This window comes from Embleya sp. AB8 (genome assembly GCF_049739465.1).
GTDB lineage: Bacteria > Actinomycetota > Actinomycetes > Streptomycetales > Streptomycetaceae > Embleya.
In genome coordinates this window covers 1-230,686 of sequence record NZ_JBMHHY010000015.1, presented here as the reverse complement: position 1 = coordinate 230,686, position 230,686 = coordinate 1, and the positions used below count along the sequence as shown (strand labels likewise).

203 protein-coding genes and 4 pseudogenes (1 of these 207 cut by a window edge) are annotated in these 230,686 nt (G+C 70.7%); 131 read left to right on the top strand and 76 right to left on the bottom strand.

Translation table 11 applies throughout. The features are described 5' to 3' along the window. From ABIA38_RS23640 to ABIA38_RS23625, 4 genes are all read left to right on the top strand, one after another. Positions 1–351: the 3' portion of a MarR family winged helix-turn-helix transcriptional regulator gene (locus ABIA38_RS23640; RefSeq protein WP_424640773.1), read on the top strand. It extends 147 nt beyond the left edge of the window; the window shows 351 of its 498 coding nt (coding positions 148–498); its start codon lies off the left edge, out of view; it ends in the stop codon at positions 349–351. A 67-nt stretch (positions 352–418) separates the two neighbouring features. Beyond that, positions 419–1,642, top strand: coding sequence for a threonine ammonia-lyase (gene ilvA / locus ABIA38_RS23635; protein WP_424640772.1), 1,224 nt, complete (start codon positions 419–421; stop codon positions 1,640–1,642). A 187-nt stretch (positions 1,643–1,829) separates the two neighbouring features. Beyond that, positions 1,830–2,882, top strand: coding sequence for an ATP-binding cassette domain-containing protein (locus tag ABIA38_RS23630; RefSeq protein WP_424640771.1), 1,053 nt, complete (start codon positions 1,830–1,832; stop codon positions 2,880–2,882). Continuing rightward, positions 2,879–3,733: an ABC transporter permease gene (locus ABIA38_RS23625; protein ID WP_424640770.1), complete on the top strand. Its 855-nt coding sequence runs from the start codon at positions 2,879–2,881 to the stop codon at positions 3,731–3,733. Before ABIA38_RS23630 ends, ABIA38_RS23625 begins: the two co-directional genes overlap by 4 nt. 84 nt (positions 3,734–3,817) lie before the next feature. Here ABIA38_RS23625 and greA read toward each other — a convergent pair whose 3' ends face one another. Then, entirely contained in the window at positions 3,818–4,315 is a 498-nt protein-coding gene (gene greA / locus ABIA38_RS23620) for a transcription elongation factor GreA (protein WP_424640769.1), read from the bottom strand. 269 nt (positions 4,316–4,584) lie between these two features. Beyond that, positions 4,585–4,974, bottom strand: coding sequence for a DUF4307 domain-containing protein (locus tag ABIA38_RS23615; RefSeq protein WP_424640768.1), 390 nt, complete (start codon positions 4,972–4,974; stop codon positions 4,585–4,587). Between the two features lie 179 nt (positions 4,975–5,153). Between ABIA38_RS23615 and mca the strand changes: the two genes are divergently transcribed. The 5 genes and pseudogenes from mca (at position 5,154) to ABIA38_RS23590 (ending at position 9,587) form a co-directional block, all read left to right on the top strand. Next, on the top strand, positions 5,154–6,008 hold the full coding sequence (gene mca, locus ABIA38_RS23610; RefSeq protein WP_424640834.1) for a mycothiol conjugate amidase Mca: 855 nt from the start codon (positions 5,154–5,156) through the stop codon (positions 6,006–6,008). Positions 6,009–6,410: 402 nt separating this feature from the next. Further along, positions 6,411–6,626 (top strand): hypothetical protein, encoded by a 216-nt coding sequence (locus ABIA38_RS23605; RefSeq protein WP_424640767.1) that lies wholly within the window; start codon positions 6,411–6,413, stop codon positions 6,624–6,626. A 136-nt stretch (positions 6,627–6,762) separates the two neighbouring features. Next, positions 6,763–7,124 (top strand): annotated as a pseudogene (locus ABIA38_RS23600) (type II toxin-antitoxin system RelE/ParE family toxin). Continuing rightward, positions 7,121–7,438 (top strand): helix-turn-helix domain-containing protein, encoded by a 318-nt coding sequence (locus ABIA38_RS23595; protein WP_046507367.1) that lies wholly within the window; start codon positions 7,121–7,123, stop codon positions 7,436–7,438. The pseudogene ABIA38_RS23600 and the gene ABIA38_RS23595 overlap by 4 nt, the downstream one beginning before the upstream one ends. 85 nt (positions 7,439–7,523) lie before the next feature. Further along, complete coding sequence (locus tag ABIA38_RS23590) at positions 7,524–9,587, top strand: thioredoxin domain-containing protein (RefSeq protein ID WP_424640766.1); 2,064 nt, start codon at positions 7,524–7,526, stop codon at positions 9,585–9,587. Positions 9,588–10,009: 422 nt separating this feature from the next. Here ABIA38_RS23590 and ABIA38_RS23585 read toward each other — a convergent pair whose 3' ends face one another. The 3 genes from ABIA38_RS23585 to trhA all read right to left on the bottom strand — a co-directional run bounded on the left by ABIA38_RS23585 (position 10,010) and on the right by trhA (position 13,047). Further along, complete coding sequence (locus ABIA38_RS23585; protein ID WP_424640765.1) at positions 10,010–10,639, bottom strand: TetR family transcriptional regulator; 630 nt, start codon at positions 10,637–10,639, stop codon at positions 10,010–10,012. After that, positions 10,611–12,209, bottom strand: coding sequence for an MFS transporter (locus tag ABIA38_RS23580; protein WP_424640764.1), 1,599 nt, complete (start codon positions 12,207–12,209; stop codon positions 10,611–10,613). The genes ABIA38_RS23585 and ABIA38_RS23580 overlap by 29 nt, the downstream gene beginning before the upstream one ends. 172 nt (positions 12,210–12,381) lie before the next feature. Further along, positions 12,382–13,047 carry a PAQR family membrane homeostasis protein TrhA gene (trhA, locus tag ABIA38_RS23575; protein WP_424640763.1) on the bottom strand — a complete coding sequence of 222 codons (666 nt, stop codon included), beginning with the start codon at positions 13,045–13,047 and terminating at the stop codon, positions 12,382–12,384. 244 nt (positions 13,048–13,291) lie between these two features. On the opposite strand from trhA, the gene ABIA38_RS23570 reads away from it, so the two are divergent. The 4 genes from ABIA38_RS23570 (at position 13,292) to ABIA38_RS23555 (ending at position 18,927) form a co-directional block, all read left to right on the top strand. Next, a complete protein-coding gene (locus ABIA38_RS23570) occupies positions 13,292–15,094 on the top strand; it encodes a phosphoenolpyruvate carboxykinase (GTP) (RefSeq protein ID WP_424640762.1) in 1,803 nt (600 codons plus the stop codon). Positions 15,095–15,373: 279 nt separating this feature from the next. Beyond that, entirely contained in the window at positions 15,374–16,135 is a 762-nt protein-coding gene (locus ABIA38_RS23565) for an isoprenyl transferase (RefSeq protein ID WP_424640761.1), read from the top strand. 291 nt (positions 16,136–16,426) lie between these two features. Then, on the top strand, positions 16,427–17,743 hold the full coding sequence (locus ABIA38_RS23560; RefSeq protein ID WP_424640760.1) for a PhoH family protein: 1,317 nt from the start codon (positions 16,427–16,429) through the stop codon (positions 17,741–17,743). Between the two features lie 482 nt (positions 17,744–18,225). Further along, a complete protein-coding gene (locus ABIA38_RS23555) occupies positions 18,226–18,927 on the top strand; it encodes a transglycosylase SLT domain-containing protein (RefSeq protein WP_424640759.1) in 702 nt (233 codons plus the stop codon). Positions 18,928–19,110: 183 nt separating this feature from the next. Here the strand turns inward: ABIA38_RS23555 and ABIA38_RS23550 are convergent, their stop codons facing one another. After that, a complete protein-coding gene (locus tag ABIA38_RS23550) occupies positions 19,111–20,271 on the bottom strand; it encodes a steroid 3-ketoacyl-CoA thiolase (RefSeq protein WP_424640758.1) in 1,161 nt (386 codons plus the stop codon). A 271-nt stretch (positions 20,272–20,542) separates the two neighbouring features. On the opposite strand from ABIA38_RS23550, the gene ABIA38_RS23545 reads away from it, so the two are divergent. Then, positions 20,543–21,850, top strand: coding sequence for a TetR/AcrR family transcriptional regulator (locus ABIA38_RS23545; protein WP_424640757.1), 1,308 nt, complete (start codon positions 20,543–20,545; stop codon positions 21,848–21,850). A 402-nt stretch (positions 21,851–22,252) separates the two neighbouring features. Here ABIA38_RS23545 and ABIA38_RS23540 read toward each other — a convergent pair whose 3' ends face one another. The 3 genes from ABIA38_RS23540 to ABIA38_RS23530 form a co-directional block, all read right to left on the bottom strand. Then, positions 22,253–22,777: an alkyl hydroperoxide reductase gene (locus ABIA38_RS23540; protein ID WP_424640756.1), complete on the bottom strand. Its 525-nt coding sequence runs from the start codon at positions 22,775–22,777 to the stop codon at positions 22,253–22,255. Between the two features lie 3 nt (positions 22,778–22,780). After that, entirely contained in the window at positions 22,781–23,332 is a 552-nt protein-coding gene (locus tag ABIA38_RS23535) for a peroxiredoxin (protein ID WP_424640755.1), read from the bottom strand. Positions 23,333–23,505: 173 nt separating this feature from the next. Then, positions 23,506–24,123: a hypothetical protein gene (locus tag ABIA38_RS23530; RefSeq protein WP_424640754.1), complete on the bottom strand. Its 618-nt coding sequence runs from the start codon at positions 24,121–24,123 to the stop codon at positions 23,506–23,508. A 101-nt stretch (positions 24,124–24,224) separates the two neighbouring features. Between ABIA38_RS23530 and ABIA38_RS23525 the strand changes: the two genes are divergently transcribed. Both ABIA38_RS23525 and ABIA38_RS23520 read left to right on the top strand, forming a co-directional pair. After that, on the top strand, positions 24,225–24,692 hold the full coding sequence (locus ABIA38_RS23525; RefSeq protein ID WP_424640753.1) for a hypothetical protein: 468 nt from the start codon (positions 24,225–24,227) through the stop codon (positions 24,690–24,692). Between the two features lie 153 nt (positions 24,693–24,845). After that, the gene (locus ABIA38_RS23520) at positions 24,846–25,079 is read left to right on the top strand and encodes a hypothetical protein (protein ID WP_424640752.1); all 234 of its coding nucleotides are present in this window, start codon (positions 24,846–24,848) and stop codon (positions 25,077–25,079) included. 190 nt (positions 25,080–25,269) lie between these two features. On the opposite strand, the gene ABIA38_RS23515 is transcribed toward ABIA38_RS23520, so the two are convergent. Then, on the bottom strand, positions 25,270–25,464 hold the full coding sequence (locus ABIA38_RS23515; protein WP_424640751.1) for a DUF397 domain-containing protein: 195 nt from the start codon (positions 25,462–25,464) through the stop codon (positions 25,270–25,272). After that, positions 25,461–26,246: a helix-turn-helix domain-containing protein gene (locus tag ABIA38_RS23510; RefSeq protein ID WP_424640833.1), complete on the bottom strand. Its 786-nt coding sequence runs from the start codon at positions 26,244–26,246 to the stop codon at positions 25,461–25,463. Before ABIA38_RS23510 ends, ABIA38_RS23515 begins: the two co-directional genes overlap by 4 nt. A 126-nt stretch (positions 26,247–26,372) precedes the next feature. On the opposite strand from ABIA38_RS23510, the gene ABIA38_RS23505 reads away from it, so the two are divergent. From ABIA38_RS23505 to ABIA38_RS23485, 5 genes are all read left to right on the top strand, one after another. Then, entirely contained in the window at positions 26,373–26,609 is a 237-nt protein-coding gene (locus ABIA38_RS23505; protein WP_424640750.1) for a hypothetical protein, read from the top strand. Positions 26,610–26,633: 24 nt separating this feature from the next. Next, complete coding sequence (locus ABIA38_RS23500) at positions 26,634–26,906, top strand: hypothetical protein (RefSeq protein WP_424640749.1); 273 nt, start codon at positions 26,634–26,636, stop codon at positions 26,904–26,906. Positions 26,907–27,126: 220 nt separating this feature from the next. Then, positions 27,127–27,306, top strand: coding sequence for a hypothetical protein (locus tag ABIA38_RS23495; protein WP_424640748.1), 180 nt, complete (start codon positions 27,127–27,129; stop codon positions 27,304–27,306). A gap of 391 nt (positions 27,307–27,697) precedes the next feature. Beyond that, positions 27,698–27,823, top strand: a complete 126-nt coding sequence (locus ABIA38_RS23490) for a hypothetical protein (RefSeq protein ID WP_424640747.1) — start codon at positions 27,698–27,700, stop codon at positions 27,821–27,823. Then, entirely contained in the window at positions 27,820–28,926 is a 1,107-nt protein-coding gene (locus tag ABIA38_RS23485) for a methyltransferase (protein ID WP_424640746.1), read from the top strand. Before ABIA38_RS23490 ends, ABIA38_RS23485 begins: the two co-directional genes overlap by 4 nt. 144 nt (positions 28,927–29,070) lie before the next feature. Here the strand turns inward: ABIA38_RS23485 and ABIA38_RS23480 are convergent, their stop codons facing one another. Next, positions 29,071–29,919, bottom strand: a complete 849-nt coding sequence (locus ABIA38_RS23480; RefSeq protein ID WP_424640745.1) for a hypothetical protein — start codon at positions 29,917–29,919, stop codon at positions 29,071–29,073. Positions 29,920–30,253: 334 nt separating this feature from the next. Between ABIA38_RS23480 and ABIA38_RS23475 the strand changes: the two genes are divergently transcribed. From ABIA38_RS23475 to ABIA38_RS23455, 5 genes are all read left to right on the top strand, one after another. Continuing rightward, entirely contained in the window at positions 30,254–30,454 is a 201-nt protein-coding gene (locus tag ABIA38_RS23475; RefSeq protein WP_424640744.1) for a hypothetical protein, read from the top strand. Then, a complete protein-coding gene (locus tag ABIA38_RS23470; RefSeq protein WP_424640743.1) occupies positions 30,438–30,956 on the top strand; it encodes a DUF6879 family protein in 519 nt (172 codons plus the stop codon). Before ABIA38_RS23475 ends, ABIA38_RS23470 begins: the two co-directional genes overlap by 17 nt. After that, positions 30,957–31,784 (top strand): helix-turn-helix domain-containing protein, encoded by an 828-nt coding sequence (locus ABIA38_RS23465; RefSeq protein WP_424640742.1) that lies wholly within the window; start codon positions 30,957–30,959, stop codon positions 31,782–31,784. 201 nt (positions 31,785–31,985) lie between these two features. Further along, positions 31,986–32,126 carry a hypothetical protein gene (locus ABIA38_RS23460; protein ID WP_424640741.1) on the top strand — a complete coding sequence of 47 codons (141 nt, stop codon included), beginning with the start codon at positions 31,986–31,988 and terminating at the stop codon, positions 32,124–32,126. Further along, positions 32,123–33,220: a hypothetical protein gene (locus ABIA38_RS23455; protein ID WP_424640740.1), complete on the top strand. Its 1,098-nt coding sequence runs from the start codon at positions 32,123–32,125 to the stop codon at positions 33,218–33,220. The genes ABIA38_RS23460 and ABIA38_RS23455 overlap by 4 nt, the downstream gene beginning before the upstream one ends. Before the next feature lie 178 nt (positions 33,221–33,398). Here the strand turns inward: ABIA38_RS23455 and ABIA38_RS23450 are convergent, their stop codons facing one another. Both ABIA38_RS23450 and ABIA38_RS23445 read right to left on the bottom strand, forming a co-directional pair. Continuing rightward, positions 33,399–34,295, bottom strand: coding sequence for an ABC transporter permease (locus tag ABIA38_RS23450; protein WP_424640739.1), 897 nt, complete (start codon positions 34,293–34,295; stop codon positions 33,399–33,401). Next, positions 34,295–37,072 (bottom strand): alpha/beta fold hydrolase, encoded by a 2,778-nt coding sequence (locus tag ABIA38_RS23445; RefSeq protein ID WP_424640738.1) that lies wholly within the window; start codon positions 37,070–37,072, stop codon positions 34,295–34,297. Before ABIA38_RS23445 ends, ABIA38_RS23450 begins: the two co-directional genes overlap by 1 nt. A 162-nt stretch (positions 37,073–37,234) precedes the next feature. Here ABIA38_RS23445 and ABIA38_RS23440 point away from each other — a divergent pair, with 162 nt between their 5' ends. The 7 genes from ABIA38_RS23440 to ABIA38_RS23410 all read left to right on the top strand — a co-directional run bounded on the left by ABIA38_RS23440 (position 37,235) and on the right by ABIA38_RS23410 (position 44,122). Then, positions 37,235–38,095 carry a (Fe-S)-binding protein gene (locus ABIA38_RS23440; RefSeq protein ID WP_424640737.1) on the top strand — a complete coding sequence of 287 codons (861 nt, stop codon included), beginning with the start codon at positions 37,235–37,237 and terminating at the stop codon, positions 38,093–38,095. After that, complete coding sequence (locus ABIA38_RS23435) at positions 38,092–39,591, top strand: lactate utilization protein B (protein WP_424640736.1); 1,500 nt, start codon at positions 38,092–38,094, stop codon at positions 39,589–39,591. The genes ABIA38_RS23440 and ABIA38_RS23435 overlap by 4 nt, the downstream gene beginning before the upstream one ends. Next, positions 39,588–40,235: a LutC/YkgG family protein gene (locus ABIA38_RS23430; RefSeq protein ID WP_424640735.1), complete on the top strand. Its 648-nt coding sequence runs from the start codon at positions 39,588–39,590 to the stop codon at positions 40,233–40,235. Before ABIA38_RS23435 ends, ABIA38_RS23430 begins: the two co-directional genes overlap by 4 nt. Before the next feature lie 85 nt (positions 40,236–40,320). Then, the gene (locus ABIA38_RS23425) at positions 40,321–41,751 is read left to right on the top strand and encodes a class II fumarate hydratase (protein ID WP_424640734.1); all 1,431 of its coding nucleotides are present in this window, start codon (positions 40,321–40,323) and stop codon (positions 41,749–41,751) included. A gap of 87 nt (positions 41,752–41,838) precedes the next feature. After that, positions 41,839–42,525: a DUF402 domain-containing protein gene (locus tag ABIA38_RS23420; RefSeq protein WP_424640733.1), complete on the top strand. Its 687-nt coding sequence runs from the start codon at positions 41,839–41,841 to the stop codon at positions 42,523–42,525. A 139-nt stretch (positions 42,526–42,664) separates the two neighbouring features. After that, positions 42,665–43,168 carry a SigE family RNA polymerase sigma factor gene (locus ABIA38_RS23415; protein ID WP_424640732.1) on the top strand — a complete coding sequence of 168 codons (504 nt, stop codon included), beginning with the start codon at positions 42,665–42,667 and terminating at the stop codon, positions 43,166–43,168. 9 nt (positions 43,169–43,177) lie between these two features. After that, positions 43,178–44,122 carry a hypothetical protein gene (locus tag ABIA38_RS23410; RefSeq protein WP_424640731.1) on the top strand — a complete coding sequence of 315 codons (945 nt, stop codon included), beginning with the start codon at positions 43,178–43,180 and terminating at the stop codon, positions 44,120–44,122. A 145-nt stretch (positions 44,123–44,267) separates the two neighbouring features. Here the strand turns inward: ABIA38_RS23410 and ABIA38_RS23405 are convergent, their stop codons facing one another. Continuing rightward, positions 44,268–45,200, bottom strand: a complete 933-nt coding sequence (locus ABIA38_RS23405; RefSeq protein WP_424640832.1) for a LysR substrate-binding domain-containing protein — start codon at positions 45,198–45,200, stop codon at positions 44,268–44,270. A gap of 226 nt (positions 45,201–45,426) precedes the next feature. On the opposite strand from ABIA38_RS23405, the gene ABIA38_RS23400 reads away from it, so the two are divergent. Further along, positions 45,427–47,418, top strand: a complete 1,992-nt coding sequence (locus ABIA38_RS23400) for a ricin-type beta-trefoil lectin domain protein (protein ID WP_424640730.1) — start codon at positions 45,427–45,429, stop codon at positions 47,416–47,418. A 90-nt stretch (positions 47,419–47,508) separates the two neighbouring features. On the opposite strand, the gene ABIA38_RS23395 is transcribed toward ABIA38_RS23400, so the two are convergent. Together ABIA38_RS23395 and ABIA38_RS23390 are read right to left on the bottom strand one after the other, a co-directional pair. Further along, positions 47,509–48,210, bottom strand: a complete 702-nt coding sequence (locus ABIA38_RS23395) for a DUF1707 SHOCT-like domain-containing protein (protein ID WP_424640729.1) — start codon at positions 48,208–48,210, stop codon at positions 47,509–47,511. A 9-nt stretch (positions 48,211–48,219) separates the two neighbouring features. Then, the gene (locus ABIA38_RS23390; RefSeq protein ID WP_424640728.1) at positions 48,220–49,611 is read right to left on the bottom strand and encodes a PLP-dependent aminotransferase family protein; all 1,392 of its coding nucleotides are present in this window, start codon (positions 49,609–49,611) and stop codon (positions 48,220–48,222) included. A gap of 255 nt (positions 49,612–49,866) precedes the next feature. On the opposite strand from ABIA38_RS23390, the gene ABIA38_RS23385 reads away from it, so the two are divergent. The 3 genes from ABIA38_RS23385 to ABIA38_RS23375 all read left to right on the top strand — a co-directional run bounded on the left by ABIA38_RS23385 (position 49,867) and on the right by ABIA38_RS23375 (position 53,037). Next, positions 49,867–50,817: a DMT family transporter gene (locus ABIA38_RS23385; protein WP_424640727.1), complete on the top strand. Its 951-nt coding sequence runs from the start codon at positions 49,867–49,869 to the stop codon at positions 50,815–50,817. 72 nt (positions 50,818–50,889) lie between these two features. After that, on the top strand, positions 50,890–52,560 hold the full coding sequence (locus ABIA38_RS23380) for a fumarate hydratase (protein ID WP_424640726.1): 1,671 nt from the start codon (positions 50,890–50,892) through the stop codon (positions 52,558–52,560). 111 nt (positions 52,561–52,671) lie between these two features. After that, positions 52,672–53,037, top strand: coding sequence for a WhiB family transcriptional regulator (locus ABIA38_RS23375; RefSeq protein ID WP_424640725.1), 366 nt, complete (start codon positions 52,672–52,674; stop codon positions 53,035–53,037). Here the strand turns inward: ABIA38_RS23375 and ABIA38_RS23370 are convergent. Further along, positions 53,031–55,133: an MFS transporter gene (locus ABIA38_RS23370; RefSeq protein WP_424640724.1), complete on the bottom strand. Its 2,103-nt coding sequence runs from the start codon at positions 55,131–55,133 to the stop codon at positions 53,031–53,033. The two genes, ABIA38_RS23375 and ABIA38_RS23370, sit on opposite strands and share 7 nt — an antisense overlap. Before the next feature lie 201 nt (positions 55,134–55,334). Continuing rightward, positions 55,335–56,366, bottom strand: coding sequence for a class II fructose-bisphosphatase (glpX, locus tag ABIA38_RS23365; RefSeq protein ID WP_424640723.1), 1,032 nt, complete (start codon positions 56,364–56,366; stop codon positions 55,335–55,337). Between the two features lie 214 nt (positions 56,367–56,580). Here glpX and ABIA38_RS23360 point away from each other — a divergent pair, with 214 nt between their 5' ends. Continuing rightward, positions 56,581–57,105 carry a DUF4245 domain-containing protein gene (locus ABIA38_RS23360; protein WP_424640722.1) on the top strand — a complete coding sequence of 175 codons (525 nt, stop codon included), beginning with the start codon at positions 56,581–56,583 and terminating at the stop codon, positions 57,103–57,105. A gap of 444 nt (positions 57,106–57,549) precedes the next feature. After that, positions 57,550–60,219 carry an immune inhibitor A domain-containing protein gene (locus ABIA38_RS23355; RefSeq protein ID WP_424640721.1) on the top strand — a complete coding sequence of 890 codons (2,670 nt, stop codon included), beginning with the start codon at positions 57,550–57,552 and terminating at the stop codon, positions 60,217–60,219. A gap of 142 nt (positions 60,220–60,361) precedes the next feature. Here ABIA38_RS23355 and ABIA38_RS23350 read toward each other — a convergent pair whose 3' ends face one another. The 5 genes from ABIA38_RS23350 to ABIA38_RS23330 form a co-directional block, all read right to left on the bottom strand. Then, on the bottom strand, positions 60,362–60,640 hold the full coding sequence (locus ABIA38_RS23350; RefSeq protein ID WP_424640720.1) for an exodeoxyribonuclease VII small subunit: 279 nt from the start codon (positions 60,638–60,640) through the stop codon (positions 60,362–60,364). 123 nt (positions 60,641–60,763) lie between these two features. Then, on the bottom strand, positions 60,764–61,975 hold the full coding sequence (xseA, locus tag ABIA38_RS23345; RefSeq protein WP_424640719.1) for an exodeoxyribonuclease VII large subunit: 1,212 nt from the start codon (positions 61,973–61,975) through the stop codon (positions 60,764–60,766). Between the two features lie 162 nt (positions 61,976–62,137). Further along, complete coding sequence (locus ABIA38_RS23340; RefSeq protein WP_424640718.1) at positions 62,138–62,905, bottom strand: vWA domain-containing protein; 768 nt, start codon at positions 62,903–62,905, stop codon at positions 62,138–62,140. A 676-nt stretch (positions 62,906–63,581) separates the two neighbouring features. After that, entirely contained in the window at positions 63,582–64,700 is a 1,119-nt protein-coding gene (locus ABIA38_RS23335; RefSeq protein WP_424640717.1) for a hypothetical protein, read from the bottom strand. Continuing rightward, positions 64,697–64,828 carry a hypothetical protein gene (locus ABIA38_RS23330; RefSeq protein ID WP_424640716.1) on the bottom strand — a complete coding sequence of 44 codons (132 nt, stop codon included), beginning with the start codon at positions 64,826–64,828 and terminating at the stop codon, positions 64,697–64,699. Before ABIA38_RS23330 ends, ABIA38_RS23335 begins: the two co-directional genes overlap by 4 nt. A gap of 737 nt (positions 64,829–65,565) precedes the next feature. Here ABIA38_RS23330 and ABIA38_RS23325 point away from each other — a divergent pair. From ABIA38_RS23325 to ABIA38_RS23300, 6 genes are all read left to right on the top strand, one after another. Then, positions 65,566–66,408, top strand: coding sequence for a helix-turn-helix domain-containing protein (locus tag ABIA38_RS23325; protein ID WP_424640715.1), 843 nt, complete (start codon positions 65,566–65,568; stop codon positions 66,406–66,408). Beyond that, positions 66,405–66,596 (top strand): DUF397 domain-containing protein, encoded by a 192-nt coding sequence (locus tag ABIA38_RS23320; RefSeq protein WP_424640714.1) that lies wholly within the window; start codon positions 66,405–66,407, stop codon positions 66,594–66,596. The genes ABIA38_RS23325 and ABIA38_RS23320 overlap by 4 nt, the downstream gene beginning before the upstream one ends. Before the next feature lie 511 nt (positions 66,597–67,107). After that, entirely contained in the window at positions 67,108–67,272 is a 165-nt protein-coding gene (locus ABIA38_RS23315) for a hypothetical protein (RefSeq protein ID WP_424640713.1), read from the top strand. A gap of 134 nt (positions 67,273–67,406) precedes the next feature. After that, entirely contained in the window at positions 67,407–69,392 is a 1,986-nt protein-coding gene (locus ABIA38_RS23310) for an N-6 DNA methylase (RefSeq protein ID WP_424640712.1), read from the top strand. Between the two features lie 164 nt (positions 69,393–69,556). Continuing rightward, positions 69,557–69,826: a type II toxin-antitoxin system Phd/YefM family antitoxin gene (locus ABIA38_RS23305; protein WP_424640711.1), complete on the top strand. Its 270-nt coding sequence runs from the start codon at positions 69,557–69,559 to the stop codon at positions 69,824–69,826. Continuing rightward, on the top strand, positions 69,819–70,082 hold the full coding sequence (locus ABIA38_RS23300) for a type II toxin-antitoxin system RelE family toxin (RefSeq protein ID WP_424640710.1): 264 nt from the start codon (positions 69,819–69,821) through the stop codon (positions 70,080–70,082). The genes ABIA38_RS23305 and ABIA38_RS23300 overlap by 8 nt, the downstream gene beginning before the upstream one ends. A gap of 168 nt (positions 70,083–70,250) precedes the next feature. On the opposite strand, the pseudogene ABIA38_RS23295 reads toward ABIA38_RS23300, so the two are convergent. Continuing rightward, positions 70,251–70,427: pseudogene (locus ABIA38_RS23295) on the bottom strand (Txe/YoeB family addiction module toxin); the annotation flags it as partial. A gap of 48 nt (positions 70,428–70,475) precedes the next feature. Beyond that, complete coding sequence (ychF, locus tag ABIA38_RS23290; protein ID WP_424640709.1) at positions 70,476–71,549, bottom strand: redox-regulated ATPase YchF; 1,074 nt, start codon at positions 71,547–71,549, stop codon at positions 70,476–70,478. Positions 71,550–71,732: 183 nt separating this feature from the next. Here ychF and ABIA38_RS23285 point away from each other — a divergent pair, with 183 nt between their 5' ends. Both ABIA38_RS23285 and ABIA38_RS23280 read left to right on the top strand, forming a co-directional pair. Next, positions 71,733–72,293, top strand: a complete 561-nt coding sequence (locus tag ABIA38_RS23285; RefSeq protein WP_424640708.1) for a hypothetical protein — start codon at positions 71,733–71,735, stop codon at positions 72,291–72,293. Between the two features lie 283 nt (positions 72,294–72,576). Next, positions 72,577–73,155, top strand: coding sequence for a DUF6542 domain-containing protein (locus tag ABIA38_RS23280; protein ID WP_424640707.1), 579 nt, complete (start codon positions 72,577–72,579; stop codon positions 73,153–73,155). A 124-nt stretch (positions 73,156–73,279) separates the two neighbouring features. Here ABIA38_RS23280 and ABIA38_RS23275 read toward each other — a convergent pair whose 3' ends face one another. Next, positions 73,280–74,233 carry a 4-hydroxy-3-methylbut-2-enyl diphosphate reductase gene (locus ABIA38_RS23275; protein ID WP_424640706.1) on the bottom strand — a complete coding sequence of 318 codons (954 nt, stop codon included), beginning with the start codon at positions 74,231–74,233 and terminating at the stop codon, positions 73,280–73,282. A 137-nt stretch (positions 74,234–74,370) separates the two neighbouring features. On the opposite strand from ABIA38_RS23275, the gene ABIA38_RS23270 reads away from it, so the two are divergent. After that, positions 74,371–75,462 (top strand): acyltransferase family protein, encoded by a 1,092-nt coding sequence (locus ABIA38_RS23270; protein ID WP_424640705.1) that lies wholly within the window; start codon positions 74,371–74,373, stop codon positions 75,460–75,462. A 41-nt stretch (positions 75,463–75,503) separates the two neighbouring features. On the opposite strand, the gene ABIA38_RS23265 is transcribed toward ABIA38_RS23270, so the two are convergent. Further along, the gene (locus ABIA38_RS23265) at positions 75,504–76,499 is read right to left on the bottom strand and encodes an alpha/beta hydrolase family esterase (protein WP_424640704.1); all 996 of its coding nucleotides are present in this window, start codon (positions 76,497–76,499) and stop codon (positions 75,504–75,506) included. 171 nt (positions 76,500–76,670) lie between these two features. Between ABIA38_RS23265 and ABIA38_RS23260 the strand changes: the two genes are divergently transcribed. Together ABIA38_RS23260 and ABIA38_RS23255 are read left to right on the top strand one after the other, a co-directional pair. Beyond that, positions 76,671–77,096, top strand: a complete 426-nt coding sequence (locus ABIA38_RS23260) for a (deoxy)nucleoside triphosphate pyrophosphohydrolase (RefSeq protein WP_424640703.1) — start codon at positions 76,671–76,673, stop codon at positions 77,094–77,096. A 128-nt stretch (positions 77,097–77,224) separates the two neighbouring features. Next, entirely contained in the window at positions 77,225–79,678 is a 2,454-nt protein-coding gene (locus ABIA38_RS23255) for a SpoIIE family protein phosphatase (protein WP_424640702.1), read from the top strand. A 38-nt stretch (positions 79,679–79,716) separates the two neighbouring features. Here the strand turns inward: ABIA38_RS23255 and ABIA38_RS23250 are convergent, their stop codons facing one another. Next, a complete protein-coding gene (locus tag ABIA38_RS23250) occupies positions 79,717–79,977 on the bottom strand; it encodes a Txe/YoeB family addiction module toxin (RefSeq protein ID WP_424640701.1) in 261 nt (86 codons plus the stop codon). Further along, positions 79,974–80,231, bottom strand: a complete 258-nt coding sequence (locus ABIA38_RS23245) for a type II toxin-antitoxin system Phd/YefM family antitoxin (protein ID WP_424640700.1) — start codon at positions 80,229–80,231, stop codon at positions 79,974–79,976. The genes ABIA38_RS23250 and ABIA38_RS23245 overlap by 4 nt, the downstream gene beginning before the upstream one ends. Before the next feature lie 43 nt (positions 80,232–80,274). Here ABIA38_RS23245 and ABIA38_RS23240 point away from each other — a divergent pair, with 43 nt between their 5' ends. Both ABIA38_RS23240 and ABIA38_RS23235 read left to right on the top strand, forming a co-directional pair. Next, on the top strand, positions 80,275–81,993 hold the full coding sequence (locus ABIA38_RS23240) for a hypothetical protein (RefSeq protein WP_424640699.1): 1,719 nt from the start codon (positions 80,275–80,277) through the stop codon (positions 81,991–81,993). Beyond that, a complete protein-coding gene (locus ABIA38_RS23235; RefSeq protein WP_424640698.1) occupies positions 81,959–82,438 on the top strand; it encodes an HIT family protein in 480 nt (159 codons plus the stop codon). The genes ABIA38_RS23240 and ABIA38_RS23235 overlap by 35 nt, the downstream gene beginning before the upstream one ends. A gap of 52 nt (positions 82,439–82,490) precedes the next feature. Here the strand turns inward: ABIA38_RS23235 and ABIA38_RS23230 are convergent, their stop codons facing one another. The 5 genes from ABIA38_RS23230 to ABIA38_RS23210 form a co-directional block, all read right to left on the bottom strand. Next, complete coding sequence (locus tag ABIA38_RS23230) at positions 82,491–83,249, bottom strand: succinate dehydrogenase/fumarate reductase iron-sulfur subunit (RefSeq protein ID WP_424640697.1); 759 nt, start codon at positions 83,247–83,249, stop codon at positions 82,491–82,493. A 7-nt stretch (positions 83,250–83,256) separates the two neighbouring features. After that, on the bottom strand, positions 83,257–85,185 hold the full coding sequence (locus tag ABIA38_RS23225) for a fumarate reductase/succinate dehydrogenase flavoprotein subunit (RefSeq protein WP_424640696.1): 1,929 nt from the start codon (positions 85,183–85,185) through the stop codon (positions 83,257–83,259). A 60-nt stretch (positions 85,186–85,245) separates the two neighbouring features. Further along, a complete protein-coding gene (locus tag ABIA38_RS23220) occupies positions 85,246–86,067 on the bottom strand; it encodes a hypothetical protein (RefSeq protein ID WP_424640695.1) in 822 nt (273 codons plus the stop codon). A 4-nt stretch (positions 86,068–86,071) separates the two neighbouring features. Continuing rightward, positions 86,072–86,383, bottom strand: a complete 312-nt coding sequence (locus ABIA38_RS23215) for a hypothetical protein (RefSeq protein WP_424640694.1) — start codon at positions 86,381–86,383, stop codon at positions 86,072–86,074. Between the two features lie 285 nt (positions 86,384–86,668). After that, complete coding sequence (locus tag ABIA38_RS23210) at positions 86,669–87,478, bottom strand: hypothetical protein (protein ID WP_424640693.1); 810 nt, start codon at positions 87,476–87,478, stop codon at positions 86,669–86,671. Positions 87,479–87,679: 201 nt separating this feature from the next. Here ABIA38_RS23210 and typA point away from each other — a divergent pair, with 201 nt between their 5' ends. The 11 genes from typA (at position 87,680) to ABIA38_RS23155 (ending at position 102,604) form a co-directional block, all read left to right on the top strand. Continuing rightward, a complete protein-coding gene (typA, locus tag ABIA38_RS23205; protein WP_424640692.1) occupies positions 87,680–89,545 on the top strand; it encodes a translational GTPase TypA in 1,866 nt (621 codons plus the stop codon). 332 nt (positions 89,546–89,877) lie between these two features. Beyond that, positions 89,878–90,915 carry an ABC transporter permease gene (locus tag ABIA38_RS23200; protein ID WP_424640831.1) on the top strand — a complete coding sequence of 346 codons (1,038 nt, stop codon included), beginning with the start codon at positions 89,878–89,880 and terminating at the stop codon, positions 90,913–90,915. 127 nt (positions 90,916–91,042) lie between these two features. After that, a complete protein-coding gene (locus tag ABIA38_RS23195) occupies positions 91,043–92,806 on the top strand; it encodes an ABC transporter substrate-binding protein (RefSeq protein WP_424640691.1) in 1,764 nt (587 codons plus the stop codon). Positions 92,807–92,888: 82 nt separating this feature from the next. Next, positions 92,889–93,872: an ABC transporter permease gene (locus ABIA38_RS23190; protein WP_424640690.1), complete on the top strand. Its 984-nt coding sequence runs from the start codon at positions 92,889–92,891 to the stop codon at positions 93,870–93,872. Between the two features lie 62 nt (positions 93,873–93,934). Further along, the gene (locus ABIA38_RS23185; RefSeq protein WP_424640689.1) at positions 93,935–95,035 is read left to right on the top strand and encodes an ABC transporter ATP-binding protein; all 1,101 of its coding nucleotides are present in this window, start codon (positions 93,935–93,937) and stop codon (positions 95,033–95,035) included. A gap of 41 nt (positions 95,036–95,076) precedes the next feature. Then, complete coding sequence (locus ABIA38_RS23180) at positions 95,077–96,210, top strand: ABC transporter ATP-binding protein (protein WP_424640688.1); 1,134 nt, start codon at positions 95,077–95,079, stop codon at positions 96,208–96,210. Between the two features lie 511 nt (positions 96,211–96,721). Continuing rightward, on the top strand, positions 96,722–98,374 hold the full coding sequence (locus ABIA38_RS23175; protein ID WP_424640687.1) for a peptide ABC transporter substrate-binding protein: 1,653 nt from the start codon (positions 96,722–96,724) through the stop codon (positions 98,372–98,374). A 159-nt stretch (positions 98,375–98,533) separates the two neighbouring features. Next, entirely contained in the window at positions 98,534–99,463 is a 930-nt protein-coding gene (locus ABIA38_RS23170) for an ABC transporter permease (RefSeq protein WP_424640686.1), read from the top strand. Beyond that, positions 99,456–100,469: an ABC transporter permease gene (locus ABIA38_RS23165; RefSeq protein ID WP_424640685.1), complete on the top strand. Its 1,014-nt coding sequence runs from the start codon at positions 99,456–99,458 to the stop codon at positions 100,467–100,469. The genes ABIA38_RS23170 and ABIA38_RS23165 overlap by 8 nt, the downstream gene beginning before the upstream one ends. Before the next feature lie 16 nt (positions 100,470–100,485). Continuing rightward, a complete protein-coding gene (locus ABIA38_RS23160) occupies positions 100,486–101,529 on the top strand; it encodes an ABC transporter ATP-binding protein (RefSeq protein ID WP_424640684.1) in 1,044 nt (347 codons plus the stop codon). Further along, entirely contained in the window at positions 101,522–102,604 is a 1,083-nt protein-coding gene (locus tag ABIA38_RS23155) for an ABC transporter ATP-binding protein (RefSeq protein ID WP_424640683.1), read from the top strand. The genes ABIA38_RS23160 and ABIA38_RS23155 overlap by 8 nt, the downstream gene beginning before the upstream one ends. A gap of 84 nt (positions 102,605–102,688) precedes the next feature. Here ABIA38_RS23155 and ABIA38_RS23150 read toward each other — a convergent pair whose 3' ends face one another. Further along, on the bottom strand, positions 102,689–103,891 hold the full coding sequence (locus tag ABIA38_RS23150) for an MFS transporter (protein ID WP_424640682.1): 1,203 nt from the start codon (positions 103,889–103,891) through the stop codon (positions 102,689–102,691). Between the two features lie 160 nt (positions 103,892–104,051). On the opposite strand from ABIA38_RS23150, the gene ABIA38_RS23145 reads away from it, so the two are divergent. Next, complete coding sequence (locus tag ABIA38_RS23145; protein WP_424640681.1) at positions 104,052–104,387, top strand: ArsR/SmtB family transcription factor; 336 nt, start codon at positions 104,052–104,054, stop codon at positions 104,385–104,387. 50 nt (positions 104,388–104,437) lie between these two features. On the opposite strand, the gene ABIA38_RS23140 is transcribed toward ABIA38_RS23145, so the two are convergent. After that, positions 104,438–106,570, bottom strand: coding sequence for a prolyl oligopeptidase family serine peptidase (locus ABIA38_RS23140; protein WP_424640680.1), 2,133 nt, complete (start codon positions 106,568–106,570; stop codon positions 104,438–104,440). 212 nt (positions 106,571–106,782) lie between these two features. Between ABIA38_RS23140 and ABIA38_RS23135 the strand changes: the two genes are divergently transcribed. From ABIA38_RS23135 to ABIA38_RS23115, 5 genes are all read left to right on the top strand, one after another. Beyond that, entirely contained in the window at positions 106,783–106,977 is a 195-nt protein-coding gene (locus tag ABIA38_RS23135; RefSeq protein ID WP_424640830.1) for a DUF2304 domain-containing protein, read from the top strand. Positions 106,978–107,118: 141 nt separating this feature from the next. Continuing rightward, positions 107,119–107,739, top strand: coding sequence for a class I SAM-dependent methyltransferase (locus tag ABIA38_RS23130; RefSeq protein ID WP_424640679.1), 621 nt, complete (start codon positions 107,119–107,121; stop codon positions 107,737–107,739). Positions 107,740–107,785: 46 nt separating this feature from the next. Further along, on the top strand, positions 107,786–108,688 hold the full coding sequence (gene mshB, locus ABIA38_RS23125) for an N-acetyl-1-D-myo-inositol-2-amino-2-deoxy-alpha-D-glucopyranoside deacetylase (RefSeq protein WP_424640678.1): 903 nt from the start codon (positions 107,786–107,788) through the stop codon (positions 108,686–108,688). 10 nt (positions 108,689–108,698) lie between these two features. Further along, positions 108,699–109,091 carry a DUF6113 family protein gene (locus ABIA38_RS23120; RefSeq protein ID WP_424640677.1) on the top strand — a complete coding sequence of 131 codons (393 nt, stop codon included), beginning with the start codon at positions 108,699–108,701 and terminating at the stop codon, positions 109,089–109,091. 354 nt (positions 109,092–109,445) lie between these two features. Beyond that, positions 109,446–112,313 (top strand): VanW family protein, encoded by a 2,868-nt coding sequence (locus ABIA38_RS23115; protein ID WP_424640676.1) that lies wholly within the window; start codon positions 109,446–109,448, stop codon positions 112,311–112,313. Between the two features lie 43 nt (positions 112,314–112,356). Here the strand turns inward: ABIA38_RS23115 and ABIA38_RS23110 are convergent, their stop codons facing one another. Beyond that, entirely contained in the window at positions 112,357–113,076 is a 720-nt protein-coding gene (locus ABIA38_RS23110; protein ID WP_424640675.1) for a hypothetical protein, read from the bottom strand. Between the two features lie 92 nt (positions 113,077–113,168). Here ABIA38_RS23110 and ABIA38_RS23105 point away from each other — a divergent pair, with 92 nt between their 5' ends. From ABIA38_RS23105 to ABIA38_RS23085, 5 genes are all read left to right on the top strand, one after another. Then, complete coding sequence (locus ABIA38_RS23105; RefSeq protein ID WP_424640674.1) at positions 113,169–114,119, top strand: ABC transporter ATP-binding protein; 951 nt, start codon at positions 113,169–113,171, stop codon at positions 114,117–114,119. Beyond that, positions 114,116–114,844: an ABC transporter permease gene (locus ABIA38_RS23100; protein WP_424640673.1), complete on the top strand. Its 729-nt coding sequence runs from the start codon at positions 114,116–114,118 to the stop codon at positions 114,842–114,844. Before ABIA38_RS23105 ends, ABIA38_RS23100 begins: the two co-directional genes overlap by 4 nt. A 44-nt stretch (positions 114,845–114,888) precedes the next feature. Then, positions 114,889–116,097: a sensor histidine kinase gene (locus ABIA38_RS23095; RefSeq protein ID WP_424640672.1), complete on the top strand. Its 1,209-nt coding sequence runs from the start codon at positions 114,889–114,891 to the stop codon at positions 116,095–116,097. A 10-nt stretch (positions 116,098–116,107) separates the two neighbouring features. Then, complete coding sequence (locus tag ABIA38_RS23090) at positions 116,108–116,713, top strand: response regulator (RefSeq protein ID WP_424640671.1); 606 nt, start codon at positions 116,108–116,110, stop codon at positions 116,711–116,713. Between the two features lie 133 nt (positions 116,714–116,846). Further along, entirely contained in the window at positions 116,847–118,439 is a 1,593-nt protein-coding gene (locus tag ABIA38_RS23085) for a cellulose binding domain-containing protein (RefSeq protein ID WP_424640670.1), read from the top strand. A 322-nt stretch (positions 118,440–118,761) separates the two neighbouring features. Here ABIA38_RS23085 and ABIA38_RS23080 read toward each other — a convergent pair whose 3' ends face one another. Beyond that, the gene (locus ABIA38_RS23080) at positions 118,762–119,601 is read right to left on the bottom strand and encodes a SirB1 family protein (protein WP_424640669.1); all 840 of its coding nucleotides are present in this window, start codon (positions 119,599–119,601) and stop codon (positions 118,762–118,764) included. After that, positions 119,598–120,539: a GNAT family N-acetyltransferase gene (locus ABIA38_RS23075; RefSeq protein WP_424640668.1), complete on the bottom strand. Its 942-nt coding sequence runs from the start codon at positions 120,537–120,539 to the stop codon at positions 119,598–119,600. Before ABIA38_RS23075 ends, ABIA38_RS23080 begins: the two co-directional genes overlap by 4 nt. 204 nt (positions 120,540–120,743) lie before the next feature. Between ABIA38_RS23075 and fdxA the strand changes: the two genes are divergently transcribed. The 4 genes from fdxA (at position 120,744) to ABIA38_RS23055 (ending at position 126,215) form a co-directional block, all read left to right on the top strand. Next, positions 120,744–121,070 (top strand): ferredoxin, encoded by a 327-nt coding sequence (fdxA, locus tag ABIA38_RS23070; RefSeq protein WP_424640829.1) that lies wholly within the window; start codon positions 120,744–120,746, stop codon positions 121,068–121,070. 87 nt (positions 121,071–121,157) lie between these two features. Further along, positions 121,158–122,240, top strand: a complete 1,083-nt coding sequence (gene dapC / locus ABIA38_RS23065) for a succinyldiaminopimelate transaminase (protein WP_424640828.1) — start codon at positions 121,158–121,160, stop codon at positions 122,238–122,240. 51 nt (positions 122,241–122,291) lie between these two features. Continuing rightward, entirely contained in the window at positions 122,292–123,353 is a 1,062-nt protein-coding gene (dapE, locus tag ABIA38_RS23060) for a succinyl-diaminopimelate desuccinylase (protein ID WP_424640667.1), read from the top strand. A 2,076-nt stretch (positions 123,354–125,429) separates the two neighbouring features. Beyond that, positions 125,430–126,215: a TIGR00730 family Rossman fold protein gene (locus tag ABIA38_RS23055; protein WP_424640666.1), complete on the top strand. Its 786-nt coding sequence runs from the start codon at positions 125,430–125,432 to the stop codon at positions 126,213–126,215. Between the two features lie 92 nt (positions 126,216–126,307). On the opposite strand, the gene folP is transcribed toward ABIA38_RS23055, so the two are convergent. Beyond that, positions 126,308–127,120: a dihydropteroate synthase gene (gene folP / locus ABIA38_RS23050; protein ID WP_424640827.1), complete on the bottom strand. Its 813-nt coding sequence runs from the start codon at positions 127,118–127,120 to the stop codon at positions 126,308–126,310. A 205-nt stretch (positions 127,121–127,325) separates the two neighbouring features. Here folP and ABIA38_RS23045 point away from each other — a divergent pair, with 205 nt between their 5' ends. Continuing rightward, positions 127,326–127,901 (top strand): DivIVA domain-containing protein, encoded by a 576-nt coding sequence (locus ABIA38_RS23045; RefSeq protein WP_424640665.1) that lies wholly within the window; start codon positions 127,326–127,328, stop codon positions 127,899–127,901. Further along, positions 127,898–128,476 carry a DNA-3-methyladenine glycosylase I gene (locus ABIA38_RS23040; protein WP_424640664.1) on the top strand — a complete coding sequence of 193 codons (579 nt, stop codon included), beginning with the start codon at positions 127,898–127,900 and terminating at the stop codon, positions 128,474–128,476. Before ABIA38_RS23045 ends, ABIA38_RS23040 begins: the two co-directional genes overlap by 4 nt. Before the next feature lie 473 nt (positions 128,477–128,949). Here the strand turns inward: ABIA38_RS23040 and ABIA38_RS23035 are convergent, their stop codons facing one another. Next, positions 128,950–129,747: an enoyl-CoA hydratase/isomerase family protein gene (locus ABIA38_RS23035; protein ID WP_424640663.1), complete on the bottom strand. Its 798-nt coding sequence runs from the start codon at positions 129,745–129,747 to the stop codon at positions 128,950–128,952. A gap of 281 nt (positions 129,748–130,028) precedes the next feature. Here ABIA38_RS23035 and ABIA38_RS23030 point away from each other — a divergent pair, with 281 nt between their 5' ends. Further along, the gene (locus ABIA38_RS23030) at positions 130,029–130,196 is read left to right on the top strand and encodes a DUF3117 domain-containing protein (RefSeq protein ID WP_078976897.1); all 168 of its coding nucleotides are present in this window, start codon (positions 130,029–130,031) and stop codon (positions 130,194–130,196) included. Positions 130,197–130,327: 131 nt separating this feature from the next. On the opposite strand, the gene ABIA38_RS23025 is transcribed toward ABIA38_RS23030, so the two are convergent. Beyond that, a complete protein-coding gene (locus tag ABIA38_RS23025) occupies positions 130,328–131,014 on the bottom strand; it encodes an O-methyltransferase (RefSeq protein WP_424640662.1) in 687 nt (228 codons plus the stop codon). Positions 131,015–131,327: 313 nt separating this feature from the next. Between ABIA38_RS23025 and sigE the strand changes: the two genes are divergently transcribed. From sigE to ABIA38_RS23000, 5 genes are all read left to right on the top strand, one after another. Beyond that, complete coding sequence (gene sigE / locus ABIA38_RS23020; protein WP_052174094.1) at positions 131,328–131,945, top strand: RNA polymerase sigma factor SigE; 618 nt, start codon at positions 131,328–131,330, stop codon at positions 131,943–131,945. Positions 131,946–132,049: 104 nt separating this feature from the next. Then, positions 132,050–132,664, top strand: coding sequence for an anti-sigma factor family protein (locus ABIA38_RS23015; protein WP_424640661.1), 615 nt, complete (start codon positions 132,050–132,052; stop codon positions 132,662–132,664). A 197-nt stretch (positions 132,665–132,861) separates the two neighbouring features. Then, entirely contained in the window at positions 132,862–134,778 is a 1,917-nt protein-coding gene (locus tag ABIA38_RS23010) for a S1C family serine protease (RefSeq protein ID WP_424640660.1), read from the top strand. A 184-nt stretch (positions 134,779–134,962) separates the two neighbouring features. Continuing rightward, positions 134,963–135,442, top strand: a complete 480-nt coding sequence (locus ABIA38_RS23005; RefSeq protein WP_424640659.1) for a sec-independent translocase — start codon at positions 134,963–134,965, stop codon at positions 135,440–135,442. 239 nt (positions 135,443–135,681) lie between these two features. Then, positions 135,682–136,326: a hypothetical protein gene (locus ABIA38_RS23000; RefSeq protein ID WP_424640658.1), complete on the top strand. Its 645-nt coding sequence runs from the start codon at positions 135,682–135,684 to the stop codon at positions 136,324–136,326. 64 nt (positions 136,327–136,390) lie between these two features. On the opposite strand, the gene ABIA38_RS22995 is transcribed toward ABIA38_RS23000, so the two are convergent. After that, complete coding sequence (locus ABIA38_RS22995; protein ID WP_424640657.1) at positions 136,391–137,539, bottom strand: Mrp/NBP35 family ATP-binding protein; 1,149 nt, start codon at positions 137,537–137,539, stop codon at positions 136,391–136,393. Positions 137,540–137,621: 82 nt separating this feature from the next. Here ABIA38_RS22995 and ABIA38_RS22990 point away from each other — a divergent pair, with 82 nt between their 5' ends. From ABIA38_RS22990 to ABIA38_RS22980, 3 genes and pseudogenes are all read left to right on the top strand, one after another. Beyond that, positions 137,622–138,503, top strand: a complete 882-nt coding sequence (locus ABIA38_RS22990; RefSeq protein WP_424640656.1) for an amidohydrolase family protein — start codon at positions 137,622–137,624, stop codon at positions 138,501–138,503. 72 nt (positions 138,504–138,575) lie between these two features. Then, positions 138,576–139,052 carry a macro domain-containing protein gene (locus ABIA38_RS22985; protein ID WP_424640655.1) on the top strand — a complete coding sequence of 159 codons (477 nt, stop codon included), beginning with the start codon at positions 138,576–138,578 and terminating at the stop codon, positions 139,050–139,052. Positions 139,053–139,088: 36 nt separating this feature from the next. Continuing rightward, a pseudogene (locus ABIA38_RS22980) lies at positions 139,089–139,996 on the top strand (benzoate/H(+) symporter BenE family transporter). On the opposite strand, the gene ABIA38_RS22975 reads toward ABIA38_RS22980, so the two are convergent. The 3 genes from ABIA38_RS22975 to ABIA38_RS22965 form a co-directional block, all read right to left on the bottom strand. Next, a complete protein-coding gene (locus ABIA38_RS22975; RefSeq protein ID WP_424640654.1) occupies positions 139,971–140,552 on the bottom strand; it encodes a TetR/AcrR family transcriptional regulator in 582 nt (193 codons plus the stop codon). The pseudogene ABIA38_RS22980 and the gene ABIA38_RS22975 sit on opposite strands and share 26 nt — an antisense overlap. 68 nt (positions 140,553–140,620) lie before the next feature. Further along, the gene (locus ABIA38_RS22970; RefSeq protein ID WP_424640653.1) at positions 140,621–141,205 is read right to left on the bottom strand and encodes a DUF1003 domain-containing protein; all 585 of its coding nucleotides are present in this window, start codon (positions 141,203–141,205) and stop codon (positions 140,621–140,623) included. Continuing rightward, positions 141,192–142,469, bottom strand: coding sequence for a magnesium transporter MgtE N-terminal domain-containing protein (locus ABIA38_RS22965; RefSeq protein ID WP_424640652.1), 1,278 nt, complete (start codon positions 142,467–142,469; stop codon positions 141,192–141,194). Before ABIA38_RS22965 ends, ABIA38_RS22970 begins: the two co-directional genes overlap by 14 nt. Before the next feature lie 156 nt (positions 142,470–142,625). Here ABIA38_RS22965 and ABIA38_RS22960 point away from each other — a divergent pair, with 156 nt between their 5' ends. Continuing rightward, positions 142,626–143,423: a hypothetical protein gene (locus tag ABIA38_RS22960; protein WP_424640651.1), complete on the top strand. Its 798-nt coding sequence runs from the start codon at positions 142,626–142,628 to the stop codon at positions 143,421–143,423. A 109-nt stretch (positions 143,424–143,532) separates the two neighbouring features. Beyond that, positions 143,533–144,456, top strand: a complete 924-nt coding sequence (locus tag ABIA38_RS22955; RefSeq protein ID WP_424640650.1) for a hypothetical protein — start codon at positions 143,533–143,535, stop codon at positions 144,454–144,456. A gap of 79 nt (positions 144,457–144,535) precedes the next feature. Here ABIA38_RS22955 and ABIA38_RS22950 read toward each other — a convergent pair whose 3' ends face one another. After that, complete coding sequence (locus tag ABIA38_RS22950) at positions 144,536–145,084, bottom strand: hypothetical protein (RefSeq protein WP_424640649.1); 549 nt, start codon at positions 145,082–145,084, stop codon at positions 144,536–144,538. Between the two features lie 115 nt (positions 145,085–145,199). Between ABIA38_RS22950 and ABIA38_RS22945 the strand changes: the two genes are divergently transcribed. After that, the gene (locus tag ABIA38_RS22945) at positions 145,200–146,168 is read left to right on the top strand and encodes an HpcH/HpaI aldolase/citrate lyase family protein (RefSeq protein WP_424640648.1); all 969 of its coding nucleotides are present in this window, start codon (positions 145,200–145,202) and stop codon (positions 146,166–146,168) included. Between the two features lie 120 nt (positions 146,169–146,288). On the opposite strand, the gene ABIA38_RS22940 is transcribed toward ABIA38_RS22945, so the two are convergent. Further along, positions 146,289–147,191, bottom strand: coding sequence for an RNA polymerase sigma factor SigF (locus ABIA38_RS22940; protein WP_424640647.1), 903 nt, complete (start codon positions 147,189–147,191; stop codon positions 146,289–146,291). Positions 147,192–147,373: 182 nt separating this feature from the next. Here ABIA38_RS22940 and ABIA38_RS22935 point away from each other — a divergent pair, with 182 nt between their 5' ends. The 3 genes from ABIA38_RS22935 (at position 147,374) to gltX (ending at position 149,791) form a co-directional block, all read left to right on the top strand. Further along, on the top strand, positions 147,374–147,715 hold the full coding sequence (locus ABIA38_RS22935; RefSeq protein ID WP_424640646.1) for an STAS domain-containing protein: 342 nt from the start codon (positions 147,374–147,376) through the stop codon (positions 147,713–147,715). Positions 147,716–147,861: 146 nt separating this feature from the next. Continuing rightward, positions 147,862–148,269: an ATP-binding protein gene (locus ABIA38_RS22930; protein WP_424640645.1), complete on the top strand. Its 408-nt coding sequence runs from the start codon at positions 147,862–147,864 to the stop codon at positions 148,267–148,269. A gap of 151 nt (positions 148,270–148,420) precedes the next feature. Beyond that, entirely contained in the window at positions 148,421–149,791 is a 1,371-nt protein-coding gene (gene gltX / locus ABIA38_RS22925) for a glutamate--tRNA ligase (protein WP_424640644.1), read from the top strand. An 83-nt stretch (positions 149,792–149,874) separates the two neighbouring features. Here the strand turns inward: gltX and ABIA38_RS22920 are convergent, their stop codons facing one another. The 3 genes from ABIA38_RS22920 to ABIA38_RS22910 all read right to left on the bottom strand — a co-directional run bounded on the left by ABIA38_RS22920 (position 149,875) and on the right by ABIA38_RS22910 (position 155,252). Continuing rightward, positions 149,875–151,191 carry a hypothetical protein gene (locus tag ABIA38_RS22920; protein WP_424640643.1) on the bottom strand — a complete coding sequence of 439 codons (1,317 nt, stop codon included), beginning with the start codon at positions 151,189–151,191 and terminating at the stop codon, positions 149,875–149,877. A gap of 440 nt (positions 151,192–151,631) precedes the next feature. Further along, positions 151,632–153,341 carry a hypothetical protein gene (locus tag ABIA38_RS22915; RefSeq protein ID WP_424640642.1) on the bottom strand — a complete coding sequence of 570 codons (1,710 nt, stop codon included), beginning with the start codon at positions 153,339–153,341 and terminating at the stop codon, positions 151,632–151,634. A 306-nt stretch (positions 153,342–153,647) separates the two neighbouring features. Beyond that, complete coding sequence (locus ABIA38_RS22910) at positions 153,648–155,252, bottom strand: hypothetical protein (RefSeq protein WP_424640641.1); 1,605 nt, start codon at positions 155,250–155,252, stop codon at positions 153,648–153,650. 495 nt (positions 155,253–155,747) lie between these two features. Between ABIA38_RS22910 and ABIA38_RS22905 the strand changes: the two genes are divergently transcribed. After that, entirely contained in the window at positions 155,748–156,281 is a 534-nt protein-coding gene (locus tag ABIA38_RS22905) for a hypothetical protein (RefSeq protein WP_424640640.1), read from the top strand. 520 nt (positions 156,282–156,801) lie between these two features. Here the strand turns inward: ABIA38_RS22905 and ABIA38_RS22900 are convergent. Both ABIA38_RS22900 and ABIA38_RS22895 read right to left on the bottom strand, forming a co-directional pair. Next, positions 156,802–159,174: a hypothetical protein gene (locus ABIA38_RS22900; protein ID WP_424640639.1), complete on the bottom strand. Its 2,373-nt coding sequence runs from the start codon at positions 159,172–159,174 to the stop codon at positions 156,802–156,804. Positions 159,175–159,637: 463 nt separating this feature from the next. Next, a complete protein-coding gene (locus ABIA38_RS22895) occupies positions 159,638–160,960 on the bottom strand; it encodes a WxL domain-containing protein (RefSeq protein ID WP_424640638.1) in 1,323 nt (440 codons plus the stop codon). Positions 160,961–161,938: 978 nt separating this feature from the next. Here ABIA38_RS22895 and ABIA38_RS22890 point away from each other — a divergent pair. From ABIA38_RS22890 to ABIA38_RS22850, 9 genes are all read left to right on the top strand, one after another. Further along, on the top strand, positions 161,939–162,793 hold the full coding sequence (locus ABIA38_RS22890; RefSeq protein ID WP_424640637.1) for a hypothetical protein: 855 nt from the start codon (positions 161,939–161,941) through the stop codon (positions 162,791–162,793). 308 nt (positions 162,794–163,101) lie between these two features. Next, the gene (locus ABIA38_RS22885) at positions 163,102–164,703 is read left to right on the top strand and encodes a hypothetical protein (RefSeq protein ID WP_424640636.1); all 1,602 of its coding nucleotides are present in this window, start codon (positions 163,102–163,104) and stop codon (positions 164,701–164,703) included. A gap of 284 nt (positions 164,704–164,987) precedes the next feature. Then, the gene (locus ABIA38_RS22880; protein ID WP_424640635.1) at positions 164,988–166,790 is read left to right on the top strand and encodes a WxL protein peptidoglycan domain-containing protein; all 1,803 of its coding nucleotides are present in this window, start codon (positions 164,988–164,990) and stop codon (positions 166,788–166,790) included. Between the two features lie 71 nt (positions 166,791–166,861). Beyond that, positions 166,862–167,941, top strand: coding sequence for a hypothetical protein (locus ABIA38_RS22875; RefSeq protein ID WP_424640634.1), 1,080 nt, complete (start codon positions 166,862–166,864; stop codon positions 167,939–167,941). Further along, a complete protein-coding gene (locus ABIA38_RS22870; RefSeq protein WP_424640633.1) occupies positions 167,938–168,723 on the top strand; it encodes a hypothetical protein in 786 nt (261 codons plus the stop codon). Before ABIA38_RS22875 ends, ABIA38_RS22870 begins: the two co-directional genes overlap by 4 nt. A gap of 48 nt (positions 168,724–168,771) precedes the next feature. Next, entirely contained in the window at positions 168,772–170,106 is a 1,335-nt protein-coding gene (locus ABIA38_RS22865; protein WP_424640632.1) for a hypothetical protein, read from the top strand. A 216-nt stretch (positions 170,107–170,322) separates the two neighbouring features. Then, positions 170,323–171,192: a hypothetical protein gene (locus ABIA38_RS22860; RefSeq protein ID WP_424640631.1), complete on the top strand. Its 870-nt coding sequence runs from the start codon at positions 170,323–170,325 to the stop codon at positions 171,190–171,192. 129 nt (positions 171,193–171,321) lie between these two features. After that, the gene (locus tag ABIA38_RS22855) at positions 171,322–171,993 is read left to right on the top strand and encodes a response regulator transcription factor (RefSeq protein ID WP_020556678.1); all 672 of its coding nucleotides are present in this window, start codon (positions 171,322–171,324) and stop codon (positions 171,991–171,993) included. A gap of 56 nt (positions 171,994–172,049) precedes the next feature. Further along, positions 172,050–173,312 carry an ATP-binding protein gene (locus ABIA38_RS22850; protein ID WP_424640630.1) on the top strand — a complete coding sequence of 421 codons (1,263 nt, stop codon included), beginning with the start codon at positions 172,050–172,052 and terminating at the stop codon, positions 173,310–173,312. Between the two features lie 27 nt (positions 173,313–173,339). On the opposite strand, the gene ABIA38_RS22845 is transcribed toward ABIA38_RS22850, so the two are convergent. After that, positions 173,340–173,918, bottom strand: a complete 579-nt coding sequence (locus ABIA38_RS22845) for a GtrA family protein (protein ID WP_424640629.1) — start codon at positions 173,916–173,918, stop codon at positions 173,340–173,342. Further along, positions 173,915–174,412 carry a GtrA family protein gene (locus tag ABIA38_RS22840; protein ID WP_424640628.1) on the bottom strand — a complete coding sequence of 166 codons (498 nt, stop codon included), beginning with the start codon at positions 174,410–174,412 and terminating at the stop codon, positions 173,915–173,917. The genes ABIA38_RS22845 and ABIA38_RS22840 overlap by 4 nt, the downstream gene beginning before the upstream one ends. A 230-nt stretch (positions 174,413–174,642) precedes the next feature. On the opposite strand from ABIA38_RS22840, the gene ABIA38_RS22835 reads away from it, so the two are divergent. Together ABIA38_RS22835 and purE are read left to right on the top strand one after the other, a co-directional pair. Then, positions 174,643–175,782, top strand: coding sequence for a 5-(carboxyamino)imidazole ribonucleotide synthase (locus tag ABIA38_RS22835; protein ID WP_424640627.1), 1,140 nt, complete (start codon positions 174,643–174,645; stop codon positions 175,780–175,782). Continuing rightward, entirely contained in the window at positions 175,779–176,282 is a 504-nt protein-coding gene (gene purE, locus ABIA38_RS22830; RefSeq protein ID WP_424640626.1) for a 5-(carboxyamino)imidazole ribonucleotide mutase, read from the top strand. The genes ABIA38_RS22835 and purE overlap by 4 nt, the downstream gene beginning before the upstream one ends. Positions 176,283–176,334: 52 nt before the next feature. Here purE and ABIA38_RS22825 read toward each other — a convergent pair whose 3' ends face one another. Together ABIA38_RS22825 and ABIA38_RS22820 are read right to left on the bottom strand one after the other, a co-directional pair. Next, positions 176,335–176,760, bottom strand: a complete 426-nt coding sequence (locus ABIA38_RS22825; RefSeq protein ID WP_424640625.1) for a CoA-binding protein — start codon at positions 176,758–176,760, stop codon at positions 176,335–176,337. A gap of 106 nt (positions 176,761–176,866) precedes the next feature. Next, positions 176,867–178,186, bottom strand: a complete 1,320-nt coding sequence (locus ABIA38_RS22820; protein WP_424640624.1) for a UDP-glucose dehydrogenase family protein — start codon at positions 178,184–178,186, stop codon at positions 176,867–176,869. A 215-nt stretch (positions 178,187–178,401) separates the two neighbouring features. Here ABIA38_RS22820 and ABIA38_RS22815 point away from each other — a divergent pair, with 215 nt between their 5' ends. Continuing rightward, positions 178,402–179,562: an acyl-CoA dehydrogenase gene (locus ABIA38_RS22815; RefSeq protein ID WP_424640623.1), complete on the top strand. Its 1,161-nt coding sequence runs from the start codon at positions 178,402–178,404 to the stop codon at positions 179,560–179,562. 177 nt (positions 179,563–179,739) lie between these two features. On the opposite strand, the gene ABIA38_RS22810 is transcribed toward ABIA38_RS22815, so the two are convergent. The 3 genes from ABIA38_RS22810 to ABIA38_RS22800 all read right to left on the bottom strand — a co-directional run bounded on the left by ABIA38_RS22810 (position 179,740) and on the right by ABIA38_RS22800 (position 183,190). Beyond that, complete coding sequence (locus ABIA38_RS22810; protein WP_424640622.1) at positions 179,740–180,342, bottom strand: acyltransferase; 603 nt, start codon at positions 180,340–180,342, stop codon at positions 179,740–179,742. Positions 180,343–180,358: 16 nt separating this feature from the next. Beyond that, entirely contained in the window at positions 180,359–181,906 is a 1,548-nt protein-coding gene (locus ABIA38_RS22805) for a glycosyltransferase (protein WP_424640621.1), read from the bottom strand. Between the two features lie 210 nt (positions 181,907–182,116). Beyond that, on the bottom strand, positions 182,117–183,190 hold the full coding sequence (locus tag ABIA38_RS22800; protein ID WP_424640620.1) for a glycosyltransferase family 2 protein: 1,074 nt from the start codon (positions 183,188–183,190) through the stop codon (positions 182,117–182,119). A 258-nt stretch (positions 183,191–183,448) separates the two neighbouring features. Between ABIA38_RS22800 and ABIA38_RS22795 the strand changes: the two genes are divergently transcribed. The 4 genes from ABIA38_RS22795 (at position 183,449) to ABIA38_RS22780 (ending at position 191,216) form a co-directional block, all read left to right on the top strand. Next, positions 183,449–184,975 carry an LCP family protein gene (locus ABIA38_RS22795; RefSeq protein ID WP_424640619.1) on the top strand — a complete coding sequence of 509 codons (1,527 nt, stop codon included), beginning with the start codon at positions 183,449–183,451 and terminating at the stop codon, positions 184,973–184,975. Between the two features lie 501 nt (positions 184,976–185,476). Then, positions 185,477–186,418, top strand: a complete 942-nt coding sequence (locus tag ABIA38_RS22790; protein WP_424640618.1) for an LCP family protein — start codon at positions 185,477–185,479, stop codon at positions 186,416–186,418. Positions 186,419–186,550: 132 nt separating this feature from the next. Beyond that, a complete protein-coding gene (locus ABIA38_RS22785; RefSeq protein WP_424640617.1) occupies positions 186,551–188,383 on the top strand; it encodes an HSP90 family protein in 1,833 nt (610 codons plus the stop codon). 10 nt (positions 188,384–188,393) lie between these two features. Next, the gene (locus ABIA38_RS22780; RefSeq protein WP_424640616.1) at positions 188,394–191,216 is read left to right on the top strand and encodes a hypothetical protein; all 2,823 of its coding nucleotides are present in this window, start codon (positions 188,394–188,396) and stop codon (positions 191,214–191,216) included. A 78-nt stretch (positions 191,217–191,294) separates the two neighbouring features. Here the strand turns inward: ABIA38_RS22780 and ABIA38_RS22775 are convergent, their stop codons facing one another. The 5 genes from ABIA38_RS22775 to ABIA38_RS22755 form a co-directional block, all read right to left on the bottom strand. Then, positions 191,295–191,753: a DUF6299 family protein gene (locus ABIA38_RS22775; protein ID WP_424640826.1), complete on the bottom strand. Its 459-nt coding sequence runs from the start codon at positions 191,751–191,753 to the stop codon at positions 191,295–191,297. 139 nt (positions 191,754–191,892) lie between these two features. Then, positions 191,893–193,680 carry an LCP family protein gene (locus ABIA38_RS22770; protein ID WP_424640615.1) on the bottom strand — a complete coding sequence of 596 codons (1,788 nt, stop codon included), beginning with the start codon at positions 193,678–193,680 and terminating at the stop codon, positions 191,893–191,895. A 381-nt stretch (positions 193,681–194,061) separates the two neighbouring features. Further along, entirely contained in the window at positions 194,062–195,648 is a 1,587-nt protein-coding gene (locus tag ABIA38_RS22765; protein WP_424640614.1) for an LCP family protein, read from the bottom strand. A gap of 81 nt (positions 195,649–195,729) precedes the next feature. Continuing rightward, on the bottom strand, positions 195,730–197,724 hold the full coding sequence (locus tag ABIA38_RS22760; RefSeq protein ID WP_424640613.1) for an LCP family protein: 1,995 nt from the start codon (positions 197,722–197,724) through the stop codon (positions 195,730–195,732). A 471-nt stretch (positions 197,725–198,195) separates the two neighbouring features. After that, the gene (locus ABIA38_RS22755) at positions 198,196–198,948 is read right to left on the bottom strand and encodes a TIGR03089 family protein (protein WP_424640612.1); all 753 of its coding nucleotides are present in this window, start codon (positions 198,946–198,948) and stop codon (positions 198,196–198,198) included. A gap of 124 nt (positions 198,949–199,072) precedes the next feature. On the opposite strand from ABIA38_RS22755, the gene ABIA38_RS22750 reads away from it, so the two are divergent. Next, on the top strand, positions 199,073–200,212 hold the full coding sequence (locus ABIA38_RS22750; RefSeq protein ID WP_424640611.1) for a peptidoglycan recognition protein family protein: 1,140 nt from the start codon (positions 199,073–199,075) through the stop codon (positions 200,210–200,212). Positions 200,213–200,236: 24 nt separating this feature from the next. Here the strand turns inward: ABIA38_RS22750 and ABIA38_RS22745 are convergent, their stop codons facing one another. Next, positions 200,237–201,379, bottom strand: a complete 1,143-nt coding sequence (locus tag ABIA38_RS22745) for a glycosyltransferase family 4 protein (protein ID WP_424640610.1) — start codon at positions 201,377–201,379, stop codon at positions 200,237–200,239. 82 nt (positions 201,380–201,461) lie between these two features. Between ABIA38_RS22745 and ABIA38_RS22740 the strand changes: the two genes are divergently transcribed. After that, positions 201,462–202,391: a DNA-3-methyladenine glycosylase family protein gene (locus ABIA38_RS22740; protein ID WP_424640609.1), complete on the top strand. Its 930-nt coding sequence runs from the start codon at positions 201,462–201,464 to the stop codon at positions 202,389–202,391. Positions 202,392–202,508: 117 nt separating this feature from the next. Here the strand turns inward: ABIA38_RS22740 and ABIA38_RS22735 are convergent, their stop codons facing one another. Both ABIA38_RS22735 and cofD read right to left on the bottom strand, forming a co-directional pair. Beyond that, entirely contained in the window at positions 202,509–203,843 is a 1,335-nt protein-coding gene (locus ABIA38_RS22735) for a coenzyme F420-0:L-glutamate ligase (RefSeq protein ID WP_424640608.1), read from the bottom strand. Beyond that, positions 203,843–204,805, bottom strand: a complete 963-nt coding sequence (gene cofD / locus ABIA38_RS22730; protein ID WP_424640607.1) for a 2-phospho-L-lactate transferase — start codon at positions 204,803–204,805, stop codon at positions 203,843–203,845. The genes ABIA38_RS22735 and cofD overlap by 1 nt, the downstream gene beginning before the upstream one ends. A gap of 719 nt (positions 204,806–205,524) precedes the next feature. On the opposite strand from cofD, the gene ABIA38_RS22725 reads away from it, so the two are divergent. After that, complete coding sequence (locus tag ABIA38_RS22725; RefSeq protein WP_424640606.1) at positions 205,525–206,520, top strand: NAD-dependent epimerase/dehydratase family protein; 996 nt, start codon at positions 205,525–205,527, stop codon at positions 206,518–206,520. A 21-nt stretch (positions 206,521–206,541) separates the two neighbouring features. Here ABIA38_RS22725 and ABIA38_RS22720 read toward each other — a convergent pair whose 3' ends face one another. Further along, complete coding sequence (locus ABIA38_RS22720; protein ID WP_424640605.1) at positions 206,542–207,654, bottom strand: sensor histidine kinase; 1,113 nt, start codon at positions 207,652–207,654, stop codon at positions 206,542–206,544. After that, positions 207,651–208,349 (bottom strand): response regulator transcription factor, encoded by a 699-nt coding sequence (locus ABIA38_RS22715; RefSeq protein ID WP_424640604.1) that lies wholly within the window; start codon positions 208,347–208,349, stop codon positions 207,651–207,653. The genes ABIA38_RS22720 and ABIA38_RS22715 overlap by 4 nt, the downstream gene beginning before the upstream one ends. 373 nt (positions 208,350–208,722) lie before the next feature. Here ABIA38_RS22715 and ABIA38_RS22710 point away from each other — a divergent pair, with 373 nt between their 5' ends. The 4 genes and pseudogenes from ABIA38_RS22710 to ABIA38_RS22695 form a co-directional block, all read left to right on the top strand. Continuing rightward, positions 208,723–209,322 carry a glycosyltransferase family 2 protein gene (locus tag ABIA38_RS22710; protein ID WP_424640825.1) on the top strand — a complete coding sequence of 200 codons (600 nt, stop codon included), beginning with the start codon at positions 208,723–208,725 and terminating at the stop codon, positions 209,320–209,322. Beyond that, entirely contained in the window at positions 209,319–209,951 is a 633-nt protein-coding gene (locus ABIA38_RS22705; protein WP_424640603.1) for a TIGR04282 family arsenosugar biosynthesis glycosyltransferase, read from the top strand. Before ABIA38_RS22710 ends, ABIA38_RS22705 begins: the two co-directional genes overlap by 4 nt. Next, positions 209,948–210,601, top strand: a complete 654-nt coding sequence (locus ABIA38_RS22700) for a methyltransferase domain-containing protein (RefSeq protein WP_424640602.1) — start codon at positions 209,948–209,950, stop codon at positions 210,599–210,601. Before ABIA38_RS22705 ends, ABIA38_RS22700 begins: the two co-directional genes overlap by 4 nt. A 65-nt stretch (positions 210,602–210,666) precedes the next feature. Next, positions 210,667–211,728 (top strand): annotated as a pseudogene (locus ABIA38_RS22695) (glycosyltransferase 87 family protein); the annotation flags it as partial. A gap of 260 nt (positions 211,729–211,988) precedes the next feature. Here ABIA38_RS22695 and ABIA38_RS22690 read toward each other — a convergent pair. Together ABIA38_RS22690 and ABIA38_RS22685 are read right to left on the bottom strand one after the other, a co-directional pair. Then, positions 211,989–212,390, bottom strand: coding sequence for a rhodanese-like domain-containing protein (locus ABIA38_RS22690; protein WP_424640601.1), 402 nt, complete (start codon positions 212,388–212,390; stop codon positions 211,989–211,991). Then, a complete protein-coding gene (locus tag ABIA38_RS22685; RefSeq protein ID WP_424640600.1) occupies positions 212,384–212,947 on the bottom strand; it encodes a cysteine dioxygenase in 564 nt (187 codons plus the stop codon). Before ABIA38_RS22685 ends, ABIA38_RS22690 begins: the two co-directional genes overlap by 7 nt. Before the next feature lie 841 nt (positions 212,948–213,788). On the opposite strand from ABIA38_RS22685, the gene ABIA38_RS22680 reads away from it, so the two are divergent. The 3 genes from ABIA38_RS22680 to ABIA38_RS22670 all read left to right on the top strand — a co-directional run bounded on the left by ABIA38_RS22680 (position 213,789) and on the right by ABIA38_RS22670 (position 219,424). Then, positions 213,789–214,058: a WhiB family transcriptional regulator gene (locus ABIA38_RS22680; protein WP_360323362.1), complete on the top strand. Its 270-nt coding sequence runs from the start codon at positions 213,789–213,791 to the stop codon at positions 214,056–214,058. A gap of 144 nt (positions 214,059–214,202) precedes the next feature. Further along, positions 214,203–217,958: a glycosyltransferase gene (locus ABIA38_RS22675; RefSeq protein ID WP_424640599.1), complete on the top strand. Its 3,756-nt coding sequence runs from the start codon at positions 214,203–214,205 to the stop codon at positions 217,956–217,958. Further along, complete coding sequence (locus ABIA38_RS22670) at positions 217,955–219,424, top strand: DUF5719 family protein (RefSeq protein WP_424640598.1); 1,470 nt, start codon at positions 217,955–217,957, stop codon at positions 219,422–219,424. The genes ABIA38_RS22675 and ABIA38_RS22670 overlap by 4 nt, the downstream gene beginning before the upstream one ends. 73 nt (positions 219,425–219,497) lie before the next feature. Here ABIA38_RS22670 and ABIA38_RS22665 read toward each other — a convergent pair whose 3' ends face one another. Beyond that, positions 219,498–219,863 carry a metallopeptidase family protein gene (locus ABIA38_RS22665; protein WP_078976974.1) on the bottom strand — a complete coding sequence of 122 codons (366 nt, stop codon included), beginning with the start codon at positions 219,861–219,863 and terminating at the stop codon, positions 219,498–219,500. 276 nt (positions 219,864–220,139) lie between these two features. Here ABIA38_RS22665 and ABIA38_RS22660 point away from each other — a divergent pair, with 276 nt between their 5' ends. The 8 genes from ABIA38_RS22660 to ABIA38_RS22625 all read left to right on the top strand — a co-directional run bounded on the left by ABIA38_RS22660 (position 220,140) and on the right by ABIA38_RS22625 (position 228,234). Beyond that, on the top strand, positions 220,140–220,514 hold the full coding sequence (locus ABIA38_RS22660) for a DUF3499 domain-containing protein (protein ID WP_424640597.1): 375 nt from the start codon (positions 220,140–220,142) through the stop codon (positions 220,512–220,514). A 106-nt stretch (positions 220,515–220,620) separates the two neighbouring features. Then, the gene (locus tag ABIA38_RS22655) at positions 220,621–221,991 is read left to right on the top strand and encodes a phosphomannomutase/phosphoglucomutase (protein WP_424640596.1); all 1,371 of its coding nucleotides are present in this window, start codon (positions 220,621–220,623) and stop codon (positions 221,989–221,991) included. A gap of 103 nt (positions 221,992–222,094) precedes the next feature. After that, entirely contained in the window at positions 222,095–222,280 is a 186-nt protein-coding gene (locus tag ABIA38_RS22650) for a Trm112 family protein (protein ID WP_424640595.1), read from the top strand. After that, a complete protein-coding gene (locus ABIA38_RS22645) occupies positions 222,277–223,458 on the top strand; it encodes an SIS domain-containing protein (RefSeq protein WP_424640594.1) in 1,182 nt (393 codons plus the stop codon). The genes ABIA38_RS22650 and ABIA38_RS22645 overlap by 4 nt, the downstream gene beginning before the upstream one ends. Positions 223,459–223,460: 2 nt before the next feature. Next, positions 223,461–224,681, top strand: coding sequence for a mannose-6-phosphate isomerase, class I (manA, locus tag ABIA38_RS22640; RefSeq protein ID WP_424640593.1), 1,221 nt, complete (start codon positions 223,461–223,463; stop codon positions 224,679–224,681). 196 nt (positions 224,682–224,877) lie between these two features. Further along, on the top strand, positions 224,878–225,858 hold the full coding sequence (locus tag ABIA38_RS22635; protein ID WP_424640592.1) for a cation diffusion facilitator family transporter: 981 nt from the start codon (positions 224,878–224,880) through the stop codon (positions 225,856–225,858). 164 nt (positions 225,859–226,022) lie between these two features. Continuing rightward, a complete protein-coding gene (ahcY, locus tag ABIA38_RS22630) occupies positions 226,023–227,471 on the top strand; it encodes an adenosylhomocysteinase (RefSeq protein WP_424640591.1) in 1,449 nt (482 codons plus the stop codon). Positions 227,472–227,628: 157 nt separating this feature from the next. Next, the gene (locus tag ABIA38_RS22625) at positions 227,629–228,234 is read left to right on the top strand and encodes a hypothetical protein (protein ID WP_424640590.1); all 606 of its coding nucleotides are present in this window, start codon (positions 227,629–227,631) and stop codon (positions 228,232–228,234) included. Here the strand turns inward: ABIA38_RS22625 and ABIA38_RS22620 are convergent. Beyond that, the gene (locus tag ABIA38_RS22620; RefSeq protein ID WP_424640589.1) at positions 228,218–229,204 is read right to left on the bottom strand and encodes an RDD family protein; all 987 of its coding nucleotides are present in this window, start codon (positions 229,202–229,204) and stop codon (positions 228,218–228,220) included. The genes ABIA38_RS22625 and ABIA38_RS22620 overlap by 17 nt on opposite strands. Positions 229,205–229,224: 20 nt before the next feature. On the opposite strand from ABIA38_RS22620, the gene ABIA38_RS22615 reads away from it, so the two are divergent. Then, positions 229,225–230,232 (top strand): stage II sporulation protein M, encoded by a 1,008-nt coding sequence (locus ABIA38_RS22615; RefSeq protein ID WP_424640588.1) that lies wholly within the window; start codon positions 229,225–229,227, stop codon positions 230,230–230,232. Positions 230,233–230,389: 157 nt separating this feature from the next. Here ABIA38_RS22615 and ABIA38_RS22610 read toward each other — a convergent pair. Then, positions 230,390–230,686 (bottom strand): hypothetical protein (locus tag ABIA38_RS22610; protein ID WP_424640587.1); only part of this gene is annotated, 297 nt, incomplete at its 5' end.

Genomic DNA, 230,686 nt, shown 5'->3' with positions numbered 1-230,686 from the left:
GCCGCCTACCTGCTGCTCGGCCGGCTGGAGGCGGGCGGGCCGATGGGCGTCAAGGCGCTCGCGCAGGCCATGTCGATCGACTCCTCCACGGTCACCCGCCAGGTCACCCCGCTGGTCGAACAGGGCCTGGTGGACCGGGTGCCCAATCCCGACGACGGCCGCGCCGTCCTCCTCGAACTCTCCGCCGAGGGCCGGGATCGCCTGCACCAGGTCCGGCACGCCCGGCAGCGTCTGATGGCGGAGATCTGCGCGGGCTGGAGCCCGGACGACCGCGAGCGATTCACCGAACTGCTCACCCGGTTCAACGCGTCGATGGAGCGCCGGCAAAGCCGCAACCCGGCCGGCTCCTGAGCCGGTGAGCGGGCCCACCCACGGGCCCATCCACGGCCCCATCCACGGTTGGTGCGACACTCGGCATATGAGCAGCCCTGCCTCGGCCACGGTGACCCTGCACGACATCCGCATCGCCCGAAAGATGCTGGAAAGTGTCGTCCGCGAGACGCCGATGCGGCCATGTCGGGCGCTGACCGACCGGGTCGGCACCCCCGTGTACCTCAAGTGCGAGAACCTCCAGCGCACCGGGTCGTTCAAGATCCGCGGCGCCTACGTGCGGATCGCGGGCCTGTCCGAGGCCGAGCGGGCCCGCGGCGTGGTCGCGGCCAGCGCCGGGAACCACGCGCAGGGTGTCGCGCTCGCGGCCCGCACCCTGGGCGTGGCGTCCACGGTGTTCATGCCGGCCGGCGCGCCGCTGCCCAAGGTGGCCGCGACCCGCTCGTACGGCGCCGAGGTGATCCTCGGCGGGGACAACGTCGAACACGCGCTGGCCGCCGCACGCGCCTACGCCGACGAGACCGGCGCGGTGTTCATCCACCCGTTCGACCACCGCGACGTGGTGGCCGGCCAGGGCACCGTGGGCCTGGAGATCCTGGAGCAGTGCCCGGAGGTCAAGACCATCCTGGTGGGCACCGGCGGCGGTGGTCTGCTGGCCGGAATCTCCGTCGCGGTCAAGGCACTTCGCCCCGACGTCAAGGTCATCGGCGTACAGGCCGCGTCCGCCGCCGCCTACCCGCCCTCGCTCGCCGCCGGCGCGCCGGTGTCGTTGCCCTCGTTCGGCACGATGGCCGACGGGATCGCGGTCGGTCGGCCGGGCGAGGTCCCGTTCGCGCTGATCCGCGAGCAGGCCGACGGGATCCGTACGGTCGGCGAGGAGTCGTTGTCCCAGGCGTTGTTGTTGTGCATGGAGCGGGCCAAGCTGGTCGTCGAACCGGCCGGTGCCGCGTCGGTGGCGGCGCTGCTCGAGGTCGGCGAGCCGATCGAGGGCCCGGTGGTGGCGGTGCTCTCCGGCGGAAACGTCGATCCGCTGCTGATGTTGCGGGTGTTGCGGCACGGCCTGGCCTCGGCCGGTCGCTATCTCTCCCTGCGGGTCCGGATCCCGGACAGCCCCGGCGCCCTGGCCACGCTGCTCGGCCGACTCGCCGAGACCGACGCCAACATCGCCGCGGTGTCGCACGTACGCACCGACGCGACGCTGCGGGTCGGCGAGGCGGACGTGGACCTGCAGTTGGAGACCAAGGGCCGCAGCCACTGCGCGGCGGTGGTCGAGGCGCTGTACGGCGCGGGGTACACGGTCAGCAAGAGCTGAGCACGGCGCCGCCGGGGCCCGCCCGCGCCCCGGTGTCGGTGCCGTGTGCTTGGCTCGTTGTACAGCCATGCCCGCCCACGCGGTGAAAAGCGGTCGCTCGCCCGGCGTGTTCTGGCGCATGGTGGAGAGATCCGAATCGATCGGCCCGTCCCCCCTGCCCCACCCGCACGAGGAGTGATCCACCGACATGCAGGAAGCGATCGTCGCCGAAGGTCTCGTCAAGACCTTCGGCTCGGTCCGAGCGCTCGACGGCGTGGACGTGAGTGTGCCCACCGGCACCGTCCTGGGCCTGCTCGGACCGAACGGCGCAGGCAAGACGACATGTGTGCGCGTACTGACCACGCTGCTCAAGCCCGACTCCGGGCGAGCCGTGGTGGCCGGTCACGACGTGCTCAAGAACCCCAACGCGGTCCGCCGCTCGATCGGCCTGTCCGGCCAGTTCGCCGCCGTGGACGAATACCTGACGGGCCGGGAGAATCTCCGGATGGTCGGCGAGCTGTACCAGCTCAGCGGCCGCGACGCCAAGCGGCGGGCCGACGAACTGCTCGTCCAGTTCGACCTGGCCGACGCGGGCGACCGGCCCGCCAAGACCTACTCGGGTGGCATGCGCCGCCGGCTCGACCTGGCGGCGGCGCTCGTGGTCAGCCCGCCGGTGATGTTCATGGACGAGCCGACCACCGGCCTGGACCCGCGCAACCGGATGGCGCTGTGGCGGGTGATCGAGGAACTGGTCGCGGGTGGCACCACATTGCTGCTGACCACGCAGTATCTGGAGGAGGCCGACCACCTCGCGCACGACATCGCGGTGGTCGACCACGGCAAGGTGATCGCGCGCGGCACCGCCGATCAGCTCAAGGCCAGGGTCGGCGGCGAGCGGGTCGAGGTGGTCGTGCACGACGAGGAACGACTGGCCGACGCGAGCGAGTTGCTCACCGGGTTCGGCAAGGGCGAGTTGGGCGTGGTCAAGCTCCAGCGCCGGATCACCGTCCCGGTCACCGGCGGGGCCAAGCTGCTTGCCGAGATCATCCGCGAACTGGACTCGCGCGGCATCGAGATCGACGACATCGGGCTGCGCCGGCCCACCCTGGACGACGTGTTCATCGCACTCACCGGGCACGCCGCGGAGACCGAGATCGGCACCGGCGACAACGCCGACGCCGACGCCGACGAGGACAACGACCACGAAGACTCGAAGAGCGACGGCGCCAAGCGGGGCCGCGGCAAGGCGGTGAAGAAGTGACGGCCGTCCTGAGCAAACCCCCGATCGGCGCGCCCGTGGCCCGCAGCGGCCTGGCCCAGTCGGTGCGCGACTCGATCGTGATCACCCGGCGCAACCTGATCCGGATGATGCGCATCCCGGAGATGATCATCTTCGGGATGATCCAGCCGGTGATGTTCGTGCTGATGTTCGCGTACGTCTTCGGCGGCGCGATCGGCATCCCCGGCGTCGAGGACAAGACCGCGTATCGCGACTACGTGATGGCGGGCATCTTCGCGCAGACTGTCACCTTCGCCACGGCCGGCGCCGGCGCGGGCATCGCCGAGGACATGCACAAGGGCCTGATGGACCGGTTCCGCTCGCTGCCGATGTCGCGCGGCGCGGTGCTCACCGGGCGCACCATCGCCGACGCCGTGCAGACCGCGCTGACCATGGTGGTCATGGTGATCTGCGCGCTGATCGTCGGCTGGCGGATGCACGACGGAGTGCTCAAGGGGCTCGCCGGGCTCGCGCTGCTGCTGCTCCTGGGCTACGCGTTCTCCTGGATCGGCGCGCTGATCGGCTTGTCCGTACGCAGCCCGGAGGCGGCCACCTCGGGCGGGCTGATCTGGCTCTTCCCGCTGTCGTTCCTGTCCATCGCGTTCGCGCCGCCGACCACGCTGCCCTCGTTCCTCCAGCACATCGCCTACTGGAACCCGTTCAGCGCGACCGTGCAGGCGGCCCGCAAGTTGTTCGGCACGCCCGGCGCCGACGAGGTGTCGAACGCGTGGCCGATGCAACATCCGGTGCTCGCCTCGCTGCTGTGGTCGCTGCTGATCATCGTGGTCTTCCGGACCTGGGCGGTGCGCAAGTACCGCTCCGCGGTCTCCTGACCGCACCCGCCACCCGAAAAACACCACCGCACATGCGAGCGGCCCGGCCCCCACACGGGGAGCCGGGCCGGGTCGCGTCGGGGCTCAGCCCTTGTAGGGCTTGGCGTTCACGACCTCGACACTGGTGCTCTTGCCATTGGGCAGCGCGAAGGTGGCCTGGTGGCCGACCATCTTGCCGTTGATCGCCTTGCCCAGCGGGGACTGCGGCGAGTAGACCTCGATGTCGGTCACGGCGTCCTCGCGCGAACCGAGCAGGAAGGTGGTCGGGTCGTCCTGGTCGCCGTTGAAGACGACGGTCACGACCATGCCGGGCTCGACCACGCCGTCGTCCGCGGGGGCCTCGCCCACCTTGGCGTTCTGGAGCAGGCCGATGAGCTGGCGAATCCGCAGCTCCTGCTTGCCCTGCTCCTCCTTGGCCGCGTGGTAGCCCGCGTTCTCCTTGAGGTCGCCTTCCTGGCGGGCCTCTTCGATCTTCACGGCGATTTCGGCACGGGCGGGACCCGACAGGTGTTCCAGCTCGGCCTTGAGCCGGTCGTACGCCTCCTGGGTGAGCCAGGTGACGCTTTCGCTGGTCTGGGTCACGGGGTGCTCCTCGTAGGTCTGCGACAGGGGTTGCGTACACGGTGCGTACTGCGTACGAAAGGGGTACACGCGATCCCGCCGGCCGCCGCTCGGGGATCGGACGGTACGGGGGGTCACATATACCAGCGCCCCCTCACCGTCCGCGGTGTGAACACCTCGGGTCGTGAGGGGACGAAGCTTCGAGAGTAACAATCTCCCGACGTCTCGGGCAGTCACGCGCACCCGGGTGACGCGGGACACCGAACGGACCGGCGCACCGGCCCCGTCGGTCAACCGACGGAGTGGCAGTCCTCCAGTTCGGCGGTGTTCGGTTTGCCCGCCGTCTGGAGCGTCTCGGTCCGGTCGATGTGCTTGTCGCCCTTGGCGAACCGCAGTTCGCGGCGGCCCACCTCGGAGCCGTCCTTGTCGCGCGAACGCAACACGCAGACGGCCTCCTTGTCGGCGTCCTTGTGGATCTCGACCTCGGCCTCCACCGAGGAATCCGAGGTGACCCGAAAGCTCGGAATAGACCCGCGCACGCCGGGGTTCGCCCCATGGAGGCCGATCCACACCGTCCCGGCCACGAGCACGACCATGAAGACGGCGAACGCGATCTGCAGCTTCTTGCGATCGCTTCGGGTGGCGCCCTTGCCGTAACGGGTGACGGGCGTTGCGCTCACCGGGTCTCCTGGGGTCTCCTGCGGGAGCGCCCGGGTTTGCGTCCGGGCGAGATCTATCGGCCACTATATGTCCGGTGCAAGAGCGGCCTTCGACAGGTCCCGGCGGTCCGACCCGGCGGCTGGGACACGGGGCACGAAAGAGGAGCGACGTTCCGGTGAGTGACGATCGGCTGAGGCTGATGGCGGTGCACGCGCACCCCGACGACGAGTCGAGCAAGGGCGCGGCCACCATGGCGCGCTATGTCGCCGAGGGGGCCGAGGTCCTCGTGGCGACCTGCACCGGCGGCGAACGCGGCTCGGTGCTCAACCCCGCTCTCCAGGGCGACCCGGAGATCGAGGCGAACATCCACGAGGTGCGCCGCAAGGAGATGGACGCGGCGCGCGAGATTCTCGGCGTGCAACAGGCGTGGCTGGGCTGGGAGGACTCGGGGCTGCCCGAGGGCGATCCGCTGCCGCCGCTGCCGGACGGCTGCTTCGCGGTGCTGGACGTGGACAAGGCGGCCGAGCCGCTGGTGCGGCTGATCCGGGAATTCCGCCCGCACGTGATCACCACGTACGACGAGAACGGCGGCTATCCGCACCCGGACCACATCCAGACGCACAAGATCACCATGGTCGCGTTCGACGCGGCGGGTGACCCGGACGCGTATCCGGGCGCGGGCGAGCCGTGGCAGCCGCTGAAGTTGTACTACAACCAGGGCATCTCGCGGTCGCGCATCGAGGCATTGCACGAGGGCATGCTGGCTCGCGAGTTGGAGTCGCCGTACGGCGAATGGCTGGAGCGCTGGGGCGACCGCGAGGAGCGGAGCATCACCACACGCGTCCCGTGCGCCGACTGGTTCGAGACGCGGGACCGCGCGCTGATCGCGCATGCGACGCAGGTGGATCCGGACGGGTTCTGGTTCAAGGTGCCGCTGGCCGTACAACGTGAGGTGTGGCCCACGGAGGACTACGAGCTGGTGCGGTCGCTGGTGGACACCGATCTGCCGGAGGACGACCTGTTCGCGGGCGTGCGGGTCGGCGTGCGCCGGTAGGGGGTTTGGCCTCATGCGCCGGCCGGCCGGGCTGGATCGGCTCGGCCGGCGCGTTGTCGGCCTGCGCGTTGTCGGCCTGCGCCGGGTTGGCGGGCGCGGCCTGGCGGCCGACGCCGTCCTCAAGCGCCGGACGGGCTACTTGGCCTCAAACGCCGGCCGGGCTGGATTTTGCTCGGCTCGGTGCTGGTGGCTTGGCGTGCGGGGCTTGGCAAGCTGCCTGTCTTCGAGCGCCGGCCGGGGTGGACTTCGCTCGGCCACCGGCGTCTGTCGCCTCCCCAGCGCTTCGCCAGCGCCTCCCCAGTGCCGTGTCGAGCCTCGTGGAGAGGGGCCTCGGTGCATACCTTTCGCGGATCGGATGTCACTCTTGACCGCAACGGATTCCGATCCAGGAGGTAGGTCGTCATGACATCGCTCGCGGTTCAGCTCGCGGTCGAGGAGAGCAAGGTCACGCCCGGGCTGCTCGGGTTCGTGGTGGTGGCCGGGATCGCGGTGGCCACCTGGTTCCTGTTGAAGTCCATGAACCGCCAGCTCAAGCGGGTCGACTTCGAGCAGGACGGCAAGCCGGCCGAGGCGAAGCCGGTGCAGCGCACGGAAGACAACGGCGCGCCCGTGGCCTGATCGCCGAACCCGATCGGCCGGCGCGCGACGCGATCTCCGCGCCCGCCTTTGTAACGCGGCTCCACACGTGCGTGTGCGGTGCCGCGTTGGTGTTCTGCTCCCCGAGAAAAGTATAGTCTTAGCTATACTCGGCTGCATGGACAGCGAGTGGGAGATCCTCCTGGTCGACGAGGTGCGCGACTGGATCGAAGGCCTCGATGACCTGGCACACGCCCGGGTGGTGCAGGTGCTGGATGCCCGGGCGGAGGGGGCCCGGGACTCGGGCGGCCGTTGGTCGACACCATTCATGGCTCGTCGATGGCGAATCTGAAGGAACTGCGTCCCGGTACGGTGCGCATCTTGTTTGCCTTCGACCCGTGGCGTTGCAGCATTCTGCTGGTGGCAGGCGACAAGGCCGGGCGGTGGAACGAGTGGTACCGGCAAGCGATTCCGCTGGCCGAAGAGCGCTATGAGACCTACCTGAAGGAACGAGCCCAAGACGAAGGAGGACGATCGTGAGCGGCTACACGCGCTGGCAGGACATCCGCGCCGAGCATGTTGCCCGCGCCGGCGGCGAAGAGGCCGTGCGAGCGGGCAAGGAGGAGCTTCTCGCCGAGACGACCGGCCGCAGGTTGGCGGAACTGCGGCGAGCCCGAGGGCTGACCCAGCAGGAAGTGGCCGATCGTATGGGCGTCACCAAAGGGCGGGTGTCGCAAATCGAGCGGGGACACATCTCCGGCCAGGACGTCCTCGCCCGATTTGCCGTGGCTTTGGGCGGGCGTCTGCATCAGGCTATTTATTTCGACGATGGGGACATCGCGGCCATCGCCTGACAGCGCATGGTGGCGGAGCCGGGCGTCGTACGGCGCGCGGTGGGGTTGACGGGTCTTGCGGGCGTCGGCACGCAAGGATGGTGGCATGCCTAATCGCCTTGCCGGATCCACCTCGCCCTACCTTCTGCAACACGCTGACAACCCCGTCGACTGGTGGCCGTGGGGTGAGGAGGCGTTCGCGGAGGCCCGTCGCCGTGATGTGCCGATCCTGCTCAGCGTCGGGTACAGCGCGTGCCACTGGTGCCACGTGATGGCGCACGAGTCCTTCGAGGACGAGGCCACCGCCGCGATCGTCAACGCCAACTTCGTGGCGATCAAGGTCGACCGCGAGGAACGCCCGGATGTGGACGCGGTCTACATGGAGGCCACGGTCGCGATGAACCAGGGCCAGGGTGGCTGGCCGATGACCGTGTTCGCGACGCCCGATGGCGAGCCGTTCCACTGCGGGACGTACTACCCGAACGAGGCCCGGCACGGGATGCCCTCGTTCCGGCAGCTGATGCACGCGGTCAAGACGGCCTGGACCGACCGCAACGACGAGGTGCGTCGGGCCGGTCTGCAGATTGCCACGTCCCTGGCCGCCCCGCGTGAGTTGCACGTCGACGGTGCGGCGCCGACCGCCGAGGACCTGGCCGGCGCGTTGGAGTTGCTCGCGCGTGACTACGACACCGTGCACGGGGGCTTCGGCCACGCGCCCAAGTTCCCGCCGTCGATGGTGCTCGAGTTTCTGCTGCGCCACCATGCCCGGACCGGGTCCGAGCAGGCCCTGGAGCTTGCCCAGGAGACGTGTGAGGCGATGGCTCGGGGTGGTCTCTACGACCAGCTCGGGGGCGGGTTCGCGCGGTACTCGGTGGACGAGGCGTGGGTGGTGCCGCACTTCGAGAAGATGTTGTACGACAACGCCCAGCTGATTCGGGTCTACACCCACCTGTGGCGGGCCACCGGGAGTGAGTTCGCGCGTCGGATCGCGCTGGAGACGGCCGACTTCGTGGTTCGCGAACTGGGCACGCCCGAGGGCGCGTTCGCCTCCGCGCTGGACGCGGACAGCCTGGACGCGGACGGGCGGTCGGTGGAGGGGGCGTACTACGCCTGGACCCCGGCCGAGCTGGTCGAGGTGCTCGGGGCCGAGGACGGTGCGTGGGCGGCCGAGGTGTTCGCGGTGACCGAGGCGGGCACGTTCGAGCACGGCAAGTCGGTGCTGCAACTGCTCGACGATCCCGAGGACATCGAGCGACTGACCGACGTACGGGCGAAGTTGCTGGCCGCGCGGGAGTCGCGGGCCCGGCCGGGGCGGGACGACAAGGTGGTGGCCGCGTGGAACGGGCTGGCCATCGCGGCGCTGGCCGAGGCGGGCACGCTGTTCTCCCGCCCGGACCTGCTGGATGCCGCGCTCGCCGCCGCCGATCTGCTGCTCGCGGTGCATCTGGGCGGGGACGAGGACGACGAGCTGGGAGACCGCCTGGTGCGTACCTCGCGCGACGGGCGGCCGGGGCCGAACGCGGGTGTCCTGGAGGACTACGCGGATGTGGCCGAGGGTTTCCTGGCGTTGTACGCGGTCACCTCGGACGACGCGTGGTTGACCTTCGCCGGGGTGCTCGTGGACGTGGTGCTCGGGCATTTCGTGGCCGAGGACGGCGCGTTCTACGACACCGCCGACGACGCCGAGGTGCTGTTCCGTCGGCCGCAGGACCCCTCCGACGGGGTCACCCCGTCCGGCTGGACCGGCGCGGCCGGCGCGCTGCTCGGTTATGCGGCGCACCTGGGCTCGGCCGAGCACCGCGAGGCGGCCGGGCGCGCGCTCGGGCTGGTCCGGGTGCTGGCCGCGCAGGCGCCGCGCCAGGTCGGCTGGGGGCTGGCGGTGGCCGAGGCGTGGCTGGACGGCCCGCGCGAGATCGCCGTGGTCGGGCCGCGCGACCAGGACGCGACCTGGGCGCTCTACCTGACCGCGTTGATGTCCACCGCCCCCGGCGCGGTGGTGGCGATGGGCGACCCGACCGACGAACACCCGGTCCCGCTGCTCCGCGACCGCCCACTGGTGGACGGCCGCCCGGCGGCCTACGTATGCCGCCACTTCACCTGCGCCGCCCCGGTCACCGACCCCGAACAACTGGCAGACCAGGTATTGGCCAAGGCAGTGGCCCGAGCCTGACGCCGGGCGGGGGCAGCCGACCTGCCCCCGCCCCGACCACCCCGACCACCCCGACTGCCCCGACTGCCCCGGCGTCGGGCCCGGCGTCGCACCCAGCGCCCGCGACCCGTGCCCGAGGCCGTGCCCGAGGCCGGGGCCGTGCCCGGAGCGGTCGGCCTGCGCCTGACCCGTTTCGAAACGGGCGTGGGGTCGGCCCGTACCCAGCGCCCGCGGAGTGCCCGCGCCCACAACCCGTGCCCGCGCCCGCGACCCGGAGCGGTCGCCCCAAGCCCGACCGGCTCCGAAACGGGCGCGGAGGCCGCCCCGCACCCCGCACCACGCCCCCCACGCCCGGTGACACGCGCCCGTGGCTCCGGCCTGCCCACCGCTACTCCGCCGGGCCCCGTCATCAAGGCCGCACCCGCGCCCCGCCGCCATCATCGTCACGGGCTCTCCCGCAACCCCGTCTCCAGCTGCGCAAGCGCCCGGTCGACCAACTCCACCGGGTCCGCCACGCAGCCGCCCTCGGCCCAGGTCCGGAGTGCCTCGGACATTGCCGCGTTGATCGAGGCCGCGGCCACCCGGAGTTCGAAGTCGTGCGCCGGGCGGCCGGTGCGGGCCGCGTAGGCGGTCGCGATCAACGTCCAGGACTCCAACTGCTGTTCGTACGTGCGTCGACGCAGCGCCGGCACATTGAGCACCAGGGTCATCCGGGTCGCCATCTCCTCGCGGTCCTCCCGGATGATCTTGCGCATCGCGTCCATCACACCCGTGCGCACGATCCGGATCAGGCTGGTGCCCTCGGGCGCGGTGCGCAGGACCTCCACGAGCAGGGGGTCGTACTCGTCGGTGAGCACCACGTCCTCCTTGCTCGGGAAGTAGCGGAAGAACGTGCTGGGCGAGATCTCCGCGGCCTCGGCGATCTGATCCACGGTGGTCGCCTCGTAGCCGTGCTCGCGAAAGAGTCGATAGGCCTCGCGGCGGATCGCCTGACGGGTCTTGATCTTCTTGCGCTCGCGCAGCCCCACGGGGGCGACGGGCAGGTCAGGGATGGAGGACTCCTTCGCGGTCATGCTCCGATTCTCCCGGTACGGTCGGGTCGCCCGCAGACGCCGGGTCGCCGCCGGCGCGGCGGGGCAGGAAGGTCGCCACCGCGACGGTGAGCACCAGCGCAGCGACGCCGCAGATCAGCAGGCTCAGATTCATCCCGTGGACGAACGCCTCGCGGGCCGAGTCGAGCAGCGCCGGGTCCGCGCCGTGGCCCGCCACCTTGGCCGCGCCGCCGATCGAGTCGCGCGCGGCGCCCACGACCCGACCGGGCCGTCCGCTCGTGTCGAGCCGGTCCAGGTACGCGGAGGCGAGCACGCTGCCCAGGATCGCCACCCCGAGCGCGCCCGCCACCTGGCGCAGCGTCTGCACCAGGGCCGACCCCATCCCGGCCCGCTCCGGCGCCAGGTTGGCCATCACCGCGTCCATCGAGGGCACCAGCGACAGGCCGATGCCCAGGCCGGTCACGGTCAGCCAGCAGGCCGTCCACCCGTATCCGTCGTGCACCGAGCCGGCCGCGCCCATCAGCAGCCCCGTGCCGAGCACGAGCAGTCCGCTCGGGATGACCACCTTGTAGCCGAACCTGGGCACGAGCCTGTCGCCGGAAAGCGCCGTCACGAACAGCCCGCCCAGCAGCGGCAGCAGCCGCAGTCCGGTGCCGAGCGCGTTGTGCCCGTCCACGCTCTGGAACCGCTGCGGGATCAGGAACAACACGCCGGCCATCGCGAAGGACGGCACCAGCGCGGCGACCGTGCCCCACAGGAAGTTGCGGTCGTGGAAGAGCCGGAAGTCGATCATCGGCTGCCGGGCCCTGGTCTCGCGCACCGCCAGGCCCACGATGAGCAGCCCCGCCGCGCCGAACAACGCGAGTACGCGGGCGTCGCTCCAGCCCCACTCGGGCGCCTCGATCAGCGCGAAGATCAGCGTGGTCAGTCCCGTGACGACCAGGGTGGTGACCGCGATGTCCACCTTGGGCGCGTCGGCCGAGCGGGACACCGGGAGCAGGACTGTGCATACGAGCAGGGCCAGCGCGACCATCGGGATGTTGATCAGGAACACCGAGCCCCACCAGAAGTGCTCGAGCAGCAGCCCGCCCAGGATCGGGCCGAGCGGGATGCCGAGCGCCGTGCTCGCGGCCCAGACCGAGATCGCCTTGCCGCGCTCGGCGGCCGGAAAGAGCGAGGGCAGGATGGACAACGACAGCGGCATGATGAACGCCCCGCCGACGCCCATCAGCGCACGGGCGGCGATCACCCCCTCGACCGAGCCGACCAGCGCGCCGACCACCGAGCCGACGCCGAATATGGCGAGCCCCACGAGCAGGAAGCGCCGCCTTCCGTAGCGGTCGCCGATCAGTCCGGCCGGGAGCATCAGCGCCGCGAACACCACGATGTACGAGTCGGCGATCCACTGCAGATCGCCCGTGCTAGCGCCGAGTTGATCGCTCATCGTCGGCATCGCCACGTTGATGATCGTGGTGTCCAGGCCGACCACGAGCAGCCCGATCACCAGCGCGCCCAACGCCCACCACCGCCTCGGGTCGGGCGGCCCCTCGGCCTTTGTCGTCCGGTCCGGACCAGGCTTCGTCGCGTCCATGACATACCCCTTCGATTGAGTGTCTCTGCCTTATGACAGTAACTCTCAAAATCGACCGACCGTCAGGATTCTCGGCAAAGAGCAGCCCAAGCTCGGGGGAAAACCCGGAAAAGCCCGAAGGCCCGCAACTCCGAACGGAGCTGCGGGCCTTCGGGCCGAGGAGTGTGGTCGGTCAGCCGAGTGCGACCAACGCGACGGCGACGAAGTGGCTCGCGAAGGCGAGCAGTGTGAAGGCGTGGAAGACCTCGTGGAAGCCGAACCACTGCGGCGACGGGTTGGGCCGTTTGATCCCGTAGACCACCGCGCCGAGGCTGTAGAGCACGCCGCCGACGATCACCAGGACCACCACCGCGACGCCGCCCTGGCGCATGAACTCGGGCAGATAGAACACCGCCGCCCAGCCCAGCGCGACATAGATCGGGGTGTAGAGCCAGCGCGGCGCGCCGATCCAGAACACCCGAAAACCGATCCCGGCGAGCGCCCCGATCCACACCACCCACAGCAGGATTTGGTCGCTTTTGCCCAGCAAAAGGATGGTCAACGGGGTGTACGTGCCCGCGATGATCAAGAAGATGTTGGCGTGATCGAGCCGGCGCAACACCGCCTCGCCGCGCGGCCCCCAGTTGCCGCGGTGGTAGACCCCGGAGGTGCCGAAAAGCATCGCCGCGGTCAGCGCGAACACCCCGCACGCGATGCGGGATTTGGTGTCCCCGGCCAGGGCGACCAGAACGATGCCCGCGGCCACCGCGAGGGGAAAGGTCCCCGCGTGGATCCATCCGCGCAGCCTGGGTTTGATGGGCGACAAGGGCGCCTTGAAGCCGTGCGCGTCCACACTCATGAGCCCGAGTGTACTTACGCCCACGTAAGTTACTGGTAAGTACAAAGTGAGACGCATCACGGGAGATCTTGTCCCGGAGGGGCGCGAAACCGCACGTCTTTGGGGTTTTCGGTCCGGTACGGGGCACAACTTCCAGGTGGGGCCCGGTCCCGGGCGGTGCTGCGTTCGACCGACCGGATAAAATCCCCGCAACCCTCAACCCGACGCCGGGGACTCGCCGTCCCGGGCGCGAAATGGAGCGATCGTGGCCAACGAGGTCCCGACGAAACACAGGCAGCTGCTCGACTGGGTGAGCGAGATCGCCCAGCTGACTCAGCCCGACCGAATCGAATGGTGTGACGGTTCGGAAGAGGAGTACCAGCGCCTCGCCGACCTCCTCGTCGAGAAGGGCACCTTCCGCAAGCTCGACGAAAACAAGCGCCCCAACAGCTACTACGCGACCTCCGACCCTCGGGATGTCGCGCGCGTCGAGGACCGGACCTACATCTGCTCCGAAAAGGAGGAGGACGCGGGTCCGACCAACAACTGGATAGCCCCGGCCGAGATGCGCACCAGGCTCGGCGGCCTGTTCGCCGGCTCGATGCGTGGCCGCACGATGTATGTGGTGCCGTTCTGCATGGGTCCGGTCGGTTCGCCGCTGTCCGCCTACGGCGTCGAGATCACCGACTCCGCCTACGTCGCGGTCTCCATGCGCACGATGACCCGGATGGGTCAGCCGGTGCTCGATTTCCTGGGCACCGACGGCGAGTTCGTCAAGGCCGTGCACACCGTCGGGGCACCGCTCGCCGAGGGCGAGGCGGACGTGCCGTGGCCGTGCAACAGCGAGAAGTACATCACCCACTTCCCCGAGGACCGGGAGATCTGGTCCTACGGCTCGGGCTACGGCGGCAACGCCCTGCTCGGGAAGAAGTGCTACGCGCTGCGCATAGCCTCGGTGATGGCGCGTGACGAGGGCTGGATGGCCGAGCACATGCTGATCCTGAAGCTCACGCCTCCCTCGGGCGCCGAGCCGAAGTTCATCGCCGCCGCCTTCCCGTCCGCGTGTGGCAAGACCAACCTGGCGATGCTCCAGCCGACCATCCCGGGCTGGACGGTGGAGACCGTCGGCGACGACATCGCCTGGATGCGCTTCGGCGAGGACGGCCGGCTCTACGCGATCAACCCCGAGGCGGGCTTCTTCGGGGTGGCGCCGGGCACCGGCGAGCACACCAACGCCAACGCGATGAAGACCATGTGGGGCAACTCGGTCTTCACCAACGTCGCGCTCACCGACGACAACGACGTCTGGTGGGAGGGCATGACGGAGGAACCGCCCGCGCACCTGATCGACTGGAAGGGCAACGACTGGACTCCGGACTCGGAGACCCCCGCCGCCCACCCCAACGCGCGGTTCACCGTCCCGGCCGCGCAGTGCCCGACCATCGCGCCCGAGTGGGAGGACCCGAAGGGGGTGCCGATCTCGGCGATCCTCTTCGGCGGCCGGCGGGCCAGCGCGGTGCCGCTGGTCACCGAGTCCTTCGACTGGCAGCACGGCGTCTTCCTCGGCGCGAACGTCGCCTCGGAGAAGACCGCCGCCGCCGAGGGCACGGTGGGCGAGTTGCGCCGCGACCCGTTCGCCATGCTGCCGTTCTGCGGCTACAACATGGGCGACTACATGGCGCACTGGCTGGACATCGGCAAGGCCACCTCGGCCGACAAGCTGCCGAAGATCTACTACGTGAACTGGTTCCGCAAGGACGCGGACGGCAAGTTCGTCTGGCCGGGCTTCGGCGAGAACAGCCGGGTGCTCAAGTGGATCGTCGAGCGCCTGGAAGGACTCGCCGACGGCGTGGACTCCCCGATCGGCGTACTGCCCACCCGCGAGTCCCTGGACCTGAAGGGCCTCGACCTCACCGACGCGGAACTCGACCTGCTGCTGACGGTGGACCGGGAGATCTGGAAGCAGGAGGCCGGGCTGGTTCCCGAGCACCTGGAGAAGTTCGGCTCGCACACCCCGCAGGGGCTGTGGGACGAGTACAACAAGCTGGTCGCACGACTCGCCGGCTGAGCTGACTCGACGTCAAAATACCGGTACGCTCCGGGCCCGGCGGGATCCCTTCCCGTCGGGCCCTCGGCGTTTCGACCGGATTCCCGCCGCGCCGGATCCGCGCCGGACCGCACCCGGTCGCCGGCTTCGGGGCGAACGCGCGGCAATCGCGACACGCCGCCGCGAAGCCGACCTTCACCGCATCTTCACGCCCGTCCTCCGCCGCGTGTGACATCGAGGGGCGTCGGACGGGAGTAGGGTTTTCGGCGCGGGTGATCACGGACGGAGGAGCAGGTGGACATGGGCCTGCGGGACCTCGCATACGGCGCGTACGGCAAGCACATCGAGGCGTCGCTCGACCGTACGGTGATACCGCGTCACGTCGGCGTCATCCTGGACGGCAACCGCCGCTGGGCGAAGGCGTACGGCGCACAAGTGGCCGAGGGACACCGCAAGGGTGCCGACAAGATCCACGAACTGCTCACCTGGTGCGAAGAGGTCGGCGTCGAGGTGGTCACCCTGTGGCTGCTGTCCACCGACAACCTCAATCGGCCGCCCGACGAGCTGGCCGACCTGATGGGGATCATCGAGAACGCGGTCGGCGACCTGGCCGCCGCGCGCCGCTGGCGGGTGCACCCGGTCGGCGCACTCGACCTGTTGCCCGTACACACGCGCGAGGTGCTCAAGCGCTCCGAGGCCGAGACCGCGGACCTGACCGGGGTGTTCGTCAACGTCGCGGTCGGCTACGGCGGCCGGCACGAGATCGCCGACGCGGTCCGCTCGTTGCTTCAGGAGCACGCCGGCAAGGGCACCTCGATCGAGGAACTGGCCGAAGTGCTCGACGTCGAGCACATCGCCGAACACCTCTACACCCGCGGCCAGCCCGATCCCGACCTGGTCATCCGAACGTCGGGTGAACAGCGGCTGTCCGGTTTCCTGCTGTGGCAGAGCGCGCATTCGGAGTTCTACTTCTGCGAGGCCTTCTGGCCGGACTTCCGCAAGGTCGACTTTCTCCGGGCGCTGCGCGACTACTCCGCCCGGCACCGCCGCTACGGCGCCTGACGCCTCGTCAGCCGGCTTGTCCGGACCCGGCGTTCCACCGGTGTGTGATCATCCGGTTTGTGTTGGAGGGGCCCCGGACGGGAATAACCCCGTCGGGCCGGCGCACATCATGTGGGCCGGTGCGATATGTGGGTGACACCCCGTCACCTGCCCGGGAGGCCCTTCCGTGCACTTCAAGCTCCACTGTTCACGGCGACAGGAGGGCCGGGCACCCGGCCTTCGGGCCGGGGCCCGGACTCCGAGCGATCAGGGCGCACGGTGCGCGTGCCCTGAGAGGGGGCGAGGCACTCCGTGGCCACGATCCAACGCCGTGCTCCGCAGCACCGGACGTATGTCCTCGACACCAGCGTGCTCCTGGCCGATCCGTCGGCGCTCTTGAAGTTCGACGAGCACGAGGTGGTTCTGCCCGTCGTCGTGATCACCGAGTTGGAGGCCAAGCGGCACCACCCGGAACTGGGCTACTTCGCCCGACACGCGCTGCGGATGCTGGACGAGTTGCGCACGCAGTACGGGCGCCTGGACGCGCCCGTGCCGATCGGGGAAGCCGGCGGCACCCTGCGGGTGGAGCTCAATCACATCGACGCGACCGTATTGCCGCCCGGATTCCGGCTGGGCGACAACGACTCGCGAATCCTGGCGGTGGCCAGGCACCTCATGGCCGAGGGGCACGATGTGACGCTGGTATCCAAGGACGTGCCGATGCGGGTCAAGGCCTCCGCGGTGGGGCTGAGCGCGGAGGAATACCGCGCCGAACTGGTGAACACCTCCGGCTGGACGGGGATGGCCGAACTCACGGTCGACTCGGCCGACATCGACGCCCTCTTCGAACACGACCGCACCCACATCGAGCAGGCCGTCGACCTGCCCTGCCACACCGGCCTGGTCCTGGTCTCCGAGCGCGGCAAGGCGCTCGGCCGGGTCACCGCCGACAAGCGGGTCCGGCTGGTGCGCGGCGATCGCGACGTGTTCGGCCTGCACGGCCGCAGTGCCGAGCAGCGGATAGCGCTGGATCTGTTGCTCGACCCGGAGATCGGCATCGTCTCGATGGGCGGCCGGGCCGGCACCGGCAAGTCGGCGCTGGCCATGTGCGCCGGCCTGGAGGCGGTCCTGGAGCGCAACCAGCACCGCAAGGTGATGGTCTTCCGGCCCCTCTACGCGGTCGGCGGCCAGGAGTTGGGCTACCTGCCCGGCACCGAGAACGAGAAGATGAGCCCCTGGGCCCAGGCGGTCTTCGACACGCTCTCCGCGGTCACCACGGCCGATGTGATCGAAGAAGTGGTCGCGCGCGGGATGTTGGAGGTGCTGCCGCTCACCCACATCCGCGGTCGGTCGTTGCACGACGCGTTCGTGATCGTCGACGAGGCGCAGTCCCTGGAGCGCAATGTACTGCTGACCGTGTTGTCGCGGATCGGCAGCAACTCGCGGGTGGTGCTCACCCACGATGTCGCGCAGCGGGACAATCTTCGGGTCGGCAGGCACGACGGAGTGGTCGCGGTGGTGGAAAAGCTCAAGGGGCATCCGCTGTTCGCGCACGTGACGCTGACCCGGTCCGAGCGGTCGCCGATCGCGGCCCTGGTGACCGAGATGCTGGAGGACCTGCCGGGCTGACGGATGCCTGGTGAGCGGACGTGCGGGGGAGTGCTCGGCGAATCCCGTGGGCGCACCTCGTAGGCGACCCCGCCGTCGATGTCTCGACTGCTTCGAGATGTCGGCGGCGGGGTTTTGCCGTGTTTGCCGTGTCCGCATATTCCGGGTGGAAACGGTCTGTGTGGGAAATGGAAAAGGCTTGGCGATTGTGGGAGTTGTGATGTTCGCCACGCCCGTGGAAATTGCTTCCGAATGTTTGGCTGAGGCAGGCTGCTGGACTTGTAGGACCTCCGCGTACAGCGCCGCCCGACAACTCGACACTTGAGTCGCTGTACGCCGCCCATTGCCCGCGCCGGGAAAACCACCGGCCGCGCCGCACGGGCCGAAGCGCTCTCGCCGAGGGACGCGGGAAGACCGGGGGTTGGACTCGTACGCCGCGTTCGCGCGGTGCGCGCCTGTCGGAAGGAACGTGTGTGAGCCGGATCTCGGTTCGGGGGATAGCCGTGGCATCCGCCACCGCTGTCACGGCCGTTGGCGCCGTGGTCGGATTCAGTGGCACGGGCGTTTCCGCGTCCGCCGACGCCCAGACGGTAGACGAAGCGAGCAGCACGAAGCTTCTCGAGGTTCCGGCGGCCCCGCAGGCGCAGGAACTGAGCACGGGGATCACCCACCAGGCCGACGCGCAGACCGCCGCCTACGACGAGGCGCAGCGGGTCCAGGCCGAGGAGGCCGCGAAGGTCAAGGCCGAGAAGGAAGCCGCGGACAAGGCCGCTGCGGACAAGGCCGCGGCCGACAAGGTCGCCGCCGACAAAGCGGCTGCGGACAAGGCTGCCGCGGACAAGGCGGCTGCCGACAAGGCCAAGGAGCGCGCGTCCCGTTCGGACACCCGCGGCGCGGTGGAGAAGGTGTCGGCGTCCGCCGCCGACGCGCAGGCCATCGCCAAGTCGATGATGAGCTCGACCCAGTACCAGTGCTTCAGCAACATCGTCGAGCGCGAGAGCGGTTGGCGGGTCGACGCCACGAACTCCTCGTCCGGTGCGTACGGTCTGGTGCAGTCGCTGCCCGCGAGCAAGATGGCCTCGGCCGGCTCCGACTGGCGGACCAACCCGGCGACCCAGATCAAGTGGGGCCTGGGCTACATGAACAGCACCTACGGCAGCCCGTGTGGCGCGTGGTCGTTCTGGCAGAGCCACCAGTGGTACTGAGTTCTTCGTACTGAGCTCTTCGTACTGAGCTCTTCGTACTGAGTTCTTCCTTGGCTTCGGGCCGAGCCTTCTTGGTCTCCCCGGCTTCGAATCGAGCCCCGCACGCGGCGACGCGGTGCGGGGCTCGGTCGTTTGGCGCTCCTGTCGCGCCTGTTGAGTTCGTCGCGTCGGTCGGATCCGCCGTCAGATCCGCTCGATGATCGTGCCGGACGCGTTGGCGCCGCCCGCGCACATCGTCACGAGCGCAAACTGCCGGTCGGTGCGTTCCAGTTCGTAGAGCGCGGTGGTCAGCAGTCGGCCGCCGGTGGAGCCGACCGGGTGGCCCAGCGCGATCGCGCCGCCGTTGACGTTGACCCGGTCCAGGTCGGCCTTCTGTACCTGGGCCCAGGACAGCACCACGGACGCGAACGCCTCGTTGACCTCGAACAGGTCGATGTCGGACATCGACATCCCCGAGCGGGCGAACAGCCGCGCGGTCGCGTCGTTGGGGCCGTCCAGGTGGTAGTGCGGGTCGGCGCCGACCATCGCCTGCGCAATGATCCGCGCGCGCGGACGCAGGCCGAGTGCGCGGGCCTTGTCCTCGTCCATGATCAGCAGCGCGGCGGCGCCGTCGGAGATCTGCGACGAGTTGCCGGCGGTGTGGATGCCGTCGGGCAGCACCGGCTTGAGCCGGGTCAGGCTCTCGATGGTGGTGTCCCGCAGCCCCTGGTCGCGGTCGACCAGGACACTCTCCCCGGTGGGCTTGCCCTCGGCGTCCAGTACGGGCGCCCGGACCGGGATCACCTGCGAGGTGAACCGGCCCTCGTCCCACGCCCGTTTGGCGTTGGCCTGCGAGCGGACCCCCAGCGCGTCCACGTCGGCGCGGGTGATGCCGCGGTTGCGGGCGATCCGTTCGGCGGCGGTGAACTGGTCGGGCAGGTCGACCGCCCAGTCCTCCGGCTTGGACTTCTGGCCCGGCTTGGCGGTGTGCCCGAGCGGGTTGCGGCTCATCGACTCGATGCCGCATGCAACTCCCGCATCGATGGCGCCGGTCGCGATCAACCCGGCGATCAGGTGCACCGACTGCTGGGCCGAGCCGCACTGGCAGTCGATCGTGGTGCCCCCGGTGCGGTGCGGCAGGCCGGCGTAGAGCCACGCGTGCTTGACGATGTCGCCGGACTGCTCGCCGGCCTGGGTGACACAACCGCCGATCACCTGGTCGATCAGCTCGGGGTCGATCCCGGCCCGCTCGATCAGCCCGCGTTGCACGGCCGAGAGCAGTTGCACGGGGTGCAGGCCGGCGAGCCGGCCGTTGCGCTTGCCGATCGGGGTGCGCACGGCTTCGACGATGACGGGGTTGCCCATGGGGTCGCTCCTAGCGAGTCCTGAGTGGCCGGTCCTCGGGGCCGGGCCACGGGTGGCGACGCGTTGGTGTCGCGGTGATGTGGCGCTGAAGTCGCGTTGATGTCGCGCTGATGTCGCAGTGATCCAGCCTGAGTTCAACCTGAGTTCAGCCTGCCTCAGGTGTATGACTAAGTCAAGGATATGGTGGTTGCGGGTGGGAGTGATGGGGCTGAAAGGGACTACCGGAACGTGAGATTCCGCATGGGATTCCCAGGCGTACTACGCTTGCCCCGTGTTGAGCGATCGAGCGGGTGCGGAGCGTCACATCAAGCCGCGAGCGGATCGACGCGCGGAGATCATCAGACACGCCTGTGCGCTGTTCGCCAAACGGGGCTACGGCGGCACCACGGTGCGGCAGATCGCCGAGTCCGCCGACATGCTCTCGGGCAGCCTCTACCACCATTTCCCGTCCAAGGAAGCGATGTTGCTCGAGGTCCTGGACGGCTTCTTCGCCGACATCATGACCCGCCAGCGGGCCACGGTCGAGCGCGGCGACGACCCGATCGACACGCTGCGCGGGCTGCTGCGGGACAGCCTGGAGGTGATCGGGAACAGCCCGGACGCGGCGATCGTGGTGGTCGGCGAATCCCGCCGGCTCTCCGGCAGCGAGGGCTTCGTCTGGTTGTCCGAGCGCACCGTCGAGGCGTCCACGCTGTGGGGCCGGGTGCTCCGCCGGGGCGTCGAGGACGGCAGCCTGCGCCGCGACCTGCATCCCGTACTGCTGTCCCTGATGTTGCAGTCGGCGGTGTGGGGGATGGCCCAGTGGTACCGGCCCAACGGCCGCTACGACCCGGACGCGGCGGCCGGGCGCCTGGTGGACCTGTTCGTGCGCGGCATCGTGCTCCCCGGGCGCTACGCGTCGCAGCGGATCTGCAACCTGCTGGGCCCGGCTCGCGACGCGCCGCCGACGTTGCGCCGGGTCGGGCCGGTCGAGGACGTCCGGGTCGAGGCCGAGCGGCGGATGGCCGAGGCGCCGCGCCGGACCGACGCGCGCACCCGGATCCGGATCGCCTCGAACCTGCTGTTCGAACAGGACGGCTACGCGGGGACCACGGTGCGCCGGATCGCCGACCTGGCCGGTGTGCCGGTGGGCAGCCTCGCGCATCACATCGGCTCCAAGGAGCAGTTGCTGGACGAGCTGCTCGGCGAGTTCCTCTGCGATCTGCGCACCGCCTTCGACAAGGACGCCGCCGGGCAGCCGGAACCGGTGGACCGGTTGGCCGGGTTGATCGGGCGGACCGTGGAGGCGCACGCCTACCACGGCGTGTCCACGGTCCTGGCGATAAACGAGGTACGCGGCGACGAACTCCCGGCGAGCCGACTGGCCGCCCAGCGGGCCAAGGTCTCCGACACCTGGACCCGGGCGCTGGCGGCGGGCATTCGGGCCGGGGACTTCCATCCGGACCTGGATCCGCTGTTCACTCAGCGGGTGTTGCGTACCGCGATCTCGACCGGGAGCCGGATCCATCGCGGGATGGGGGTGCGCGACGCGGTGGGGCTCTACCGCGAGGTCGCGCTGGTGGGGATGCGGGCGGCGTGAGGGTGCGGCGAGGCGGGGCGGCGATTTGGGGGCGTGCGGGTCGCGTGGGTGCGATGCGGAGTGGGTCGGCGGTTGCGGGGCGGGCGGGCCGCGCGGGTGCGCCGCGAGGTGGGCCGGGGACTCCGGGGCGGGCCGGGGGAGTTCGGCCGCGGCGGCGGGTGGGCCGGGTGCGTTGGGCGGCGCGGTGGTGCCGGGCCACGTGGGGTCGGTGGGCGATCCGGTGCCGGTGGACGATCCGGTCCCGGCAGGTGAGTTGGTCGTCGCGGCCGGGGCGGTGAGCGGGGTTCGGGCACAACGCGAGAGCCCGCCCCCGGGTGGTGGGGACGGGCTCTCGTGAGGTTGTTCGCCGGTGGGCGAGGTCAGGGCGTGCTCAGCCCTGCGCCCGGCCCGGCTCAGCCCTGTTCAGCTCTGTTCGGTCTCCAGCGTGACGCCGACCGCGTGGATCACGGCGGCGATCTTGATCGCCTCCTGGATCGTCTCGCGGGGCACGCCCTCCTTGCGCAGGACCTGCTCGTGCGACTCCAGGCACCGACCGCAACCGTTGATCGCCGAGACGGCGAGCGACCACAGTTCGAAGTCGGCCTTCGGCGCACCCGGGTTGGCCATGATGTTCATCCGCAGCCCGGCGCGCAGGTTGCCGTACTCCGGGTCGCCGATGAGGTGCATCGACCGGTAGTAGATGTTGTTCATCGCCATGACCGCGGCGGCGGCCTTCGCGGCGTTGAACGCCTCGGCGGACAACCGGCTCTTGGCCTCCGGCTCCAGCTCGGCGAGCACCTTTTGGCTACGCGTGGCGATCGCGCACACCAGCACGGTGCCCCAGAGCGTCTGCTCGGGCAGCTTCGAGTTGCCGACCACCGAACCCAGGTTGAGCTTGAGGTCCTTGGCGTATTCGGGCAGTGCGGCCTTCAGTACGTCGAGACCCATGGATCAGGCGCTCATCAGCGCGGCGGCGTCGAGGGTCTCGCCGCCCTTCTGCCAGTTGCACGGGCACAGCTCGTCGGTCTGCAGCGCGTCCAGGACCCGCAGCACCTCGTCGGGGTTGCGGCCCACGGAGCCCGCGGTGACCATGACGAACTGGATCTCGTTGTTCGGGTCGATGATGAAGACCGCGCGGTCCGCGACACCGTCGGCGTTGAGCACACCGGCGGCCGAGGACAGCTCGCGCTTGAGGTCCGACAACATCGGGAACGGCAGGTCGGTCAGGTCCGGGTGGTCCTTGCGCCAGGCCAGGTGCACGAACTCGGAGTCCACGGACACACCGAGCAGCTGCGCGTCGCGGTCCTGGAAGTCCTCGTTGAGCCGGCCGAACGCGGCGATCTCGGTCGGGCATACGAAGGTGAAGTCCTTCGGCCAGAAGAACACCACGCGCCACTTGCCGTCGTACGACTTGTTGGTGATCTGCTCGAAGGCCTTGTCCGCCTCCAGCGACACGACGCCGGTGAGGTCGTACTCGGGGAACTGGTTACCGACAGTAAGCACTGGGTCTCCTCCGTGCGGGGGCCGAGAGGGCAGGATCACCATCCCGGTTGGACGTACGCGAGCAACCGTGTCACAGTCCAACTGATCGGGGAAATAAGACTTCGATCATGAACTGATAGGCATGGGCTATCAGTGCATCCGGGATCGAGCCACACCGGCCCGACCCGGCTGGATCACGCCGGCTGGATCGCGCCGAGCAGGACCGACCACGATGCCGGCTCGACGGCGAGGTGGCCGACATGGGGGTCCGCGTCGATGCGATTACGTAGTGTTACTTTCGCTGGGCGCATGATATCCTGCGTCCAATGAAAGTGTTGCCGAGTCTGCTTCCGATACTGCGATCGCAACTGCAAGGCGAGTTGCTCGCACTCGTGCTCCTGCACCCGGAACGCGAGTACACCGTCACCGAGTTGGCCACCGACCTCGCGGTGTCCGCTACGGCGGTTCTGCGAGAGGTTGTCCGGTTGGTCGATGGTGGCATCCTGTCCGATCGGCGATTGGGACGCAGTCGCCTCGTCAGGGCCCGCACGGACACGCCGTTGTTTCACCCGTTGAGCGATCTCATAGCCGCTTCCTTCGGCCCGATGCCGCTGCTCACCGAGACGTTGGCGGGCCTCGATGGCGTACGGCAGGCATATATCTACGGCTCTTGGGCCGCGCGATACAAGGGCGAGCCGGGTCCGCCACCCGCCGATGTCGACGTCCTGGTCGTGGGTGATCCCGACGCCGATGCGCTCTTCGACCTCGCCGAAGAGGTCTCCCGCCGGCTGCATCGGGAGGTCAACATCCATCGGGTTTCCGTCGCGTCGTGGGAGGCGCGTACGGACGACCCGTTCCTCACCAGCGTTCGCGAACGCCCGCTGGTCCGGTTGAACTTGGCCCCGGAGGCCCCGTGACACGTTGGAATCAAGGGCGGTCGACCGTCGACGCCCTTATCGGAAGTGGCGAACTGGAACGTGTGCCAGCCTCCCAGGAGGCCGCCGAGGCGGAGCTTGCCCGGGCGCGTACCCATGTCCGGTCCGCACGGCAGTTGTCGGCCACGGACCCGGAGGGCGCGTACACGTTGGCCTATGACGCCGCGCGCAGGGCACTGGCCGCGGTTTTGCAGAATCAGGGACTGCGTGCCACCAGTCGTGGGGGTCATGCCGTCATCTACGAGGCCCTCCGTGCACAACTTGATCCGCCGCTCGGAGCCGTGCTGCGGCCTTTCAGCCGTATGCGCGCCCGGCGCAACGAAGTCGAATACCGGTCCTCGGAGGCTCCCGCAGTCACCCCGGAGGAGGTGGCAGCCGACTTGACGAAGGTGGAGGCACTCGTGGACCTCGCGGAAAAGGCGATCCCGAACATGCCGCGCTACTGAGGCCGGATTGCCTGCTCAGGCTTCCCAAGGATCCCGACTGCCGCGCTGCGTCGGCCGGGCCCGCCGTGATCGTCCACCTGGTCGGCTCTGGCGTTGCCTCCCTTGACTGGCGTCGGCCCCGGGGTGTCGGTGGGTGCCGCTACCGTCCCTCGGATGAGTATCGAACCGACCCGCGGCGGCGGGGCCGAGGTCCGGGTCAACCTGTCTCCGGAGGCGGTGGAGCGGGTGCGGGCGTTGATCGGACTCGGGCTCGCCGCGTCGATCGAGGACTACGTGGCCGACTCGGTCCGCAACCGCCTTGCCGGGTTCCAGGACCTCGCCGGCGAATCCGCCCGCCGGCCCGACGGCGACCCGAGGGAATGGGTGGTGCCGGGTCGCCACGCATAGTCGGCGAATGGCCCTGCGTTGCGGGGACGATCCGGCTTCGTCGTGGGTCAACTCGCCGTTTGCCAGCGCACTTTGACGCTGGAGAGGGGCACCGTTGCCGACGCGGTCGGGCTGCTTGTAGCACCTTGTGTCAACGAAGGTGGGCCCTGTCGGCGGCAGGGCCCGCTGTTCACCAAGGTTGTTCGGCGGATCAGGCGGTCTTGATGGAACCGATCAAGGCTGACCACGATGCGGGTTCGATGGTGATGTGGCCGACGGTGAGGTCCTTGGAGTCGCGGGTACCAACGACGCCATCGAATGGCGCCACCTCGACGCATTCTTGGCCGCTCTGGCCGCTGTAGCTCGACTTCCGCCAACCGGAGGACTGAGGACGCGCCTTGTTCATGTGCTCTCCAAGAGGTCTCGCAGCAGCCGTTGCGAACGCGAGGGGGAAAGAGCCTCGGCTCGCAACAGATCGTATCGACGCTGCATCTCTGCGACTACGTGGCCTTCGGTGATCATCTGGCCCTCGACCATGCCGTCTGCTGCGTAAGCGCACTCACCGCGGCCGGGAATCGAGAGCAGGACGAATGGGCCATCCATGCAAGGGTGCAAGCCGCAGTCCATCGGGACCACTTCGAGCACTACGTTCGACAACTCGCCTACCTCCAGCAAGTGCGCGAGCTGCGGCCCGGCTACCTGTGGATCATGCTTCAGGCGGAGGAGGGCGGCCTCGTCGACAGCGGCCCAGTATTGCGGCGCATCCGTCTTGGTCAGCAGGCGCTTTCGCTTGAGTCGCCGTGCAACCCCGGACTCGATGGCCGCCGGCGGAAACCTGGCCTTGTGCAGGAGGGCCCGGATGTACTCCTCGCACTGGAGCAGCCCGGGGATGGCCTGTGGCTGGAAGGTACGGATGCGGGACGCCTGCCGTTCGGACTCCGCGAAGGTCTCGAACCAGCCCTGCCCTTCCGCCAGGCGATACGCATGGAAGGCAGTGGCGATCAATAGACCTGTTCCGCCGAGGGCCCGATCGATATCGGCGACGAACTCGAGGCTGGGCCGGCGTTCGGCGGTCTCGATCTGTCCAACAAATGACCCTGTTGAATGCAAGTCGCCCCCAAGCTTCTGCTGGGTCATGCCTGCGAGTTTGCGGTGAAATCGCAGGTGGGCGCCGAAGAGGTCCCACATCGAGGCTTCCGGGTCCAGATCTTTCGCAGCCGGCATTGCGCACCTATTTCTCAGATTCCACTGCTGAACCCTGCCCCGTTCCCAAGGTAGGCCCAAAGGTGTTCACTCGGTAGCAGTTCAGTCACAGTGGGGCAGATCGGCCTGCTGTCGCTGCACACGGAACATCGTCGTGAGGAGCACTTCATGGGCGTGTTGGAGGGTGTGAGCCGGATGACGCTGAGCGTCTACCGCCTTTACCCGAATGGTGAACGCGAGGACATCAAGGCTCCTGCGGATTTCGAACTGGGCGACGCCTCAAGGTGGTTGCCGCAGACTCGAAGTCGGCTGCAGGGCGAACCGCCGACGCCGGCAACGCCCGAGTAGCGCGGTCCCGGCGTGGGGTTGGCGATGGCCGAGGATGAGGCCAAAGTCCGTTTCAGGCGTGGGCAGTACGTGGTCGGGCGTCGTGGGTGGGCGCACACCGTCGCGGAAGGGTCCGCCGAACCCGTCTACCAACAGGTGCCCCGTTGCCGGGTGTTGGGCGTGATCGAGCATCCGGCCGGGATCCACTACCGGGTGCGTGGTTGGTGGGTGGTGCCGTTCCGATTCGTGGTGCCTGGCGACCAGTTGGTGCTGCATCCCGACCAGAGAGAGGCATGGGGACCCGATGGACGCCCGTGATCGTCCAGCCGCCGGGTCACTCGGTGCCGTGGATTCGATGGGAGCACGAGGTCCATCGGATCCCGCGCCCGCCCGGCCGACAAGGGCGAAGTTCCTGACTCGCGATCGGTCGGCAATCAACCTGAGGGAGGACTTTGACGTGCAGCCTGCTCGACCGGCGACCGCTCGGCAAGCGAACCCCGGTTCCCCATACGTCGTTCGGTATCGCGAGGGTGACTACGTGGAGCCCGTGGACGATGCCCACCAGGCCGTCCGGCCTCCAGGGCAGGTGCTCTGCGCGATCACCCTCCCCACCGGACACCAACGACTCAGGGTGATACCACTCGGCGGCGGCAGCATCTGGGAGATGCTCGCCGACAGTGTCCGGCGCATCGACGCGCCGAACCGCTCCAAGCCTTGACCGAACTCCCGTGCCCACGCGCTCCGACGACTGAACCAGCCCCATCGGGGCTCATATACGGGTGCCGTCACAGCGGCACCCCAACCCGCGTGCGGCCGATCCGTACGCGGAAGGGGGCAGGGGTGAGCCGGCAACCTCCGTTCACAGTTGGTCGGACCCCCTGCCCCGCCCCACCGTCGGCCGGCCGCATGAGCGCTGTTTCCCCGAGTGGGAAGCGCCGATGTCGCGACTCACAGCGGACACGACGCGCGAACCCGGTCGGAGGTGACGCGCCAGGACCTGGACGGTCCGCCGGAAGCAGAAGGCCCGTACCCCATACGGGTGTTCCGGACCGCGTGCCGGGCGCACGCACACACGATGGATACCGACTCGACAGCTGGGAGGTACGGCGATGGGTGATCACGAAAAGCCGGGCGAGGACGGAGACAGCAAGACCCCCCAACGGCAGAAGGATGGGCAGTGGCCGAAGGACAAGCCGATCCCGCCGAACGGTCCGAACAAGGACAAGGACACATGAGCGCCCGGCCCGTGTGGAATCGTGTGTTCGCGGACACACCCCGCCGCCCTTACATCCCCGCCGTGGTGTGGGCGGGGGACGACGATGCGCGGATCGACCGCACCGTGGACCCGGACGCGTGGGCGGATGCCGTAGCGGCGGATATCCCGCTCGTTACCCAAGTGGATGACGGGACGGACGTCGGACACATGATCCCCACGTCATCCGCCTCCATGCCGTCACTCGTTCGGCTCATGCTGGAACAGCTCGACCCTCGCACGGATCAAAACGTCCTCGAACTCGGCACGGGAACCGGCTGGTCCAGCGCGCTCTTGTCCGCCGCGTTGACCGAGGGCAGCGTGACCACCGTCGAAGTGGACGAACAGGTCGCGGGCGCCGCTCGCAAGACCCTGAAAGACCACTGCCGGACGACCCTGCCGACCATGGTCGTCGGTGACGGGCTCGAAGGGCACAAGGAAGGAGCGCCGTACCACCGGCTCATTGCGACGATGGCGGTACGACACGTGCCCTACGCATGGGTGGAGCAGACCACATCCGGCGGGGTGATCGTCACGCCCTGGGGGAACGTGTACAACAACTCCGGCCTCCTGCGGCTGATCGTGGGCGACAACGGCACGGCATCGGGCCGGTTCGTGGGGAACGTCAACTTCATGTGGGCCCGCTCGCAGCGCTCGAAGTTCGACGGTCGGCGGTTCGTGGGCGACGTCATCTCGGACCCCGACACGGCCAGGATTCGGCACACCCTGACCGACCCGCGTCCCTTGCGGGAGGAACATGCGGACTTCGCGATCGGGCTTCGGCTGCCCGAGGTCGAGCATCGCACGTTCTTCGGAAGGGGCGACCGGGCCGAGGAGTTCACGGTCTGGTACGCCGATGGGGAGTCGTGGGCGGCCATCGACTACAAGCCGGGCGTGGACTCGTACGAGGTGAACGAGTCCGGACCGCGTGATCTGTGGCGGGAGATCGAAGCCGCCTACGACGCGTGGCGCGCGCAGGGTGAACCCCCGCGAGAACAGCACGGGGTCACCGTGACCCGCGATGGCCAGTGGACGTGGCTCGACGGACCGAACGGCCGGGTGGACATCGGGCCGACGCGTACGTAGTACGACAACGCAGCCACCACCCCTACCGGCAGGCGCTCGGCCGGGGCGCCCTGTCGAGCACCTGCGAGCCCTTGTCGGGTCGCTGACGCGCACCCCCGACACGGAAAGGCTCTCCGCCTATCGTGCCGGGCTGCGGGCACGGGCTCAGCAGGGGACCTGAAGTTCTTGGATCAGTCGGGTCGCCTCGTGGCGGGCGGGCTCGTACAAGGGGTCGGCCGGGTCGCCATACCCGCCGACTACCTTGGCGCAGAAGAACAGGGCCATTACCCGGCCCTCAACACTCTCCAGGTCCGCCCGACGTTCACGGCGTACGCGCTCGGCCAACTGCGGGACCGCAAGCGAGGTGCCCCACAGCGTTGAGGCGTCCAAGCCGCGGGGAGCCATACCCCAATCCTCCCAGTCCAGAATCCAACACCGGTGCGACGATGTCAGGTTGGCCCAGTGGAAGTCGGCGTGTGCCGGCAGCCACGTGCGAACCGTCGTGTCGACGGGCTGCGCAAATGCTTCTCGGATCGTCTTCGAGACCAGATCCTGGGTGATCGTCACGGTGTCCGGGGTCGCCACCCTTGTCGTCCTCTGCTTCGCCAAGGCATCAAGTGACGTGTTGAGCGACTGCCACCATTCATCAGGCAACAGCGGATCGAGCCGAAGCCTCCCACCCGGTTTCACCGGCCGCGCGGTCAGCAACTCGGTCTCGTCCGCCCGCCACATCATTGGCGCCTTGGGATCCCGCCACGACATACCTGCGAGCCATCTTGGTTGGGCAACACCCTCCAGGACAGCCGCAGCCTCGATCCCGTTCCAGCCCTGGCCATCGATTCGCGCCAGTGGACGACGCTCGATACGTACCCACGTACCCCGACTGGTAGCGCCGCCGATGGAGCGCCGCTTACGGAGCACGGTGGCCGGCTCCAACCGCGTTCCGAAGCCGCGTTCGACCCGGTCAAGGACGCCTTCGATGGCTTCGGTACGCAAGTCCCCTGCACGGCTCATCTCGCGAAGCTAACGCCTACAGGCGGTCGAGAACGACACAACACGACCCCCGCGGCCCCCGATTCACGGGTGGGCGGGACGACTTGGCGTATTCGCGCATCTGCGCGGCCGAGGTGCTCGGTCCTGGACCGGGCCGAGGAATCGGACGCCGACACCCCCGTCGCTCGCCTTGCCCCCATGCCGCGCGTGCGTTGCGCCAAGGTCGCCCGCAACAGATCCCGATCCGGTCGGTGAGGGGCAACAAATTCCGGAACGGGAATGCCGGCCATGATGCCTTGCTGCGCCGCCCCGAGCGTCCATAGCCTGGCGGCAACCACGGCGAAGGAGTTCGGCTGTGCAGCTCGATAAGGTCAGTGGCAACGGGAACTGCGGCAAGGACGACTGCCCGACCGTCTACCGGACCGACCGAGGGACGGTCGCGGTCCAGGGGTACACGATCACCGACGCGGACAATGTCGAGCCGGCGGCGAACGAGGCATTGGTGGAGATCCCGTTGAGGGTATTTCTGGAGGCCGCGCGTGCGATTGACGGGTAGGGCCTGGCCGGAGTTCTTCGACACCTACGAGCGCTCTGCGTTCCGGCTCGAAACCCTGCCGGTCTATGCGATGCACGATGAGCAGGACGAGTTTCGACGCTTCCTGGCCGGCGAGCGGCCTCCGCCGGATCTCCATTACACCTGGCTGGATCGGGTCGCCAAGTTCCGGGCCACCGGGAGAACCATCGGCCGTGTGCATGTGCTCACGCGCCCGCTCACCGATTACATCCGCTATGAATTCGACTGGGCCTACGCGTTCAACGTCCAGGCGGGCGAAGACATCCGGATCCTCGATGTGACGGATTCCCCGGAACACCCGCTGCTGAGCGCCGGCGACTTTTGGATGCTGGACGAGAAACACGTCGTCAGCCTGCAATATCGCGAAGACGGCACGCAGATCGGACGCGAACTTCTCACCGATCCGGATATCGCGAAGTACGTCGCACTCCGCGATCTGGCCTTGGCGGGCGCCGTCCCGTTCGAGGACTATCGGACAGCCTGATTGATCGAGCCGGCCGAATCGGGTAATCGCCGCGCCGACCTGGCAAAGGCGCTCAAAACCCTGCGCCTGGACTCGGGACTGACCGGCGATCGGCTGGCCCTGCGGGCGAACATGAGCCAAAGCAAGGTCAGCAAGATCGAGAATGGCAAGACCTTGCCCAGCGTGCTCGATGTGGATCGCATCATTCACGCTCTCGGTGTACCGGCGGATCTCGCGGACGAACTGCTCGCGTTGGCGCGCCTGGCGAACACCGAGTTCCACGATGTTCGCTCCTCGCTGCGCAGAGGGCTCCAGCATCGCCAACGGGACCTGGCGGCTCTGGAGGCGTCCGCGACTGCTCTGCGCTACTTCCTGCCGGTGATGCTGACCGGACTTCTGCACACGCCGGAGTATGCGAAGGCAAGCATGGGAGCCGGGAACCACGCCTTGGCGATCGCGCGGAGACTCGAACGCCAGTCGATTCTCTACGACGAGTCGAAGTCGTTCACATTCCTGATCACGGAGCCTGCGGCGCGCTGGCCGCTATGCCCGGCTCCGGTCATGGCGGTGCAGATCGATCGCCTGATCTCCCTGTCCCGATTGCCGAATCTACGCCTGGGCGTGATTCCCATGACCGGAGTGCTTCCGGACGGACCCCTCAACACGTTCACCGTCTACGACGAACGTTTGGCGACGGCCGAGACGTTCGGTGGTCTGGTGGTCATGCGTGACCCGAGGGATATCTCGCTGCATCTGGAAACGTTTGCCGGGTTCGAACGACATGCCATATTCGGCTCGCCTGTTCGAGCCTGGCTGGAGTCGCTCGCCGCCGAGTTTCGGGCACGGTGAGGCACGCCGGACCGTGAGCTTATTCCGTGACGTGAATCCGCGCCTCGGGCGGATTTCAAGACGCTAGATTCGGCGCCAAGTGGATTCGGTGTGCGGAGGCGCCGTTGTGTGTAACGAGAGTTCCGTAACGGCGTCGATGAAGCGCAAGCCGGACGGACGCCCGCTCGATGAATACCGAGTCGACAGCTGGGAGGCACGACGATGGCTGGACACCGCAAGCCCGGCGATGACGGGGACGGCAAGATGCCCAAGCCGCATCAGGATGGTCAGTGGGACAAGAGGAAGCCCATTCCGACGCACGACCCGACGAACCCGGACAAGGACAAGGACAAGGACAAGTGACGGGCTCCCGCCCCGCGTGGGATGCGGTCTTCAGGGGCGTTCCGCGTGCCCCGTACATCCCTGATGCGGTGTGGCTCGATGGCGTACCGCTCGACCGCAACACCGATTCCGACCAGTGGAATGCCGCCGTTCTGGCGGACGTCCCGCTCGTCACCCAAATGGACGACGGCACCGACAGCGGCGACCTGATCCCCACGTCGTCCGCCTCCATGCCGTCACTCGTTCGGCTCATGCTCGAATCGCTGGACCCGCGCACGCATCACCACGTCCTCGAAATTGGCACCGGGACCGGATGGTCGACAGCGTTGTTGGCCACCGCGCTGACGGGTGGCCGGGTCACGTCGATCGAGGTGGATCCGCTTGTTGCGATCCAGGCGCAAGAGTCCTTGCGTAGCAGCGGCTTGGCGCCGACCTTGCTCGTCGGCGACGGATTGCAGGGTCACAAGGAAGACGCGCCGTACCACCGGCTCATTGCGACGATGGCCGTTCGGCGTGTGCCCTACGTGTGGGTGGAGCAGACCGCGCCCGGCGGTGTGATCGTCACGCCCTGGGGAACGGCCTACAACAACTCCGGTCTCCTGCGGCTGTTCGTGGACGGCAATGGCACGGCGTCGGGTCGCTTCATGGGCAACGTGAACTTCATGTGGGCCAGGTCGCAGCGTGGGCCTTTCGACACGCGGGAGTTCGTCGGCGACGTCATCCCGGACCCCGACACGGCCAGGATTCGGCACACCATGACCGACCCGCGTCCCTTGCGGGAGGAGCACGCGGACTTCGCGATCGGGCTTCGGCTGCCCGAGGTCGAGCACCGCACCTTCTTCGGAAGGGGCGACCGGGCCGAGGAGTTCACGGTCTGGTACGCCGATGGGGAGTCGTGGGCATCCATCGACTACAAGCCGGGCGTGGACTCGTACGAGGTGAACGAGTCCGGACCGCGTGATCTGTGGCGGGAGATCGAAGCCGCCTACGACGCGTGGCGCGCGCAGGGTGAACCCCCGCGAGAACAGCACGGGGTCACCGTGACCCGCGATGGCCAGTGGACGTGGCTCGACGGACCGAACGGCCGGGTGGACGTCGGGCCGACGCCGACGTAGCACGACAACGCGGCAACCACCCCTACCGCCAGGCGCTCGGCCAGGGTGCCCGGCCGAGTGCCTGCCGGAAGCCGCAAGCGCATGACGACACTCGAAGAAGACGCAGCAGCCCTGCGGCGTCCGGCCACGTGCTCCCGCCGGGAGTGGACGACGTATTTCGAGAGGCGCGGAGCGCGGCTCAGGAGACGATGTCCTTGCGGCCGAAGTGGCGGAAGGCCAGGGCCAGGAAGATCGCCGCGTAGGACACCGAGATCGCGGTGCCCTTGAGCATGCCGTCCCATTGGGGGTCGGGTTGTAGGACGTCGACCCAGGCGAATTGCCAGTGGGTGGGCAGGTAGTCGCGCCACGAGCCCAGCGCCGTGACCGCGTCGACGATGTTGGAGACCACCACCAGGCCGACCGCGCCGCCCACCGCGCCCAGTGGCGCGTCGGTGACGGTGGAGAGCCAGAACGCGATGCCCATCACCACGAGTTGGGCGATCACGCCGTAGCCGACGATCACCGACATCCGGGTCAGCGCCTCGCCGGTGGGCAGCGCGCCGCCCAAGGGCAGGTCCAGCGGCCCCCAGCCGAACGCGATGGTGCCCGCGATCACGGACATCAGCGGGAGCAGGACCAGGGCCAACACGCTGTAGCCGAGCGCGACCACCAGTTTGACCCGCAACAGCCGGGCGCGCGGCACCGGCGCGGCCAGCAGATAGCGCAGCGAGGACCAACTCGCCTCGCCGGCCACGGTGTCGCCGCAGAACAGCGCCACCGCCACGACCAGCAGGAACCCGGTCGACACGAACAACGTGAACGCGGTGAAGTTCAGCGCGCTCCTGGTCGCCACGTCGACCAGCGTGGGCACCGCGTCCGCCGACGGGCTGCCGCCGATCTTGAACGCGGCGACCAGGATCCACGGCAGCGCCAGCAACAATCCGATCATGAACACCGTGCGCCGACGCCGGAATTGGCGCACCGTCTCGACCCGGATCGGCAGCGTGTGGCGCGGCCGGTAGCCGTGCGCGTGGGCCGCGCCCGGGATCGGGTGCGCGCCCTCGTCGGTGGGCAGTTCGGGGAGCTTACGGGTCATCAGGACTCCCCGATCAGGGTCAGGAACGCGTCTTCCAGGCGGCGGCGCGCGGTCACCCGGTCCACCGCGACGCCCGCGCCGACGAGTTCGGCCACCAGCTCCGAGGTCCGGGCGCCCGCGAGGTGCACGAGTACGCCGCCCTCCTCGGGCTCCACCGAGCCGACGCCCGGCAGATCCTTCAGGGTGGCGATCGCCAGGTCCGGTACGGGGGTTCCGATCACCAGCGTGTTGCCGTTGCCGACGATCTCCTCGACCGGACCGGACGCGATCAACCGGCCCCGGTGCATCACCACGACGTGCGTACAGGTCTGTTCGACCTCGGCGAGCAGGTGGCTGGAGACCACCACGGTGCGGCCGGTGGCCGCGTAGCCGATCAGCACGTCGCGCATCGCCCGGATCTGCGGCGGGTCGAGCCCGTTGGTCGGCTCGTCCAGCACGAGCAGGTCCGGCAGGCCGAGCATGGCCTGGGCGATCGCCAGTCGCTGGCGCATGCCCTGCGAGTAGGTGCGCACGTTGCGGTCGAGCGCCTCGCCCAGGTCGGCGATCTCCAGCGCCTCGTCGAAGTGCGCGTCCTGGTGCGGGCGGCCGGTGGCCCGCCAGTACAGCGACAGGTTCTCCCGCCCGGACAGGTGCGGCAGAAAGCCCGGACCCTCGACGAACGAGCCGAGCCGGGACAACACCGGGGCGCCCGGGCCGACCATTCGGCCGAAGATCCGTATCCCGCCGCCGTCCGGATGGATCAGCCCCATCAACATCCGCAGCGTGGTCGTCTTGCCCGCGCCGTTGGGCCCGAGCAGTCCGAGTACCTGACCCGCCTCCACCCGGAAGGACAGGTCGTCGACGGCCAACTTGCCGCCCTTGTAGCGCTTGGTCAGGTTGCGGATCTGGAGCGGTACCTCGGCCAACGCCGGATCCGGCGCGGCAGCCGCCGCTCGACGCCGCCCGATCAGCAGCAGGGCCAGTGCGATCGCCGCCGCGAGCAGCGGCAGGCCCCACGTCCACCACGGGTAGCCGGTCGAGGGCACGTGCAGCCCCGGTACCGACGGCAGGCTCAGCGGCCCGGCGAGCGCGACCCGATAGCCGGCCGGCGCGTCCGGCGACGCGAAGCCCAGGTCGGTCGCGGTGAGCACGAGCCGCAACCGGTGCCCCGAGTCCACCTGATGGTCGATCGCGGGCAGCCGGACCTCCACGTCCCGCCCGCCGGCCGCCCCGGACACCCGGATCGGCGCGGAGAGTTGGTGTGGCAGGACCGTGCCGCCGCCCGGCGCGACGTCGTACAACTTCGCGAACAGCACGATGTCGTCCGCCCCGGAGACCCGCACCCGCGCGGTGGGCGACCCGGTGATCCGGATGCCCTGGTCGAACCGCTCGCTCTGGAAGAACGCGCTCTGCCCCGGCAGGTCGAAGGCGATCCCGCCCAGGTCGCCCGCCCCCGCGGCGAGCTTGCCGACGCTGCTGTTCCCGGCCAGCAGGCCCAGTCCGGGCACCCCGGACACCGAGGTCGGCGCGCCGCCCGGCGGATTGGCCACGGTCTGCTCCGGCCCGGCGAGCGGGACGGTGCGCTGCCGGGTGCCGTTCAGGCCCGGGTAGTGGTCGGTGTCCGCGCTGCGCAGCCGCTGCTCGCGCGTCGCGCTGTCCACGCCGCCGGCGCGGGTGACCTGAAACGCCCCGGTCGCGGTGGGCGCGTCGGCCTTCGGCGCGGCCCGGTCGGGCTTGAGCCAGCGGTCGAACCACGCGGTGACCCGATCGCGCACCATCGCGGTCTGCGGCCGGCCGCCGTCATGGCCGCCGGCCGTCCACACCATCTCCACCGGCGCGCCGTTGCGCGCGATCGCGGCGGCGTTGCGGTCGGCCTGGTCGAGCGGGAACAGCGAGTCGTTCTGGCCCTGCACCAGCAGGGTCGGCACCGCGATCCGGTCCGCCACCGAGCCGGGACTGGCCCGGCGCAGCAGCTCTATCGCCTGCGGCGTGGCCTTCCCGCCGACCGCGACCTCGCGGTATATCGCGCACACCTGCGGGGCGAACCGGCCGCAGCCGGTGTTCGCGTCGACCGGGGCGAGCCCGCCGAGCGGGCTGATCCCGGAGGAGAAGAACAGCCCGGCCCACATCTTCTTGAACACCCCGTCGGCCGGCCCGCCGCCCGCCGCGTTCGGGAGCAGCGCGTCGGCGAGGTCGTGCCAGGTGAGCTGGGGCGCGATCGCGTCCACACGCGGGTCGTAGGCCGCGGTCAGCAGCGCGAGCGCGCCGCCGTAGGACGTGCCCGCGACGCCCACCCGGGGGTCGCCCGCCGCATCGAGGCGCACCTCGGGCCGGGTGGCGAGCCAGTCGATCAACGCGCGCGCGTCGGCCACCTCGTAGTCGGGCTGGTTCAGCATGATCTGCCCCTGCGAGCCGCCGAAGCCGCGCGCCGAGTAGGTCAGCACCACATACCCCGAACGGGCCAGCGCCTCCGCGTCCTGCCGCAACTCGGCCTTGCTGCCGCCGAATCCGTGCGCGAGCAGCACCGCGGGCGCCCGCTCGTGCACTCCGGGGGGCAGGAACAGCGTGGTGTCGATGCCGAGGCGGGCCGGCTCGCCGGGACCGGCGGCCACCTCGATCCGCTGCTCGGTGTTGTGTACGGGCGCCGCCGCGTCGTCGCGGGCCAGGGCGCCGACGCCGAGCACCGCGCCGACCACCACCGCGAGCGCGAGGACGCCGGCCACGATGCGGGACCGACGGGTGGTCAACCGCGAACGCGCGACCGCGAAGGGCCGGCCGATTGCCGTCCGGAGACTCATGCGCAGACCCTACGTGGTGCAACGACGCAGGTCGGGTCCAAGGTCCCCGCTGTCCGATCTTCCCGAGCCCGCGTCGACGCTGCGTCACACGACCGGACGCGCGGCGGGTTTGGCCGGGCGGCTGCCGGAGGACATTCGTACAGTCGATCGCGGAGGTCAATTGTGCGCCTTGCCCTATTTGTCACGTGCTTCAATGACACGCTCTTCCCGGAGACCGGCAAGTCGGTGGTCCGGGTGTTGCGCCGGCTCGGACACGACGTGGAGTTCCCGTACGGCCAGGTGTGCTGCGGGCAGATGCACTTCAACTCCGGCTATCGCCGGGACGCGGTGCCGCTGGTGCGCTCGTTCGTGGCCGCCTTCGAGGGCTACGACGCGGTGATCGTGCCGTCCGGGTCGTGCACCGCGATGGTGCGCGAGTATCACGCGACGGTGGCCCGCAGGGCGGGCGGCGCGCTGTCGGCCGGCGTCGCGCGGGTGGCGCCGAAGGTGTACGAACTGAGCGAGTTCCTGGTGGACGTACTCGGCGTGACCGACGTGGGCGCCTACTTCCCGCACAGCGTGGCCTATCACCCGACCTGCCATTCGTTGCGGCTGCTGCGGGTGGGCGATCGGCCCACCCGACTGCTGCGCGCGGTACGCGGACTGACCCTGGTGGACCTGCCGCGCGCGGACGAGTGTTGCGGGTTCGGCGGCACGTTCGCGGTCAAGAACGCGGAGACCTCGGTGGCGATGGGCGGCGACAAGGTGAGCGCCGCGCTCGAGTCGGGGGCGCAGGTGTTGTGCGCGGGGGACAACTCGTGCCTGACCCACATCGGCGGGCTGATCTCCCGGCAACACGCGGGCATCCGGGTGCTGCACCTGGCCGACATCCTGGCCTGCACCGAGGCCCTGCCGGACGTACCGCCGTACCAGCCCGGCCTGGGCGGCGCGTCGGCACCGGACCCGGCGCAGTGGGGCACGACGGCATCCGGCGCGTCCGCACTCGGCGCGGGACCGGCCCGCGGCTCGGCGGCGACCCGATGACCGCGCCACCGGTACGCAGGGAACCCACCTTCGTCGGCATGCCGCCGTTCCCCGAGGCCGCGCACATCGAGTTGGCCAACGACGTACAGCGCGCCAATCTGCGCGAGGCCACCCACACCATCCGGGCCAAGCGGGACGCGGTGGTCGCCGAACTGCCCGACTGGGAGCTGCTGCGCCGAGCCGGCGAGGCGATCAAGGACGACGTGCTGGCCCGGCTGCCCGCCCACCTGGAACGCCTGGAGGCGTCGGTCCGCGCGGCCGGCGGCACCGTGCACTGGGCCCGGGACGCGGCCGAGGCGAATGCGATCGTGGTGGGGATCGTCCGGGCCGAGGGGGCGACCGAGGTGGTCAAGGTCAAGTCGATGGCCACCGAGGAGATCGAGCTGAACAACGCGCTGGCCGAGGCGGGCATCCAGGCGTGGGAGACCGACCTGGCGCAACTGATCGTGCAGCTCGGCGAGGACCTGCCCTCGCACCTCGTGGTACCGGCGATCCACCGCAACCGGGCGCAGATCCGGGAGATCTTCGTCCGCGAGATGGGCCGGGTCGGCCGGCCGGCGCCGGCAAACCTGAGCGACGATCCGGCCGCGCTGGCCGAGGCCGCGCGGCTGCATCTGCGGGAGAAGTTCCTGCGGGCGAAGGTCGCCGTCTCCGGCGGCAACTTCGCGATCGCCGACACCGGCACGGTGTGCGTGGTCGAGTCGGAGGGCAACGGGCGGATGTGCCTGACCCTGCCGGAGACGTTGATCACCGTGCTGGGCGTGGAGAAGCTGCTGCCGACGTGGGCCGACCTGGAGGTGTTCCTGCAACTGCTCCCGCGCAGTGCGACGGGGGAGCGGATGAACCCCTACACCTCGATGTGGACGGGCATCACCCCCGGCGACGGTCCGCGGGAGTTCCACCTGATCCTGCTCGACAACGGCCGCTCGGACGTACTGGCCGACCCGGTCGGCCGGCAGGCGCTGCGCTGCATCCGGTGTTCGGCCTGCCTGAATGTGTGCCCGGTGTACGAGCGGACCGGTGGGCATGCGTACGGGTCGGTCTACCCGGGCCCGATCGGCGCGATCCTGGTGCCGCAGCTGCGCGGGATCGGCCGGCATCCGGTGGACGCGCAGACCGCGTCGTTGCCGTTCGCGTCCTCCCTGTGCGGCGCGTGCTTCGACGCGTGCCCGGTGCGGATCGACATCCCCGAGGTGCTGGTGCACCTGCGGGCCAAGGTGGTGGACGGGCGACGCGGGCCGCACGACCGGGCCGAGGAAGCCGGGATGACGGCCGCGCGGTGGACCTTCGAGAAGCCGTGGCGGATCGGCTTCGCGCAGCACGTGGCGGGCGTCGGGGCGCACTTCGTCAAGCACGGGGTGATCGGCCGGGTCCCGTTGCCCAATCGGTTCACCGGCCCGGTCGGCGCGTGGTTCGCCGACCGCGACGCGCCGGCGCCGCCCGCCGAGTCGTTCCGGTCCTGGTACAAGCGCACCGAGGGTGGTCGGGAGGAATGACGGTGGAGCGCTACGAGGCGGATCGCGAGGCCCGTACGGTGATCCTGGATCGGCTGTACACCGCCCTTGACGACCGGCCCAAGCCGCCACCGGTGCGTCGGGCGTATCGGCGCGAGCGGCCGGCCGGGATGGATGTGGTCGGGCGGTTCGCCGAGCGGGTCGCGGACTACGGGGCCGTGGTGGTGCGCGTGCACGCGACCCGCGATCTGCTGCTCGGCGCGAGCGAGTTGTTGCGCAGGGCCGATGTGGCACGGCTGGTGGTGCCCGCCGGGATCAAGCTGGCCTGGCTGACCCGGCTCGGTGTGGAGTTGGTGGTGGACTCGCCGGCGCTGACCAACGACGAGCTCGGCGAGCTGGGCGCGGTGGCCACCGGCTGCGCGCTGGCGATCGCCGAGACCGGCACGATCGTCCTGGACACCGGGGCCGACCAGGGCCGCCGGGCGCTCACCCTGCTGCCCGACTACCACCTGTGCGTGGTGCGCGCGGACCAGATCGTGGGCACCGTGCCGGAGGCGATCGCCCGGCTCGATCCGCGCCGCCCGCAGACCTGGATCTCCGGCCCGTCGGCGACCAGTGACATCGAACTGGCCCGGGTGACGGGTGTGCACGGGCCGCGCACGTTGCATGTCCTGGTGATCGGGTAGACACCCACTCCGGTCACGAACCAGGAACAACGCCGAGTCCGCGTGCCGTTGTGGCAAGGGAAGGCGAATCCAGGAGGCCAACGCGATGTCCGAGCCGGCACCGACCGCAGACCCGTCCACGGAACAACCGTCCGACGAATTCCGAATCGAGCACGACTCGATGGGCGAGGTCCGGGTGCCCGCCGCCGCCAAATGGCGCGCGCAGACCCAGCGGGCCGTGGCCAACTTCCCGATCTCCGGGCAGCGCCTGGAACCCGCGCATGTCGAGGCGCTGGCCCGGATCAAGGGCGCGGCGGCCCGGGTCAACGCCGAACTGGGCGTGCTGGAGCAGGACGTCGCGGAGGCGATCGAGCAGGCCGCCGCCGAGATCGTCACCGGCCGCTGGGCCGACCAGTTCCCGGTGGACGTGTTCCAGACCGGCTCGGGCACCTCGTCCAACATGAACATGAACGAGGTGGTCGCCACGCTGGCGACCGAGCGACTCGGGCGGGACGTACATCCCAACGACCACGTCAACGCGTCCCAGTCGTCCAACGACGTGTTCCCCTCCTCGATCCACATCGCGGCGGCGCTCGCGGTCACCCACCGGCTGATCCCCTCGCTCGACCACCTCGCCTCGACCCTCGAGGCGAAGGCCGGCGAGTTCGCGGGCGTGGTCAAGTCCGGACGCACGCACCTGATGGACGCGACGCCGGTGACCCTGGGGCAGGAGTTCGGCGGCTACGCGGCGCAGGTGCGCTACGGCGTCGAGCGGTTGCGGGCCACATTGCCGCGCGTGGTCGAACTGCCGTTGGGCGGTACGGCGGTGGGCACCGGGATCAACACCCCGCCCGGGTTCTCGGCGCGGGTGATCGCGGAGATCGCGGCGGAGACCGGGCTGCCCTTCACCGAGGCCCGCGACCACTTCGAGGCCCAGGGCGCCCGGGACGGACTGGTCGAGCTGTCCGGCCAGTTGCGCACCATCGCGGTCGGCCTGAACAAGATCGTCAACGACCTGCGCTGGATGGGCTCGGGACCGCGCACCGGGCTGGCCGAGATCCGGCTGCCGGACCTGCAACCGGGCAGCTCGATCATGCCGGGCAAGGTCAACCCGGTACTCCCGGAGGCGGTCGGCCAGGTGGTCGCGCAGGTGATCGGGAACGACGCGGCGGTGGCCTTCGGCGGCGCGGCGGGCAACTTCGAACTCAACGTGATGTTGCCGGTGATCGCCCGCAACCTGCTCGAATCGATCCGCCTGCTGGCCAACGTGACCCGGGTGCTGGCCGATCGCACGGTGGCGGGCATCGAGGCCGACGTCGAGCGGATGCGCGAATACGCCGAGTCGTCCCCGTCGGTGGTCACCCCGCTGAACCGCTTCCTGGGCTACGAGGAGGCCGCGAAGATCGCCAAGCAGTCCCTCGCCGAACGCAAGACGATCCGCCAGGTGGTGATCGAACGCGGCCACATCGCGGCGGGCCGGCTGACCGAGGCCGAACTGGACACGGCGTTGGACGTGTTGGGGATGACGCACCCGTGACCACCCGCGCGTGATGTTCTCCGCACCATGGTCCACTCGTAACATGACTCACGGTCAGGTGTTACGGGCGCTGGGTAAATCAAGGTCATGTCCAACATATTGCGTATGCACGAGCACTTCGAAGACCCCCGTTCCGCGCCCGGCACCTGGTCACCAGGGGACCAGGTGCTCTGGCGTTATCTGCGTGGCGACCAGGTTTTGGACTGCCGGCCGGTGACCGTGGTCCGGGACGAGCCCGAGCAACTCGCGGTGTGGCTCGCCGGGGGCACCTCGCGGGTCAAGCCGATGTTGCCGGACGGATCGGATATTCGGACCGCGCCGATCGAACGCAGATTCCGGCTCGGCCGGATCCCGTCGGTGGTGGAGTGGACCGGGACCGGCGTACTGATGCTGGCCCGGCCCGGTGAGCCGTGGTCGGTCTGGTTGTTCTGGCAGGCCGACTGGCGCTTCTCCGGCTGGTACGTCAACCTCGAACGCCCGCGCACCCGGTGGTCCGGCGGCGTGGACACCGAGGACCACGTGCTGGATGTGTGGGTCACCCCGGACCGCCGCTGGGAGTACAAGGACCAGGACGAGTTGGCCGCCGCGCGCGAGGCGGGCCGGCTCACCGACGAGCAGGTGGCGGCGATCGAGGCCGAGGGGCGGGCCGCCGTCGAGGCGATCCGGGCCTGGGGCGCGCCGTTCGACCAGGGCTGGGAGAACTGGCGCCCGGACCCGGCCTGGCCACTGCCGCAACTGCCGGACGACTGGGCGGACAACGCCCGGATCGCCTAGCGCCGCGCCCGGCAACGTTCGCCACCCCGCCTCGGGTCCGACCTCGGTCGGGCCCGAGGCGTTTTCCCGGTTGCCCGAATTCGGCTGCAACCCTTTTCCTCCTCGGCTGCTCTGAACGGGGTGACATCGAGGAGGCCGAATGCCGACAGCCGGACAGCGAGACTTCGAGGAGTACGCGCGAGCGCGCCAGCATCAGCTCTATCGCACCGCGTATCTGCTGTGCGGTGACGCCGATCGGGCGCAGGACCTGGCCCAGACCACGCTGGCCAAGCTGTTCCAGCACTGGAAGCGGGCAAGCCGCGCGGAGAACCTGGACGCCTACGCCAAGACCGTGCTCAGCCGCACCTTCCTGAGCGAGCAGCGGGGCCGCCGGCGCGAGCGCGCCGCGCACGAACTGGGCGCCGGAACGGCGCACCTCGGGCCACCCCCGGACCTGCGCCTGACCCTGCTCGCCGCACTGGCCACGCTGCCGCCCAAGCCGCGCGTGATGGTCATCCTGCGCTATTGGGAGGACCTGAGCGTGGAGAGCGTCGCCACGTTGCTGCGCTGCAGCACCGGCAACGTCAAGAGTCAGTGCGCCCGTTCGATGGCCAAGCTCCGGGCCGAACTCGGAGACCTCCACCTGTACGCGACGGAAAGCTGAGGGATCGTCATGGTGCGTGAAGACAGTGCGGATCGGGAGTTGCGCATGGTGCTGGACCGGGCCACGGCCGAACTGCCCCCGCTGCCGGACCTGGTGCCCGGCGCGGTGCGGCAGGGGCGGCGCCGGCGGCTGCGTTCGCGGGCCGTGCTCGGCGCCGCGGTGCTCGGCTCGGTGGCGGCGGTGGCCGTGCCGACGCTGCTGCTCGCGCCGCTGGGCGGCGGCAGCGAGACGACCGGGGCGGGCAGTTCGCAAAGCACCGGGGAACTCCCGCTGGTCCCGGCCAACTGGCCCGCGAACCAGCCGCTCGCCGCGCCGACCAAGGCCTATCCGACCGTGCAGGTCACGGAGACGGCCAAGCCCGGGGATCGAACCAAGCCGCCGAAGCTCACTCGGGAGCAGACCGAACTCCGGTACGCCTTCAAGCAGAAGGTCGCCGACGTACTGAGCAAGCTGCTGCCGGCGAACGCGGGCGAGATCCGGGTGCCGCTCGACGGCCCGCAGGACTATCTGCTGGTGTCCGGCGACAAGACGTACACCATCACCTTCCGGGTCGATGTGCCGCCCGCCGACGCGGCGAACGCCGCCCCCTCGCAGCGGCCTTCGGTCGGCCGGGACGGCGGGTCACCCGCCGGGCAGCCGAACGGGTCGTGCGCGGAGATGAGCGTGGGGCAGGGGAGCAAGATCTCGGAGATCGGCTGCACGGAAGGCAAGCTCCCGGACGGTACGCCGATCTCGGTCTTCGGCCGGTCCTCGGTGCGCGAGGGCACGGTGGGCCCGGCGACGCCGACGACCGTGTTCAACTACCACGAGGTCGGCGTGGCGCTCGCGCTGCTTGCCGACGCGAAGAGCAACACGGCCCCGGCGGTGAGCAACGAGCAGCTGGTCAAGGTGGTCACCGACTCGACGTTCCTGCAACTGGTCGACTTCTGGAAGGTCAATCGGCTCGGCCGCTGAGCGTCGATCCACCGTCGGTGGCCGCGCTCGGCGCACCACGCGCGCCGGGAGGCCGGCCGCCACGCGGCGCGGGGCGATGCTCGCCGCATGGGTGACCCGTACCCGCGGATATGGGCCGGCCGGTCTCCACCCCGAGCGGCAGCGGTCAGCGCACCACGCGCACCGGCAGACCGCCGACCGCGCGGCGCAGCGCCACCGCGAGGTCCGCGAACTCCGCACCCCGGCCCGTGCTGGATCGCATGGTCAGGCCGATCCGCCGGTACGGGGCGGGCGCGGCGAACCGGGACACCGCGAGCTGGGAACCCGGCCTGGTCTCCACGTCGATCGCGGTCTGCGGCAGCAGGGTCACCCCCAGGCCGCCGGCGACCAGTTGCACCAGGGTGGGCAGGCTCGCCGCGCGGGTCGCGCCCGCCTCGGTCGCGCCCACCTCGCGGCATACGTCCAGCGCCTGGTCGCGCAGGCAGTGGCCCTCGTCCAGGAGCAGTACGTCCAGGCCGCGCAGGGCGGCGCGGGGTACGTCGGTACGCCCGGCCAGCGGGTGGCCCTCGGGCACGATCAGGGTGAAGTCCTCCTCGTAGAGCGGGATTTCCTCGACCCCGGCGATTCCCGAGGGCAGCGCGAGGAGCAGTAGGTCCAGTCGGCCGCCGGTCAGCCCGTCCAGGAGCGAGCCGGTCTGCTCCTCGTGTACGTAGAGCTGGAGGTCGGGATACTCCTCGCGGGCCAGGCGGAGCAGCGCGGGGAGTACGTAGGGCGCCACCGTCGGGATCACGCCCAGGTGCAGCGGCCCGGTGAACGGGCGCCGGGCCGATTCCGCCTCGTCGACCAGATCGGCCAGCGCGTCGAGCACCCGGCGGGTGTGCCGGGCGACCCGCTCGCCGGCCGGAGTGAGGAGCACCCGGCGGGTGGTGCGCTCGACCAGCTGGGTGCCCAGCGTCTCCTCCAGCGCGGCGATCGCCCCCGAGAGCGCGGGCTGGCTGGTGCCCACCGCGGCGGCGGCATCCCGGAAGTGCAGGTGGTCGGCCACCGCGGAGAAGGCTCTGAGCTGCGACAACGTCGGGGTACGAGTGCTGATGGCAATCACCTGTCGAGTGCGTGCGGACGGCCGGCCCCCGGCTTCACCACGATAGGGCAACCGGCCCGGCGGGCCGTCGCCGGCGCGGATCCGGCCGGCCGGGCGGCAAGCCTGTCCGACAAGTCCCTTCAATTCCCCGCTACCCACCGGTAGCTTTCTTTCGCTCCACAGTGCCCAGATCCCCCTTGGGCGGCTCGTGCGTGTTCCTTCCAAGCCATGAAGGCGAGGGTGCATGTCCACATTCGAGCGTGTGCGCAACAAGGTGTTACCGGTGGCGCTCCTGGCGACCGTGGTGGGTCTGGCCGGCGGCCTGACCGCGAACGGGTCGGCCGTCGCCGCCCCCGCGGGGCCCGCGGCCACCGCCCTGTCCCCGCAACTGGAGGCGATCCGGCAGAGCGAGGCCCAGGCGCTGTACGGGAGCACCGGGGTCCGGCCGTTGGCCGAGCGCAAGACCTCGCTGATCTCGCTCGGCGACAGTGAGATCGCCGGCGAGGGGGTCGGGGTGTACGAACCCGGCACCGACGGGCCGGACAACTGGTGCCATCGTTCGCCCGACTCGGCGATCCACAAGACCGGGATCCCGGCCGACGTGACCTACAACGTCGCCTGCTCGGGCGCGTCCACCGGCAATATCCGAATCGGCGGCAACAAGCAGTACGCCGACGAACTGGTGCAGTCGGACAACCTGGCGATCAAGGCGCGCAATACGCGCGTACAGCTGATCCTGCTGGTCGCGGGGGCCAACGACGACATCCAGTTCGGGCCGACCATGACCGACTGTGTGACCAGGCGGGTGTTCTTCCAGGGCGAGTGTTACGGCACCTACCAGGCGGGCTGGCAGGCGCGCGCGGACGCGATGCGGCCCAAGGTCGAGCAGACCGTCCGCGACCTGAAGACCACGATGGCGGACGCGGGTTACCGGAGTGGCGACTACCGGCTCGTACTGATGGGCTACCCGTCGCCGATCTCCCCGGACGTCGAGGACAACCCGAACTTCCCCGGCTGGTACGGCGGTGGGTGTCTCGGCTACCTGCGCGACGCGGCGTGGGGGCGCAACGAGGCGGTGCCGATCTTCGAACGGGCCGAGCGCCAGGCCGCCGCGAACACCGGGGTGACCTACCTGGACAACTCGCGGCTGTTCCACGGCCACGAGGTGTGCATGGACAACACGTGGGCGCGCGGACTGTGGTTCGCCAATCCGAACGTGTTCGACCCGAATACCACGCGGCAGAGCTTCCACCCGAACGCCCGGGGGCATCTGGCCTTCGCGTCGTGTCTGACGCAGCTCTACAACTCCGGCTGGAGTCAGGCCGGTTGCGCGGATTCGGCAAGTACGGGGACGCCCGTGTTGTACCAGGGTGTGCTCAGTGCCGACTTCCGGCAGTTGCGCAACGAGGGCACCGGGTTGTGCGCGGACGCGTACGGGTTCTCGTCGCGCAACTACACGCCGGTGGACCTGTGGGCCTGCCACGGCGGGCGCAACCAGGGCTTCTGGTACGACGCGGCGAACCAGTCGCTGCACACCGAGCTGAGCCAGGACCGGTGTGTGGATCCGCTGGGCGGGGGCCGCAGTTCGGGCACCGCGTTGGTGTTGTGGGACTGCAACGGCGGCGGCAACCAGCGCTTCGTGGAGACGACGGGCACACTGCGGCCGGTCGACACCCCGACGTTGTGCGTCGCGCCGGCGACGGCGGACGCGACGTTGGGCGCCAAGCTGGTGCTGGCCGGATGCGACGGTTCGGCGGGGCAGCGCTGGGTCAAGGAGCCCGGGCAGTCGGTGCGCTTCGCCGAGCAGGTCGCGGGCGGCAGTGCGAAGTGCCTGGACGTCGACGGCGGCACGATGGCCTCCGGGTCCGGGGTGCTGGCCTGGGACTGCACCGGAAACACCAACCAGAAGTGGTGGCGCAACCCGGCCACCGGGCAGGTGCACAGCCTCAAGGACCCGGCGTTCTGCCTGGACAACCGCGGGGCCACGGCGGCCGGCGCCGGGCTGGGCATCTGGCGCTGCGACGACGCGCACGGCGCCTACCTGAACAACCTGCGCTTCGACGTGGACGCGGCCGGCCGACTGGTCAGCCGGGTCTCCGGGCTGGTTGCCACCGCGCCGACGGCGGGCACCGGCGCGATCACCCAGCAGCCGGCCGGCCCGGCAGCCGGGCAGCGGTGGACGGCGGGGGCTTCGGTGCCGCTGCCGTACTCGGTGATTTCGTACGACGCCTACTGAACGACGCCTATCGAGTCGTCGGGACGGCGAATCGTGCGCGCGGCCTCGGTCCGGAACTCGGGCCGGGGCCGTGCCGCTGTTGTGCGCCGCTCAGCCCGGGTCCTTGCGGAAGCGGTCGGGGCCGAAGCGGTCGGGGCCGAGTTCGCGCCGGAAGTCGTCGTCGATCGCGCGCTTGTGCTGGTCCTTGCGGCGCTTGACGCGCACCGAGACGCCGCCCATCACGGCGACCCCCTTGATCACCACGACCGGCGCGTGTGGATCGTCGGTGTACTGCTCGCGCACGTCGAAGGCGCCCATGATGCCGATGCCGTGATCGCGGACGGTGACCCCCTCCGGGATCCGGATGTCGACGCCGCCCCAGAACGCGAAGACATTGATCACCAGTTCGGGCCCGTCGAAGACCGCCTCGGTGAGGTCGATGTCCACGCCGCCCATCACCGCGACCGCGTTCAGCTTCTCGCCGGTGCGCCATCGGCCCTTGCGGGTGGAACTGCTCCAGAACGCGAACATGTTGGACCGGGCGGGTCGGTCGGGCACGGTGACCGAGTCGGGCGCGGGCCGGTAGACGATCGGGCCGACGCCGGGCACCGGCAGGTCGGCCACCAGCGGCTCCAACTGGCTGTGCGTCTTCGCGGCGAGCGCGGCGTCCAATCGTTCCTCGTGCTCCTCGGCGGTCAACCGGCCTTCCGCGAGCGCGTCCCGCAGGATGTTCACACAGCGGTCGCGATCGGCGTCGGACGCCCGCAACTCGGGTACGGCCGGCTGGGATCGACGCTCTGGGCTGTTGTCCACACAATCAATCTAACCGGGGTGGGCGGCGGCCGGGAGTACGGCGCGGGCCAGCAGCCGGACCGCCTCGCGCAGCCGGTCGGGGGACAGCCCGGCGTAGCCGACGATCAGGGCGGGCGGTCCCGGCGCGAACGCCCGCAGCGCGGCCATCGGTTCCACCCGCACGCCGAGCGCCGCGGCCCGCCGTACGGTGGCCGACTCGTCGGCGCCGGGCGGGAGTTCGACGCACAGATGCAGGCCGGCCGCGACCCCGTGCACCCGGGCGGCCGGGAGGTGTTCGGCGAGCGCCTCGACCACCGCGTCGCGGCGGGCCCGGTAGTGCGCGCGCATCGCCCGCAGGTGGCGCTCGTAGGCGCCGGTGGCCAGCATCCGGACCAGGGTCAGCTGGGGGAGGACGGCCGAGCCCAGGTCGGCGTTGGTCTTGAGGTCGTGGATCCGCTCGATCAGCGGCGCGGGCAACACCGCCCAGCCGAGCCGCATCCCGGGGGCGAGCGCCTTGCTGGTCGAACCCAGGTGCACCACCCGATCCGGCGCCAGACCCTGGAGGCAGCCGACCGGATCGCGGTCGTAGCGGAACTCGGCGTCGTAGTCGTCCTCGACGATCAACCCGTCGTGCGCGCGGGCCCAGTCGACCAGGGCGGCGCGGCGCGGAGGCGACAGGACCACGCCGGTGGGGTACTGGTGGGCGGGGGTGACCAGCACCGCGCGGGCCCCGGTGCGGGCCAACGCCGCGACGTCCAGGCCCTCGGCGTCGGTGCGGGCGTAGGCGACGGTCAGCCCGTGGGTGTCGAAGATGCCGCGCTGTCGGTCGCTGGAGGGGTCCTCCACGGCGAGTACGTCCCGGCCGAGTCGGCGCAGCGCCTGGGACACCAGGGACAGGCCCTGGGCCACGCCGTCGACCACCACGATGTGCTCGGGCCGGGCCTCGGCGGCGCGCACCCGGCCGAGGTAGTCGGCCAGCGCGACGCGCAGTTCGCTCGCCCCGGACGGGCCGGGGTAGCCGAGCGCGGTGTGCGGGGCGGTGGCCATCACGTGGCGCGTGGCGGCCAGCCACGCGGCGCGCGGGAACGCGGCCAGATCGGGGACGCCGGGCTTGAGGTCGTGGGTGATCGGGCCGACCGGGACCGGGTCGGCGGGGTGGGCCGGGTGCGGGGCGGTGTAGGCGGTGGTGACCCGGGTGCCGGAGCCGGGTCGGGAGGTCAGGTAGCCCTCGGCGACCAGTTGTTCGTACGCGTCGACGACCATGCCCCGGGAGACGCCCAGGCTCTCCGCGAGGGCGCGCGTGGAGGGCATCCGGAAGCCGGCGGGCAGCCGTCCGGAGCGGATCGCGGCCCGCAGTCCGGACTGCACCTGGGCGCCGAGCCGACCGGCGGAGCGGTCCAGGTGGACGAGGAGTTCGCGCACGGGGTGGCCTGTCGTCGGGGCGATGGGTTGTCGTGGGTTCGTCGTGGGCCGTCGTCGGCCCGGAGGTGGGTGGGGGTGGGCAAGCGCTGGGCCGGGCGTGGGTCGGCGGTGGGTCGAACCGGGTCGGAGACGATCCGGAGTGATCTGGCAGCGGTCCGGAAGTGGTTCGGAAGTGGTCCGGTTTTTCGGCCCGGAAGTGGCTCTGCCCAGGGAGCCACCGGCTTCCTAACGTTACGTCACGTGAAGCCATCCTCGATGTCCCCCCGCTCCGTCGGCATGGTCTGCGCGGCCTCCGCACAGGGGCTGATCGGCGCCGCCGCGGGGGTCTCCGCCGTACTGCGGGACTATCCCGTCACCGGCGGTCAACTACTCCGCTATGCGTTGGCCGCGCTCGTGTTGTTCGGCGTGCTTCGGGTGCGCCGGATTCCGCTGCTCCGGCCGACCCGGCGCGAGCTGGCCCGACTCGGGCTGCTCTCGCTGAGCGGGCAGACGCTGTTCAACCTGTGCCTGTTCGCCGCCCTCGATCGGGCGGACCCGGCCACGGTGGGCAGCATCCTGGGCGCCACCCCGCTGCTGCTCGTGCTGGTCGCGCCCGCCCTCGGCGGCCGGCGGCCGAATCGAACGGTGCTGGGCGCCGCGCTGATCGTCGTCACGGGGGCGGCGATCGTGCAGGGGCTCGGCGGCGGCACGGCCCTCGGGCTGGTGTTCGCGTGCGGGGTGGCGCTCTGCGAGCTGGGCTTCACATTGATCGCGGTGCCGCTGTTGCCCCGGCTCGGGGCCTGGCGGATCGCCGCCTACGCGACCGCGATGGCGATTCCGCAGATGTTGCTCGTCGGGATCTGCGTGGACGGCACGGCGCTGCTGCGGATGCCCTCGGGCGCCGAGTTCGCGGCGCTGAGCTACCTCGCGCTGCCGCTCACCGCCGGGGCGTTCCTGCTGTGGTACTCGGCGCTGGCCCGGATCGAGCCGGAGCGGGCCGGGCTGTTCATGGGCCTGGTGCCGGTGACCGCGGCGCTGTCCGGCCTGGCCCTGGGCACCGGGGCGCCGACGCTCGGGCAGTTCGGCGGCGCGCTCCTGGTCGGCGCGGGGGTGGTGCTCGGCATGCGGGCGGAGCGGGCCGACGGCGGGCCGGAGCCGAGCGCGGCCGACGCCCCGGCTCCGGCGGCGTTCGTGGGCCCGGCGCCGGGAGCCACCTCGCAGCCGTGACCGGCTGGCGGCGTTCTACTCTGGACGGCGGCCCCGTCACCGCCTTCGTCCCGAGCCCTAGTGAGGATCACGATGTCCGCCCCTGAGAACTCCTTCAGCGCCTACACGGACCTGCTGCCGCTGGGGGAGGACACCACGCCGTACCGGCTGCTGACCGCCGACGGCGTGTCCACGTTCGAGGCGGGCGGGCGGCGGTTCCTCAACGTCGAGCCGGAGGCGATCCGGCTGCTCGCGCGCACCGCGATGCGCGACATCTCGCACCTGCTGCGCCCCGGGCACCTGGCCCAGGTGGCCCGGATCCTGGACGACCCGGAGGCCTCGGCCAACGACCGCTTCGTGGCCCTGGACCTGCTCAAGAACGCCAACATCGCGGCCGGCGGCGTGCTGCCGATGTGCCAGGACACCGGCACCGCGATCGTGATGGGCAAGCGCGGCCAGCACGTGCTCACCGACGGGCGGGACGAGGAGCACCTGTCGCGCGGCATCGCGAACGCGTACACCGAGCTGAACCTGCGCTACTCGCAGATGGCCCCGCTGACCATGTGGGACGAGAAGAACACCGGGAACAACCTGCCCGCGCAGATCGAGCTCTACGCGACGCCGGGCGAGGCGTACAAGTTCCTGTTCATGGCCAAGGGCGGCGGCAGCGCCAACAAGTCCTACCTCTACCAGGAGACCAAGGCGGTCCTGAACCCGCAGAGCATGTTGCGCTTCCTGGACGAGAAGATCCGCTCGCTCGGCACTGCGGCCTGTCCGCCGTACCACCTGGCGATCGTGGTCGGCGGGACCAGCGCCGAGCATGCGCTCAAGACCGCGAAGTACGCCTCCACCCGCTACCTGGACACGCTGCCCGGCCAGGGCTCGCCGCTGGGGCACGGCTTCCGGGACGTGGAGTTCGAGGCCGAGGTGCTGGCGCTGACCCAGCAGATGGGCATCGGCGCGCAGTTCGGCGGCAAGTACTTCTGCCACGACGTGCGGGTGATCCGGCTGCCCCGGCACGGCGCGTCCTGCCCGGTGGCGATCGCGGTGTCCTGCTCGGCGGACCGGCAGGCGCTGGCCAAGATCACCGCCGAGGGGGTGTTTTTGGAGGAGTTGGAGACCGACCCGGCCAAGTACCTCCCCGACACCACGCACGAGGACCTGGACGACGCGGTCGTCCAGATCGACCTCAACCGGCCGATGCACGAGATCCGCGCCGAGCTGTCCAAGTACCCGGTCAAGACCCGGCTTTCGCTGACCGGCCCGGTCGTGGTCGCGCGCGACATCGCGCACGCCAAGATCAAGGAACTGCTCGACGCGGGGCAGCCGATGCCGCAATACCTGCGCGACCACGCGGTCTACTACGCGGGCCCGGCGAAGACCCCCGAGGGCTACGCGTCCGGCTCGTTCGGCCCGACCACGGCAGGCCGGATGGACTCGTACGTGGAGCAGTTCCAGGCCGCGGGCGGCTCGTACGTGATGCTCGCCAAGGGCAACCGCAGCAAGCAGGTCACCGACGCGTGCAAGACACACGGCGGCTTCTACCTGGGCTCCATCGGCGGCCCGGCGGCCCGGCTGGCCCAGGACTGCATCAAGAAGGTCGAGGTCCTGGAATACCCCGAACTCGGCATGGAAGCAGTCTGGAAGATCGAGGTCGAGGACTTCCCCGCCTTCATCGTGGTCGACGACAAGGGCGAAGACTTTTTTGCGGACGTCACCAAGCCGACCCTGCAGATCGGCGCGACTCGGGGCGGCAAGGCATAACCGCGTCTCGTGGCCGGTGGCCGGCTCGCCTCGGTGGGCCGGCCAACACCCCCGTCCCGTCCCGGACTTCCTTGACGTTTCCTTGTGGTTACTTGTCGTCGCCTTGTCGCAATGGGGCGCATGCGCCGGTTCGTCCCGGGTAGGCGACTGTCACCGCCCGATGTCACGGCCCGACATGAGGAGAGCAGCGTGACGGAACGGATGGACACAATCCGCGGCGCTCACACCGCGAGCTGGACACCCCCGTCGGCCGGCGCGTGCGCCACGGGGGATCGGCAAGTGTTTCTCGGTTATCCCGGTGAGCCCGTCGTCGCTCGTCTCGCCCGCGAGGAGGACGCCAAGCGCGTCTGCGCGCGCTGTTCCGTCCTGCTCGAATGCCGCGCCGGCGCGTTGGCCGAGACCAACCAGATCGGCGTGCGCGGCGGCCTGACCCCCAACGAACACGGCGCGGTCCGCAGGCGCCGCGCCTATCACTGAGTCGGCCGGTCCGGCAGACCCCGATCGACCCCGCCGACCCCGGGTCGGCTCGGGTGCTTGTCCGCCTCGCCGACGATGTGATCGCGCGGGGTGTCGGTGGTCAGCCGGGCCAGCTTGCGCAGCAACGCGGTGAGTTCCTCGGACTGTTCGGGTGACCAGTCCGCCATCACCTCGGTGAGGATCTGCCGCCGGGCCTCGACCAGCGCGTCCAGCGCCTCGTGGCCCTTGGCGGTCAACTGCATGGTGCCCTCGCCGAGTCGTTCGATGTACCCGGCGAAGGTCAGCTCGTCGGCATACCGGCGGACCCGGTTCTCGGGTTCGCGGATGCGCGAGGCCAGGTCGGGGATCGAGATCGGACCCAGCTGATCGAGTCGGACCAGCCCGTACGCACACGGCACCGACAGGTCCACGCCGGAGCGTTCGAGCATCCGTTCGTAGCGCGACCAGCCGTTCTCCCGATGCACCATCTGGGCCATCGCACGCTCGATCTCGTCCACCGAGCTGCGTGAGGTCGGCGACATCAGCGGGGTGCGCTCGGTCTCGCGGGTCGCCTCGCGCAGCGGTACCTCGCGCAGCAGGAAGGACAGCAGGAACGCGAACAGCACGATGCCCGAGGCGGCCAGGAACACCGTCTGCAACGATTCGGCGTAGGCGTGGATGAAGCCGGTCTTCGCGGCCGGCGGCAGTTTGTTCAGGTCGGCCGGGTTGATCGCCGAGGAGGATCCCGCGGTGGCGCCCGGCGGCAGACCCTGACCGCGCGCGGCGGCCTCGCCCAGGTGCACCGAGAGCCGGTTGTTGAAGATGGTGCCGAAGATCGCCGCGCCGAACGAGCCGCCGATGGAGCGGAAGAAGGTCGCACCGGCGGTGGCCACGCCCAGTTCGGCGTAGGGCACGGAGTTCTGCACGGCGAGCACGATGACCTGCATGACCAGGCCCAGGCCGATGCCGAAGACCAGCATGTAGAGCGAGGACGCGGCGCTGGTGGTGAACTCGTCCATCCGCGACATCAGGAACATCCCGACCGCCATCACCGCGGTGCCCACGATCGGATAGATCTTGTACTTGCCGGTCCGGGTGATCAGTTGGCCGCTGACGATCGAGGTGACCAGCAGACCGCCCATCATCGGCAGCAGCCGCAACCCCGACTGGGTCGGCGTGGCGCCGTTGACGACCTGCATGAACAGCGGCAGGAAGCTCAGTCCGCCCATCATCGCGAAGCCGACGATGAAGCCGATGCCCGCGGTCACCGAGAAGATCCGGTTTTGGAACAGCCGCAGCGGGAGCACCGGCTCGGCCGCGCGCCGCTCGACCGCGACGAAGCCGGCGAGCAACACCACCGCCGCGACGCCCAGTCCGACGATCTGCGCGGAGGCCCACGGGTAGGTGGTGCCGCCGAACGTGCTCAGCAGTACGAGACAGGTGGTGCCGCCGGCCAGGAGGGTGATGCCGAGGTAGTCGATGCTCGGCCGGGTGTGTACCTCCTTGGTGTGCAGCGCGGCGGCGATCACCGCGAGTGCGATCGCCCCGATCGGCAGGTTGATGTAGAACACCCAGCGCCAGGTGAGGTTGTCCACGAAGAACCCGCCGAGCAGCGGCCCGGCCACCGAGGTCACCCCGAACACCGCGCCGAACAGGCCCTGATAGCGCCCGCGCTCACGGGGCGGCACCACGTCGCCGATGATCGCCTGGGACAGCACCATCAACCCGCCGCCGCCCAGGCCCTGGATGGCGCGGAAGGCGATCAGCTCGACCATGCCCTGCGCGATGCCGCACAACACCGAGCCGATCAGGAAGATCACGATCGACGCCTGGTAGAGCTTCTTGCGCCCGAACAGGTCGCCGAGCTTGCCCCACAGCGGGGTGCTCACGGTCGACGCGAGCAGGTACGCGGTGACCACCCACGAGAGGTGGTTGAGCCCGCCGAGGTCGCCGACGATGGTCGGCAGCGCGGTCGACACGATCGTCTGATCGAGCGCGGCGACCAGCATCCCGAGCATCAGCCCGACCAGGATCAGCCCGAGCCGGGGCGCGGCCTCGGTCGCCGCCGGGCTGCTGCCTCCGGCGGGTTTGGCATGTCTGCCACGCGGCGCGCTCATCCGGGGCCTCCTTGATCGGTGCTCAAGGAGGATCCCCACAAACAGGTATAAAAACCGCGCCTATTAGTGGGACAGGCACCAGCACAAGTACAAGCGCGAGCACAAGCGCCGACCGGGCCATCCGACAGCCCGGCCGGCGTTCGAGGCCGGCTCGGCCGAAGGCCGGGTCAATCACCCCGGCCGTACGGCCAACGCGTACGGCTAACGTGCGTGGTCGAAGTCGATCGCGCTGTACGCCCGCAACTTGGCCAACCGGTGCTGGCTGTCGATCTGCCGGATCGTGCCGCTCTTCGAGCGCATCACCAGCGACGAGGTCAGCGCCGTACTCGCCCGATACCGCACCCCGCGCAGGAGTTCGCCGTCGGTGATCCCGGTCGCCACGAAGAAGACGTTGTCCCCGCGCACCAGGTCGTCGGTCAGCAACACCCGCGACAGGTCGTGCCCCGCGTCCAGCGCCTTGCCCCGCTCGGCCTCGTCCTTGGGCCACAGGCGGCCCTGGATCACCCCACCCATGCACTTGATCGCGGCGGCGGCGATGATGCCTTCCGGCGTGCCGCCGATGCCGAGCAGCAGGTCGACGCCGGTGCCGTCCTTGGCCGCCATGATCGCGCCGGCCACGTCGCCGTCGGTGATGAACTTGATCCGGGCGCCCGCCTCGCGGATCTCCTTGACCATCGAGTCGTGTCGGGGCCGGTCCAGGATGCAGACCGTGACGTCCTCGACCGCGCTGTGCTTGGCCTTGGCCACCCGGCGGATGTTCTCCGCGATCGGCGCGGTCAGGTCCACCACGTCGGCGGCTTCGGGACCGGTGACCAGCTTCTCCATGTAGAACACGGCCGAGGGGTCGTACATGCTGCCCCGCTCGGACACGGCCATCACCGCGACCGCGTTGTTCATCCCCTTGGCGGTCAGCGTGGTGCCGTCCACCGGGTCCACGGCGACGTCGCACTCGGGCCCGGAGCCGTCGCCGACCCGCTCGCCGTTGAACAACATCGGGGCGTCGTCCTTCTCGCCCTCGCCGATCACCACCACGCCGTTCATCGACACGGTGTGGATCAGGCTGCGCATCGCCTTGACGGCGGCGCCGTCCGCGCCGTTCTTGTCGCCCCGACCGACCCACCGGCCGGCCGCCATCGCGGCGGCCTCGGTGACGCGGACGAGTTCGAGTGCGAGGTTGCGATCCGGGGCTTCCGGCGCGACTTCGAGCTGCGGAGGTACAGATTGGTCCGTCATCTGGCGGGCCTTCCTGTAGGGGAACCGGTCCGTAACCACGAGGGGTGCCCTGATCCCCCGGAGCCGTGAGCCTTCGGTGCGGGTGGCACGGCGATTGCGCGGCCCCGGGTCCGGACTGGTTCCAACGGGATTGCCCCGATGTTATCGGTGGGCGGTGTTATCGGTGCAGGTAGGCCGTGCACATCGAGCCGGCCGGGAATGCGACCATGTTCCCGTGGCGCAGAAGTCGGGTCGGCAGACCGTTCGGGACATGGTTCTTTCCCTGGGAGCGTGCGGCCTGGTGGTCGGCGCGTTGTTCCTGGTCGCTCCGCACAGCGAGGGCGATCCGGTCCGGCGGGTGGCCTACGAGCCGTCCTTCCGGCAGGCGGCCCGCTATGCCCCGTACCAACTGCTCGCCCCCCAGGGGCTGGAGCAGCGGTGGCGGGCCACCTCGGTGGACTACCAGGGGCAGGACCCCAACGCGACCAAGTGGCACATCGGGTTCATCAACCCCAACGACAAGTACGCCGCGCTCGAGCAGTCCAACGGCTTCACCGACGAACTGGTCCGGGACAAGGGCAAGCGCGGCGAACTCGTGGGCAACCGGGACGTGTCCGGTGAGCAGTGGAAGGCGTACGAGGGGCCCAAGTATCGCTCGCTGGTCCGGGTGCACGAAGGCGTCACCACGATGGTCACCGGCAACGCGACTTTCGAGGATTTGACCGTTCTCGCCGTATCCCTGCGACCCGCCTCCGGTTGAGCCGAAAGCCGGCAGATTTGCCGGACGTATCGGCATGACTCGGGCGGCCGAGTGCGCATGTTGTACAGGGGCTTGTAAAGGTTTTATAAAGACCACGAGTCCTCCTCTGCCCCGCCCGGCGCTTCCGCCCCTAGGGTCCGGAAGCCCGGTCGAACATGCGTCGGCACTCTCGTGACCCGATGGTTGCCGCCACGTGTCCGCCGAGCTTCCGAACCGTCCCGACGTCGTGTGCGCTTGATCGGATCCCGCGCGACGTCGCTTTGCGTCCGGGGGTCACCCCCGGTCGGAAAGGGGAGCACGTTGAGTCCAGCGAAACCTCGGAGGGGCCCGACGCCTCCGAACGGCGTCCGGCGGGTCAAACGCCGAGTGGCGCTGCTGTCCGTTTCCGCGCTTGCGATCACCGGCCTCGCCGCCACGGCCGCGCCCTCGACGTCGGCGACGCGAGTGAGCTCCGCCCCGGCGGTGTGGAATCCGGGACCGGAAGACCACTACGTCAACTCGGTGGACGCGGCGGTCGACACCAGCGCGCTGCCCGACGACCCGGCCAAGGCCGCGTCGTTCAAGGCGGCGAACGAACGCAACGCCGCGACCAAGAAGAAGAACTCCGAAGGCAACCCGCGCGCCGCGGCCCAGCTCAAGGAGCTCGAGGCCGAGGCGGGGCGCACCGGCAAGAGCCCGGCCGAGATCAAGGCCGAGCGCACCGGCAAGCCGGTCGACGCCAAGCAGAACGCGAAGTTGCTGACCATCCTGGTCGAGTTCAACGACCAGGCCAACGACGACTTCTCCGGGTTCCAGCGCCCGACCAGTGTCTCGGACCCGACGTGTGTCACCGAGCCCCCCGGCACGGTGAAGAACGGGCCGCTGCACAATCAACTGCCCAACCCGGCGCTGAACCCGAACGACAACAACACGCAGTGGGTGCCGAACTTCGACCAGACCCACTACAACAAGATGCTCTACACCAAGGAGGGCATCACCGAGCGCATGCGTACCGACCTCACGGGGCCGGACGGCAAGCCGGGCATCAGCCTCGCGGGCCAGACCATGCGCAACATGTACGAGGAGATGTCGGCCGGAAAGTACTCGGTTTCCGGCGAGGCCACCCCGTGGATCAAGGTCCCGCACTCGGAGGCCTGGTACGGCGCCGCCCGCTGCGGCAACGCGCAGCAGGACAACAGCGGCAGCCCGCAGAACCCGCTCGGCGCGCAGCAGCTCGCGATCGACGCGGTGGACGCGCTGGCCAAGGCGCAGCCGAACTTCCCGTGGGCGGACTACGACAAGGAAGACCCGGGCGACGCCAACCACAACGGCAACACCCAGGAGCCCGACGGCGTGGTGGACCACCTGGTCCTGGTGCACGCGGGCAAGGACAAGTCCGCGGGTGGCGGTGCCGAGGGCACGTACTCGATCTGGGCGCACGCGAGCACCGTGCTCTTCGGGCACCAGGTCCCCGGTAGCAAGATCAAGATCGCGAACTACATCGTCCAGCCCGAGGACTCCGGAGTGGGCGTGTTCGCCCACGAGTTCGGCCACGACCTCGGCCTGCCGGACCTGTACGACAACTTCAGCGGTGGCCAGACGGACCTGAACTTCTGGGACCTGATGTCCGCCGGTTCGCACACCGGACCGCTGTTCCAGTCGCAGCCCGCGCACATGGGCATCTGGGACAAGTACACGCTCGGTTGGCTGACCCCCGACGTCGTCAAGGTCGGTGACCGGCCCAAGGTGGCCACCCTGGGCCAGGCCGCCAAGACACCCAAGGGCACCTCACGCGGGGTCCGGGTGAACCTACCGAACAAACAGGTCAACGTCGGGACACCACACAGCGGTAAGAACATGTGGTACTCCGGCCAGGACCAGACCTGGTCCGACTCCCGGATCGAACGCGACATCGCGGTGCCGGTCGGCTCCGACGTGAAGTTCTGGATGTGGAACGACTACGTCATCGAGAAGGACTGGGACTTCGGCTTCCTCGAGGTCTCCACGGACAACGGCGCCACCTGGAAGCAGATGGCGGTCAAGGACGAGTCGGGCAAGCTGGTCAGCACGCCGCCGGACTACCCGGACCCGCAGAAGAACCTGGCCACGTTCCGCAAGACCAGCGGGCTGACCGGCTCCAGCGACGGGTGGCGGCACGACAGCGTCGACCTGACCCCGTACGCGGGCAAGAACATCAAGCTGCGCCTGGACTACAACACCGACGCGGCGTTCATGGAGAAGGGCTGGTTCGCGGACGACTTCTCGCTGACCAACGGCGCCACCACGGTGTGGACGGACGACGTGGAGAACGGCGACAACGGCTGGACCGCGATCAAGGGCACCAACGCGAACACCAAGGGCAACGGCTGGGGTCGGACCAGCGGCACCTTCGAGCGGGAGCAGTACTACCTGCTGGAGTGGCGCAACCTGTCCGGCTTCGACGAGGGCCTGAAGTACGCGTACACCAACGGCCCGAACGGCAAGACCAACCGGGTCCCGTACAACGCGCCGGGCATGCTGGTGTGGCTGCGCGACAACGAGTACCAGAACAACGGCGTCAACTTCAACATCAACAACGGGCCCTCGTGGGGTCCCAAGGGTGAGCTGTTGATCGTCGACTCGCACCCGGACCCGCTGCGCTTCAGCGGCGACGCCGCGGCGCAGTTCCCCAAGCCCGACCCGAACACCCCGGGCATCGAGTCGAAGAACGTGTTCGGCAACCTGGGCAGCCGGTCGCAGTCCGCGAACGCGGCGTTCGGCTTCGTCAAGACGGCGCCGTTCACCGACTGCATCCTGGGCACGTCGTACTGCAGCTCGTTCCCGGCCCAGGCGCCGGTGACGATGTTCACCGACACGGTCGGCTGGGCACCGGGCACGGAGCTCTACAAGGGCCGCGTGCTGCCCAAGGACCGCTACGGCTCGGCCGTGGTCCCGGCGAAGGCGCCGTACACGACCAAGGTCACCAAGGCGGACGGTTCGCTCGACAAGGACGCGTTCGGCAAGCTGTTCCACGGCTCCGAACTGGGCACGGGCAACCCGGGCTTCGACAAGGCCTACGGCGTGACCGTGCTGCCGGTCCTCCCGCTGCCGGGCAACTCCGGCGCGGTGGTCTGGATCCTGCCGGCGCAGCAGTAGTAGTAGTTAGCAGTTCGCGCAGGGACGATCGTCGCGGGCGGTTGACGCGGTGATCGGGAAGGGGCGCTCCCAGCCGGGAGCGCCCCTTCCGCCGTTCGCTTCGCGCCGTTCGCTTCGCGGCTCGCGCCTCGCGCCTCGCGCGTCAGCCGTCCGACTCGACGCCCTCGTCCCTGTCTCCGTTCCCGTCCCTGTCCTCGCCCTCGCGCTCGGCTCGGACCGCCGCGTCCAGGCGGGCCCGCGCGCCGTCGAGCCACTGTTCGCAGACCACGGCGAGCTGCTCGCCGCGCTCCCACAGGGCCAACGACTCCTCCAGCGTGATGCCGCCGGTCTCCAGGCGGCGCACGACCTCGATCAGCTCGTCACGGGCCTGCTCGTAAGCCGGCGCCTGGTCCGGCCCGGATGCGGTCTGCTGCTCGCTCATGCGGTCAGCCTAATATCGCCGCGGTCCACTCGTCCTCAAGCGCCGGACGGGCTGATCGGTGGGCCGACGCCCCCAGCCCGTCCGGCGTTTGTGGACGGCCGGCCCGGATACCGGGCCGTGGGCTCAGTCCTTGGCCACCACCACGTCGAAGCGCCCGCCCGCCACGCGCGCGGTCAACTGCTCGCCCGCCGCCACCTCCGCGGGATCCCGTACCGCGTGCCCGTCCGCCCGCTGCAACACCGCGTAGCCACGCTCCAACGTGGCCGCAGGCGAAAGCGCCACGACCCGAGCACGCGTGTGCGCGAGGTCGCTCGCGGCATGGTCCAGCAGGTGCCGCAACGTCCGCCGCGAACGACCCACCAGCGCCGCCACCTCCTCCGCCCGCAGGTCCACCATCCGCTGCGGGTCCGCCAGCACCGGCCGCGAACGGGCGGCCCGCAGACCCTGATACTCCCGATCCAACCGAGCCCGCAGCGCCAACCGCCCCCGATCGCGCACCTGGTGCACCCGATGCAGCTCCTCCCGGATATCCGGCACGATCCGCTTGGCCGCATCCGTGGGCGTGGACGCCCGGAAGTCGGCCACCAGGTCGAGCAGCGGCGTGTCCGGCTCGTGCCCGATCGCGCTCACCACCGGGGTGGTGCAGGCGAACACGACCCGGACCAACTCCTCGCTGGAGAACGGCAACAGGTCCTCGACACTGCCACCGCCCCGGGCCACCACGATCAGGTCCACATCGGGGTCCGCGTCCAACTCGCGGACCGCCGCGACCACCTGGGTCACCGCGCTCACCCCCTGCACCGCGACGTTCCGCACCGCGAACCGGACGGCCGGCCAGCGCCGCTTGGCGTTCTCCAGCACATCCCGCTCGGCCGCCGAGGCGCGCCCGCAGACCAGGCCGACCCGGTGCGGCAGGAACGGCAACGGCCGCTTGTGCCGGGGATCGAACAACCCCTCGGCGGTGAGCGCGCGCTTGAGCTGCTCCAGCCGGGCCAACAACTCGCCGATCCCCACCGGCCGGATCTCCGCGGCCCGCAGGGACAACGTCCCGCGCGCCCGATACCAGTCCGCCTTCGCGTGTACGACCACCCGCGAGCCCTCGGTGACGATGTCGCCGACCGCGTCGAAGACCTTCCGATAGCACGTCACCGAGATCGACACGTCGTGCTCGGCATCGCGCAACGTCATGAACACGACGCCGGCCCCGGGCCGTCGACTGAGCTGAGTGATCTGCCCCTCGACCCACACCGCCCCGAGCCGATCGATCCACCCACCGATCAACCGAGAGATCTCGGCCACGGGCAGGGGCGCTTCGGCGGAAGTGGTGAGAGCCATGCCCAGAGATTAACCGCCCCGGCTCCCACCCGAACCCGCACCAACCGCCGGCGTCCTCGGCGGACCAGACGTACGCCGCGTCCTCGCACTCCGCCTCGCTGCTGCCGGTCTTGGGCACCAGGAACGTCCGGATCTCGGGCGGCACCGGAAGTGCCCGCCCGGTCAGCGCAGTTCCGTTGCTCTGGTACCGATGTCGAGGAACTCGACGATGGAGGTGATGTCCGCGTTGTAGACAAAGCCCCGGGCCGCCTCGCCGATCCGATGGCCCTGGGAAGCCGCGTACGACCGCATGTGTCCCGGCAACACACTGGACATCCCGAACAACAGCTTCGCGTAGTCGTCCGGCAGCCCCTCGTCGCCGTCCGGGAAGGTCACCGGTCGGCCATCGGTGCCCGAGACGTGCAGATTGAACAGCAGCGCCGCGCCGTCGGCGGTGAAGTGCGAGGCCAGCGAGCCCGCCGCCGAGGTCGGATCGCCGTCCGTGGACGCGCCATCGGTCAGATTGAGCACGATCGGCGGGAAGCCTCCCGGATGCTCGGCCACCCAGCGCCCCACCAGCCGCTCCGCGTGTTCGAGGGCCCGGGTCATCGGCGTGCCGCCGTTGGCCACCGGGTCGAGCCAGACCGGGAACCGTACGGTGTTCTCGACCAGGCCACCGGCCCCGTCCGGAATCTTCTCGGTCCGACTCTCGATCCGGGCCGGCCCGTTCGCCACCTCGCCGAGCGGGACCAGATCACGCCCGGCGAGCGGCCCACCGAAGGCCGACCCGACTTGGGTGTGGCCGTAGCCGATCAGGCCCACATGAAAGTAGTCCCGCACGCCCTCTTCCTTGGCGCACTTGACGGACAGCTCGGTCAGCAGCCGATTGATGGCGTCCGACACGACATCGGCCCGCCGCCCGGGCACGTCACCGCCGATCGAATCGCTCATCGACGCCGACTGATCGACCAGAAAGAGAAAACACCCGGGATTGGTCCGACTGATCTCGGCTGTATAAGGCATCGGTACGTTCCGCCCCTTCGCACGACCCCGCGGCGACCCCGACGCACCGAACTCCTCAGCGCCGACCCCCCGATCGAGCCCGATGCTAACCCGCAGCACACACGCGTGTACTGGTGTCACGCCATTTCGGGCGACGCGGGAGCCCTCGGCGCGCCACCCGGAAAACCCGCTCCCGCGCCGTCACCGCACACCCCGTCCACCCGGCCGCAGAGCCCGAAGCCACCGCGCCAACCACCACCACCGGCGCGAACGCGGACGCGTCATCGGGAGAGGGGCGAGCGAGGAGGCATCGGCGTGCGATCCGGGTATCACGTCCGTGTCCCGGACGAGCAACCTCGGCTGTTCCTCCGGCACACGATCCATGCTCGACGCGTGCGCCGAAACACCGCGCGTCCAGCCGAATTGGTATGTCATGGTGAGTACGTGTCCTTCCTGTCGGGGCACGCAGGGGGTGGGGTCCGCTGCCAGGTAGACCCCCACCCCCTACGCCCACCGCGCGTCACCGGGGCCATCCGGTCACGCCGACTCCCTCACCCGCACGAGCTGGGGGAGGGGCTTGCAGCCCCGGCGCGCGGGGGATTCACCACACACCGGGGCGGTCTCATCAGTCGCGGACCTCGCGGTTTCCCGACGTCGGCCCGACATCCACCCGACCGTTCGGCCCGTCGAGCCACGTCCACTGACCGTCGCGGGTCACGGTGACGCCGTGTTGTTCGCGCGGAGGTTCGCCCTGCGCCCGCCACGCCGCGTAGGCGGCCTCGATCTCCGCCCACAGATCACGCGATCCGGACTCGTTGACCTCGTACGAGTCCGCGTCCGGTTTGTAGTCGATGGATGCCCACGACGCGCCATCGGCGTACCAGGCCGTGAACTCCTCGGCCCGGTCGCCTCTTCCGAAGAACCTGCGGTGCTCGACCTCGGGCAGCCGAAGCCCGATCGCGAAGTCCGCGTGTTCCTCGCGCAAGGGACGTGGGTCCGCCGTGGTGTGCCGAATCCGGTGCGTCTTCGGGTCCGGGATGACGTCGCCCACGAACCTGCGGGTGTCGAACCGGCGACGCTGCGACCGGGCCCACATGAACGCCACGTTCCCGACGAACCGGCCGCTTGCCGTGCCGTCTTCGTTGACGACCAGGCGCAGCAGCCCGCTGTTGTTGTAGGGCGTGCCCCAGGGCGTGACGATGACCCCGCCGGGCTTGACTTGCTCGACCCACTCGTACGGAACCCGCTGCACTGCCATCGTGGCGATGAGCCGATGGTACGGCGCGTCTTCCTCGAACCCCTGCAACCCGTCCCCGACGATCAACGTCGGTGCCAAGTCGCGGCCACGCAAAGACTCTTGGGCTTGGATCGCGACGAGCGGGTCCACTTCGATCGACGTCACCCGGCCGCCCGTGAGCGCAGTGGCCAACAGTGCTGTCGACCATCCGGTGCCCGTGCCGAGTTCAAGGATGTGGTGATCCGTGCGCAGGTCGAGCAGTTCGAGCATGTGTCGAACAAGTGACGGCATGGACGCCGACGATGTGGGAATCAGGTCGCCGCTGTCGGTGCCGTCGTCCATCTGGGTGACGAGAGGCACGTCCGCCGCCACGGCGTCCTCCCACGCGTCCGGGTCCTTGTCGCGGTCGATTTGTTTGTCGTCGTCTCCCCACAGCACGGCGGGGATGTACGGGCGACGGGGCGTGTCCGCGAACACGCGATCCCACACGGGACGGGTGCCCGTCACCTGTCCTTGCCCTTCGGGTCCTTCGGGCCGTTCGGCGGGACCGGCTTGTCCTGGGGCCACTGGCCATCCTTTTCGCGTTGCGGGGTCTTGCCCTCCCCCTCGTCACCGGGCTTTTCGTGCTCACCCATCGTCGTACCTCCCAAGTTGTCGAGTCGGTATTCACCGTGCGTCCCTCCGGTGCCTGAGCCCGAACCCCCGGATGGCATAAGGGCCTTCCGCCTCCGGGTGGGACGGGGCAAGGGGTGATCGACCAACTGTGAACGGAGGTTGCCGACTTGCCCCTTGCCCCCTTCCGCGCACGGATCGGCCGTACGCGGGTGGGCGCCGCCAAGACGGCACCCGTCTTCCCGACCGGCGGGTGGCCGGTCCTACCTCTCCCGGCGCGTCGGGGTTGCGCGGAGAGGGGTCGTACCCCGTGCTGTCGTGGGGGTTCCTGTTTCCGAAAGGCCCACGTCGACACGGGACTTTATGCACGACGGCGTACGCCCGCCCGCGACGCCCGACCGCGGACTACCCGCGTGCGAGTCGGACTTCGGCCATCGCCAACTCCGCGCCGGACGGGCCTACGCGGGCTCTGCCGGCGCAGGCGGCTCGCCAGGCGAAGCGCTTCGAACCTGCGGCAACCACCTTGAGGCGTCGCCCAGTTCGAAGTCCGCAGAAGGCTTGATGTCCTCGCGTTCACCATCGGGATAGAGGCGGTAGACGCTCAAGGTCATCCGGCTCACGCCCTCTCTTACACCCATGGACTACTCCTGACGACGATGTGCTGAACAGAGGGTGGGGAATCGGCCACTCTGAGAGACATCATCGACAGGTCGGGCCTACGATCTGAAGACGTGCACGGTACACACCCAGAAACCGTGCAGTGATCGGAGTCGACGTGCCCGTTGATGGTGAACTACCAGACAATCCCAGGAAGTTGTACGGCTGTGAGCTGCGGAGACTCAGGAAGGCCGCAGGGGTAAGCCCTGAGGAAGCGTCCGAGGCAGGACACTGCACACCGTCTCTGCTGTTCATGATCGAGCGCGGGGACAGGAGGCCGTCGACCGACTTCACCCGGGCGGTGGACCCGCTCGTCGGTGCCGAAGGTCTCCTGCGGCGGATCCATCGACTGATCGAGCAGGAAGCGCCGGGCTCGCCATCATGGTTCAAGGGCTACTTGAACGCGGAGCGCTCAGCAAAGCGGCTGCGCTTCTTCGACGTTCAGGCTCTGCCGGGATTGATGCAGACTGAGGCGTATGCCAAAGCGCTCTTTGAGGCGGCGCGCCCGTTGGACGTCGCAAGGGTGCCCATTGAGGATCGAGTCGCCGACAGAATGGCTCGCCGGGAGATTTTGACTCGACCGGATCCTCCGCAGGTGTGGGTCGTAGTGACGGAGGCTGCCGTCTGCGGCGTTGCCGGGTTGGGCAAAGACCCTGCTTGGGAGCAGATCGCCCACCTGATTGACGTGGCGCAGCTACCCAACGTCGTCATACAGGTACTTAAGGTCGGAATCCACGCCTGCATGAACGGCGGCTTCGTTTTGCTCACGACTCCACACCGCGGGGAGTCGGCCTACGTGGAAACGATGGACCGTGGTTCGCTACTCCACCGGGAGAGTGAAGTGCACGAGTACGAGCGTCGCTACGATCTAGCCAAGTCGGTTGCGCTCTCACCAGCCGAATCCCTCCTGTGGCTGTCTGAACTACTTATGGAGTACCAATCGTGATCACGCCTACTGCCCCACTCGGCGCTTGGCGTACGTCGTCGTACAGCGGCAATCAAGGCCAGTGTGTTGAGTCGGCGCTCTTGGCAGAAGGGGTCGGCGTGCAGGACTCCAAGGATCCTTCGCTTGGCCACATCACCATCGACTCCGCGTCGTGGTCGGCCATGCTCGGATCCATCAAGACCGCCTGACCCGCCGAGCAACTTGGCTGAACGAATAGCGACGGGTGGGCCCTGACGCCGCCAGTGCCCACCGTCCTCGGCGTCTCGAATCGCCAACAGTCGCTGTCCGCATGCGGGGCAAATCCCAACATTCACGCAGGGCTTGCTCGGCACGTGACCGGCCTGAGGTCGACGCCGCGAAACAAGGGCTGCGCACGGGCCCGACGAAGTCCGCGCCGATCACGAAGCCGCCCGGCGTCGGCGGTTGTCGCCTGCTCGGCCGACGTGTGGTTGTGACCTGCATCACATCCGATGCCCTCCCGTGCGGTCAACTCCCCAACGTCACGCCTCGCCCCCGTCCGATAAGCAGCGAGAACTCGAGGCGTGCTCTGCGCAGTCGTACTGCGCATGAAGTCCCCTGTCCGAAGTGCGGCGTCGCGGACCCCCGCGCCAACCGCCCCAGGCTGCTAGCTTCCCTTTTGCGACGGCGCCTCCATGCAGAGTTTCGGAGTCAGTCCACGCCAATGGCAACACGCCAGTAATGCGCAGCACTACTGCGCACAAGAAGGAAGCGAGGGGACCGAGGACAATGAAGGCGTTCTTCGATCTGCTGGGGAAGGCGATGCAGAGCACGGGAACGACGCTGCGTCTGTGCCTGCTCATGTTCGTACCGGCGGCTGCGTACGTCATCAGCCGGCTGAAGTGAGACGCCCCGAGCGAGGAGTTTCAGTGGAGAGCACAGAAGCAAAGAGCCCTGCGGCAGAGGTTGTTGTCGACCGACTGTGGCGGGCGTACGCACCCTTTCAGCGAGGCCGGAGTACGGACCGCGACCTCACCGCGATGCTCGCGATCCTGGTGCTCGCCGGATTCATCGACTCGGCGAGCGAACCGGGGGACGAACTCGTCAAACGATGGACGAGAGCCGTCGCGGAAGCGCCCCTCGGGTACCCACCGCTGAGGGACCTGCGCGCCGCCTTCCACCTCGCCGCCAGGCACGAACGATTTCCCGCGCGCACGGTCGAGTATCTGGAGAGCGTGTTCTCCGACGGCGACGAGGTAACGGGCGATCTGCCGTGGGTGGCTGCTTTTCTCTCCGCGCTCCAACCGCCCCCGACGGTTGCCGAGGTCGGACTTGGCGAAGTCGGCAGCCTGCTCCTGGAACGTTACGTTGCCGAAAGCGCCGCTCCGACGGGCGAGTTCTACACGCCGCGTGGCCTCACGCGGCTGCTTGCCGAATCGGTGTCTCCCCAGCCCGGCGATCGCGTGCTGGACCCCTCCTGCGGCACCGGGGGGTTTCTTCTCGCCGCCGCACAGCACATCGCAGAGCAGGGCCACGCCGGTGACGCCTCGTTCGAGGGCTACGCCATGGATCACCGCAACCCCAACCTGGCCATGCTGAACCTGGCAATGCACGGAATCGACCGGCCCCTGGTGCGTGCCTCCGATCCCGGGGCGCTGTTCCGGAGCCTGGGCAACGGAATGGCCGACTTCGTGCTGTGCAATCCGCCGTTCAATCAGCGCGTCCAAGGCATTGAACACCTCGGCTGGCCCTTCGGACCACCGCCCGAGTCGAATGCGAACTTCGCCTGGCTCCAGCTCGCGTGGACCCGACTGAGCGAAAAGGGCAAGGCGGCCCTGATCATGCCGTCGGGCGCGGCATCCGCACGCGGTCGCGAGGCGGAGATCCGCGAAAGGATGCTGGTCGGAGGCGCACTCCTGGCCGTCGTCGCGCTACCGGCCAATCTCTTCTCCCACACGACCGTTCCAGTGCACCTCTGGCTGCTCGCTCGCGACAAATCCCGCCACGTGCCCACCGGCGAAACCGATTCCGTCCTCTTCATCGACGCAAGCCGGCTCGGTACGCAGGCTTCGCGTCAGGCGCGTGTGCTCGGCCCGGCGGAGAGGGAACGCATCGTCAGCCGGTTTCACGCGTGGTTGGCGTCTCCCCGCGCGACCGCGGACGAACCCGGATTCTCCCGCTCGGTCCCGTACGCCGAGATCCGGGGGAACGACGGCTGTCCCCTTGATCCCCGGCTGTACGTGACGCCGGCACAGGAGCGACCGGCCGCGGCACAGGACACCCGTCGCCTGCTCGACGAGTTGGTGCGGCAGGCCGAGACGACAGCCGGGGCGACCCCCCGCCTGAGCATGAGCTTCGACCTGAGCGAGCGCGCAGCCCATAGCCAGACCGAGCCCCCGTGTGTGCCGCTTTGGCGCATCGTGAAGGGCACCGTGGAGGGAGTGTTCGAGGCCCCGGCCCCGGGCCTGCTCCTCGCGGGACCATCGGGAAGTCTGATCCGCGCCGATCACTACGTCGATGCCGGTGGCGTTCCTGTCGTGATGCCCAAGGACCTGACCGGGAGCGGCTTCAGCACCGCGAGCATCAGACGCGTCAGCGAGCGACAGGCTACGGAGCTGAAGCGCTTTCGCCTCCGACCCGGCGATGTCGTTTTGGCGCGCCGCGGCGAGCTGGGGCGAGCCGCCGTCGTGCGCGAGGAACAGGAGGGGTGGGTGTGCGGCACCGGGTGCTTCCTGCTGCGTCCTCCCACCGGGCTCGACGCCGACTACTTCGCTGCATACCTGCGTGGTCGGCAGGCGCGGAGCTGGCTGGAATCCCACTCCACGGGAAGCATGAGCATGAAGACCATCTCTCTCGACGTACTCGGTGATTTGCCCGTGGTGCTGCCCGACCTCGCGACGCAGCAGGCGATCGCCGACTCGATGGCACGGCTGGACGCACACGAGCACCTGCTGCGCGAGCAACTCGACCTGACGCGGCGAATCCGCCAAGCGGCGCTGGGCGGAGGCATCATCGCCGTCTCGTAGCCACTCCTCACGACCGGGACCGCCGCGCGCGTCGCCCCGCTGTGCCCCGCCGCGGTGTCGGGTGACGGCGTATCGGTTTTCCCCACACCTTCCTGGCATGGGAAAACCAGGGGTTCGACTCCAGGCAGTGGTGTACACATGGGACACTCGGTACGCTTGGGCGCATGACGCAGCCGCTGCCCATAGAGTCCATCCGCGACGTGCGGGCACACCTGGCGGAAGTCGTGGAGCGCGCGGACCGCGACGACGTGCCCACCGTGATCACCCGGCGGGGCAAGCAGGTCGCTGCCGTCGTCTCCATCGAGGTGCTGCACAAGTACCAGGAATGGGAAGAGCGCGAGATCAACCGGATCATCGACGAACGTATGGCCAACCAGGCGCCCGGCGTCCCGATCGAGGACATCATGAGGGAGACGCTGGCGCGCGGTGAGTGAGTACCGGACCGTCTTCCGGCCCGAGGCACAGGCCGAACTCCGGAAGATCCCTCGCGACATGGCACTGCGCATCCTGACCAAGCTGACCGAGCTGGAGGCCGATCCCCTCGGCTTCAACACCACCGCGCTCGTGTCCCAGCCCGAGCGTCGCCGCTTGCGAGTCGGCGACTATCGCGTTGTCTACACGCTCGACAAGGGGGAACTGGTGGTCTGGGTCGTTCACGTGGGGCATCGCTCCACCGTTTACGAGACCTGATCACCACTGACTCCACGTCAGAATATCCAGCGCCCATCCAGCACGGTGACCGCGAAGGGCTCGGACTCGACGGAGTACGACCCCTTCTGAACCGCAAGTCTCCGAAAAGCCGCGGAGCTGACGGTTCCCCGGCGCGGGACCGGCCGTCCGATACGGTCAACCCGGCGGTCAGTAGTGGTACCGAGCGGCGAGGATGATGATCTCCTCGTTCGTGACGAGGTAGACGAGGCGGTGCTCGTCGTCGATCCGTCGCGACCAAGCCCCCGGCAAGTGGCACTTCAGCGGTTCGGGTTTGCCGAGCCCGGTGAAGGGGTCGCGGCGGACGTCGTCGATCAGCTTGTCGACGATGGGCCCGCCTCCTCGGAGGCGGGCCCATCGGGTGCGTGCGGTGGGTCAGACGTTGAACCGAAACTCCACCACGTCGCCGTCCTGCATGATGTAGTCCTTGCCTTCCATGCGCGCCTTGCCCTTGGTGCGGGCCTCGGTGCGGCTGCCGGTGTCGACCAGGTCGTCGAAGCCGATCACCTCGGCCTTGATGAAGCCGCGTTGGAAGTCGGTGTGGATCACGCCGGCGGCCTCGGGGGCGGTGGCGCCCTTGGCGACCGTCCAGGCGCGGGCTTCCTTCGGGCCGGCGGTCAGGTAGGTCTGCAGGCCCAGGGTGTCGAAGCCGACTCGGGCCAGGATGGACAGGCCCGACTCCTGCTGGCCCAGGCTCTGGAGCAGTTCCAGGGCTTCGGCCTCGTCCAGTTCGATCAGCTCGGACTCGATCTTGGCGTCCAGGAAGATCGCCTCGGCCGGCGCGACCAGCTCGCGCAGTTCGGCCTTGAGCTCCTCGTTGACCAGTTCGTCCTCGTCGACGTTGAAGACGTACAGGAACGGCTTCGCGGTGAGCAGGTGCAGCTCGCGCAGCGGCTCCGGGTCGAGGCCGGCGGCGAAGACCGTGGTGCCGGCCTCCAGTACCGCCTTGGCCTTCTCCACTGCGGCGGCCACGGCGATCTTGTCCTTCTGCAGGCGCGAGTCCTTCTGCAGGCGGGGCAGCACCTTCTCGATCGTCTGCAGGTCGGCCAGGATCAGCTCGGTCTCGATGATCTCCTTGTCGTCGACCGGCGAGATCTTGCCGTCGACGTGCACCACGTCCGGGTCGGTGAAGACCCGGATGACCTGGCAGATCGCGTCCGACTCGCGGATGTTGGCGAGGAACTTGTTGCCCAGGCCCTCACCCTCGGAGGCACCGCGCACGATGCCCGCGATGTCCACGAAGTCGACCGTCGCCGGGATCTTCTTGGCCGACCCGAAGATCTCCGCCAGCTTGTCCAGACGCGGGTCCGGTACGCCCACCACGCCCACGTTCGGCTCGATGGTCGCGAACGGGTAGTTCGCCGCGAGCACGTCGTTCTTGGTCAGGGCGTTGAAGAGCGTCGACTTGCCGACGTTGGGCAGGCCGACGATTCCGATGGTGAGCGACAACTGGATTCCCTGGCTTCTCGGCGATCGGTGTGGCGCGCAGCGGACATACCAGCGCCTGTGGAAAGTGTAGGTGGTGGCCTGTGGCCAGTAGCATCCCTGGTTTCGTACGTCGATCCGCAACGGACGCATTCAACACACTCAACGCCCTCCACGCCCTCCACGCCCTCAACGACGGGGACATCGATGAGCCGCACTTCGAGCACCGCGAGCACCTTGCCCACCAATCACAACCGCAGGCAGTTGATCGACGGCGTGTTGTGGGAGTCCAAGCCCATGCGGGTCCTGCTGGTCACCGCGTTCCTCCCGGTCGCGTTCGGCCTGCTCGACATCGGCGACCTCGGACTGTCGCTGCCGGTGTCCATCGGGATCTGGGGCGGGCTGAGCCTGTTCGTCCTGCTCGGTTACGCGCTGTACCAGTACCGCAAGTTGTCCATCGGCCCCCACGGCCTGGTCTTCCACGGCCTGTTCCGCACCCGTGGCCTGCGCTGGGAGGAGATCGCCTCGGTCGATCTCAAGCTCAAGGGCGGCGGCGGGGAGACCCCGGGCTACGCGGTCGCGCGCTGCGCGATGCGCGATGGGGACAAGAAGCAGCACACGATCAACTTCCTGGACAAGGAGATGTTGCCGTATCTGGCCGTCGACCTGCGCTGGTACGCCGCCTCGCGCGAAATCCCGGTCCGACTACTGGCCTCGGACGACCTGGTCCGCACCGTCGACATGCTGGAGAGCGGCGCCCCGCGGTGATCGGTGATCGGCGACCACGGACCGCCTCCGGCACCGCTTCCGGCACCGGTTCGGGAATTGGTCGCCCGCGAATGCCACCGATTGTGCCCGTGCCGGCGTCCTCCCTCATGAACCCCGACGATCGGGGCAGGGATCGCACGGACGGCGCGACACGGGCGAGTGAGGTTTTTCGTGTTCTTGGACGGTTTTGACCGTGATGCGGCAATACCTTGGGTGGATGGAACAGCGCAGCCGAACGGGAGCGGGTCCCGTCCCGACCCGGAACCCACCGAAACGGCCTCCCGTGCCGGCGCCCGGACGAGGTGACGCGGCGCGGCGCCGCCCGCCCGGGTCCGCGTCGACGTCCGGCGCCGGATCGCCCGCCGACCGCGCCCAGGCCCGAGACCGTGCCGCGACCCGCCCGGCGGCCCGCCCGGCCCGCCCCGGCCGCCCAGCCCCGCCCCGCCGGCCGAACGGCGCCGGCACCGCCGCCCGCCGCCCGACCGGCCCCGGCCTCACCGCCGCCGGCGCGGCCGTGTTCGGCTTCGGCGGCACGCTGCTCGGCGGCCTGCTCGACCAGCTGGTCACCGATCGACTGGGCTTTGTATTCGGCCTCGCGTTCGTACTCAGCGCCGCCCTCGTCGCCTGGAAGGTGCGGATCCAGGACTGGATCGCCGCGATCATCGTGCCCCCGATCGGGTTCGCCGCGACCATCGTGCTGGTGAGTACGTTCCTGGGCGCCGACACCAACGAGAGCTATCTCGCGAGGGTGGGCCTGGACCTGGTCACCGCGCTGTCCTTCAAGGCCGGCCTGCTGTGGGGCGGCACCGCGCTCGCCGCCGCCGTGGCCCTGGTCCGCCACCGGATGGCCGCACGCACCTGAACCCGCATCCGAAACCCGCATACGAGAACCCGCATCCGAAACGCACCCGAGCCCGGATACCAAAAGGAGGCCGGCCCGAACCCGGACCGGCCCCACTCACCCAACCGCGCTCACCCAACCGCGCTCACGCGTTGCGCAGATCCCGCCGCAACTCCTGCGGCAGCGCGAACTGCAGCCGCTCCTCCACCGACCGGTGGATGTGCACGTCGGCGAACCCGCGCTCGGCGAGCCACGCCAGCACGCCGTCCACGAGCACCTCGGGCACCGACGCACCGGAGGTGACGCCGACCGTGCCGACCCCAGCCAACCACTCGTCCTTGAGCTCTTCCGCGTAGTCGACCAGGTACGACGCCCGCGCGCCCGCCTCCAACGCCACCTCGACCAGCCGCACCGAGTTGGACGAGTTGGTCGAGCCGACCACGATCACCAGGTCCGACTCGGCGGCGATCTGCTTGACCGCGACCTGGCGGTTCTGCGTCGCATAGCAGATGTCGTCGCTCGGCGGGTCGATCAGCAGCGGCAGCCGCTTGCGCAGCTCCTTGACCGTGGCCACGGTCTCGTCCACGGACAACGTGGTCTGGGACAACCAGGCCACCTTCGCCGGGTCGCGCACCTCGACGTTGGCCACGCCCTCGGGGCCGTCCACCAGGTGGATGTGATCGGGCGCCTCGCCGGCGGTGCCGATCACCTCCTCGTGCCCCTCGTGACCGATCAGGAGGATGTCGTAGCCCTCCTCGGCGAAGCGCACGGCCTCCTTGTGCACCTTGGTCACCAGCGGGCAGGTGGCGTCGATCGTGCGCAGGGACCGGGCCGCCGCCTCCTCGTGCACCACCGGAGCCACGCCGTGTGCGGAGAAGACGACCGTGGCGCCCTCGGGCACCTCCGCCGTCTCGTCCACGAAGATCGCGCCACGCTTCTCGAGCGTCTCGACGACGTATTTGTTGTGCACGATCTGTTTGCGCACGTATACCGGCGCACCGTACAGATCGAGGGCCTTCTCGACGGTCTCGACGGCTCGGTCGACGCCCGCGCAGTAGCCCCGGGGGGCGGCGAGCAGGACGCGGCTGGTTGGCGACATGAGTCCATCGTACGGGCGGGCCACGAAGATCCACCGGGGTCCGCGACGCAAAGCAGGCGTAATAGGGTCCTTGGGCGGAGCCGGCCCCCAGGGTGTCGCGCCCCGACCCGCCCACGCCGTCCACGGGAAGACGTCGGATGCCCTTCAGCTCAGCGGAACGGCCCGAGCACGACACGTCCTCCGTCGGGGGGCCGGTCAAACGGCGCCGGGTCAGCTGGGATCTGCTGCGGGTGGCGTTCGTCTCGCTCGTGCTGCTCTTCCACGGCACCTACCTGGCCCGCGAGTGGCACCCCGAACTGGTCGCACGTCCGTTCGTCTTTCCGTACCAGATCGGGGCGAGCCTGCTCCTGGTCGTCTCCGGCTACTTCGCCGCGGTCTCGCTGCGCAAGGGTGACGTGGTCCGCTGGTGGGTCGGCCGGATGGCGCGGATGTTGCCCGCGTTCCTGGTCGGCGTGCTGGGCACGTCGTTGTTCCTGCGGCTGTGCGCGCCGCCCGGCTGGTACGCGCCGACCCTGGGCGACGTGTGGGCCAACCTGGCCATGTTGTGGAATTGGAAACCGCAGTCGTACACCTATGTGGACGCGGCCTATTGGACGATTCCGCTGCAACTGTTGTGGTTCACCGCGATCTTCGCCCTGTGGCGATGGCGGCGGGCGCACGGCGACGGCACCGCGCGCACGTTGTGGCTCGTGCTGTTCGTCGAGCTGTTCCTGCTGCCGATCCGGCTGCACCTGCAGTCGGAGGCGTTCCGCACCCTCTACGACGGGTTCGGGCTCTACCGCGTGCACCTGTTCGCCGCCGGCATCGGGGTGCATCTGTGGTCGCGGCGGCGGATCCACGGCGTGCACGCGGTGCTGCTGCTCGGCGCGTGTACGTTCGCGCATCTGTGCCAGACCCGGCAGGTGTCCTGGACGGTCGGCGTGGCCCTCGGCATCGCGGCGATCTGCGCCGCGGCGCTCGGCCCGGACTGGGACCGCTTCCTGCCAAGGTGGGTGGCGCGACTCTTCGAGTGGACGGCCGGCATCACCTACGCGATCTACCTGGTGCACCAGTCGATCGGCTACGTGGTGATGCGCCGACTCCAGGACCACGGCGTCGGCGCGACGGGTCAACTGCTCGCCCTGACAGCGGTGGCGATCGGGCTCGGCTGGCTGCTCACGGTGCTCGTCGAGCGCCCGGCGCATCGCGCGCTCATGCGCGGCTTCGACCGGTTGCGACCGGTGTCGTGACACCCGCAGGGGTGAATCCCGGAGCCGGCGCGAGTACCGGGCTACAGCGAGTACTTGGCGAAGAACGCCCACATCAGCTCATTGGCCGAGATCTCCTGGTTGATCCGGCCGAAGCCGCGTACCTCGGTGCCCGCCGCGCCCGGCCAGGTGTGGCCCGCGTCGGACTGGGTGTACAGGATCACCGCCGCGTCGCCCCCGCAGTCCGGGTACGCGGTGCGCTCGACGTGCCGGGACACCTTGGTGCGTACCGGTTTGCTCGCGCAGTCGTCGATCTCGGCCCAGCGCCGCACCGCCTCGGGCACGGTGTAGGTCCAGCGCGACGCGGGTCCACCCTCGTAGGGGTTGGCCTGGTCCGCCTGGCCGTGGAAGGTCAGCACCGGCATCGGCCGGATCGGTCGGCACGGCGCGGGCCGGGCGCCGTCGGTGCCGTCCGCGCGCAGCCCGGAGACCGGCGCGATCGCGGCTATCCGGCGGCTGAGTGTGCAGCCGAGCAGCGAGGTCATCCGGGCGCCGCCGGAGAAGCCGGTCGCGTACACCCGTTTGTCGTCCAGGCACAACGAACGATCCAGCGCGTCCAGCGTGGCGCCGACGAAGCCGACCTCGTCGCGTCCGCCGACCGCGGCCGGGTGTCCGCCGTAGAGCGGCACGCCCGGGATGTTCCAGGCCCGCCCGCCGGTCGTCCCCGGGTAGCTCAGCCCGCCCTCGGGGATCGCCACCACGAAGCCGTAGCGCTCGGCGGTGGCACCGAGCCCGCTGAGCGCCATCTGCGCCGCGCCGGTGCTGTTGCTGCCGTGCAGGTTGAGCACCAGCGGTCGGGGGTCGGCGCCGTTGTAACTCTGCGGCAGGTAGGCCTGGACCCGGTAGGTCTCGCCGGAGAAGGACACCGGCACGCTCACCCAACCCTGCCGGTCCCGGCCGTTGCAGCCGGTGTCCGCGGCGGCCGAACCGGCCGCCGACGGGGTGCTCTGCCGGGCCGTCATCCGGGCCAGCGCGAACACCGCGAGGACCGCGACGACCGCCGCGAATATCGCGAGCACGCGGCTCAACCGCAGGCCCGCGCACCGGAATCGCACCACTGTCGCCCCACTCGTTCGGTGATCCGGGTCCGGATCCGGCTCATTCGGGAAGCATGTCCCCGAAGTCAGACGTTCACGAACCGACAAAGGTTGCCTCCTGCGCCGCCCCCTCGGCACGTAGAGTTGTCCGCCATGACCGGGACCCGCATCGTCGTCGGCGCCGCGATCCTCCATCGAGGACGCGTACTGGCCGCGTGCCGCAGTGCCCCGGCCGAGTTGGCGGGCGGTTGGGAGTTCCCCGGCGGCAAGGTCGAACCGGGCGAGGGCGAGCCCGCCGCGCTGGTTCGCGAGTGCCGCGAGGAACTCGGAGTGACCGTGCGACCGGTGCGCCGACTGCCCGGTGCGTGGCCGCTCGGGAAAGGCTACGTGCTCCGGGTCTGGCTCGCCGACCTGGTGTCGGGTGAGCCGGCGCCGCTCCAGGACCACTCGGCGCTGCGCTGGCTCGACGCCGGCGCGGTGGCCGGGCTCGACTGGCTGCCGGCGGATCGACCGGCGGCGGAACTGGTCGCCGGGGAACTGCGGACGCGGGGGTCGGTGACGGTCGTGGAGGACGGGTGACGAAATGCTGCGCAACGCGGGCAAATACGCACATAGGGTCGACCGGCACCCGCCCGAGGGCCGAGCTTGAGATCGTGATCAACCGGGAAAACGGTCCGCAGTAGCAGCGACAAAGGAATCCGCCGTCCATGGAGCAGCGCCGAGAAGCCGACCGGAGTCCGGGGGACCCGGCCCGACGGTCGACGGCGCCCGGATCGTTGTTCGATCTTGTCCCGTCGGCGACCTGGGTGCTCGACGCCGACGGCCGGATCGTGATGTGGAGCGCCGCCGCCGAGCAACTCTTCGGCTATCGGCGCGAGGACATCCTCGGCGCCTACGCGATCGACCTGATCCATCCGCCGTTCACCGCCGAACAGCAGGCGGCCACCTCGAACGCGGTCGCGGGCATGGACGTGTTCGCCGGCTCGTACACGATGCGCCGCGGCGACGGCACGCTGTGCTCGGTCGAATCGCGCGCGGCCTTCGCCGAGGACCTGGCCGGGAACCGGTTCGTGCTGATCACCTCGATGGACTCGGCGGTGGTGCACAAGGTCGAGGCCGATCTGGCGATCCGCGAGGCGTTGTTCGACCAGTCCCCGATCGGCGTGGGCATCTTCGACGCCGAGTTGCGCTACGTCGCGGTCAACGACGCGCTCGCCGCGATCAACCGGCTGCCCGCCGAGGAGCACATCGGCCGCCGGCTCGAAGAGGTCCGGCCCGGGATGGACACCGAGCGGGTGCGCACCATCCAGCAGCGCGTGCTGGCCACCGGCGAACCGGTGGTCGACTCGCGGATCTTCGGGCCGATCCCCACCGACGGCAGCCCGCGCACCGTGTGGTCGATGTCGTACAACCGCCTGGAGGCGCCCGGCGGCCGGATCCTGGGCATCAGTTGCTCGCTGATCGACGTGACCGAGCGGCACTACGCGATGGTCAAGGTGGACGCCGCGCGCAAGCGGCTCGCGCTGCTGAACGAGGCGGGCACCCGGCTCGGCGCCACGCTCGACATCCCCCGGATCGCCGAGGAGTTGACCGCGTCGGTGGTGCCCGGGTTCGCCGACCTGGCCGCGGTGGATCTGCTCGAGGCGATCGCCCGGGGCGAGGAGATCCCGCCCGGCGCGCACGCCGAGAAGGCCCGGCTGCAACGGGTGGCCTCGCGCGGCGCGCGTCCGGGGCGATACACCGACGAACTGCTGCACCAGGGCAGCACGTTGGTCTACGCCGCCGACTCGACGTTCGGGCGCTGTCTGCGTACGGGTGGCTCGTACCTGATGCGCAACGTGCAGGACGAGATGTACGACGAGCTGATCCACGACCCCACCCGGGCCGCGGCGGCCCGGGCGCTGGGCCTGCATACGATGATCGTGGTCCCGCTCAGCGCCCGGGGCGTGGTGCTCGGCACGATGTTGCTCGCACGCGGCGAGGGGCGGCCCGCCTTCGACCCCGACGACCTCACCCTGGCCACCGAACTGGGCTCGCGCGCGGCCGTGTCGGTGGACAACGCGCGGCTCTACCACCACCAGCGGGAGACCGCGGTGATGCTCCAGCGCAGCCTGCTGCCGCAGAACCTGCCGGAGTTGCCGGGGATCGCGGTCGCGCACCGCTACCTGCCGGGCAGTTCGGTGACCGAGGTCGGCGGCGACTGGTACGACGTGATCCCATTGTCCGGCGGCCGGATCGGGCTCGTGGTCGGCGATGTGATGGGTCACGGGGTGCACGCGGCGGCGGTGATGGGCCAGTTGCGCACGGCGGTGCGCACGCTAGCGGGCCTGGAGTTGCCGCCGGCCGAGGTGCTCGGACATCTCGACGACATCGTGGTGGGGCTCGGCGAGCTGCACTACGCGACCTGCGTTTATGTGGTCTACGACCCGGTGGCGCGCACCTGCGAGTTCGCCAGCGCGGGCCACATGCCGCCGATCCTGGTGCCGCCCGGCGGGCGCCCGCGGGTGGTCGACAACCCGCCGGGCACGGTCCTGGGGGTGGGCGGACTCGGCTTCGAGCAGGGCGATTTCGCGGTCGAGTCGGGCAGCACGCTGGTCCTGTACACGGACGGCCTGGTGGAAACCCGGGACCGCTCGCTGGACACCGGCATCGAACTGCTGTGCGCGGCGGTCGCGGGGCCGCCGGGAACGCTGGAGCAGACGGCCGACAAGATCGTCGCGGACGTACACGAGGAGCCCGGCTTCGACGACGTGGCCCTGCTGGTGGCCCGCCTGGACGCACTCGCCGAGGACTCGCTCGCGTCCTGGTGGCTGCCGGCCGAACCGGCGGTGGTCTCCCGCGCCCGCGAGCTGAGCCGCAAGACGCTCACCGAGTGGGGCCTGGACGCGCTGGTCGACATCACCGAGTTGCTGGTCAGCGAACTGGTCACCAACGCACTGCGCTACGGCGCGGGCCCGATCCGGCTACGGCTCCTGCGCGGCCGCGCCCTGCTGTGCGAAGTCGCCGACGCCGGCACCACGTTGCCCCGCATGCGCGAGGCGGAGGACACCGACGAGGGCGGCCGGGGCCTGCAACTGGTCAACCAACTCGCCGAACGCTGGGGCAGCCGCAAATCGGGCCACGGGAAGACGGTGTGGTTCGAGCTGCCGCTGCCGGAGTAGGGCCGCCCCAGGCTCGACCGACGACTCGCGTCGCCCGCTCAGCTTTCGTAGTGGTAGCGGCACTGGGCGATCAGGATCGAGTCGTCTGTGAGCTTGTAGATCAGGCGGTGCTCGTCGTTGATCCGGCGTGACCAGTAGCCGTGGAACCCGTGCTTGAGCGGCTCCGGCTTGCCGATGCCCTCGTTGCCGTTGCGCGCGATGTCGGCGACGAGTGTGTTGATGCGCTTGAGGATCCTGCGGTCCTGGACCTGCCACCACAGGTATTCCTCCCAGGCTCGGGAGGCGAAGACGACCTTCACTCCTGGTCCACCAGCTCCCGTACGGTCCCTCCGCCGTTCTCCAGCTCCTCGATGGAGGCCAGGAGGCGGCGGGCGTTCGCGGGGCTGCGCAGCAGGTAGGCGGTTTCCTTGAGGGCCTCGTAGTCCTCCAACGAGACTATGACCACCGGCTCGTGTCCCGCCCGAGTGATCACGATTTCCTCGCGGTCGTCCACGACCGCGTTGAGCACCTCGGCATAGCGAGCACGGGACTCCGAGTAGGTCATCGTCTTCATGGCTCGACTCCTCCAGTAGGTACAAGAAATTGTACGTCCGCAGTTGGGTGGCGACAACGGCATCCAAAGATTGCGCATCCCCGGCTCTGTTACCGTGCCCGTGGATCGACGATCACAGGGGGGACGGATGGGGGCCGTCAATCGATCGAGGGCTGAGCGGCAGCGTCAAGCGCGGATCCTGCGCTATTGGCGGGCCGTGGAGTATTTCTCCCCGCCGAAGGTCGATCCGGTGAATCCACGCAAGAACCTCTTCGCCGTGGGGCCGGATCGGCCGCTGCCCCGGGAGCCCGGCTCCGCCGTGAGTCGGGCCGGGTCCCGGCCGGGTCTCGTGTGGCAACACACGGTCTACGCAGGGATCTTCGCGGTCGACAAGGTACGTGACGTCTTGTTACGGGCGTTCCGTGTTCCGGAGTCCGAGCAGGACTTCGACGGCCGAATCGGCGGCGACAGCGCCATGCTCTGCTTCACCGTGAACCAGGACGGGCTGCTGATCAAGGACAGTGTCACCCTGTCCTCGTGTGCCTGGGCGATCGGGCAGACCCTGAACCCAGGGCCGCACAGCGACCAATGGCTGACCGGTTTCGACGAGGACAGCACGCAGCTGCTGCAACGGCTGCTGGACCTCGGCGACGGGAGGATCGAAGTCGATCGCCGGTCCGTGGCCGGCTCTGCGTCGCCGCAGTCGGGGCTCGGCCCGGTCGCGGGGCTGATGTCCCGCCTCGTCTTCAGTGCGGCGACGGGCGGGCTCGGGGCGGTGACCGGTGCGGTGGGTGCCGGGCCGGGTCCGGTGGCGGGGGTGCCGGCCGCGAAGGTGATCGAGCAGGTCGGCGGTGACTTGATCGATTCCGCTACTGCCCGGTTCACCGACCGCACCCCGGGTGACAGCGCAACATCCGGCCAACCTCCGGGCAGCGGTGAGGTGCGGGAAGCGGACCGGCGCGCGGCGGAGCCGGCGGGACCTCCGCCGGAGGTGGGCACGAAGGTCCTGGATGTGTATGACCTGGCGGCCATCACCCGCTGGGTGGCCGAGCAGCTCGGCCACGCCGAGGTTCTCCAGCCCAACGCGATCCGGGTCAAGAGCCATCAGGTCGCGGCCCGGCATGCGGATGAGGCGGGCGGTGATGTTTTCCTCAACAGCTTCTACGCCGACGATCTGGAACGGGTCGCCGGTGTTCTCGAGGCCGGGCAGGCCGGCACCGCGCTGCTGGACTACCTGCGGGCCGAGGCCGATCTGGATGCGATGAACCGCTTTGACGTGCGGCGCCTGCCCGAGATCGTGTTGGAGAGCGTGCAGCCGTCGAGCATGCCCCTGGGCCGGTGGCCGACGGATGCCGACAAGCCGCTGGTGCTCAGCCGGCAGTTCGCGGTGAACCGCATCCTGGAGAGTCTCGGGGAGGGCGACGGCCGCGGCCTCTACGCGGTCAACGGACCACCCGGAACCGGCAAGACGACCCTGCTGCGCGACCTGATCGCGGCCTTGGTGGTCCAGTGGGCCGAGCGGTTGGCGGACCTGAAGCGGCCGGAGGATGCCTTCGTTCGAAAGCGGCGCACCTGGCGTACGGAGGAGACCGCCGGCAAGACCTACCCGCGCACCATCCACCCCCTGGTCCCCGAACTCACCGGCTTCGAGATCGTGATCGCTTCGTCCAACAACGGAATCGATCCTTGGCGATCCCCTCACGTACGGGCGACAGCCGAGCACAGCCGACCGCACCGGACAGGACCCCATGCCCACCACCCACCCCCGCTGTCACCCCTGTGAACAAGAAGCCCGGTTCGCCGAGTTGCCGCCCCGGGAGTTGGTTGCGGCCGATGCGCACTGGCGGGTGGCGCATGCGTTCGACAGTGCGTTGTCCGGGTGGTTGGTGCTCGTGCCCCGGCGGCATGTCGTGTCGATCGCCGAGCTCGACGCGGCCGAGGCGGCGGTGCTGGGGACCTGGCAGGTGGCGCTTGCGCGGGCGTTGCGGGAGGTGACCGGCTGTGCCAGGACCTACGTGGCCCAGTTCGCCGAGCGCGAGGGCTTCGCGCACGTGCACTTCCACGTCGTACCGCGCCCGCCGGACCTGGCCGCCGAGCTGCGCGGCCCGGGTGCCTTCGCCTTTCTCGGCCGCCCGCCGGCGGAGCGCGTCCCGGTCGCGCGGATGGACGAACTGGCCGTCGCCCTGGGCGAGGCGCTGGGCCGACCGACGCCGTCCGGCCGGCCCTGAGCCGCAACTCGACCGACCATTTTCGGCCGGCCCCACGCCGCCACCCGACCGGTCAGTCCCCGGATCCCCGGCGCCTGATCCTGTTCCCCAGCCACACCAGCGGGTCGTACTTGCGATCCGCCACCCGCTCCTTCATCGGGATCAGCGCGTTGTCCGTGATGTGGATGTTCTCCGGACACACGTCCGTGCAGCACTTGGTGATGTTGCACAGGCCCAGGCCGTGTTCCTCCTGGGCCGCCTGCTGCCGGTCCGCCACGTCCAGCGGGTGCATGTCCAGTTCGGCGATCCGCATCAGGAAGCGCGGGCCGGAGAAGGCCGGTTTGTTGTCCTCGAAGTCACGGATGACGTGGCAGGTGTTCTGGCACAGGAAACACTCGATGCACTTGCGGAACTCCTGCGAGCGCTCGACGTCTACCTGCTGCATGCGATACTCGCCCGGCTTCAGCCCCTTCGGCGGGGTGAACGAGGGCACCTTGCGCGCCTTGGCGTAGTTGAACGACACGTCGGTGACCAGGTCGCGGATCACCGGGAAGGTGCGCATCGGGGTGACCGTGACCACCTCCTCCGGCGCGAACGTGCTCATCCGGGTCATACACAGCAGCCGCGGCCGGCCGTTGATCTCCGCGCTGCACGAACCGCACTTGCCCGCCTTGCAGTTCCAGCGCACCGCGAGGTCCGGCGCCTGGGTGGCCTGGAGTCGGTGGATGATGTCCAGGACCACCTCGCCCTCGTTCACCTCGACCTTGAAATCGCGCAGCTCGCCGCCGTCGGTGTCGCCGCGCCAGATGCGGAAGTCCGCCTTGTAGGACATCGGACAGTCAGCCGTCCTTCCCGGGAAGCTCTGCGTCGGTCAGGTACTTCGTCAGCTCGTCGCGCTCGAAGAGGTCCAGCAGGTCGGCGCGCATCGGCACCGCCTCGCTCCGGGTCAGTTCGACCGACAGGTGCTCCGCGGTCGGGTCGACGATCGAGCACGCGAGCACCACCCGGCGCCACTCGGCGGACATCGCCGGGAAGTCGTCGCGGGTGTGCCCGCCGCGGCTCTCCTGCCGCTCCAGGGCCGAGCGCGCCACGCACTCGCACACCAGCAACATGTTCCGCAGATCCAGGGCCAGGTGCCAGCCCGGGTTGTACTGCCGATGGCCCTCGACCCCGGCCTTGGCCGCGCGGGCCTTCAGCTCCTCCAGGCGGGTCAGCGCCTCGGCCATCTCGCCTTCCTTGCGGATGATGCCGACCAGGTCGTTCATCGTCTGCTGGAGCTCCTGGTGGACCGTGTACGGGTTCTCCGCGCTCTCCACGGCGAATGGCGCCAGCGCCTCGGTGGCGGCCGCGTCGAGCTGTTCCCGGGCGACCTCGCGCCGTGCCTCGCCGATCTCCTCGGCGTAGCGGGCCGCGTGTTCGCCCGCCCGGCGGCCGAACACCAGCAGGTCGGACAGCGAGTTGCCGCCGAGCCGATTGCTGCCGTGCATGCCGCCGGCCACTTCACCGGCCGCGTACAGGCCGAGCACCCCCGGCGTCGCGGCGGTGTCCGGGTCCACCGCGATCCCGCCCATCACGTAGTGACAGGTGGGCCCGACCTCCATCGCCTCCGCGGTGATGTCCACGTCGGCCAGTTCCTTGAACTGGTGGTACATCGACGGCAGTTTGCGGCGGATCTCCTCCGTGCCGCCGGCCATCCGGCCGACCACGGTCAGGAACACCCCGCCGTGCGGCGAGCCGCGCCCGGCCTTGACCTCGGAGTTGATCGCGCGCGCCACCTCGTCCCGGGGCAGCAGCTCGGGCGGGCGCTTGTTGTGTTCCTGGTCGGTGTACCAACGGTCGCCCTCGGCCTCGGACTTGGCGTACTTCTCCTTGAACACGTCCGGGATGTAGTCGAACATGAACCGTTTGCCCTCGGAGTTGAGCAGCACCCCGCCGTCCCCGCGCACCGACTCGGTGACCAGGATCCCCTTCACCGACGGCGGCCAGACCATCCCGGTCGGATGGAACTGGACGAACTCCATGTTGATCAGCGGCGCCCCCGCGAGCAGCGCGAGCGCCTGCCCGTCACCCGTGTACTCCCACGAGTTGGAGGTCACCTTGAAGCCCTTGCCGATCCCGCCGGTGGCGAGCACCACGGCGGGCGCGTCGAAGACGGTGAATCGACCCGACTCGCGCCAGTAGCCGAACGCGCCGGTGATCCGCTTGCCGGTCTCGGAACCGGCGTCCGGGACGGTCAACAGGCGGGTGATGGTGCACTCCTGAAAGACCTTCAGCCGCGCCTCGGGATCCCCGAACTCGCGTTCGTCCTGCTGTTGCAGCGCGACGATCTGCTGCTGGAGGGTACGGATCAGCTCCAGACCGGTCCGGTCGCCGACGTGTGCCAGGCGCGGATACTCGTGGCCGCCGAAGTTGCGCTGGCTGATCCGGCCGTCCGCGGTGCGGTCGAACAGCGCCCCCCACGACTCCAACTCCCAGACCCGGTCCGGGGCTTCCTTGGCGTGCAGCTCGGCCATCCGCCAGTGGTTGAGGAACTTGCCGCCGCGCATCGTGTCGCGGAAGTGCACCTTCCAGCTGTCCTGCGAGTTGACGTTGCCCATCGAGGCGGCGATCCCGCCCTCGGCCATCACCGTATGCGCCTTGCCGAACAGCGACTTGCACACGACGGCGGTGCGCATGCCGCGCATCCGGGCCTCGATCGCGGCCCGCAACCCGGCGCCGCCCGCGCCGATCACGACCACGTCGTACGAATGACGTTCCACTTCCGACACGACTGCCACTCCTGTACTGGGCTGGGGCGAGGTGATGCGCGCAAAGCCATGCGCGAGGAATCAGAAGAACCGCGGATCGTCGAAGGCGCCGCTCGCGACCAGGTAGACGTAGAGGTCGGCGAGCCCGACGCTGACCAACGAGGCCCAGGCGAGCTGCATGTGCTTGCCGTTGAGGGTGCTGACCAAGCCCCAGAAGCGATACCGCACCGGGTGCTTGGAGAAGTGCTTGAGCTTGCCGCCGACGATGTGCCGGCACGAGTGGCAGGACAGCGTGTACGCCCAGATCAGCAGCACGTTGGCGAGCAGCACCAGGGTGCCCAGGCCCATGTGCCCCCAGGCGCCGTCCTCGTCGCGGAACGCGATCAGCACGTCCCAGGACAGGATCACCGCCACGATCGTGGCGAAGTAGAAGAAGTACCGGTGGATGTTCTGCAGGACCAGCGGGAACCGGGTCTCGCCCGAGTACGAGCCGCGCGGCTCGGGGACCGCGCACGCCGACGGCGAGGCCCAGAAGCCCCGGTAGTAGGCCTTGCGGTAGTAGTAGCAGGTCAGCCGGAAGCCGAGCGGGAAGATCAGCACGAGCAGTGCCGGGGACAGCCCCCACCAGTCGCCGAACAGCGGTGCGTTCGCGCTCAGCGGCATGCTCTCGCACTTGGCTGCCAGACACGGCGAGTAGAACGGCGACACGTACGGCTCGGCGAAGTAGTCGTCGTTGGCGAACGCGCGCCAGGTCGAGTAGACGATGAACGCGGACAACATGGCCACGGTCAGCGCGGGCGAGAGCCACCAGCGGTCCGTGCGCAGATGTCGCGCGCCGATCCGCGCCCGGCCGGGCGCGTTGGTGCCGGTCCTGCCGGCGGGTCCCGTCGTCCCTGTAGCCAAGACGTCACCTTCCTGTCCGGCGGGGCGGCCGCATGCCGCCCACACCTTCGTCGTCCGCGTCCGCGAAGAGGCCCGGGTCGTAGGGCAGATCGGACATCACCTCGACCGGCGTGGGGACGGGCTCGACCACCGGTTCGACCTCGGCGATCGTCTCGGCCAGGAAGCCGAGGCTGCTCCTGGCCCGTTCCACGTCGTCGCTGAGCCGGCGCACCCCGTACGTGTCGCCGAGCGTGCGGCGCAGCCCACGCACCGCGCGCGCCAGTTCGTCGAGCCTGCGCCTCGCCAGAGCCAGGTCCTCTTGCGCCCGAGTCGTCAAGATCGCGCTCACCTCCTGCTTTTCCGGCGCCACGTCGTCGGGGGCCGGGGGATGGGGACGGTGTTGCGGACTTGCCATTGATTCCCGAGGTGGGAACGTCGGCAGTCTGGCGCGAACGATCAATCGATGGAAAGTGTTTCGCGAATCTGGTGGGTCACAGATCGGGAAAAGACGATGGCCGAACAAAAGATCACCGGAATTCGATCTTGTCGAATCAAGATCGAATTCCGGTGATCAGCGGGAACGGCGTTTAAATGATCTTCGCGGGTGTGCGGAAATCGAGGTTTAACGATCTTCGAGGCGCATCGTGGCGGCCGGAGAGGATTCCACCCGGGCGCGGGTCGCGGCGATTCGCGGTCGGCCGGGCAACACCCGTTCCGCCTCGACGAGTGCCTCGCGGGCCGATTCGATGTCGCCGGCCGCGCAGACACACAGCGCGAACGTGCACAATGCGTCGGCGTGCCCGGCGCGGGATGCCCGCTTTTCGGTGGTCACCAGACGTTTGGCGGCCCGTACCGCCTTCGTGGCGTTTCCGTGCAACACCATCAGGAGTGGTTCGTCGTCCTCGGCTTCGAGGCGAATCGTCGCGCCCGAGCGGTGTTGATAGGAATCGCCCGGCTTGCGCAGTGCCTCCTCGGCGGCGGCCAGATTGTCCGCCAGCGGCACCGTGCCCATGATCAGCGCCTGCACCATGACCTCGCCGAACAACGCGCGGGCGGTGTCCCAGGCCGGGTGGCTCGGGCCGATCCGGTCCAGATAGGCGCGGGCCACCGCCGCCGCGGCGGCGTCGTCGGCATGTGCCTCGAGGGATTGCACGCGCGCGAAAGTGCGATAGGGCTCACTTTCCGGCTCGTCCGGAATCAGATCGGCCAATTGTTCGACCATGGCCACATCGCCGTCGCGATACGCCTCGGTGGCCCGCTCGTACAGCAGCCGGGCTCGCCCCGCCGGGGTGCCCTGATCGGACGGTAGGGGCGGTGTGTCGGCCCCCATATCGGTCGGAACAGGCCCAAAGGTCCCGTCCGCCCGGTCGGCGGCGCGCCGGGACCACCGCTTGCGGATGCGCTCGTTGAAGGACTCGCCAGACTCGCTCACACCTACGGATTGTGCCCTGTGGAGCCCTCGAACGGCGGCCGGCGGGCGCCGGGACCGAGCGGGGGACGCTCCTCCCCGTACGATTGAGCTTGGCGCCGAGGAGGCAGGCCGGTTCGCGCGATGCCCATCGTGCGGCTGAGGAGGCCCGCGGTCGCCGGCCCGTCCGTAGCATCCCCGACTGAAGCCGAGAGACACGCAGCCGTGCCCACGCGCCATGACATCCGCAACGTCGCCATCGTCGCCCACGTCGACCACGGCAAGACCACCCTCGTCGACGCCATGCTGAAGCAGGCGGGCACGTTCAGTGCCCACCACCAGATGGACGATCGGGTGATGGACTCCAACGACCTGGAGCGCGAGAAGGGCATCACCATTCTCGCGAAGAACACCGCCGTCGCCTATCACCCCAAGGACGGTGGCCCCACGGTCACCATCAACATCATCGACACGCCCGGCCACGCCGACTTCGGCGGAGAGGTGGAGCGCGGACTGTCGATGGTGGACGGTGTCGTGCTGCTCGTCGACGCTTCGGAGGGCCCGCTCCCGCAGACCCGCTTCGTGCTCCGCAAGGCGCTCGCCGCGAAGATGCCGGTCATCCTGTGCATCAACAAGGTCGACCGTCCCGACTCGCGCATCTCCGAGGTCGTCGACGAGACCTACGAGCTGTTCATGGACCTGGACGCGACCGAGGAGCAGATCGAGTTCCCGATCGTCTACGCGTGCGCGCGGGACGGCGTGGCCACGCTCGTGCGCCCCACCGATGGCACCGTGCCGACCGACAGCGACAGCCTGGAGCCGTTCTTCCAGGCCATCCTGGACTCGATCCCGGCCCCGGAGTACGACGAGGGCGCGCCGCTCCAGGCGCACGTGACCAACCTGGACGCGTCCAACTTCCTCGGTCGCATCGCGCTGTGCCGGGTGCACCAGGGCACCATCCGCAAGGGCCAGCAGGCCGCGTGGTGCCGGCACGACGGCACCATCGAGCGGGTCAAGATCACCGAGCTGCTGATGACCGACCAGCTCGAGCGCAAGCCCGCCGAGTCGGCCGGCCCCGGCGACATCATCGCCATCGCCGGCATCCCGGACATCATGATCGGCGACACCATCGCCGACCCCGAGGACCCGCGCCCGCTGCCGCTGATCACGGTGGACGAGCCGGCCATCTCGATGACCATCGGTACCAACACCTCGCCGCTGGTCGGCAAGGGCGGCAAGGGCCACAAGGTCACCGCCCGCCTGGTCAAGGACCGCCTGGAGCGCGAGCTGGTCGGCAACGTGTCGCTGCGCGTGCTGCCCACCGAGCGGCCCGACACGTGGGAGGTGCAGGGCCGCGGCGAGCTGGCCCTGGCGATCCTGGTGGAGACCATGCGCCGGGAGGGCTTCGAGCTGACCGTCGGCAAGCCGCAGGTGGTCACCCGTGAGGTCAATGGCAAGATCCACGAGCCGGTGGAGCGACTGACCATCGACTCGCCGGAGGAGTACCTCGGCGGGATCACCCAGCTCCTGGCCTCGCGCAAGGGCCGCATGGAGACGATGACCAACCACGGCACCGGCTGGATCCGGATGGAGTTCGTGGTGCCGGCGCGCGGGCTGATCGGCTTCCGTACCGAGTTCCTCACCGACACCCGCGGCACCGGCATCGCGCACAGCGTGCATGAGGGCTACGAGCCCTGGTTCGGCGAGATCCGGACCCGCAACAACGGCTCCCTGGTGGCCGACCGCGCCGGTGTCGCGACGCCGTTCGCGATGATGAACCTGCAGGAGCGCGGCCAGATGTTCGTCGAGCCGACCACCGAGGTGTACGAGGGCATGATCGTCGGCGAGAACTCGCGCGCCGACGACATGGACGTCAACATCACCAAGGAGAAGAAGCTCACGAACATGCGCTCGTCGACCTCCGACGAGACCGAGAAGCTGATCCCGCCGCGCCGGCTGTCGCTCGAGCAGGCCCTCGAGTTCTGCCGCGAGGACGAGTGCATCGAGGTGACCCCGGAGACGGTGCGCATCCGCAAGGTCGTGCTCGACCAGAAGGAGCGTGGCCGCTCCGCGTCGCGCGCCAAGCGCTGAGCGCCTGACGGTCGCCTTCGGACGACCCGAAACAAGCCGGTGACCTGCGGTCGAACCCGCAGGTCACCGGCTTTTCGCATGCTGAGACCAAGTCGATATCTTTGCCCGATTATATTCGTTATGTTTCCAATGCGTGTAACATTTTCGAACAAAAATCGATCTGGTTCGAAACTTCGAACGCACATGAATGGCGAATATCTTTCGCACTCCGGTTTAGTCTGACTGTCCTCTTGACGTTTGGGTAATTGGGTTGCGAGAGTCCGTGCGGCCACCAAACCAAACGGAATCCGGTCGCACCCGACCGCGACTCGGGGGTATTTGCAGTCATGACCATGCAACCCCAGCTGGTCCCGGAGGCGGGAGGATCCCCGAATCCGGGAACGTCCGACTCCTCGCTCGCCGAAGCGGGGGTCGCGGCGGCACCGCAAGAGGTGGTCGGGCGATCGCCCGGCCAGCTCGCCTGGCGGCGTTTCCGCAAGGATCGTAGCGGTGTGATATCCGCGGCGATCGTGATTTTCTTTTTCTTGATCGCTTTCGCTGCACCCTTGATCGAAAAGCTCTACGGCAAGGATCCGTACACCCGTTACGGGCAGATTCACCCGGGTCTGCTCAACGAGGTCGGGGCCCCGATCGCGGCCAACGGCGGCATGTCGAGCGAGTACTGGTTCGGCATCGAGCCCGCGGTCGGCCGGGACGTGCTGATGCAGCTGGTGTACGGGATCCGTACCTCGCTGCTGCTCGCCGTGATCGTGGTGCTCATCGTCACCGTGGTCGGCACCGTGCTGGGCATCACCGCCGGATACCTCGGCGGCAAGGTGGACTACGTGATCAGTCGGGTGATCGACACCCTGCTCGCGATGCCCTCGCAGTTGTTCTTCATCGCGTTCACCCCGATCGTGCTCGCGCTGTTCGTCAGCGAGCGCGAGACGACGCCCACGACGCTGCGGGCGACGGCCCTGATCGTCGTGTTGTCCCTGTTCGGCTGGACCCGGATCGCCCGGATCCTGCGCGGGCAGGTGCTGTCGATGCGCGAACGCGAGTACATCGAGGCGGCGAAGGTCAGCGGGGCCGGGACCCGCCGGATCGTCTTCAAGGAACTCCTGCCCAACCTGTGGACCCCGATCCTGATCATCGCGACGCTCGATCTGCCGACCTACGTCACGACCGAGGCCGCGCTGTCCTTCCTCGGTGTCGGCATGACCGAACCCACCCCCGACTGGGGTCGGATGATCAACAAGGGCTTCGAAGGCATGCAGAGCGACGTCACCTACCTGGCCTTCCCGGCCATCGCGATGGTGATCTTCGTGCTCGCCTTCAACCTGCTCGGCGACTCGGTGCGCGACGCGCTGGACCCCAAGTCGAACCGATGACCGGCCGAGGTCCGCGCGCGCTCGACCCACGCGCCGTGACCTCGGAGCCCGCGCAACCGCTCCTGCGTACGTCCCACCCGCCGCGGCACCTGGGCCCGGTGAACGGTTTTCTGGATGAGGGGATCACATGACAACGACGGGGAAGCGCCGAATCGTCGCGCTGTGCGCGGTAGGGGCCCTTGCGGCCTCGGCCAGCGCGTGCAGCAGCGGCAGCGGGGACAAGAAGGACAACACCGCGAAACCCTCCGCCAAGACGGCGTCCGTCATCATCGGCTCGGTGGCCGATTCGAAGGGCCCCGCGGCGGAGGTGCCCGGGGCCAAGAAGGGCGGCGTGGCCGGCGTCCTCAACCGCACCGGCTTCTCGCACCTGGACCCGGGCCGGGCCTACGTCAGCAACCTGATGACCGTGGACGAGCTGGTCACCCGCCGACTCACCACGTACAAGATCGAGGGTGACAAGACCACCCTCGTCGGCGACCTCGCCACCGACCCGGGCACCACCACCGACGGCGGCAAGACCTGGAAGTACACGCTCAAGGACGGCCTCAAGTACGAGGACGGTTCCCCGATCGTCGCCGCCGACGTCAAGTACGGCGTCGAGCGCACGTTCTTCAAGGCGTGGAACGAGGGTCCGACCTGGATCCAGACCTGGCTGGCCGGCACCGACAACTACTTCGACACCTACCCGGGCCCGTTCGACGGCGCCGAGCTGGGCAACGACAAGATCGAAGTGCCGGACGCGAAGACGATCATCTTCCATCTGACCTCCCCGCAGGCGGACTTCCCGTTCGCCGCCGCGATGGGCACCACCGCGCCGATGCCCAAGTCCAAGGAGACCAAGGAAGGCATCGACACCAAGCCGTTCGCCAGCGGCGCGTACAAGATCTCCTCGCACGAGCCGGACAAGCAGCTGATCCTGGACCGCAACCCCAACTGGGACCCGAACACCGACGCGGTCCGGCACCAGTACGTGGACTCGTTCAAGCTCGAGATGGGCATCCCCGCGGCGACCCAGTTCCAGCGACTGACCGCCGCGGCCGGCAGCGACGCTTCCGCGTTCACGCTCAACGAGCGTCCGGACGCCAACTTCGCGCAGCAGATCGCCACCGACCCGGCGCTGAAGAACCGGGTCACCGACGGCGTGGGTCCGTTCACCAACCGCTGGGACATCAACAACCTGCGGATCACCGACGTCAATGTGCGCAAGGCGATGCTGACCGCCTTCCCGCGCCAGTCCGCCCGGCTGGCCGAGGGCGGCCCGATGTCCGGCGACTTCGCCACCACGATCGCCTCGCCCACGCAGTTGGGCTACGCGCCGTACAAGAGCCTGTTCGACGGTCTGCCGCCGGACGGCGACCAGGCCAAGGCCAAGCAGATGCTGGAGGCCGCGGGCAAGGTCGGGCAGAAGGTGGTGCTGTGCATCACCACCACCAAGGTCCAGCAGGAACGCGCGCTGCCGATCATGGACATGCTCGGCAAGGCCGGCTTCCAGATGGAGCGCAAGGAGATCCCGGACAAGGAGTACTACGACACGATCGGCATGGTCGACACTCCCTGTGACCTGTACTGGGCCAGCTGGGCGGCGGACTGGCCGACCGGTTCGACCGTGTACACCCCCGTGTACGACAGCCGGCAGGTCAAGGACAAGCTGCCGAACTACTCGAAGTACAAGAACCCGGCCGTCGACGCCGAGATCGACCGCATCCTGAAGATCTCCGACCCGAACGCGCAGGCGGTCGAGTGGATGAAGCTCGACGAGAAGATCATGCAGGACGTGCCGTCCATCCCGTACACCTACATGCGTCACCGCCTGGTGTACGGCCCGCAGATCGGCGGCGCCGCGCTGAACATCTACGGCGCGATCAACCTGAACAACGTCTTCATCAAGTAGCCGTCAGGTCCCCGGGGACCCGAGCCGACCACACCGGCCGGCTCGGGTCCTCGGGGGCACATCGCGGAGGAAGCCCAGCCTCATGCTTCGATTCCTGGTCCGGCGGCTGCTCGGCGTAGCGGCGATCCTGCTTGTCGTCAGCCTCATCACGTTCTACCTGTTCTTCGCGGCCTCGGGTACCGATTCCGTCGTCCGCCTGTCGTGTGGCAAGAACTGCACACCCGAGATGCGCGAGACGGTCAAGCACAACCTCGGCCTGACCAAACCGATCCTCGAGCAGTATTGGATCTTCCTGTCCGGGATCTTCACCGGTCGCAACATCGGCGACAAGACCTGCAACTTCCCGTGCCTGGGCTACTCGTTCGCCAACAACCAGAACGTCTCGCACACGGTGGCCGACCGCTTCCCCACCACGGTGTCGCTGGCCATCGGCGCGATCGTGATGTTCATGACGCTGGGCATCAGCCTGGGGGTCCTGGCCGCGATGCGCCGGGGCAAGGCGACCGACAAGGCCGCCACCGGGTTCGCGTTGCTCAGTGGTTCGGCGCCGATCTACGTGCTCGGCCCGGTCTTCATCTATGTCTTCGTCCAGCAGTTGGGCTGGTTGGATCGGCCGCAGTACCACCCGTTCACCGAGGATCCGGTGCAGTGGGCCTCGGGGTTGCTACTGCCGTGGATCTGTCTGATGACCATCAATATGGCCATGTACGTCCGCCTCACCAGATCCACCATGGTCGACGTGTTGTCCGAGGACTATGTGCGAACACTTCGGGCCAAGGGCCTGTCCGGTCGCAGTGTCTACCTCAAACACGCCTTCCGCGGCGCGCTGAGCCCGATCGTCACCGTGCTCGGCGTGGACATCGGGGTGTTGATGAGCGGCACGATCATCACCGAGAGCACCTTCAGTCTGCACGGCATCGGGATGCTGGCGGTGACCTCGGTGACCGACTCCGACCTGCCGATGATGATGGGCGTCGTGGTGATCGCGGCGAGCTTCACGATGCTGGCGAATCTCGCGGTGGACATGTTGTACGTCGTCATCGATCCCCGGGTCCGGCTCTCGTGAGGGGGCGGCGTCCAGTGGGTTCGCGTCACCGATCACCAGCCGCAGGGGCCGAGGAGCCGGACATGGCCGCGAGTACCGACACCACCGCCGATCAGCCGGTCGGCGCGGCCGACCCGAGCGCGGGGCAACCGGCCTCCTCCGCCGACGCGTTCCTGTCGGTGCGCGATCTGCGGGTGCACTTCCGCACCGACGACGGCATCGTCAAGGCCGTGGACGGGCTGTCCTTCGACGTGGAGAAGGGCCGCACGCTGGGCATCGTCGGCGAGTCCGGCTCGGGCAAGTCGGTGTCCTCGCTGACCATCCTGGGTCTGCACAACCGCGAGCGGACCACCATCGGCGGGGAGATCCGCTTCGACGGCCACGAGTTGGTCAAGATGCCCGAGCGCAAGCTGCGCGACCTGCGCGGGCGGCGGATCTCGATGATCTTCCAGGATCCGCTGACCGCGCTGTCGCCGTTCTACACGGTGGGCGAGCAGATCGCCGAGTCGTATCGGCGGCATCTGGGCGCCAATCGCAGCGACGCGCACGCGCGGGCGATCGAGATGCTCGACCGGGTCGGCATCCCCAACCCGAAGACCCGGGTGAACGACTACCCGCACCACTTCTCCGGCGGTATGCGCCAGCGCGCGATGATCGCGATGTCCCTGGTGTGCGACCCCGACCTGCTGATCGCCGACGAGCCGACCACCGCGCTGGACGTCACGGTGCAGGCGCAGATCCTGGACCTGCTGCGCGACCTGCAGGACGAGTTCGGCACCGCGATCCTGTTCATCACGCACGACCTGGGCGTGATCGCGTCGATGGCGCACGACGTGCTGGTGATGTACGCCGGGCGCAGCGTGGAGAAGGGCACCGTGCGCGAGGTGCTGAAGAACCCGAGGCATCCGTACACGTGGGGACTGTTGTCCTCGATGCCCAATCTCTCCGGTGACGTCGACCTGCCGCTGCGGCCGGTGCGTGGCACGCCGCCGAGCCTGCTGGCGCCGCCGCCGGGCTGCCCGTTCCACCCGCGGTGCGACTACGCCGACACGGTGGGCGGGGACCGGTGCTCGACCGAGCGACCGGTGCTCACCGTGACCGAGGGTCGCGGGTCGGCCTGTCACCTGAGCGCCGAGGACAAGCAGCGGATCTTCATCGACGACGTCCGCCCGCTGCTCGGCTGATCGCCGAAGCCCGGCCGACGGTAGAAAGCAGGAGAACGACGATGACCGAGACGATCAGCGAGTCCCCGGCGCCGGCCCCGGACCCGGCGCCGCAGTCGCCCGGCGAAGCGCTGCTCGACGTGCGGGGACTGGTCAAGTACTTCCCCGTCAAGGGCGGCGGCGTGGTGCGCCGCAAGATGCTCAACGTACGGGCGGTGGACGGGATCGACCTGTCGGTGGCGCCGGGGGAGAGTGTGGGTCTGGTCGGCGAGTCGGGGTGTGGCAAGTCCACCACCGGCCGGCTGATCAGTCGGCTCCTCGAGCCCACCGGCGGCACCATCCACTACGACGGCAACGACATCACGCACGCCGGCCGCAAGCAGTTGGCCCCGATCCGCAGCCAGATCCAGATGATCTTCCAGGACCCCTACTCCTCGCTGAACCCGAGGCAGACGGTCGGCGCGATCGTGAGCTCGCCGATGGAGGTCAACGGGATCAACCCCGAGGGTGGCCGGAAAAAGCGGGTCCAGGAGTTGCTCGAGCGGGTCGGGTTGAACCCCGAGCACTACAACCGTTTCCCGCACGAGTTCTCCGGTGGCCAGCGGCAGCGGATCGGGATCGCCCGCGCGCTGGCGCTGCAGCCCCGGCTGATCGTCGCGGACGAGCCGGTCTCCGCGCTCGACGTGTCGATCCAGGCGCAGGTGGTCAACCTGCTCCAGGGCCTGCAACGGGACCTGGGCATCGCGTTCGTGTTCATCGCGCACGACCTCGCGGTGGTCCGGCACTTCTCGCAGCGGGTGGCGGTGATGTACCTCGGCAAGATCGTCGAGATCGCCGACCGCAAGTCGCTCTACACCAACCCGCACCACCCCTACACCCACACCCTGCTGGCCGCGGTGCCGGAGCCGGATCCGGACAAGAGCGGGAATCGGACCCGGGTGCACGCCTTCGGCGACATGCCCAGCCCGATCAACCCGCCGTCCGGCTGCCGGTTCCGCACCCGTTGTCCCAAGGCCCAGGACGTGTGCGCGAGCGAGGAGCCGCCGCTGATCGAGGTCGAGGCGCTGCTCGCGGGTCATCGCGTGGCGTGTCACTTCCCCGGTCCGCTGGAGGCGACCGCGAAGGCGGAGGAGGAGATGCCGGACGAGCGGATCGAGGCGGCGCTCGAGGCGGGCATCAGCACCGACCCGGAGTGACGACCGCGGGTGTATACCGCAGGTGGGAACGGGATGCCGGCGATTTGGCGGCATCCCGTTTCCCATGCTTTCCTGCTGGTCAGCTACGCGCGTTGAACCGTACCGGGACGGCCGACCCGCACCGTCTCGGCCGGGCGAGTGCCGTCACGCTGCGTAGCGTTTCTCGCTTGGTGAGACGAGGTAGGGGCGTCCTATGGGTGTTCGTTCATCGGACTGTATGCTCCGGGCAGCGGTACACGGTGTCCGTTTGGTACGGCTTCATTACTGGTCTCATATGTCTGGGTTTCGAGAATGATCACAGATTTACGTGATCAAACTGAAACCTGTAGGGGATTGGTCGCAGCCAATCGGTGACGGATAGTAGATCCGCTTGTGCTCGGAACCTGGTCACGCGCTCGGGGGCGCCGACTCTACGAGCAGCTGTGACGGATGCTTCCCATTGGGACGCCCCGTTGCACTTCACTTCGGTAGTGATTCCATGAGGAGGCAACCCATGCGCGGAACAACGCGCGTGAAGTGGGTCGTTGGTGTGGCCGTTCTCGGCCTGGCCGCGACTGCGTGTGGCAGCAGCGACAGCGGTAGCAAGGACAAGGGCAACGCCACCTCCGGTGGTGGTGGCGGCAGCAACAACGGCCTGCCCGCCGGCTACTACTCGGCCTACAGCACCGAGCCGCAGAACCCGATCCAGCCCGCGAACTCGAACGAGACGGGTGGTTTCTACCCCCTCCAGCTGATGTTCCGCGGCCTGTACACCTACGACTCGAAGACCGGCCAGCCCGTGGCGGCCATGGCGCAGTCGGTGGACAGCACGGACTCGATCAACTACACGGTGAAGATCAAGCCCGGGTGGACCTTCCACAACGGCGAGCCGGTCACCGCGAAGTCCTACGTCGACGCCTGGAACTGGGGCGCCCTCTCCACGAACAAGCAGATCAACGCGAGCTGGTTCGAGAAGATCGAGGGCTTCGACGCGCTGCACCCGAAGGACGGCGCGCCCACCGCCAAGGAGCTGACCGGCCTCAAGGTCGTGGACGACACCACGTTCACGATCAAGCTCGTCCAGGCGTACTCGTCCTTCAAGGCGAGCCTCGGCTACGTGGTCTACTCGCCGCTGCCGCAGGAGTTCTACAAGGACCCGGCGAAGTTCGGCGAGGCGCCGATCGGCAACGGTCCGTTCCAGCTGGACACCGCCAACGGCGGCTGGAACCACAAGAAGTCGCTCACCGTGAAGAAGTTCGACAAGTACGCCGGTGACGACAAGGCGAAGTCGAACGGCGTGCAGCTGCAGTACTACACGACGTACGACGCCGGCTACACCGCGCTGCGCGACAACAAGCTCGACGTGATCGACCAGATCCCCACGTCGGCGATCGGCAGCTTCAAGAAGGACCTGGGCGAGCGCGCGATCGAGGCCCCGCAGTTCTCGATCCAGAAGATCGGCTTCCCGCTGTACGACGCCGGGTGGGGCAAGCCGGGCGTGGAGAAGGTCCGTCAGGGACTCTCCATGGCGATCGACCGGGCGAGCATCGTCAAGGCGATCTACAAGGGTGCCGAGCAGCCCGCGACCGACTGGCTGGCGCCGAACATCCCCGGCTACAGCAAGGACATCACCGGCGACCTGACCAAGTACGACCCGGTCAAGGCCAAGCAGCTGGTCAAGGACGGTGGCGGCATCCCCGGTGGCAAGCTCACCATCGCCACCAACGCGGACGGCCCGCACAAGGAATGGGTCACCGCGGTCTGCAACAGCATCAACGAGGTCATCGGCCAGGGCTCGTGCGAGCCGAAGCTGTACCCCGAGTTCAGCGTCGCGCGTAAGGACATCACGGCCAAGAAGATGACCGGCGCGTACCGGACCGGCTGGCGTGCGGACTACCCGTTCCCGGACAACTTCCTCTCGGACGTCTACCTGACCGGTGCCGCGTCCAACGACTCGGGCTACTCCAGCGCGACCTTCGACGACCTGGCCAAGCGCGCGGCGGCTGCCTCGGACCCGACCCAGGCCATTCAGCTCTGGCAGGACGCCGAGAAGCAGATGGCGAAGGACGTTCCGTCGATCCCGCTGTGGTACTACGTGACCAAGGGCGGCTACTCGACCCACGTCTCCAACGTCATGATCGACCCGTACGGCAACCCGGTCTGGACCGAGGTCACCGTCAAGTAGTGATCCGGACATGACCCGGCACCGACCACGGTCCGGCCGCACCGCAATCGGTGCGGCCGGATCTTGGCGGTGACGGGCCGGGCCGGTGACGTGCGATCCACGACGCCGGCCCGGGTCCGATCCCCCGCTTCGGGCCGATGACGACAGCAGGAGGCTGGCATGGGGCGATATGTCGTACGGCGACTGCTCCAGATGATCCCGGTGTTCATCGGGACCACGTTCTTGATTTATTACATGGTGTACCAGCTCGGTGGCGACCCCATCGCGGCCATGTTCGGCGACAAGGGTGCCGACCCTGTCTTCGTGCGACAGAAGCGGGCCGAGTTCCACTTGGACGACCCGCTGATCACGCAGTACTGGTACTACATCAAAGACCTCGTCCAAGGTAATTTCGGGACCAGCTTCAACGGCCGTCCCGTAGCCGACGAGCTCAAGCGGGCCTTCCCGGTGTCGATCCGGCTCGGCGCGATCGCGTTCGCGATCGAGGTCGTCATCGGTGTCGGCCTGGGTCTGTTGTCCGGCCTGCGCCGGGGCAAGATCGCCGACACCCTGGTGCTCGCGGGCACGCTGGTGGTCATCTCGATCCCGGTCTTCGTGCTCGGCACCGTCGCGCAGTTCTGGCTCGGCTCCGAGTGGGGCATCTTCGAGGCCACCGCGAGTGTGGGCGACGCGACCTGGAGCCAGTTGCTCCTGCCCGGCATGGTGCTCGGTTCGCTGTCCCTGGCGTTCGTCGCCCGGTTGACCCGAACCAGCGTCGCGGAGAACCTGCGCGCGGACTACGTGCGTACGGCCACCGCCAAGGGCCTGCCGCGGCACCGTGTGGTCACCCGCCACCTGCTGCGCAACTCGCTCATCCCCGTGGTGACGTTCCTGGGCGCCGACCTCGGCGCGCTGATGGCCGGCGCGATCGTGACCGAGGGCATCTTCAACGTCGACGGCGTCGGCCGGCTGATCTACCTCGCGGTCACCAAGCACGAGAGCGCGACAGTGGTCGGCGCGGTGGCGGCGCTGGTGATGATCTATCTGGTCATGAACCTGCTCGTCGACCTGCTGTACGCCGTCCTGGACCCGAGGATCCGGTATGCCTGACATGAACAAGCAGCAGCGCGAACAACTGCCCACCGGCAGCCAGGAACAGGCTCAGTTCGGCTCGATCGAGAACCCCGGTCTGATGTTGGCGGACGAAGAGGGCTACACCCTCGAGAAGCGCGGCGCGTACGCCGCGCCGGACGTTCAGGGGCGCCAGGACAAACCCCGCGGGGCGTGGGGCGAGGCATGGCGCGAGCTTCGGCACAGTGCGAGCTTCTACATCTCGGGTGTGCTGCTCCTGTTCCTGCTCTTCATGGCGTTCTTCCCGGGCGTGTTCACCGACATCGACCCGCGGCACTGCCCGATCCTGGACACCAATCAGGACCCGTCGGGAGACCACTGGTTCGGTACCAACGTCCAGGGTTGCGATGTCTACGCCCGCACCGTGTTCGGTGCCCGCGCGTCGATCATCGTCGGCACCGCCACGACCGCGCTGATCGTGGTCATCGGCGGGCTCATCGGCGCGCTGTCCGGCTACTTCGGCGGCTGGCTCGACTCGATCCTGGCCCGGGTCACGGACATCTTCTTCGGCATCCCGCTGCTGCTCGCGGCGCTGGTGTTCATGAGCTCGTTCAAGGACCGCACCGTATGGACCGTGGTCGCCGCGCTCGGCATCTTCGGTTGGATGCAGATCGCGCGCATCATGCGCGGCTCGGTGATCACCGTGAAGAAGTCCGACTACGTGGTGGCGGCCCGAGCGCTCGGTGCCGGCACTCCGCGGATCCTGGGTCGACACGTGCTGCCGAACGCGATCGCCCCGGTGATCGTGGTCGCGACCATCTCGCTCGGCACGTTCATCGCCACCGAGGCCACGCTGTCGTTCCTCGGCATCGGCCTGCCGCCGACCGAGATCTCCTGGGGTGCGGACATCAGCTCCGCGACCACCGCGCTGCGCGACTCGCCGTACCAGCTGATCTTCCCGTCGATCTTCCTCTCGGTCACGGTGTTCAGCTTCATCCTGCTCGGCGACGCGGTGCGCGACGCCCTCGACCCGAAGCTCCGCTGAGGGAGGGGACAGACAAGTGACGAAGACCGACACGAAGAACAAGCCCGAGGGATCGGACCGGGCCGGCGCCGGGCCACTGCTCGAAGTGGACAACCTGCACGTCGAGTTCCGCACCCGCGACGGTGTGGCCAAGGCGATCAACGGTGTCTCGTACGACGTCAGCGCCGGCGAGACGCTCGCGGTACTCGGCGAGTCCGGGTCCGGCAAGTCGGTGACCGCGCAGACGATCATGGGCATCCTGGACATGCCGCCGGGGCACATCACCGGTGGTGAGATCCGCTTCCACGGCAAGGACATGCTCAAGATGTCCAAGGAGGAGCGCCGGAAGATCCGCGGCCAGAAGATCTCGATGATCTTCCAGGACGCGCTCTCCGCGCTCAACCCGGTGTACTCGGTCGGCTTCCAGCTGGCCGAGATGTTCACCGTGCACCGCGGGATGTCCCGCAAGGACGCCAAGCTCAAGTCCATCGAGCTGATGGACCAGGTGCGCATCCCGGCGGCCAAGGACCGGGTGAACGACTACCCGCACCAGTTCTCCGGCGGTATGCGTCAGCGCATCATGATCGCGATGGCGCTCGCGCTCGACCCCGAGCTGATCATCGCGGACGAGCCGACCACCGCACTGGATGTGACCGTGCAGGCCCAGGTCATGGACCTGCTCGCGGAGCTGCAGCGCGAGCGCAACATGGGCCTGATCCTGATCACCCACGACCTCGGTGTGGTCGCCGACGTCGCGGACAAGATCGCGGTCATGTACGCGGGCCGGATCGTCGAGCAGGCGCCGGTGCGCGAGTTGTACCGGCAGCCGACGCACCCGTACACCAAGGGTCTCCTCGAGTCGATTCCGCGCCTGGACCACAAGGGTCGCGAGCTCTACGCGATCAAGGGTCTGCCGCCGAACCTGATGCGCATCCCGTCCGGCTGCGCGTTCAACCCGCGCTGCCCGTACGCGCAGGACGTGTGCCGCACCGACATTCCGCCGCTGCACGAGATCTCGGTCGGTCGGGGCAGCGCGTGCCACTTCTGGGAGACCGTGATGGAGGGAGAAGTCCGTGGCTGAGTCCCCGAACGGCGCGACCAACGCCGAGCTGCACAAGGCCGTCCAGCCGGTCGCGCAGGGCGAGCCGATCCTTCAGGTGCGCGGGCTGGTCAAGCACTTCCCGATCACCCAGGGCATCCTCTTCCAGAAGAAGATCGGCGCGGTCAAGGCCGTCGACGGCGTGACCTTCGACCTGATGAAGGGCGAGACCCTCGGTCTGGTCGGCGAGTCGGGCTGTGGCAAGTCGACGGTCGCCCGACTGCTGATGAACCTGGAGCCGATCACCAAGGGCAGCGTCCTGTACAAGGGCGACGACCTGGCGAAGTTGTCCGGTCGTGCGCTCAAGGCGGTGCGCCGCAACATCCAGATGGTCTTCCAGGACCCGTACACCTCGCTGAACCCGCGGATGACGGTCGCCGACATCATCGGCGAGCCGTACGACATCCACCCCGAGGTCGCGCCCAGGGGCGACCGCAAGCGGCGGGTGCAGGAACTGCTCGACCTGGTGGGGCTGAACCCGGAGCACATCAACCGGTATCCACACCAGTTCTCCGGCGGCCAGCGCCAGCGCATCGGGATCGCCCGGGGCCTGGCGCTCAACCCGGAGATCATCATCGCGGACGAGCCGGTCTCCGCGCTGGACGTGTCGGTGCAGGCGCAGGTGGTCAACCTGCTGGAGAAGCTGCAGAACGAACTGGGCCTGTCCTACCTGTTCATCGCGCACGACCTGTCCGTGGTGCGGCACATCTCGGACCGGGTCGCGGTGATGTACCTGGGTCGGATCGCCGAGATCGGCACCGACGAGCAGATCTACGACCACCCGACGCACCCGTACACCCAGGCGTTGCTGTCCGCGGTGCCGGTGCCCAACCCGGACGGGCGCGAGCACCGCGAGCGGATCATCCTCACCGGTGACGTGCCGTCGCCGGCGAACCCGCCGTCGGGCTGCCGGTTCCGTACCCGGTGCTGGAAGGCGCAGGACATCTGCGCCGAGCAGGAACCGCTGCTGCAGATCCAGAAGGGGCTCTCCGGCCAGGGCGCGCACGACAGCGCGTGCCACTTCGCCGAGGAGAAGGACATCGTCGGCGCGAGCTGAACCGCGCACCGACGCACCGGCGCCCGCCGCTTCCCGATCGGGGAACGGCGGGCGCCGGCGCGTTGTGGGGTGGTCCCGGCCGGGTCAGGCCTCGGTCGCGACGACCGGCGCGGGCTGCTCGGGCCGGGCGGGCGCGGTGCGCGTGCGATCGGGGATGACCACAAGACGGACCGAGAGCACGACCAGCATGCAGGCCAGCACGTCGATCCCGGCGGCCAGCGCGGTCAGCCCGCCGCCGCCGAGCGGGGCCACCGTCGCGCCGCCGAGTGCGCCGCCGAGCGAGACGCCGAGGAACTGGCCCGCGCCGTTGAGCGATACGGTCACCGCCGCGCTCGCCGGGTCGAGCGAGATCAGCCGGTGTTGCTGGGCCACCACGATCTGCCAGCCGGTGATGCCCCACAACACCAGCACCACGAGCGCGGCCGGGTAGGAGTGCCGGGCGAGGATCATCAGCAGCAGTGACGCGGTGATGCCGACCACGGCCAGGACGACGGTGCGATCGGCGCCGAAGCGGTCCACCATCCGACCGGCCAGCGTGGTGCCCACCACCGCGCCGACGCCGAAGACCAGCAGCGCCCAGGCGAGCGGGCCGCCGTGTCCGGCGCCGGCCGAGGCGAGCACGTCGCCGAGGTAGGGGTAGGCGGTGAAGGCGCCGAGGAAGGTGACGAACGTGACCGACTGGATGAGCAGGACCCGGCGATCGGTCAACGGGCGCAGCCGGTCGCGCAGTCCGGGCACGGGACCGGCCGGGACGGTGCCCAGGCTGACCGCCATGCCGACCACCGCGAGCACCCCGAGTCCGGCGATCACCCACATGGTGCTGCGCCAGCCGTGCGCCCCGCCGAGCCAGGTGCCGAACGGTGCGCCGAGCACGAGCGAGGCGCTGTTCCCGCCGGAGATCACCGCGAGCGCCCGGGCCCGGCGCTCCGGCGCCACCAGGGCCGCCGCGCTGGTCGCCGCGTTCGGCAGGAACATCGCCGCCCCTGCGGCGGCGATGAGTCGACTGGCCAGCGCCACACCGTAGTTCGGGGCGATCGCGGTGAGCACGTTGCCCGCGCTGAACAGGGCCATCGCGGTCAGCACCACCCGCCGTCGGGGCCAGCGCCCGGTGGCCGCCGCGAGCAGCGGCGCGAGTACGGCGTAGCCGAGTGCGAAGACGGTGACGAGTTGGCCGGCGGCACCCGTGGAGACGTCGAGGTCGGTGCCGACGTCGCCGAGGATGCCGGCGAAGACGAACCCGTCCATGCCGATGGCGAACGAACCGAGCGCCAGTACGAGGAGCCGCATGGAACCACCTTCGGAACCGGTTGATTGTTTGATGTCAGTCAAACCGAAGCAGTTAGAATGATGGTTGTCAAACAATCAAAGCATTCGATGCCGGGACGACGCGGCGGGCGCGGTGAAGATCGGCGGGGATCGTAGGATCGACGCAGGGAGGTGAGTCGGCATGACCGAACGCGATCTGCCGCACCCCACGACCGGGCAGCTGCGGCTGGGCGACGTGCTGGGGGCGCTGGCCGATCCGGCCCGACTGCGACTGGTCGAGCTCTACGCGGACGACGCCGAGCACTCCTGCTCCGAGGTGCCCGAGGAACTGCGCGGCCTGCACAAGTCGACGGTCTCGCACCACCAGAAGACGCTTCGCGAGTTGGGCGTGGTCCGGGTGCGGATCGCGGGCCGCAACCGCTATCTGATGTTGCGCCGAGGCGACTTGGACGAGCGCTTCCCCGGCCTGCTGGACGCGGTGCTGGCCAACGCCGACGAGGTTGCCCGGAAAACGTGACCGGGCCCGCACTCCGTGCGGAGTGCGGGCCCGGTCGGGTCGGGGGCGGGTCAGTCGCTCGCGGGTCGGGCCAGCGCGCGGTGCAGGAAGTCGACCTGGAGCAGCAGCAGATTCTCCGCGACCTGCTCCTGCGGCGTCATGTGGGTGACCCCGGACAGCGGCAGTACCTCGTGCGGATAACCCGCCGCCAGCAGTGCGCTGCTCAGCCGCAGGGTGTGGGCCACCACCACGTTGTCGTCGGCCAGGCCGTGCACCAGCATCAGCGGCCGGCGGCCGGCCGCGACCTCGCCCAACTCGGTACCGGTGACAAGGGAGTTGCGCCGGTAGGCGGCCGGCTGCTCGGCGGGCACGCCCAGGTAGCGCTCGGTGTAGTGCGTGTCGTAGAGCGCCATGTCGGTGACCGGCGCCCCGGCCACCGCCGCGTGGAACACGTCGGGCCGGCGCAACACGGCCAGCGCCGAGAGGTAGCCGCCGTAGGACCAGCCCCGGATGCCCACCCGCGTGGTGTCCAGCCACGGCCGCTCCGCCGCCACCGCGTGCAGCGCGTCCACCTGGTCCTGGAGGCTGATCGGGCCCAGGTCCAGGTGGATCGACTTCTCCCACTCGGGCGAGTGGCCCGGCGTGCCCCGGCCGTCCGCGACGAGCACCGCGAAGCCCTGGTCGGCGAACCACTGCGAGGTCAGATGCGGGTTGTGCGCGGCGAGTACCCGCGGGCCGTGCGGGCCGCCGTACGGGTCCATCAACACCGGCAGCCGCTCGCCGGACGCCGGGTCGAACCCGGTCGGCAGGAGCAGCGCGCACGGGATGCCACGCTCCCCGGCGCGCAGCAGCTCGACTCGCGCGGTGAGCACGGGGGTGGCCGCGTACGAGGTGATCGTGGCGAGCCCGGCGCCGTCCCGGAGCACGGTGACCCGGGCCCCGAACCGCTCCAGGGAGCTGGACACCAGGACGGTGGTGGCACCCGAGCGCACCGCTGTGTGTACGCCCGGCTCGGTGCTCACCCGGGTGACCCCGTCGGCGGCGACCCGGTAGACGTGGACCTCGCCGATCTCGGGGGTGCTCGCGTCGGTCCCGGCGGACGCGGTGATCAACACGTCCTCGTCGGCGATGTCCAGGATCGCCCGGACGAACAGGCGCCGGTCGGTCAGCTCCTTGTCGGCGACCACCACACGACGCGCGCCGTCGGCGTCGACCAACCGGACCAGCCGACCGTCCGGCGTCCAGGCGGGCACACCCGGGACCAGGTCGATCCACACATCGTCGGTCTCGGTGTGCAGCTCGCGGGTGGTCCCGGCGACGAGGTCGACGGCGAGGGTGCGCAACTGCTTCTGGTCGCGCGGCTGCACGCTCAGCAGCGGATCGCCGCCCGCCGACCAGTGCACACTCGCCAGGTAGGGGTGGGCGGCGTGGTCCCAGGCCAGTTCGGTACGGGTGCCGTCCAGGCCGATCAGCCACGCGGTGACCTCGGCGTTGGGGGTGCCGGCGGCCGGATAGGCCACCTCGCTCGGCGCGGCGGCCGGGTTGGCGGGATCGCTGATCCACCAGCGGTCCACGGGCGTGTTGTCCACGCGCGCCACGATCAGCGCCGAGCCGTCGGGGGCCCACCAGTAGCCCCGGAAGCGGGACATCTCCTCGGCCGCGATGAACTCGGCCAGACCCCAGGTGACCTCGTCCCCGTCGGGCTCGGCGAGCGCGCGGTCGGCCGAGCCGTCGACGGCCACCACACGCAGCGCGCCGGCGGCCACATAGGCGATGTGCGTCCCGGTGGGGGAGGGGCGCGGATCGATCACCGGACCGGGCACGGTCAGCTCGCGCGGGGCCGCGTCGGCCGACAGGGACACCACGAACAGCCGGCCCGAAAGGGTGAAAGCGGCCAGGTCGCCCGCGCTGTCGAGCGCGTAACCGACGATGCCGGCCGCCCCCTCGCGACTGCGCTCGCGCCGGGCCCGCTCCTCGGCGGACAGATCCTCGGCCGCGCCGCCGAGCAGCACCGAGGGGTCGGCCACCAGGCGTTCCGTGCCGGTGTCCGGATCGAGCACCCACAGGCAGGTGGTGGAGTCGTCGGCGGCCTTGGACCGCAGGAAGGTGATCCGGCCGGCGGCGACGCCGAAGCCGCGTGGAGCGCCCTGGGTGAAGCGCTGCGTGCGGGCGTATTGCCGGGGAAATGTGATCTCCGAGCTCATGCGCCACAGCGTACGGGGGCGGTGCCGACACGGGGAGGGGAGTCGGGGAGAGTGCGGACGGCAGTACGAACACCACCTCGCGCCCGCTGAACGAGTGAACGCCCTTCGTGACCGTTGATTTACAGTCTGTGTGTAGACATGTCCCTTTGGGCCTACAGGCCGGCTTCCCCGAGCAAGCCGAGGGCCCCCTTGCGCACAGGAGGTGCGTGACTGTGGTGGTGTCCGTCTCCGCCGTGCTGCTGCTCGGTGTCACCGTGTTGTTCTTCGTCCGCAAGTCCTCGCTGAAGCCGGTGCACGCGATCATCTGCGCCCTGCTCGGCTTCTATCTGTCGACGACGTCGATGGCCCCGTCGATCCGCGATGCGGGGACCAGCTTCGCCGGCGTCGTGAACGGGATTCATTTCTGAGCGAGTCTCGGCGGCGTGGGGTCCGGGGGTCGCCCCCGGGACGGCGCAGTGCCGGCGTGGTGAACGGGATTCATTTCCGAATCGCATTGCCTCCTGTGCGCGCCCGTTGGATCGTGGCCCGGGTTTGTAGGCTCGGTTGTCATGACCAATCGATGGCTGGCCAATACCGGTGGCACCCGCGGGCCCGAGTACGCCGAGCGGTTTCGTCGGCTTGCCGCCGAAGGGCGTGACCTGCACGGCGAGGCGCGGTTCTGCGCGGCGCTGCTCCCGGAGCCCGCGCGCGTCCTGGACGCGGGGTGCGGGACCGGTCGGGTCGCCATCGAGTTGGCCCGGCAGGGGCACGAGGTGGTCGGCGTCGATCTGGACGCGTCGATGCTGGCCGAGGCCGAAGCCGCCGCGCCCGGGCTTACCTGGGTGCTCGACGACCTCGCCGACCTGGATCCGCTGCCGCTGGGCGGTCGTGGGAGCTTCGACCTCGTGGTGGCCGCGGGCAACGTGATGATCTTCCTGACCCCGGGCACCGAGGCCGAGGTGGTGCGGGCATTGGCCGCGATGTTGCGGCTGGGCGGCATCCTGGTCGCCGGGTTCAGCCTGGCGGGCGGCCCCGACGGGGTGGGCGCGACGATCGGCGCCGAGCAGTACCAGGCGGCGTGCGCGGCGGCCGGGCTGGTGCGCCGCACCCGCTACGCCGGGTGGGACCGGGAGCCCTGGGTCGACGGCGGCGACTACCTGGTGGCCGTACACGCGATGCCCGCGCGTTGACGGGGGGCGCCGGGGGCACCCGGCTCGGCTGCGTAGGCTGTCGAGCATGACCGAACGCACTGCCGAGGCCCCGCTGCGACTGTTGCTCGTGCACGCGCACCCCGACGACGAAGTGATCAACAACGGCGCGTCGATGGCGCGGTACGCGGCCGAGGGGGTGCACGTCACGCTCGTCACCTGCACACTCGGCGAGGAGGGCGAGATCCTGGTGCCCGAGCTGGCGCACCTGGCGGCCGATCGCGAGGACGCGCTCGGGCCGCACCGGATGACCGAGATCGCCGACTCGATGAAGGTGCTCGGCATCGCCGACCAGCGCTTTTTGGGCGGTCCCGGTCGCTACCGCGACTCCGGGATGATGGGCGTGCCGAGCAACGAGCGGCCGGACTGCTTCTGGCAGGCCGATGTGGACGAGGCCGCCGCGCATCTGGTGCCGGTGATCCGCGAGGTGCGCCCGCAGGTGCTCGCCACCTACGACGAGCGCGGCGGCTACGGTCACCCCGACCACATCCAGGCACACCGGGTGGCGCTGCGGGCCGCCGAGTTGGCCGCCGACCCGACCTACGCCGAGGGCGAGGGCGAGTCCTGGACGATCGCGAAGATCTACTACAACGTGATGCCCCGGTCGATCCTCAAGGCCGGCATCGAGCGGATGATCGAGGCCGGCCAGGACGTGCCGTTCACCGCGGTCGAGGTGGACGAACTCCCGTTCGCGGTGGACGACGACCAGGTCACCACGGCCGTCGACGCGGGCGACTGGGTGGGCGCGAAGTTCGACGCGCTGCGGGCGTACCCGACCCAGGTCTCGGTGGAGGACGGCTTCTTCGCGCTGTCCAACAACATCGGGCAGAGCATCATGTCGGTCGAGCACTATCGACTGGTTCGCGGCGACCTCGGGCCCACCGGCCCGGACGGCCGCGAGGACGACCTGTTCGCCGGACTGCGCCCGTAAGGTAGCCCTCGTGCCAGAGAGAGTCGGCCGCATCGCGGCATACGTCGTGCTGTTCCCGCTCGGCGTGGTGGTCGCCTTCATCGGGGCGTTCACCCAGGCGGCGTACCCGCCCGCCGGGCTGATCGTCGCGCTCGCGGGCAGCGGCGGCCTGTTCGTCGCGGGCGGCTCGCTGCTGAAGTCGAAGGCCGGGGCCGCGGTGCCGGTCGCCGGGTGGATGTTGACCGTTCTGTGGCTGGCGAGTTGGACCAAGCCGGAGGGCGACTGGATCTTCGTCAGCGGATTCCTGTCGTACATTTTTCTGCTCGGTGGCACCATCTTCGGTGTCGCGGCCGCCACTTACCCCTGGGGCGGTCTCAAGCCCGTCCTTCTTTCGGGTGAATCGGTGAAGACGCGGACGAGGTGAACCCCTTGCCCCGCCATGCTTGCCGACGGTGCGTGCCGACGGGATGCGCCGATGCGGGGTAACGGTGTGGCAGGAGCGCAGTATTGTGTTTGCCGAGGTGCGGTGCGTGTCATGCCCTGTCCATGGGGTCGTCGCGACCGACTCCTCTAGCCCGTCGTACCGGGCAACCTCGGTGGCCGAGTTCGTCCACTCGCCTTCGGTGGGGAGCAAAAAATCCCCCGAGGGCCGTGTCACGATCCGCACGCGGCGTGTGTCAACGCACCGTCGTCGCACTTTCCTGGATACCGTCCGACCCCGGGCGGGGGCGGCCGTGCGCCGCCACGCAACCCTCAGCTGTCGGAGAGCTCGTTCTTCGTGAGTAACGACCAGCCCCCCACGCCCGACGACCCGGGCGCGCAGCCGCGCCGCGACGAACTCGGCGGTGATCCGCATCCGTTCTTCGGACGGGTCGGCCGACCGTCGCCGGCCGCGCCCGCTGCCCGTGAGCGATCCGCCGCGCCCGCGTCGTCTCCGCATCCACCCCCCGATCCGTTCGGGGACGACGACGAGTTCGCGTCGTGGTTCGACGACGAACCGCCCCGCCCCGCGCCCGTCGCGGGGCCGCCGGGTGGTTCGTCGTGGCCCAGCGCGGACGACGATGTCCCGCCCGCAGTGGCCCCGCCTCGGCAGGAGGCCCCGCCGCCGCCGGGGCCGGGCGGGCTGCCGCAGCGGGTTCCCGGCGCCTCGGGCGCCCGGAGCCTGACCGCCGACGGGACGACCGCGCCCGGCCCGGTGCCGTTCTCGGACGCGCCGCCGGTGTTCGTGCCCGGGCAGTCGGGGCAGACCCCGGTCCGGCCCCGGGAGGCTCGACCCCTCGCGGCGGGCGGACCCTCGGGCCGGCACGGCGCGGGTGGGCCGGCCGCGGGGCTCGACGACGCGGGCTACGGTCCGCCGTCCGGGGCCGAGTCGCTCGCTCACCCGAGCGAGTCGGCCGGGCCGGCGGCGGAAACCCCGGCCGAGTCCGGCGCGTTGCCCGCGCGGGTCGGCCGGCGCCGGTTGGTGGCCGGCTTCGGCACCCCCGAGGCCGGCTCCCCGCCGACCGGGCCCACTGCGGCGGCCGGCGCCGAGACGGCGACCGAATCGGCCGCCGAATCGGGCGAGTCCGGCGAGTCCGGTGATCAGACGATGACCACGCGGGTCAGCATCAAGATCCCGGGGTCGCGGCCGATCCCGCCGGTAGTGCTGCGCGGCCAGGCCCCGTTGCCCTCGCAGGAGGCGCCGCGCTGGACCAAGGACGGCGACTCCGAGGGGCCGTACGAATACCGGACCCGGCAGGAACAGGACGCCGCCGACCACGGCTTCCCGCAGTACGGGACGACCGACGCGCACGCGGTCGAGACCGGCGCCGGGCATCCCGAGGGCCCCGGGGACGGGTCCGCCGACGCACCCGCCCCGCCCGCCCGACCCCGGCGCCGCAAGCCCAAGGCGCTGATCGCGGGCGCGGCCGGACTCGCCGTGCTCGGCGGCGTCTACGGCGCGTCGCTGGCCTACGCCGGCGGCGGGGTGCCGCGCGGCACCTCCGTGCTCGGCGTCAACATCGGCGGCCAGTCCCGCGACGAAGCCGTGCGTACGCTCGAACAAAAGCTCGGCGACCGCACCACCAAGCCGATCCAACTCACCCTGGCGGGCAAGCAACTCCAACTCGATCCGGCGCCGGCCGGGCTGCTCCTGGACGCCCGGGCCACGGTCAGCGAGGCGTCCAAGGGCCGGATGAACCCGCTGACCTCGGTGCCCGCGATGTTCGGGAAGACCCGGGAGACGTCGCCTCGGACGGTGCTCGATCCGGTCAAGCTGGGTGCCCAGTTGGAGGCGCTCGCGGCCGAGGCCGGCGGCGCGCAGCTCGACGGCGGGATCTCCTTCGCGGGCGGCACCGCCGCGGCGGTGCCGCCGAGCAAGGGCAAGGTGTTGGACACCCCCGCCGCGGTGAAGCTGGTCGAGGCGGCCTTCCTGCACGGCAACGGGCCGGTCGCACTGCCCACGAAGTCCGCCGACCCCAAGGTCAGTCAGGCCGAAGTGGACCGCGCGATGCGCGAGTTCGCGGTGCCCGCGATGTCCGGCCCGGTCACCCTGACGGCGGGCAACAAGAGCCTCAAACTGACCCCGGCGGTGCTGGCCAAATACCTCACCATGGTCCCGGACGGCAGCGGGAAGCTCCAGCCGAAGATCGACGTGAACGGGCTCCAGGACGAACTGGGCCAGACCTTCTCCTCGGTCGGCGACAAGCCGAAGAACGCGACGTTCAAGGTGGAGGGGAAACTTCAGGCCGGCGCCAAGGTGTCGGTCGTGCCGTCCGTGGCCGGCAAGGGCGTCTCCGGCGCCACCGCGGCCGACGCACTGCTTTCGGTGCTGGCCAAGACCGGCGCGGCGCGCACCGCCAAGGTCAGCCTCGGTCCGGTCGAGCCGCAACTGACCACCGAGGCGGCGAACAAGCTGGGCATCACCGAGGTGATGTCGACCTACACGACGAACTACCCCTACGCCGCCTACCGGTTGACCAACATCCACCGGGCCGCCGATCTGATCACCGGCTCGGTGATCAAGCCCGGCGACACCTGGAGCCTGAACCAGACGGTGGGCGAGCGCACCGCGGAGAACGGCTTCGCCAAGGGCACGATCATCAACAACGGGCGCTTCCAGACCGACTTCGGCGGCGGCGTCTCGCAGGTGGCCACCACGACGTTCAACGCGGTCTTCTTCGCCGGGCTCAAGGACGTCATGCACCGCCCGCACAGCTTCTGGATCGACCGTTACCCGGCCGGGCGCGAGGCCACCGTGGCCTGGCCCGCGCTGGACCTGAAATTCCAGAACGACTCGGGGAAGAACGTCTACCTCGAGGCCGGCTACACCGACTCCACGGTGACCGTGACGATGCTGGGCACCCGCCGGTTCGACGACATCAAGGCCGAACCCGGCAGCAAGTACGACGTGGTCAAGCCCAAGGCGGTGGTCGACAAGTCGGCCGGGTGTGTGGAGCAGGCCGCGTCGGACGGGTTCAAGATCGACGTGACCCGGGTGTTCATCCAGGGCGGCAAGGAGACCGCGCGGGAGAAGTTCCACACCAAGTACGACCCGGCGGACAAGATCACGTGTGATCGCACCGGTGGTGGTGAGGGCGAGGGCCAGGGCCGCACCGCGGACTCGCCGCCGGCGGGTGGCCTGCCGGTGCGCGTCTCGGACGACTAGAGCCCGCCGCCGGACGGGGCGTGCCCGTCCGGCGGCGGGGTCGTCAGTCCCGGAAGCGGCCGACGTCTCGGGACAGGTCCAGGGCCAGGAAGCGGTCCACGTGCGCGAGCGCCTCGAACCGGGCGCCCGGGGCCACCGATCGGTCGCGGGCCAGCTCGACCAGGAGCCGGATCGCCGCCGGGGTGTCCAGGTCGTCGTCGAGCGCGGCGTGGATCGGCCCGAGCGCCTCGACCGGGAGCGCCGCGGACGGGGACTCGGCGCACTCGGCGGTCGCTTCGCGCAGCTCGGCCAGCGTGCGTTCGGCCTCGGCCGCGCCGTGGTAGCCCTTCGCATCCGCGCGCAGCGGTTCGTCGGCGGCCAGCGAGAGCAGGATCAGCCGCAGCGCCAGCGGGTCCTCGGGGTGCGGTACCGGGCGCCGGGGAGCGACCTCGACCACCGCCGCCGGATGCAGGACGTACACCCGGGCGCGCGGACCCTGGTCGCCGTGCTCGCCGATGTACAGGTCGATCGCGCCGTCCGGCTGCCCGTCGGCGGGCACCGGCATGTTGTACCGCCCGTAGCCCGCCGCGTCCGCCACCCGGGCCCGATACGGCAGCTGATGGATCGTCACGGTCAGTCGATGCCGGCCCGCGACCCGACGGAAGGTGTCGGCCAGGATCGCCGCGCGCAACGAGCGGCTCGGATACGCGACGCGCACCCGCCTGCCGATCGAGGCGAGCACGCTCTCGGACGTGCCGGTCTGGGAATCGGTCAGTCGCACCATGCCTGCCACGGTAGGCGCCCGTGACATCTGTCATGGCCCGATCAGGAGGTTTCCCACTTCGCCGCCCGGGCCGCCTCGGCCACCCTGGGGGCATGACCATCACGGCAGGAAAACCCAGCACCGCGCCGGTCGTCGCGCTGCGCGGGGTGCGCAAGACCTTCGGCGACCTGCGCGCCGTCGACGGGCTCGACCTGGAACTGCACCAGGGCGAGACGGTCGCGCTGCTCGGCCCCAACGGCGCGGGCAAGTCGACCACGCTCGACCTGCTGCTCGGCCTGGGCCGACCCACCGAGGGCACCGTCGCGTTGTTCGGCGGCACCCCGCAGGAGGCGATCCGGCACGGTCGGGTCGGCGCGATGTTGCAGACCGGCGGGCTGATGCCGGACGTGACCGTCGGCGAGATGGTCCGGCTGGCCCGCGACCTGCACCCGCGCCCGCTGCCGCAGGCCGATGTGCTGCGCCGCGCGGGCATCGAGGACCTCGTCGGGAAGAACGTGAGCAAGTTGTCCGGCGGGCAGGCCCAGCGGGTGCGCTTCGCGGTGGCGATCGCCGGTGAGGTGGACCTGATCGTGCTGGACGAGCCGACCACCGGGATGGACGTGGACAGCCGGCAGCGGTTCTGGATCAGCATGCGCGAGCAGGCCGAACTGGGCCGCACCGTGCTGTTCGCGACGCACTACCTGGAGGAGGCGGACAACGTCGCCGACCGGGTCCTGGTGCTGCACCGCGGCCGACTGCTCGCCGACGCGAGCGCGGCCCAGATCAAGGCGCGCGCCGGGCTGCGCCGGATCGCCTTCGACCTGGATCGGCCGGTGGAGACGTACGAGCCCACGCTGCGCGCGCTGCCGGGGCTGGCGCAGCTGGACCTGAGCGGCAACACGGTACGCATCCGCAGCACCGACGCCGACGAGACGGTGGCCGCGATCTACGCCGCGGGCTTTCGGCCGCGCGGCCTGGAGGTCGCCGGACTCGGCCTGGAACAGGCGTTCTTGGCCATCACCCAGCAGGCGGACGAGGCGGAAGGCATGGAGATCGCGTCATGAGAACCCTGATGAAGCTGGAAGTCCTGCGGATGGTGCGCAACCGCCGGTACCTGATCTTCACGCTCGCGTACCCGGTCGCGATGTACCTGATCTTCGGCAGCCAGTCGGGTGATGTCGACGGCACCGACGTCGCCAAGTACGTGATGGTCTCGATGGCCTCGTTCGGCGCGGTCGGCGCGACGCTCAGCGCGGGGGTGCAGCGGATCGCGGCGGAGCGACAGAGCGGCTGGACCCGGCAGTTGCGGCTGACCACGCTCACCGGGCGGCAGTACGTGCTCTCCAAGCTCGTGTCGGCGTCGGTGGTCAGCCTGCCCGCGATCGTGCTGGTGTTGTGCACCGGCTTCCTGCGTGGGGTGCGGATGGACGCCTGGCAGTGGGGCGTGATCGTGCTCGCCCTGTGGTTCGGCTCGTTCGTATTCGCCGTGCTCGGCATCGGCCTCGGCTATCTGGTCGCGCCCGACTCGGCCCAGCCGGTGTTCATGCTGGTCTACCTGGGCATGGCGGTGCTCGGCGGGATGTGGGTGCCGCTGACCGGGTTCCCGCAGGTGCTCCAGGACATCGGACACGTGATGCCGACCTACCGCTACGGGCAATTGGGCTGGCAGGTGCTGGCCGGGCAACATCCGCGGATGTCGGACATCGTGGTGCTCGCGGGGTATCTGGTCGCGTTCACCGCGCTCGCCGCGTGGCGCTACCGTCGCGACGAGCAGAAGGTCGCGGCCTGACCCGGGACGGTCGGCGCGAGCGAGCCAGGAAGGAACGACACGGCATGTTCTCGGCGGAGCCCACCCGGCGGGACAGCAGGCGCGGGCAGGCGATCCGTACGTCCTGGTCGCTGCTGTGGTTGTTCTTCCTGACCCCGGTCGTGCACGACCTGGCGACCGGGGGATACGGGCCGGTGCGGCTGATCGTGGGCGGGTGCGGGCTGCTGGTGGTGGTGGTCTGCTACATCGCGCTGGTGTTCGGCGGGGTCGGCTGGGACGGGCAGTTCGGGCGGGTGAAGCCGGTGCTGCACCTGCTGCTCGACACCGAGCGGAACCGGCAATGGAGCTGCCTGGTGCTGTGGGCGGTGTCGGTCGGGCTGATCCTGACCTTCGACGACAACTGGCTGGGCCTGATGGTCTACGTGTCGGTGTCGGTCGGCGCCGGGCTGCGCCTGCCGCAGTCGATGTGGGCGACCCTGGGCTGCGTGTTGTCCGGGCTCGCGCTCGGCGCGTTCCTCGGCACGGCCGCGGCGAATCTGCTCGTGCTGGCCTTCATCACGGTGCTCACCGGCGGGCTGATGATCGGCATGCGCCGGCTCATGGAGACGCTGCTCGAACTGCGCGAGGCCCGCGAGATCGTGGCCCGGCTCTCGGCCAACGAGGAGCGCCTGCGGATGGCCCGCGACCTGCACGACGTGCTCGGCCACTCGTTGTCCCTGATCACCCTCAAGAGCGAGCTGGCCGGCCGCTTCCTGCCCGGGCACGTCGACCGCGCGGCGGAGCAGGTCGCGGACATCGAGCGGGTCAGCCGGCAGGCGCTGGTCGACGTGCGCGAGGCGGTGGCCGGCTACCGGCGGCCGACGCTGGCGGTGGAACTGGCGGGGGCCCGGATCGCGGCCCGGGCGGTGGGCATCGAGCTGACCGTGCTGCCGGAGCAGTGGCCGGTGTGCTCCGACCCGGAGGCCGAGGCGGTGCTCGCGTGGGTGCTGCGCGAGGCGGTCACCAACACGATGCGGCACAGCGGCGCCCGGCGCTGCACCGTCGAGCTGGGCACCGGCCCGGTGTGGAGCCTGGACGTCGCCGACGACGGACGCGGCTCGGCGGGCCCCGAGGGCCACGGGCTGACCGGGCTGCGCGAACGGCTCGCACAGGTGGACGGCAGCGTGCGGATCGGTACGCCGGCCGGGGAGCGCGGGTTCAGGTTGACCGCTTCGGTCCCGGTGCGCCCCGGAAAGGACACCGACCGGCTGATTGCCCCCGAGGTGACCCGCTAACGTTCCGCCCGTGATCAACGTGCTGCTCGCTGAGGACCAGGCCATGGTGCGCGAGGCGCTGGCCGCGTTGCTCGGCCTGGAGGCGGACATTCGTGTCGTCGCCCAGGTCGCGCGCGGGGACGAGGTGGTCGACGCGGTGCGCGCCGGCGGCGTCGACGTGGCGCTGCTCGACATCGAGATGCCCGGACAGGACGGCCTGGCCGCCGCCGCGGACCTGCGGCGCGCGGTACCCGGCTGCCGGATCGTCATCCTGACCACCTTCGGCCGACCCGGCTATCTGCGCCGCGCGATGGAACTGGGCGCGGACGCGTTCCTGGTCAAGGACGCGCCGGCGGCGCAACTGGCCGACGCCATCCGGCGCGTGCTGCGCGGCGAGCGGGTGATCGACCCGACGCTCGCGGCGACCGCACTCTCCGTCGGCGCCGACCCGCTGACCGACCGCGAACGCGGCGTGCTGCGCGCGGCCGCGGACGGCTCGACGGTCTCCGAGATCGCCGCGCGCCTGCACCTGTCCGAGGGCACCGTGCGCAACCACCTGTCCTCCTCCATCGGCAAGACGCACGCCCGCAACCGGGCCGACGCGGTACGCATCGCGCACGGCAACGGCTGGCTGTGACACGTGGTGACGAGCACCAGGCCGGCCCGCGGGGGAGCGGGATCAAGATCGATGGGACGTGGGGTCCCAGGCCGGTAGAGTCCTGGTGCCCGGTGACCCGAGTGCCGCCGGCGAGGACGTCGGAGGAGTGGGCATGGGGTCGCACCGGGCAAGCGGTCCCGAGTCGGGCACCGGTCGGCCGCGCCGGGAGCGGATCCGCTGGGCCGCCGCGAGTGCCGCGCTCGCCGCCCTGCCCGCCGCGTTGATCGTGGCCCTGTCCGGGAATTCGGCCGACCACGACGACCTGCTGCGCGCCGACTACGTGCGCACCGGTTCGTGGCCCACCGGATACAGCGGTCAGTACGTCCTGCGCAACGCCGGCTCGGACACCGTCAAGGGCTGGACGTTGCGCTTCGACCTGCCGGTGGGCACCCGGGTCGCCAACGTCTGGAACGGCCGGCTCGACCCGGCCGACGGCCGCTACACGGTGCGCAACGAGAACTGGAACAAGGCGCTGCGCCCGGGCGAGAGCATCGTGGTCGGCTTCGAGGTCCGCCGGGACGGCGCCGGCGTGCCGACCGCGAACGAGCCGGCCCGCGGTGACGGGCCGATCGCCTGCACGATCAACGACAAGCCGTGCGGCGTGACCACCCCGACCAGGCCCGGCGACCGGCCGACCCCCACCGGGTCGGGGCCGGCGACGGGCCCGACCGGCGGCACCGTGCGGCCCACCGCGCCGGCGACGCCCTCCGGCGCGGGGCACGGCAGCGGACCCGCCTCGCCCCCGACGCCGCCGCTCGCGAGCGGGCCGAGCACGACCGCGGCGCCGGGCTCCGGCACGGTCGAACACCTGGCGCCCTACCTGGACATGACGCTCGACCCGGCACGCGCCGGGACGGTCGGCGGAAAGGATCGCACGCTGGCCTACGTGGTGGACGGCGGCGGTTGTCGGCCGATGTGGGGCGGGGTGACCCGGCTCGACGATCCCGCGATCACCGCCCGGATCGCCGCGCTGCGCGACGCGGGCGGGTCGACCCGGGTCGCCTTCGGCAGCGCCGGCGGCACCGATCTGGCCGTGTCCTGCGGTACGCCCGAGGAACTGGTCGCCGCCTACCGGCAGGTCCTGGCCGCGACCCGGACGAATGCGCTCGACCTGGACATCGAGGGCCGCGCGCTGGTCCGCCCCGACGTGGTCCAGCGGCGCAACGCGGCCCTGCGGCTGCTCCAGGAGGGCGCGCGGGCGGCCGGGCAGAGCGTGGACGTCGGCTACTCGCTGCCGGTGGATCCGCTCCAGGGCCTGGGCGACGAGGCCAAGGCGCTGCTGCGGGACGCCGCTGTACAGCAGGTGGCGGTGTCCTACGTCAACGTCAAGGCGCTGAACTACGGCGCGGCGGTGGCACCGCGGCCGGAGGGGCGGATGGGCCGGTTCGCGACCGACGCCGCGCACGCCGTGCAGGGGCAGATCCGCGAGGTGTGGCCGCAGTTGACCGAGGAGCAGGCCTGGCGGCGGGTGTCGGTGACGGTGATGATCGGCCGCAACGACGTCGCGGGGGAGGTATTCACCCTGGACGACGCCCGCCGCTTCGCCGACTTCGCCCGCCGTACGCACCTGGGCCGGATCGCCTGGTGGTCCGCCGCCCGCGACCGCCCGTGCGCGGAAGGCCCCACCGGCGAAACCGGCGCCGACCCGACCTGTAGCGGGATACCCCAGGAGCCGGACGCGTTCGCGCGGATCCTGGCGGGCTGAGGCGGGCCGGATTGGGCCGCGTCGGGGTGGGCCGGGCGGACGCGACCGGGGGGATCGGTGCGTACGCCGCGTGCGGCGGGCCGGCCCGGGAATCGGCCGGTGGGCTGCGCGTCGATCGTTCGGCGCGATGTGTTGCTCGTGCCGGGCTCACGGGGCCGGGAGGCCGGTGCGGCCGGCTGCCGTGGCGCGCTCGTCGGCCGGTGCGGCCGCGAGGGCATCGTCGCCGAGACCGGCGCCGATCCGGCGGATGGCCTCCTCGCCGAACCTTCGGGCGCTGCGGTGGGCATCCCGGCCGGCCGGGTCGCGGGTGTGGCGTTCGGGTTCAGTTCAGCCGGGCTCGGGCCGCCTTCGCCTCCGCCAGGACCGCCTCGGCGACCTTCGGGTCGATACGTTCGACCAGCTCGGCGTATTCCGCCAACTGCCGGGCGCCGGCCGCGAATTGGCCGGTCTTGGCGAGCAGCGTGCCGCGTTCGTGACGCAGTGCGGCGGGATGGCGCGGGAGCAGCAGGGACAATTCGACCGCCCAGAGCCGGGTCCAGGCGCCCTCGATGCCGCGCTCGGGCTGGGCCGCCCAGGCTCGGATGTTGTTCAGCACCCGCAGCAGGATCGCGGTCGGTCGGGCCGGTTGCAGCAGCGCCGGATCGCCCGGCTGCCCACCCGCCTCCGCGGCCAGCCGGCGGGCCCGGGACACCGACAACGGCACCCCGCCGTGAAACGGGTCGGCCAACTCGAACTCGCCGTCCGGATCCCCGATCCCGACCACGAAATGTCCTGGCAACGCGACGCCGTAGACCGGCAGATCGGCCCGCCGGCCGACCTCGATCCACACCACGGACAGCAGGATCGGCAACCCCCGGCGCCGGCGCAGCACCTCGTGCAGGAGCGACGAGCGCAGGTCGGCGTAGTCCGACTGCTGCCCGAAGAAGCGCGCCCGCCCGCCCAGCACCAGGGCCAGTGCCGCCGCCGCCCGCGCCGGATCGTACGTATCCCCCGCCTCGGCCCGCACCGCCGCCGCGAGCCGGTCCAACTCGGCGATCCCGGCGGCCGGGTCGAAGGCCGGATCCACCTCGACCCCCATCAGCAACGCGGCCTCGGCCAGATCCACGTCGCCCGCCCGCACCACCGCGGCGAACCGATCGCGGGGCGATCCGGGAGTGCTCATCGCGGCGGGGCCGGCGACCGGCGGTAGTGGTAGCCGTGGTGGTCGGTGAACCCCAGCGCGTTGTAGAGCTCGCGCGCCGGCCGGTTGTCCGACTCGACCTGGAGCCACCCGGTGACCGCGCCGCCCGCCAGCGCCCGATCGGTCAGCGCCTTCACGATCGCCCGGGCGTGGCCGCGCCGCCGATGGGCCGGATCCACCTCCACCGCGGCGAAGCCCGCGTACCGACCGAGTACGCAGACCCGCCCGATCGCGATCGGCGTGCCCGAGGCCGGGTCCGTGACGGTCGCGAACAGCGTGCCGGGCGGGCCCTGGAGCACGTGGCGCTCGGCGGCGCCGCCGCTCGCGCTCGCGCTGTGGTGGTAGAGCGACAACCACGTGTCGGTGAGCACGCCGTCCACCCGGACCGCGCTCGCGTCCACGTCGCGCAGCACGTCCGCCGCGCGCACCAGCCGACCCGTACGCATCAGCGCGTGGCCCTCCGCCGGCCAGCCGGCCGCGTCCAGGAACCGGTCGAACGGGTCGTCGTGGGTCACCTGGAAGAGCGTCGGCAGGCCACGTTTGCGGTACCAGTTGTTCACTCGATCGAGTGCCTCCGGGAACTCGACGCCCGGTTCGCCGAGGGCCAGCACCGAGTTGGCCCGGCGGGTGAATCCGCCGGCCGCGCGCAACAACCACTCGCCGAGGACGGCGGTCTCCGGCGCGGGCCAGGACCGGCCGGCCACGTCCTGCAGCCGGGTCGGGGTGAGCCGTTGCACCGGCGGCGGGACCACCTTGGCGGCCACGATGGCGGCTTCGGCCACTCGGGCGATACTGCCGTCCCTGCGGGTGATTGTCAGCACACCGTCGCGCCAGTCCACGAGCTCGCCCACGACGTCTCCGAAGGTCGCCCCGTCGTCCTCCAGGGACAACGTGCGGCGCACCGACACGCGTCTGCCCACATCTCGCGGTGTGATCCTCTTCACCTGTCCGGCTTCCCCGATCCGTGCTGACCTCGTCCGCCCATGTCTGCCGACCCGTTCCCGACCTACGGGTAAGGGCCACCTGCTAGGAGTAGGCCCCGGCCCACCGCGATACTAGTTGTGGGCACCGACGTTGCCGCGCTCCCGCGCACCCTGTACCGCCCGCATGAGGAGGAACCCGACGTGACCTACGTCATCGCGCAGCCCTGCGTCGACCTGAAGGACAAGGCATGCATCGAGGAGTGCCCCGTCGACTGCATCTACGAGGGTGAGCGTGCGCTGTATATCCACCCGGACGAATGCGTCGACTGTGGAGCCTGCGAGCCCGTCTGCCCGGTCGAGGCAATCTTCTACGAGGACGACACCCCGGAGCAGTGGAAGGACTACTACAAGGCGAACGTGGAGTTCTTCGACGACCTCGGTTCTCCCGGTGGCGCGTCGAAGATGGGTCTGATCGCCAAGGACCACCCGCTGATCGCCGCGCTGCCGCCACAGCAGACCGGCGAGTAGAGCGTCGTGACCCTTTCGCACAACGGTGCGGAAGCGTCCGCCGACCCCGCCGCCGCGCGGGGTCGGCCGGCGCGTCGTGTCACCGACCTGCTGCCCGTCTTCCCGTGGGACCGGCTCGAGCCGTTCGGGGCGACCGCGCGGGCCCATCCGGACGGCGTGGTCGACCTGTCCGTGGGCACGCCCGTCGACCCCACCCCGGAGCTGATCCGCGCCGCGCTGTGCGCCGCCGCCGACTCGCCGGGATATCCGACCGTCTACGGCAGGCCCGAGCTGCGCGAGTCGATCGCGGCGTGGCTGCGCCGCCGGCTCGGCGTCACCGGTGCGAACCCGGACGCGGTGTTGCCGGTGATCGGGACGAAGGAACTCGTCGCGGCGCTGCCCAACCAGCTCGGCCTGGGCCCGGGCGACACGGTCGCGCACCCGGCGCTGGCGTATCCGACGTACGACGTCGGCGCGCGGCTGGCCGGGGCCACCCCGCTGCCGGTCGTGGACGGCACGCTGCCGGATCCCTCGGGTGTCCGGATGATCTGGCTGAACTCGCCGGCCAACCCGCACGGCGCGGTGCGCTCGGCCGCCGAACTGCGGGCGATCGTCGAGTGGGCCCGGGCGCACGACATCCTGGTGGTGTCCGACGAGTGCTACATCGAACTGTGCTGGGACACCCAGGCGGTCTCGGTGCTGCACCCGGACGTGTGCGGCGACTCGCACGAGGGCCTGCTGGCCGTGCAGTCGTTGTCCAAGCGCAGCAACCTGGCCGGTTACCGGGCGGGCTTCGTCGCGGGCGACCTCGCGGTGATCCGCGAACTGCTCGCGGTACGCAAGCACTCGGGGCACATCGTGCCCGGCCCGGTGCAGGCGGCGATGACCGTTGCCTTCGCCGACGACGAGCACGTGGCGGTACAGAAGGCCCGCTACGCGGCGCGGCGTTCGGCGCTGCGCGGCGCGCTGGAGGCGGCCGGCTTCCGGATCGAGCACTCGCAGGCGAGCCTCTACCTGTGGACCACGCGCGACGAGGACTGCTGGGACACGGTGGCCTGGTTCGCCGCGCGCGGGATCCTGGTCGCGCCGGGCGACTTCTACGGTCCGCTGGGCAACCGGCACGTACGGATCGCGTTCACCGCGACCGACGAGCGGGTGGCGGCGGGGGTCGAGCGCCTGAAGCGGGACTGACCGGATCGTGTGGCGAACTGCCGCGTCCGGGGCGGGGATAGGCTGCGCGGTATGACCGTGAAGCTCGATCTGTCCCAGGACGCGGCAGCGCTCACCGCGCAACTCGTCGACATCCCCTCCGTCAGCGGCGACGAGAAGGTGCTCGCCGACGCGGTCGAGGCGGCGCTGCGGGCGTATCCGCATCTGACCGTGTTCCGGGACGGGGACTCGGTCGTCGCGCGCACCGAACTCGGCCGGGCCGAGCGGATCCTGATCGCGGGCCACCTGGACACCGTGCCGATCGCGGACAACCTGCCGGCCCGGATCGAGGGCCCGCTGATGTACGGGTGCGGCACGTCGGACATGAAGAGCGGCGTCGCGGTACAGCTGCGGCTCGCCGCGCGGTTGGCGGCGCCCAATCGCGACGTCACCTACGTGTTCTACGACTGCGAGGAGGTCGACGCCGCGCGCAACGGGCTGTTGCGGCTGGCGAACAACCACCCCGAGTGGCTGGTCGCGGACTTCGCCGTGCTGATGGAGCCGACGGGCGGCGCGGTCGAGGGCGGCTGCCAGGGCACGTTGCGGGTGCGGATCGGCACGACCGGGACGCGCGCGCACTCGGCCCGCTCGTGGCTGGGCGAGAACGCGATCCACGCGGCGGCGCCGATCCTGGCCCGGTTGCAGGCGTACGAGCCGGCCAGGGTGGTGATCGACGGCCTCGAATACCGCGAGGGGCTGAACGCGGTGGGGATCGAGGGCGGCGTCGCGGGCAACGTGATCCCGGACGCGTGCGCGGTGACGGTCAACTTCCGCTTCGCGCCGAACCGCACCGTCGAGCAGGCGACCGAGCACGTGCGCGAGGTGTTCGCCGGCTTCGACGTGATCCGTACCGACGCGGCGGAAGGCGCCCTCCCGGGCCTGGACCGCCCCGCGGCGGCGGCCTTCGTGACGGCGATCGGCACCGAGCCCCGCGCCAAGTTCGGTTGGACGGACGTGGCCCGCTTCTCCGCACTCGGCATCCCGGCGGTGAACTACGGCCCGGGCGACCCGAACCTGGCCCACAAGCGGGACGAACACGTGGAAATCGCCCTGATCGGAGCGGCCGAGGAGCGGTTGCTGCACTGGCTGGGGTAGGGGTTGTCGGCCTCTAGCGCCGGCCGGGCTGGGTTTGGCCTCTAGCGCCGGCCGGGCTGGGTTTGGCCTCGAGCGCCGGCCGGGCTGGGGTTGGCCTCGAGCGCCGGCCGGGCTGGGGTTGGCGTCAAGCGCCGGCCGGGCTGGGTGACCGGGCCTTTGGCCGAGGTGGCCTCAGGCGCGCTTGGGTGGGCTGGTTTGACCCGGCCTTCGGCCGAGGTGGCCTCAAGTGCCGGCCAGGCTACTTGGCCTCAAACGCCGGCCGGGCTGGATTTACCCGGCCTTCGGCCGAGGCAGCCTCAAACGCCGGCCGGGCTGCTTGGCTTCGAGTGACGGCGTTCGGCGGGGCCGGGTCGTGGTGGGTGCCGCCGTGTCGTCGTTGCACGTCCCCTCCGGGGCCGGGTCTTTGCTTGGTGCTTCGCATCCGTTGTTGCCCGTCCACTACGTGGCCGTTGCTGCCCTGGTCGGCTTTGCTGGTTCGTGGTCGGGGGCGGTTGGCCGCTTGGGCGTCGGGGTGTTGGGCTGCTGGCGTGGTGGCCCTGGGTCCGTTCGGCGGGGCCGGGTCGTGGCGGCTGGCCACCGTCTCGTCGTTGCACGTCCCCTCCGGGGCCGGGGTTTTTTCTTGGTGCTTCGCATCCGTTGTTGCCCGTCCACTACGTGGCCGTTACCGCCCTGGTCGGCATCCCCTGACTCGTGGTCGGGGGCGGTTGTGCGTGGGGCGTCGGGGGGGGGGTCGGCCGCTGCGCAGGCGTTCGGGCCTTGCTGGGTTTGGGTGGCGGGTGTTGCGGTGTGCATGTGGGCCGCAGGGTCGGGGTCTTGGGTCGGGTGTGTGTCCGGTGCTCGGTTTTCCAGCGGGGTGCGCGGCCTTTTCTGCCTTGTCGTGCCTCGGTTTCGGCTCGGGGAGCACGAAACCCGCACTCGCCGGCCCGCGCAGATGCGGGTGCCGGGTAAAACCGCAGGTCGCGCTTCGTCTCGAGCCTTGGGAGTCTCGTCGGGATCCGTTTTCGGGCCCGAGGAGAGGGCGGGAGCCGTGAGGGGCTGCGAGACGCGGCATGGCCACCGACCGCCGGGGGCCGCCGCCGGGACAACGGCTCCCGACCGCGAGTCGGAGGAAGTCGACCAGGGCAGTGACGGCCACGTAGTGGACGGGCAACAACGGATGCGAAGCACCAAGAAAAAACCCCGGCCCCGGAGGGGACGTGCAACGACGAGACGCGGGCAGCCGCCACGACCCGGCCCCGCCGAACGGACCCGGGGCCACCGCGCACCGGCCCAACATCACGACGCCCGAGCGGCCGACCGCCCCCGACCACGAACCAGCAAAGCCGTCCCGGGCAGTGACGGCCACGTAGTGGACGGGCAACAACGGATGCGGAGCACCAAGCAAAGACCCCGGCCCCGGAGGGGACGTGCAGCGACGAGGCGGTGGCAGCCGTCACGAGTCGGCCCCGCCGAACGGACCCGGGGCCACCGCGCACCGGCCCAACATCACGACGCCAAGCGGCCAACCGCCCCCGACCACGAACCAGCAAAGCCGTCCCGGGCAGTGACGGCCACGTAGTGGACGGGCAACAACGGATGCGAAGCACCAAGCAAAACCCGGCCCCGGAGGGGACGTGCAACGACGAGACGGCGGCCACCACCACGACCCCGCCCCGCCGAACCGACCCAGGGCCACCCCGCACCAGCCCGGCGAATACAGCCCGCCGCCGACCTGGTTGCGGCGCGTGTTCTGTCGTGCCCACGGATGGTTGCTTGGCCGGCCCTGGCAGGGTCCTTGTGCGCGCTCCCGCCTCCGGCCTCCCGCTCCCGCCTCCCGCTCCCGGCCCCCGCTCCCGCCTCCCGCTCCCGCCTCCCGCCTCCGGCCTCCCGCTCCCGCCTTCCGCTCCCGGCCTCCCGCTCCCGCCTTCCGCTCCCGGCCTCCCGCTCCCGGCCCCCGCTCCCGCCTTCCGCTCCCGCCTCCCGCTCCCGGCCCCCGCTCCCGCTCCCGCGCTCCTTCCTGGGCTCGGGTTTGGGGTTTGGCGGGTGATCCCGTCGTAAATGCGATCGGGTTTTGGTTCGGCGTGGCAGGGTGGCCGGATGGATGCGCGATTTGCTCCGGAGGAGCCGCCCGAGTTTGCCTCGCCCAGTGAGGTGGAGGAAGAGCACCCCGGCATGGGACACCTCGGTACCGAGGCGTGGCGGGTGTTGCGGATTCAGACCGAGTTCGTGGACGGGTTCGGCATGCTCGCCGATCTCGGGCGCGCGGTCAGTGTGTTCGGGTCCGCGCGGACCAAGCCGGGGTCGGCCGAGTACGTGATCGGCGAGCGGGTCGGTCGGGCCTTGGCCGAGGCCGGCTACGCGGTGATCACCGGCGGCGGCCCCGGTGCGATGGAGGCCGCCAACAAGGGTGCCCGGGACGCCGGCGGGCAATCCGTGGGCGTGGGTATCAAGCTGCCGTTCGAGGCCGGGCTCAATCCGTACGTCGACCGGGGCATCACCTTCCGCTACTTCTTCGCCCGCAAGACGATGTTCGTCAAGTACGCGCAGGGCTTCATCGTGCTGCCCGGCGGCATCGGCACGCTGGACGAGTTGTTCGAGGCGCTCACCCTGGTCCAGACCGGCAAGGTCACCCACTTCCCGGTGGTGCTGATCGGCCGCGACTACTGGACCGGCCTGATCGACTGGGTGCGCGACGTGGTGATCGCCCAGGGCAAGGCGTCGCCGGCCGACCTGGACCTGATCCGGATCACCGACGACGTGGACGAGGCGGTGCGGATCATCCGGGACGCCGACCTGGAGTGCTCGAAGATCGAGGCCGAGTCCCGCGCGGACAAGGCCGCCGCCGAGCGGCGCGCCGGTGGTGGCGGAGCGATCGCCACCTGACGGGTACGGAGCGGGAGCTCCGCCGCGTGCGGGCGACGTTTCGGCGCCCGTGCCATCCCCACGGGGCGCGGGCGCCGTTGTACGTGCGCCGGTCAGGCCAGTGCGCGGCGGGCCACGGCGGGCTGTCGGATGCCGTGGATCGAGGACACCATGTCGAGCACCTGGCGGGTCTCGGCCACCTGGTGCGCGCGGTAGACCCGGGCGCCCAGCCACGCGCTGACGGCGGTGGTGGCCAGCGTGCCGAGCAGGCGCTCGTTCACCGGCTTGTCCAGCGTCTCGCCGACGAAGTCCTTGTTGGACAGCGATACCAGGACCGGCCAGCCGGTGTCGACCATCTCGCCGAGTCGGCGGGTCGCCTCCAGCGAGTGCCGGGTGTTCTTGCCGAAGTCGTGCCCGGGGTCGATCAGGATCGCGTCCCGCCGCACCCCGAGGCGCGCGGCCCGCTCCGCGAGGCCGACCGTGACGTCCAGGATGTCGGCCATCACGTCCACGTAGCCGATCCGGTGCGGCCGGGTGCGCGGTCGGGCGCGACCGGCGTGCGTGCACACGATGCCCACGTCGTACTTGGCGGCCACCTCGGCGAGCTTGGGGTCCACGCCGCCCCACGCGTCGTTCATCAGGTCCGCGCCGGCCGCGCAGACCGCCTCGGCCACCTCGTGCCGCCACGTGTCGACGCTGATCACCACGTCGGGATGGCGGCGGCGCACCTCGGCGACGAACGAGACGGTCCGCCGGATCTCCTCCGTGACGTCCACCTCGGCGCCCGGGCCGGCCTTGACCCCGCCGATGTCCACGATCCCCGCGCCCTCGGCGATCGCGCGCTCGACCGCGTCCAGGGCGGGTCGATCGTCGAACGTCGCACCCTTGTCGAAAAACGAGTCCGGCGTCCGATTGATGATCGCCATGATCACCAACTCGTCGCCACCGAACTCCCGTCGTCCCAGCCTCAGCGTCGTCACCCCGTCGACCTCTCCCACCACGCCCTGCACGTGCCACCTGACCCCCTGATCGTGGCACGATCGTCCCGTGCGACGACCCGGGGGCTTCCCGAAGCGGCCCGGAGCGGACACCCGTCCCAGCAGCTGCACCATCGTCGAAGGGGAGCCGTCCGTGTTCTGGATCCAGCTTGTCGTGGTGACCGGGGTGATCCTCGTGATCGCCTCGGTCGTGCTCGGGGCGGGTGGCTCCCTTCCCGACGCCTACCGCGAGCAGCCCGAGCTGCGGATGCCCGGCGACCGCCCGCTCACGAGCGCGGACGTGGACCACATCCGGTTCCCCGTGGTCTTTCGCGGCTACCGGATGAGCGAGGTCGACCTGGTGCTCGATCGGCTCACCGGCGAACTCGCGGCGCGTGACGCGCGGATCCTGGAGCTGGAGTACAAGATCACCGGCACCATGCCGGCCGGCGTCACGGTCACCGTGCCGGGCGCGGCGCCCGGGGCGGGGGCGAGTGCGCTCGGCGCCGGTCGGGTCGCCCCGCCGCCGCGCGCGTCGGGTACCACGCTGTCCCTGGAGAAGCCCGCCGCGGCCGAGCCGACCGAGGCCGGCCCGCAGATCGCCGCCGACCCGGGGGCGGACGCGGCGGAGCAGCCCGAGGCGCCGGCCGCCGAGGTCACCCCCGAGGCCGCCGCAGCCGCCGACGCGGACGCCGCGTCCGCCGAGGCGAAGGGCGACCCGAAATCGTGACCGTCGTCGGCGGTCCGGTCGCGGGACCGGACGGATTGCTGCGCTGCCCGTGGGGCGCCACCGGCCCGGAGGACTATCGGGTCTACCACGACACCGAGTGGGGCGTCCCCGTGCACGGCGAGGACAAGCTGTACGAGCGCCTGTGTCTGGAGGCGTTCCAGTCCGGGTTGTCCTGGCTGACCATCCTGCGTCGGCGGCCGGGCTTCCGGGCCGCCTTCGCGGACTTCTCGATCGCCGAGGTGGCGGGGTTCGACGACACGGACCGGGCGCGGCTGCTCGCCGACGAGGGGATCATCCGCAATCGGGCCAAGATCGACGCGGCGATCGCCAACGCACAGGCGGCGCAGGCCCTCCAGGGCGGTCTGGACGCGCTCGTCTGGTCGTTCGCACCTTCCGGGCGGCGAAAGGCGCCCAAGGCCCTGTCGGACGTACCGGCGGTCACCGACGAGTCCACCGCGCTGGCCAAGGAACTCAAGCGCAAGGGTTTCCGATTCGTCGGCCCGACCACGGCCTACGCCCTGATGCAGGCGTGCGGCCTGGTCAACGACCACCTCAAGGGCTGCGTCTCCCGCTAGGGCTTGAGGACACGCCCTGGCCCGGCGCCCGGCCTTCGGCACCCGGTCCCCGGTACGACGAGACGAAGCGTCGAGCCGGACGCCACACCCGGCACCGGCGGCGTACGGCTGCCGGATCGCGGTCCGTCGGATCGCGGTCCGCGCGGTCGGGCCGGGCCGGGCGAACCGGCGTACACCTGCCGCGACGGCACCGGATGTTGCCCGGCGCCGCCCCGGCCGAGGATGCGAGGGCGTTCGTCGGCCCGGCCCCGGCCCACGCTCCGTCGGGCGCGAGCCGGGGCCGGGAACCGGTGGGGCGTGCCCGCGGCCACGGCGCCGGGGATCACCCGGCACGGCGTCGGTCGGGGAACCCGGGCGCGGACGCTTTCGGTTCCCCGGCCCGATCGCCGCCCACGCGCCCGCGCGCCGACGCGGGCCGGGGTCGGGAAGCCGGGTGCGCCTGCCGCTGGGTGCGGCCGGGTGCGGCGACCGGGTCAGCGGCCGGTGAAGTTCGGCTGCTCCTTGGCCACGAACGCGGCCACCGCGATTTTGTGGTCCTCGGAGCTGCCCGCGCGCAGTTGCAGTTCGTCCTCCTTGGCCAGCGTCTCCACCAGCGAGTGTGATGCGCCGTAGGCCACCGACTCCTTGAGCGCGGCCAACGCCACCGTCGGGCCCTCGGCCAGGCGGCGGGCCAGATCCAGGGCCGTGTCGGCGACCTGATCCGCCGGGACGACCCGGTTGGCCAGGCCCAGTTCGAGCGCCTCGGCGGCCTTGATCGTGCGCGGCAACATCAGCAGTTCGAGCGCCCGGGCCTGACCGATCAGGCGCGGCAGGGTCCAGGACGCGCCCGAGTCGGCGGTCAGCGCGACGCCCGCGAACGCGGTGTTGAACCCGGCCGTGTCCGCCATGATCCGGAAGTCGCAGGCCCACGCGATCGCCGCGCCGGCTCCGGCCGCAACGCCGTTGACCGCCGCGACCACCGGCTTGGCCATCGTGGCCAGCGCGGTCACCAACGGGTTGTAGTGCTCGCGCACGGTCGCGAAGGTGGCCTCGGGACTTGTCGCCAATTGGCGAATATGCGCTTTCAGGTCCTGACCGACACAAAACGCCCGACCGCTGCCGGTCAGCAGGACGGCCCGGACGTGTCGATCCGCCGCCGCGCGCAGGATCGCGTCGCGCAATTCGATCTTGGTCGGCTCGTCCAGCGAGTTCATCGCGTCCGGCCGGTCCAGCGTGACGGTCGCGACTCCGTCGACGAGTTCGTAGCGCACGTTCTCGGCCTTGTCGGTCATGACTTGCCTCCACATCAGATGCATCGCCGCAGGTGGGATGTGCACAGCATGCCGGACCGAGCGGCCGGGCCGACGCCCGGCCCTGACGGTGTGTCAGCTCGATTTCGAGCCGGGACGGACCGGCTCATTCCGCGCCGTACGGACGGGGTTCGAGAGGTCGACGGGACCCGATGTTGCTCACCCCACCGTTCGATGCGGGATAATGGTCCCTGATCAATGCTCTCGAAGACCGGTGGCCGGTTTGAGCACCGGTGCGTCGATATGCAGGAAGGGGAACGAGCATGGCGGCCATGAAGCCGCGGACGGGCGACGGCCCGCTCGAGGTGACCAAGGAAGGGCGGGGCATCGTCATGCGCGTTCCGCTTGAGGGCGGTGGACGGCTCGTAGTCGAGCTGTCGGCCGATGAGGCCGGCGCCCTGAGCGAGGCGCTGAAGAACGCCGTGGGCTGACCCCCAGGGGCGACGCCCTCGACGAAAGTCGTGATGCGACGGCCCCGGCGCGGACATGGAGACTCATGTCCGTACCGGGGCCGTCGGCATGCTCCGGACCGGGTCGCGGTCGGCCCCGCCCGCGCTCGGGCTCAGCCTCGCCGGGCCGCGCACAGCAGCCCGTCGCCGACCGGGAGCAGTGCGGGCACCAGCGCCTCGTGCTCGCGGATCACCCGCAACACGTCGCGCACGGCGGCGGTCTCCGCGTCCCGGTGCGCCGGATCGGCCACCCGGTCGTGCAGCAGCGCGTTGTCGAAGCAGACCACGCCGCCCGGTCGCAGCAGGCGCATCGCCTCGGCCAGATAGTCCAGGTATTCGAGCCGGTCGCCGTCGCAGAACACCAGGTCGTAGCCGCCGTCGGCGAGCCGGGGCAGCACCTCCAGGGCGCGGCCCGGGATGAATCGGGCGCGTCCGCTGGGGAAGCCGGCCTCGGTGAAGGTCTCCTTCGCGAGCCGCTGGTTCTCCGGGTCGGCGTCGACGGTGGTGAGCACCCCGTCGGCACGCATGCCGCGGAGCAGGTAGAGGCCGGAGACCCCGGTCCCGGTCCCGATCTCGGCGACCGCCTTGGCCTCCACCGCGGCGGCCAGGAAGCGCAGCGCGGCACCGCCGCCCGGACCTATCGGGACCACGCCGACTTCCCGGGCGCGGGCGCGGGCGCCCGCGAGGACGGCGTCCTCGCCGACGTACTCTTCCGCGAACGCCCAGCTCGCCTGGCGATTGCCGGAAATGGCTTCCTCCTCTGTCCCGACCGCCCGTACGCGTCTCGACGGGTCGGCCACCTGAGCGCAAGGGTATTACCGAGGGGTCACCCACCCGGCCGGGGAGCGCCGCACGAGTGCGGCGGACCGCTCGGGAAGCGGTCGGCGCGGATCGGGGAACCCGGGCCGGGGTCGGTTCGTTGGCCCCTTCGGAAGACAGGTGAACACGAGGCTCGTGGTCTCGCGGCACCGCAGGTGGGTTGGGATCGGGGCCCGGCGCCCTTATCCGGGCTTAACAGGCAGGACGCTTATGGTGGTTGCGCTACTCGGAAGAGGAGGTGTGGCAGTGGTCGACCACCGCGGGGAACAATCCTGTACCCGCGACGCGTCGCCGATGCCGGATCACGTGGCCGAAGCCGCAAACGCAATCAGCAGCCCAGCCCAGGCCGAATGGGTCCCGCCGTCGTGGGAGGACATCGTCCGCACCCACTCCGCCCGGGTCTATCGGCTCGCCTACCGCCTCAGCGGCAACCCGCACGACGCGGACGACATCACCCAAGAGGTGTTCGTCCGAGTGTTCCGATCGTTGTCGAGCTACACGCCCGGCACGTTCGAGGGTTGGCTGCACCGCATCACCACGAACCTTTTCCTCGACATGGTTCGGCGCCGTCAGCGCATCCGCTTCGAGGGTCTGGGCGACGACGCGGGCGAACGCCTCGCCGGTCGTGAGCTCTCTCCCGCGCAGGCATATGACGACGCCCACCTGGACGCGGACGTCCAGCAGGCGCTGGACGCGCTCGCTCCGGAGTTCCGCGCCGCGGTCGTGCTGTGTGACATCGAGGGCCTGTCGTACGAGGAGATCGCCACCACGCTCGGAGTGAAACTCGGGACCGTGCGCAGCCGCATCCACCGCGGCCGGTCCCAGCTTCGCGCGGCGCTGCGGCATCGTGCTCCCCGGAACAAGGCAGGCCAGGAGACGGCTGCGGAGGTCCGGACCACGGTGCGGAGATGAGGGACCGTGACCAGTGAGCCCGGCGACCGCTTGGGCAGGGGGGTAGTGAGTGCCACACGGGTGGGGCGCGCCGCGACCCGACGTGTGGCATGCGAGGTGGGGACATGAGCCACCTCGAGGACAAACTCGCCGCCTATGTGGACGGCGAGCTGGGCCACGAGGCCCGGGAGAAGGTGCTGGCGCACCTTGCCGAATGCGCGGAGTGTCGCGAGGCGGCGGAGGAACAGCGCCAGGTGAAACAACTGCTCGGCAAGGTGCGTCAGCCGGGTCCCTCGGAGGACCTGATGGCGCGCCTGCTCGCGCTCGGCGAGTCGGCCGGGGAACCTCCGCCGCCGCCGGCGGGGGATCGTTTCACCTTCCCGGCCGCCGGGCGACCGGCGGCCTCGGCACGTGTGCGGACGCGCGGGACCGGCCCGCGCGGCGGCCGACCGGGCAACATGCCCGAGCGGGTGCGGCCGCCGGTGAGCCGGCGGCGGTTGACGTTCGCCGCCGCGGGCGCGTTTTCGATGATGGCCGTCGCGCTGAGCAGCGCGTTCGTGCCGGGCGGGACCAGCGGCGGCACCGAGGGACGGCCCGCGGCTCCGGCCGTGGAGCGTTATCTCGTGGAGCAGGCCGCGAGTACGACCGCGTTGCCGCCCAGGGCTCCTCGGCACCCCGTACCGGTGCTGGCGGGGACACCGCTGGCGGTGTCGGTACAGCAGGTCGACGTCCGGCACTGAGCCGGTCGGTCGGCGCGCCCGAGCGGGTCCGGTCCCGCCGGGCGGCCCCGCCGCGGTGCGTTCGCGCGGCCGGCGGGGCGTGGCGGGGATCCGCGCGGCCGGCAGCACACCCATCGACACTCGACACCCGCCAGACTGTGGCCGTGTCGGAGAAGCAGCAGGTGCCCGGCACACCGGGAGCGGTAGGAAGGCACACGATGAGCGACGCATACGGCCGCGGGGGAGCGGAGCCGCCGCGAGGCGACGACGCGCGCGTCCACGAGGTGGAACCGGCGGCCTTCCCACGCGTGTCCACGGAGGCCGGAGCGGACGCGCGCCCCGAGGCGACGACCTCGGCCGACCCGCCCGGCGAGGCGCGCGTCGGCGATGGCGGCATCGGGGGTACGGGCGGGGCCGAGTCCGCCGAGGAGTCGGCGACCGAGGTGCGGCCCGTGCTCGGCGCCGAGGCGGAGGGCCTCGCCGGGCAGCCGGCCGAGGCCGGCTCGCGGGGCGCGGGCGCCGGCGGCCCGGTCGGCGAGTCGGCGGCCGAGGTGCGGGCGCAGGACGGCGTTTCGGGTCCGACCGAGGGTCTCGGTGGACGGGATGCCGGTGACGGCGAACCCGTGGCGTTTGCGGATCGGCCGTCGTTGGTGAAGGAGACGCCGAGCGATCCCGCCGCGGAGCCGGCGGCGTTCGGCGCGGCCGGGCCCGGGGGGCGGGACGCAGTCGCCGGTGTGGCGCACGGGACCGCCGAGTTGCCCAGTGCGGACGATCCCGCCTACGACCCGTTCGCACCGCCGCCGCAGCCGCCGCCGGTCGCGCCGCAGTGGCCGGGGCAGCCGTACGGCGCGCCGGTCGGCGGGCATCCCGGGCCGTACGGCGCGCCGGTGGGCGGGCAGCCGGGCTACGGGCCGTACGGGCCGCACCCCTCGTATGCCCCACAGGCGGCCTACGGGCCCTATCAGGCCGTGCCGTACGGCTATCCGGTCCCCGGGGACATGACCGGGGCCGGTGGGCCCACAGCGGACCTCGGCAAGCGTTACGGGAAGCGGCTCGTGGGGTGGGCCGCCGCGCTCGCGCTCGTGGCCGGGCTGATCGGCGGCGGCATCGGTGCGTGGGTCGCGGATCGACACGACACCAAGGTGCGCCTCGGCAACCCGCCCCCCACCGGGCCGGCCCGGGGCAAGGACACCATCGCCGGGCTGGCCGGCAGCACGCTGCCCGGCGTCGTGTACATCCACGCCAAGACCGGTCGCGGCGAGGCCACCGGCACCGGTTTCGTACTGGACACGGCCGGCGACATCCTGACCAACAACCACGTGGTCGAGTCGGCCGCGTCCGGCGGCACGATCACGGTGACCTTCAACGACGGTCAGCAGACCACCGCGTCGCTGGTCGGCCGGGACACCGGCTACGACCTCGCGGTGATCCGGGTCTCCGGCGTGCAGGGGCTGCACCCGCTGCCGCTGGGCAACTCCGACGGCGTCCAGGTCGGCGACCCGGTGATCGCCATCGGCGCCCCGTTCAACCTGGAGGGCACCGTCACCTCCGGGATCATCAGCGCCAAGGACCGCGCGGTCAGCGCGGGCACCTCGGGCAGCGACGTCTCGTACATCAGCGCGCTGCAGACCGACGCGCCGATCAACCCGGGCAACTCGGGCGGGCCGCTGATCGACGCGGCGGGTTCGGTGATCGGGATCAACTCGGCGATCCGCTCGGCCGGCGGCGGCGGGCAGGGCAATCCGTTCGGCGGGCAGCAGGAGGCGGGCAGCATCGGCCTCGGCTTCGCCATCCCGATCAACCAGGGGCGTCGGGTCGCGCAGCAGTTGATCGACACCGGCAAGGCGTCCCACCCGGTGATCGGCGTCACACTCGACGTCGCCTACCAGGGCGACGGCGCGCGGATCGCGCCGCAGGACGTCAAGGGCACGCCGCCGATCCGGGCCGGCGGCCCGGCCGAGAAGGCCGGCCTCAAGCCGGGCGACGTGATCAAGGCGATCGACGGGCGCAAGGTGCACGACGCCAACGAGCTGATCGTGGCGATCCGGGCGAAGGCGCCGGGCACGGTGGCCAAGCTGACCATCGACCGGGACGGGGCCGAGCGCACGGTGGAGATGACCCTCGAAGCCGGCTGACAAGCCGGATGACCCGGACATGACGTACGCATGGCCGGGTGATCACATCTTTCGACGATCGGCACCAAACGGAGGGTTCGGGACAGGCGGCACCTTCCGCACCGGGAGCCGACGACTACTCTGAGGGGGTTCGGTCGGCCGACCGAACCCCCTCGCGCAATCTCGTGGAGTCCAGGTGTTCGACGTGGGTGCACCCGAGATGGTCGTGCTCGTCATCCTCGCGATCGTCATCTTCGGGCCGGAGAAGCTGCCGAAGATGATCGCCGACGTGGCCCGCACCATTCGCAAGTTCCGCGAGTTCTCGTCCGGGGCCCGGGCGGACCTGAAGAAGGAACTCGGTCCGGAGTTCCAGGACATGCACCTCGAGGACCTGAACCCGAAGACCTTCGTCCGCAAGAACCTGATGGGCGACGGCGACGACGACCTGGGGATCCGGGAGCTGCGCGACTCGCTCGGCAAGGACTTCGCCGACATCAAGGGCCTGACGAGCGGCAACCTGTTCGACCCGGACGTGCCGGAGGCGGCCTACCCGCCGGCGCCGCGCCGGGAGAGCGTCGGCCCGTCGCTGCGCAAGGACACCGACGGTCCCTCGCTGCGCAAGGACACCGGCGGCTCCCGGGTCGTGCCCGGCGAGCGCCCGCCGTACGACGCCGACGCGACCTGACGCGCCGCCCCCGCGCGCCCGACGCCCCGCTGCGCCCCGGCGCGCGCGGTGCCGGGTCGCGCGCGCATTCGGGCACTATGTAGCCGAAGTACACGGGCGGTGTGTGGTCGGTGACTCGGCGGATACATGTATCGGATGATCGGTCCACCCGCGATCGTCGGGGGAGGTGGACGCCGGGCATGGCATACCGAGGCGGCCGGCGGCGCCGTCGCGCCGCGCGAGAGGACCTGAGGCGGAGCATGGACACAATCAGCCACGCGGGCGAGGCGTTGCCCGCCGACGAGGCCGGCAAGCCCGACCTGCTGGCGGACTACCTGGGTGCGGATTTCCCCTGGTACGGCCTGGACGAGGGCTGGAACGGGCGGCGTTGGTTGTCGTCGGTGTGCAAGGGCCGGCGCACGATCGAGTACGGCACGCTCGGTCACGGCGACCTGCCGAGTCGGCGGCCCGGTGACCCCACGCCCCGGCGGTTCGTGTCCGTGGTGACCGTGCCGCAGCGTCCCAAACGACCGGCCGGGGACGGCACCGGGCAGATGGAGGCGACCTCGAAGGCGAGCGCGGCGTCACTTGCCGGGGTGGCGTTGCTCGCGGACAGTTGGCCGTGGCAGTTGGACCGGGAGACCCGGGCGGAGTGGCTGGACCAGCAGACCAACATCGCCTGGGACCTGTCCGACAACCTGCCCGGACCGGGCTGGACCGACCTGGCGATCCCGGTCGACGGGGTACCCGCGCGGTTTCGCTATCGGGAATCGGCCTACGGGTGGGTGCTGGCGGGGGAGAGCGCGGGTGTCTACCTCGGGGTGTACGGGCGAGGGGCGAGCGCGTACGGCCTGGGCCTGTCCCGTTCGGTGAACCTGCACAAGTACACGATGCCGGACTCCTGAGCGGCCGGCGCCGATCTCGGGGCGGGCCCGAGATCGGCGCTCACGTGCGACGAGGCGTCCGGGATCAGAAGTTGCGCAGCGGGGTGAGCCCGAGCTGGAGGCCGGACAGGCCGCGCTCGCGACCGCCCAGCTTGGCCGCGATCGCGCTCAGGGTCAGGGCCGCGGGCGATTCCGGCGCGTCGATGACAACCGGGCGGCCGGTGTCGCCGCCCTCGCGCAGTCGGGTGTCGATCGGGATCGAGCCGAGCAGCGGGACCTTGGTGCCGGTGGCCGCGGACAGCCCGTCGGCGACCCGCTGCCCGCCGCCCGAGCCGAACACGTCGACCATCTCGCCGCAGTGCGGGCACGGCAGCCCGGCCATGTTCTCGATCACGCCGGCGATGGTCTGCCGGGTCTCCACGGCGATCGTGCCCGCGCGCTCGGCGACCTCGGCGGCGGCCTGCTGCGGCGTGGTCACCACCAGGATCTCCGCGTTGGGCACCAACTGGGCGACCGAGATGGCGATGTCGCCGGTGCCCGGCGGCAGGTCGAGCAGCAGCACGTCCAGGTCGCCCCAGTAGACGTCGGCGAGGAACTGCTGCAGGGCGCGGTGCAACATCGGGCCGCGCCAGACCACCGGCGCGTTGCCCGGGGTGAACATGCCGATCGAGATCACCTTCACGCCAAGGGCGGACGGCGGCATGATCATGTTCTCGACCTGGGTGGGCTTGCCCTCCGCGCCGAGCATGCGCGGCACCGAGTGGCCGTAGATGTCCGCGTCCACGACGCCGACCTTGAGCCCCTGCGCGGCCATCGACGCGGCCAGGTTCACCGTCACCGAGGACTTGCCGACGCCGCCCTTGCCGGAGGCCACCGCGTAGACCCGGGTCAGCGAGCCGGGCCGGGCGAACGGCACCTCGCGCTCGGCCTGACCGCCGCGCAGGTTGCTCGCCAGCTCCTTGCGTTGCGCGTCGCTCATCACGTCGAGTTCGACCGCGACCGAGGTCACCCCGGGCAGCGCGGCGACCGCCGTCTCGACCCGGCTGATGATCGTCTCGCGCATCGGACAGCCGCTGACGGTCAGGTAGACCGCGACGTCGATCCGTCCGTCGGCGTGGATCTCGACGGATTTGACCATGCCCAATTCGGTGATGGGTCGGTGGATCTCGGGGTCCTGGACGGTCGCCAGCGCATCCTGGACGTCGTCCGCCGAGGGCAGGGTTGCAGAAGCCATACCGTGAGCTTACGACTCCCCCGACGGAAGCCTCTGAGAGCATCGATCTTCGAGCCGAAGAGCCGAACGGGGAGGTGGCCGCGTGACGAGTGGGGCCGAACGGGCGCGGGTGGCCGAGTTTCGTCGGGAACTGGGTCTGACGTCGTTGCTCGACGTGCATACGCACTTCATGCCCAAGCGGGTGCTGGACAAGGTCTGGGCCTACTTCGACGCGGCCGGGCCGCTGCTCGGCCGGCCCTGGCCGATCACCTACCGCCTCGACGAGGACGAACGGGTCGCCACGCTGCGCGGTTTCGGGGTCTCGGCGTTCACCTCGATGTTGTATCCGCACAAGCCCGAGATGGCCGTGTGGCTGAACGCGTGGGCGCGCGAGTTCGCCGAACGTACGCCCGACTGCCTGCATACGGCGACGTTCTTCGCCGAGCCGGGTGCGGCGAAGTACGTGCGCGAGGCGATCGACGCGGGCGCGGTGGTGTTCAAGGCGCACGTCCAGGTCGGCGGGTGGGATCCGACCGATCCGCTGCTCGAGGACGTGTGGGGCACGCTCGCCGACGCGGGGACGCCGGTGGTCGCGCACTGCGGGTCCGGGCCGGTGCCGGGGGCGCACACCGGGCCGGAGCCGATCGCCCGGGTGCTGGCCCGGCATCCGCGACTGCGGCTGATCGTGGCGCACATGGGGATGCCCGAGTACGGCGAGTTCCTGGACCTGGCCGGGCGCTACCCGGGCGTGCATCTGGACACCACGATGGCGTTCACCGACTTCGTCGAGGAGCACCACCCGTTCCCGCCCGCCGACCGGCCGAGGCTGCTGGACGCGGCGGATCGCATCCTGTGGGGCAGCGACTTCCCGAACATGCCGTACGACTACGCCGAGGCGCTGCACGCGCTGACCCGGTTGGAGCTGGGCGACGACTGGCTGCGCGCGGTCTGCCACGACAACGCGGCCCGGTTGTTCGGGCGGTAGCCGGCGCCGCGCCGCTCGGGCGCGCGGAAAACGGGTGCCGGGGCGTGGGCGCGCGCGGTTAGCGTGCCCCGCATGGAGACCGTGACGTACGTCCGGGGTGACGCCACCACGCCGCTCGGCAAGGGCGTCAAGGTGATCGCGCACGTGTGCAATGACCGGGGCGGGTGGGGCAGGGGCTTCGTACTCGCACTGTCCAAACGGTGGCCCGAGCCGGAGGCCGACTATCGGAAGTGGCATCGCGAGCGGGCGCACAACGACTTCGGGCTCGGCGCGCTGCGGCTGGTCCGGGTGGACACCTACCTGTGGGTGGCCAACCTGATCGGCCAACACGGCACGCGCACCGGCAGCAAGGGGCCGCCGGTGCGCTACGCGGCGATCGACCGGGCGCTGACCGGGCTGGGCGAACGGGCTCTGGAACTCGGCGCCTCGGTCCACATGCCGCGCATCGGCTGTGGCCTGGCCGGGGGCACCTGGGCCGGAGTGGAGCCGCTCATCCTCGAACGGTTGAGCGGGCGCGGTGTCCCGGTCACCGTCTACGACCACGATTGAGCCGACCGATCAGCCGAGACGGGGCGCCCGGTGAGCATGCGGACCACGACGGACACCGGGACGACCATCCCCGAGCGCAGACCCGGCCTGATCCGGGACGCGTCGTTCTCGGCCGTGCTCGCGGGGCTGATCGCGGTGCTGGTCTCCTATTCCGGGCCGCTGGTGATCGTGCTGTCGGCGGCGTCCGCGGGCGGGTTGACCCAGGCGCGGACCGGTTCGTGGGTGTGGGCCCTGTCCATCGGCAGCGGGCTGACCTGCCTGGGCTTGAGCCTGTACACCCGGATGCCGATCGTCACCGCGTGGTCCACCCCGGGCGCCGCGCTCCTGGTGACCAGCCTGGGTTCGTACCCGTATCCCGAGGCGATCGGCGCGTTCCTGGTCACCGGCGTGCTGATCACCGTGATCGGGGTGACCGGCGTGTTCGGCCGGCTGATGCGGCGGGTGCCCGGGATGGGGGTGTTGGCCGCGTCCGGCTACGCGCCGAACGATCGGGTGCTGATCGGCTCGACCGGGTGGTGTCCACGCTGCTCGCGCCGTTCGGCTCGCACGCGATCAACCTGGCCGCGATCACCGCGGCGATCCGTACCGGCCCCGAGGCGCACCACGACCCTCGCCGGCGCTATGTCGCGGGGGTCTCGTGCGGAGTCTTCCACCTGATCGTCGGCATGTTCGGCTCGACCCTGGTGGCGCTGTTCGCGGGGCTGCCGAAGGAACTGGTCGCCGCGGTCGCGGGGGTGGCCCTGTTCGGCGCCCTGGCGGGCGGGCTGACCGGCGCGATGGCCGACGACGCGCACCGTGAGGCGGCGCTGATCACCTTCCCGGCCACCGCGTCGGGGGTGACGATCGGCGGGATCGGGTCCGCGTTCCGGGGGTTGATCGCGGGCGTCCCGGCCCACGTGGTGTTGTCCTCGGGTCGGTTCAGCCGACCGGCTTCGCGGCCATGAGGGTACGCATGCCCTCGGCGAGATCGCGGCCGGTGGGGGCATTGTCCGGATCGAACATCCACTGGCTGACCACGCCCATGAGCAGCGCCTGACACAGCGCGCCCACCGTGCGGGTCAGGTGCTCGTTGCCCTCCTCGGGCACACCCAGGAAGATCGACACGAGCCCGGACCGGCCCTCGTCCTGGGCCTCGGCGAGCACACGTCTGATCTCCGGCAACTGATCCAGGTTGGCGATGATCTCGAAGTTGGCCGCCCACATCATCCGATGCGATTCCATCAGGTCGATCACGCGCGTCCAGATCGCCTCGAAGCGGTCCAGCGGCGCGGATTCGGCACTGCCCGCGGCGAACAGCGCGGCGCTCAGCTCCTCGCCCCACCCCTCGATCGACTCCAGGAGCGCCTGCTGCATCAGCGCGTCCTTGGACCCGTAGTGGTAGCCGATCGAACCGAGGTTGGTGCCCGACGCGGCCACGATGTCGCGCGCGGTGGTGCGCATGTAGCCCTTGTCGTACAGACAACGTTTGGCGCCGGCCAGCAAGTCTTCGCGGTGTCCCATGCAGCGATGCTAACTCGCGGATAGACGAATGTCTTGGACGAGTGACTAATACAACCGTATAGAAATGCTCAGTCCTGCTCGGGGTCCGTCGACTGCTGCGGGCGGCCCAGGTGCGCGTCGGTGACGTCGCGGCCCATCAGCCAACCGTCGGTCTCCCGGCGCTCGTCCAACTCCTTGAGGATGGACTGGAGTTCCGAGCGCAGGAAGTCGCGGGTGGCCACCTCGCCCAGCGCGATCCGCAGCGCCGCGACCTCGCGGGTCAGATACTCGGTGTCCGCGATGCTGCGCTCGTTGCGGGACCGGTCCTGCTCCAGATTGACCCGGTCCCGGTCGTCCTGCCGGTTCTGCGCGAGCAGGATCAGCGGCGCGGCGTAGGACGCCTGGAGGGACAACACCAGGGTCAGGAAGATGAACGGATACTCGTCGAAGCGCACGTCGGCCGGCAGCACCGTGTTCCAGCCGATCCACACCACCACCGTGGCGGTCATGTAGACCAGGAACCGGCCGGTGCCCAGGAACCGGGCGATCCGCTCGGAGAACCGGCCGAACGCCTCCGGATCGTAGGCGGGCAGCAGCGGGCGCAGCCCCGGGGTGCGCGGTTGGTCCAACCGCGGCCGGCGGCGCTTGTCGGTACTCGTGCTATCCCGTGCCACGGTGCGCACCCCCGTCTCCGTGTATGGCGCCCTCGCGCCAGTCCTCGGGCAGCAGATGGTCGAGCACGTCGTCCACGGTGACCGCGCCGAGCAGATGATCGTCCTCGTCCACCACCGGCGCGGCGACCATGTTGTAGGCGGCCAGGAAGCTGGTCACCTCGGCCAGCGGGGTGTCCGGGCGCAGTGGCATCAGGTCGGTGTCCAACACCGCGCCGACCAGGGTGAACGGCGGATCGCGCAACAACCGCTGGAAGTGCACGGTGCCCAGGTACTTCCCGGTCGGCGTCTCGGTCGGCGGCCGGCAGACGTAGACCTGGCTGGCCAGAGCCGGCGACAGGTCGGAGTTGCGCACGTGGGCGAGCGCCTCGGCGATGGTGGCGCCGGGGTCGAGCACGATCGGCTCGGTGGTCATCATGCCGCCGGCGGTGTCCTCGACGTAGGTCAGCAGCCGGCGTACGTCCTCCGCCTCCTCGGGCTCCATCAGGCCGAGCAGGCGTTCCGCGGTGTCCTCGGGCAGTTCGGAGATCAGGTCGGCGGCGTCGTCCGGGTCCATCGCCTCCAGTACGTCGGCCGCGCGTTCCTCCTGGAGCTGGCCGAGGATCTCCACCTGGTCGTCCTCGGGCAACTCCTCCAGGACGTCCGCGAGTCGGTCGTCGTCCAGTGCGGCGGCCACCTCGGCGCGCCGCTTGGCCGAGAGGTTGTGCAGTACGTTCGCCAGGTCGGCGGGGCGCAACTGCTCGAAGGTGGCGAGCAGGTTCGCCGCGCCCTGCTGGTCCTCGGGGCGCTCGAAGCCGATCACCGCGTTCCAGTCCACGGTGATCGTCTCGCCGCGCCGCCGGCGCAGACCGGAGCCGGCGCCCTTTTGCACGAAGAGTTTGGCGATCAGCCAGTCGCGACCGCGCCCGAGCGCCATCGCCACGTCCAGGACGGTGACCGCCTCGTCGGTCTCGGCCAGGCTCACCCGGCGGTCCAACATCTCGGCGAGCACGAGCGTCTCGCTCGGTCGTTGTTCGAAGCGGCGCATGTTGACCAGCCCGGTGGTGATCACCTCGCCGGTCTCCACGCTGGTCACCCGGGTCATCGGGACGAAGATCCGCCGCCGGGTGGCCACCTCGACGACCAGGCCGAGCACGCGCGGCGGCAACTGGGCGGTGCGCAGCATCACCACCACGTCGCGCAGTCGGCCGACATGGTCGCCGTTGGGGTCGAACACGGCCACGCCCGCGAGGTGCGAGATGAACACCCGCCCGGATGACGCACCCATGTCGTGCTCCCTCCGTTGCCGATGTGTACGCCGATGTGTATGTCGCCGTCCGCGCCGTCGCGCGTGGTCGCCTCGCGTGGGCACCAGGCGGTCAGGCTACCGGTGCGGGCGGGCGCGATCACGACACCCGCCGCTCGGCTCAGTACAGTGCCGCCCGTGCGCTTGCCTCAGACGAAGACCACGATCGCCCTCCTGGCCGGCTGTGTCCTGGCCGGCACGGCGTGTTCGAAGGCGGAGGGCGGGCTCGGCGCGGAGCCCGCGGACGCCATCACCGGCAAGGCCAAGGCGGCGGCGGCCGGGGCCACCGCCGTACACGTGCAGGGCGTGTGGAAGATCGAGAACCGGCAGTTCCGGATCGACCTGCGGCTCAAGCGCGACGGCGGGGTGGGCACCGTGGTCACCTCGGACAGCACCGTCGAACTGCTGCGGATCGGCCAGGACCTGTTCGTGCGCGGCGACGCCCGGTTGTACCAGGGCCGGGACGGCCGCGGCGGTGCCGACGTCGAGCAGTCGGCGCAGGCGCTGCGCGACAAGTTCGTCAAGGTGCCGCCCTCCGATCCCAGTTACGCGCGACTGTCCGGCTTCACCCGGATGCAGGACATGATCACCGATCTGATCCGGCTCAACGGCAAGCTCAAGAAGAACGGTCGGGAAAAGGTACGCGGCGCCGAGACGCTCAAGGTGGCCGCCGACCGGGGCCGCGGTGGCGAACTGCGGGTGGCGTTGAGCGGGACCCCGTTCCCGCTGAAGTACATCCCCTCGCCCAGCGGCGGATCGCTCGAACTGTTCGAGTACAACCAGGACTTCCCGCTGGTGTTGCCCAAGGCGGAGGAGGTGGTGGACTACGGGACGCTGACCGACGGCAAGGATCCGGCGGGCAAGCCGCCCACCGGCAAGCCGGGGGACAAGACCACGGAGAAGCCGGGGGACTTGATACCGGGCGGCACCGACTGACGCGGCGGCTTTTGCCTCCGGGATACCGTTCCGGTAGGACGCCGACGTGGGCGGGCGGCGAATGGGCTCAGTGAACCAACGAGACATCGAACGACGAGGGAACCCAACGGTGGATCACGTGCGGCGCGGCTTCGTGGTGGCGACGGCGGTATCGGTCACGGTGCTGGCCGCCGGGTGCAGTGCGGGCCGGCCCGCACACCGCTCGTGGCAGGCGACGGCGGACGAGCCGACGGCGGGTGCGCCGCTCGGCAATCAGGTGGACTCGCTGGATCCGGCGGCGATCCTGCAGCGCGCCCAGGCCGCGACGGCGGGCGCCAAGTCGGTACACGTCAAGGGCGAGGTGCTGGTCCCGGGCGGCGCGGGCAAGCCGGCCAAGCCGTTCACCGTGGACATGCGGTTCACCGCCATCGGCAGCGCGGGCCAGATCGTCGAGGACGGTACGACGGCCGATGTCACCCGGGTGCAGAACCAGGTCTGGTTCCGCGGGGACGCGAAGTTCTGGTCCAACGTCGGCACGGGCGCGGATGTGGCCGGCCACGACAAGTACGTACAGGTGCCCTCCGGGGACAAGAGGTACGGCGGCATCGTGGAGAACACCTACGTCGAGCGGCTGACCAACAAGCTGATGGGCAAGCCGGGCAAGCTGGACAAGGGCCCGACCAGGCAGGTCAACGGCCACCGGGCGATCGCCCTGGAGAACCGGACGCCGGGCACGGGGGGCACCATCTGGGTGGCCACCGAGGGCCCGCCCTACCTGCTGCGGATGGAGGCGGCGGCGGACGCGAAGCAGCCCGGCGCGTTCGACTTCCTGGGCTACGGCGAGCGGGTCGACCTGCACGCGCCGGAGCCCAAGGACGTGGTGGACAAGGACCTGAGCCCCCGGCCGACGAACGGCAACAACGGCTCGTCGCAGTCCAAGCCGCCGACGAACGGCACACCGAGCACCGGTGGCACCCGGCGTTCGGACATCGGCCGGCCGAGCAAGCCGCCGGTGCCGGGCGGGCTCAGGAACGATTCGGTGCTGTTCCCCTGAGCCGCCGCTCTCCCGAGCCGCCGCGACGTCCGCTGTGCCCGGGTTGCTCGGCCGGGTCCGCTGCTCGGCCGGGGCCTGCTCAACCGCGGCGGCGCAGGCGGCCGATCGACAGGTTGAACGGGGACGCCCCGCGCGTGCCGGCGGGCGAGCCGATCGGCACGGCGCGCCCGGCGTCGGCCGGCCCGGGGCGGGCCGCGCCGGTCGGGGTGAGCCGGACCAGGTCGCACTCGCGGGCCCACCGGGCGGGCTGTTCCTCGCCGTCGGGCGCGTTCAACCGGGTGGCGTGCAGGGCCAGGACGGCCGCCTCGTAGGCCGGCTCGGTGGGCGCGACCACGGCGACCTGGGCGGTCCAGCCGGGCAGCCGGCCGCCCTTGTCCTTGCTGCGCACGTCGACCAGCACGCGGGAGGCGGCGGTCAGGCCCGGGACGAACTGCTCGACCGTGCCCGCCTCGCGGGCGGTCACCAGCCACGAGGAATCGTCGAGCCAGGTGTGCCAGACCGGGCGCGCGGGCGCGGCCCCCACGGTGAGCCACAACAACCCCGACTTGCGCGCGCCCTCCTCGACCAGCGCGCGCTCCTCGGGCGTCATCGTCGCGGCGGCGGGCGGCGGGCCGGCGGTGTCCGTCATGCGCCACAGCGTCCCACAACGCGCGGGTGCCGAACGTGCGCCACCTCATAGTCCGCGGCGGGTGACCCGTCGGTAACCTGACCGCACGATCCGCAGCACTGGGAGGACCAGAGACATGGCCGCCACATCGCGTAGCTTGCGTTCCCGCCGTTCCTGTATGGCCGTACCCGGCAGCAACCCGCGCTTCATCGAGAAGGCGCAGGGACTCCCGGTCGACCAGGTGTTCCTCGATCTGGAGGACGCCTGCGCCCCGCTCGCGAAGGAGGGCGCACGGCACACCATCGTCGACGCGCTGAACAACGGAGACTGGGGGAACCGGATCCGGGTCGTGCGGGTCAACGACTGGACCACCCACTGGACCTACCGCGACGTGGTCACCGTCGTGGAGGGCGCGGGGGCCAACCTCGACGCGATCATGCTGCCGAAGGTCCAGGACGCGGCCCAGATCAAGGCACTGGACCTGCTGCTCACCCAGATCGAGAAGACCGTCGGCCTGGAGGTCGGCCGGATCGGCATCGAGGCGCAGATCGAGAACGCCCGCGGCCTGGTGAACGTGGACGAGATCGCCGCCGCGTCGCCGCGCGTGGAGACGATCATCTTCGGGCCGGCCGACTTCATGGCGTCGATCAACATGAAGTCGCTCGTGGTCGGCGAGCAGCCGCCGGGCTACGACACCGGCGACGCGTACCACTACATCCTGATGCGGATCCTGATGGCCGCGCGGGCCAACGACCTCCAGGCGATCGACGGGCCCTACCTCCAGATCAAGGAGGTGGACGGGTTCCGCCGGGTGGCCGGCCGCTCGGCCGCGCTGGGCTTCGACGGCAAGTGGGTGCTGCACCCGGGCCAGATCGACGCCGCGAACGAGCTGTACTCGCCCACCCAGGGCGACTACGACCACGCCGAGATGATCCTCGACGCCTACGACTGGTGCACCTCGGCCGCCGGCGGTATGAAGGGCGCCGCGATGCTCGGCGACGAGATGATCGACGAGGCGTCGCGCAAGATGGCGCTGGTGATCTCGGCCAAGGGTCGGGCGGCCGGCCTGCGGCGGACGCGCAAGTTCGAGCCGCCGACGGGCTGATCCGGGGGCGGTGGCAGGACGCGGGGCGGGATCCGATCGGTGCTCGGGTCCCGCCCCGCGGTGCGCTACGGCCGGGCGCGGAGCGGGGGTTGCCCTCGGCGCTCGCGGGCGGCTCGGTGCTCAGTGCTCGGTGAGCAACCCGGCCCGCAGTGTGCCCAGCGTGCGCGACAGCAGCCGGGAGACGTGCATCTGGGAGATGCCCAGTTGTTCGCCGATCTCGGATTGGGTCCGGTCGCCGAAGAAGCGCAACATCAGGATGTGCTTCTCGCGCGGCGGGAGCGCGGCGATCAGCGGCTTGAGCGATTCCCGGTTCTCCACGAGGTCGATCGCGTCGTCGGTGGAGCCGAGCCGGTCCAGCGGGATCGCCGCGTCGCCTTCGCCGCCGACACCGCCGGGGGCGTCCAGGGAGGACGCGCTGTAGCCGTTCGAGGCGATCATGCCCTCGACGATCTCCTCGCGGGAGACCTCCAGATGCGCGGCGAGTTCGGCGACCGTGGGCGCCCGGTCCAGTTGTTGTCCCAACTCGTCGGCGGCCCTGGCCAGTCGCAGCCGCAGCTCCTGCAGGCGGCGCGGTACCCGGACCGACCACGTGGTGTCCCGGAAGAAGCGTTTGATCTCGCCGAGGATGGTCGGCATCGCGAAAGTCGGGAACTCCACCTCACGTTCGATGTCGAACCGATCGATGGCCTTGATCAGCCCGATCGTGCCGACCTGGACGACGTCTTCCAGCGGTTCGCTGCGGGAGCGAAAGCGGCGGGCGGCGAACCTGACCAGGGGCAGGTTGAGTTCGATCAGGGTGTTGCGCACGTATTGGTATTCGGGCGTGCCTTCGTCGAGTCGGTGCAACCGGTGAAACAGCGTCTTGGAGAGCGCGCGAGCGTCGGCGGCGCCCATGCCGTCGAGCTCCGTCGGGTCGAATTCGTGGGTGAGTCCGTACAGATCCAGCTCCGTTGCCCCGGTCTCCATCGCCGACGGCCGCTGCGGCCCCCGGACCTGCGTCTCGGTTTCGAGCTGTACTGCCATGCCTCCCCCTCGTTCCGCGTTTCGGGATCTCCTCCGTGCGCCTAACCCGGATGGGGGAGGACAAACACGATCCACTCGAAAACTTCTCGTCGTCGGTCGACCGCACGGCGGTGCGGCGGTCGTCTATCGTGTGCCCGGGCCGGAGTACTCGGTGGGTAACGAGCAGGCAGCAGGAGGCTGGCATGCAGGGCGGCTTGACGGTGTCCGTGCGCACCAACGGCACCTCTGCGATCGTTACGGTCGCCGGTGAGATCGACGTGGACAGTGCCACCGCGGTGCGCGACCGGCTGTTCGAGTGTGTCGACCGGGGCAGCGTCCGCCTGGTGATCGACTGCTCGGCACTGGACTTCTGTGATTCGACCGGGCTGAACGCGTTCCTGGCCGCCCGGCTGCGCGCGCAGGCCGCGGGCGGAGCGGTCCACCTCGTGGGCGTTCAACCCGCCGTTGCGCGGGTATTCGAGATCACCGGTGCGGTACAGGGGTTCACTTTCCACGAGACCCTGGCAGAGGCGGTCGGAGAGTAGCCCGTGACTTCTGGTGTCCTCCAGCGGGATGCGGGCAACTATCACCGCGTAGCGGCGTGAGCGAGGTGAGCCAGTAGATGTGCGCCATGCGATCGCAGGCGTCCGGCGACGGGGGGGCCTGCTTTTCCACCCCACCGCTTCGCCAGGTGCGGAGATTGCCGTTCGAGGGCGCGGCGGGGGCGGTGGCGCGGTCGAGGACCTTCATCCGCAACACGCTGCACGCGTACGGATGGACGGGCTCCCAGGACCAACAGGTGCTGCTGACGTCCGACGACGTGCTGCTCGTCGCGGTCGAGCTGGTCACCAACGCCTGCCTGCACGCGGGTGGTCCGGTGGAACTGCGGGTCGTGCGCACGCGCGAACTGCTCCGGATCGAGGTCGACGACCGCAGCGAGGTGTCCCCGCAGGCCCGGGCGCCGCACTCCGGAACGCGACCGGGCGGACACGGGCTGCACATCATCCGGCGACTGACGCTGGACTGGGGCGTGGTCGTGCACCAGGGCGCCGGCAAGACGGTGTGGGTGGACATGCCCGTTCCCGAGGTGATGCGCTGAGGGCTGGTCGGGCCGGTGCGGGTGATGCGCCGAGCACGTGCGGTGCCGCGCCGAGCCGGATATCGGAGCGAACCCGGTCGGCGCGGCGGATACCCTGGAGCACATGTCTGCCTCTTCGGTTCGTGTTCGTTTCGCTCCCTCTCCCACCGGCATGTTCCACGTCGGTGGCGCCCGTTCCGCGCTGTACAACTGGGCCGTGGCGCACAAGGCCGGCGGCACGTTCGTGCTGCGGGTCGAGGACACCGACGAGGCGCGCAACCGGCCGGAGTGGACCGAGGGCATCATCAGCGCGCTCGCCGCGATCGGGATCAACGCGTCCGACCCGGCCTTCGAGGGCCCCTACTTCCAGTCGCAGAACGCGACGCTGCACCGCGAGTCGGCGGTGAAACTGTTCGAGGCGGGCCGCGCGTACTACTGCGACTGTACGCGTGAGGACCTGGAGGCCCGGACCGGCTCCAAGCACCTGGGCTACGACGGCTTCTGCCGCGACCGCGGGCTGGCGGCGGGCGACGGGCGCGCGCTCCGCTTTCGCACCCCGGACGAGGGCGTCACGGTGGTGGCCGATCTGGTGCGCGGCGACACCGAGTTCCCGAACGCCTCCCTGGAGGACTTCGTGGTGGCCCGGGGCAACGGCTCGGCGGTGTTCCTCCTGGCGAACGTGGTCGACGACGTCGACCAGCGGATCACCATCGTGATCCGCGGCGAGGAGCACCTGTCCAACGCGGCCAAGCAGCAGCTGCTGTGGGAGGCGCTGGGCGCGACCCCGCCGCAGTGGGCGCACCTGCCGGTGATCGTGAACGAGAAGCGGCAGAAGTTGTCCAAGCGCCGGGACAAGGTGGCGCTCGAGTCCTACCTGGACGAGGGCTACCTGCCCGAGGCGCTGGTGAACTACCTGTTCCTGCTCGGGTGGGGCCCCAAGGACGACATCGAGATCCGGCCGTACGCGGAGCTGGAGCAGCTCTTCGACCTGCGGGACGTGAACAAGTCGTCGGCCTTCTTCGACGTCAAGAAGTTGTCCTCGTTCAACGCCGACTACATTCGCGCGCTGGACGCCGACGCCTTCGTCCGGGCCTGCGAGCCGTGGGTGCTGGGGCCGAAGGCGCCGTGGGCGAAGGAGGCGTACGACCCGGCCGTGTTCGCCGAGGTGGCGCCGCTCGTGCAGACCCGGATCACGGTGCTCGACGAGGTGCCGATGTACGTGGACTTCCTGTTCCTGGAGCAGCCCGCCGAGGACGAGGCGGCCTGGGCCAAGGCGATGAAGCCGGGCGCCGCCGAGGTGCTGGCCAGTGCGCGCGAGGAGCTCGCGGGCGCCGAGTGGAACGTCGACGCGCTCAAGGCCGCGGTCGAGGCCGCGGGCGCCGCGCACGGCCTGAAGTTGTCCAAGTCCCAGGCCCCGGTCCGGGTCGCGGTCACGGGCCGCACGGTGGGCCTGCCCCTGTTCGAGTCGCTGCAGGTACTGGGCCGCGAGCGAGTGCTGACGAGGATCGACGCGGCCCTCGGCCGGTTGACGGCGACGGAGTAGCCGCGCGAGAACCCACCGGGCCCGCCCACCGATTGCTCGGTGGGCGGGCTTGGTGTTTTTGTGGGGCTGTTTTCGGGGTCGGGTCAGCTGATCGAGAGGGTCAAGGTGGCGTTGTACGAGCCGGGCTTTTGGTACGCGGGTACGGCCAGGCTGATCGCGGCGCCGGCCGTGAAGGTGCCGCCGGTGTGCGGCGCGGGCGGCGCGGAGGCCAGGGTCGAGCCACCCGCGATTCGACCTGGGATGCCCGCGGCGGCAGTGCTCGGGGAGGCCGGGTCGGCCTGGATCGACGGTTTCCAGGTGAAGTGGTCGGCGGGAATCCGGCCGCCCTCGGGCGAGGTGAAGTCGGAGATGTCCGCGGTCAACGTCCAGCCGAGCGAACCGCCGCGCACGTCGGTGACCGTGACCGGGTTCAGCGCGCCGGTCATCGCCTGCGCGGTGCCGTCGAGGGTGATGTCGGAAAGCCTTATCGCGCTTGCCTGTTGACGGAGGGTCAGGCTGCCGGGGGCAATCGAGCCGGTGATCCGGGTCGAGTCGGTCGGCGTCACTTCGACGGTCCGGGCGGCGCTGTACCTGCCCACCCAGACGCGCAGGTACAACTTCGAGTCCCAGCCGGCCGACGGCAGCGGCATGGATGGACGCGTGGCGATCGTCGCGGATCCCGACAGGTGCCCGCCTTGGGCACTGCCGGCGGCGGATCCCACCCATTCCGGGACGCACGTGTCGGTCGGATTCACGCACAGTTCCACTCGCGCGCTGCCGTCCGGCCAACCCTCGCCGGTGAACTCGACGCGAGTGCCGGGGCCGATTCGGGCCGGGGACACGTCCAGGGCCGGTCCGGGGCCGATCTCCAGGGTGCGTGAGACGGCCGGCGGGGTGGTGGGGGAGCAACTGATCAGCCCGAGCGGGGAGTACCACGCGTCGGATATCCCGTACGCATCCGGCGTGAAAGTGATCGGGCCCCTGTCCGGAAGGACGAACGTGCCGGTGAGGTCGTCGAGTTCGATGCGCTCGCCCGGTGCCTCGGGTTGCCGGCGAGGTTGGCCGCGCAGGGTGAGAGTGGTGGACTCGGCACCGCCGACCCGGACCTGGGCGACGGCGCTGAGCGATTCGTGGCCGGGCGGGACCGGGATCGACGATCGGGTCTGCCAGTGCCAGTTCACGGTGATTCGTTCGCCCGCGCTGTAGACCGGCTTCGCCGGCGAGACGGTCAGGTCGACGCCGACGTCGTCGGTGGCCCACGGCACCGAGGTCGGACCGTTGAGGACGCATTTCTCCGGGAACGTCACCGGGGCGGCCTCGGCGGGGGTGGCGGCCAGGGCGATCAACCCGGTGGTCGCGACGACCATCGCCGTCGCGTGGCTCGCCAGGATGCGACGAGCGGATTGCCTTGGTTGGCGCACGGATCTCCTTGCCGGGGTACGGAGTTGGCAGCGGCCGAAGGGCGAGGGGAGTCGGGTGAGCGACCCGACGAGGTGGTCACCATCGCGATCTTTGGCAGGATCAATGATCACTTACGGCGCCGCCGAACGCACCCGGATTCGAGCGCGGATTCATGGCCGGATCAAGGTGGTTGACGGTGTATCGGGCCGGATTTCCGGATTCGGCCGGCGAACGAGAGCGGCCCCCGCGACGGTCGTCGCGAAGGCCGCCCGGGATGCTCTGCGGTGACGATCGACCGGAGTGGCACGATTCTTCGCATTCGGGACACTGTTCTGCTTTCGGGGGCGGCCCGGGTAATTTCCGGGCGGCGTGGGGTGTGTCGGCAATCGGTGTGGTGGAAAAGGAAAGTGGGCCGCATATCGCTCGGATATGCGGCCCACTTCGTTATCGGGTCATTGTGTTACGGGGTGACGGTCCACGGGGTCGACGCGTTGCGGTCGGGGTGGAAGGTTTCCGAGGCGATGACGCCCGTGTCGTCGCCGCGGGTCAGCCAGATCCAGATGCAGAAGTCGCCGTTCGGCAGCGCCCACGCGCCGGCCCAGTCGCTGGTCTTGCCGCCCGAGGCGTTGAGGCCGTTGACGTTGATCCAGGCCGAGCTGCCGAAGCCGTGGCCCGAGACCTTGACCCACGAGCCCGCCGGGCCGGAGGTCTTGTCCAGCTCGATCCAGCGGCGCTGGACGGTGAGCGGGGTGGACGCGGTGCCGGTGCCGTCGGTCAGCTTCAGCGTGTACTGGCCGTCCGCGATGCCCGAGGAGGCCAGCTTGACCGTGCCGTTCAGGTTCCCGTTGGCGTCCGCCGTGCCGGGGCCCTGGGCGATCTGCGCCGCGGAGCAGGTGGCGCCGTTCGGGCTGCACAGCTGGGCGCTGACGGTCGCGTTCGGCGTCCAGTGCGCGCCGGTCACCTTGACGCTGCCACCGGGGTGGCTGGTGGTCGGCGAGGCGGACACGGTGGGCGGGTCGGTGGCGACGGTGAACGGCGCCGAGGCGAACGGGTTGCCGTTGCCGAAGGAGCCGGTCCAGGCCAGCACCGCGGCGGCGGTGTCGAAGTAGATCGGGATGGTGCCGGTGAAGGTCCCGTCCGGGGTGCTGGTCGCGTAGTAGGAGTCGTCCGGGATGCCGCTGGAGTCGGTGAGCGCGTAGGCGACGGTCGTGTTGGCCGGGAAGTTCTTGCCCGACACCGTGACCACCGTGTTCAGCGGGCCGCGGTTCGGGGTGATCGAGATCTGCAGCGGGCCGCTGGGCACGTACTTCTTGACGGTGATCGGGGCCGTGGCCTCCTTCGTACCGTCCAGCACCTTGACCCGGTAGCTGCCGTCGGCGGTGGTGCCCGCGAGGGTCGCGGTGCCGCTCAGGTTGCCGCCCGCGTCGATCACCAGGGACTTCGCGGTGAAGCCGGCGGGGTTGCAGCTGCCGCCGGCGGAGTCGCACAGCTGCACGTTGGCGGTCGCGTTCGGCGTCCAGACCGCACCCGACAGCTGCACGGCGGTACCCGGGCGCACGTCGGTGGTCGGCGCGTCCAGCGTGGCCGGTGTGCCGGGGCCGCCGGTCACCGTGACGGAGCCGACGGCGCCGCTGCCCGAGGTGATGTCACACGGCGTCTGGTAGTTGGAGCCGAGCACCTTCGTGTACGTCAGGGTCCGGACCGGGCTGAAGGTGACCGGGCCGGCCGCGGTCGTCGGCACCACGAAGGTGCCCGAGTACTGCGGGGTCTGGATCGGTGTGTTCGCCTGGACCGGGATCTGGAACTCCGGCCCGACCACCGTCACCGTGCCGGTGGCGCCGCCGGACATCGCCAGGTCGATGGTCGGCGTGGTCGGCACCGTCAGGGAGATCGGGCTGGTCGCCGGGCTGGGCCCGAGGGTCACCGTCGCGGTGACGGTCGCGCCCGGGGCGACCACGGCCGGCGAGAAGCTGACGTCCATCGCCTGCACGCCGGTGGCCGTGCCCTGACCGGCGGGCAGACTGCACTTCACCGAGGGGTTGATCTGGGTGGCCGAGGCGGCCGGGGCGAGTGCCGCCAGGCCCGTGATCGCCAGCGCCGTCCCGGCGAACGCGGCGGTCAGCCGGCGTCCCGTCCTGGTCGCGGTGGTGGATCTGCGCGCTTCGCGCATGTGCTTCCTCCATGGTCGGGGGTGCGACCGATCCGGTCGATCGCGGCGTGGAAGAAAACCGCCATGAAGGACCGTGGCGGCCTGGGTCGGCAAGTCGAGAGTTCAGGAAAGAATTCATCTCCTAATGGTCGAGAAGTCAAGAGTGAACAATGGGTTTCTGGCTTGACACGTGTCACCAAGATCATTTCTTTCGGGCGGTGGAATCGGCGCCCGCAAACAATGATTCGAATATCGCCGGATAAAGCGGTCCGGCCCCGGAACGAAGAAATTCGTTCCGGGGCCGGACCGGTCTGCGGTGAGGCGGCGTCAGCTGATCGAGAGGGTCAGCGTGGCGCTGTAGGTGCCGACCTTCTGGTATGCCGGAACGGCGAGCGAGAGGCCGGCGTCGGCGGTGAAGGTGCCGCCGGTGACCGCCGCGTTGGGCGCGGAGGCCAGGGTGGCGCCGGAGCCGATCGGGCCCGCGCTACCGGGCGCCGCGACGCTGGGCGAACCCGGGTCGGCGGTGACCTTCGGGGTCCAACTGAACTTGTCGGCCCCGATGTTGCCACCGTCGGCGCTGGTGAACGCGGAGACCGCGCCGGTCAGCGTCCAGCCGGTGGCGCCGCCGCGGAAGTCCTTGACGGTGACCGGGTTCAGCGCGCCGGTCATGTTCTGCGCCTGACCGTTGAGCGTGATGTCGGACAGCTTGATGGCCGAGGCCTGCTGCGTGATGGTCAGCGCGCCGGGGGTCACGGCGCCGGTGATCGTCTGCTCGAGGCCGCCGGTGGGCGGTGCGGTGACCCGGAACGGGAGGTGCTCGACGGGGTTGCTGCCCCACGCGCCCGAGTCGGTCACCATGAGCTGGGTGAAGCAGTCGCAGTACATCTCGCTGGTCGCGGTGAACGAGCCCGACGCGTCCGCGGTGGCGTAGTGCGTCTCGTCCGGGACCCCGGAGTCGTCGGACCAGGAGTACTGGACCCCGCCGCCCGGTGTGTAACCCGAGCCGGTCATCGTGACCTTGGTGCCGACCGGGCCGTGGTCCGGGCTGATCGTGGTCTTGCGCACCGCGGCAGGGGTGACCTTGAGCGGCGCGGTCGCCGAGGTGGTGCCGCTGCTGACCTTGATCAGGTAGTCGCCGGGCGCCACCGAGTTGGCCACGGTCGCATTGCCGGTGAGCGCGCCGTGCGCGACGGCGAGCGTGTTGGCCTTGATCCCGGCCGGGTCGCACGCGGTGCCGTCGGTCTTGCACAGCTCGGGCTTGAGTTGACCGCCGGGCCAGTTGTTGCCGGTGAGCGCGGTCGGCGAACCGGCGGCGACCGTGGCGGGGGTGGCGGCCAGGGTCGCGACCTGCGAGGCACCTTCCACGGTGAGCGTCTGCGAGGCGGCCACCGAGTTCAGCGGCGTGCAGTCGGTGAACGACTCGACCGAGCCGAACGCGATCGTGCTGGTGTTGTACGCGGCCGGGGTCAGGGTGACCGTACCCGCGGTGGTCAGGGTGAACTGGCCCACGGGGTTGGTCAGGACCAGATCCTCACCGGCGAGTGCGGCGGGGTTGATCCGCTGCCCCTTCAGCTCGATCTTGGCCGTCATCGCCCCACCGAGCTGCACATTGGTGGTCGGCAGCGTGGAGTCCTTGTCCACGCCCTTGACGTACGGGTTCGGGGGAACCTTGGCGTGGTTCTTCCACTGCCACTCGACGCTGACGGTGTCGCCCACCTGGTAGGTCGCCTTGGCGGGCGTGACGACCAGGTCCAGCTTCAGGGTCGAGTCGGGAATCTCCAGCGTGGGGAGCGTCCGGTTCACGCAGCGGGACTGGTAGTCGACCTCGACGGCCTGCGCGGACGGCGCGAGCACGACCAGACCGGTCGTGCCGAGGGCGATCGCGGCGCCGAGTGCGACGGTGATCTTTCGTGGAGCGAATCTGGAGGGCACCGGACTCCTTTCGAAGTTACGTGGGTCGCGCTCCCGTTCGGGAGGGCACGCTCCGGGTTCGGCGAGGCCCTTGGCGGGTCCCGGGCGGCCCGTGCCGCGGTCCGGGTGTCCGGGGTCGGATCCTCTTATGTCTTCGCGCGTTATTTAGCTATGGCTATTCAGAGAAGTCAATGGAAATCCGGGCCTCGGAAAGGTCGACACGTGTCACCAAGATCATGTTCGGAACGGGGATCTTTCGCAGGTTTGGCGGCCATGATCGACGGTGCTTGTGATGCGTCACGTGTCAGTCTGTCGACAAGAAGAAAAGTCCCTAGATGGGCATTGACTGTTACCGGAATGCTTGATTCACTCTGGCTGCGGCGAGGGCGTTACGCCCCGACTGCTTCTTTATCGGCGACTTGTCGCCAGTTCGGTTCGAACACCCCTTATGGCCAGCCGGTAGGGGTGCAGCGAGAGACACGTCAGTCCCCAACCGATCGAAGGAGCACCACCGAAATGTCGAAGTCCAAGATCCTCAGCCTGGGTTCGGTCTGTCTGGCCGGCGCTGTTGCCGCCACCCTGGGCCTCGGCGGCAACGCGTTCGCCGGCGGCTCGACCTCGGCCACCTACAACTGCAAGGACCTGTCCCTCGGGACGGACTACACCGGCGTGACCGGCACCCTGTCCTCGACCGCGACGCACAAGCTGCGGTTCGTCACCCAGCTCAACATGCCCGTCGCGGTGTCCGCGAACCAGCTGACCACCACCGCGAAGCTCGACTCGACCAGCGGTCCGCTCACCTACAGCGGCACCGTCAACGACCCGATCGCCGCCGGCAGCCCGTCGACCGTCGGTCTGGGCGCGCTGCCCCTGACCGGTGGTTCGATCACCTCGGGTACGCTCACCACCCCGCTCGGCACCGGCAGCACGCCGACCGTCCCGAGCGCGACCAACTGGAGCGTCTCGATCGACGTCTCCGCCGTGTCCGGCATCCCCGGCCACAAGATCGCGTGCGTGCTGGGCGGCCCCCAGCAGTCGTTCGCCTACTGATCGATCGGCCGACCTCGGTCGACGTTCGGCGAAGCCCGCCCCACCGTGCCGGTGGGGCGGGCTTCGCCATGTTCGGGCGGGCCTCGCGAAATGGTGAATGTACGCCGTCGACACGTGCCGCGAGATCGATTTCGGACCCGCCACCGGAATCCGCTCGAGCAATTCACCGCGACTGGATATCGAACCTCGGTCGGATTGTCACGAGTCACCAAGATCACGACTCGTGTCGAACCGTGCAATGGATTTCCGAGGGTGATCGACCGGATTCATTTGGTGCCGCACGGCACGCGAGGTACAGGAGTCGTCAATCGACGCCGGCGGTACCTCGATGCCGGAATTCGAAAGGCGCCGGGCCGGCGGGGACGGCGCATTCCGGGGGCGGGTGGACGAAGCGGCGTATGTGGTGGCGCACGAAGAAGGCGGGAACCACCGATCGGTGGTTCCCGCCTTCTTCGTGCACCTTTCGCGTGCCGCTTGCTTCACCGCAATGGGCAACGCCCCGCGCCGGGCTGATGCGTCGTCAGGAGACGGTGAGCGTCAGGGTGCCCGTGTACGTGCCGGCCGCCTGGTACGCCGGGACCGCGAGCGACAGGCCCGCGTTCGCGGTGAACACGCCACCGGTCTTGTGCGCCGGATCCGCGGACGCCGCCGCGCTGCACAGCAGGCCGCCGTTGACCGTACCCGCCGAACCGGTCACGACCCGGCTCGCCGAGGTCGGGTCGGCCACCGTGCATCGGGGTGTCCAGGACAGCGCGGACGCAGGCAGCGAGTTGCCGCCGTCGGCCTTGAAGTCCGAGACGGAACCGGTGAGTTGCCAGCCCAGGGTGCCCTTGCGGGCGTCGGTGACGGTGACCGCGTTCAGGGCACCGGTCATCGCCTGGTCCCGGTTGGAGAACGGGATGTCCGCGAGCACGACCCCGTTCGCCGCCTGGGTCATGGACAGCGTGCCGGGCTCCTCGATGGGACCGCCGCCACCCTCGAAGGTGAACGCGACGAGCGCCATCTTGTTGCGGTCGCTCTTCTCCGCCGCCCGGATCTGGGTGGTGCCGGGCTTGGTCACCGTCAGATCGACGGCGAACGTACCGTCCGCGGCCGCCGTGGCCTCCACCGAGTCACCGGTGGCGACGAGGCCCGCGTCCAGGGTCTCCAGTACGACCGGCGCGCCGGGGGTGAAGTTCTTCCCCGTCACGTGCGCCTTGGTACCCGAGGGTCCCCGGTCCGGCGTGGCGGTGATCGCGCGCGGCAGCACGACCGCCGAGGTCACCGTGACCGGTGCGGACACCGAGGTGATCCCGACGGTGACCTTGATCCGGTAGTTGCCCGGTGCCACGTTCGGACCGAGCGTGGCCTGAGCGGTGAGTGCGCCGCCCGCGGCCACCGAACCGGTGCTCGCGGCGAACGCGGAACCGGTGCACTCCGAGCCGTCCTCCCGGCACAGCTGGACCTGCGGATTGCCCTGGCCGGTCGGCCAGTTCGCGCCGGAGAGCTTGGCCACGTCGCCCGGCTTCAGCAAGTTCTGCTCGACGATCAGATCGGCCTGCGCAGGCTGACCCACCGCGATCGAGTGCGAGACGGCCGGCGTGCCGACGGGCACCCCGCTCGACCCGATCGTGATCACCTTCATGCCGTATCCGGCGGGCGTCAGGTCGATCCGGCCGGGCTTGGTGATCTTGAAGCTGCCGGTCATGTCGCCGACCTTGAGCACGTCCCCGCCCGGCGTGGCCGGGTTGCCCTTGGGCCCGCCGACCGATACGTCGCCGGTCTGCGCGCCGGAAAGCTTGACGGTGCCGCTGGGGGTCACCGTGTCCTTCAACGCGACGACCCAACTGGAGGGGTTGCGCGGGTAGCCGATCCACTTCCAGTTGACGGTGACCTGGTCGCCGATCTCGTACCAGGGCTTGACCGGGGTCACCGAGAGCGCGATCTCGGGAGTCCAGTCGAAGACCGGGCCGTTGCCGCCGGCCGGGGTGTAGCGCACCGTGTACTTGACCGGTTCGGAGTGGCGCAGCGCGTCCTTGGCGACCGAGATCGGCACCAGGACGGCCGCGCCGGCCGAGCCGATCCGGACCTGGCGAATCGCGTCCGGCAGTTCGGCCGCCACCTTGACCTGGCCGGCCAGTTTCCCGGCGGCGTCGACGGTGAGGGTGGAGCCCGACGCCCCTTCCGGTGCACAGGCGTTGCCGTTTTGGTCGCACAGTTGCACGGTGACCCCGGCGGCATCGGCCGGCCAGTTCTCCCCGGTGACGTCGATGGCCGAACCGGGCCGGACGATGTTGCGATCGAAGGTGACCGTCGGCGTCTTGACCGCGCCGTCGACCTTGAGCGTCGTGCCCACGCCCGGCGTGCCGTTCGGCGTGCACGGGGTGTCCCAACTGCCGAACATGTTCGCGGTGCTCGTATAGCCGCCGGGGGAGAGGTTGAGCTCGCCCGGCTTGGCGATCTTCAGCTTGCCCGTCATCGGCGCGAGCCACAGCTTCTCGCCGCCGGGGGTCTGCGCGTTCTTCTGCGGACCCTCCATGGCGATCTCGCCGCCCTGCGCGCCGGAGACCAGGACCTTGCCGCGCGGCTTGACCGCGTCGGCGTTCACCGTCACCGAGGACGGGTTCTTCGCCGCGTCCTTCCACGTCCAGGTGACGGTGACCTCGTCGCCCACGTTGTACTTCGGCTTGACCGGATCGACCGTCAGGTCCACCTGGGCGTCGAAGTCGAACGGACCGCCACCGATGCTCGGCGGTACGCAGTGCACGTTGTACGTCACCGGAGCCGCGTTCGCGGACTGCGCCCCCGCGCCCACGCCCAGGGCACCGGCCACGAGGGCGGTACCCAGTACGCCGGCGACACGCTTGTTGCGGAATCCGGACCCAGTACTTTCCCTGGTTCTTGGTCTGAGCATGTGGTGCTGTCCCTCCTCGGGATGCCTGCCTGGCCCGCCGGGGGAGCGGGCAGTCGAACACCACACCGGGACCGGTCCGCCGCCGTCGGTGACCCGCGCGGCGCGGGGCGGTCGATTCGGTGCCGTGCGCCGACTCGACGTCGGCGGAGTGACACCCGACCCCGCCGCTGTCACCCGGTCGTCCTGCTGATGCCTACAGATGAAACCTGTTCCAGAAAACAGCGCCTCCCATTGAGCCCGGGGGCGTTTGCGAAGTCAACAGCGGAACACGTTCCGGCGGCAACGATTTGTGCGTGGTTTCGACGGGTGCGCGGCGGGCCTGCGGCGGGTGGTCGCCGGGTGCTCGACGAGTGCTCGACAGACGTTCGACAGACCTTCGACAGGCGGGAATGGGCGACGGGACGCCCACCGCACAGTGAGGGAGTGCGGCGGGCGCCCCGGCCCGGTGAACCGGTGTCGGCGGTCAGGAAATCGACAGGGTCAGCGTCGCGCTGTAGTCACCGGCGCCCTGGTAGGCCGGGACCTTCAGGTCGATGTCGGCGTCGGCGGCGAAGGTGCCACCGGTGTTGCTCGTGCCCTGCGGGACCGAGGCCAGGGTCGCGCCCGTGCCGATGGTGCCCGCGCTGCCCGCGACCGGGGTGCCCTTGGACTTCGCGTCCGCCTTGGTTGCCTTCGGCTTCCAGGAGAAGTGGTCGGCGGGGATGCTCTCGCCGGCCTGCGTCGCGAAGTCGGTGACCGAACCGGTCAGCGTCCACCCGGCGTTGCCGCCGCGCAGGTCGGTGACGGTGACGGTGTTGAGCTTGCCCGTCATGGTCTGGTCCTGCGCGCTCACGCCGACCTCGGAGAGCCGGATGCCGCCCGTCTGCTGGGTGATGGACAGCGCGCCGGCGGTGATCGTGCCGTCGAGCCTCTGGGTCAGGTCGCCGGGCTTGGGCGGGTCGACCTTCTTGCGGACCAGGAGTTGGGCCTGACCGGCGTTGCCCGCGCTGTCGGTCACCACGAGGGTGTGCGTGCCGTTGGCCACGGTGTCGGCGAGCTTGACCTTGCCGGTCAGGTTGCCCGCCGCGTCCGCGGCGAGCGTGGAGCCGGCGATCCCGGCGGCGCCGCCGTCCAGCGTCGCGGTCACCGCGCCGGGGGCGAACTTGCTTCCGGTCAGGGCCACTTCGCTGCCCGGCTCGACTGCGGTGGCGGGCGCGCCCAGTACCGGCTTGTCGGCCGCGCCGACCTTGAGGGTGGCCGAGGGGGCGACCGTGTTCACCGGGTTGCACTTGGTCTCGGCGTCGAAGCCGAACGCCTTGGTGAAGGTCGAGTACAGACCCGGGGTCAGCGTCACGTCGCCGGCCTGGGTCAGCTTGACCTTGCCGGTCATGTTGGTGAGCACCAACTCCTGGCCCGGGCCGGTCTCCGGGTTGATCCGCTGACCCTCGACCGCGACCTCGCCGCCGGCCGCGCCGCCCAGGGTGACGCTGCCCTTGGGCAGCGTGGAGTCCTTGTCCACCTTGCCGACGACGGGGATCTCCGGCGGCGCCTTCGGGTACGACTTCCAGGTCCAGGTGACGGTGACCTCCTCGCCGACGTCGTAGCGCGCCTTGGCGGGCGCCACCGACAGGTCGATCTTCAGGTTGCCGTCCGGGATCACCAGGTCCTTGACGATCTGGTTCACGCAGTGCGAGGTGTAGTCCACGTCCGCCGCCTGCGCGGTGGGCGCGAGCGCCACCATGCCGACGGTGCCGGCGATCGTCACGACGCCGAGCGACGCGGCGAGTTGCCTGTTTGCCTTGAACATATGGTGCGTTCCTTCTCTCGGTTACCGCTCTGCCGGCGCCGGGGTGGGCGGGGCAGCCGAAACACCACATCGAGGGACCGTGCGCGCGGTCGGCGGGTACACACGCCCGCGCGGGCTCGTTCGATGCCGCAGGCGCGGCCGGGCGGGTGCCGTCGCGAAGTGCGGCCCCGGCCGGTCGGTGGAACGTGTTACAGAAATCGTGCTTGATCATTCCGCTTCACCGGCTGCGCAAAGTCAAGGGATACGGTCGGAAAACCGGAAGGACGCCCTCCTCGTGGGGGTGCGGAGGGCGTCCCGGTGTCCGACGGTGACTCGACTCGGACCGAGCGTCAGATTCCCGTGTAGGTGTCGCGCCGGCGCTCGGGTTTTGCCGGCCCGACCGTGCCCGGAGCACCGGTATGCGGCGTCGTGCTCGCCATGGCCGGGTGTCACGGTGGCCGACAGTCGGCCGCCGATCGCTCGCGGCGGATGCGCAGGCGCCCGGAGTTTTATTGTTTGGGGGCATTTGGCGAGCCGCTTGTACGCGACACGTGTCGAATTTGTGGGGACCTGTCAACCGTCTTGTCGACACAGTGATTTCGCTGGTCCGGGCGATATCGAACCGTGCCCGACGGATGCAGATTTTCTGCTTTTCGCTGTTGTCCGCTCATGCCACTTGTCGTACCGTCACCCGAAGATCTGACGTGACATCAAGTACTGGAACAGTCTCGATGTCTCCCGGACACGCCCGGAGAAGCCTCCTCCAGGCCACGCGAGGCGTGTCCCACCGGTGCTTGCGTGGTCCGGTTTCCCGCCCGGTCCGCGCCTCGAAAGGGGGAAGTCGGGTGTGGCGACCGCGTGTACCCGATGTGTCGGGGCGCGTGCCGGGTCGGTGCAGGCCGACACGCCGGAACGGCCCTGCCGAGCGCGTGTCGCCCCGGCCGTTTCGATCAGGACTTCTCGATGAGCAAGAGATCCCCCCGAAGGGAGAACCACCATATGGGCAGGCCCATCAAGCGAACAGCGGGTGGCTTGGCGGCGTTCGCCGTCATGACGGGCGGCATGCTGGCGTTCGCGCCGCAGGCCGGCGCGGAGACGGTCAATACGCAGCTCAAGTGCGACTTCAGCGACCCCACCGTCAAGGCGGCGATGGGTAACAAGGATTCCGTCACCGGACCGCAGGCCTTCACGGTCACCGGTCCGCCCACCGCCGAGCCCGGTTCGTCGATCAAGTTGAACATCGACCCGGGGGTGAGCCCGGCGTCCTCGCCGCTGGGTACCAGCGTCAAGGTCACCCCGACCGTCACCTTCACTGCGAAGTACGACGGCGGATCCGCGACGGTCACCGCCGTGGGCGCCGCTGCCACCCTGACCCTCCAGGCCGGGGCCGGGATCAAGGTGCCCGCGTTCGCGGCCAACGTCTCGGTGCCGGCGAAGGCGGCGGGCAAGCTCGACCTGATCCCCAAGGGGTTCGGTCTGAAGATCGAGGTGATCAACCCGCCGCTGACGCTGAACGTCCCGTGCGCCGTCACCGACGCGGCTGCTCCGGCGGCGTACTCGGTGACCCTTCCGGCCGCGAGCACCAGTGGCGGCAGCAGCACCGGAACCACGACCTCGGGCTCCACCACGACCTCGGGTTCCACCACCTCCGGCTCCACCACCACCTCCGGATCCACCACGACGTCCGGCTCCACCACCTCCGGCACCACCGCCGGCACCGGTGACACGCTGCCCAAGACCGGCCCGCTCGACGACGCGCTCTCCATGGGCCTGCTCGGCGGCACCGTCGGCCTGCTCGGCATCGGTGGCGTGCTGCTCGCGACCCGTCGGGTGCGGTCCTCGCGCAACGCCTGATCGGTGGTCCGGGACGGTCGGTCCTCCAGCCTCGGAGGGCCGACCTCGGTGCTTCCCGGCGGCTATTGACTATGCGACGCGATCGCGCGTGAATGGCACGCCGGAATCTGTAACAGGTTTCAATTTGCAGGGCAGTGAGACGGCCGCCTCGGCCGGGTGGCAACCATTTCGAGCGAGGCGCGCCAGGTACGGCACCGGAGCGCCGGGCTCACGGTAGTGCGACGCTCCTCGGCACCCCGCTCCGGTGTGGTGTTCGACCACCCCGCCCCCGGCGGTTGGTGGCAACCCCCTGAAGGGAGCAGCACCACATGTTCAAACCCAGCAAGAAGGTCGTCGCGACCTTGGGCGTCGCGATGATCGCGGGTACCGCAGGCATGGTGGCGGGCGCGCCGGCGGCCTTCGCCGGTTCGGTGAATCCGGATCTGACCTGCACCGAGCCGATCCTGCACTGGAACAAGACCGGCAAGCAGACGTTCGACGTCTCGCTCACACCGGACACCGGCGCGGCGCCGGGAACGGTACAGGCCAAGGTCGACGCGGGCGAGAACCCGTTGCGGCCGGACTCCGCGTTCAACAACATCGGCTTCGTCGGCCAGTACACCTTCACGCTCAGCACCGGCGGCGAAGTAACCCTGACCGCACCGCAGTTCACCGCCAACATCGGCCCCACCCAGGGCATCGACCCGCCCCCGTTCACCGCCGACCTGGCCATCCCGCAGGCCGCGCCGGGGACCACCATCGATTTGACCCTCAAGACCTTCGCCCTGGATGTCTACCTGCCCGGGCAGGCGAGCAAGATCACCACGGCCACCTGCCAGGTGACCGGGAGCAATGGAGTCGTCGCGTCCTACAAGGTCGCCGACGCCCCGCCGCTCGACCCGACCCTGACCACCACCCCCGGCCAGGTCAAGCCCGGCGGTGCCCTCACCGTCGCCGGGACGAACTGGCCGGCGGGGACGCCCAAGGTCGAACTGTGCGACGCGAGCGGCAACGCGTGTGATGCCACCAAGGTCACCGGCGCGCTGACCGTGGCAAGCGGTGCGCTCTCCGGTACGGCGACCATCGGCGCGACCGTCGCGGACGGCTCGTACCAGCTCAAGGTCACCGTCGGCGACAAGGCCAAGACCTCCAATGTCACGGTCAAGGCGGACGTCCCGAGCAACCCGCGCAAGCTCACCCTGAACCCGACACACGGGCCGGTCGGCACCGAGGTCACCGTCGCCGGCGAGGGCTACACACCCGGCGCCGACGTCTACGTGATCCCGACCAACGCCGCGCACCAGCCGGACGTACCCGGTCTGGTGATGGCCAAGGCGGGCGCCGACGGCAAGTTCACCGCCAAGGTGAAGGTCACCAAGGCGGACACCACGCTGATCGCGGCGTCCGAGGACACCACGGGCAAGCTCGGCACCGCCACGCCGTTCACGGTCGACGGGGGCAACCCCCCGGCCGGGACGCTCAAGCAGGACCTCACCGGCACGATCGCCGGCGGCGCCCTGACGATCTCTCAGGCGAACGGCGGGATCAAACTCTCCGACGTGACCCTGAACGGCACCGAGCAGAACATGACCGGCGCGCTGAACACGGTGACGGTCAAGGACTACCGCGGCGGCGCCACGGGTTGGACGCTGACCGGTTCGGTGACCGACTTCGGCAACGGCGCGGGCGGCACCATCCCGGCGGAGAAGTTCTCCTGGACGCCGAAGCTCACCCCGGGCGAGGGCTCGCCGAGCCAGGCCGTGGCGGGCAGCGCGGGTCCGATCGGCAAGACCGGTGCCACGCTGGCCTCCGCGCCCAACGCGGCGGTCACCGGCGGCACGTTCGCCGCCGACGCGGGGCTGAGCCTGGCGGTTCCGGCCTACCAGGCGCCCGGCAACTACAGCGGGACGCTCACGATCTCCATCTCCTGACCGAGTTTCTCCGCGCCGGACTGCTCCGGCGCGGAGACCTGAACGGCCTTGCCGCCAGGGGCCCATCGGCCACGGAAAACCATCCGTGGCCCACGGGCCGCCGGCGGCGGGCCGCTGCGGATCGACGCAGAGCGGAGGGTGGGGCGGGCAGCCGGCCCGTCCCGCCCACACCGCACTCGGCCGATCCGTCCCAGCGACAACCAGGCACACAGCGCGGGCCCTTCGGATCCGCTCCCGAAGCCGGCCCATTCGATCCGCGGCACACAGACCAGCTGGAGACACCGATGACGGGCACCTCGGCCCCCCCGATCCGCCGACCAGGCGGCCGTATCCGATCCCTGGCCACCGTGTTCGCGGTGCTGGCCACGCTGTTCGCGTCGCTGACACTGGTCGCCCCGGCGCCCGCGTCGGCCGCGGGCAACGGCGAATGGTCGGTCGACCCCTACGTGCCGGAGGGCACGAGCCAGAACGCCCGTCGCTACTTCTTCCTCGAAGGCGCCGCCGGCACCACCGTCCCCGACGTGGTGACGCTGCACAACACGAGCCCGACGCCGCTCACCATGAAGCTGTTCGGCGCGGACGCGTACAACACGCCGCGCGACGGCGGCTTCGCGCTGCGCACGGTCACCGACAAGCAGAAGGACGTCGGTACCTGGATCCAGGTGGCGCCGGAGAACCAGACGCTGATCCTGCAACCGGGGGAGAAGCGCAACGTCCCGTTCAACATCGTCATTCCGCCGAACGCGACACCCGGTGACCACCCCGGCGCCGTGGTCGCGCTGAACACCGCGATCGAGGGCACCCAGCAGCAGGGCCAGATCAAGGTCAACATCCAGCGCCAGATCGGCGCCCGGGTCTACCTGCGGGTGCAGGGCGACGCGTTGCCCGCGATGGACATCCAGAAGGTGGACGTCAAGCGGGACGCGGGCTTCCACGAGTTCTTCGGGTCGAGCACGGCGAGGATCACGTACCGGATCATCAACCGGGGCAACGTGATCCTGCGGCCGAAGTTCGACCTGAAGGCCGAGGGGCTGTTCGGCCGCAAGCTGATGAGCAAGGCCGACGAGGGCACCGAGATCCTGCCGGGCTCGACCGTGGAGAAGGTCGTCGAGTGGCAGGACGCGCCGCGTCTGGACCATGTCACGATCAAGGTCGACGGTGTGGTCGCGGACCAGAACCTCAAGGACAGTGCGAGTGCCTCCTACACGGCGGTGCCGTGGCCGAGCCTGCTCACGCTGGCCGCGATCCTGCTGATCGCCGGCGTCGGCTGGGGTGTGTGGCGCAACGGCCGCAAGGGCAAGGGCGGCGCAGATCCGGCCAAGCCGGGCGGCCCGACGGGTCCGACCGACGGCACCACGATGCCGGAGCCTGCGGCGGCGGCCGGTGCGGCCGTCGCGCATGCCGAGACGTCCGGCGAGCCCATACCGGCCGAGACGCCGACGCCGACGAAGCCTGCGAAGGCGGATGCGGTGGTCGGGACTTCGGGTACGACGACGGCCGTCGCCGAGGCCGAGCAGGCCGGGGCGGCCGTGGGCGACTCCGCGGCAGCCGAGTCGGCCGAGTCGGCCCACGACGCGCCGCCCGTGGCGAACGCGACGGCCACTGCGGCCACTTCCGCCGAGGGCGGGCCCACCGCGAATCCGAGCAGCGAAGCGCCCGCCACCGAGCAGCAGGCCGAGGCAACGGCGGCCAAGGACGGGCCGGGTGCCGGCGAACCCGCCGCAGCCGAGCCGGGCGACGCTGTGCCCGCAGCGAACGAGGGTGGCACCGCGGCCCCTTCCGCCGAAGACTTGCCCAGTGTGAACCCGATCATCGAAACGCCCACCACCACGTTGCCCGCCGAGGCCCGGCCTGCCGAAGTCGCGTCCGCCGCGGCGCAACCCGACACGACGGCCGAAACCGACCCGGTCGAGCCCGGCACCGAACGGCCGGCCGGCTCCGAGCCGCCTGCCGAGGCCGAGTCCGCCGCCGTCGCCACCACCGCCGACCGGCCCGCCGAACCCCCGAACGGGAAGCAGCCGCCCGCGCCTTCTCGCGCCGCGCCCGCCGTCGAGGGCTCCGCCGACTCCGCGGGGGTCGGCCGTTGATCCCGGCCAACCGGGTCCATCACGCAGTTCGAGTCGGCCGCCCGCGCGCCGCCGCCCTCGCGCTGGTCGCCGTGCTGCTTCTTGGGCTCGGCGCCCTCGGCGGCACGGCTCCCGCGCGGGCGGCGGACCCGCCGCCCGCCGCCGGACCGAGTGCGTCGATCGACCCGGGCAAGGTCGCGGCCGGGGACAAGGTCTCGGTCGTCGGTGGCGACTGGACCCCCGGATCCCTGGTCCAAGCGAGCATCTGTGGCGAGAACGGCCTGCGCGGCACGGTCAACTGCGCCGCGGCCAGTGCCGCGAGCGGGACCGTCGATGCGAGCGGCGGTGTCTCGATCACCCTGACCGCCGCCATCCCGCCGTCCCCGTGCCCGTGCGTGGTCCGGATCGCGGTGATCATGAACGGCCCGCCGAAGGACGCGAGTGTGCCGCTGGAAATCGACGGCGCACCGTACGCACCGCTCCCGGCGACCGTGAAGACGCCCGGCCGACTGGTCTTCATCGACAGCGCGATGGTCGGCGAGGACTCGATCTTCACCTGGTTCGGCTCGCCGGTGCAGCGCCGGTTCCGCATAGAGGTCGGCAACATGGGCCAGTCGCCGATCATCAACCCGACCTTCCGCATCGGCTTCTACGAAGGGGTCTACGCCCCTACCTGGGACAACTACGAGTCGCACATCACCATCGCGCCGGGCAAGCGGGCCACCATCATGCTCCCGGTGGAACTGAACCCCCGTCAGCACGGCACCTTCAGCTGGCGGGTGATGTACGACAACCAGATCGTGGACGAGCAGGCCCTGGAGGTCGGCCGACCCTGGGGTGTCTACGTCTTCGGCGCGCTCCTGGTGATCGTCGTCCCCGTCGCGGCGTGGCGGTTGTTCCTGCGGATCGTCGAACTGATCGCCGAGCAACGAGCCCGCCGGACCGGCGAACGTGAGCGCGAAGTCGGCCTGCCCGACGCCTCGTCGCTGCTCGCCAGGCCCGGCAAGAACCGAAAGTCCGCCGAGGACAAGGCGGATGACGATGCGTCGGAATCCAGAGCGGCGAACCGGCGGCCGGCCGAAACCCCGGCCGGCGCCGCGGCCGAACCGATCGACCTGAGCAAGCAACCGGTCCGGACGAGCGCCGGCGAGTCCGGAGGGCGCGATCGATGACCGCCCACCCCGGCAAGGGACTTGCCGCGCTGATCGCGACCGGCGCGGTGCTCGGCACCGTGCTCGTGTTCTATTACGGGCCCGGCGGCGGCGAGTTCGGCCCGTCGCACACCAACGTCACCGACCAGGCGGGCCCGGGCGGCGGCGGCAGCTTCCGGCCGCCGCCGACGGCCATCGGCGACGGGGCGAACACCGCTGTGCCCGGCGTCGGTTCGACCGGCCCGGACGCGCCCGGGACCGGGTCCGCCGGCGGCAGCACCGGCGGCGGCGCCACGCCGGGCGCCGGCGACCTCGACTGGGACACCAGGATCGAGCAACCTCGGTCCCCGGCCCGGGTGGACGGCAACATCAACCCGGGCGTCCTGGCGGTCAGCACACCCAACGCGGGCCAGAGTCGGCTCACCGTGGACCGGACCGGTGGCACTGCCAGGGGCACGCTGAATCCGATGCTGGTCCAGGACTTTCGCGGGTCGCGCAACGGCTGGACCCTCACCGGCACGATGTCCGATTTCCGGGCGGAGGACGGGACCCGGATCGAGGCGCACAACCTCGTCTGGGATCCGTACTGCACGCCGCATCCGGGACGCGGCCCCTATCCCAGCTCGGCGAAGCCCGGCAACCGGGCCCAGACGAGCCGTACGGCGACCCTCTGCTCGACCTCGTCCGCACCGAGCGTCACGGGGGGTGAATTCGACGTCGGCGCGGACCTGACCCTGCGTCTGCCCGACCGGAACCCGTCGGCCGAGAGCTACTCGGCGACCTTGACGCTCACGCTCAGCTGACCGAATACGACGGGGTGAGTCCCGCCCCGACGAAGGGAGCACAACCTGATGAGCAAGGCCAAGACAAGACTCGCCATGACGGCGATCGGCGGCATGCTGATCGCCGGCGGAGGCGGGATGTTCGTGTTCGCCCCGAGCGCGCAGGCCGCGTCGACGGCTGTCGACGTCAACATGACCTGCAAGTTCACGGGACTGACACTGCCCGACGCCACGATGGACTTGTCGTTCAAGCTGGAACTGCCCGCCAAGGTGGCGCCCGGGCAGGACGCCGTGATCAAGGTCGACATGGGCAAGACCGTCAACTCGCCGGTGGACCTGGGCGCGGGGATGAAGTTCTCCGTGGTGATGGACGCCAGTGCCGCAGGTGCGTCGACCGGTGCCACGAAGATCACCGGCGAGGACGGCAAGCTGCCGGCCCTCGTCACGGGGCAACCGATCATCCTGCCGCCCTTCAATGCGAAGGTCCCGGTGCCCGCGAATGCCGCGAACGGGAACCTCGACCTGACGCTGACGCATCTGACGCTCACCGCCGGTGTCAACGTCGAGTGCACGCCGAACGCGTCACCGAAGTTCGCCACCATCAACGTCGACAAGAGCGCCCCGACCACCTCCGCATCGCCTTCCACCTCCACGCCGCCCTCGGACGATCCGCCCGGGCCGCCCAACGGCAAGGAGGTGAACGTCGACTACGCGTGCAAGACGAAGGTCGAGGACTTCCCGGTCGAGATCCCGGATTCCACGGCGACCTACGGCGTCACCATCACCGTCCCCAGCACGGCCAAGAAGGGTGACAACCTCGATATCTCGGCCAAGTTCAAGGACAACCTGGTCGGCAAGGCGCCGTCGAGCCTTCCGGGGGAGAACATCGATCTCGCGTTCGTTCCCACGTTCGCCATCAACGTGGAGCAGGGATCGACCAAGCAGCCTCTGGTGCTGACCGGACCCGAGAAGGCGATCAAGGTCAACGCGAACGACCCGCTGACCCTGGACGGCCCGATCACCGGCAAGTTCTCGGTCTGGGGCGGCGGTGACTTCAGCTTCTCGCCCGGTGATCTGAAGATCTCCACCACCGCAACGCTGGGCACCCTCAAGGCCAAGTCCACCACGACCTGCACGGTCACCAAGACCGCCGTATCGGCCACCCTCAAGGCCAAGGGCGACGCAGGCACCCCGCCCCCCACCCTGACCCAGTCCCCCACGGGCAACGTCGGCAGCAACGGCGGCAGTTCCACCACCGGCGGCACCACCGGCGACCTCGCGCACACCGGGGCCTCCGGGGGCGGGATGACCGCGTTCGCGATGGCGGCCGGGACCGCCGTACTCGGGGCGATCGCGCTGATGTTGTTCGTGCCCTACCGTCGGCGGATCCGCAACCAGGTCTGACCGCACACCCGTTCCCGGCGACACTCCGGCGCCGTAGCCCGACGCCCGCACTGAAGCCGAACCAACCGGAACGAGACGGAACCGAACCGAACCGAACCGAACGCGCAGGGTCTCCCGGCCATTCCTCACCCGGCCGGGGGACCCTTCGGCTATATTCCGCCCCTCGACGCCCGCCGCCCGCCCACCTCCGTCACCCACGAGAAGGACCCCGACCCGATGCCTCTCCCGGCTCCACGCATCGCGCGTGCTCCACGCGTCGTGCGCGCCGCGCTCGCCCTGGGCTGCGCCGTCGGCCCGGCCCTCGTGCTCGCCCCGCCCGCCGGTGCCGCGGAGCCGTCGACCGTGCCGGTGCACTGCGTCATCCCGCTGGACCAGCCCGCCGTGGACGGCCCGCAACAGATCTCCCTGGACGGCCCGAGCGATCCGGTCCGACCCGGCGACAAGGTGCGGATCAAGGTCACCCTCGGCGGCAGTCCCGCGACCAGCCCGCTGCCGTTCCCCGGCACCGCGCTGACCCCGTCGATCCAGCTGCTGCTCTCCGACGGCGCGAGCGGCGAACTCACGCTCCAGGGCCCGCGGATGCGGGTCGACATCCCCGGTACGCCCGCGCTGATCGTGGTGCCGCCCTACGAGGGCGAGATCACCGTCCCGCTCGACGCCAAGGGCGACATCCGGATCGCCCCCGGCAAGATGGTCACCAGTACCGCCATCTTCGGCGACCAGATCACCACTTGCTTCCCGACCACGCCCGCGCCGCCCGCGATGACGCTCAAGGTCGACCCGCTCGCGAAGGCCCTGGACGGCCCGTCCGGCAACCCGGCCGATCCCGGGGTCTCCCCGCCCCTCGCGCCCGGCGAGACGCCGGTACAGACCCCGCCACAGCGCGCCGAGAGCCCCGCCGGGCTCGCGCAGCAGGCGGGCAACGCGAGCGGGCTCGACGCCGGGGCGGTACGCCGCGGCGAGGACGGCGGCAGCGGCATCTCCGCCGGCACGATCACGCTGATCGTGGGCGGCGTGGTGATCCTGATCATGGCGGCGACCGCGATGCTCTACTCGTGGCGCCGCCATCGGGACGACGAATGGTGACCCGCGCCCGGTCCCGACGCTTCGCACAGTCCCCCGATCAGGGAAAAATCACCCCGGATCACCCGCACTCACGGGTCTGTCGGCCGGAGCTCGTCAACCTCGCGCCCACGCGTCAGTAACATCAAGGTCATGACCCGCGTACTGCTCGCCGAGGACGACGCATCCATCTCCGAACCACTCGCGCGTGCGTTGCGCCGAGAGGGTTACGAGGTCGAGGTGCGCGAGGACGGCCCAAGCGCTCTCGAATGCGCCGCGCAGAGCGGGGTGGACCTGCTCGTGCTCGACCTCGGCCTGCCCGGGATGGACGGCTTGGAGGTGTGTCGTCGGCTGCGCGCCGAAGGACACGGCTTCCCGGTCCTGGTCCTGACCGCGCGCGCCGACGAAGTGGACACCGTGGTCGGCCTCGACGCCGGCGCCGACGACTACGTCACCAAGCCCTTCCGGCTCGCCGAACTGCTCGCGCGCGTGCGCGCGCTGCTGCGCCGGGGCGCCGCCGACGTCGGCCAGGGGGTGCACGGCGTGCGGATCGACGTCGACTCGCACCGCGCCTGGATCGGCGAGGAGGAGCTCCAGCTCACCGCCAAGGAGTTCGACCTGCTCCGGGTGCTGGTGCGCGACGCCGGCCGGGTGGTCACCCGCGACCAGCTGATGCGCGAGGTGTGGGACACCACGTGGTGGAGTTCCACCAAGACGCTGGACATGCACATCTCCTGGCTGCGCAAGAAGCTCGGTGACGACGCGGGCAACCCCCGTTACATCACCACCGTGCGCGGTGTGGGCTTCCGCTTCGAGAAGAGCTGACTCCGGCCGGGCCCGAGTTCGGGAGAGCCGACCTCGGAAAGCTGACGGGACCCACCTTGCGTCGCAGGCTCATCAACACCACGCTCGGCGTGGTCCTGGTCGTCGTGGCGGTGCTCGGCGTACCGCTCGCGTTCGTCGAGACGCACGCGATCGAGAACAGCGCCGGGGACAGCCTCAAGGCCGAGGCGACCCGCATCCTGGAGGTCGTCGAGCTGCGGATGGCCTCCGGTGAACACTCGGACGCGGCGCTGCTGCGCCGGCAGATCGAACCGCATCGCTACGCGATCGTGCGGCTGCCGGGGGAGCCCCCGCTGCTGATCGGCGAGAAGCCCGGCGGCCGGGTCTTCGCGAAAGAGGTGCCCGGTGAGATGGGCGACTCGGTCACGGTCGGCGAGCCGCGCGAACGGGTCACCACCAAGATCCGCGAATCGTTGTTGTTGATCCTCGGCGTCGCGCTGCTGGCCGTCGCGGCGGCGGCGGCCCTGGCGGTGTGGCAGGCCCGCCGGCTGGCCCAACCGCTGACCGACCTCGCCGAGACCGCCGAGCGACTGGGTTCCGGCGACCCCCGGCCCAGGCACCGCCGGTACAGCGTGCCCGAGTTGGATCGAGTCGCCGAGGTACTCGACCAGAGCGCCGAACGCATCGCCCGAATGCTCACCGCCGAGCGCCGGCTCGCCGCGGACGCCTCACACCAGTTGCGCACCCCGCTGACCGCGCTGTCCATGCGGCTCGAGGAGATCATCGCGACCGAGGACCCGGAGATCGTCAAGGAGGAGGCCGCGATCGCGCTCTCCCAGGTCGAGCGGCTCACCGATGTCGTCCAGCGGCTGCTGACCAGCAGCCGGCGCGGCAGCGGCGGGCGCGACCCGCGCAACATGTCCGCGGTCACCGTGCGCGTGGACGACGTGATCCAGCAGCAGATCGACGAGTGGCGACCCAATTTCCGCGAGGCCGGGCGCAGCATCCGGGTCGAGGGCGAACGCGGGCTGACCGCCGTGGCCACTCCCGGGGCGCTGTCCCAGGTGCTCGCGACGCTCGTGGAGAACACCCTGATGCACGGCGCGGGCGGGGTGAACATCCGCACCCGGACCACGGGTACGTCGGTGGTGGTCGAGGTCGAGGACGAGGGCACGGGGGTGCCCGACGAGCTGGGCGCGCGGGTGTTCGAGCGTGCGGTCAGCGGTCACAACTCGACCGGCCTGGGGCTTGCGGTGGCCCGGGATCTGGCCGAGGCCGACGGCGGTCGCCTGGAACTGCTCCAGCAGCGCCCACCGGTGTTCGCGGTGTTCCTGGCGGCCCATCCGGACCCGCATCGCTGACCCGGTCCATCCGGACGGGGTGCGGGCTCAGGTCCGGGACGTCTCGCTCTCGTCCTCGACCAGCCGCGCCGCCTCGGTGTCCAGGTGCGCGCCGGCCGGTCCGGCCGGCGCGTCGTCCGAGTCCTCGGCGGTCGGCGGCGCGACCACCCGGACCGGCTTGCGGTCCACGTCGTGGGTGCCGGTGAACACCCATGTGCGATACGACCAGAACCGGAACAGCGTGCCCAGCGGCAGGCCGACCGCGTACTTCGCGACGTTGTCCGCGAGCAGCGAGGGATAGCCGAGCCAGTAGTGCGAGATGGCCACCGTGCCGGCCTCGATCGCCATGCCGACCCCGCTGAACACCATGAACAGCACGAACTCCCGGCGACTGTCCGCCGAGGTGCGGTGCCGGAAGGCCCAGTAGCGGTTGCCCACGTAGTTCACCACGATCGCGACCGCCGTCGAGATCACCGACGAGCGCACCGAGGCCAGGCCCAGATGATCACGGCACAGGTTGAACACGATCACGTTGACGATCACGCCGAATCCGCCGACGGCGCCGAACTTCAGCGTCTCGTGCAGCAGGTGTCCGACCCGGTCGTACCAAGCCCGGAGCGCCTTCACGAGATGCCACCTTCGACGACCGGCGTGGGGTCCGCGCGTTTGTGCTTGAACACCCACGTACGGAATGCCCAGAAGCGGAACAGCGTGCCCAGAGCCATACCGACGATGTTCGCCGAGATGTTGTCGGCGAGCTTGCTCTCGTAGCCCATCAGGGTGTGCGAGACGAACACGCTCGATGCCTGGATGCCCGCCGCGATCGCGCTGAACACGAAGAAGAGCGTGTACTCGCGGCCGACACCGGTGCGATCGCGATGTCGATACGTCCAGTATCGGTTACCGACGTAGGCCACGATCGTGGCCGGGATCGAGGACATGATCTTCGCCGCGACCCCGCCCATCCCCAGCGACAGGCCGAGGTTGAAGACGAGCACGTCCACCGCGTAGGCCAGCCCGCCCGCCACGAGGAATTGGGTCACCTCGGAGCGGAAGCGCGCGAGCCGGCTCGCCGGCGGTGCGGCGGGGGCGTCGGGAGGGGCGCCGACGGGCAAAGTCAAGGACGCTCCTCTGGCACCGCGGGTGCTACCGGCATGACGACTCACCCGACGAGGGTAGCCGCCGCGGTCGCTCGGCATCGGCGCGCGGTCTCCCTCCCGTTGCGGAGTCTTTACCGGAGCGTCTCCCCTCTCGTGTGGCACATGTTCGATCGGGCCGGGTTCGGCCGCGGTGTCCGCGCCCGGAATGCCCACCGCCACGAGCGCGCGCGGCGGGTCGGTACCCTTCCCCCGTGACGTTCCCAGTCGTCGGCATGGTCGGCGGCGGCCAGCTCGCCCGCATGACGCACCAGGCCGCAATCCCGCTCGGCGCCCGCTTTCGCGTACTCGCCGCATCCCCGTCCGAATCCGCGGCCCAGGTCGTCGGCGACGTCGTGCTCGGCAGCGAGGACGATCTCGCCGACCTGCGCCGCTTCGCCGAGGGCTGCGACGTGGTCACCTTCGACCACGAGCAGGTGCCCCCCGCGCTGCTGGCCGCGCTCGAGGCCGACGGCGTCGTGTTGCGGCCGAGCCCGGCGGCCCTGGTACACGCCCAGGACAAGGGCATGATGCGGGCCCGGCTGGCCGAGATCGGCGTGCCGTGCCCGCGCAACCGGATCGTCGCCGACCCGGCCGACGTCGCCGCGTTCGCGGCCGAGATCGGTGGTTGGCCGGTGGTGCTCAAGACCACGCGCGGCGGCTACGACGGCAAGGGTGTGTGGGTCGTCCGCGACGAGGCGGAGGCCGCCGTGCCGTTCGCCGCCGGGGTGCCGGTGCTGGCCGAGGAGAAGGTCGAGTTCAGCCGCGAGCTGGCCGCCTGTGTGGTGCGCTCGCCGCACGGTCAGGCGGTGGCCTACCCGGTGGTCGAGTCGATCCAGGTGGACGGCGTGTGTCGCGAGGTGATCGCACCCGCGCCGGACCTGGCCGAGGAGCGCGCGATCGAGGCGCAGCGGATCGCCCTGTCGATCGCCGGTGAGCTGGGCGTGACCGGGCACCTGGCGGTCGAGCTGTTCGAGACCGTCGACGGCCGGATCCTGGTCAACGAGCTGGCCATGCGCCCGCACAACAGCGGGCACTGGAGCATCGACGGCGCGGTGACCTCGCAGTTCGAGAACCACCTGCGCGCGGTGCTCGACCTGCCGCTGGGCGACCCGCGGGCGCGGGCGCCGTGGACCGTGATGGTCAATGTGCTCGGCGGCGACTATCCCGACATGTACCGCCCGTACCTGCACGTGATGGCCCGCGACCCGGGGGTCAAGGTGCACATGTACGGCAAGGACGTGAAGGCCGGCCGCAAGGTCGGGCACGTCACCGTGTGCGGCGACGATCTGGCCGACGTGCGCGAGCGCGCCCGGCACGCCGCCGACTACCTCCGAGGGGACATCACCGAATGAGCACGCAGCCCGTGATCGGCATCGTCATGGGGTCCGACTCGGACTGGCCGGTGATGGAACTCGCCGCGCAGGTCATGGACGAGTTCGACATCCCCTACGAGGCCGACGTGGTCTCCGCGCACCGGATGCCGCAGGAGATGATCGCCTACGGCACCGAGGCGGCCGGGCGCGGCCTGAAGGCGATCATCGCGGGCGCGGGCGGCGCCGCGCACCTGCCCGGGATGCTGGCGTCGGTGACCCCGCTGCCGGTGATCGGTGTACCGGTGCCGCTGAAGTACCTGGACGGCATGGACTCGCTGCTGTCCATCGTGCAGATGCCGGCCGGGGTGCCGGTGGCGACCGTGTCGATCGGCGGCGCGCGCAACGCGGGTCTCCTCGCGGTGCGGATGTTGGCCGCGCACGATCCGGCGCTGCTCGCGCGGATGGGCGACTTCCAGGCCGAGCTGAAGGCGCAGGCGACCGAGAAGGGCCGCAGGCTGCGCGAGCGGATCGGTTCGTAGTCGGTGTGTCGGACGGGGCCCGACGAGCGTGCTCGGGCCCCGCGGCCTCGGGTCAGGCCCGGTTCGCGCCGGTCAGGGTGATCCGCTGGAGTTCCACCGCCGAGCAGCGGTCCATCACCATGTCCAGGCCCGCGTCGCGGACCCGCTGGTAGGCCCGTTCGTCGATCACGTCCAGCTGGAACCAGACGGCCTTGGCGCCGATCTTGACCGCCTGGTCGGCGATCTCGCCCGCGTGTTCGGAGTTGACGAACACGTCGACCACGTCCACCGGGAACGGGATCTCGGCGAGTGTGGCGTAGCCCGGCTCGCCGTGCACGGTCTCGGCCTTCGGGTGCACCGGCACGACGCGCTTGCCCCACTGGCGGAGGAACGCGGCTACTCCATATGCGGCGCGGTGGGAGTTGGTGCTGAGCCCCACCACCGCCCACGTGTTGGTGTCGAGGATCCGTCGGATCGTGGCCTCGTCGCCGTACGGCATGCTGATGACCTCGCAGTCCTTGTCTCGCTGCTCGCGGTGCCCCCCGACCGGCGGACGGCGCGGCGCCGTCGGCCGGGTGAGTGTGCCCCCGGGGTGGGCCGGCTACTCAGGGTCGACCCAGCGCCCGGTACGTCCATCCTGCGCCGCGCCAGCGCACCGGGTCGAGGGCGTTGCGGCCGTCGAGTACGCGCCGCTCGGCCACGATCTCGCCCAGTTCGGCCGGATCCATCTCGCGGAACTCGGCCCACTCGGTCAGATGCAGCACCACGTGCGCGCCGCGGGCGGCGTCGAAGGCGGTGTCCGCGTAGGTCAGGCCCGGGTACATCTTGCGGGCGTTGTCCATCGCCTTGGGGTCGTAGACGGTCACCTCGCCGCCCTGGAGTTGCACCTGGGCGGCCACGTTGAGCGCGGGCGAGTCGCGGATGTCGTCCGAATTGGGCTTGAACGCGGCGCCGAAGACGGCGACCCGGCGGCCCAGGAAGCTGCCGTCGCACTGCTCGCGGGCCAGGTCGACCATCCGGAACCGGCGGCGCATGTTGATCGCGTCCACCTCGCGCAGGAAGGTGAGCGCCTGATCGGCGCCCAGCTCGCCGGCGCGGGCCATGAACGCGCGGATGTCCTTGGGCAGGCAACCACCGCCGAAGCCGAGCCCGGCCTTGAGGAAGCGGCCGTTGATCCGCGGGTCGAAGGCGAGCGCCTCGGAGAGTTGCTCGACGTCGGCGCCCGCCGCCTCGCAGACCTCGGCCATCGCGTTGATGAAGGAGATCTTGGTGGCCAGGAACGAGTTCGCCGCGGTCTTGACCAGCTCCGAGGTGGCGAAGTCGGTCACCACCAGCGGGACACCCTCGGCCAGCAGCGTGGCGTAGACCTCGCGCAGCTGGTCCTCGGCCTGTTGCGAGCGCACCCCGATCACCAGCCGGTCCGGGTGCAGGGTGTCCTGGACGGCGAAGCCCTCGCGCAGGAACTCGGGGTTCCAGGCCAGCTCGGCCGCGGCACCCACCGGGGCCCGCTCGGCGATCCGCACGGCCAGCCGGTCGGCGGTGCCGACCGGGACGGTGGACTTGCCGACCACCAGGCACGGGCGCTCGAGCAGCGGGGCGAGCGCGTCCACGGCGGCGTCGATGTAGGACACGTCGGCCGCGAACTCGCCCTTGCGCTGCGGGGTGTTCACACAGATGAAGTGCACGTCGCCGAACGCCGCCAACTCGGCGATGTCGGTGGTGAAGCGCAGTCGCCCGGAGGCCACGTGCGGGGCCAACAGCTCTTCGAGTTCGGGCTCCCAGAACGGCGTCCGGCCGCTCGCGAGGGTGGCCACCTTGTCGGGATCCACGTCCATCCCGAGGACCTCGAAGCCCAGCTCGGCCAGACACGCGGCGTGCGTGGCGCCCAGGTAGCCGGTACCGATCACGGTGATGCGGGGTGCCACGTACGTCACCTGACTTCTTCGTCGAGCGGGATGGGGATGGCGCGGGATATGGATCGTATCCGCCGGGATCGGCGCCTCGTCGCCCAACCGTGGCCGTCCCGCTGCGCGCCCGCCGGGGGTGCGGCTGAATTATTGTGGACATCAGTGCTATTTACTGAGCGGTAATAAAGCAGTTCATCGTCGCTGCACGCTCCTGAACCGAGAGGTAGGCACCCGTGGCCGGACGTAAAGACTTCGATTTCTTCCGTGTCTCCGAGGAGCACGACATGCTCCGCGAGTCGGTCCGCGCCCTCGCCGAGGCGAAGATCGCCCCGTTCGCCGCCGAGGTCGACGAGCAGTCCCGGTTTCCCCAGGAGGCGCTGGACGCGCTCAGCGCCAACGATCTGCACGCGGTCCACATCCCGGAGGAGTACGGCGGCTCCGGTGCGGACGCGCTGGCCACCGTGATCGTGATCGAGGAGGTCGCGCGTGTGTGTGCGTCCTCGTCGCTGATTCCGGCGGTGAACAAGCTCGGCACCATGCCGCTGATGCTCGCCGGGTCCGAGGACCTCAAGCGGCGCTACCTCGGCGCGGTGGCGCGCGGCGACGGGATGTTCTCGTACTGCCTGTCCGAGCCCGAGGCGGGTTCGGACGCCGCCGCGATGAAGACCCGCGCGGTCCGCGACGGCGACTCGTGGGTGCTCGACGGCGTCAAGCGCTGGATCACCAACGCGGGCGTGTCCGAGTTCTACACCGTGATGGCGGTGACCGACCCGGACAAGCGCAGCAAGGGCATCTCGGCGTTCGTCGTGGAGAAGTCGGACGAGGGCGTCTCGTTCGGCGCGCCGGAGAAGAAGCTCGGCATCAAGGGCTCGCCGACCCGTGAGGTCTACCTCGACAACGTGCGGATCCCGGCCGACCGGATCATCGGCGAGGAGGGCACCGGCTTCGCCACCGCGATGCGCACCCTCGACCACACGCGGGTGACCATCGCGGCGCAGGCGCTGGGCATCGCGCAGGGCGCGCTCGACTACGCGAAGGGGTACGTGCGCGAGCGCAAGCAGTTCGGCAAGCCGATCGCCGACTTCCAGGGCATCCAGTTCATGCTCGCGGACATGGCGATGAAGCTGGAGGCGGCCCGGCAGCTGACCTACGCGGCGGCGGCCAAGTCCGAGCGCGGCGACGCGGACCTGACCTTCCACGGCGCGGCGGCCAAGTGCTTCGCGTCCGACGCGGCGATGGAGATCACCGTGGACGCGGTCCAGCTGCTCGGCGGCTACGGCTACACGCGCGACTACCCGCTGGAGCGGATGATGCGCGACGCCAAGATCACCCAGATCTACGAGGGCACCAACCAGGTCCAGCGCATCGTGATGGCCCGCAACCTCCCACGCTGACCCCGCCCCCACCCCACCGGCCGCCCCCACCACCCGAGCGCGTGGGGGCGGCCGATGGCGTTTCGGGGGTGGGGCGGTTGCCGGGGTCGGGTTGCCGTTCCGCTTCCGTGACCTGCCGTGCCGGTTCGGCACCGCGTCGGCGGCCCCCGCCATACGCGCGCGTCGGGCGTGGGTCGGCTAGGTGCCGGCCCGCGGCGGCGTCGGGCTCAGTTCGCCCGCGTGCTCGGTGTACAGCTCGCCGGTTTCCGGGCAGCGCCACGTGTCCGTCCCGGCCTCGACCAAAGGCACCCCCGCGTGGCCCACCCACTTGATGCGGCGGGCCGGTACGCCGGCCATCAGGGCGTAGTCGGGGACGTCGCGGTGGACCACCGCGCCGGCCGCGATCAGGGCCCAGCGGCCGATCGTGACGCCGGCCACCACGACGCTGCGGGCGCCCACGGCGGCGCCCCGACGGATCGTCACGCCCTGGGCCCGCCAGTCCTGTTCGCCCTTGAGCCGGCCGTCGGGGGTGATCGCGCGCGGGTACATGTCGTTGGTCAGCACCACCGCCGGGCCGATGAAGACGCCGTCCTCCAGGACCGCCGGCTCGTAGACCAGGGCGTGGTTCTGCACCTTGACGTTGGCCCCGATGCGCACCGCGGGCCCCACGTACGCACCGCGCCCGATCACGCAGTTCGGGCCCAGGACCGCGTGCTCGCGGATCTGCGCCAGGTGCCACACCCGGGTGCCCTCGCCGATGCTCGCCGATGCGTCCACGTCCGCGCTGGGGTCGATTGCCACCCTCGAACGCTAGTGCTCACTCGGCCGCCACGCCCAGGAAATCGGCGAGCACGCGGGCCGAACGCCGGCCGTCGTGGTGTTCGGCGACGTACGCCGGTCCCCGGGCGGCCAGCGCGCGCGCCGCGTCCGGTTCCGCGACCACCTGCTCCAGTACGTCGGCGAGCGAAGTCGGGTCGGCGGCGCGGATCGGCAGGTCGGCCGGGAGGTGCTCGGTCGCCGACTCGTGCAGGTAGCAGATCGTCAACCGACCCGCCGCCATCGACCGACACGACGTCATCCCGTAGGCGCCGCAGGCGAATTGGTCCAGCACCACGTCCGCGTCCGCGAACAGCGCCGGGAGTTCGGCGGCCGGGCGGTTCAGGATCCGGCGGTATTCGATCAGGCCGATGTCGTGCAGCCGGCGCAGCGTCGGCTCGATCCGCGCGGTGCCGCGCAGGAACGGACTGGTCATCACATGCACCACCACCGGACGCTTGCGGGTCAGCGGCGGCGTCTCGGCCCGCCACTCGGCCGGGTCGAGCGCGGCGGGCAGCCAGACCGCGTTCGGCACGTCGGCGATCAGGTCCGGGGTGGCCACGAACGTCGGTACGTCCAGCTCGCGCAGGATCGGCAGCAGCCGGTCCACCTTGGCCTGCAACGCGTGGGTCAACTCGTAGCGCGGGTCGAACGGGGAGAACTCGACCCGGGCCCGATGCGCCGCCGGGTCGCGCGCCTCCGAGCCGTAGAGCACCAGCCCGAGGGTGATACCCGCGGCGCGCAGCTCGGCCAGGTCGGTGTCCACCCACGAACCGCCGAGCCGGCCGAAGGCGGGCATCCCGCACTCCGCCAGGACGTGCGTGTAGCGGTCCAACACCTGGGCCAGTCGGCCCAGTTGCCAGCGGGTGGAGAGCCACTCGTCGGTGCCGATCGGCTGATCGCTGGGGTAACCGAGGGTGTTGGCCGAGGTGAGCGCGGCGGCCTCGGCGCGCACCCCCGGCAGCTGCCGCTCGACCGCGCGGGCCCACGCGTGGCCCTGCCCGGCGGTGTTGGTCGGCCCGATGCCGAGCACCGGTGCGGACGCCGGCGGTGGTGTCGCGTCGTCGGCCGCGAACGCGCGTACATACGGCTCGTAGGCTCGCGCGCAGCGCGCCGCCCACCCGGCCGCGTCGCGCTCGGCCTCCGCCCGGTGGGCGCGGCGCAGTGCGTCCAGATCGCGCTGGGCCATGATCCGGCGCAGCCCCCGGAGCACCCCGCCGCCGTCGAGCGCCTCGACCGCGGCCTGCGCGGCGGCCAGTTCGGCGGTCCTGACCGGGTCGACCGGGACCCGCAACGAGCGCACCACCCCGGTCGCGCAGACCTCGACGGAGGTGGTCACCTCGACCGTCTCGGCGGGTGCGACGCGCAGTACGTAGGCGCCTTCGACCGGATCGGGCGAATTTTCCGCGCCTACGTCCGTGTGGGTGACGACGACCCGCCGCAGCCGCGCGGGCGGGGTGAAGCCGCGGTCCTCCGCCGCCTGCCGGGCGTCCGGAATCGCCACGCCCGCGGCCACGCTCGCGGCCACCGCCGAGTCCCTGTCGCTCATCGCAGTCGTCTCCCAAGGCCGTGCCGACTGTTCACAGACTGTCACCGGGGACGAGCGGTGACCAGGGCGGCCACGTTACTTGGCTTTACCGAACGGGCCCGGTTTCCGGCCGTGCAAACGGCGCGTCGCACCGGTTCGGCGGCCGGCCGCACGCGCGTGGGCCCGGATCGCACGCGCACGATCCGGGCCCGGGAAAGCGACGACGACGGCTCAGCCGAGTCCGTCCTCCAGGCGTTCCGTGCCCGCCTCGACCCGGTCGGCGAGCCGTTTGGGGCTGGTCAGGAAGCCCGCCCCCCACGATCCGTGCATGGTCGCGAGCACGATCGGCAGCCGGATGAACGCGGCCGGTCGCAGCCCCCGTCCCTCCCACGCGACGCCGGCCAGGATGCCGACCGCGTAGCCGCCGGGCAGCAGCCAACCGGGCCAGAACCCGATCAGACCCGCGGCCGTGCCGAGCGCGACCGCCAGGAGTGCGGCCGGTGGCGCCAGGTAGCGGAGATTGACCGAGCCCTTGTGGTGTCGGGAGACGACCCGCCGCCAGCGGCCGTAGTTGAAGTACTGCTTGGCGAGCGCCTTGGGCGTCTGCCGGGGCCGGTAGGAGACCCGGAGCTCGGGCGAGAACCAGATCAGGTAGCCCGCCTGCCGGATCCGGTAGTTCAGCTCCCAGTCCTGGGCCCGCTCGAACTCCTCGTTGTAGCCGCCCAACTCCTCCAGGACCTCGCGTCGGAAGACCCCCAGATACACGGTGTCGGCCGGTCCCGCGCTGCCGCCGATGTGGAAACGGGCGTTGCCGACGCCGAGTTTGGAGGTCATCGCCCGGGCGACCGCGTCCTCGTACGGGGTGGTGCCCTCGGCGTGCATCAGCCCGCCGACGTTGGCCGCACCCGTGTCGACGAGCAGTCGTACGGCGGTGGAGATGTAGCCCGCGGGCAGGATTCCGTGACCGTCGACGCGCACGATCACCGGGTGGCTGGACGCGCCGATCGCGGCGTTGAGCGCACACGGGGTCCGGCCGCTCGGGTTGGCGACGGTGCGTACCCGTCGGTCTCCCGCGACCAACCGGGCGGCGATCTTGTCGGTGTCGTCGGTGGACGGCCCGAGCGCGATCACGACCTCGAGATCGCCGGGATAGTCCTGCGCGAGCACCCGACCGACGGCCTCCTCGAGATGTCGGGCCTCGTTGAGCACCGGCATGATCACGGAGACGGGCGGTTTTTCGGGAAGCGGCTCCGCCCGGCGAGCTGGGGGCTCGTGCGTGGCGGGCTCGTCGGCGGTGTGATTCATCGCCTCGGAGCGTACTGCGGATGGCCCCGTCCACGGGCATCGACCGGGTGCCCGAGCAGCGGTGGGCGTCGGCGTGCCGCCCCCGCTCCCGCTCGATCCCGCTTTACGGTAGTTCGATGCCCACCGCAACCGTGGCCGGACGGATCGGCGTCCTTCGGGTGAACGCGGGTACGGACGGACATCCGCACGATGCCCGCCCGGACGGCGCGCGACGAACGGCGGGACGACATCGGTCCGCGAGGAGGGACATCGCACCCCATGGCGACCACTGGCGGCCGAGCCCCGGCGCGAACCCCGAGCGGTGACCGGAACGGGCGCCCGGCCGGCCGCAATTGGCTGGTCCTGATCACCGGGGTGCTCGCCGCGGCGATCCTGCTCACCAGCGGCATCGGCTGGGCCTGGGTGAAGCACTTCGACGGCAAGATCCAGCGGATAGACCCGTTCAAGGACCTGAAGGACCGCCCGGACACCGGGTCGGGGAAGGATCTCAACTTCCTGATCGTCGGCTCGGACAACCGCGCGGGCATCCCCAAGGAGACGCTGAACAAGCTGCACGCGGGTGGGGAGTCGTGCGACTGCACGGACACGATGATGCTGGTGCACCTCAACGGCAAGCGGGACCGGGCCACCATCACCAGTCTGCCGCGGGACAGTTACGTCGAGTTCCCGGCGCACAAGGACAAGACCACCGGGCAGCAGAAGGGCCCCTCGAAGGGCAAGATCAACGCCGCCTACACGCTCGGCGGCCCGTCGTTGACCGTGGCCACCGTGGAGAAGGCCACCGGGATTCGGATCGACCACTACATCGAGGTCAACTTCGTCTCCTTCGTCAGCGTCGTGGACACCCTCGGCGGCGTCGAGATGTGCACGCCCAAGCCGCTGCGCGACCCCAAGTCCGGCCTCGACCTGCCCGCCGGCACCAGCAAGCTGGACGGGGTCAAGGCGCTGCAGTTCGTCCGGGCCCGCTACATCCCCAGCGATCCCACCGGCGACATCGGGCGCACCCAGCGGCAGCAGAAGTTCATGACGCAGGTGCTCGCCAAGGCCGGCTCCTCCGGCACGCTGACCGACCCGCTCAAGCTCAAGAACGTGCTGGACGCGGTGCTCGGCTCGATCAAGGTGGACGAGGGGATGAGCTCGCAGGACTTCCTGGAACTGGGCACCAAGCTGCGCAACCTGTCCAACTCCGGGGTGACCTACGCGCAGATCCCGCTCAAGAGCGTCGACCACGTGGTCCCGGACTGGGGCTCGACCGTGTTGTGGGACGACGCCAAGGCGCAGGGCCTGTTCAAGGCGATGCGCGAGGACAAGGAACTGATCGCGCCGCCGGACAGGAAGTCCGACCCGCCGGGCCCGAGCGGCGCCGCCGGGCCCGCCCCGGTGGCGGTGGACGTGGCACCGGGCGACATCTCGGTACAGGTGTACAACGGCACGCCGACCGCCGGCCTGGGTCCGCGCGTGCACGAGGACCTCAAGGGCGCGGGCTTCGTATTGGCCGGCCCGCCGCGTCCCTCGACCGGCGGCGACGGCGTCCGTACGGTCATCCGGTACGACCCGAGGTGGGACCGCTCGGTCAAGACGGTGCAGGCCGCGCTGCCGGGCGCGACGCTCGAGCCGGTGACCGGCCTCGGGCGCACCATCGAGGTGGTCGCGGGGTCGTCGTACCAGGGCCTGACGCCGGTTCGGGTCGGTGCCGCGCCGGCCGAACAGCCGGCGGGGGACTCGGCCACGCCGAACCCGGCATACTCCGCCAAATCCGGCGACGAGGTCTCGTGTAAGAAGTGAGCATCAACTGTGGAACAGATGGTCGATGTGGGCGGCATTCGGTTGCCTCTGGGCTGATCGGGTGAAAGCTTCGAGCCTATGAACAATTGGCCGCCGGGATGGGCGGATGGCGACCAGCAGCCGCAGCAGCAGCCTCCGGGGACGATTCCGGGCCGCCCGGGTGCGGCCTCGCCGGGTGGATATCCGGCGGCTCCGGGTGGGTATCCGCCGCCGCCGGTACCACCTCCGCCGCCGGCGATGCCCGGGTACTCGGCGCAGCCGGCGGCCGGGTATCCGCCCGTTCCGCCGCCCGCCGCGGCGCGGGCGTCCGGTGCGGCCGGCTATCCGGCGCAGCCACCGGTGGGTGACGCGCACGGCGCGCCGCCGGCGCCGGGGGCTCCCGGTGGGCCCGGTGGCCCGGGTGGTCCCGGCGGTCCGGGGGGTCCGGGGGGTCCGCCGCCCGGTCCGCCGCGGCGCCCGGTCAACTGGCGGAAACGAATCCTCATCGGGATCGGCGTCTTCGTGCTGCTCGTGGTGACCTTCGGCACGGTCACCTACTTCTGGGCCAGTTCGAAGATCCACCACGAGGACGTGCTGAACGACTACCAGGGTCGGCCGAGCGGCTCCGAGGGCACCACGTGGCTGATCGTCGGCTCGGACAGCCGCGAGGGGCTGGACGCCACCGACCGCAAGCGGCTGCACACCGGCAAGGCCGAGGGCAAGCGCACCGACTCGATGATGTTGCTGCACAAGGGCAAGGGCGGCACCGCGCTGATCAGCCTGCCGCGCGACTCCTACGTACAGATCCCGGCGTACAGCAAGAACGGCAAGACGGTGAAGGCGCAGAAGGACAAGCTGAACGCGGCCTTCGCGCTCGGCGGCGCGCCGCTGCTCGCCCGGACCGTGGAGCTGGCCACCGGCATCCGGCTCGACCACTACGCGGAGATCGGCTTCGGCGGGTTCAACAACATCGTCGACTCGATGGACGGCGTGGACATCTGCCTCAAGCAGCCGATCAAGGACGAGAAGTCGGGCGCCGACCTGCAGGCCGGGTGCCAGACGCTGGACGGCGCGCAGGCGCTCGCCTTCGTCCGGGCCCGCTACTTCGACCCGCGCTCGGACCTGGGCCGGATGGAGCGCCAGCAGCAGTTCCTCGGCTCGCTGGCCAAGAAGGCCAAGTCGGCCGGCGTACTGCTCAACCCGTTCAGCGCGTTCCCGGTGGCCGACGCCTCGCTCGGTGCGGTGACCGTGGACGAGGACACCGGACTGTTCGACCTGTACGACCTGTTCAAGGACATGGGCACGTTGTCCGGCGGCGACGGGGTCAAGACGACGGTGCCGATTGCCAACCCCGGCTACGACGTCAAGGGCGTCGGCTCCACCGTGCTGTGGGACGACAAGGGCGCGAAGGCGCTGTTCCAGGCGCTGCGCGAGGGGCGGACGGTGGACGCGCCGAAGCATTAGGGCGGGTCTTCGGACCTCGCGGGCGGGACTGTCGGCCGACAACCGACTCGCCGCCCGTCCCCGTCGTTTCGTACCATCAGCACTCGGCCGGGCTGTCGGCCGGCGAACCCGCCCCGAGGTGACGAACTCCGTATGAACGAAGCCGCGATATCCGCCGCAGACCACACCTTCCAGGTCGATCTGCGCGGTCTGGTCGACCTGTTGTCGCACCACCTCTATTCCAGCCCCCGCGTCTACCTGCGCGAGCTGCTCCAGAACGGTGTCGACGCGGTCACCGCGCGGCGGGCCGCGGACCCGGAGGCCCCGGCCGAGATCACCATCACCGCGGTCGACGGCGGCCTGCGGGTCGCGGACACCGGCGTCGGGTTGACCGAGGCCGACGTGCACCGCTTCCTGGCCACCATCGGGCGCAGCTCCAAGCGGGACGCGTTGGAGAGCGCGCGGCGCGACTACATCGGCCAGTTCGGCATCGGGCTGCTCGCGTGCTTCGTGGTCGCCGACGAGATCACCGTGCTCACCCGCTCGGCGCTGACCGACGCGCCGCCGGTGGAGTGGCAGGCCGGCGCGGACGGCCGCTACAGCGTGCGCACCCTGGATCCGAGCGCGCGCGAGGAACCGGGGACCACGGTGTTCCTGACCCCGCGCCGCGGCAGCGAGCCCTGGTTCGCCGTCGACCGGGTGATCGAACTGGCCCGCGACTTCGGCGCGTTGCTCCCCTACCGGGTCACCGTGGTGGCCGGCGCGGAGCACACCCCCATCACCGACACGCCCGCGGTGTGGGATCGCCCGTATCCGACGGCGAATCTGCGTCGAGCCGCGCTCGCGGCCTACTGCGAGAGCCGGTTGGGCTTCACCCCGCTGGACGTGATCGACCTGGACGTACCGCTCGCGGGGGTCCGCGGCGCGGCGTTCGTCCTGCCGGAGGCGGTCAGCCCGGCGCTGCGCGGGAAGCACCGGGTGCACCTCAAGGGCATGTTGCTCACCGAGAACGCCGACGGGCTGCTGCCCGACTGGGCGTTCTTCGTGCGCTGCGTGGTGGACACCGACACCCTGCGGCCCACCGCGTCCCGGGAGAACCTCTACGACGACGAATCCCTGGCCGGTGTGCGGGACGCGCTCGGCGGGCACATCCGGGACTGGCTGGCCGACCTGGCCGCGCACGACCAACCGCGCCTGGCCCGGTTCCTGAGTGTGCATCACCTCGGCGTCAAGGCCCTCGCCCGGCACGACGACGAGCTGCTGCGGCTGGTGTTGCCCTGGTTGCCGTTCGAGACCACCGACGGGCGGATCGCGCTGGACGAGTTCGCCCGCCGGCATCCGGTCGTGCACGTGACCTCGACGGTGGAGGAATACCGGCAGGTCGCGCCGATCGCGGCGGCGGCCGGGCTCGGCGTGGTCAACGGCGGCTACACCTACGACCTGGACCTGGTGCACCGGCTGGCCGAGATCCGGCCCGGTACCACCGTCGCCGAACTCGACCCGGACACCGTCACCGCGCACCTGGACTCGGTCGACCCGGCCGCCGAACTGGCCGCGGCGCGCTTCCTGGCGCACGCGCGCGCCGCGCTCGAACCGCTGTCCTGCGACCTGTCGTTGCGCACCTTCCAGCCGGTCGGTGTGCCCGCGCTGCTCCTGGACGGGCGGGACGCGCGCGGCGAACGTGGGCGGGCCGAGGCCGAGCAGGACGCGACCGGTCGCGGCGACGACCTGTGGTCGGGAATCCTGGGCTCGCTGCGCGGCCAAGGCCCACGCGCGCAGCTCGTGCTCAACCACCTCAACCCGCTGGTCCGCCGGATCGCCGGCCTCGACGACCCCGAACTGGCCCGGGCCGCGGTCGAAGGACTCTACGGCCAGGCCCTGTTGCTCAGCCACCGCCCGCTCACCTCGACCGAGACCGGTCTGCTCGGCCGGTCCTTCCTCGGACTGCTCGAGCGGGCGGTCCACCAGCCGAACCCCGCCGAATAGGAAGTCCCGCATGGAAATCCGTGACGACGCCGGGTTCTTCGCTGCCCTGGACACGAACGAGGAACAGCCCTACGGCAAGGCCCGCACCGCCCGCGCGGAGGAACTGGTCGCGGTGGCCGAGCGGATGGGCAACGACGAGAACCTCGCGTGGGCGCTGCTGCGACTGATCACCGCGTACAACTACGGCGGCGAGTCACCACGCACACCGGTGCCGCTGTCCCGCCTGCTCCGGCTGTGGGACGAGCACCCCGAGGGCTTCGACGAGCAGCTGACGCATCATCTGTTCTGGGATCTGAAATGGATCACCAGTTCGTTGCTTTCGGTGCCCGAGGTGCCGCTGCCCGCGATCCGCGGCTATCTGGCCGACATGGAGCGCCGCTACCGAACGGCCGGGCACAGCCTGCGCCCGGTGCATCAGAGCCGGTTCTACCTGGCCCGGCACCTGGGCGCGGACGCCGAGAGCACCGAGGCGTTCGACGCGTGGCTGGCCGCCGATCGGGATCGGCTCGCCGACTGTGACGCGTGCGAACGGCGGGAACAGGCCCGGTGGTTGATCGCCCAGGGCCGGGACGCGGACGCGCTGGAGCTGCTCGCCCCCACCCTGGACGGCGCGCTGACCTGCGCCGAGGAGCCGCAGGTCTCGCTCGCCACGTCGATGTTGCCGCTGGTGCGCGAGGGCGAGCCGGATCGGGCGCGGGCACACCACCTGCGCGGCTACCGGTCGGTGCGCGGCAAGGTGAGTACGTATGCGGCGGTCGCGGAGCACATCGAGTTCTGCGCGCTGACCGGCAACGAGGGTCGCGGGATCGAGATCCTGGCCGAACACCGGGCCTGGCTCTCGCGTCCGCAGAGCGACCCGTCGGATCACTCCGACTTCCTGGCCGGCGTCGCGGTGTTGTTGCGCCGGTTGGTCGCGGTCGGCGGGCCGGAGCTGGTGGTGTTCGAGGACACCACGGCGGGCGCGCTGCGCGAGGTGGTCGAGCGCGAACTCTTCGAGATCACCGCGCGGTTCGACGCGCGCAATACGAACGACGCGGTGAGTTCCCGGGTGCGCCGGCGGTTGGCGGCGGCGCCGGTGGCGAAGTCGCTGCCGTTGGGGCTGCGTTCGCTGCGGGTGGCGGAGCCGGCTGCGGTTTCCCCGGGTGCCGGGGTCGCCTCCGGTGCCGCTTCGGGCGCTGCTTCGACTGCCGAACTGCTTTCGTACGCACGGGAGTTGGATGCACAGGGGCATCCGCGTGCGGACGCCGCGTGGCGGGACTACGCGGCGGCGGCGCGGGCCGAGGGTGGGGATGTCGATGCCTTCGCGCTCGCGGCGATCGCCGAGGCGGAGGGCGTCGAGCTGGCCGAGGAGGGCGAGTTCGCGGCGGGTGTCGCGGCGCTGACCCGGGCCGCGGCCGGATATCGGGCGGTGGACGCGCCGGGGCGGGCGGTGGGCGCCGAGGTGCGGGTGGCGATGGCCCGGTATCGGGCCGAGGAGCCGGACGCGGCCGAGTTGTTCGACGCGGCCGAGGCCGAGGCCGCCGAGTTGGTGGCCGGCGACGCGGCGCCGCTCGCGCTGGTCCTGCACCACCGGGCGATCGTGGCGCTGGCGAGCGAGGCCGACGACGTGGACGACGTGCTGACCGCGCTGCACGATTTGGGCCGCGAGCACGGCCTGCGGCATCGGCAGGCGGCGGCGTTGCACATCCGGGCCGAGCGGGCGTTGCAGGCGGAGCGTACGCAGGACGCCGAGGCCGACCTGAGCGCCGCCATCGAGCTGTGCCGCGCCGCCGAACGCCCCTGGCTGGCCTGCCGACCGCTGTTCCTGCGCAGTCAGGTGCGAATGCAACTGGGTGACCCGGCGGCGGCCGAGGCGGACATGCGCGGCGCGCTGGAGACGGCGGCCTGCTACCCCGAGCCGCAGTTCCCGGTCGGCCACGCGCTGACCATGCTGGCCAACACGATCGGCGCGCAGGACCGGCCCGAGGACGCGTTGCCGTTCGCGCTGGAAGCGGCGCACGTCTTCGACGACGAGGACGATCCGGAGATGGCGGCGGCCTGCCGACGCGGCGCGGTGGGCATGTTGTTCGGGCTCGGTCGGGATGCGGAAGCGGCGGCGATCCTGGAGGAGTTGCTGCCGGAGATCGAGGCGCACCACGGCGCCGAGCACGCGATGCACGAGCGTTGGGCGCTGGGCCTGTGCCTGCGCCGGATCGGGGACACCCGGGACGCGGCCCGGCATCTGTCGATGGCCGCCGAGGCCGCCGCCAGGTTCGCCGATCGGGCCACCCAGGCGGAGATCGCGGTGGCGGCGGCGCACGCGCTCGACGACGCGGGGATGGCCCCGCAGGCGCAGGCGGCGTTCGGGCGGGCGATCGAACTGCTGCGCGCCGAGGGGCAGGTCCGGGAGACGGTGCGCGCGTTGCGGGCGCAGGCGTGGACGATCGCGGGTGCCGCGGACCGGGAGGATCCCTCGGGGGTGGACCGGGCGCTGGCGCTGTTCGGCGAGGCGCTGCGGGAGTTGGCGGGGGAGGGTGCGGAGGCCGACCTGGTGGCCGAGGAACGGGCGGGTACGCACCACCAGTTGGCACACCTGCTGGCTCGGGCCGACCGCCTGCACCCGGCTCGTACGGAGGCCGACCGGGCGGCGACGGCGTACCTTCCGCTGCTGCCGGAGGAGGCCGACGCCTATCTGGACGCGGTGCAACTGGCCGCCCGAATCGAGGCGTTCGGCCTGGACGAGGGACCGGCGGCACTGGCCCGCCTGGACGCGGCGCTGGCGGTCTGCGAGACGGCAGGCATCAAGACGACCCAGGAAATCACCGACCTCCGGGACGACTTGGCGAAGGGCTGAGCCGAGCGGGCGGCGCCGCCCAAGCCGTCCGCCGCCCGGAGCCCCACGACCAGGCTCCGGACGGCGGGTGGCGGGCGACTACGCCTGCTTGATCTCCACGTCGTGGGAGTCGGTCGCGAGGACGTGGGTCGCCACCGGGACCAGCCCGTCCCGGGCCTGTAGTTCGAGCATGGAGGCGTCCCCGGTCGCGGTTCCCGGAAGGAACGGGATGGACTGCTTCTCACCGGTGCGCCACGCGTGCTCGTTGCCGTCGCAGGTGGCCACGGTGCCGGTCATCGCGGCATGGTGCGCGGCCTGATCGACACTGCCACCGACCAACACCCGTCCGGTATGTACGGGGGCACACCGATAGGTTCCGGAAACCGTGAGCGTTCCGTCCCCCGCCGCCCACACGGTCGAATCGATGGAAACCCGATCACCCGCGACCCGCCCCGAATCGGGCGAGACCGGATGCGCTTGGGCGGCACCGGGGGCACCCGCGAGCACCAGGCCGGCAAACCCGGCCGACAGGGCCAAGGCCGTACGTCCGACAGTCATCGTCATGCCGACGCCAACGATCCCCCGGCCGAAAGGTTCCGCCCACAAGTGCGAGTGGGGGAACGCCCGTCGGCCGATCCCCGGCCGACCTCCGCGACGAGGGTGCGGCCGGCCGGGTGGTGGGTCGACGGTTGTTCGGTCAGCGGCTCTTCTTCGGCGCGCAGACATTCTTGTCGGCCGTTTCCAGGTCGATGTTCTTCGGCGGATCGGTGGGTGCGGTTGCCGTGTTCGGGGGAGCCGTGGCCGGGTAGTCCTTGCCGATCAGGAGTTCGAAGCGGGTCACCGTCGTGGACGTGCTCTCGATCAGGGCGCCGTCGGCCAAGCCCGTTGCGGCGGCCAGGGCCTTGGCGGCGTCCAGGCGGCCCTTCGGGTAGGTGATCGTGCTGGTCGCGTGGGTCTTTCCGTCCCTGGCGTTGCCCGCGCTCACCGCGACGAACTTGCGGCCCACCAGGTCGGCGGTGATCTCGTTGGCCCGCTTGCTCACGCCGCTGCCGTTGCGTACGTCGACCTTGACCGTGGCCGGGTCGATCTTCGGCGGCTCGGGCGTCGTGGCCGCCGGCGGGGGTTGCTCGGCCGCGGGCTTGTCGTCCTTGGTGAGCGGGGTGTCGGTGCGCAACATCGCCATCAGATTGTTCGCCTCGGGCTGCTTGGGCTGCACCTTCGACTTGGCCATCGGCGGGTATTCCTCGATCGGCAGCGTGGTGAACGCCATCCGCTTCTCCGGGACCTTCTTCAGCTGGTTGCCCAGCGAGATCAGCTTGTTCACCCCGCCCAGGCCGTTGTCCACGGTCAGCGACTCCACCGCGATGTTGGCGATCCGGAACATGCCCTCGACGTTGGTCAGCGACGCGCTGCTCTTGAGCTTGCGGGTGAGCGACATGAGGAAGGCCTTCTGCGCCTTGATCCGCGCCAGGTCGCTGCCGTCGCCGAAGGCGTGCCGGGCGCGCAGGAACTTGAGCGCGGTCTCGCCGCTGAGGTTCTGGTTGCCCGCGTCGAGCTTGAGGTCCGTGCCGCCGCCCTGGTTCGGCAGGACCGGGTCGTTGATCGGCTCCGAGATGCACATGTCCACGCCGTCGACGGCGTCGGTCATCTTCTTCACGCCGGTGAAGTCGATCATGATGTAGTGGTCGACCTGGACCCCGAGCATGCGGTCCACCGTGGACACCGTGCACGGCGGACCGCCGTTGGTCAGGCTCTCGTTGAACGATTGCGGGCCTTTGGACGGAGGATACGTTTTTCCATCCACGACGCACTTGGGTATCTGCACCATGGTGTCGCGCGGGATGCTGACCAGCGTCGCATTGCTGCGGTCGGCCGATACGTGCATCAGGATCGTGACGTCGGCCAGGCCCTCGGTGTGTTCGGCCGCGCCGTACTGCTTGCCCAGACCCTTACGGCTGTCATTGCCGATCAGCACTATGTTCAGCGGCTTGCGCCCGAACTCGTCCTCCTCGGCCTTGGGTACACCCTCGCTGCCCGCGTTGCGCGCGGTGGTGGTTATCTTGCTGTCCAGATACTTGAGGTACCCGTACGCACTGCCCGCCAGCACCACGAGCAGGCCGACCACCGAGATCGCGATCCACTTGAGGCGCTTCTTCACCTTGCTCTTCGGGCGGTTCGCCGCGTCGCCCCTGCCCTTGCCCGAGGTGCCGTTCCGGGCGCCCGCCCGCCCGGCCGGAGCGGCATCGGCCCGCTCGCCGCGGCGTGTTCGGGAGTCGTCGTCCCGACCCGAGGCCGCGGCCACCGCCGACGGACGGCGCCCCTCGGCGTCGCCCGCCCGCCCGCGCGGCCGGGCCGCCCCGGGGACGTCGGCACCGGTGGCACCGGTCGCAGCGCCCGCGCCGGCGGCGGAGCCCGGTGCCCGCAGCTCGAAGCTGCCGGTGTCCGGGTTCATCACCCACATGTCCGCGACATCCGCGTCGTCCATGCCGCCCAGGGGATCGTTGTCCCCGGACCCGCCACGGTGCGGCCCGTTCCCTCTGTTCACGCCGAGATTCCCTCCGGCTTTGCCCGCCGCACGGTCCCCCCGGCTGTGCGCGGTCCTCATGGGCGACACCGGGACTCCGGAGTCGTCCGCACGGAACCCGACGGTGTTACGTGATGGTCGGTTTGGAAGCAGCCACCCTAACCGGCGAGATTCCGCCATGGTCACGGAGACTGCGAAGTCCTGACACCCGGATCGGCGGAAAAGGTACGAACCCCGGTCCGAGTTTTCCTGATCCTTCGTCAGCGGGTGGGCCGAGGGGGTCGCGGACGGGTGCTCTCGCATCCGTCCCGCCGCGAACTCCTCGGTCGAATCGCCTTGGTACTACTGCTTCTTGCGCGGTGAGGCGCACTTCGTGTCGTCGGCCGTCCGCAGGTTCAGGTCGGCGGCCTTGGGCGGTTCCGGCGGCGCCCGGTCGGGGCCGGCGGTCGTGGTGCTCCCGGGGGCGCCGGTGCCGGTGCCGCCGTCGGGCAGATCCGCGCCGATCAACACCTTGATCGTGGTGTCGCCCGGCCGAGCCTGCTCCAGGGCGGTCTCCGGCAGGCTCAGCGCCGTGGCGATCGCCTTGGCCTGATCCTGCTTGCCGTCGGGATAGGTGATCCGACTGTTCGCGTGTTCCCGGCCGTCCGGCATGCTCGCGCCCGAAGTGGCCTGGAAACCCTGCTGCTTGAGTGCCTCGACCACCGGGGTGAGCCGCTTCCTGGTGTTGCCGGAGTCCACCGTCACGCTGATCTGCGCCGCATCGCTCGGCGCGATCGTCCGCGGTGCCGCGGGCGGCGTCGTGCTCACCGGCGCGACCGGCGGCGCACCGGCGGGATCGCCGCCGGTCAACGGCCGGTCCGCGCGGATCGTGGCCCACAGGTTGTCCGCGGCCGGCCGCTGGGGCTGGACCTGATCGGGGGCCGGTCGGTAGGTCTCGGTCGGCAGCGTGGCGAAGGCCATCCGCTTCTCCGGCACCTTCTTGATCTCGTCGGCCAGGTCGATCAGCTTGTCCACGCCCGCGAGGTCGTTGTCCACGGTCAGCGCACCCACCGCGCTGTTCGCGATCCGGAACAGGCCGTCCACGTTGGTGAGTTTCGCGTTGTTCTTCAGCTCGCGGGCCAGCGACCCCAGGAAGACCTTCTGCGCCTCGATCCGGGCCAGGTCGCTGCCGTCGCCGAACGCGTGCCGGGCGCGCAGGAATTGCAGCGCGTCGTCACCACCGAGGTTGTTCGGTCCGGCCGGCAGGTCCAGGCCGGTACCGCCGCGCGAGCCGGACAACACCGGGTCGTGGATCGGCGCGTCGAGGCAGATCGGCACGCCGCCGACCGCGTCGGTCAGATTCCGCACGCCCTTGAAGTCGACCTCGATGTAGTGGTCGATGCGGACCTGGAGCATCCGGTCCACGGTGGCCACCGTGCACGACGCGCCGATGCTGCGGAAGCTGTCGTTGAACTGGCCGAACCGGGCCTCGGTGACCTTCTTGTCGTTGCCCTTGCCGATCTCGCAGCGCGGGATGTCGACCATCGTGTCCCGGGGGATGTTCACCAGCGTGGCGTTGGAGCGGTCGGCGGACAGGTGCATCAGGATCGCCACGTCGGCGAGCCCCTCGTGCCCCTCGTCGCCGTAGCGCCGGCCCTCGCCGATCCGGCTGTCGTTGCCGATCAGCAGGATGTTCATCGGACTTCGGCCCTGCGCGTCCTTCGGGGCCGCCGGTGGTCGGCCGGCCCTGTCCGCGGTGATCTGGGTGTGGTGCAGCTTGCCGTTCAGGTACTGGATGTACCCGTAGGCGCTGCCGGCCAGGATCACCAGGACGCCGACCACGGAGATCGCGACCCATTTGAGCCGCTTCCGCACAGTGCTCTTGCTGCGTATGCCCCGTTCGTCGGGGGCCGCAGGCTCCCCGACCCCGGTATCCGCGTCCGTGCCCATGTGTCGAATCCCCTTCGGCGACCTGCCGGGACCGCCGTCCATCGGCGGCGGCCCGGCCCTCCCTGCTGCGGTGTCGCTGAATCAGCCCGCGCACACGTCCTGTTCCGCGGTGCGTCCCGAGACGGTGACGAGCGCGCTCGGGTCCGCGGCCGAGATCGGCTTGGTCGCCGGGGTGCCGCCGTCGGTGGACGTGGGGTCGCCGGTGGAAGTCGACGAGGGTGTGGGGGAGTCGGCCGGATCGGGGCCAGCGGCCGGCGGGGTGGTCTTCGGCTTCCCGGTGCCCGAGGTCGGCGAGGTCGGTGCGGTCGGCGTGGCCGGCTGCTCGATCCGCACGTCGCCGTTGTTCTCGAACCCGTTCTCGTCCTTGCCGGCCGCCGCCGGGCCGACCGCGACCCGGTCCAGGCGGATCGCCTCGAACAGCCGGTCCGCCTTGGGCTGGACCAGCTCGTCGCGGTCGGTGTTGAACCGGTACGGCTGCCGGGGCACGGTCAGGAACGCGACCTTGTCGTTCGGGATGCCCTTGACGCTGTCGGACAGGTCCATCAGCTCCTTGAGCGAGTCCAGCCCCGGGTCGGCGGTGATCGACCGGGTTCCGGCGTCGAGGAGGTTGTACAACTTCCACGGCTGGGTCAGCATGTCGCCGACCTTGACCTTCTTGACGAGCGCGGCCAGAAAACGCTGCTGCCGGGTCATCCGCTGGGTGTCGCTGCCGTCGTCGATGTTCTTGCGGGCACGCACGTAGCCGAGCGCGTGCTCGCCGTCGAGCTTCTGCTTGCCGGCCGGCAGGTCGATCTTGGCGGCGGTGTCGTGCAGCGGCTTGCTCAGGCACACCTCGACGCCGTCCACCGCGTTGACCATGTCCTTGAAGCCGGAGAAGTCGACCGTGATGTGGTGGTCGACGCGCACCTTCGTCATCTGCTCGATGGTCTTGATCGCGCAGGCCGCGCCGCCGACCTCGAACGAGGAGTTGAACTGGTCGCGGAACGCGCGCGCCTTGCTGCCGTCCGGGCGTACGCAGGAGGGGATGTCGACCATCAGGTCGCGCGGGATGCTGACCGCCACCGAGCTCTTCCGGTCGGCGGCCAGGTGCAACAGGATCGTGGTGTCGGAGCGCGCGGTGCCCTCGCCGACATCGCCGTACGCCTTGTTGGCGCCGCTGCGGTCGTCCGAGCCGATCAGCAGGATGTTGGTCGCGTTGTGCACCACGACCGGTGGGCGTTCCTGCTCCGGGCCCAGCTTCGCGGTCAGGTCCTCGGTGGTGATGTTGCCGTCCAGCTTGCGGTAGAGCGTGTAGACCACGACGCTGCCGGCCACCACGCACAGCGTGACGCCGACGGCGACGCCGATCAGCACCCGCTTGTATATTCGCCGCCGCCGATCCCGCCGCGACAACCGATCCGGCGCCGCATCCGGGCCGGCGGCGGCCATCGCGGCCACGGCGGCGGCGAGCGGCTCGGCGGGGACCGCGTCGGCCTGCGCGACGTTGCCCGACTCGACCGGAACCGCGCCACTTTGCTCGGGTACGACGGCCCGACTCGCGTCGGCGGCCTCCTCCTGCTCGGCCGCAATGTCGGCCTCGCTCGGCTGCGCGTCGGTGGCCTGACCGGCCTCGCCCGGTGCGGCCTCGACCACATCGGCGCTTTCCACCTCGCCCCGCGCGGCCTCGACGGCGGCGGCCTGTTCGGCCTTGCCGGCCTGGCCTGCCCCGGTCCCCCCGGCCTCGCCCGGCTCGGCCTCGGCCGCAGCGGCCACGCCGCCCTCGCTCGGCTGCGCGTCGGCCGCCTCGCCCGGCTCGGCCTCGCCTGCCCCGTCCGGTCCGGGCTCGGCGTCGGCCGCCGCCACCCGCTCGGCCGAAGGTGTCGCGTCGCCGTCTGCCACGACCCCGTCGGCCGCCGCCGGTTCGGCCGCAGCCCCGGGCGTCCCGGGCCCCGCCGCGGCCGGGTCCGCCGTCGGTTTCGGCTGCGCCGGCGGGGGTGTTGTCGGTATCTCGGGGTCGGTCGGGGCGTCGGGCGTCGTTTCCGGGCTCGCGTCCCGACCGGGTTCGGCCTGCTTGCCGGCCCGTTCGTTGTCACTCACGTCGTGTCTGCTTCTTTCCCCAAGGCGCCCAACGCTGATCAAGAGCGACGAACCGCGCGTGGGGCGGCCGTTGTTCTGTTAGACGTGCCGCCACTTCAGCGAGTTGCGTACCCCGTCGCCCGTGTGACACAGGTCACCTGGTGGGGCGGCAACAGGACGTGGCGGAGCGGGCCGCACATCGGCGAGCACGCTACCGTGCGCGACCCCCGGATCGACCCCGGAGGTGGGGCGTCTCACCACGAATGGGATGACACGCCGTCAGTTCGCCGTGCAGATGTCCTGATCCCCGTCCCGAGTCTGCGCCCGGACCGGCGCTTTGGCCGATTCGCTCGCTCCGCCGCCGGCCGGCGACCCCACGACGCCCGCAGCCGCCGCGACCCCACTCGGCCGGCGCGTCGGTGTAACGGGCACCACGGGCACGGCACCACTACGGGCGGTCGGGCCCACGAGAGCGCAGCGTGCCCCGTCTTGTCATGGGCCGGCCGGCGGACGGGTGACGGCGCGGGTGACCCGCTCTGCCTCGATGCGCCGCTCCAGGAGGGATTCGTCCAGGTGACGGCATACGACGACGGGTACGGACGCGGCCAGCGGCGCGAGCAGGCCCGCGCGCAATCCACCCGATCGGGCGAAGCTCAACGAGGTGAGCACCCGGTCGCCCGGCACCAGATTCCACTCCCGGGCAGCGGCCTCGCCCCGCGCGGCCAGTTCGCCGGCGGTATACGTGCGTCCGTCCTCCGCCAGCGCGACCGCGTCCGCCGGCACCGGGCCGTCGGGGACGAACCGGTCGCCGTGCCCGGCCACTTCGGCCGCGTAGTCCAGGAACCCGGCGGGCGGCGTGGGGAAGCGCCCGCCCATCGGCCGCAGTGCCAGGGCGACCCGCTCGCCGGGGCAGGTCGCCGCGCGCTCGAGGGTGTCCGGCCCCGACACCACCACATCGGCGCCGGCGGGATCCCCGTCGAAGGTCACCACCAGGCCCAACGACCAGGCCGCGAGCAGCCACACCTGGGTCTGCCAGTGCGCGGGCAGCAGCAGCGACACCCGCGCGCCGGGCTCCACCGCCAGGTCGTCGCGCAGCAGATTCGCGGTCTTGGCGACCCAGTTGTCGAACGTCGCGACGGACAACTCGACGCGCTCGCCGGTGGCATCGTCGTAGAAGGTGGTGAACGGCCGCGCGGAGTCGGCGGCGAGCGCGGAGCGCAACTGATCGACCGGGGTGCTGAGCATGCGTTCAGCCTACCGAGCGGGCGAACCGCTGGGGCAAATGGGTGTAATTACCGTAATTAGTACGAAAATCATTGAGGGGTGGGCACGCGTAGGGCTTGACCGCCGCACCATGGAGGGTCCGCCCGTGTACACCAGAATTGCGCTGTCGATCGCCGCCCTCGCCGTACCCGCCGTGCTCGCCGGCCCACCCGCGCAGGCCGATTCGCGACCGAGCACCCCCGGTTCCACGGTCACCCTCCCGCTGGCCGGCATCGAACAGGCGCCCGACGCGGGCGCGCCGCGCGCGGGCCGGACCGAGGTACTCACCGCCCAACGCCGCACCGCCGGCTACTCGTTGCTCGGCGTCACCTGGGCCGATCCGGACGCGGGCGAGCGGGTCGTGGTGCACGCGCGGACCCGTACCGGCGGAGTGTGGAGCCCGTGGCGCGCGCTGCACTCCGAGGGGGAGGACCTCGGCGACGGCGCGAGCCGGACCCGAGGCGGCACCGAACCGTTCTGGGCGGGCCGCTCCGACGGCGTGCAGATCCGGGTCGGCGTGCTCACCGGCGCGGCGCCGCGCGACCTGCGCGCCGAACTGATCGACCCCGGCGAGTCGATCGCCGATCGCCTGCCGCCCGGCCCGGCCCGGGCGCCGCGCGCCGAGGCCCGCGCGGCCGACGGCCGGGTGGTCGCGCCGAAGATCGTCGCGCGCCGGGACTGGGGCGCCGACGAATCGCTGCGGGACGAGAAGTTCAAGTACACCAACACCGTGCGGGCCGCATTCGTCCACCACACCGCCGACGGCAACGACTTCACGTGTGAGGACTCGCCCAAGGTGCTCCGGTCGATCTACCGCTACCACGTCAAGAGCAACGGCTGGGCCGACGTGGGCTACAACTTCCTGGTGGACAAGTGCGGCACCATCTTCGAGGGCCGCGCCGGCGGCGTCGACAAGCCGGTCCTGGGCGCGCATACGCTCGGCTTCAATACGGACAGCATGGGCGTGGCCGCGATGGGCACCTACACCTCCGCCGAGCCGCCCGCGCGGATGTTGATCGCCATCTCCACGGTGCTCGCCTGGAAGCTGGGTACCCACGGCCGCGACCCCCGCGGCCGGGTCACGCTGACCTCGTCGGACAGCGGCAGCCGCTACGCCAGGGGCTCGACCCATACGTTCGACGTGATCTCCGGCCACCGGGACGCGTTCAACACCGAGTGCCCCGGCCAGGCCCTCTACGACCTGCTGCCCGCGATCCGTACCGACGTGGCCATCCGGCTCGGCTGACCCGGCGCGGCGACCGCGCCCGGCTCAGGGCCGCTTGTCGACGATCTCCCGGAGCCGGTCCACCAGCGGCTCGACCACCGCCTCCGGGACGAAGCGCTCGCGCGCGAGGGCGACCGCCGCCGCGCGCAGCCGGGTCGCCTCCGGCGGATGCTGGGCCAACCGGCGCAGCGCGTCGGCCAGCGCGTCGGAATCGCCCGCCGGGACGAACAACCCGGCCGCGCCCAGCAGTCGGCGCTGCGGCGCGGTGTCCGAGGTGAGCACCGCACAACCGGCCGCGGCGCCCTGGAAGACCTTGTTCGGCACCAGTCGCAGGGCCTTGGCGCCGGTGCCGAACACCCCCAGGCACACGTCGTGGGCCGCGACCAGGCGCGGCAGTTCGGCCTCCGGCACCCAGGTCCGCCAGGTCACCCGGGGCGCGTTCGGCCCGACCAGATCCCGGGTCCGCTGCGCCTGCAGGCCGCGGCCGATCATCGTCACCGTGATCGGGTAGCCGTCCAGCCGACTCAGCGCGGCGCCGATCACCGGTGCGCCCTGCACGGGGGAGTAGAGACCGAACGAGATCACCCGCAGGTCGGTGGGCTCGACGCCGTCCGTCGGCTCGGCCGCCTCCGCCGGCGCGGCGCCCTTGCGGCCCGCGTCGAACCACACCGACGAGGCGCCGATCGGCACGACCACGGCCCGGTCGCGTTGCTGCGGCGCCAGGACCCGGCGATGCTCCTCGGTGTCCACGAGCACCAGGCGCGCCGCCGCGATCGCGGCCTGCTCGATCCGGTCGACCTTGCGCAACTCGGCCTGCGCGGCCTGGCCCAGTCGGTCGGCGACGTCGTCCACACTCTCCAGATGGTCGAGCACGAGCGGTACGTGCGGGAACAGCCGACGGGCGATCTGGATGTCGAGCCGGCCCTGATACCCGACGATCACCACGTCCGGACGCGGCGCGCGGCGGGCCTTGGCGACCAGCTCCGCGATGCACCGCGCGTGTCGGATGCGCTGACGCGGGATGCCCGGATGCACCGAGGGCGGCGGGACCATCGGGCCGGCGTCCATGTGACCCAGCGGAACATTGCAGGTCACCACCTCGATGCCGTGGCGCCGTAAGCCCTCGATGAGGATTCCCACCCGGGGGTGGACGGTCGTGTCATACGTGCCGAACGCCATCACCCGCATAGCTGAAGTCTGCTCTGCGCACATCGGCACAAAACCGGGAAGGTACCGTGGCGGTCCGAACCCGGATCGCGAGGAGAGCCCGTTGCCCCCGAGTGCCCGCCGGCGCGTATGGCGACCGGGCTTCGCGCTCGACCTGCGACTGACCGCCGGCCAACTGCGGCGCGGGCACAGCGACCCGACCTACCACGCGGGCACCGACGGCTCGGTGTGGCGTACCTCGCGCACCCCCGAGGGGCCCTGCACCCTGCGGCTGATCGACCGGCCGGCGGCCGGCGAGATCGAGGCGAGCGCATGGGGGCCCGGCGCCGGGTGGCAGTTGGACGCACTGCCCACGCTGCTCGGCGCCGAGGACGACCCGGGCGCCTTCGTCGCCCACCACCCGATCGTCCGCGACGCCGAACGCCGCTTCGTGGGCCTGCGGATGCCGCGCACCACACTCGTCCTGGCCGCCCTGGTGCCCTCGATCCTGGAACAGAAGGTCACCACGATCGAGGCCCGCCGGGCGTACCGGCTCCTGCTGGCCAAGTACGGCGAGGCGCCGCCCGGTCCCGCGCCGGCCGGCCTGCGCGTGGTGCCCGACGCCCGTACCTGGGCGCTGATCCCCTCCTGGGACTGGGCCCGCGCCGGCGTGGACGGCCGCCGCTCCCGAACGGTGATCGAGGCGACCCGGGTGGCGAGCCGCCTGGAGGCCACGGCGGCGGTCGCCAACCCCGAGGCGGCCCGCCTGCTGCGCCTGGTCCCCGGAATCGGCGCCTGGACCGCCGCCGAAACCATGCAGCGCTCCCACGGCGACCCGGACGCGCTGTCGGTGGGCGACCTGCACCTGCCCAAAACCATCGGCCACGCCTTGACCGGAAAGCCGGCAGACGACCGGGAAATGCTCGAACTCCTGTCCTGCTACGGGGGAAACCGCCACCGAGCAGCCTTGCTGATCCGCATGACGGCGCCGAGGACCCCGCGCAAAGCGCCGCGCTACGCCCCGCGTCCCCACTTCACGGGACGGACCTTGTAGGGCCGTCGGCAAGGCCAAGGGGCCGGACCAGCCGGCCCCGAGGCCTCTGAAACCGCAACATCCGCACCGGAAGCAACGGGTGGAGCGGGCGGGTACACCTCTCGGAACGCCTTGGCTTCAGCGCACGACAACCACGTCGTCGACGGACCGCGGCGGTCGCGACCGAGGCTCCGCCGCCGCGTGCCCCACGGCGACCGCGCCCATCGGATCCCACTGCGCCGGAAGCGCCAGGACGGACCGGACCACGTCCGGGCAGAACATCGTCGAGGAAACCCACGCCGACCCCAGCCCCTCCGAGGTCAACGCGATCAACAGGTTCTGCACCGCGGCCCCCGCCGAGACCGTGAACATCTCCCGCTCCGCGCGAGTGCGCACCGGATCCGGATACGGGTGCGCCCCCTCGGTCACCAGACACGGCACCACCAGAAAGGGCGCGCCCCGCAACACATCGCCCCGCCGTACCCGCCGCTCGATCCGCTCCTCGGCCAACCCGTCCGCACGCAGATCCGCCACCCACGCCGACCGCATCGCGTCGAGCAGCGAGGTCCGCGCCGCCGCGCTCTCCAGGAGTACGAACCGCCAGGGCACCGTGTGGTGCGGCGCCGGTGCGGTTATCGCCGCGCCGACCGCCCGCCGAACCGCCTCCGGATCCACCGCCTCGTCGGTGAACGAACGCACCGTCCGCCGCGCGGCGATCGCGTTCCGCGCCCCTTCGCCGAGCGCCTCGCTGGTCCCGAGCCGGAACATGTCGTCCTCGGCCCCGCGCACCAGCGGCCGTACGCCCGCGCCGTCCGGGTCGGTGACCAGATGCCCGAGGCCGCGCACGACCGCCACCGGGACCGCGCCCGCCTTGCCCTTGACCAGCTCGCCCGCGCCCGCGAGTTCGTCGACCACGGCGGTCATCGTCACCGCGAGCCGGTTGCCGTGCGTGTCGGTCCGGCCCCGGTGGTCGTCCACCGCGTCCAGCCCCGCCACGCCGATCGCCACATCGGTGACCCCGGTGCGCCAGGGCCGCCCGAAGGTGTCCGACACGACGATGCCCACCCGTACGCCGACCAGTTCGGCCAACTCCGCGCGCAGCCGCCGGGCGGACGCGTCCGAGTCCTCCGGGAGCAGCAACAGCGTGCCGGGCTCGGTGTTCGAGGCGTCCACGCCGGCCGCCGCCATCACGAAGCCGTGCCGGGTCTGCACGATCCGGGTCGCTCCCTTGCGGGCGACCACGCGGATCGCCTCGGCGTCGATCACCTTCTCCCGATCGACCCCGCGCAGCAGTTGCCCCTCGGCCTTGCTGAGGATCTTCGAGGTCACCACGAGCACGTCGCCGTCGAGCAGCCCGGGCCCTTCCGGCCCCGCCGCCGCGTCGGCGATCAGCCGAGCCAGGTCGGCGCCCTCGCCGATCTCCGGCAGGCCGGGCACCCCGTATACCGAATAGCCACGCGGTGGGGCGCCCATCAGCGCACCTCTTCCGCGAGCGCGAGCGCGGCGCGGGCCATCTCGGCGGTGGCCTCGACGTCGGTCATCAGCAACGGGATCGCCCGGCACGGGATGCCGGCCGCCTCGACGGCGAGCACCGCCTCGGCGTCCGCGGTGTCCACCAACCAGCCGTCGAGCAGGCCCGGTCCGTAGTGCTGCGCGACGGCCGCCGCGCTCGTCTCCACGCCGACCGCCTCCAGGACCCGGTCGGCCATGCCGCGCACCGGCGCGCCGCCGATGATCGGCGACAACCCGATCACCGGCGCCTCGGCGGCGACCAGGGCCTCCCGGATGCCCGGCACACCCAGGATGGTGCCGATGCTGACCACCGGATTGGACGGCGGGAACAGGATCAGGTCGGCCTCGGCGATCGCGTCGAGCACGCCCGGGGCGGGCTTGGCCGTCTCGATCCCGACCGGCACGATCGCGTGTGCCGTGGGTGCGGCGCGCAGCCGTACCCAGTACTCCTGGAAGTGGATCGCCTTGCGCGACCCGGGCTTGTCGGGGTCGTCGACGACCACGTGCGTCTCCACGCGGTCGTCGCTCATCGGGACGAGCCGGACGCCGGGCTGCCACCGCGCGCACAGCGCCTCGGTGACCGCCGAGAGCGGGTAGCCGGCGGCGAGCATCTGGGTCCGCACGATGTGCGTCGCGTAGTCCCGGTCGCCGAGCCCGAACCAGGTCGGCTCGACGCCGTACGCGGCCATCTCCTCGCGAATGCTCCAGGACTCGGCGCGGCGGCCCCAGCCCTGCTCCTCGTTGATGCCGTCGCCGAGCGTGTACATGACGGTGTCGAGGTCCGGGCACACCTTGAGCCCGAACAGGTGGATGTCGTCCCCGGTGTTGCCGACGACGGTGATCTCCGCTTCCGGAACGGCCGCCTTGAGACCCCGCAGGAACCGGGCCCCACCGATGCCGCCGGCAAGTACAACGATGCGCATGGGGATCAGTCTCGCAGCTGCTCTATTGGGCGGCTTCGCTGCCGGCTCGCGAGATACCGCTTTTTTGCTCCCCCGCTTCGCTCCTCCGCAAAAAAGTGGCACCTCGCTCGGGACGGCGTGTCCCTCCGCTTCGCTCCGGGCCACACCGTCCGAACTTGCGGCTCCGCCGCTCTCCGCGCTTCGCACGTCGATCACTTGGGCGGGCTCATCTCGTGGGCGCTGACGCGCCGGGGGTGGGGGCCGTCGGTGGCCTGCGGTCGATGGGCAGCCGGGGTGGGGAGCGTGCATCGCGGGTGCGGCGAGGTGTGTCGGGTCATGCCGTAGCCGAGGGCGTTGACGCGCCGGGTCGTGGCGTCCGTCGGCGACTCGGGGGAGAGTCTGCGCCGGATTCGCAGTCGGCTCGGGGAGGTCCGAATCGCGGGCGAGGTGTGGTGAGTCGGGCTGTGTCGTAGCCGCTGTCGGGCCGGGGAGGGTGGGTCGTGGTCCGGGCCGGAGTGACGGGGACGGGTGAGGGTCGGGACCGTGGCGGGGGCGTGAGCGGAGCGAGCGGTCGGGCCGGGGCGAGGCTCATGCGGCGTGGGTCGCGGGCCGAGCCAGGCGAGTCGGGCGGTGGCGTGGCCCGGCCTGCCGGGTGTGCGGCGTCGTTCAGGTCTTACGAACGGGTGACATCGGCGCGTGTGGTGGGTCGTGGGGGTATGGCCGGATCTAGCGTGGTGGGTATGAGAATCCTGGTCACCGGCGGAGCCGGGTTCATCGGATCGCACGTGGTCGAATGTCTGACCGAGGCGGGGCACGAGGTGCGGGTACTCGACCTCGCGCCGGTGACGGGCGTGGACTCGGTACGCGGGGACGTGCGCGATCCGGCGGTGGTGGACCGGGCGTTGGTCGGGGTCGACGCGGTATGTCATCAGGCCGCCAAGGTCGGCCTGGGCCTGGACCTGAACGATGCGCCGGACTACGTCGGTTGCAACGACCTGGGCACGGCGGTGCTGCTCGCCGCGATGGCGCGGGCGGGCATCGGGCGTCTGGTGCTGGCCAGTTCGATGGTCGTGTACGGAGAGGGGCTGGGCCGCTGCGCCGAGCACGGCGACGTGGTGCCGGCGCCGCGCCCGGTCGAGGCGCTGGTGGCCGGTCGGTTCGAGCCGCCGTGCCCGCTGTGCGGCCGGGACGTGACGCCGGGCCGGATCTCCGAGGAGGCCGCGCCCGACCCGCGCAACGTCTACGCCGCGACCAAGCTTGCCCAGGAACACCTGGCCGGCGCCTGGGCGCGGAGTACCGGTGGCGTGGCCACGGCGCTGCGCTACCACAACGTGTACGGCCCGAGGATGCCCCTGGACACCCCCTACGCCGGGGTGGCCGCGATCTTCCGCTCGATGCTCCGGGCCGGCCTGCCTCCGAGGGTCTACGAAGACGGCGGCCAACGCCGCGACTTCGTCCACGTACGCGACGTGGCCACGGCGAACCTGGCCGCCCTGGAACGCTCCGCGCCCGGCCTGCGCGCCTACAACGTGGCCACCGGCGTCCCGCGCACCGTGGGCGAGATGGCCGCCGCGCTGGCCGAGGCGCACGCCGGCCCGACGCCGATCACCACGGCCGAATACCGCCTGGGCGACGTCCGCCACATCACCGCCTCGGCCGAGCGGCTGAACGCCGAACTGGGCTGGCGGGCCGAAATCGAATTCGGCGCGGGAATGGCGGAGTTCGCCGAAGCCTGAGCCCTGGACCGGGCCCATGCCCTACCCGACCGGCAACCGCACCTCGAAGCGGCACCCGTCGCCCGTGTTCACCACCCCCACCCGCCCCGCGTGGGCCTCGACGATGCCGCGGACGATCGCCAGGCCCAACCCCGCCCCGCCTCCCGGGGACGGTGTCCGGGCGTGTGTTCCGCGCCAACCCGTTTCGAAGACCCGGGACAGGTCCTCTTCCGGGATGCCGCCACAGGCGTCGGTGACGGACACCACCACCTCGTCCGTCCCCGCCCGGACCCCCACCGCGACCGTCCCGTCCGACGGCGTATGCCGGATCGCGTTGACCAGGAGGTTGGTGATCGCCCTCGACATCTCCCGGCCGTCCACCCGAACCGGCACCGCGACGATTCCCACGCCGGCCACCCGGACCGAGCAGGACCGGGCCAACTCCTCCGTACCCGCCATCGCGTCCGCCACCAGGTCGTAGAGGGAGACCCGGGCCAGGGTCAGCTTCAGGGCGCCGGCCTGGATGCGGGACAGCTCGAAGAGGTCGTCCACCATGCCGCTCAGGCGATCCACCTCGGTGCGGATCCGGCGGTGGTAGCGGGCCGGATCCGCCGGCAGGCCGTCCTCCAGCGCCTCGGCCATCGCCCGCAGGCCCGCCAGCGGTGTGCGCAGATCGTGCGAGATCCACGCGATCAGCTCGCGGCGCGCGTGCTCGACCGCGCGCTCGCGTTCGCGCGACTGTGCCAGTTGTACCCCCGCCCGCTCCAACTCCCGGGCCAGTTCCGCGAGTTCGACCACCGCGGAGACCCGGCGCGGCGGTACCGGGACGCCGCCGGCGAGCGCCCGCGCGGTACCGCGCAGGGCCCGGACGTCGGCCACCACCGGGCGGCCGAGCAACATCGCCACGCCGATCGCCAGCACCGCCGACACCGCGCAGACGACCATCACCACGGTCAGGTCGTGCGAGGACAACAACATCGCCTGGGAGACGCCGACCGTACCGGCCGCCATGCCGGCTATCGTCACCACCGACATCGCGGCCAACGCGACCGAGAGCGAACGATTGCGCAGTGCCCGCAGGCCCAGCAGGCCGAGCAGGGTCACCCCCAGGCCGCTGCCCGCCGCGATCAGGCAGATCAGTGCGAAGTCCGTCACGGGCACCCGGGTTCGACCTCCAGCCGGTAGCCCACGCCCCACACCGTGACCAGCAGCCGAGGCGCGGCCGGGTCGTCCTCGATCTTCTCCCGCAGCCGCCGCACATGCACCGTCACCGTGGACTGGTCGCCGAACTCCCAGCCCCAGACCCGGCGCATCAGCTCCGCCCGGGAGAAGGCCCGCCCCGGGCTGCCCAGGAAGAAGCACAGTAGGTCGAACTCACGTGCGGTAAGTGCCAGTTCGCGGCCCGCGCGGTGCACCCGGTGGGCGCCGGTGTCCACCTCGATGTCGGCGTGCCGCAGTACCGAGGGCGCGGTCGCGGCGGGCCGCGCCGGCCCGCTGACCCGGCGCAGCACCGATTGCACGCGCAGGACGAGTTCGCGCGGGCTGAACGGCTTGGTGACGTAGTCGTCCGCGCCGACCTCCAGGCCGAGCACCCGATCGCCCTCGTCGCCCAGCGCGGTCAGCATCACCACCGGGACCGGACCGCGTTCGCGCAGCCGGCGGCAGACGTCCAGGCCGTCCATGCCCGGCAACATCAGGTCCAGCACCACCAGATCGGGCATCTCGGCGAACGCCAGGTCGAGTGCGGTCGGCCCGTCGGCGGCGTGGGTCGTGCCGAACCCGGCACGTTCGAGATAGCCGACGACGACCTCGGCCACGGTCGGGTCGTCGTCGACGACGAGCACCTTCATGCGGGCGAGTGTAGGTGCGCGAAGAGGGATGATTCCGGCGCGGGGTGGATCCGTAAGGGGCTCGTAACCCACACGGCCGCATCCGGGCGACGTCAGTACTTCGTAAGCACGTCGTGTCCGGATATCCGGCCCACCCGTACCTAGCGTGAGCCGCATGGACGCCTCCTCAGCGCAGCCCGCCCAGCAGCCCGCCGAGCGGCCCGGGCCGCCCCGGCACCCCTCCGCGCCGCCCGCCGAGCCGCCCGGGCACCACTTCGCACCACCGGCCGCCCGCCCCGCCGGACGGCCGGACCGGCAACCCGCCGAGCACCTCGTGGACGTCGTGCTGCCCTGCCTCGACGAGGCCGACGCCCTTCCCTGGGTGCTCGGCCGGATGCCCGCCGGCTATCGCGCCGTCGTCGTGGACAACGGCTCGCGCGACGACTCGGCCGAGTTGGCCCGGTCGCTCGGCGCCCTCGTCGTGGTCGAGCCGCGGCGCGGGTTCGGCGCCGCGTGCCACGCCGGGCTGCTCGCCGCGACCGCGCCCGTGGTCTGCTTCTGCGACTGCGACGCCTCCCTCGACCCGGCACAACTGCCGTCGGTCGCCGACCCCGTGCTCGCCGGCGACGCCGACCTGGTGCTCGGCCGGCGCCGCCCGCAGACCCTGCGCGCCTGGCCGCCGCACGCGCGCCTGGCCAATGCCGTACTGGCCCGCCGGCTGCGCGGGCGGACCGGCGCGCGGCTGCACGACGTCGGCCCGATGCGGGCCGCCCGGCGCGCCGAGTTGCTGGCCCTTGCCGTGGTCGACCGGCGCTCCGGCTATCCGCTGGAGACCGTGGTCCGCGCGGCCGACGCGCACTGGCGGATCGCCGAGGTGGACGTGTGTTACCTGCCGCGCGCGGGCCGCTCCAAGGTCACCGGCACGGTCCGCGGCACGCTCACCGCGGTCCGCGACATGAGCGCGGTACTCGCCGCCCCGGGGCGGGTGGGATGACCACGTCCCCGACCACGCTCCTGGTGATCGCCAAGGCACCCGTCCCGGGCCGGGCCAAGACCCGACTGACCCCGCCGCTGACCCCGAACCAGGCCGCCGCGGTGGCCGAGGCCGCGCTCACCGACACCCTCGCCGCCGTCCTGGCCACGCCCGCCCGCCGCCGGGTCCTGGTCCTGGCCGGCGAACCCGGGCCCTGGCTGCCGGCCGGCTTCGAGGTGGTGCCGCAGGGGTGCGGCGGCCTCGATCAGCGCCTGGCCGCCGCGTTCGCCGGCCGCGTCGGGCCGACCCTGCTGATCGGCATGGATACCCCGCAGGTCACCCCCGACCTGCTGACCGTCGACTGGGCCGGCGCCGACGCGTGGTTCGGCCCGGCCGCGGACGGCGGGTTCTGGGCGATCGGCCTGCGCGAGCCGGATCCCTCGGTGTTCCCGGGCGTGCCGATGTCGGTGCCCGAGACCGGCGCCGTCCAGCGTGCCCGACTGCTGGCCGCCGGACTGCAGGTGCGCGACCTGCCGACGCTGACCGACATCGACACGGTCGCCGATCTGGCCGCGGTCACCCGCGAGATCCCCGACACGCACTGCGCCGGCGTGGCCCGCGCGCTGCTCGGCGGCGGGGTGTACGCATGACCCTGGTCCGCGAACCCGAACGCGGCGCGCCGGCCGACCCGTACACGAGCGCGCTGCGCGACGGCGGCGCGCTCTACCTGCGCCGGCACGGCGGTCGTCGGCAACGCCTCGAACTGGCCCGCTGGTGCGCCGAGCCGGACGCCGCCGACGACACGCTGCTGACCCGATGTACCGGCCCCACCCTGGACGTCGGCTGCGGCCCGGGTCGGCTGGCCGCCGCGCTGACCCGGCGGGGTGTGGCCGCGCTCGGGGTGGACCTGATCCCGGCGGCGGTCGCCCGCGCCCGGGCCGCCGGCGCGAGCGCGCTGTGCCGCTCGGTGTTCGAGCCGCTGCCCGGGGAGGGCCGCTGGGCGGTCGCGCTGCTCGCCGACGGCAACATCGGCATCGGCGGCGACCCCGGCCGACTGCTCGACCGCATCCATGCCCTGCTCGCGCCCGGCGGCCTGCTCCTGGTCGAGACCGACGCCCAGGACGTACACGAACGTTTCGCGGCCCGGGTCGAGGACGCCCGAGGCAGCCACGGCGGCGCCTTCCGCTGGGCCAGACTCGGCACCCCGGCCCTGCACCGCCTGGCCCCGGTACACGCCTTCACCGTGGCCGACACCTGGACCCACACGGCCCGCGCCTTCGCGGCCCTGCGCCGGAGTTGACCCCTCGACCGACGAACCCGCGCCCCGCCGGCCCGAACTCGCCATCCCCACCGACAGGCCCCCACATGCCCACGACCACCGCGCTCACCATCACCGCCGCCACCACCGGCCTCGCCCTCGCCGGCGCCGTCGGCTTCGCGGTGTACGGCCCCTGGACGCATCCCGGCAGCACCGGCGTATACGTCGTATACGGCACCGCCTGGGCCCTGTTCGCCCTCGGCGCGTACCTGGTGCACCGGCTCCCGGTGCGCCGCGCGGTGCTCCTGATCCTGGTCGGCGCGGTGGCGCTGCCGATCCTGGCCGCCGGCGCCGCGCCGCAGACCAGCGACGACGCCTACCGCTACGCGTTCGACGGGCGCGTCCAGGCGGCGGGCCGATCGCCGTACGCACACGCCCCGATGGACCCACAGGTGGCCGGCTTCCGCGACGACTGGCTGTTCCCGAAGGTCGCGAACGGCGAGTGTCGCGGGTGGTTCAGGCACCCGCTCCCGGACGGCGCGTGCACCCGGATCAATCGGCCCGACGTGCACACCATCTATCCGCCGGTGGCCGAGGCGTACTACTGGCTCGTCCACCTGGCCACCCCGCCCGGCGGACGGGAACCCGTCCAGGCCGCGGCCGCGTTCCTGGCGATCGTGGTCACCGTCGCGCTGCTCCTGCTGCTGCGCCGGTTCGGCGGCGATCCCAGACACGCGGTGTGGTGGGCGTGGTGCCCGATGGTCGCGTTGGAGGCGGGCAACAACGCGCACGTCGACGTGCTCGGCGTGCTGCTGATGGTGCTCGGGCTCGCCGCGGTCGCCGGCCGCCGGCCGATCCTGGGCGGCGTGCTGATCGGCGGCGCCGGGGCGACCAAGATGTTCCCCGCCGCGGCGTTGGCCGGCGGGCTGCGCCGGGCCCCGCTCCGGCTGCTCGGCTCGGCGGTGCTCACCGTCGTACTCGTCTATCTGCCGCACATGCTCGCCGCCGGTCCCGCCGTGCTCGGCTACCTGCCCGGCTATCTGAAGGAGGAACGTTACGACGACGGCGCGCGGTTCGGTCTGCTCGGCCTGGTGTTGCCGGTCGACGTCACCCCGTACGCGGCCGTCGTCGTACTGCTCGCCCTCGCCCTGCTCGTCGTCGCCCGGTCCGATCCCGACCGGCCCTGGCACGGCGCCCTCACGCTGACCGGTGGCATGTTGTTCGTACTGACCCCGGCCTACCCCTGGTACACGCTGCTCGTGGTCGCGCTGGTGGCGCTGGACGGGCAACGCTGGGAGTGGCTGGCGCTCGGCCCGGCGGGTTACGCCCTCTACCTCACCTGGGGGCTGGAGCTGACTCCGGATCAGATCCGCGCCACCCATCAGCTCGGCTACGGCGCCGCGCTCGTCCTCGTGCTCGGCGCGGCGCTCTACCGGCGGTTGCGCCCCGCCGAGGGCACCACCGGCAAACCCGCGGCCTTCCACGCCTGGAAGCCGCCGATCAGGTCGGTCGCCCCGGACAGTCCCAGGTCGACCAGCGATGCCGCGGCGAAGCTGGACGCGTAGCCCTCGTCGCACAACACGACCACGCGCAGGTCGTAGCCGGTGGCCTCGGGCACCCGCGCGTCGCCCTCGGGATCGAGCCGCCACTCCAGATGGTTGCGCTCGATCACCAGTGCGCCGGGAATCGCACCGTCCACGTCGCGCTGGAAGTCCGGGCGGGTGTCCACCAGGAGCGCGCCGGCGTGGAACGCGGCGTGCGCCTGCTCGGGGGTGACCCGCGCGAGCCTGCCCCGGGCCCGGTCCAGGAGTCGATCGACGGCGCTCACCACTGGTCCCCCGAACGTTCGACGCCGACCCGGCGCAGCGGCGCGAAGCTCGGCTTGGCGATGTCCTCGCTCGCGTCGTAGAGGTTCATCGAGGCAAGCCGAGGTGTGTACACGTGCACGCTGACCGCGGGCTCCGTACCCATGTTGGTCACCTCGTGGACATAGGTCGGCCCGAACACCCGCGTGGCCCCCGGGCCGAGCACCCGCTCGCGGGCCCCGGCCCGGCGCAGCGGGGTGACCACCAGGGAACGTTCGTGCAGTTCGCCGGAGACCACGGTGAACACGCCGGAGGAGCCGCCGTGGTCGTGCAGGCCGGTGCCCTGACCGGGCAGCCAGCTCAGCAGCCAGACCTCGATGTCGTCGGCCGCGGCGAGCCGCTTGTACCAGCGGGTGATCGGGTCGTAGCGGACCTGGTCGAGCTCGGCGGCGACCAGGCCGGCATGCTGCCGGGCGAGTGCGGCGAGTCGCGCGACGGCGGGGCGGACGGGCGGAGCGACGGGGAGGGCGAGCACGGCGGGGGCGGCGAGCGGGTCGCCGGCGACGGTGATGTCGCTGGACATAAAGGAAAGTCCTTCGGGATGTCTGCGCTGATTCTCTGGCGCGGCGGATCAAGCGAACGCGGCGGATCGAAAAGCGAACACGCGAGCGGTCGACACCGTCCCGAACGGACCTTCGGCCGTAATGCCGGCCGAGCCGAAGAAGGGGGAAATACGTGCCGCCGCAGGCGCGGAGGACGGCCGAAAAGGCGTCCTCAGGCGGTACAGCTCGGACAACAGCTGTACACGTGGTCGCACGGCGGACACAGCGCGCCGAACACCCGACGGACGTCGACAGGACGACTCCGGAAACGGTGGCAGCGTGCGGACATGGCAAAAGGACACCGTGCCCGGGGTGGTCGTGTCAACTCGCCGGTCCGCCGGCCCCCGCCATCGCCGATTGGGGTGACCACCCCCGAAACACCCGAATCGGTTCGGCGCTGCCCGATTCGGGTGAGGAATCCCGGGAAGGGATTGAAGCCCGTGGGCCACGGGGAGGCCCATTTCCGTGTGACCTCGGTCATCATCGCGGTTTTTGGGCCCCACTCGGGAACTGCGCGGATGGTGCGAGGCGTAGTCCCTGTAGAGGTCATCACGGGTTGGCATCGAATGTCGTCGCGCCTCCCGCCGGTACGCTCCCCGCCCGGAACGTCGAGGCGATCGCGCGGCACAGCGCTTGTCCGGATCTGTCCATTTATGTGGTCAATCCGGATTGCTGTGGTCCCGGGGAGTGAATCCCCGCTCTAATAGCAGAGCCCGGCTTGACGTCGCAGCAACGACGCGCTTGTAATTTCACACACGTCGTGAACCGTTACCGGTAACGGCTTAATCACGGGGACGCAAAAACGGGTCGAGGAGGCACGCGATGGGCGAGCTGTTCCAGCTACTGGTCGCCGACGGCGAGAGTGAGGAGGAGGAGCTCGGTTGGCAGGAGCGCGCGTTGTGCGCGCAGACCGACCCCGAGTCCTTCTTCCCGGAGAAGGGCGGCTCGACGCGGGAGGCCAAGAAGGTCTGCCTGGCGTGCGAGGTGCGCGACGAGTGCCTGGAATACGCGCTGGCCAACGACGAACGGTTCGGCATCTGGGGCGGACTGTCCGAGCGCGAGCGGCGCCGGCTCAAGAAGGCCGCGGTCTGACCGTCGCCGGTTCGGGTCACGACCGAGGTCTCGACCCGAGCAGAGCGGGCGCGGGGTGCCCGTCGCGTAGTGTGTTGGCCGTTCGGCCGGATGCCGGACCGCTGGTACCACGCCGCTTCGAGCCCCCCGGGGTCCCCGCACTCGATGTCACTATTCAGCCATCAGTCGGCATACGCGCAAGCTCCGGCTTTTCCACGGCACATCGTCACCGCGATCCTCGTCGCCCATGACGGGGCGCGCTGGCTGCCCCGCACACTGACCGGCCTGCTCGGTCAGGAGCGCCCGGTTCAGCGCGTCGTCGCGATCGACACCGGCAGCACGGACGCCTCGGCGGATCTGCTGACCGACGCGCTCGGTCAGGGCTCGGTGCTGCACACCGAGCGAGCGACCGCGTTCGGCGCCGCCGTGAGTGAAGCCCTGCGTGCCGCGCCGCCCGTCGACCCCGCGTCCCTGCCCTACCGGACGGACGCCTACGACGCGTCCGACCCGTACGGCGACACCGACGAGGACCGCCCGCCGAGGTCGACCGAACCGGTCGAGTGGCTGTGGCTCCTCCACGACGACAGCGAACCCGCCCCGGACGCCCTGCGCCTACTGCTGCGCGCCGCCGACGAGTTGCCCTCGGTGGCCGTACTCGGCCCCAAGGTGCGCAGTTGGTACGACCGCCGGCAACTGCTCGAGGTCGGCACCACGTTGACCGGCAGCGGCCGCCGCTGGACCGGTCTGGAACGCCGCGAACAGGACCAGGGCCAGCACGACGCGATCCGCGGTGTGCTCTCCGTCTCCAGCGCGGGCATGCTGGTGCGCCGCGACGTGTGGGAGGGCCTGGGCGGCTTCGACCCGCACCTGCCGCTCTCGCGCGACGACACCGACTTCGGCTGGCGCGTCAACGCCGCCGGGCACCGCGTGGTGGTCGTGCCGGACGCGCTGATCCAACACGCCGAGGCGGCCACGCGCGAGCGCCGGCCGGTCGACGTGGCCGCCAACCGGCCGCACCGGGTGGACCGCGCCGGCGCCGCCTTCACCCTGCTGGCCAACACCACCGGCGGCGGCTGGCCGCTGCTGTACCTGCGCCTGCTCTTCGGCGGCCTGTTCCGCAGCCTGGGCTATCTGCTCGGCAAGTTGCCCGGCATGGCCCTGGACGAGTTGCTCGGCACCATGTCGGTGCTGCTGCGCCCCGGCGCGTTCCTGTCCGCGCGGCGGGCCAGGGCACGCACCCGGACCATGTCCGACCAGGACCTGGGCGATCTGTTCCCCAGCCGCGCGGCCACCGTGCGGCACGCCGCCGAGGGCCTGCTCGGCAACCTGCGGCGCACCGAACAACCGGAGAACCGGTCCGGGCGGCACAGCAGCGCGGAATCGGGCCCGGTCGACGAGGACGCCGAGTCGCTCGACACCGAGAACTTCGTCAAGCTGCGCGTGCTGATGCGCCGCCCCGGCGTCTCGCTGGGCATCGCACTCGTGCTGGTCACCCTGATCGCCGCGCGTGATCTGCTGTCCGGGGGCAGCCTGTTCGGCGGCGCGCTGCTGCCCGCGCCCGAGGGCGCCACCGACCTGTGGAACCGCTACGCCGACACCTGGCACGGCGTCGGCTTCGGCGAGGCGGCGAGCACACCTCCCTATGTCGGCGCGCTCGCCGCGTTCGCGACGCTGCTGTTCGGCAAGGCCGGCACCGCGGTTGCGGTACTGCTGATCGGCAGTGTTCCGCTGGCCGGGATCAGCGCCTACCTGTGCTCTCGCCGGCTGGTGTCCACGCCCGGGGTGCGGGTGTGGGGCGCGGCCGTATACGCGCTGACCCCCGTCGCCACCGGCGCGATCGCCACCGGCCGGATCGGCACCGCGGTCGCCCTGGTGCTCGCCCCCGTGGTCGCGCGCGGCGCGGCGCAGGTGCTCGGCGTCGGCGATCTGCGCGCGTCCGCGCGGGCGGCCTGGGCCACCGGCCTGGTGCTTGCCGTGGTGGCGGCGTTCACCCCGCTGTTGTGGCTCGCGGTCGCGTTGCTCGCGCTGCTTGCCGTCGCGGTCTCCTTCGCCGGGTTGCTCGGTCCGCGGCCGGGCGTCGGCCTGTTGTTGCGGGTGGGTGTCGTGCTGGGCACCCCGCTCGTCCTGCTCGGCCCGTGGACGCTCGCCCTGGTGGGCAAGCCGGCGCTGTTCCTGAGCGAGCCGGGCCTGGCCTCGACGTCGCTGGCGGACCGGGGCACCAGCCCGGTCGGCCTGTTGTTGCTCGACCCGGGCGGCCCCGGCACGTTGCCGATGTGGCTGACCGGCGCACTCCTGCTCGCCGCGCTGGCCGCGTTGTTGCGCGACTCGCGCCGCCGGGCGGTGCTCGGCGCGTGGGCGGTCGCCCTGGTCGGCCTGCTGCTCGCGGTCGTGGTCAGTCACGCCGAGGTCACCGTCGAGGCGACCGGCGGCAAGGCGCCGGCATGGCCCGGCGCGGCCGTCGTGGTGATCGCGCTCGGCTACGTGGCGGCGGCGATGGTCGGCGCCGAGGACGCCCGTACCCGGGTCGCGGCGGGCAGCTTCGGCTGGCGCCAGCCGACCGCGGTGGTGCTGGCCGTACTCGCCGCGCTCACCCCCCTCGTGGCCGCCGCGACCTGGCTGTGGCAGGGCGCGAACGGCCCGCTGGAGCGCAACGACCCGGTCGTGGTGCCCGCGTTCGTGGCCGAGGAGGCCACCGGGCCGCGCCACCCGCGCACCCTGGTGCTCACCTCACCCGAGCCGGGCAACGTCACCTACACGGTGGTGCGCGGCGCGGGCCCGGTGCTCGGCGACGCGGAGGTGGCGCCCAAGGCGTCCACCTACCGGCAATTCGACACCTTCCTCGGCAAGTTGTTGTCCGGCGGCGGTGGCGCCGACGCGGGCATGCTCGCGCCGTACGGCATCGAGTTCGTCCAGCTCAAGCCCCCGGTGGGCAGCGAACTCACCGCCCGCCTGGACGGCACCCCGGGCCTGGCCCGGGTCGGTGCCACCAACGGCGCGACCCTGTGGCGGCTGCAATACCCGGTCGGCCGGGCGCTGATCGTCGACCCGGACGGCCGGAGCAAGGTGGTCGACTCGACCCGCGACGGCGTGTCCACCCGGATCGACGCCGGTCCGCAGGGCCGGATCCTGCGTCTCGCCGAGCGGGCCGACTCGGGCTGGCAGGCCACCCAGGGCGGCCGGAAGCTCACCGCCCGCACCCTGGACGGCTGGGCGCAGGGCTTCGAACTGCGCCCGGAGGCGGGTCGGTTGGAGATCGCCCATGACTCCGGTGGGCGCGGAATCTGGCTGCTCGCGCAGGGCGTCCTGGTGTTCGTGGTCTTCGTCATGGCGCTGCCCGCCCGCAAGCGCGGCACCGACGACGACCTGCCGGAGAACGCCGCGCCGGCCCCGGCCGCGGGCGAGGGCAGCGGTCGCCGCGGTCGCCGGGCCGAGGCGGCGGAGCCGGTCCCGGCACCCGAGGTGGTCCCGGTCGGGCAAGCCGCCGCCGGCCTCGACGAGTTCGCCCTCGACGAGTTCGGCCTTCCCGCGCAGCGCACCGAGCCGGAGCCGGCCCCGGTGCCGGTCGAGGCGTGGCCGGGCGCGTCCTACGACGCGAGCACGACGCCGGCCTACGAGCAGTACCCGCAGCAGGACTACGGGCAGCAGTACCAGGGCTACCCGGACTACCAGGACTACGGCGGATACGACCAGGGCGCCCCGGCGCCGCAGGGTGCCCCGGACGGCTCCGACCCGGCGGGCTCCTACGGCTGGGTCCCGCCGCAACCGCAGGCCCAACCGGCGGGCTACGACCAGTACGGCAACCCGGTGCCGCCGCAGCAGTACGACCCGAACGCCTACCCGGACCCGGCCGGCGGGTGGCCGCCCGCGCCGCGCCCGGGTGACGATCCGTGGCCGCCGTCCCCGCAGGGAGATCGCCGATGAAGCGCACCACCCTCTCCCTGGCCGTCGTCGTCGCGCTCCTGGCCGCCGTCGTGGGCCTGGCGATCGTCACCCGCCCGACCGAGAGCAAGGCCGCCGCGCCGCCGCCGGCCGCCCGGGTGCCGGTGCAACGGGCCGAGGTGGACTGCCCGTTGATCCGCGAACTGCCCGGCAGCTCCACGGTGATCTCCGCGCTGACCCCGCCGGCCCAGGGCGCGGCGAGCGGCGGCGAGGCGAGCGTCGTCGACCTCGGCGACCGCGCCAAGGTGCGCACCAAGGTCGAGGCCCCGGGCCGGCTCGCGAGCTTCGGCGTGGACAACACCGACGTCCCGCCGCTGGTCGGGACCGGGTCGGGCGCGTTCGCGCCGGGCTTCTCGGCCGGCGCGGTCACCCGGGTGCCCAGCGGCGCCGGCCGCGGTCTGGCCGGGGTGAACTGCGAGGCGCCCACCACCGACCGCTGGTTCATCGGCACCTCCACCGCCGACAACCGCGACGCGTATCTGTACCTGTCCAACAGCAAGGACACCCCGGCCGTCGTCGACCTGGAACTGTTCGGGCCGAACGGCCCGATCGACGCCGAGGCGGGCCGCGGCCTGACCCTGGCGCCCGGCGCCGCGCAGGCGATCATGCTGCGCTCGCTCAACCCGGGCGCGCCGGCGCCGGGCCTGGCGGTGCACGTGATCGCGCGCACCGGCCGGGTCGGCGCGGCGCTGCGCGATCAGGAGGGCGCGGTGGGCACCGACTGGCTGCCCTCGGCCGGCGCCCCGGGCCGCAATCTGGTGCTCACCGGGCTGCCCCCGATCACCGGCGACGCGGGCAACGTGCAGCTGATGTTGCTGTCGCCCAGCGGGGAGACCACGGACGTGCAACTGTCCATCGCGGGCAAGGTGAACACCTTCAAGCCGGTCGAGCACGAGAGCACCGAGGTCAAGGGCAACAAGCTGACCCTGGTCGACCTCGGCCCGGTCAACCGCGGCGACGCGGGCGCGATCAAGCTGGTCTCCGGCCGCGCCGACATCATCGCCGGCGTCCGGGTGGTGCAGGGCACCGGCGCCGACGCCGAGGTGGCCTTCCTGAGCGCGACCCCGGAGCTGACCGGTCGCGCGGTGGTCGCGGAGAACCGGGTCGGCGACAAGATCGCGAGCACCGTCTCGCTCACCGCGCCCAAGGGCCCGGCCCGGGTCAAGCTCACCTCGCTCGGCGACAAGGGCGACCCGGTGTCCCAGGACGTCGACGTGCCCGCCGGCACCACGGTCCAGGTACCGGTCCAGGCACCCGCCGGGGCGACCCGCTTCGCCGTCCTGGCCGAACCGCAGCCCGGCAGCCAGCCGGTGCACGCGGTGCGCACGATCACCGAGCAGATGAACAAGACCACCGCCTTCACGGTGCAGCCGTTCGTGCCCTACGCGGACACCGTCGTGGTGCCCAACGCCCGCGCCGACCTGTCCCTGCTGGTGCCGCGCGACTAGTGCGGACGGACCGACGACGGACGACGGCCCGGCTCCCGATGGGGGAGCCGGGCCGTCGTCGCGTACGTGGGACTCAGTCGTCGGGGTCGATGGTGTCCGGATCCATCCCCAACAGGTCCGCGACCTGCTCCACGAGCACGTCGTTGACCAGCATCTCCAGCTCGGCCCGACCCTCCGCGCGCAGCTCCAGCGGGCGGCGGTAGAGGATGATCGTCGCGGGCACCGCCTTGGTGGCCGGCACCAGCCGGCCAAGGGCCACCGCCTCGTCGCCGTTCACCGCCGTCTCGGCCTCCGGCACGTCCAGGACCGCGAAGCGGACCTCCTCCAATTGCGGCCAGCGCTTGGCGAGTCGTTCCACGACGTCGGCGGCGAGATCGTCGAACCGCTGCGCGCGGGTGAGCGCGATCGGCACGGGGGGCGGAGCGAGCGGGCCGCGCATGCCGCGGCCGTGCCGGTCGCGCCTGCTGCGGCGGCGCCGGTCACGCTCGCGAGGGGAAGAGGGGACCGAGTGCTCGTTGTGCACGGGACGAGCTTAGGGCCTGACCGCCCGATCCGGATCGGTCCACGCCGGCCCGATCCGTGCCGCCGCCGGGGTCCGCGCCGGGCCCGCGCGGCGGTCCCGATCGCCGCCGACACCCTGTGAGGAGCGACACGTGAGTCACACCGCACCCGGATACGACGCGGCTTCGGTCCGCTTGCGGTACCGTCCATCGTCGTGAGCCCTGTACGTCGCTGTTCGCGGACCGCCTGCGGCCGAACCGCAGTCGCCACGTTGACGTACGTCTACGCCGACTCCACGGCCGTCCTGGGCCCTCTCGCGACCTATGCCGAGCCCCATTGCTACGACCTGTGCGCCGAGCACTCGGAGCGGCTGACCGCGCCGCGCGGCTGGGATGTCGTGCGCCTGGCGCCGGATCCGAGCGCCGGCAAGCCCAGCAGCGACGACCTGGAGGCGCTGGCCAACGCGGTCCGCGAGGCCGCCCGCCCGCCGCAACCCCCGCAGCCCGCGCCCGAGCCGCCGGGTCGCGACGGTCGCCCCGAGGCCGGCCGCCGCGGTCACCTGCGCGTTCTGCGCTCGCCCGAGAGCTGACCGCCGGCCGATAGGGTCTGATGCGTCGTCCGCGGGGCAGGGATCGACGGTCAACGGCCAACACCGCGGCGCAGCGCGACCGCGGCCGAGCGAGTGGAGTCATCGGGTGCGCGACCTCTCCCAGATCGTGAAGGCGTACGACGTGCGGGGTGTGGTCCCAGACCAGCTGGACGCCGACACCGCGCGGGTACTGGGCGCGGCATTCGTGCGCGTCACCGGGGCCGACGCGATCGTGATCGGGTGGGACATGCGCCCCTCCTCGCCCGAGTTGTCCGGCGCGTTCGCCGCCGGCGCCGCCGGGCAGGGCGCGGATGTCACGCTGATCGGCCTGGCCTCCACCGACGAGCTCTACTTCGCCAGTGGCAGCCTGAACCTTCCCGGCGCGATGTTCACCGCCAGCCACAACCCCGCGCAGTACAACGGGATCAAGATGTGCCGCGCGGGCGCCGCGCCGATCGGCCAGGACAGCGGCCTCGCCGAGATCCGCGCGCTCGCCGAGGCGGGTGTGCCGCAGTACGCGGGCGAGCCGGGCACCATCACCGAGCACGACGTGCTGGCCGACTATGCCGCGCACCTGCTCGGCCTGGTCGACCTGACCGGCATCCGGCCGCTGAAGGTGGTCGTGGACGCGGGCAACGGCATGGGCGGCCACACCGTGCCCACCGTGCTCGGCGCGGCGAGCGGCCTGCCGCTGGAGATCGTCCCGCTCTACTTCGAGCTGGACGGCTCCTTCCCCAACCACGAGGCCAACCCGCTGGACCCGAAGAACCTGGTCGACCTCCAGGAGAAGGTCCGCGAGACCGGCGCCGACCTGGGCCTGGCCTTCGACGGCGACGCCGACCGCTGCTTCGTGGTCGACGAGCACGGCGACCCGGTCTCCCCCTCCGCGGTCACCGCGCTGGTCGCGGTCCGCGAGATCGCCCGGGCCAAGGCGAACGGGGAGCGGACCCCGATCGTCATCCACAACCTGATCACCTCCCGCGCGGTCCCCGAGATCGTCGCCGAACACGGCGGCGAGGCGGTCCGCACCCGGGTGGGCCACTCGTTCATCAAGGGCGAGATGGCGACCACCGGCGCGATCTTCGGCGGCGAGCACTCCGCGCACTACTACTTCCGCGACTTCTGGCGCGCCGACACCGGCATGCTCGCCGCGATCCACGTGCTCGCCGCGCTCGGCGGCCAGGACCGGCCGCTGTCCGAGTTCGCGAGCGAGTACGACCGCTACCCGGCGTCCGGCGAGATCAACAGCGAGGTCGCCGACCAGGCGGCGGCGACCGCGAAGGTGCGCGCCACGTTCGCGGGCCGGCCCGGCGTGGCCGTCGACGACCTGGACGGGATGACCGTGGTCGCCGAACAGTGGTGGTTCAACCTGCGCGCCTCCAACACCGAGCCGCTGCTTCGGCTCAACGTCGAGGCCGACGACGAGCCGACGATGCTGGCGATCCGCGACGAGGTCTTGGCACTCGTCCGGGGCTGACCGGTCGGCTGGGTAATGTGATGGGTTCAATCGGACGGCCGCCGCGCCGGATCGGGACCAATATGTGCGAATCGGCGCGAGCGGCCGGAAAAGTGGAGATGTCGTGAATCTGGAACCGTCGCAGTTGGCGATCCTGACGTGCCCGGTCTGCCACACCTCGCTGCGCAAGGCCGGCGATGCCGCGCTGGCGTGCGAGAACACCGCGTGCGGGCTGATCTATCCGGTCGTCGACGACATCCCGGTGCTGCTCGTGGACGAGGCCCGCCGGCCGGGTACCTCGCGGGCATGAACATCCTCGACGAGGGCCTGCTGGACGACCAGGACGGCCTCGCCCGGGCCGACGCGGCGGACACGCTGCGGGCCCTGGCCGGTGCCGGGGCCCAGGTGCGTCGGGCCGCGCAGGCCGCGCGCGAGGCGTTGCCCGCCGCGATCGCGCCCCGGGACCGGCCGCGCACGGTGATCCTGGCCGCGCCCGCGTACGGCCCGCTCGGCCCGGCGCTGCGCGCGGTCACCGGGCCGGACGCGGCACTGCCCCTGGTACTCGCGGCGGGCGGCACGCTGCCCGGCTGGGCCGGTCCGATGGACCTCGTGTTGTTGGCCGGGCGCGGCGACGAGCCGGGACTGATCGAGCTGACCGGGCAGGCGTATCGACGCGGCTGCCAGGTGGTCGCGGCCACCCCGGCCGGCTCGGCGCTCGACGCCGCCGTCCAGCAGACCCGGGGCGTGCTGGTCCGGGTCCCCGTCGACGCCACCCCGGTCGGCGCGGCCGGCTACGCGGACGACACCGCGTTCGCCGCGCAGACCGCGTTCTGGCCGCTGTTCACCGCGCTGCTCGCGATCACCGGGGCGTGCGGGGCGAGCGCGTTCACCCCGGGCGAGGGCCTGGCGAGCCTGGACGCGGTCGCCGACCGCCTCGACGAGGCGAGCACCCGCTGTCGGCCCGCCGCCGACGCCTACCTCAACCCGGCCAAGGGCCTGGCCGTCGCCCTCGCCGGCACCGTCCCGGTGATCTGGGGCGCGGGCACCGTCGCGGGCGTCGCCGCCGAACGCTTCGCCACGATGTGCGTCGGGGTCGCCGCCACCCCCGCGCTGTCCGGCGCGCTGCCCACCGCCGGTCGCTACCAGGACCGGGTCTTCGCCGCGGGCGGCTCGGCCGACCCGGGCGACCCCGACGACTTCTTCCGCGACCGGGTGGACGAGCCCGAGCCGGTGCGGATGCACCCGGTGCTGCTCGTCGACCACGACGACCCGGACGCCGCAGCCCAGCTGGATCGGGCCCGGCGCACCCTCGACGCGCTCGGCCGGTCCGCCGTCGGCGAGGTCGCCGCGCGCGGCGGCACCCCCGTCGAGCGGCTCGCCGAGCTGATCGCCGTCACCGACTTCGCCGCCGTCTACCTGGCCCTGGGCACCGGCGTCGGTCCCGCCGCACCCGGCCTGTTCTCCTGGACCGAAGGTGGTCCCCGCTAGCCATGGACCGCCTTCTCAACCGGATCCGCGCCAACGCGTGGGGTTCGCTCACGGCCATCCCCGACCTGCTCGGCGTCGCGCCCACTGGCGCACCCCAGGCGGAGTTGTGGATGGGCGCCCACCCGGGCGCGCCCTCCGAGGTCGACCGGGGCCGCGGCCCGCGCTCCCTGGTCGAGCTGATCGCCGCCGACCCCGACGGCGAACTGGGCCCGGACACCGCGGCCCGGTTCGGCCCGCGCCTGCCGTTCCTGCTCAAGGTGCTCGCCGCCGAGGAGCCGCTGTCCCTCCAGGTGCACCCCGACGCGGTCCAGGCCCGGCACGGCTTCGCCGAGGAGGAGGCGCGCGGCGTACCGATCGACGCGCCGCACCGCAACTACCGCGACGCCAGCCACAAGCCGGAGATGATCTGCGCGCTCGGCGACTTCGAGGGCCTGGTCGGTTACCGCGAGATCGCCGAGACACTCAAGCTGCTCGACGCCCTCGATGTTGCCGAACTGGCGCCGTTCGCCCGGGCGTTGCGCAACCCGGACCAGGCCGCGGCGCTACGCGCGGCGACCACACACGTGCTGATGTTGCCCGCGCGCCTGCGCACCGACGTGGTCGACGCGGTGGCCGCGGCCTGCCGCCGACTGGCCGCCAACGGATCGCCGTACGCGGGCGCCTGCGCCGCGGTCGCCGACCTCGCCGAACGCCACCCCGGCGACCCCGGCGTCGCGGTGGCCCTGCTGCTCAACCACATCCGGCTGCGCGAGGGCGAGGCGGTGTTCCTCGCGGCCGGCATGCCGCACTCCTACCTGCACGGTGTGGTGGTGGAGATCCTGGCCAACTCGGACAACGTGCTGCGCTGCGGGCTGACCGACAAGCACATCGACGTCGGCGAACTGCTGCGGATCATGGCCTTCCGGGCCGGCCCGGTGGAGATCCTGGGCCCCGAGCCGACCGAGGCCGACCCGGGCGAGGAGGTCTACGCCACCCCCGTCGCCGACTTCCGCCTGTCCCGACTGCGCTCGACCGCCGGCCGCGACCCGTACCTCCTCGACACCGCCGGCCCGCAGATCCTGCTGTGCGTGCGGGGCGCCGCGCGCGCGACCACGGCCGGCGGGGCGCCGCTGGACCTGGCCCGCGGCCAGTCGATCTACGTCCGCGCGGGCGAACCACCCGTCACGGTCACCGTCGACACCGCCGACGGCCTGGTCTTCCGGGCCACCGTTCCGTGCGCGTGAGCGGGCCGGCCCGGCGCGGGAGAGCCGTGTCACGCTCGTGAGCCCGCTCGCTCGGCCGACGCGGCTCGGTCGTACCGCAAGCCTCCCGAGGTAGCCGGCCACCCGATGGCACACTGATCGCCGGCAACCGGTGCGCGGCACCGGGCAACAGTGGCCGTGCGCGGCCGAGTGCGGCCGGCCGACGGGCGGGAGAGCAATGAGCGCGGGTGGCGGGACCAAGGCGGTCGTCGCGGCACTGGCCGCCAACCTGGGGATCGCGGTGGCCAAGTTCGTCGCCTTCGCCGTCACCCGGTCCTCGTCGATGCTGGCCGAGGGTGTGCACTCGCTGGCCGACTCCGGCAACCAGGTACTGCTCCTGGTCGGCGGCAAGCGCGCCCGACGCGAGGCCACCCCCGAACACCCCTTCGGCTACGGCCGCGAGCGCTACATCTACGGCTTCCTGGTCTCGATCGTGCTGTTCTCCATCGGCGGCATGTTCGCCGTCTACGAGGGCTACGAGAAGATCGCCCACCCGCACGAGCTGAAGAGCTGGTACTGGGCGGTCGGCGTGCTGCTCTTCTCGATCGTCCTGGAGAGCTTCTCCTTCCGGACCGCGATCAACGAGTCCAACCTGCACCGGGGTGCGCTGAGTTGGCCCCAGTTCATCCGCCGGGCCAAGTCGCCCGAACTGCCGATCGTGCTCCTGGAGGACCTCGGCGCGCTGATCGGCCTGATCCTCGCGCTGGCCGGGGTCAGCGTGGCGGTGGCCACCGACGACGGCGTCTGGGACGGCGTCGGCACGCTGTGCATCGGCATCCTGCTCGTACTGATCGCGATCGTGCTCGCCCTGGAGACCCGCAGTCTGCTGCTCGGCGAGGCGGCCGGGGTGGAGACCGTGCGGGAGATCGAGGCGGCGATCGTGGCCGGCCCCGACGTCGAGCGGCTGATCCACATGCGCACCCTGCACCTGGGCCCGGAGGAACTCCTGGTCGCCGCGAAGATCGCGGTCGCCCACGAGGACACCGCCGCCGACGTGGCCCGGGCGATCGACGCCGCCGAGGCGCGCATTCGCGCGGCCGTACCGATCGCCCGGGTGATCTATCTGGAACCGGACATCTACCGGGCCGGCGAGGCGGCCCGCGGCGCCGACCCGGAAGCCACACCGGGTGGTGGGGATCGACCCCCGACCCACGACTGAGGTGTTAACGTCGTTGGCGCACAACGACAGTCGCTGCAGAGGGCGGTCGGGTCACGGGCCCGTAGGCACAGAAGTGTCCGACTGGATGGCACGACATCGGCGCCCCACGACACCGGTGTGTCTCCAGTCCCATCCACCCCCTCCGCAGAAGGAATCGAACAAACATGGCTTCGCAGCTCGCCGGCGACTTCAAGGTCGCCGACCTCTCCCTCGCCGCGTTCGGTCGCAAGGAGATCACCCTCGCCGAGCACGAGATGCCCGGCCTGATGGCGGTCCGCCGCGAGTTCGCCGCGGCACAGCCGCTGGCCGGCGCCCGGATCATGGGCTCGCTGCACATGACCGTCCAGACCGCCGTGCTGATCGAGACGCTCACCGCGCTCGGCGCCGAGGTGCGCTGGGTGTCCTGCAACATCTACTCCACCCAGGACCACGCCGCCGCCGCGATCGCCGTGGGTCCGGAGGGAACTCCCGAGGACCCCAAGGGTGTTCCGGTCTTCGCCTGGAAGGGCGAGACGCTGGAGGAGTACTGGTGGTGCACCGAGCAGGCGCTGAACTGGCCCGGCCACGACGGCCCGAACATGATCCTCGACGACGGCGGTGACGCCACGATGCTCATCCACAAGGGCGTCGAGTTCGAGAAGGCCGGCGCCGTCCCGGACGCGACCGACGCCGACTCCGAGGAGTACCGGGTCGTCCTGGCGCTGCTGCGCGCCAACCTGGCCGACACCCCCGGCAAGTGGACCGCGATGGCGCCCGGCATCAAGGGCGTCACCGAGGAGACCACCACCGGCGTGCACCGCCTGTACGAGATGTTCCAGGCCGGTTCGCTGCTCTTCCCGGCGATCAACGTCAACGACTCGGTCACCAAGAGCAAGTTCGACAACAAGTACGGCGTGCGCCACTCGCTGATCGACGGCATCAACCGGGCCACCGACGTGCTGATCGGCGGCAAGGTCGCGGTCGTCTGCGGCTACGGCGACGTGGGCAAGGGCTCCGCCGAGTCGCTGCGCGGCCAGGGCGCCCGGGTGATCGTCACCGAGGTCGACCCGATCTGCGCGCTCCAGGCGGCGATGGACGGCTACCAGGTCACCACGCTGGACGAGGTCGTCGAGATCGGTGACATCTTCGTCACCACCACCGGCAACTTCAACATCATCATGGCGTCCGACATGCAGCGGATGAAGCACCAGGCGATCGTCGGCAACATCGGCCACTTCGACAACGAGATCGACATGGCGGGCCTCGCCAAGATCCCGGGCATCGTCAAGGACGAGGTCAAGCCCCAGGTGCACACCTGGACCTTCCCCGACGGCAAGAAGCTGATCGTGCTGTCCGAGGGCCGGCTGCTCAACCTGGGCAACGCGACCGGTCACCCGAGCTTCGTGATGTCCAACAGCTTCACGAACCAGACCATCGCGCAGATCGAGCTGTTCACCAAGCCCGAGGAGTACCCGGTCGGCGTGTACGTGCTGCCCAAGCACCTCGACGAGAAGGTGGCCCGACTGCACCTGGACGCGCTGGGCGTCAAGCTCACCACGCTCACCGAGGAGCAGGCCGCGTACATCGGCGTCAAGGTCGAGGGCCCTTACAAGCCCGAGGCGTACCGCTACTGATCGACCCGATCGACCCGATCGACTTGTGCCGAGCCGGGCTGGGTGGTGCGCGTGCCGCGCCGCTCGGCCCGGCTCGGCCCGGTTCGGTCATGCGTGATGCATGGCTGCGGCACCACGCCGCGAGCGCGATCTGCCCGCCGGGTCGTAGGGTCCGGGCATGCCCTCAGGCACGTACTCCTTCCACGACCCGCACGACGGCACGCCGCTCGGTGAGGAACGCTTCTCCTGCGCCCCCGGCCCGATCGGCTGGCGCTACACGGGCAGCGGCATCGACCTGACCCTGGACGCGCGGGGCCGACCGGTGCGCCTGGCGGCGTCGGCCGGTGGTTGGCGGGTCCGGGGTGGTGCGACGGTCGTGGCGGGTGCGCCCGGCGTGGTGTGGCTGCGCGGTGCGGCGGACCCTTCATTGGAGGTGCCGCCGACCGAGGCCGAGGCCCGCGCCGCCGGCTTCACCGGCCGCTCGCCCGCGTTCCTGATCGCCACCGCGACCCTGCTGAACCTGGCCCCCGGCGGCTCGGCGCGACTGCGCCTGATCGCCCTGACCGAACCGGTCCTGGCCGCACACGCGGTCGATCAATCCTGGACCCTGGCCGCGGTGGAGACCCACGAGGGCCTGCCGGTCGAACGTTACGAGGTGGACGACCTGGCCACCGGCGAACGGTCGATCGTGCACATGAGCGGCGACGTGGTCCTGGCCGCCCCCGGCATCGAACTCGAAGCCCTGGACACACCCCCGAACCGGCGGATCACGACGGCGGGGTGAACCCGCGCTCGCCGGGCGGCGGTACGACCGGGGTGGTCGGCGGTACAAACGGCGCGGGTGTGGGCGCGGGCGCGGGCGCGGGTGTAGGAGTGGAAGCGGGCGCGGCTGCGGGTGCGGGTGGAGGCGCCGGCGCGGCGGGTGGCATCGGCGGTGGCGGGCTCGGCGGCGGGCTCCCGGCGAAGCCGCGCGTGGCGGCGGCCGTGTGCCGCTCCCAGTCCCGCCGCTGCCGCTCGGCCAGTACGGCGGCCAGATACACCACGGGATGCATCCCGAACGGCGGCCCGACCCCGATCCGCTGCGCCGTATCCACCATCAACCGCTCGCCGAGCGCCGCCGCGACCATCGGATCGAGCTCACCGCGCCGCGACAGGTATTGCCGAATCGCCAACGCGAGCTCGTCGGTCAGCCCGGACAACTCGATCCCGGTCGCCCACGCCGAAGCCGCCGGATGCAGCGGCAGCGGCAGATGCCGCACCCCGGGCGTACGCTCCCGCACCACAAACGTCCCGGCCGCCATGTCCCCGAGCCGCTTGCCGGTCGTCGAGGCCATCGACGAGAAAACCGCGCCACACCCGAGCGTGGTCCAGAAATCCACGAAAAACCCGAGCAACGCCCGCACCAACGCGTGCCGGAAACGAATCGGCCCCCCGTCGTCACGAACCACCCGAAGCCCGAGTGCCAACTTCCCGAGCGACCGCCCATGACTCAGCGTCTCCCAGGCCACCGGCCACCCGATCACCACGAGCACCACGATCGACAGCGTCAACGCCGCCCCGAGCGCACCGTCCTCGACCGGTATCGCCACCGACACCAGCCACACCATCAACAGCAACAGCGCCACCTGCGCGGCAAGATCGATCACCATCGAGAGCGCACGACTCGGCAATCGAGCCGGCCGCAGGTCGAGCGCGACCGCTTCCCCCGTGACGAGTCCGGACACGTCCACCTCCAGTGTGTGCGTCGAGGTCACCCCCAGAGAGGATGCACCGTATGGATGTCGACGTGTTCATCGCGGTACACCGCCACGAGTGGGAACGCCTGGAACAACTGACCCGCCGCAGACGGCGCTTGTCCGGCCCCGAGGTGGACGAGCTGGTCACGCTGTACCGCCGCACGGCCACCCACCTGTCGACGATCCGCTCCGCCGCGCCGGACCCGGTGCTGGTCGGCCGGCTGTCCACGCTGACCGCGCACGCCCGCTCGGCGGTGACCGCACCCCGCACGCCGGCCTGGCGCGACGCGGTGCTCTTCCTGACCGTTCGATTCCCGGTCGCGGTCTACCGCAGTCGCCGCTGGTGGGGCGTCACGGCCCTGGTCTTCGTCGCGCTGGCCGCGCTGATCGGCGCCTGGGTGGCACACGACCCGGCGGTCCGGGACGCGGTGGCCGCCCCGGACGACATCCGCGAGATGACCCGCCCCGGCGGCGACTTCGAGACCTACTACTCCAGCGCGCCCGCGAGCTCCTTCGCCGCCCAGGTGGCCACGAACAACGCGTGGGTGACGGCGGGCTGCCTGTCGCTCGGCATCCTGCTCGGCCTGCCGGTGCTGTACATCGTCCTCTCCAACGCGTTGAACCTGGGCATCTCGGCCGGCCTGATGGCCGACGCGGGTCGGCTGGACGTGTTCTTCGGCCTCATCACGCCACACGGCCTGCTCGAACTCACCGCGGTCTTCATCGCCGCCGGCGTCGGCCTGCGCCTGGGCTGGACGGTGATCGATCCGGGCCCGCGTACCCGGGCCCGGGCGATCGCCGAGGAGGGCCGGATCGCCCTGGGCATGGCGGTGGGCCTGGCCCTGGTCCTGGTCGTCTCCGGCATCATCGAGGCCTTCGTGACCCCGTCCGGATTGCCGACCTGGGGCCGGATCACGATCGGCGCGACGGTGGAGGCGCTGTTCCTCGCGTACGTGCTGATCCTGGGCCGCCGCGCCGAATTCGCCGGAGAGCAGGGGGATGTGGCATCCTCGGACGTCGCGGACGAACTGCCGACGATCGCCTGAGACGGTGATCTTGACAGCCCTCGACCGCACACGTAGATTCGAAGGGTTGTCGCAAAGTTGTTCAACGGCGCGACAGTCTGGTAGTCTCTGCCAGAGCCGAGCGGGGCGTCCGTCAAGGATCGCACTCCTGCCGCAGCATCACCATCGAATTTCTCGATCATCGGTTGCGTTTATTCGCGACGAGTTCGGCTATTTGTTGTTCTTGTGCATGTGGGTTTGGAATTTCCAATCGGCCGGAGCGCGGCGGAAACGGGTTACCGAATCTGCTAAGCTCGAAGAGCCGGAAGCCAGGGAAACGAAAGTTTCGGAGGCCGAAAGCAACGGACGAAAAGCGGGTCGGAAGATCTGCTAGAGTCCGAGAGGCGGAAAACGCGGAAACGCGGTGGAAGCCGAAAGCGAGGAAAGCGAAGCGGCCGAAACGGTGTGCTAAGCTGGAAACGCGAAAGCGAAACGA

Excerpts from the sequence above, each read along its gene's own strand:
- ilvA (WP_424640772.1), top strand. The coding sequence starts at position 419 with ATGAGCAGCCCTGCCTCGGCCACGGTGACCCTGCACGACATCCGCATC.
- ABIA38_RS23630 (WP_424640771.1), top strand. The coding sequence starts at position 1,830 with ATGCAGGAAGCGATCGTCGCCGAAGGTCTCGTCAAGACCTTCGGCTCG.
- mca (WP_424640834.1), top strand. The coding sequence starts at position 5,154 with ATGGCGGTGCACGCGCACCCCGACGACGAGTCGAGCAAGGGCGCGGCC.
- ABIA38_RS23605 (WP_424640767.1), top strand. The coding sequence starts at position 6,411 with ATGACATCGCTCGCGGTTCAGCTCGCGGTCGAGGAGAGCAAGGTCACG.
- ABIA38_RS23590 (WP_424640766.1), top strand. The coding sequence starts at position 7,524 with ATGCCTAATCGCCTTGCCGGATCCACCTCGCCCTACCTTCTGCAACAC.
- ABIA38_RS23585 (WP_424640765.1), bottom strand. The coding sequence starts at position 10,639 with ATGACCGCGAAGGAGTCCTCCATCCCTGACCTGCCCGTCGCCCCCGTG.
- ABIA38_RS23580 (WP_424640764.1), bottom strand. The coding sequence starts at position 12,209 with ATGGACGCGACGAAGCCTGGTCCGGACCGGACGACAAAGGCCGAGGGG.
- trhA (WP_424640763.1), bottom strand. The coding sequence starts at position 13,047 with ATGAGTGTGGACGCGCACGGCTTCAAGGCGCCCTTGTCGCCCATCAAA.
- ABIA38_RS23565 (WP_424640761.1), top strand. The coding sequence starts at position 15,374 with ATGGGCCTGCGGGACCTCGCATACGGCGCGTACGGCAAGCACATCGAG.
- ABIA38_RS23550 (WP_424640758.1), bottom strand. The coding sequence starts at position 20,271 with ATGGGCAACCCCGTCATCGTCGAAGCCGTGCGCACCCCGATCGGCAAG.
- ABIA38_RS23540 (WP_424640756.1), bottom strand. The coding sequence starts at position 22,777 with ATGGGTCTCGACGTACTGAAGGCCGCACTGCCCGAATACGCCAAGGAC.
- ABIA38_RS23530 (WP_424640754.1), bottom strand. The coding sequence starts at position 24,123 with ATGGATGTTGACCTCCCGATGCAGCCGGCGGGAGACCTCTTCGGCGAG.
- ABIA38_RS23520 (WP_424640752.1), top strand. The coding sequence starts at position 24,846 with ATGAGTATCGAACCGACCCGCGGCGGCGGGGCCGAGGTCCGGGTCAAC.
- ABIA38_RS23515 (WP_424640751.1), bottom strand. The coding sequence starts at position 25,464 with ATGAACAAGGCGCGTCCTCAGTCCTCCGGTTGGCGGAAGTCGAGCTAC.
- ABIA38_RS23510 (WP_424640833.1), bottom strand. The coding sequence starts at position 26,246 with ATGTGGGACCTCTTCGGCGCCCACCTGCGATTTCACCGCAAACTCGCA.
- ABIA38_RS23500 (WP_424640749.1), top strand. The coding sequence starts at position 26,634 with ATGGCCGAGGATGAGGCCAAAGTCCGTTTCAGGCGTGGGCAGTACGTG.
- ABIA38_RS23490 (WP_424640747.1), top strand. The coding sequence starts at position 27,698 with ATGGGTGATCACGAAAAGCCGGGCGAGGACGGAGACAGCAAGACCCCC.
- ABIA38_RS23485 (WP_424640746.1), top strand. The coding sequence starts at position 27,820 with ATGAGCGCCCGGCCCGTGTGGAATCGTGTGTTCGCGGACACACCCCGC.
- ABIA38_RS23480 (WP_424640745.1), bottom strand. The coding sequence starts at position 29,919 with ATGAGCCGTGCAGGGGACTTGCGTACCGAAGCCATCGAAGGCGTCCTT.
- ABIA38_RS23460 (WP_424640741.1), top strand. The coding sequence starts at position 31,986 with ATGGCTGGACACCGCAAGCCCGGCGATGACGGGGACGGCAAGATGCCC.
- ABIA38_RS23450 (WP_424640739.1), bottom strand. The coding sequence starts at position 34,295 with ATGACCCGTAAGCTCCCCGAACTGCCCACCGACGAGGGCGCGCACCCG.
- ABIA38_RS23445 (WP_424640738.1), bottom strand. The coding sequence starts at position 37,072 with ATGAGTCTCCGGACGGCAATCGGCCGGCCCTTCGCGGTCGCGCGTTCG.
- ABIA38_RS23435 (WP_424640736.1), top strand. The coding sequence starts at position 38,092 with ATGACCGCGCCACCGGTACGCAGGGAACCCACCTTCGTCGGCATGCCG.
- ABIA38_RS23430 (WP_424640735.1), top strand. The coding sequence starts at position 39,588 with ATGACGGTGGAGCGCTACGAGGCGGATCGCGAGGCCCGTACGGTGATC.
- ABIA38_RS23425 (WP_424640734.1), top strand. The coding sequence starts at position 40,321 with ATGTCCGAGCCGGCACCGACCGCAGACCCGTCCACGGAACAACCGTCC.
- ABIA38_RS23420 (WP_424640733.1), top strand. The coding sequence starts at position 41,839 with ATGTCCAACATATTGCGTATGCACGAGCACTTCGAAGACCCCCGTTCC.
- ABIA38_RS23415 (WP_424640732.1), top strand. The coding sequence starts at position 42,665 with ATGCCGACAGCCGGACAGCGAGACTTCGAGGAGTACGCGCGAGCGCGC.
- ABIA38_RS23410 (WP_424640731.1), top strand. The coding sequence starts at position 43,178 with ATGGTGCGTGAAGACAGTGCGGATCGGGAGTTGCGCATGGTGCTGGAC.
- ABIA38_RS23400 (WP_424640730.1), top strand. The coding sequence starts at position 45,427 with ATGTCCACATTCGAGCGTGTGCGCAACAAGGTGTTACCGGTGGCGCTC.
- ABIA38_RS23385 (WP_424640727.1), top strand. The coding sequence starts at position 49,867 with ATGTCCCCCCGCTCCGTCGGCATGGTCTGCGCGGCCTCCGCACAGGGG.
- ABIA38_RS23380 (WP_424640726.1), top strand. The coding sequence starts at position 50,890 with ATGTCCGCCCCTGAGAACTCCTTCAGCGCCTACACGGACCTGCTGCCG.
- ABIA38_RS23375 (WP_424640725.1), top strand. The coding sequence starts at position 52,672 with ATGGGGCGCATGCGCCGGTTCGTCCCGGGTAGGCGACTGTCACCGCCC.
- ABIA38_RS23370 (WP_424640724.1), bottom strand. The coding sequence starts at position 55,133 with ATGAGCGCGCCGCGTGGCAGACATGCCAAACCCGCCGGAGGCAGCAGC.
- glpX (WP_424640723.1), bottom strand. The coding sequence starts at position 56,366 with ATGACGGACCAATCTGTACCTCCGCAGCTCGAAGTCGCGCCGGAAGCC.
- ABIA38_RS23350 (WP_424640720.1), bottom strand. The coding sequence starts at position 60,640 with ATGAGCGAGCAGCAGACCGCATCCGGGCCGGACCAGGCGCCGGCTTAC.
- xseA (WP_424640719.1), bottom strand. The coding sequence starts at position 61,975 with ATGGCTCTCACCACTTCCGCCGAAGCGCCCCTGCCCGTGGCCGAGATC.
- ABIA38_RS23340 (WP_424640718.1), bottom strand. The coding sequence starts at position 62,905 with ATGAGCGATTCGATCGGCGGTGACGTGCCCGGGCGGCGGGCCGATGTC.
- ABIA38_RS23330 (WP_424640716.1), bottom strand. The coding sequence starts at position 64,828 with ATGGGTGAGCACGAAAAGCCCGGTGACGAGGGGGAGGGCAAGACCCCG.
- ABIA38_RS23315 (WP_424640713.1), top strand. The coding sequence starts at position 67,108 with ATGCGCAGCACTACTGCGCACAAGAAGGAAGCGAGGGGACCGAGGACA.
- ABIA38_RS23310 (WP_424640712.1), top strand. The coding sequence starts at position 67,407 with ATGCTCGCGATCCTGGTGCTCGCCGGATTCATCGACTCGGCGAGCGAA.
- ABIA38_RS23305 (WP_424640711.1), top strand. The coding sequence starts at position 69,557 with ATGACGCAGCCGCTGCCCATAGAGTCCATCCGCGACGTGCGGGCACAC.
- ABIA38_RS23285 (WP_424640708.1), top strand. The coding sequence starts at position 71,733 with ATGAGCCGCACTTCGAGCACCGCGAGCACCTTGCCCACCAATCACAAC.
- ABIA38_RS23275 (WP_424640706.1), bottom strand. The coding sequence starts at position 74,233 with ATGTCGCCAACCAGCCGCGTCCTGCTCGCCGCCCCCCGGGGCTACTGC.
- ABIA38_RS23270 (WP_424640705.1), top strand. The coding sequence starts at position 74,371 with ATGCCCTTCAGCTCAGCGGAACGGCCCGAGCACGACACGTCCTCCGTC.
- ABIA38_RS23260 (WP_424640703.1), top strand. The coding sequence starts at position 76,671 with ATGACCGGGACCCGCATCGTCGTCGGCGCCGCGATCCTCCATCGAGGA.
- ABIA38_RS23255 (WP_424640702.1), top strand. The coding sequence starts at position 77,225 with ATGGAGCAGCGCCGAGAAGCCGACCGGAGTCCGGGGGACCCGGCCCGA.
- ABIA38_RS23245 (WP_424640700.1), bottom strand. The coding sequence starts at position 80,231 with ATGAAGACGATGACCTACTCGGAGTCCCGTGCTCGCTATGCCGAGGTG.
- ABIA38_RS23235 (WP_424640698.1), top strand. The coding sequence starts at position 81,959 with ATGCCCACCACCCACCCCCGCTGTCACCCCTGTGAACAAGAAGCCCGG.
- ABIA38_RS23230 (WP_424640697.1), bottom strand. The coding sequence starts at position 83,249 with ATGTCCTACAAGGCGGACTTCCGCATCTGGCGCGGCGACACCGACGGC.
- ABIA38_RS23200 (WP_424640831.1), top strand. The coding sequence starts at position 89,878 with ATGCAACCCCAGCTGGTCCCGGAGGCGGGAGGATCCCCGAATCCGGGA.
- ABIA38_RS23195 (WP_424640691.1), top strand. The coding sequence starts at position 91,043 with ATGACAACGACGGGGAAGCGCCGAATCGTCGCGCTGTGCGCGGTAGGG.
- ABIA38_RS23190 (WP_424640690.1), top strand. The coding sequence starts at position 92,889 with ATGCTTCGATTCCTGGTCCGGCGGCTGCTCGGCGTAGCGGCGATCCTG.
- ABIA38_RS23185 (WP_424640689.1), top strand. The coding sequence starts at position 93,935 with ATGGCCGCGAGTACCGACACCACCGCCGATCAGCCGGTCGGCGCGGCC.
- ABIA38_RS23180 (WP_424640688.1), top strand. The coding sequence starts at position 95,077 with ATGACCGAGACGATCAGCGAGTCCCCGGCGCCGGCCCCGGACCCGGCG.
- ABIA38_RS23170 (WP_424640686.1), top strand. The coding sequence starts at position 98,534 with ATGGGGCGATATGTCGTACGGCGACTGCTCCAGATGATCCCGGTGTTC.
- ABIA38_RS23165 (WP_424640685.1), top strand. The coding sequence starts at position 99,456 with ATGCCTGACATGAACAAGCAGCAGCGCGAACAACTGCCCACCGGCAGC.
- ABIA38_RS23150 (WP_424640682.1), bottom strand. The coding sequence starts at position 103,891 with ATGCGGCTCCTCGTACTGGCGCTCGGTTCGTTCGCCATCGGCATGGAC.
- ABIA38_RS23145 (WP_424640681.1), top strand. The coding sequence starts at position 104,052 with ATGACCGAACGCGATCTGCCGCACCCCACGACCGGGCAGCTGCGGCTG.
- ABIA38_RS23140 (WP_424640680.1), bottom strand. The coding sequence starts at position 106,570 with ATGAGCTCGGAGATCACATTTCCCCGGCAATACGCCCGCACGCAGCGC.
- ABIA38_RS23130 (WP_424640679.1), top strand. The coding sequence starts at position 107,119 with ATGACCAATCGATGGCTGGCCAATACCGGTGGCACCCGCGGGCCCGAG.
- mshB (WP_424640678.1), top strand. The coding sequence starts at position 107,786 with ATGACCGAACGCACTGCCGAGGCCCCGCTGCGACTGTTGCTCGTGCAC.
- ABIA38_RS23110 (WP_424640675.1), bottom strand. The coding sequence starts at position 113,076 with ATGGTGCGACTGACCGATTCCCAGACCGGCACGTCCGAGAGCGTGCTC.
- ABIA38_RS23105 (WP_424640674.1), top strand. The coding sequence starts at position 113,169 with ATGACCATCACGGCAGGAAAACCCAGCACCGCGCCGGTCGTCGCGCTG.
- ABIA38_RS23100 (WP_424640673.1), top strand. The coding sequence starts at position 114,116 with ATGAGAACCCTGATGAAGCTGGAAGTCCTGCGGATGGTGCGCAACCGC.
- ABIA38_RS23095 (WP_424640672.1), top strand. The coding sequence starts at position 114,889 with ATGTTCTCGGCGGAGCCCACCCGGCGGGACAGCAGGCGCGGGCAGGCG.
- ABIA38_RS23085 (WP_424640670.1), top strand. The coding sequence starts at position 116,847 with ATGGGGTCGCACCGGGCAAGCGGTCCCGAGTCGGGCACCGGTCGGCCG.
- ABIA38_RS23080 (WP_424640669.1), bottom strand. The coding sequence starts at position 119,601 with ATGAGCACTCCCGGATCGCCCCGCGATCGGTTCGCCGCGGTGGTGCGG.
- dapE (WP_424640667.1), top strand. The coding sequence starts at position 122,292 with ATGACCGTGAAGCTCGATCTGTCCCAGGACGCGGCAGCGCTCACCGCG.
- ABIA38_RS23055 (WP_424640666.1), top strand. The coding sequence starts at position 125,430 with ATGGATGCGCGATTTGCTCCGGAGGAGCCGCCCGAGTTTGCCTCGCCC.
- folP (WP_424640827.1), bottom strand. The coding sequence starts at position 127,120 with ATGGCGATCATCAATCGGACGCCGGACTCGTTTTTCGACAAGGGTGCG.
- ABIA38_RS23035 (WP_424640663.1), bottom strand. The coding sequence starts at position 129,747 with ATGACCGACAAGGCCGAGAACGTGCGCTACGAACTCGTCGACGGAGTC.
- ABIA38_RS23030 (WP_078976897.1), top strand. The coding sequence starts at position 130,029 with ATGGCGGCCATGAAGCCGCGGACGGGCGACGGCCCGCTCGAGGTGACC.
- sigE (WP_052174094.1), top strand. The coding sequence starts at position 131,328 with ATGCCGGATCACGTGGCCGAAGCCGCAAACGCAATCAGCAGCCCAGCC.
- ABIA38_RS23015 (WP_424640661.1), top strand. The coding sequence starts at position 132,050 with ATGAGCCACCTCGAGGACAAACTCGCCGCCTATGTGGACGGCGAGCTG.
- ABIA38_RS23010 (WP_424640660.1), top strand. The coding sequence starts at position 132,862 with ATGAGCGACGCATACGGCCGCGGGGGAGCGGAGCCGCCGCGAGGCGAC.
- ABIA38_RS23000 (WP_424640658.1), top strand. The coding sequence starts at position 135,682 with ATGGACACAATCAGCCACGCGGGCGAGGCGTTGCCCGCCGACGAGGCC.
- ABIA38_RS22995 (WP_424640657.1), bottom strand. The coding sequence starts at position 137,539 with ATGGCTTCTGCAACCCTGCCCTCGGCGGACGACGTCCAGGATGCGCTG.
- ABIA38_RS22985 (WP_424640655.1), top strand. The coding sequence starts at position 138,576 with ATGGAGACCGTGACGTACGTCCGGGGTGACGCCACCACGCCGCTCGGC.
- ABIA38_RS22975 (WP_424640654.1), bottom strand. The coding sequence starts at position 140,552 with ATGGGACACCGCGAAGACTTGCTGGCCGGCGCCAAACGTTGTCTGTAC.
- ABIA38_RS22965 (WP_424640652.1), bottom strand. The coding sequence starts at position 142,469 with ATGGGTGCGTCATCCGGGCGGGTGTTCATCTCGCACCTCGCGGGCGTG.
- ABIA38_RS22950 (WP_424640649.1), bottom strand. The coding sequence starts at position 145,084 with ATGACGGACACCGCCGGCCCGCCGCCCGCCGCCGCGACGATGACGCCC.
- ABIA38_RS22945 (WP_424640648.1), top strand. The coding sequence starts at position 145,200 with ATGGCCGCCACATCGCGTAGCTTGCGTTCCCGCCGTTCCTGTATGGCC.
- ABIA38_RS22940 (WP_424640647.1), bottom strand. The coding sequence starts at position 147,191 with ATGGCAGTACAGCTCGAAACCGAGACGCAGGTCCGGGGGCCGCAGCGG.
- ABIA38_RS22935 (WP_424640646.1), top strand. The coding sequence starts at position 147,374 with ATGCAGGGCGGCTTGACGGTGTCCGTGCGCACCAACGGCACCTCTGCG.
- gltX (WP_424640644.1), top strand. The coding sequence starts at position 148,421 with ATGTTCCACGTCGGTGGCGCCCGTTCCGCGCTGTACAACTGGGCCGTG.
- ABIA38_RS22915 (WP_424640642.1), bottom strand. The coding sequence starts at position 153,341 with ATGCGCGAAGCGCGCAGATCCACCACCGCGACCAGGACGGGACGCCGG.
- ABIA38_RS22905 (WP_424640640.1), top strand. The coding sequence starts at position 155,748 with ATGTCGAAGTCCAAGATCCTCAGCCTGGGTTCGGTCTGTCTGGCCGGC.
- ABIA38_RS22900 (WP_424640639.1), bottom strand. The coding sequence starts at position 159,174 with ATGCTCAGACCAAGAACCAGGGAAAGTACTGGGTCCGGATTCCGCAAC.
- ABIA38_RS22895 (WP_424640638.1), bottom strand. The coding sequence starts at position 160,960 with ATGTTCAAGGCAAACAGGCAACTCGCCGCGTCGCTCGGCGTCGTGACG.
- ABIA38_RS22890 (WP_424640637.1), top strand. The coding sequence starts at position 161,939 with ATGGGCAGGCCCATCAAGCGAACAGCGGGTGGCTTGGCGGCGTTCGCC.
- ABIA38_RS22885 (WP_424640636.1), top strand. The coding sequence starts at position 163,102 with ATGTTCAAACCCAGCAAGAAGGTCGTCGCGACCTTGGGCGTCGCGATG.
- ABIA38_RS22880 (WP_424640635.1), top strand. The coding sequence starts at position 164,988 with ATGACGGGCACCTCGGCCCCCCCGATCCGCCGACCAGGCGGCCGTATC.
- ABIA38_RS22870 (WP_424640633.1), top strand. The coding sequence starts at position 167,938 with ATGACCGCCCACCCCGGCAAGGGACTTGCCGCGCTGATCGCGACCGGC.
- ABIA38_RS22865 (WP_424640632.1), top strand. The coding sequence starts at position 168,772 with ATGAGCAAGGCCAAGACAAGACTCGCCATGACGGCGATCGGCGGCATG.
- ABIA38_RS22860 (WP_424640631.1), top strand. The coding sequence starts at position 170,323 with ATGCCTCTCCCGGCTCCACGCATCGCGCGTGCTCCACGCGTCGTGCGC.
- ABIA38_RS22855 (WP_020556678.1), top strand. The coding sequence starts at position 171,322 with ATGACCCGCGTACTGCTCGCCGAGGACGACGCATCCATCTCCGAACCA.
- purE (WP_424640626.1), top strand. The coding sequence starts at position 175,779 with ATGAGCACGCAGCCCGTGATCGGCATCGTCATGGGGTCCGACTCGGAC.
- ABIA38_RS22825 (WP_424640625.1), bottom strand. The coding sequence starts at position 176,760 with ATGCCGTACGGCGACGAGGCCACGATCCGACGGATCCTCGACACCAAC.
- ABIA38_RS22805 (WP_424640621.1), bottom strand. The coding sequence starts at position 181,906 with ATGAGCGACAGGGACTCGGCGGTGGCCGCGAGCGTGGCCGCGGGCGTG.
- ABIA38_RS22800 (WP_424640620.1), bottom strand. The coding sequence starts at position 183,190 with ATGAATCACACCGCCGACGAGCCCGCCACGCACGAGCCCCCAGCTCGC.
- ABIA38_RS22795 (WP_424640619.1), top strand. The coding sequence starts at position 183,449 with ATGGCGACCACTGGCGGCCGAGCCCCGGCGCGAACCCCGAGCGGTGAC.
- ABIA38_RS22785 (WP_424640617.1), top strand. The coding sequence starts at position 186,551 with ATGAACGAAGCCGCGATATCCGCCGCAGACCACACCTTCCAGGTCGAT.
- ABIA38_RS22780 (WP_424640616.1), top strand. The coding sequence starts at position 188,394 with ATGGAAATCCGTGACGACGCCGGGTTCTTCGCTGCCCTGGACACGAAC.
- ABIA38_RS22775 (WP_424640826.1), bottom strand. The coding sequence starts at position 191,753 with ATGACTGTCGGACGTACGGCCTTGGCCCTGTCGGCCGGGTTTGCCGGC.
- ABIA38_RS22770 (WP_424640615.1), bottom strand. The coding sequence starts at position 193,680 with ATGGACGACGCGGATGTCGCGGACATGTGGGTGATGAACCCGGACACC.
- ABIA38_RS22765 (WP_424640614.1), bottom strand. The coding sequence starts at position 195,648 with ATGGGCACGGACGCGGATACCGGGGTCGGGGAGCCTGCGGCCCCCGAC.
- ABIA38_RS22755 (WP_424640612.1), bottom strand. The coding sequence starts at position 198,948 with ATGCTCAGCACCCCGGTCGATCAGTTGCGCTCCGCGCTCGCCGCCGAC.
- ABIA38_RS22745 (WP_424640610.1), bottom strand. The coding sequence starts at position 201,379 with ATGCGGGTGATGGCGTTCGGCACGTATGACACGACCGTCCACCCCCGG.
- ABIA38_RS22735 (WP_424640608.1), bottom strand. The coding sequence starts at position 203,843 with ATGGGCGCCCCACCGCGTGGCTATTCGGTATACGGGGTGCCCGGCCTG.
- cofD (WP_424640607.1), bottom strand. The coding sequence starts at position 204,805 with ATGCGCATCGTTGTACTTGCCGGCGGCATCGGTGGGGCCCGGTTCCTG.
- ABIA38_RS22725 (WP_424640606.1), top strand. The coding sequence starts at position 205,525 with ATGAGAATCCTGGTCACCGGCGGAGCCGGGTTCATCGGATCGCACGTG.
- ABIA38_RS22715 (WP_424640604.1), bottom strand. The coding sequence starts at position 208,349 with ATGAAGGTGCTCGTCGTCGACGACGACCCGACCGTGGCCGAGGTCGTC.
- ABIA38_RS22710 (WP_424640825.1), top strand. The coding sequence starts at position 208,723 with ATGCCCGCCGGCTATCGCGCCGTCGTCGTGGACAACGGCTCGCGCGAC.
- ABIA38_RS22705 (WP_424640603.1), top strand. The coding sequence starts at position 209,319 with ATGACCACGTCCCCGACCACGCTCCTGGTGATCGCCAAGGCACCCGTC.
- ABIA38_RS22700 (WP_424640602.1), top strand. The coding sequence starts at position 209,948 with ATGACCCTGGTCCGCGAACCCGAACGCGGCGCGCCGGCCGACCCGTAC.
- ABIA38_RS22685 (WP_424640600.1), bottom strand. The coding sequence starts at position 212,947 with ATGTCCAGCGACATCACCGTCGCCGGCGACCCGCTCGCCGCCCCCGCC.
- ABIA38_RS22680 (WP_360323362.1), top strand. The coding sequence starts at position 213,789 with ATGGGCGAGCTGTTCCAGCTACTGGTCGCCGACGGCGAGAGTGAGGAG.
- ABIA38_RS22675 (WP_424640599.1), top strand. The coding sequence starts at position 214,203 with ATGTCACTATTCAGCCATCAGTCGGCATACGCGCAAGCTCCGGCTTTT.
- ABIA38_RS22670 (WP_424640598.1), top strand. The coding sequence starts at position 217,955 with ATGAAGCGCACCACCCTCTCCCTGGCCGTCGTCGTCGCGCTCCTGGCC.
- ABIA38_RS22665 (WP_078976974.1), bottom strand. The coding sequence starts at position 219,863 with ATGCGCGGCCCGCTCGCTCCGCCCCCCGTGCCGATCGCGCTCACCCGC.
- ABIA38_RS22645 (WP_424640594.1), top strand. The coding sequence starts at position 222,277 with ATGAACATCCTCGACGAGGGCCTGCTGGACGACCAGGACGGCCTCGCC.
- manA (WP_424640593.1), top strand. The coding sequence starts at position 223,461 with ATGGACCGCCTTCTCAACCGGATCCGCGCCAACGCGTGGGGTTCGCTC.
- ABIA38_RS22635 (WP_424640592.1), top strand. The coding sequence starts at position 224,878 with ATGAGCGCGGGTGGCGGGACCAAGGCGGTCGTCGCGGCACTGGCCGCC.
- ahcY (WP_424640591.1), top strand. The coding sequence starts at position 226,023 with ATGGCTTCGCAGCTCGCCGGCGACTTCAAGGTCGCCGACCTCTCCCTC.
- ABIA38_RS22625 (WP_424640590.1), top strand. The coding sequence starts at position 227,629 with ATGCCCTCAGGCACGTACTCCTTCCACGACCCGCACGACGGCACGCCG.
- ABIA38_RS22615 (WP_424640588.1), top strand. The coding sequence starts at position 229,225 with ATGGATGTCGACGTGTTCATCGCGGTACACCGCCACGAGTGGGAACGC.